Raw genomic sequence first — 228,769 nt, forward strand, 5'->3', positions numbered from 1 at the left:
GAGCCGCCCCTGTCCGTCGGCGATGTGCGGGAGGAGAAGTGCACCGGTGGATGCCGACACCATCGGCGGCACCACGGGCATCAGCCATGCCGGGAGCGCGACCGTGTCGGCGCTGCGGCGGGTGATCATCACGTACGGGACGACGACGCTGGTCGCGAGTCCGAGGGCAGTACCCACCGTCCAGAGGACGACGAAGATCGAGGTGGCCAGGCTCTGCCCGAGGATGTCCGCACCCAGGAGGCTCGTACCGGCACCGACGGTGAGCAGAGCCATGGGCGGCGCGCCGTAGAACTGCATCATCACGGGGTGGGCCGCGTGCGCCAGCGCGACGCGGCGGTGCGCGAGCCAGTGCGCGGCGAACAGGGTCGACACGACGACGAGGACAGTCGAGGCGAGCAGCCACATGACGACGGCTGCCACGTGGAGCACGACATTCTGCACAGGCAGCGTCGCGGCGGCAGTGGCGACGATTCCGGTCCCCATCACCGACGCGAACCAGTTCGGCGTGATGTGCTCGATCACGCTACCGGGCGAGTCCAGATCGCGGAGCAGCCCGTGCGATGTCGCGGTCCGGAAGGTCGTCATGCCTTCACAGTGCGCCGGGACGGCGACGATCAGTAGTGGTCGTGCTCTTGTCACCCCACAACCGCTGGTTGTGACTACCGCCGGGCGGCGGCGATGTCGAGGAAGTCGCGACGGGAACCGCGCAGCGCCGACGACAGGCTCCAGACCGCGCGCAGCTCACGCGTCATCGAAAGACCGGGAACGTCGATGCGCACCAACGCGCCACTCCGCAGCTCCCCCTCCACCGCGAGAGACGACACCACCGCAGGTGCATTCGCCGATATGGCAGCAGACTTGACGGCGGTAACGGAGTTGAGCTCGATGAGCGGCGGAACCGTCGGGCGGACGGCGCTCTCGTACGTGGTGCGGGTTCCCGACCCGGGCTCACGCTGCACTAGAGCCGTCGACTGCAACAGTTTCAGCGACGCCACGCGGCTCGTTGCCCAAGGGTGGGACGGTCCGGTGACGATGACCAATTCGTCGTGCGCGACGACGGCGACGCCGAGTCCGGCCGGCACGTCGGGCCCTTCCACGAAGCCGATGTCCGCGCGCCCGTCCAGCACCTGCTCGGCGACCTCCGCCGAGTTCATCAGTCGCATCTGCACCTGGACGTCGGGCGAGTGTCTGCGCATCGACAGCATCCACGCCGGCACGAGGTGCTCGGCGACGGTCATACTCGCGGCGATGGTGAGCGTCGCATTGCCCTCGCGCAGAAGCGATGTCACTCCGGTCGCGAACTTCTCGGCCGAGTCGAGGATGCCGCCCGCCCACTCCATCACCGCGACGCCCTCGGGGGTCAGGGCGACACCGCTCGTCCCGCGATCGAAGATTCGGACACCGATGTCCCGCTCCGCCGCACGCACACGTGCACTGACCGCCTGCTGACTCAACCCGTGTTCGCGGCCCGCTGCCGTCATGCTGCCCAACCGGGCGACGGACACCATCACATCGAGGGCTCCGAGGTCCGGTACCCGCGGCGACAATGGCATCCGCCCACCGTAGCGACTGCGCCGGTGGGCTCGGGCTCAGCTGGCGAAGCCTGCGCGGATGCCGACGAGCTGGTACGTGCCAGGAGCGATGCCGGATGCACAGTTCACGAGGATGATGTCGCCACGCTCCCGGTACTCCGCTGCCGTCTGCTGGCAATTCTTTGCGGGCGGGAAGTAGAACTCACCGAAGGTCTGGAAGTAGAGCGGGCCGATCGACGGTGCTGCGGACGCCGTTGCCCCGCCGGACAACGCAATGGCAGCGGCTCCGGCGCCTGCCACGGTGGCACCGACGAGTGTGCGGGTGATTCGACGAGACATGATGGACCTCCTGGCTGGACGTACCGTTCGGTCCGTTTACCGTAGACCCGGTCCCCGTCCGTGTACAGAGGTCGAGCCGCATTCGCGCGGCGCTTCCCGCGGGAGTTACGTCGTACCGCGCCGGTTGCAGTGCCCGCGGCAACACGAATCGACCGCGGGAACCGTCTCACCCGCCTCACGCACTACATCGTCATGGTGTACCTGACCTCGTTCTTCAGGATCTTTCCGACCTTCGACCGGGGCAGAAGATCCCAGACCTCGATGTTCTTCGGTGCCTTCACACTGCCGATGCGTTCTTTGACGAAGGCGATCAGCGCGGCGGGATCCACCTCCTGCCCGGCGCGCAGTTCGACCGCAGCGACTACCCGTTCGCCCCACTTCTCGTCGGGGAGACCCACCACGGCCGACTCCTTCACTGCCGGGTGAGCTAGCAGGGCCTGCTCCACCTCGGCCGAGTAGACGTTGAAGCCACCGGTGATGATCATGTCCTTCGCGCGGTCCACGACGTAGAGGAAGCCCTCGTCGTCGAGGTATCCGATGTCACCGGTGTGGTGCCACCCGTGCGCACCGACTTCCGCTGTCGCGGAGGGATTGTCGTGGTAGCCGTCCATGACCAACGGGCCCCTGACGACGATTTCGCCGCGCTCACCCGTACTCAGCAGCTCTCCGCTCTCGGCCATGATCGCCACCGTCGTCAACGGGGTGGGCCGACCGGCCGATGTCAGACGCTCCGTCGCCACCGAACCGTCGGCCCGGAAGTGATCCGCCGGTGCCAGCGTGGCGATCATGTTCGGCGCCTCGGTCTGTCCGAACAACTGCCCCAGCACCGGACCGATGCGCGTCAGCGCTTCCTCGAGTCGCGTCGGGGACATCGGGGCGGCGCCGTACCAGAGGCATCGCAGAGACGACAGGTCCCGACTGTCCAGATCCGGATGGTCGAGCACACCGTAGATGACGGTCGGAGGTAAGAAGGCGTGCGTGATGCGGTGCCGCTCGATCAACGCCAGGAACTCCCCGATGTCGGGCGCAGCCATGATGACCACCTCCCCACCGAGACTCAGAATCGGGAAGGTCAACACCCCGGCGGAATGGGTGAGCGGCGCGAGCGCCAGATAGCGAGGGCGCACGCCGAAGGGGTAGCTCATCAATGCCAGCGCCGTCGAGGTCATCATGTTGTCCTCGGTCAGCCTGACTCCCTTCGGCTTTCCCGTCGTACCTCCCGTCCCGGCAAGCATGCAGAGTCCCCGATCCGGATGCCGATCGACATCCAACTCACCCCGGTGTTCGCCGAGCCAAGCCTCGAACGGCACCGCCCACTCGACTTCTCCGTCGAGGCAGACCAGCCGGACCAACTGGGGAAGGTCGCCGCGGATCCGGTCGACCAACCCCGAGAACTTCGACTGAAAGAACAGCAAGCGGCAGCCGAACAGGTCGAACAACTGCCGGTTCTCGTCGGCTTCGTTCCGAGGGTTCACCGGACACCACACCGCGCCCGCACGGGAGATGCCGAACACGCAGGTAAGCGCTAGTGGGTCGTTGCCCGACAGGATCGCCACGCGCTCCCCGGTCCGGATCCCGTCGTGCTGCAGGGCACTCGCGATCTCGACGGAGCGGTCGTGGACTTCCCCGTAGGTCGAGGTCACCCCGCCGGCCGTGAGGCACGGCGCCTCACGGCCCATCGAGGTACCTTTGTCGAGATAGTCCGACAGTCGCATCTCAGCGGTGAACGGACACGATCGGGTCGAGCACCAGACCGAATGCCCGCAGCGTTCCCAACAACTCGCGGTGACCGAAAGCCTCACAGCTCGAGGCGAATCCCACCTTGCGTGGAGTTCCCTGCAGCAGCGCAGCGGCACCGTGCGCGTTGAGCAACGCCGTCTGCTTGTAGTTCGAGTTGCCGTGGATCACGCAGTGCGCGCGACCCAGCGGACCCGACGCGTACACCGAGTCGAGCGAGGTGTTCAGCCGCGGATTCTCGCGCGGGGGCATCTCGCTCCGAATGGCCGACGACTGCTCGTCGATGATGCGGTACTTCTCCTCGTCCGACTTGCCCTCCATCTGTTCCAGAGCGGCCGCCACCAGCAGCGGAACTGCCTTCATCAGAGGCGGATTGAACACGCCACCCAGCGCTTTGGCCGTCGTCACGCGGGGGTCGTTCTTGAACCACACGGGGTGCGACGTACCGCCCCAGGGCAAGGCGAGACCCAGTTCGTGCTGTCCCGGAACGCTCACGGTGTAGAGACCCTCGTCGGCCGGCCATTCCACGTACTCGTTCTCCTCCAGGTAGTAAGCCTTGGAGAATGCGGCGTTGGTGAGAATGGTGTTGGTCGACGCCACCGTAGGGTGCCCCTTCCAGAACACCTGGATGTCGAGACTGTTCAGACCCGGGTTCTCGAGGCAGATGTTGGCCGCGATCTCACCGATGGAATACATCTGCGCCAGGCCGGGCGTGAGAACGAGTCCCTGCGACGCGAATTCGGTGCCGTACTTCGCTTCCGCGTCGATCATCCAGTTCTGCTCACCGTTGGTGTCGGTGTAGTGCGCGCCGATCGCGAGACACGCTTCGGCGACCTCGTGCCCGTATCGGGCGAAGGGTCCCACCGTGTTCAGCACCACGGACGCACCGCGGAAAGCGTCCGTCAAGGCCTCGACCGTGTGCTCGACCTCGACGATGTCGTACTCGACGGTGTCGATTCCGGGCACCGCGCTGACCGCGTCCTTCAGGCGGGCGTGATCTCGGCCCGCGGCCAGGAACGGAATGTTGTACTCGCGCAGGTATTCACAGATGAGTCGTCCGGTATAGCCGGACGCTCCGTAGACGACGACGCGCTTGTCAGTGGGCATGATGGATCTCCTCGTTCGATGTGGGGGTTGTCTGACGTCGATGCCGGAGCGGTGAGCTACATGCCCATGCCGCCGTCGACGGGGAGGCCTGCACCGGTGATGAACTTGGCGGCGTCGGAGGACAGGAACACGACCGCGTCGGCCATATCGTCGACCTGACCGAGGCGACCCAGCGGGGTCAGCTCGACGACGGTCTGGACCGCTGCCTCGACCGACGGGAACAGCCCCAGCTCTGCCGTGTCGACGGCCAGCTTGTTGCCCATGGCGGTCGGTGTCAGTGCCGGGTAGATGCAGTTCACGCGAACGCCGTAGCCGAGCTTCCCCGACTCGGCCGCTGCCACGCGGGTCAGCCGGTCGATACCGGATTTGGTCGCCGAGTAGAGGCTGATGCCCGGGAATGCGATCGTGGCGGCAACCGACGCGATGTTGACCACCGAGCCGCCCTTGCCTGCCTTTCCGCCGGGCCGCATCGCGCGGAATGCATGCTTGACCCCGAGAGCGGTGCCGATGACGTTCACCTGCAACATCGCCGAGGCCGCGTCCGCGTCGAGATCGGCGATCAGACTGGTGACCTCGATGCCCGCGTTGTTGACGACGATGTCGAGTCCTCCCAGGGCGCCGATGGTCGACTCGACGGCCGCTTCCCAGGCCGCGTCGTCGGTCACGTCGAGCTGGACGAATTCCGCTTTCGCGCCGGTTGCTCGCAGCGCCTCGACCGTCTCCTGACCGCCGACGGCATTGATGTCGGCGATGGCAACGGAGGCCCCCGCTGCTGCGAGCGCCTGCGCCATGCCGGCACCGAGACCCTGCGCACCGCCTGTGACCAGCGCCGTTCGTCCAGTCAGGTCGTAACTCGTCATTGTCCGCTCTCCTTGTTCGAAGCGTTGTCACCGTGCATCACAGCGCCGGGCGGTGTGATGCACGCAACACTAGGAGCAAGTCTTGACAGTCGTCAAGGAAAATCTTGACAGTCGTCCAAAGTGGTCCCGGGCAGCGGTATGCTGACGCTGTGACCCAGACCGCAGACCCCCGTAGCCGCGTGGAGGAGCGCTCTCGAGACAAGTTCGAGGCGCGCCGCGGCGAGCTGGCGCGCGCGACTCTGGCGACGCTCGCGGAGCTGGGTTACGCGCGGACGAGCCTGCGCGAGATCGCCCAGAACTCCGAGTTCTCCCACGGCGTCCTGCACTACTACTTCACCGACAAGCTCGACCTCATCGCGCACGCCGTGCGGCAGTACGAGGAAGTCTGCGTCACCCGCTACGACGAGGTGGTCTCGGGATCGGACACTGCGGAAGAACTCCGGACGTCGTTCGCCGACATGTTCTTCGGCACTCTCGTCGCCGACGCCGGAGTGCACCGACTCTGGTACGACCTCAGGAACCAGAGCCTGTTCGACTCCTCCTTCCGCTCCGACGTGCTCGACATCGAACAGCGTCGTGAAGACATGATCTGGCGAGTGGTCGCGCGGTACTGCGAACTGGTCGGTGTCACACCGGTTCTCACGCCTGCCACGACCTACATAACGCTCGACGGCATCTTCCAGCGTGCCCTGCTCAACCACATCGCCGAGCGGCACCACGACGTCGACGAGGGCCGCGCCCAGCTCGACGCCGTCTTCGTCATGATGGCCGCCGGCGCGCCCACCGCACGCTGACGTTCCGTCGGTGGACTCGCTCGGCTACATCGCTATCGTCCGACTGCCCGGTGCCGCACGCGTCTTCGTCCCCGCACTGCTCGGACGGCTGGCCTTCGCGATGGTCAGCCTCGTCATCCTGCTCGCGATACAGGACGCCACGAAATCCTTCGCCGTCGCGGGCGCCGCCACCGGAGCGTTCGGAGTGGCCAACGTCATCGCGTTACCCCGGCGCGCGCGCCTCGTCGATCGCGCTGGTCAGCGACGCGCCCTACGCGCCTTGTCGCTCGGATTCGCTACTGCCCTGGTCGTTCTCGCGATCCTGACCGCGACCGAGGCGGCAGCGTGGGCACTCGTCGCCGGCAGCGCCGCCGTCGGCCTCTTCCCTCCCCCGCTCGGCGCATCGATGCGTGTGGTTTGGAGTTCCCTGACGACTCCGGGCCCGACTCGCACACGTGCGTACAGCCTCGACGCGGTGAGTGAAGAGTCGATGTTCACCATCGGACCGCTCATCGGCGCCATGCTCGTGACCACGCTGTCCCCGTCGACAGCTCTCGTCACCACGGGATGCATCGCGATCATCGGCACGGTGGGCATGACGACGAGTGCGCATTCGCGTGGCCACGGGCCTCGCGTGACCGCCGCTCCACCGTCGTCCCGCCCCTTGGGACGAGCCGGGTTCCTCGGAGTACTCACGGCGATGACCGCGGTCGGCGTCGTACTCGGGACCGTGGAGGTCGCCGCCACGGCATTCGCCGACGCCCGTGGCTCCATCGGTTCCGCCGGAACACTTCTGGCGGCGCTCGGGGCCGGAAGCGTGTGCGGCGGCCTGCTGTACGGACGTCGCGAGTGGGCAAGCTCGCTGACCCGTCGACTACTGACCACCGTGCTGATCATGGCCGTCCTGACGACCGTGCTGTCACCGCTCTCGACTGCTCCGACGCTGCACATCGGCCTGTTCCTGCTGGGCTTCTGCATCGCGCCGGCACTGGTCACCGGATACCTGCTCTCCGATCACCTCACTACAGCCGATGTCCGTACCGAGGCGTCGAGCTGGATCAACACCGCAGTCAACGCCGGGGCAGCATTCGCCGCCGCGGGCATCGGCCTGGTTGTCGACTCCCGAACTCCCGGTACGGGTTTCCTCGTCGGCGGAATCGCGGCAGCAGCTCTGCTTGTCCTCGCCGTCGCTGTCCGGCCACGCTCGTGACCGTCGTCGCCGTCACCGCGCGGCTCACCCTGCGTACCTATCACCCGGGCGACGAGCACCGGCTCGACTTCTACACCGATCCCGAGGTCTGCCGGTACCTCATGCACGAGCCGTGGACGCCGGAGGACGCGCGAGTCGCGGTACAGAGACGTTGCGAGCGTAAGAGTCTCGACGAGGGCGCGCTGAATGCGCTGGTCGAGCTGGACGGCCGGGTGATAGGCACCGTCTCCGCGTGGTTCGTCGCCGACGACACCGTCGAGCTCGGGTGGACCTTCGCGCGCGACGTCTCCGGCCACGGCTACGCCACCGAGGCGATGCAGGCGGTGCTCGACACCGTACTCGCGCTGGACCGCGTGCGGCGCGTCACCGCGGAGATGGACGCGCGCAACTCCGCGTCGGCGCGTCTCGCTGCACGGGTCGGCCTACGCGAAGACACTCTGCGACTGCAAGACTGCTGGTGCAAGGGTGAATGGACGGACACGCTCGTGTACTCGTTCACCCGTCCCTCCCGCTGACACTTCCTGTTCCCGTAGGTGTTGCAGCATCCGCGGGAACAGGAAACGTCCGCGGGAACCTCCCTACGCATGCGCCATACTCGAGGAATGGCCGACATCGACTCACTGCCCGTGACCGAGTTCGCCTTCCCGGGGCCACTGCGCGATGCCCTGGTATCGGCGATCGTCGCAGGCCGTAAGACGGCAACCACCTCATTGCGGGTGGAGTACGAGAACGAACCGTTGCCCCGAGTGGGTGAGCGTCACAGGGTGGTCGACTCGGACGGCGCCACTGCCTGCGTCATCGAGATCACCGACGTGCGCGTCCGCGCTCTCGGCGACGTCGACGACGCACACGCCGTCGCGGAGGGCGAAGGTCACGCCGACGTCGCCGCATGGCGTGCGGGGCACGAACGGTTCTGGCGATCCGCCGAGATGGTGGATGCCCTCCCCGGGCTCACCATCGACGACACGACACTCGTGGTCCTCGAACGCTTCCGAATCGTCTGACAGGAACGCCCGCGGGAACACCGATCACCGCGAAGGAAAACCACCCGCACGCCCCAGCAACGCGGGCACGTCCTCGGCCAGGGCGGTACCCAGCCATGCTGCCGCGTCGATGAGCGTCTGCATGTCGACGCCGGTCTCGACCCCTGAGCGGTCGAGGGCGTAGACCAGGTCCTCCGAGGCGATGTTGCCTGTTGCCGCAGGAGCGAAGGGGCAGCCACCGAAGCCGCCGATGCTGGCGTCGAGGGCGTGCGCGCCGGTCTCGAGGGCGGTCAGAGCGTTCGCGTAGCCCGTGTTCCGGGTGTTGTGGAAGTGCCACCGCTGCGGAATTCCGGGTGCGTTCGTCGACGCGACTTCCGCCAACCGACGGACCTGCGCGGGGACACCGACGCCGATGGTGTCGGCAAGGGCGATCTCGGACAGCCCCGAATCGGCGAGCTGCGCGATGATCGACCCGACGAATGCGGGGTCGACCTCGCCGCTGAACGGGCAGCCGAACGACGCCGCGATGGTGACGGTGGCCGCGACGTCTGCTGCCCTGGCGTCGCGGATCACGTCGCGGGCGGCGGCGATGGCCTCGTCCACCGAGCAGCCCTGGTTGCGCTGACTGAACTCCTCGGATGCCACGACGACCACGTTGACCTCGTCGACGCGTGCTGCGAGTGCACGGTCGAGGCCTCGCCGGTTCAGAACCAGTCCGATATACGAGACCTCGTCGGAGCGATCGACGCCGGCCATGACCTCTTCCGCGCCGGCCATCTGCGGGACTCGCTTCGGGTTGACGAAGCTGACGGCCTCGATCCGTCGGACGCCCGCCGCGACGCTCCGGTGAATCAAGTCGAGCTTCTGCTCCACCGACAGCAGGGTCTGCTCGTTCTGAAGCCCGTCACGCGGGCCTACCTCGACAAGGTGCACCTGGCTCATCGGCCCATCCTCTACCCGCGCCCCGTTGTATGCAATAGCAGACCCGTAACACCGAATTAATCCGGAACATCGAGACAGAAACCGAATCCAGGCCTACATTGTGAACAATTCGTCCGGCAACAGATCGGGGTCGCCCATGACCAGGGCTGTGGACCGCGTGTACTCCCACATCCGGGAGGCCATCGTGGCAGGGACCTACGCGCCCGGTGCTCGGCTGGGTGAAGTGGAGTTGGCCGAGATCACCGACACCAGTCGAACACCGGTCCGCGAGGCGTTGAGGCAACTCGAGATGGAGGGCCTCGTCGAAGTCCTGCCGCACAAGGGCGCCCGCGTCTACCAGTGGACGGCCGACGATCTGGACGAGATCTACGACCTGCGCATGACGCTGGAAGCCATGGCCGCCGCTCGTGCCGCGTCACGCATCGACGACAAGGACGTCGACCGTCTGAGCGAGCTGTGCGATCTGATGGAGACTGCCGCCAGGGACGGCGCCGCACAGCAGCTCGACCTGATGGCTCAGCTCAACGACGAGTTCCACGCGATCGTGCGCACGGCAGCGGCCAGCACGCGCTTGATGTCGATGCTCGGCGCGGTCATCCAACTGCCCCTCGTGATGCGCACCTTCCACCGCTACGCCCCGGTCGACCTCGCGCGCAGCCACGCACATCACCGAGACCTGGTCGCCGCTCTCCGCGCCGGGGACGAGACATGGGCCGACTCCGTCATGCGCGCGCACGTCCGCGCCGCCAAACACGTTCTGCTGCAATCACTGACTGCCGACGACTCGAAGGACTGACGAATGAGCGAAGCCACCGCCGGACCACTGTCCGACCTCAGGGTGGTCGAGATGGGCCAACTGTTGGCAGGCCCGTTCTGCGGGCAGCTGCTCGCCGACTTCGGCGCCGAAGTGATCAAATTGGAACCGCCAGGCACCGGTGACCCGATGCGACAGTGGGGCCGGGAGAAGCCGCACGGCAAGTCCCTGTGGTGGCCCGTCGTCGCGCGGGGCAAGAAGTCGGTGACCTGCAACCTCCGCAGCGAGGAAGGCCAGGCACTGGCGCGCAGGATCATTGCCGACGCCGACATCGTGGTCGAGAACTTCCGGCCGGGCACCCTCGAGCGGTGGGGCCTCGGGTTCGAGGAGATGCGCGAGATCAACCCGCGGCTCATCATGGCGCGAGTGACCGGTTACGGCCAGAACGGACCCTATTCTCCCCGTGCAGGATTCGGCTCGATCGGCGAGGCGATGGGCGGAATTCGCTACGTGACGGGCAATGCGGACATGCCGCCGTCGCGAAGCGGCATCTCGTTGGGCGATTCCCTCGCGGCGGTGTTCGCCACCATCGGCGTTCTGACCGCGGTGCACCATCGGGAGCGGACGGGTCGAGGACAGTTGGTCGACTCGGCCATCTACGAAGCCGTCCTGGCCATGATGGAATCGCTGCTGCCGGAATACGAGATCGGTGGCTACCAGCGCGAACGCACCGGGTCGGTACTCCCCAACATCGCGCCGAGCAACGTGTACCCCACGAAGGGTGGGGAGATGATTCTCGTTGCCGCGAACCAGGACTCGGTGTTCGGACGCCTGGTCACGGCGATGGAACGGACCGACCTGATCGAGGACCCCCGCTACCGCGACCACGAGGCGCGCGGGAAGAACATGGCCGAGCTCGACGACATCGTCGGGGCCTGGACATCGGCCTTCGACACCGAGACCGTGCTCGACGTCCTGCACGAGGCAGGGGTTCCGGCCGGACGCATCTATACGGCGCGGGACATGTTCGACGATCCGCACTTCGCGGCGCGCGAGGCCATCGTGCGGCTCGCACATCCCGATTTCGGGGAGATTCCGATGGCCGGAGTCGTACCCAAGCTGAGTGACAGTCCGGGATCCGTTCACCACGCGGGACCCGAACTGGGAGAACACAACGCCGACATCTACGGCGGTCTGCTCGGAGTCACCGAATCCGACCGGGCGGCGCTCGCGGAGCGCGGCATCATCTGACCCTCGCTCCTCTCACCCTCACATCACGGGAGAACACCATGCGCTATCGACTCGGCGTCGACGTCGGCGGAACTTTCACCGACGTGCTGCTACTCGAGGAGACGACCGGAACCACCTACCGAGCGAAGACACCGTCGACCCCGGCGGACCAGTCCGTCGGAGTCCTCAACGGAATCGCGAAAGTGTGTGCCGAGGCGGACATCGACCCGTCGGACATCGGCCAGGTGCTGCACGGCACCACCGTCGCAACCAACGCGATACTGCAGGGACGCGGAGCCCGCGTCGGCCTGGTGACCACGGACGGTTTCCGGCAGGTCCTGCAGATCGCACGCTCGTACGTCCCGGGTGGTCTTGCCGGCTGGATCATCTGGCCCAAACCCGAACCCCTCGCGGCACTCGAGAACACCGTCGAGATCGTCGGTCGTATCGGCGCGGACGGCTCCGAGATACGGGCGCTCGACGAGGAGCAGGCCCGTGGACAACTGCGCCGTCTGGCCGGCGCCGGCATCGAGGCGCTCACCGTCTCGTTGATCAACTCCTACGCGAACGACGCTCACGAGACACAGGTCGCGGCGTGGGCCGAGGAGGAGCTGCCCGGCATTCCGATTTCCATCTCGAGCCATGTCCTGCCCGAGATGCGCGAGTACGAGCGGACGCTGACCACGGTCGCGAACAGCTACGTGCAGCCAGAGGTGTCGCGGTACGTCCGCAACCTCGACAACTCGCTGCAGGAGAAGGGGATCACCGCTCCCCTGTCGATCCTGCGCAGCGACGGCGGGCTCGTCCAGTCGGCCAAGGCCGCCGAGTCGCCGGTGTCGTTGTTACTCTCCGGTCCCGCGGGCGGTGTCACCGGCGCCGTGTGGTTCGCCGAGCAGGCGGGCTTCACGGACTTCCTGACCTTCGACATGGGCGGCACGTCGACCGACGTGGCCCTGGTCCTCGGTGGGGAGCCCCGCATCGGTCGTGAGACCAAGGTCGGCGATCTCGCCGTCCGCGCGACGAGCGTCGACGTGCGGACGGTCGGAGCGGGCGGCGGATCCATCGCCCACGTCCCGGAATTGACCCGTGCACTGCGGGTCGGGCCCCAATCCGCAGGAGCCGATCCGGGTCCCGCGGCCTACGGGAAGGGCGGAACCGAGCCGACCGTGACCGACGCCAACGTGGTGCTCGGCTACCTGCCTGCAGCCTTGGCCGGCGGCGAGGTGACGCTCGACGTCGACGCGAGCCGCAAGGCCGTCACCACCGTGGCCGATGCCATCGGTCTGGGGAGCCCCGAGGAAGCGGCGTCGGGAATCGTGGACATCGTCAACGAGAACATGTTCGGCGCGCTGCGCCTGGTCAGTGTGCAGCAGGGGTTCGATCCCCGCGATTTCGCCCTGGTGTCGTTCGGTGGAGCCGGCCCCCTCCACGCCAATGCCCTCGGTCGACTGACCGGTTCGTGGCCGGTGATCGTGCCTCCGTCTCCTGGCGTGCTGTGCGCGTACGGAGACGCCACCACGTGCCTGCGCGACGAGAGCGCACGAACCATGATTCGCGCGTTCTCCGACATCGACGACGCCGAATTACGCACCGCGCTGTCCGAACTCGCGGAGTCGGCCGCTGCTCGCCTGACCACCGAGGGTGTACCCACCGATCATCAGACGGCGAAGTACCAGGTGGACCTCCGCTACCAGGGCCAGGGGTTCGAGATTCCGGTCGACCTGGACGCGACAGCACTCGACTCGCGAGACCTCCTCTCCACGCTCGGAACTGCGTTCGACGAGGAACACCAGCGACTGTTCTCGTTCCTGCTGAAGAACGAGCGCGAAGTGATCAACCTCCGAGTGACCGTCAGCGGTCCTCGGCCGGACGTCGCGTTCCAAGCACTCGACGTCGGCACCGAGGATCCGTCGGCCGCTCTCGTGTCGACGAACGAGGTGTGGATGGACGGCAAGTACGCGCCGGCCGGAATCTACGACCGCTCCAAGTTGACTGCCGGCAACGTCGTCGTCGGTCCCGCCGTCATCACCGAGATGGACTCGACGACGTTGGTGCTCTCCGGGCACGCCGCCACGGTGCACCCCAGTGCGTGCCTGCTCATCGCGCCCGTCCAGTCGTAACCCCCGAACACCCTCGAACGCAGGAGAACTGATGGCCACCATCATCGAGACCTCGACGACTCCGTTCACCACGGTGCCGGTCGACCCGATCACGCTCGACATCATCGAGAACGCGCTACGCAACGCCCGCGCCGAGATGGACGAGGTGCTTTTCCGCACCGCGTTGTCCCCCGGTATCCGCGAGCAACACGACGAGTTCCCGCTCATCGCCGACCCGAGCGGCAAGATGGTCGTCGGGCAGTTCGGATTGTCCGTGCCCGACTTCCTCGACAATTTCAACGGCACCGTCGGTGAGGGCGACATCCTGCTCACGTCCGATCCCTATGCCTGCGGCGCCGCGATCAGCCACGCCAACGACTGGCTCATCGTGCTGCCGATCTTCCACAGCGGCCGCGTCGTCGGCTGGTCGTCGATGTTCGGCCACATGTCCGACGTGGGCGGCAAGACGCCGTCGTCGATGCCGACGGACGCGCACACCATCTTCGAGGAGGGCGTCATCATTCCGCCCTTCAAGCTCTACAGCGAAGGGCAGCTCAACGAGACGGCCCTCGACATCATCCTCAATCAGGTACGCAAGCCCGACTGGAACCGAGCGGACCTGAACGGTCTGGTCGCCGCCTGCACGACGGCATCGCGGCGCATCGTGGAATTGTGCGACCGGTTCGGTGTCGACGTCTATCTGTCGGCGCTCGATGCTCTGCTCGAGCGCAACTACCAGGCCATGAAGGTTCTTCTCGCCATGCTGTTCGTGGACGGGGAGACCATCGAGTTCAGCGACTTCATCTGCGATGACGGATGTGGTTACGGGCCGTACGAACTCGCGATCACCCTGACCCGTCACGGGGAAAAGATCCACCTCGACTTCAGCAAGGCCGCCCCCCAGGCGGTCGGGCCGATCAACTATTTCATCAACGAGAATCTCGTCCGGATGTTCTTCGGTATCTACGTCATCACCGTGGCCGATCCGCAGATTCTGTGGAACGACGGGTTCTATCCCCTCATCGACGTCACCATTCCCGAGGACTCGTTCTGGAAGCCGCGCTATCCCGCGGCACTCAATGGCCGCAACCACGGCATCGGCCGGGTGTTCGACCTCTTCGGCGGACTGCTCGGCAAGAACAACCCCGAGATCCTCAATGCCGCCGGCTTCTCGTCGTCGCCACACTTCATGTATTCCGGTCATTACGACGGTGGCGCACGCGACGGCGAGTGGTTCCAGCTGTACTCCATCGGATTCGGGGGCATCCCCGGTCGGCCGATGGGTGACGGACCCGACGGGCACTCGCTGTGGCCGTCGTTCGTCAACATCCCCTGCGAGTACCTCGAGTCGTACTACCCGCTGCGCATCGAACGGTGGGAGACCGTCACCGATACCGGAGGCGCCGGTCTGCACCGCGGCGGTAACGGCGTCGACGTCACGTACTACTTCGAGGAGCCGGGCACCATCGCCATTCACGACGATCGCTGGCTCACCTACCCGTGGGGTGTCAACGGCGGCAAACCCGGTGCGCGGGGGACGAAGTGGATCGTCCGGGCGACCGGCGAGACCGAGGTACTTCCCAGCAAGATCCACGACGTCGAGGTACGGCGCGGCGACGTCCTGCACTTCGTCACCTGGGGTGGCGGCGGGTGGGGTGACCCGCTCGCACGCGATCCCGAACTCGTCGCCCTGGAGGTGCGCCGCGGTCTGGTGAGCGCGGAGGGTGCGCGCACCGGGTACGGCGTCGTTCTCGACGACACCGGCGCCGTGAACGTCGGGGACTCGACGAGTCTGCGCGCGTCGATGTCCGACGAGCGGGGCGAGATCACCGTCTTCGACAAGGGCCCGTCGCTCGAGGTCATCCTCGAACGATGCGAGGAGGAGACAGGGTTGCCGGCTCCCCGCCCGCCCGTGAACGTGCGGAAGGCAGTGCGCGCGTGAGCGATACCCTCGGCTCGTACAAGGCGTCGGGATTCGCCGGCGATCTCGGCCCCGGCAGGAGCGCGGCGGTGCTGGTCGTCGACGTCGTGCAGGCCTACCTCGTCGACTCCTCTCCGCTCCGCGCTCCTGTCGAGCGCGCCGTCGCCGCCGCCGCGTCCCTGGTCGCGGCGGCGCGCGAGAGCGGAGTCCCGGTGGTCTTCACCCGCGTCAGCTACCGGCCCGGTGGTGCCGACGGAGGTCTGTTCCTGCAGAAAATTCCGGCTCTCACGGTGTTCGAGGAGGGCTCTCCGCTCGGCGATTTCCCGCCCGAGCCACGCCCACTCGACGGCGAGACAGTGGTGACCAAGCAGTACGCGAGCGCGTTCTTCGGAACGTCCCTCGCCGCGACTCTGACGGCACAGGGCATCGACACGCTGTACATCTGTGGCCTGACCACCAGCGGCTGTATCCGTGCGAGTGCTACCGACGCGCTGCAGCACGGCTTCCGGCCGCTGGTCGTGGCCGACGCGTGCGGCGATCGGGAACCGGGCATGCACGAGTCCAATCTGCTGGACCTTCGCGCGAAGTACGCCGACGTCCTGACACTCGCCGAGGCTGTCGAGCACTGGCGGCGCTGACGCACGGGGTACACCGGAGCACGCTCGCCGACGGTGCTGACATGATCGTGTCTCCCGTCGAAGAGGAGTCGTCCCCATGGCTGCACCCACGCGCGTTCACGTCACCCACACCTTCACCTCGTCCCCGGACGTCGTGTTCGCGGCGTTGTCCGAGCACGAGAACCTCGGGCCGATGTTCGGTGCGAACATCACCCGGGTGCGTGACGGGGACAGCTCGCGCAACGGCGTCGGATCCACGCGGTCCCTGAAACTCGGTCCCCTGCCCGCGTTCCACGAGACCACCACGGTGGCGGAGCCGAACACACTGATCGAGTACAAGATCACCAAGGGCTCACCGCTGCGCGGGCATTGGGGTATCCAGCGACTCACTCCCACTGCCGACGGCGGTACGTCCCTGGACTACACGATCGGTTTCGACGCCGTCGTTCCCGGTCTCGCGATCGTGGTGGCCAAGGTGCTCCAGTCCACCGTCTCGGCGAAGATCGGGACCCTCGTCCCCTAGTCGCTCGGCGTCACTCCGCGGCGGCCAGACGCCGCAGAGCCCCCACTGCTTTCTTCATGCCGTACGCCACGACGGTCCTGCGACCGTCCTCGTGTGTCCAGGACAGAAGTGCGGCGCCGTCCTCGACCGATCCGTCGAGCACCGTGGGAGCCCCCGACAACGGGAGCGGACCGACGACCTTGATCGAGACCCCCAACACCTCGGTCCAGAAGTAGTCGTCGTACGGCTCGCAGCGCGGAGTGACCTGGAGCGCCGACGCGGCGGCCACCTTGCCCTGCGCGATGGCCGCGGACCAGAACGGCGTTCGCGGTCGACGGTCGTCGGCGGTACGGACATAGGTCACGTCGCCGGCGGCGTAGACCCCGGCGACGGACGTCGCACACAGGTTGTCGACGGCGACACCGCGGCTGTCGCCGATCCCGCTGGTCTCGAGCCACCCGGTGGCCGGCACTTCTCCTGCGCACGTCACGACGAGGTCCGCGGTGAGCTCACTGCCGTCGATCCGGACCCCACCCACCGGATCGCCGATCAGCTCCACAGGTTCCTTCGCACGGCGGATGTCGACCGATGTCGAGGCTGCCCGTCGCGTGATCGCCTCGGACAGGAACGGTCCGAGAATGCGCATCAGAGGCGCGTCCACATCGACGACGGTGACCGGGATACCGCGTGCTGCACAGGCACTCGCGATCTCCATGCCCAGGAAACCCGCACCGACGACGATCGCGGACGTCGCGGTCTCGAGCCGCGTCCGCAGTGCGCGCGCGTCGGCCAGGGTGCGCACCACCGTTTCTCCGCGCTGATCAGCCGTCGCCAAGCGTCGCGCATCCGCTCCGGTGGCGACGACGAGTGCGTCGTAGGGCACCGGGTCCCCCTCGGCGAGCACGACCAGCTCGCGATCCGGGTCCACCCCGGTAGCGCGGGCGTTCACGACGGTCACGTCCAGGTCGGAGAGATCCCACGCGTCCGATGTCTCGAGCCCCTCCGCGAGAACACGTTTGGACAGAGGTGGTCGCGCGTAGCACCCGTCCGGGTCGCCGCCGATCATGGTGATCGGACCGTCGTGGTTCAACGCGCGGAGTTCCCGCGCGGCGGTACAGCCCGCGATGGAGTCGCCGACGATGACGATCCGCGGTGCGGTCTCGCTCATGTGCGCTCGCGCAGCGCAGCGACCGGACAGACCCCCACGGCAGCGCGTGCGCCGGCCTCGAGTTCACCGGGAAGGTCGGTGCCGTCGAAGGCGTGATGCAGTTCGCCGTCGTCGTCGAGGCTGAACACATCGGGCGCCTGTTCGGCGCAGATGCCGTGTCCCTCGCAACGGTCCCAGTCGACGTCGACGATCATGAGCGTGTCCTTTCAGTGGTGACCAGTTCCAGTGGAAGCCGGTCGAATCGGTGGATGACGTTGTTCACGGCCCGGCCGGGCACACCGGCCGGCTCGATACGGACCACACGTTCGGCCAAGGCGCGCAGGATCGTCTGGGTTTCGAGGCGAGCGAGCCCCTGGCCGGCGCACCCGTGCACACCCGAGCCGAAACCGAGTTGACGGGTGGCATCGCGGGTGATGTCGAAAGTGTCGGGATCGTGCCATTCGCGGGGATCGCGGTTCGCGGACGCGTACACCACGAGCACGCGCGCATCACGCGGAACAACCGCACCGCCGATCTCGACCTCACGTACGGCACGACGGGAGAACGCGCGAAGCGGCGATTCGAAGCGCACGACCTCGTTGACGGCATTGGGGATGAGATCGGGGTTCGCACGGATCGCGTCCCACTGATCCTGGTGTATCGAGAACAGCTGCAATGCACCGGAGATGGCCCCGATCGTCGTGTCGAGCGAGGGGGCCAGATAGTCGATCATGAGTGCGGGACACTGCGACCGTTCGATCCGGTTCTCGTCCGCGGCGACCAGGACGTCCGACCCCATGCTGCCCGGGAGCACCGAACGCTCGCGGACGACGCGCTTCGAGAACGCCATCATCTCCGCTGCCGCCCTCGTTGCACCGACCGCGTGCCGGTTGAGTGGTCCCAGCGAGTCGAATGTTGCTCCTGCCCAGCGCAACAGATTTTCGCGCCCGTCCTCTGGCCATCCCACCAGATCGGGGACGATCGACGACGGGAGTGCCGTTGCGAGGTCCTCGACGCCGTCGACCCACCGCTTCTCGACGGCCGCATCCACGATCTGTTCGGCCTTGTCCTGCACCGCCGCCGTCATCTTCCGCAGCGCCTTCGGAGTGAGGCGGTGAGCGAGCACCGACCGCTTGAGCGCGTGCTCGTCACCGTCGCTGTTCAGCGTCGTTCCCCGACCGAGCCTGTTGGCGACGGGGTTGAGGGCCACGCCGTCACCGGAGATGAACGTGTTGTCGTCGAGCAGCACCGCTTTGCAGTCGGCGTATCGCGTAACTGCGTACACCTTCTGACGACAGAGCCACACGACAGGACCCAGCGCTCGCAACTCCGCATAATGCGGATATGGATCGAGAATGGCACCGGTGGAGTAGATGTCGGGCTCGTAGCGAGGTATGGAGGAGTCGGGAGTCATCGTCGTATCACCGGTCCGGATCGGAGGGGCCGAGAGCGGGGACAAGGGTGTGCAGCGCCGACAGTGATCGCGCGGTGGCCATGACGGTCCGATCGGGGCGGACGATCGCCGCGCTCACACGCCCTCGGTGCAGCCATCTGCCGTGCTCCGAGCCCGGGGTCACCAGCAGGACGTCCGCGCCTCGACGCATGATTTCCTGCCTCTGCGCACGTTCGGGGAGAACAGTCGTCACGACCGTGAATCGGAACGGCGCCACTCGGTCGAACCGCGTTCCGTCGTCGGTAGTGGCATTCGGGCACAGTGTTCCTTCGAGTCGCCACGGCGCCACCGATCCACCACGGACGAACATCGATCGATGCAATCGCGGTGTGGCACTGTCGGTCACTGTCGAACTGAGGCCCGGAACACGGGTCAGCACCGGGAACGCTCGGCGGCGAAGCGCGGCGGTCCGGTCACCGCCGCCGTTCATCGCCCACCCGACGGCGACAGCCTGTCGGATCATGGCCTGCGCGTGCGGGCGTCGCTCCTGTTCGTACGTGTCCAGCGCAGTGGCGGGCAAGGTGCCGCCGAGGACACCGGCCACCTTCCACGTGAGGTTGTAGGCGTCGCGGAGGCCGGCACCCATTCCCTGCCCGATGAAGGGCGGCGTCAGATGTGCCGCGTCGCCGAGAAGGAACACCCGTCGATCACGCCATCGATCGGCGATCTGCGCGCGGAACGTGTACTCGGTGACCCTGATCAGGTCGAGACTCGACCGCGGAGTGCCGCCGAGCCACGGATCGAGCAACGGTGCCACGGTCTGCAGATCCGAGTAGTCGTCGGCACTTTCGTGCTCGAGCATCTCGAACTCCCACCGGTAGCGGTGCTCTCCGATGCGCATGAACGTCCCGGCGCGGTGCGGGTCGCACAGCTGGTGCACCCCGTCCCACAACCCCGGGTCCACCGGCGTCGCGGCGTCGACGACCAGCCATCGTTGCGCCGCTGCGAGCGTGCGCATCGCGGACCCGAGAGCGGCTCGCACCGCACTGTTCGCACCGTCACACCCCAGAACGACGTCCGCGGTGACGGCACTGGTCTCACCGGTCGCGACGTCCCGCACGAGCACACGCACGTGGTCCTTCACGGTGGCGACGTCGAGGACCTCGACTCCCCCGCGGAACTCCACGTGAGGGTCGGCGGTCATCGCCGTGCGCAGAATGCGTTCCAGCTCGGGCTGGTCGAACATGTTGGCCGGGGGAAAGCCGTGCGGCCGTGACTCGGGATCGCGCTCGAACTCGGCGATGGTGTGCATGTCCGGGTCCACCAACCGGAGCCCTCGTCCGGGCCGCGAGATCGCCGCGAAATCGTCCGCCACTCCCAGGTCGCCGAGGATTCGGTAGACCTCGTCGTCGAGGTGGACGGCACGCGGCTGCGGGAAGATGTCGTCCCACCGGTCGAGGACGAGCGTGTCGACACCGTGTCGCCCCAGCAACGTGGCCGCCACCATCCCGGTGGGGCCCGCGCCGACGACGACCACCTGGTGGTGTGTCATGCGTACCGCACTGTCGTGCGCTGCATCCCCAGGTCGAGCATCGCGTCGTCGGTGGCGATGGTCAGCTCGACCACGTCACCGTCCTTCAGGTATGCCGGGTTGCTCGCCTGCCGCTTGAAGAAGGTCTTCCACTTCACGGCCGGCGGCAACAGTGCGCCGATGATCTCGATCGGCTTGGGCGGCGCCTTCAGAGCAGTGCCGCCCGGGGTACCGGTCAGGATCAGGTCGCCCGGATCGACGCGCTGGAATCCCGTCAGGGTCCTCAGAGCTTCCGTGGGTCGGTAGATCATGTCTGCGACGGTACTGTTCTGCCGGATCTCGCCGTTGACTCGCAGCATCAACCGGAGTTGCTCGAAGCGGGCCAGGTCGCCGTCCTCGAGAACGAGGAGGACCGGGCCGACGGGGGTGAAGGTCGGATACGACTTCGCCTCGTAGAACTGGGTCTTGGGCAGCTGGACGTCGCGGGCCGATACGTCGTTGGTGATCACCAACGCGGCGATGTGGTCGGCGACCGTGTCTTCGTCGATCGTCGATCCCACCGGGAGGGTCTTCCCGACCACCAGCCCTATCTCGACCTCGTAGTCGAGCAACGTCACGTGTGCCGGCTTGACGATGTCCGCGCTCGGACCGCTGATCGACCCGGACGACTTGCGGAAGAATGTCAGGGGCACCGTCTCCGGATTCATGCCGGAATCCTTCACGTGCGACACGTAATTCGTCATCTGTGCCACCACTCGGCACGGCGCCGTGACGGGTGAGACGAGCTCGAGGGATGCCACCGGGACGGTCTCGCCGCCGGCCGCGGCTGCATCGACGGCCGAACGATCGGCGAGCAGGTCGGCGGTGGTGGTGGCGGCGGTGTCCACCCGAACGGCACCCTCGCGGGTCTGCACCCACCATCCGTCGACGGTACGGAGAACGGCGATGCTCATGACGACGCTACTTTCATCAGGCCGAGCAGGCGCTCGGAGTCGAATTCGTTGTCGCTGCGCAGTCCCAGAAGAATGGAGCGCAGCTCGGACAGGGAACGTCTGTTGGGCGCGATGCCCAGGAAATCCTTGCTGGCGGGTGGTCCCCACTGCGCGAGTCCGGACGCCGTCATCGGCGCCCAGCCCGGTTCGAGCGAGGCGTCGAAACGGTCACCGTCACTGAAGTGTTCGACCAGGAAACCGTCGGGATCGCGCCAGTAGTCGAAGATCTGGCTGCCCTGGATGTGTCGGCCGATCCCCCAGGAGTGCTGATATCCGCGTTCGGTCAGGTAGCGACTCCCGGCGCCGATGGCATCGAGGTCGCACACCTGGTACGCCGAATGCACGTACCGGTCGGAGGGCCCCAGGGTCATCGCCAGCGTGTGGTGGTCGGTGGGCTCGGATCCGCGGTCGCAGCGGATGAAGCTCATGACCGGGCCGCGGTGGCGTTGGCCGTCGTAGTAGAGGAAGTCGCTGACGATCAGACCGAGATGCTGCAGGTACCAGTTCAGGTTCTCCAAGTAGCGACTGCGTTGGAGCACGACGTGGCCGAGCCGCTCCACGAGTGCCGGCTCGTGCGGGGGTCGCTGCGTCGAGTTGGTGCGCGTGATTCCGGCCGGATCCATCGCTCCGAAGTTGTAGTCGTGCGTACGTTGCCCCGGCAGCTGTCGGCCGTCGTCGAGGTCTGCGACGACACGTACCGGTTGCCCGCTCGGGTCCGTCAGGGTGACCCCGACGCCGCCGATCGACTCGGGAAGACGCTCCACCCGGTGTCCGGTGGCCTCGGCAAGGCGCAGTACGTCCGCGCTCTCGGCCGCGCGGAACGCAGCGCCGACGTAGGCGGTGCGACGGCCCTTCCTGATGATCACGCACGGCGATCCGGCGGCCCGTCCGCGCAGGTGGAGCTCGTCGTCGGTCCGGAAGGTCACGGTGAAGCCGAAGGCCTCGGCGAACGTCCGGGCCTTGTCCAGATCGGGCTTACGAAACTCGAGCCAGGCGACGTCCTGAACTTTGATCACCGGGTTCGTCGCGCGGCCCGGGTGCTCACCAGGCAACGCCCCCTGGTCGACATGCATCCCTCGATGCCCGTCGACGTCACGTGTTCGATGCGCGTGATCGATCGTCATGGCCACCCCTCACAGTTATGACGATATCGTCACCTATGAGGAGTTCCGCAGTCAAGGGGCGCCGCTTAGACTCGTCACATCGCTGGGCATCGAAAGCAGGGCACTCCATGACGCAGGTCAACCGACTCGAACGTCGTAAGGCGCGTACTCGCGCCGCGCTCGTCGCCGCTGCACAGGGGTTTCTCGCCGAAGGCCGCAGTACGGCACCGGTTCTCGAGATCACCCAGGCCGCGGACGTGGGAATGGGCTCGTTCTACAACCACTTCGAGAGCAAGGACGATCTCTTCCGCGCAGCCGTGGACGATGCGCTCGAGTCGGTCGGCGCCTATCTGGACACCTTGACCGTGGACCTGGTGGACCCGGTCGAGATGTTCACCCAGTCGTTCCGATTGGTCGGACGGCTGTTCCGCCTCGAACCGGAACTCAGTCGGGTCCTGCTCAATTCGGAACCGACGCTCGCCGGATCCACGCACAGCGGTCTCGGACCCAGGTCACTGCGGGACATCACGGCCGCGGCAGACATCGGCCGATTCGAGGCAGCCGATCCGGAACTGGCCCTCGCCATGGTGACGGGGTGCCTCCTAGCGCTCGGACGCCTGTTGATGGACCAGCCCGAACGTGACGGGGACACCGCCGTCGACGCCATGACGGCGCACGTCCTGTGTGCGCTGGGGGTGTCGGCGACCGAGGCGACCGAGCTGTGCAGCCGACCTCTGCCCCAGTTCGCCGACACGGCCCTGCAGACGGTCGTGGAGCAGGCCGTGGACCGGCAGGCCACGTAAGTTCGGCCGTTCACGGACGAAGGGATCATCGATGGGGCTTCGTGTGGTCATTGCGGACGACGACGTCCTTCTCCGCGAGGGGCTGACCAGTCTGCTGACACGGGCCGGGCTCGATGTGGTCGGGCAGGCCGGCGACGCCGGTGAGTTGGAAGCCCTGGTGGCCAGTGAGTCTCCCCAGCTCGCGATCATCGACATCCGGATGCCGCCCTCGCCTACCTCCGAGGGCCTGGACGCTGCGCTGAGGATCCGCGCGGAATTCCCGGAGGTCGCGATGCTGCTCCTGTCGGCGCATGTCGATGTCGACCAGGCGCTGGAGTTGCTCGACAGCGGGAAGGGCATCGGCTATCTGCTCAAGTCCCGCGTGACCGACATCGACGACTTCGTCGCGACAGTCGACCGGATCGCCGGTGGTGCCTCGGTGATCGATCCAGGGCTGGTGTTCGAACTGGTGGCTGCCAGACGGCGCGACGATCCGCTGGGCGCACTCAGTGCCCGCGAGCGCGACGTACTCACGTTGATGGCCGAGGGACTGTCCAACGCCGGCATCGCGCGCCGGTTGTGGATCACCGAGGGAACCGTGGAGAAGCACGTGCGCAGCATCCTGACCAAGCTCGACCTCGCCGAGACGTCGGACGACCATCGCCGCGTGCGAGCCGTCATCATGTACCTGGACGCGCAGACCTGACCGCTCCGATCAGGTACGCGTCAACAACGCCACGACGGCGTCCGCGGACAGTCCGAACTTCGGGAGGAATCCGATGGCGGAACTCGATTCCACCAGGTCGGCGAAGTCTTCTTCGTCGTGCGTCGACACCAGGATGATGTCCGGCCGAGGACGGACGCCCGCGGCGTGGAGAGCCTCCACGACGTCGAAACCACTCTCGGCGCCGAGGTCGATATCGACCAGGATCACATCCGGGCGGTGCTCGTCGGCGAACTGCAGGGCCTGCGCACATGTCGACGCCGTGCCGACGACGGTCATGCCCGCGGATTCGAGCACCCGTCGCGCCGCCGCGCAGAAGGCAGCGCTGTCGTCCACGATCAGTGCGCGACGGTCGGAGCGGGTCATGCTGTCGACAGTGTCAGAGACGTGGCCGAGCGTCATTACCGCTAGCCGCAATCTTCGCCTGCCGGGAGCCTGTCGGTGATCGCGGCGAGCCCGGATGCCGAGCGCGGCACCGGACGCGAACGGGCGCTCGCCTTCCTGCTGAGACCGAGCACGCCACCGCTCGCGTGGGGGATCGCCGCCGGTGCCGGTCTGATCGTCGTCGAGATCCTCCTCGTGCACCTGCTGAAGATGCTGGCACCGGAGAACGCGTTCGGAGCAGTGTTCGTCTTCGGTGTCCTGTGCATCTCCGCCGGGTGCGGCTTCCGGACGGCCATCGCTATGTCGGTCGCCAGTACGGCCGCCTACGCGTACGTCCATGTCGTCGAGAGCAGCGAGAGCCTGGTTCCGTCCGTCCTCGTCTTCCTGGTGCTGGCGCTGCTGACCAATCTGCTCGTCGGACAATCCCGGGTTCGGGCCGTCGAATCGGACCAACGGCGCCGCGAGGCGGATCTACTGGCCGACTTCGCGCGGATCCTCCTGCGTCGCACGGTGACACCCGAGATGTTCGGCGAGGCCGGCCGGAGACTGACCGACGTTCTCGAACTGCCCGCTCCGTACGCCGTTCTGGGCGCGCACGATGTGCCCCTCGGGCCCGGTCACCAGCGAATCACGTTGCGCGACGGTACGACACCCACCGGATCTCTGCTCGTCCCTGCGCACCTCTCCCCTGCCGACTCCCGTCGGGTGCGCCGCGTCGTCCCGTCGCTGGAAGCGCTGTTGGCTGCTTCTCGTGAGCGGGAACGACTCCACCGCACGACCGTCGACCTCGCCCGTCAGCAGGCATCGTTGCGCCGCATCGCCACGCTCGTCGCTCTGCGGTCGGATCTCGACGAGGTGTATCGCCGCGTCGCGGAGGAGCTGGCCGACGGGCTCGACGTCGAGCATGTCTCGCTCGTGCGATACGAGAACCATGAGCACTACACGGTGATCTCCGCCCGTGACGACGACGGCGCTCACCTGCATCCGGGCGAGGTACTGCCTCTCGGCGGACACAACGTGTGCACCCTCGTCCACGACAGTGGACGACCCACGACCATCGACTACCGCGAGGCGACCGGACCGGTCGCTCAGCGACTGGCCGAGCGGGGGTTCGCGACGGGTATCGGCGTTCCGATCACGGTCGACGACACCGTGTGGGGAGCCGTCGTCGTCGGTGTCTCCAGCACAGAGGATCCGAAACACGATGTCTACGAACGGTTGTCGGATTTCGCCGACCTCGTCGCTACCGCCGTCTACAACAACGAGACCCGCGCCCGGCTGACGGAGTCACGCGCACGTGTCGTAGCGGCCGCGGATCAAGCCCGTCGTGTCATCGAACGGGACCTGCACGACGGAGCACAGCAACGAATCGTCTCCCTGGGGATGGATCTGCGAGCAGCCCAGGCGTCGGTGCCCGACGAGTTCGGTGACCTGCGCGAGCAGTTGGACCGCAGTGTCAGGACCTTGTCGCTTGTCCACTCGGACCTGCAGGAACTCTCCCGCGGCATCCACCCGGCGATCCTGTCGCGCGGCGGACTCGCACCCGCTCTCAAGACACTCGCCCGTCGATCGCCCGTCCCGACAGCGCTGACGACGGACATTCCCGGGCGACTCCCCGAATCCGTCGAGGTGGCAGCGTATTACGTGGTCGCCGAGGCATTGACGAACGCGGCGAAATACGCGCAGGCCACCGAGGTCGTCATCTCGGCGGTAGCGCGAGACGGCGCGCTGGAACTGACCGTCACCGACGACGGCTCGGGAGGCGCCGATGCGTCAGGAGGATCGGGACTGATCGGACTCCAGGATCGAGTCCACGCCATCGGCGGCACGTTGACGGTGTCGAGCCCACTCGGCGTCGGCACGACCCTCGAGGCCCGTATACCTGCTACCCGGTAGTGAACGCTGCGGACACCACTCCCCCGGGTTGCCTGTCAGCAGCGACGACAACGACTCGCGGGCGGACCAGTGTTGTCCTCACACCGAAACGTCGTTCACACCAGGAGGACACCATGCCGTACATCACCACTACCGACGGAACCGAGATCTACTACACGGAGCAGGGCTCCGGGAAGCCGGTGCTGCTCAGCCACGGCTGGCCGCTGTCGTCCGACGCCTGGCAGACCGAGCTCAAGCTGCTCGCCGACGCCGGCTTCCGCGCCATCGCCCACGACCGCCGCGGGCACGGCCGCTCCTCCAAGACCTACGTCGGCAACGACATGGACACCTATGCACGCGACCTCGCGGAACTGGTCGAGGCACTGGACCTGCAGGACCTCACGCTGATCGGCCACTCGACCGGCGGCGGCGAAGTAGTCCGATACGCCGCGCAGCACGGCGGAAGCCGCGTCGCACGCATCATCACCGCGGGCGCTGTCCCCCCGATCATGCTGAAGTCCGACACCAATCCCGAGGGCACGCCGATCGAGGCGCTCGACGACATCCGGGCCGGCGTCCTCACCGACCGCTCGCAGTTCTACAAGGATCTGTCCGAGGCCTTCTTCGGCGCGAACCGTGAAGGATCCGCCGTCTCGCAGGGCGCCAAGGACGACTTCTGGCGTCAGGGCATGCTCGTCAATCTCGCCGCCGCGTACGACTGCGTGAAGGCGTTCTCGGAAACGGACTTCACCGAGGACCTGGCGGCTCTGACCGTCCCGGTCTTCATCGCTCACGGCGACGACGACCAAATCGTTCCCATCGCGGCCGCGGCGCTGAAGACCGCCGAGCTGGTCGCACACGGCACCCTGAAGGTGTACCCGGGTGCCCCGCACGGAATCTACGGTGACTACCAGAAGGCCTTGGACGCAGACATTCTCGCGCTGCTCGCCGAATAGTCGATACGCCCGTTCCCGGAGAGGATCTCGACATGGCAACCACGACCGTCACCCCCGCGTCCCCGGTATCCGCGTGGGCACCACTGCGCAGCAGGATCTACCGGACGCTGTTCCTCGCGCAGCTGGTGTCGAACATCGGCCTGTGGATGCAGACGGTCGGATCGCAATGGTTCCTGGTCGAGCACGGCAGCAGCGCCACCGTCGTGGCGCTGGTCCAGACCGCCAGCCTTCTCCCCACGCTGGTTCTCGCACTGCCGGCCGGCGGCCTCGCCGACCTGCTCGATCGCCGTCGACTCCTCATCGTCGTCACGACCTATACGGCTCTCGTCGCGGCGGCGACGACGTATCTGGCCTACGCCGATATTCTGTCGCCGATCATGTTGCTGGGCACGACGTTCCTTCTCGGCTGCGGATCTGCGCTCTCGGCGCCGGCGTGGCAGGCTATTCAACCGGAACTGGTTCCGGCAGAACAGATCCCTGCCGCGTCGGCACTGGGCGGCGTGACCGTGAACGGCGCCCGCGCCATCGGTCCCGCACTCGGTGGTGTGATCGTGGCGGCCGCCGGGCCGGCCGCCGTGTTCGCCCTGAACGCCGCGTCGTTCGTCGTCATCATCGCCGCGCTCGTGTGGTGGCGTCGTCCCGCGGAGGACAAGGGTGTCGACCACGAACGGCTCGGCCGTTCGATGATGACCGGGGTGCACTACATGCAGTCCGCGCCGATCGTTCGACGCATTCTTCTGCGGTCCGCCGTGTTCGCGTTCCCGGCGTCGGCCCTCTGGGCGTTGCTGCCGCTCGCATCGTCACAGCATCTCGGTTTCGGTGCGTCGGGCTACGGAATGATTCTCGGCGTTCTCGGGGTAGGCGCGGTGACCGGCGTGGCACTCTTCCCGAGGCTCCGACGCCGGTTCGGAGCCAATACGATGCTGGCGATATCCGCGGTGTCGTACGCACTCGGGGTCGTCGCGGTGGCAATCCTACCGATCTGGATCGTGGTGCCCGCGCTCCTGCTGTCGGGCGCCGCCTGGATAGGCACTCTCACGACACTCAACGCATCGATCCAACTGTCCCTCGCGCACTGGGTGCGGGCCAGAGGTATGTCGATCTACCTGTTGGTGTTCATGGGTTCCCAGGCACTCGGCTCCTTCGTCTGGGGCGTGATCGCTTCCCATGCGGGTTATGCAGCAGCCCTGGTCATCTCGGCAGTTCTTCTCGTCGCAGCAGGCGCGAGCGTCGCCATCCTTCCGCTGCACGCGGCGACCGGCACCCTGCCGCGGGGAGTATCGACGGCCTGGCCCACGCCGACCGTCATCTTCGAGCCCGACCCCGAGGACGGACCCGTGGTGATCTCCGTGACCTACCGAGTCGCCCTCGACGAGCAGGACGCGTTCGATCACGCCATGTCCGCCGTCGGCATCGCTCGTCGCCGGACCGGCGGCTATTCCTGGGGTCTCTACCGCGACAGCGCGGACGCGGAACTGCGGATCGAGCAGTTCACGGCGTCGTCCTGGGCCGAGTTCGAACGACAGCACCGGGATCGCTGGACCGACTCCGATCACGCACTGATCACCGACGCTCTGTCGCACACCCGCGACGGCCGAACGGAGCGGGAGCAACACGTCTTCAGCGTTCGCCGTCGCTGAGAAGTCCTCGCGGAAGAGGACTGACGAAACCATCAGCACTGGCGCGTTCACCTGTTAGGTTGTCCGCGGGCCGGGGGGCGGCTCCGACGAGGGGGCGACCATGGCAACACGGCGACAGGCTTTGCAGACCTTGATCGGCGGAGGGATGGTCGGCGCGGGCTTGTTCGCCATGCCTGCGCAGTCCGCCTCTGCAGCGCCGGTCGGCGGACAGCGAATCGACCTGCACGCGCACATGATTCCGCCGATGTATCGCGACGCGGTTCTTCGCGCCGGGTTGCTGGTTCCGGGCGGTCTTCCCCTGCCGGCGTGGTCACCGGAGAGCGCACTCGCGTTCATGGACGAGTTCGGCGTGGTGACGCAGGTGCTGTCGATCTCCGACCCGGGTGTCCGGTTCGTGTCCGGTCCCGACGCGATGCGTCTCGCACGCTCGTGCAACGACTACGCGGCCGACCTGGTTCGCACCCACCCCACCCGCTTCGGGTCCCTGGTCACGGTGCCGCTTCCGGACGTCGCCGCGTCGCTGGCCGAAATCACCTACGGTCTCGACGTTCTGGGGATGGACGGGGTCGCACTCCTGTCGTCCTACGACGGCATCTACCTCGGAGATCCACGATTCGAGCCGGTCATGGCGCTACTGAATGCCAAGTCCGCTCTGGTCTTCGTGCACCCCGGCGAACTACCTGCCGGATCCGCTCCGCCGCTACCGCTTCCGAGCTTCCTTCTCGAGTTTCCCTTCGAGACCACGCGTACCGCGGTGGAGATGATCGCTGCGGGAACACTGGACCGCTACCCGGACATCCGGTTCGTTCTCGCCCATGCGGGCGGTTGCCTGCCGTACCTGGCCACCCGCCTCGGGGCGCCCCGTGCCGTCGCACCGGACGCGATTCCGTCGGTCTCCCTCCTCGGTCTCGAGGGTGCCCTGCGCAGGTTCTACTACGACACCGCGCTCTCGGCCTCGGCCTCGTCCCTGCGCTCCGTACTCGAGGTGACCGACGTCGACCACATCGTTTTCGGAACGGATTGGCCGTTCAGCGGACTCACCTACTCGACGTCCGATACCGACGACCCCGCCCCGGGATTGTCCGACGTGTTCGATGCGGATGGACGCGCTCGAGTCGAACGAATCACCCCCTTGACGTTACTTCCCCGGCTCGCCGCAGAGCTGCGGTAACCGACAACAGTTGCGCACGTGCGCACATGTAGGGATATGCTCGATCTCGTCGGATACGACGAGTCGGGAGGCCTGCTGTGTTCCGAGTACTGCGCGATCGCACGTTCGGCCGGTTGTTCGCCGCCCAGCTCGTAGCCCTGGTCGGCACCGGCCTGCTCACCGTCGCCCTGGGCCTCCTGGCCTACGACCTCGCCGGTGCCGATGCCGGCGCGGTCCTCGGAACCGCACTGGCCATCAAGATAATCGCGTATGTCGCGGTGGCGCCGGTGATCTCCGTGGTTGCCGACCGACTGCCCCGCACGGTGCTCCTGGTCGGGGCGGATGCGATTCGAGCGGGGGTGGCGCTGCTGCTTCCGCTGGTCGATCAGACGTGGCAGATCTACCTGCTGGTCTTCGTCCTGCAAGCGGCATCGGCCACGTTCACCCCGGCATTCCAGTCGATGATCCCGCAGGTACTCCCCGACGAGGCCGACTACACGCGGGCGTTGTCGTTGTCACGGCTGGCGTACGACCTGGAATCCCTGCTCAGTCCTGTTCTGGCGGCAACGCTGCTGACGCTGATGACCTACAACTACCTGTTCCTCGGCACTGTCGCCGGGTTCGTGGGATCGGCGCTCCTGGTGACGACGACATCGTTGCCGCGCGGTGCAGTCGCAGATCGGTCGGCGCCGTTGCTCCAGCGCATCACGCTGGGGGCACGGGTGATGGCGGCGCGCCCGGTACTGCGCGCCCTGCTGGCGATGAACATGGTCGTCGCCGCTGCGACAGCGCTGGTGGTGGTCGACACGGTCGTCTACGTGCACGGATCGAGCACCGGGGTCGCGGTGGCACTCGGCTGCTTCGGCGGCGGATCGATGGTCGTGGCCCTGATGTTGCCGCGACTACCGGCGGCGTTCGGAGAACGTCGAATCATGCTGACCGGGGCCGCACTACTGCCCGCCGGACTCGCCGCGACGACGCTGATGGTGGTCACCGATTCCGGGCCGACCGTGCAGTGGCCACTCCTGGCCGTCATCTGGAGCGCGCTGGGCGCCGGGACCTCCATGATCAACACCCCGTCTGCGCGGCTGCTGCGAGACGAATCGGACGAGCGCGACCGGGCCGCGGTGTTCAGTGCGCAGTTCTCGTTGTCCCACGCCTGCTTCCTTTTCACCTACCCCCTCGCCGGGTGGGTCGGCGCCCAACTCGGGCAAGTCGTCGCCGCCGCGGCGTCGACCGCCCTGGCTACACTCGCAGCACTACTGGCCGCACGGGCCTGGCCGGCTCGCTCGGCGCATGTCGCCATGGCGGTGACAGGAAGGCGGTGACGCTGTGGAGCGGATCAGCGAGGCAACGGCTCCCGCGAGCCTGAACCACTCCGTCGAACCGGACCAGCTACGTCTCGACACCGCCACGGCCACCTTCCGCATGCTCGCCGACCCCACCCGCCTGCTCATCCTGTGGATCCTCACCCGCGGTGAAGCAGACGTGACCGCGCTGATCGAGGAGACGGGGGCCTCCCGGACCGCCGTCAGTCAGCATCTGGCGAAACTGCGGTTCACCGGTCTCGTCGATACTCGCAAGGAGGGCCGCCGGGTGATCTACCGCATCCACGACGGCCACCTTTCGCGCCTGATCCGCGAGGGCATCAACCACGCCGACCACGTCGTCACCGGCGAACCACCTCACGCCTGACGCGACACCGAGAACTTCTTCACTGTGAAGTTTCTTCACTGTGGAGTTATAGTCGGGGCATGCCTTCTCCCCACCACCCCACCCGTGTACTCGTCACCGGCGCGAGCATCGCCGGACCAGCCCTCGCTTGGGGACTCGCCCGCGGCGGATTCGACGTGACTCTGCTCGAACGTTCCGCGACACCGCGCGAGACCGGACAGAACATCGACATCCGCGGCCTCGGTCGCGACGTCATCGCCCGCATGGGAGTCGACGCCGCCATCCGGGCCGATCTGACCGGCGAAGAGGGAACCCGGTTCGTCGACCAACGCGGTGAGCCGTATGCGGTCTTCCCTCGTGAGGAAGGCAGCGACGGGCCGACCGCGGAGATCGAAATCCTCCGCGGTCGACTCGCCCAGATTCTCGTCGACGTCGTTCCCGACAGCGTCGAGCAGCGTCACGGCGACTACATCACCGCGGTGCAGCAGGACGACACAGGCGTCGACGTCACCTTCGACAGCGGGGCAAGTGAACGCTTCGACATGGTGCTGGTCGCGGAAGGGCGAAGTTCACGGACGCGGCGCCTGGTGTTCGCCGACGAGACAGAGCTCCGAGATTTCGGGGTGAGCATCACGTACGGCCCCCTCGATCGGCGGCCCGACGATGTTGACACCTGGGACTGGTTCACCTCCACGCGAGGGCGCGTCGCCTCGGTTCGTCCCGACAACGTGGGGACCATCCGGGCGAGCATGTCGTTCGAGTCGGAACCGTTCGGCTTCGAGAGCCTTCCCACGGACATCCAGTTGCAGATCCTGCGGGAGCGCTTCCGTGGGGCCGGTTGGCAGACGGAGCGAATTCTCGACGGATTCGCGGAACGACCGGACGAGTTCTACACCCAGCGCATGGAGCAGGTCGTGGTGTCCACGTGGAGCAAAGGCAGGGTGGTACTCGTCGGGGACGCTGCCTGGGGCTCCGGCCCGACAGGGATGGGTACGACGCTGTCCCTGGTCGGCGCGCACATTATCGCGGGCGAACTCGCCGCGCACCCCGATCGGCCGCAGATAGCGTTCGAGCGCTACGAACAGCTGATGCGCGGATATGCCGACAGCGCACAGGGTCTCCCCCGCGGCGGCGCGGCACTGATGCACCCGTCGTCGCGGGTGGGCCTGCGAGCACTGCGGATCGGCCACCGCATCGCGGCCTCCGCGCCCCTGCGTCGACTGTTCCAGTCCACCCTGCTCACCAGTGAGAAGCACGTACCGCTGTTGCCCCACTACCCTCACCTGCGTGCTCGGTACTGAGCGCCAACCCTATCCACCACGCCGACAGTCGGGAGCGCGCACCGATGGAGACCCCGACAACCAGTGCGCTGCAAGCACTCCGACTCTACGCGGTCAGGTATCAGGAATCGGCGCATCTGCTCGCGCGGTTCATGAATCTGCCGACCACGGACGGCACCGCTCTCGGCGAAGTCATCTGGGCCGAACGCGAAGGGAGCCCGCTGACACCGGCAGCACTGTCACAGCGGGTCGGCCTCACGTCCGGCGCGACGACCGCGTTGATCAATCGGCTCGAGGATCGTGGCTTCGTCACCCGCAGCAGAGAGAGTCGCGATCGTCGGACCGTGACGTTGCGCGCCACGGAGGCTGCGCACGAACGGATCGAACCTTTCCTGCGACGCTCCTCGGCGGCGCTCGAGGCCGCCTTGGCGGACTACGACGCCGAGACACTCACCGTCGTCACCGATTTCCTGGTGCGGTTCGCGGCAGTGCTCCCCGCCGCGTCGGATGGAGAGCAGTGACTGCGTGACGGTCGTACGGCCGCGCGTCAGACGCCCGTGGTCACCCGACGGAGGTCGGCGCGAGCGGCGCGATAGATCTCCGCGAGGTCGGCGTGCTCGCCTGCGTCGACGCGAGTAGCCCACTCGTCGAAGGCAACTCGCAATGTCAGACCTGCACTCTCCACGAGCAGTCGGGCGTACGCCGGCGACTCCCGCCCGTCGAGCCTGGCCACCAGGGCGTCGGCAAGACGGCACAGTGTGGTCGCGTCGAGAGCGATGGCGAGTGCACGCAGGTGCGCGTCACCCACGATCAGACGCCGAGTGCGGAGCACCCGATCCTTGGTCTCCGCGGAGCTTTCCACCAGGCGTACGGCGGCGCGCTCGTAGATCGCTTCCATGCCGGCCAGGTCGATCTCGGCAGGGGCCGTGGCGCCGAGCCAGTCCTCGATATCCGTTTGAACCTCGGTGTCGACCGACAGGATCGACTCTTCCTTCGTCTTGAACTGCCGGAAGAAGGTGCTCTGCGAGACGCCGGCGGCCTTCGCGATCTCGTCGACCGTGGTCGCGGCGACACCCTTGCGCTCGAACAGGTCGAGGGCAGCGAACGTGATGTCGAGCCGCGTTTCTCGCCGCCGACGCTCCCTCAGGTCAGGCACCGGCCGATCCGACACATCGACGCTGCTCACCACGGCGCCTCCTCTCGTCGAATAGCACCATACCAGTCAGCGCCAAGTTGACAGTCACTGTCATATAGAACCAGACTGTCGAACAGATACTCGATTCCAGCGCGAAAAGGACCCGACAGGTCATGCAGACAGATACGGACCGGACACAGCCCGGTAAGGCCGACGCTACGGAGATGCCACCGGGCGCCACCCTGCTCATCGGTGTCCTCGTCGTCGCGGCGTTCGTCATGATTCTCAACGAGACGATCATGAGCGTCGCCCTGCCGAGGCTGATGGTGGATCTGGACATCACCGCGGCCACCGCACAGTGGCTGACCACGGGTTTCTTGCTGACGATGGCCGTCGTCATCCCCACCACCGGCTACCTTTTCCAGCGGTTCACGTTGCGGCAGGTCTTCCTGGCGTCGATGACGCTCTTCACGGTCGGCACCGTGTTCGCGGCGACCGCACCCGGCTTCGAGCTTCTTCTCGTGGGACGCGTCGTCCAAGCGGCAGGCACCGCGTTGATGCTCCCCCTCCTGATCAACACCGTGCTGAACCTGGTCCCGGCCCGCGACCGCGGAAGGATGATGGGTGTCATCTCCATCGTCATCGCCGTCGCACCTGCTGTCGGCCCGACGATTTCCGGAGTCATCCTCGACGCACTCGACTGGCGGTGGATGTTCTGGCTCGTGTTGCCGATCGCGCTGGTCGCCTTCGCCGTCGGGGCAAGCCTGGTCAAGAACGTGACCCCGACGAGTCGACCGTCGTTCGACGCCCTGTCGGTCGTCCTGTCCGCCCTCGCGTTCGGTGGGCTCGTGTACGGCCTGAGCAGTCTGGGCCATTCCTCCGAGGAATCGGGTGTCCCGGTGTGGGTTCCGATCGCCGTCGGTGTCGTCGCACTCGTCGTCTTCGTGCTGCGTCAGATCGCTCGCCAGGACTCGGAGCGAGCACTGCTGAACATGCGCCCGTTCGCGACGCCCACCTTCAGCATCGGCCTCGGCATGCTGATGATCAGCATGATGGCTCTCTTCGGCGCCCTCATCCTGCTCCCGATGTACCTGCAGAACATCCTTGGCCTCGACACCCTGAAGACCGGACTGATGCTGCTTCCCGGCGGCCTGACGATGGGCCTGCTGGCTCCCTTCGTCGGACGTGCATTCGACCGGGTCGGACCGAGGCCGCTCGTCATTCCGGGCTCGATCATCCTGAGTGCGGCTCTCTGGTCGATGACCCTGCTCGACGCGGAGTCCGCGCTGCCGATGGTCATCGCGATCCACGTCCTGATGTCCGTCGGACTCGCGACGATCATGACCCCGTTGATGACGTCGTCACTCGGATCCCTGCCGAAGCATCTGTACTCCCACGGCAGCGCCATCTTCAACACACTCCAGCAGCTCGCCGGAGCAGCCGGTACGGCGCTCTTCGTCACCGTCATGTCGAACACGGCCGCATCGCGGATCGCGTCGGGATCGGGTGAACTCGTTGCCAGTCAGGACGGGATCCACACCGCCTTCCTGTGCGGTGGTGCCGTGTCACTCGTCGGCGTCGCAGCGGCGTTCTTCATCCGACGACCTGCGAGTGACGACACCACCCACACCGGAGACTCGGACCGACCGATGCAGCCGGTATCGGTCGGAGTCGACGACGGACCGGCGAGATAGTTCCCGACAGGGGCTCACGCCCCGACGGGTTTGCCGAACAGCCCTGCGATGATCTCGCCGACCGAATCGACCCACAGCGAGTGCGGCCGCTGATCGAGTGCCATCGTACCGACATCGTTGGTACGGCAACCCTTCTCGATCGGAACGTCGGCGAACCGGTCACGCATCCAGAGCACCGCGCTGGGGAATCCGATGAGCTCCAACGTGAGGTGCTCGCTGAAGTGGTCACGGGTGTACGTGACGTCCGCATCGCCACGGCCGCAGTACGAGTCGACCATGTCGTTCACCGGGCCGACCGGCACCAACCAGTCCGGATTCGAGTGGTAGACGAACAGCGGCATGTCCGGGGTCGTGCTACCGAGGTTCAGGGCACTCAGCGCTTTCTTCACCACGGGTTGCTCCAGCGGATCACCCTCGGTGTGAAGCAGTCCCTTGAGATCGACGAAGGGCAGTAGCGCGGAACCCCATGCGACACAGAGGTTGTCCTTCGCTGCGAACAACGCGCGACCGAACGGGTCGATGTGTTCGTCGACGAACTTCGCCAGCTCCGGATCCTCCCGACTCGCACCGATGATCCCGGAGCCGACGATACCGGCGCCGAGTTGACCGTTGGCGTTGTTCACCAGCGCTGCGAGCCCGGCAGGGGTGCCACCCTCGGCGACACCGACGATGTTCAGCTCCGGCGCATAGCTTTTCGCAAGCTCGGCGGCATGCCCGGTGGCGATCGCGCCGCCGGAGTAGCCCATCATGCCGACCTTCGTGTCGAGCCCACTCACCTGCAACGGCTCGAAGGCCTCCGCTGCTCTGATGCCGTCGAGGGTGATCCGGCCGGCCACCGGTCCGACAGCGAACGCATCATTGGGCCCCTGGTGATCCGGGACCGACAGCGCCCATCCCTGTGCGAGCAGAGCCTGCGCCTCGAGGAACTGCGCCCCGGACGTGACAGACCCTGTCACCGGCCACGGGATCGCACCCTGGCGCATCGTGTACGACGGCGCGCAGTACGCACCCAGGGAATCCTCGGCGACCTGCATCGACAGCAGCGGCCGTGGTGACTGCGGAGTGCTCCGCGGCCGGATGACAGTGGTGACCGCGGGGATGGGCTCGTCCCTGCCGTTGTTCGACCGGTAGGACAGTTGCCACGCATCGACCTGTGTCGGGATCAGATTCAGCGTCGCCAAGTCCACCGGGCGTGCGGCGATGATCTCGCCGGGTGCTGCGGCGGCGACCACGTCGGCCGGTGGCATGTAGAAGTCGGTGTCGAATTCAGGAATCTTCGGCCAGGTCAGCGGCGGTAGCGGCGGTTGGACCACCACGTCCGACTCGCGGGGGGCGCTCGACGGGTCGACGGCAGGCGCTGCTGTCGCGGGGACCGACGCCAGCGCGGACACGACGGCCGAGACCACCGCTGTGACGACGACACGCCGTGTCCAAGTCGGGGAGGGGGACACCGAGCACTCTCTTTCGCGCCGAGACGAGACGACAGCGGAATGTGCTCCCGGCGACGGTATGCACCACACTCCAGCATGTTGGACACGAGTGTCCGTGATGGTTCACAGGACTGTAGAGCGTTGTGTCGTGGATAACAATCCCGGCGTCAGTCGAGGTCAGGGACGAACGCGGCGAGCACGGCGATCATCGTGTCGACGAGTGCGCCCACCGGCGGACGCGGCGACGGGGTGCGCGACCAGTCGGAGACCACCTCCGTGAACGCGCCGAGGAACGCAGTCGCAGCCAACCGGTACCCACCCGGCGGCTCGAATTCGGCACCGACTTCGCCCCGCAAGGTGGCCTCGAAGAACCCCACCCAGACGGCCCGTCTGCGGGCCCGGTGCTGCTCCACGGTGTCACTGACACCGAGCATCTCGATGTAGCAGATGCGGGCTCGGCGGGGGTCACTCCCCAACGAGTCGATCAGCGCGCCCATGGCCGCTGCGACCAACTTCCGGTGATCTCGGTCCGTCGACCCGGACAGCGCAGTGACGACCGCGGTCTCGGCGTCCTGCTGGATCAGGTCGTAGACATCGGTCAAGAGCTTCTCGCGGTTGGCGAACTCGCCGTAGAACTGGCTACGCGCCAGCCCTGCAGCCGCGCAGACATCCGCCACCGAGGTGGCGGAGTACCCCTTCGTGCCCAGGACCTCGATGGCGGCCTGCAGGAACTTCGCGCGCCTGTCCGCTCGACGGTCCGCCATCGAGCGGCCCCCGTAGACGCGCCTCGGATCGCCGACATCAGTCACCTCGAAAGCTTATAGGCGTGAACGCTTCTCCCCCTCCCACAACGCACCCGGTGTACGGACCGGTTTTCAGAGGCCGGTGACCGGCTTCCGGGCGGCGAGCAGCCCAGCGAATTCCTCGCCGTAGGCAAGGTGACGACGCAACGTCTCGCATCGCTCGAGCGTCTTGTTGTGGCAATGGTCGACGAATTGCGCTGCAGACGTGCGCTCCTCGTCACTGGACGACTCGTCGGCAAGAATGTCCAGGGAGTCGAGAAGTTCCTTCATCTCCGCCAGCGCGAAGTCGAGCGGTTTCATACGGCGGATCACCAACAGGCGTTCGACATCCGAGTCGGTGTAGAGCCGGAAACCGCCGACAGAACGCGCTGAAGGCACCACGAGTCCGACCGAGTCGTAATGGCGGACAGTGCGTATCGACAACGACGTGCGCTCGGCGACCTCACCGATCTGCATGCTTCGACCCACCGCGTACTCAGTGCCCCGCGCCGAGATTGCCACTGAGTCTGTCGTGTCGCTCGGTGGAGGAATCGTCGAGACCGATGATCTTCACGGTCTTGCCCTTCGCGGCGTACTTGGTCGTGATGGCGTCGAGCGTTGCAACGGTGGAGGCGTCCCAGATGTGGGATTCGGACATGTCGATGACGATGTCGAGAGGGTCCCCGATGTAGTCGAACTGATAGATCAGATCGTTGCTGGAGGCGAAGAACAACTCCCCCAGAACTTTGTAGACACGAGTGTTCTCGTCCGGATGCGCCACGTCGACGACTTCGGTGAGATGCGCGACCCGGCGCGCGAACAACACCATCGCGGTGACGACTCCCACGACGACGCCGTAGGCGAGATTGTGAGTGGCGACCGTGACGGCCACCGTGACGACCATGACCAGCGTTTCGCTCTTCGGCATGCGCCGCAACGTCTTCGGATGGATGCTGTGCCAGTCGAAAGTACCCACCGACACCATGATCATCACCGCGACCAGCGCGGCCATCGGGATGAGAGCCACGATGTCGCCCAGTCCCACGACGAGAATCAGCAGGAACGTGCCGGCGAGGAACGTGGAGATCCGGGTACGCGCACCCGAGACCTTGACGTTGATCATCGTCTGGCCGATCATCGCGCACCCGCCCATACCCCCGGTGAAGCCGGTGACCAGGTTCGCGACGCCCTGGCCCCACGCTTCGCGCGACTTGTTCGAGTGGGAATCGGTGATGTCGTCGACAAGTTTCGCCGTCATCAACGACTCCAACAATCCGACCAAGGCAATGGCGAGCGCGAACGGCGCGATGATCGACAACGTGTCCAGAGTGAAGGGCACGTTCGGTATCAGCAGGGATGGAAGCGACGACGGCAACTCGCCCTCGTCTCCGACGTCGGGAACCTGCAGCGCGAACACGAGGGTGGCCGCGGTGAGCAGCACGATGGCGATCAACGGCGCGGGAACGACTCTGGTCAACTTCGGGAGGAACACCATCACGATCAGGCCCACGGCGACGAGCGGATAGACCAGTGCCGGTACGCCGAGAAGATAGGGCAACTGGGAGGTGAAGATCAGAATGGCGAGGGCGTTGACGAATCCGACCATCACGCTGCGCGGGATGAAGCGCATCAACTTCGCGACGCCGATCACGCTGAGCACGATCTGGAGGACACCGCCGAGAATGACGGCCGCGATCAGGTAATCCAGGCCGTACTCGCGTGACAGCGGTGCGACGACCAGTGCGATCGCGCCGGTCGCCGCGGAGATCATGGCCGGTCGGCCACCGACGATCGAGATGGTCACCGCCATCGTGAACGAGGCGAACAGTCCGACGCGGGGATCGACGCCGGCGATGATGGAGAACGAGATCGCCTCCGGAATCAACGCCAGGGCGACGACGAGTCCCGCCAGCACCTCGGTCTTGAGCCTGCGGGGTGAGCGCAGCGCCGCCATCACCGAGGTGTCCTCGGGTGCGGTGACCGGCGCGGCTACGTTCGACATGGATAAGCCTCTTCCGTGGTGGTGCGATGACGCGGCATCACGTGCGCCTGGCACGGCCTCTCCGCAGGACGGAACTCTACTCTTACTGGAGAGTAGAGTCCGCAGCCTCGTCATCGGGAAGGTCGATGAGCATCTGCGCGAGCGACGTGATCGACGGTGCTGTCAGGTCCGGGTCGGGGAAGTGACTCGGATACGGCCCGCCGTTCCGGCCGATCCATGCCGTGGCCATACCCGCAGTGCGCGCGCCGTTGATGTCCCAGGGGTGCACCGCGACGAGCATGGCCTCCTCGGGGGCGACATTGCACTCGCCGAGCGCGTACCGATAGGCATCGAGGTGCGGCTTCCAGCGCCCTGCATCGTCGACGGACAGGATCGCGTCGAACTTGTCTGCGACGCCGGCCTTGCCCAGAAGCGTCCGGGCTACGTCCGTCGAACCGTTGGACAGCGTCACCAGCCTGATGCCCGACTGTGCCAGCGCGGTGACTCCGTCGACCACATCTGCGTGGACGTCGAGCTCGGTCAGGCCGGTCATGATGTGGTCCACCGCGTCAACGACGGTGCGGTTCACCGCGGTACCCGACAGTAGAACTTCGAGAAGGCCGGAACCGACGTCAGCGAACGGTCGAGCCGCGCCCGCGACGGCGAGTGCGAAGCCGTCCCTGAGCAACCCCGCGAACCACGTGTCGAACATGGGGCCAGGAGCTCCGACGTCCGTGAACCGTCGACGCATCGGCGAGGTGTCCGACAGCGTCTCGTTCACGTCGAAGACCACGACTTTCGGTCGGCGCCTCGGGGTGGGACTCGTCTGGGAAGTGGGGGTACTCATGTGCTCGCTCCTGCTCGTTCGGCGGCATCCTCCGGATCGGATGGCGCGCTTGTGGAGGGAGTACCCCGCAACCCTCGTCAGGCTTCACCCTCACGGGAGCTAGCGCTGGGAGTTCCACCATGACGCCGACCGGAGCAAGCGACTTGTAGGTCACTCCGGGAACGAAGAAGGGCAGCTTGGCCCGCACGTTGACCCGCTATTGCCGTACTCCGAGATCGAGAGCAGCGGCAGCGAGGTGGCGGCAGTGCGACGACTTATACGCAGATTGTCGCCGACGCATCAGGTCGAGGTTGTGTGACGCGGCCGCGCGCCTCACTGCAGCGAAACGCATCACTCGGGGGACGTCGTTGATGTCGTTGATATCGATCCGCTGTTCGAATGAGCCACCCGCGCGATGACCTCCCGGAGACAGTCGCGCACCCGCCATCGCCATCCGCGCCCTGCCGACTCTCGTCGTCGGTAGCTCGCGGCGATCGACGAACGTGACCGCCTGGATTCGATCCGAGCCTTCGGTAACTGCAACGAAAAAGGTTTCTACATTGGCCATCGACACACAGAAGATCCGCGCCGAGTTCGACTTGGGATAACAACTAACTGTCCAGAACGTTGCCTCGGTGCGGCGAGGGTAAGGAATGCAGGCCCGCGCGTAGCTTTCGAGCGCGGCAAAGATTTCTCGTTTTCGTGGATGCACCAGTACTCGCTCGAAGTCATGGTGATGCGCCGCGAGCTGGCTGGGGTCGAGGTCCACCAAGGCACTGGTGTCGGACTCGTTGACCGCGGCGCAATTACGCAACCACTCGGACTGCTCATCGACCGTAATGAGCTCGTCGAGAGTGGACACACCAAGAAACCCGGTCGCATGCTCACGATTTCGGACAATCAGGCCGGCAGACTGTGCGCCGCGCACCAGTTGGAACTCGATCTCACGCCGAGCCGGTTCCGGTGCGTCGTACGGGCGGAAGCGGAATGTCTTCCCATCGGGATGTGTCGTGCGGTGATCGGGGAGCCTTTTCGCGATATCGTCGCCGATGCCGATATACACCTCGTGGTTGACGCACTCTATCAGGTAGAGGCCGCGCCGGTTGTCCACGAAGTCGCTCCGGAGCTGCCTTATCCCCAATTTATCGAACGAGTACTGTCGCTCCCCATATCCGTTCGCGTTGGCCCAATCGGTGACGTGCGGGTCGCTTGACCACATCGAGCCGCCCAACGGTTCTCCCCCGGAATTAGTCATACTCAGACTCTACTTAACGGGTATGACTCCAACTCTTGAACAGCCCGACCCGGCGGCCTTACGTCCACACATAGGACTAGGCGGTGTTTGGCGGTTTCGGTGTCCTCCGAGCGCGATGATGCAAGCTCCGAAGCCCGCCATGCTGGACGACCCGGGTTCAAACTGCGACCTCTTCACGAGTAGGCAGCCGAGTCACGCCCGAGACGACGTCGGGCACAGCGGTGCAACAGTACCGGGACCGCTCCCGGAGGAGATGCACATCGTGTGGCCCTCGGCCGCCAAACGGACCCACACGACGTAAATACCTGAGCAGCGTCGTGGCTGATCAGGAACTTGATGAAGGTAAGCCGCCTAAGGGACTCGAACTCTTGACCTTTTCCTTACGGGAACGACGCAAGACGTAAAGGTAGATTCGCCTGAGGTTGAGAAACGTCACTTGAACTGCGATAACCGTCCGAGCCGGTTCACGACGGTTCGTACCGATACGTGTCACTGTCGTGGCAGCGGGAGGAAGGAATCAATCGAGCTACCGAGTCCCGCTTCGGTGTTGGATCCCAGCGTGATTTCTCAAGACGGAAGGCTCGGCACGCCCGTTTGAGACCCGCCGGATTGAAAGCGCGAGCAAGACGGTCGTCCACTACCCCCTTGAGATCACACGTCTGCCGGTCGGTGGGGTGAACCACACGGTTGCCGCACCCGCGAGTTCCATAGGGCTAGCACATAGAGTGTCACTTGATCGAAGCGTTAACCAGTCGGGGAATCGGAGGGGTGGAATGCAAGAAGCCGCGAACGACGCCTTCGTGGCGTCAATCGAGTTGCTGATGGCCTCTGCTCGAACTGGCACTACCCCTAGAATCGTGTACTCGGACTCACAGATCGCTCCCACCGTTGCTTCGCTTCCGGGTGATTGGTCAAACGAGGCTTCGAACTCCGACGCATTCCCGACTCTCGTCACCACGTTACTGACGGGCGGCCCTGTCGTGGCGTTCCCCCCGTGGGGTAGGAGCGAAGGCACTAAGTCACAGGATTTCGAAGCTGTTCAACGAATTCAACCCGGGCCTCCAGGACATCTCCTGCTTCTAGTTCTACCCCACAGCGCCTTGGCCTCACAGGCCGCGCATACGCTACGTATTTCGATCAGCACAAATTGGCGTGTCCGCGCGGTTATCTCAGGACGCGCTGGCCTAAAGTGGATCTCGGCACATTTTGCACACACACTGATTCTTCTCGATTCATCAGACGCGGAATCTGGAGTGCTCCGGATGTTCGACGCAACACAAACGCGTCCAGAGGATTCCGACAGGATCGTCTACGACCTTCGCCGGTTGATGCGCATGCCCGGAGGATCCACCGACTTCGGCTTTGTACTTCGTGAGCCACCTCCACCTGGAGAACCACTCATCAGCAAGCTCTACGACCCCCGCCTCGTAAAGCGGCGACATGAACTTGCAGACTTCGGCCGGGTCCAGCACCTCGGTCACTTGTTCGATGTACTTGGCAACGGCCCTCTCCCACGCGACCCAGGAAAAACCGAGCCAGTTCCCGCACACGCGCTTGGTGCAAAGCGAATCATCGGCGGTCGAGATATCCTAAGAAATCACGAGATCGCGCCAGTGGATGAATCTCAGCGGTGGGCGCTAGACGGCTATCCGGAGCTTTTCGCTGGGGACATAGTGCTCAGAGCGCTCCAAGCAACGAACTCCGTCGACCCTGGCTTGGTGTGGGCCCGCGTCACGCAGAAAGACATGCCCGTGGCTGCGGGGCCCCTAGTGCTGATCCTGCGGCCGTTGGCGACTGCCGATCGCGCCGACATCGAATTCGCACTTCGGTTTATCTCCTCGGACGCCGCTTTACAGCTCACCGATGACATCAGGTTGACGCCCCTCACTTCTAAGATCACCGCGGCTGCACTGTCCAGGTTGCGGGTGCCGATTCCGGACGCAGCCTTGAAGGACGCGTTGATTGGTATCGAACAAGCACGACAGCGAGCGTCGGCTTGGTCAAACGAAGCAGACGAAATTCTGGCAGATCTGTTCGACTACGACAGTGCCGCCGAAGCCCGCCAGCGTGTAATCGAACGCAGCCGGCTTGTTCGACTTCGCATGAAAGCCGTTGACGACATCGAGACACTGGGTGGCCAAGTCCGAACCCAATTTCCACTGCCCATTGCCTACAGGTGGCGTGCACTCGAAGCGGCCCGAAGTCATGGAAATACCCGGGAGACGTACGTTGCCGCCCTCGATTCTGCAGAACAAACTTTGGCCTTCATCGCAAACATTGGGCTCGCGCTTGCGCGCGAACTCGGGCATAGTTTGTCGGCAGTCGATGACATAGCCGGACGCCTGCATCGCGGTCAGGGAACGTCAATGAGCGACTGGTGCAGCGCGATTGACGAGCTGGCTGGGAAGAAATTCAATGCACTTGACACGCTGATCTCAACACCCGAGTTTCGCGATTTTTGCACAGACCCTACGGTGAAAGCCGCGAGACAGGACCTGCTGCAACGCCGCAACGATGAAGCACACGGTCGTAGGGTCGAACTCATGGATCTTGACGACGCGGTCGGAGAGGCACTGAACTCGCTCCACACGATCAATCGCTCGCTGACATTCCTACTGGACAGCCCACTGGTGGTTGCACGGAATCTGCAATGGGACAGCATTCGACAGGAAGGTGTGCTCGATTATCAGATGCTCTCTGGCGACCACTCAGTGGTGCCTGTTCGTCAAATGCCGGTTGCTCTACCGACTATTGAAGCTGGCAGCATTTACCTACTCGACTCGAAGCAGACACTTCACCTTGTGCGACCCTTCCTGACTGGTACCAACTGCCAGCGCTGCGGCACGTTCTCACTGTTCTACGTGGATCAGCACCGAAACCAAGAACTGACAATCAAGAGCCTCGAACACGGACACAGCATCGTGGCCACCGAGTCACACGTTCAAGCCGTGGCGGCTGTCGGACTCCTAGGTATCAAATAGGCCCAACTATCTCACTCAATGTCGCTGTCGAGCTGGGGTGGAATCGGTGGAGTTGGTCGCCTCGGATGTTTGATCACCTCACCTGAGCCATCCACGATGGCGGTGCCGTCGGCGTCAGCGGTGTGATGAACTGCTTCACCGTGTGTGTCTGGCTATCAACGCTCGATTGCTCAGATCCGGCGGGGTTGAGGCGTCCCAGGCGCTCGCGTAAATCTCAGACACCAGTGGCCACACCTTGTGCATACCGTCCTCGACGGATTCGACGGCAGCTGCGAGGTCGCCGTAGACGACGAACTCGTGGGGGATTACGCGTCCCGCGGAGTCTCGTCGTTCGAGCGGATCTAAGATTCGCAGAGCAACGTGTCCGTCGTGGCGTCGCCACGCGGCCGGTGCGTCGCGCAGGCTCCCGAAAGCGCGTTCGTAGTCTGGGAGCGGATCGCTGAGTCCCGCATCCAGGAGAAACCGGAAACCCCAGTCTCGCCCCCGCGTGGCCCAGATGATGCTTTCGCAGTCTGCGGATTCGATGCTCACTTCGGGTTCCTGATGACTCTGTCGTCGACGCCCTGCTCGAGGTCGCGCTTGAACTGCGTGAGTGTCGCTCGCAGGTAGTCGTTCTGCGCGCGGGCCTGCTCGTGCATCTCTTTGAGTTTTGGTCCTACCAACTGGGCTGCTACTGCCAGGATAGGCAGCGCCTTACCCGCCTTCGGCATCTTGGCCAGGAACTTCTCGACTGGTGCGAACTTTCCACCGGCCAGGCCTGCGGCCAACAGCTCGGCGCCGTCGGCGAGCGAATTGAGGACCTTCAGGGGGATGTCGAACTTGTCGTTCCACTGCACGCGGCGTTGCAGCGGCAGAATCGATGCCACAGGCAGGATGAGATCGAGACCGATGCGTTGCGTCAGGTCGATGTCGACTGTCTGCGCGCCGCCGGACTTGAGTTTGAACTTGGCGGATGAGAGCAACATGAAGTCCTCGCCGATGGACAGGGCCGCAGGAGTGTCGATGAGTCCAGCGACGGTCGATCGAAGATGTTCGACATCCTCTGCTGCGTTGAGGATGACCAGATCGCGAAAGGTATCGACATCCCAGTCCGGGAGCAGATCAGCTTTCGACAGTGCGAAGATCCACACTCGAGGGAATTCGACGATGGGCCCGTCTTCGAGTAGGTCGTCCTTGAGTTGCAGGAGCCCGTGGCGGAAGTTGAACATCAAAGACTTGAGATATTTATGTTCTTCCCCGCGATGATCGAGCAACTTTTGCCCGTCTACCAGCAGGATCGCGACGTCAGACCTTAGGAGTGAGCGAAAACTGTCGATGCGCCGATCTTTCTCCGTCGGGGTGCTGGGTTCATTTTCGAACCAATCGCCCGGGTAGTCGTGCCACGCGAGGCGGAGGACATCGAAGGGCCGTTTCTTGGCTGCGTCGTTGTCGCCGCCCTTGAGTTTGACCGAGAAGTAGTAGGTAGTGGCCTCGAAGCGGGTTGGCAGTGGCGCTTCCGCTTTGGCGCGCATGCCGAGGTAGTTCTTGTACAGCCGATTTCCATGTCCGGCATCGTCAGCGACGAGGTCCCAGAGGTCGTTCTTGTAGGCTCCTTCCTGGGTCGGGCCGAAGAACGACGAAACCAGGACGGTCTTGCCCGAGCCAGTCTCGCCGAAGACGGCAATGTGCTGCTCACGAACTTTTGGGAACTTTGCCATGCACTGACGTTATAGGAATTCGCAGCTAACTCATGATGAGAGCAGGTTGCTGTCCGTGTGCGGAAGTCGCTGTCTGGTCTCATCGGCCGCTTGGACCTTGAGCGTGGAAGGAAACGCAGGTAACGGTGGCACCAGCACGCCAGACACACTCGGCACTCGGCACTCGGCACTCAAGTCTGAAACTTCTACTACTCGGACTCGGAGATAGACGCTTGCTGCGCGGCCTTACGAGCGGTCACACCAGCACAGTTCGACTGGCGGTTGGCCGACCTTCCGCCGCGATCGACGCTGAAGTCGAGGTCCTGTCCGCAGTCTCCCGATGTCGCACTGCGTGGTGCCATCAGCTCACACATTGACGTGGGGATCACCCGGGGCGACACCCAGCTCCGGACTGGCTCGCGGCCATGTCGTCATGTTCTCGCCCCCTGTGTGGAGCCGTACACGGTGCCGCCCGAGATGACCCAGACGTCCAAACGGTTCTCGACCCGGCCACTCTCATCGATCGTGGCCCCCCCGACCTAGGTGTGGTCGCCGACGTCGATGACGGTCCCATTATTCAGGGGTCCTGCCCTACTCGGAGAAGCCCGACGCGGACCTGGTCCACCAAGGATTGATTCGCCGGAGCGAAGCGGGGATGGAGACCAACTCAGAGGCCGGGGGAAGCAGCCGCCGAGCTCATGGTCGGGCTGATGCGTCATTCGACGTTGTACGTCGGCGCTGTCGTCGCCCCCGATGCGGTTCTCGCGGCCGGTGCGGTGGTACTGGTGTGGGTCGAAGAAGCCGGGGCCAGTTCGTAGCTATCCGACGCGGAATCCCAATCTCCGAACGAGGAGCAAATCGAACGCTGCGACGATTCCCCTAAAATACTCGACTGCGTGGCGAACGCCCTTGTGATTGGGCCGGTGTGCTGCGGCGGAATCCTATCTGAAAGTCGCCGGCGGTTCAAAGCTGGCGGCTAAGCGTGTTGCGTCCTCGGCGCACCATCCAGTTATTTCATCAAGCTCAATCAAACTGGTCTGGGGCTCTCTACCAGCGCGGGCGGCCACCGCGTTGCATCGGGCGGACAGATAGAGCGTGGCGGCGCTGCGTCCGCACGATACGGGCGTGTGACGATGGCCGCATGTCACGGCCAAGTTTCTCGACGCGCCTGGTCGTTCTTCTGCAGCGTCTTGCGCTCATGACGGGCAATACGCCCGTAGGCGCAGGAACGACCGAGCCGCCTCGGAAGGCGGGCGTGCTCGCACGGGCCTGTGTTGCGCTCAGCGCAGGAGACGCCGAAGCCGCCCAGGACATCATCAACACCGATTGCCCGCTGGTCATCGGCACAGCAGGCCAACGCGAGTACACGCTCACGCAAAAGTTGCGCATCTTCTACCGAGACGGGTTCCTCGACCGATACTCCGGTGACCGACTAGCTCACCCCGGAGCGCTCTGGACCCTGTCGATGCTGCTGCCGAAACAGTTCGATGCGCACTCCAACGGGAAGATGACCGAGACGCACTTCGCGCACTGGGAGTTGTTCCCGAGCATCGACCATGTCGACCCGGTCGCTCAGATAACGCCTCTAACTGGGTCACCACCTCGATGCTGCGCAACTCTGCCAAGGCGCATTGGACGCTAAGTGAGCTGGGATGGACCCTGCAGCCTCCTGGCAACGTCGAGCACTGGGACGGCTTGTCGGGCTGGTTCACCGAGTACCTCGCCGAACACTCCGATCTCGCGGCCTCATCGGCTTGCCTGCGCAAGTGGCTGCGCGCTACCCACACGGTCCAGCGAGGGGCGTCCGGACGGCCGTTATCGGTCACCTCCCGTCACGCGCGACACCGTCACCAGTCAAACGAACGCGCCTGAACCGGGCACCCGGAGATCGCGGTGTACCCGCTGGCAGCGCATTGAGAAGCTCGATAGGCCCCCGACATGGAAATACCTGACCAGCATCTTGGCTGGTCAGGTATCAGATTGGGTGGAGCCGCCTAAGAGAATCGAACTCTTGACCTTTTCATTACGAGTGAAATGCTCTACCGACTGAGCTAAGGCGGCGCGGCTCCCGAAGGAACCTTCACAAGTTTAACCGGTCCCCCCGCTCGATCCCAAAACGGGGGTCAGCGGGCCGCCGCGCCGAGGGTGGCGACCATCGCGTCGACCGCGAACTTCGGCTTCACGTTCATCGACAGCGCCTCCCGGCACACCAGAATCGCCTCGATGCACTGGAGCAAGGACTCCGGTGATGCGACGGAGGCGAGGCCGCGGGCCTGGTCCTCCATGTCGGGGTGGGTCATCGTCGATACAGCGCCGTAGGACTGTGCGAGCGCGTCGCGGTATAGACCGGCGAGGTCGATGAGCGCACGATCGAGCGAGTCGCGTCCTGTGCGGGTGCGACGGGATTTCTGGCGCTGCTCGAGCTCCTTCAGTACACCGGCGGATCCGCGCAGCGCTCCGGCCGCACCCTTTCCGGTGCCGCCGGCGCCGAGCGAGGTCCGGAGCTCGTCCGTCTCCCGCTCGTCCCTCTCGGCGTTGATCTGCAACGAGTCGGCCTCCGCGGCCTTCACCAATTCTTCGACCACCGCGTACTGCGTGGCGGGACGCAAGGCGGCCTTGGCGATCCCCAGGGCGCGTTGGCGGCGATCACGGGCATCCGGATCCGTCGCCAAACGTCGTGCCCGGCCGACATGTCCACCGCCGACGGACGCTGCCCACAGAGCGGTCTTCTCGTCGAGTCCGTCGTTCTCCTGCAGTACACGGGCGATGTCCGCGGGCTTGGGTGTCACCAACGCCACGTGCCGACACCGCGACCGGATGGTGACGGCGATGTCCTCGGGATCCACCGACGGCGCGCACAGCAGGAAGATGGTGCGTGCAGGTGGCTCCTCGACGGCTTTCAACAACGCGTTGTAGGCGCGCTCACCCAGACGGTCGGCGTCCTCGATGACGACGATCTGCCACTTACCGGTCGTGGGACGACGTGCCGCCATCTGCACGACCTCACGCATCTCCTTGACCGAAATGCTCAGGCCTTGCGGGACGATGCGCCGCACGTCTCCGTGCGTGCCGTGCATCGTGGTGGTGCATGCGTGGCAGTGGCCGCATCCGATGACGTCCGGGTCGGTGCACTGCAGAGCGGCGGCGAAACACACGGCTGCGATGGAGCGGCCCGATCCGGGAGGCCCGGTGAACAGCCACGAGTGAGTCATGCGGGAGCCGATGTCCCCCTCGCGAGCAGCAGCTGCGGCGTCGGACAGTTCCGCCACGACCTCGTGCTGCCCCACCAACCGTTCGAACACACCCGCCATGGAAGCGAGCCTAGTGGTCCTGTGCGACAGCCTTGCCTCGGCGAGAGGCCAGCACCTTGGACACACCCGTCATCACCGCGACGACGATCGATCCGACCACCAACCCGATCACTGCGGACGCCAACGTGTTGACGATCCAGGCGAGCACTCCACCGATGCCGGCGACGTCGTGGACCGCTTCCTCCATGTGGTGGACGAACTCGTAGATCGGATGGAACCCCAGCTCGTCGATGCCGTTCAGCAGGATGTGCCCGCCGACCCACAGCATCGCGGCGGTGCCCACCACGGACAGCACCGACATGACCTTCGGCATGCCCTTCACCAGACCGCGCCCGATCGTCTGCGCGACGCCCGACGACGTGTCGGCCAAGCGGAGACCGATGTCGTCCATCTTCACGATCAGCCCGACCACGCCGTAGACGAGCACAGTGATCACCACGGCAACGACGGCCAGGATGATCAGGCGGCTCCAGAAACCCTCCGCGGCGATAGTGTCCAGCGCGATGACCATGATCTCGGCCGACAGGATCAAGTCCGTCCGCACGGCACCGGCGACGACGGTGTCCTCGTCGCGCGGACCGTCCGCATCATGATCGTGCGCGCCGTGACCCGAGACCGCGCCCCAGATCTTGTGCACCGCTTCGTAACTCAGATATGCACCGCCGACCATGAGGATCGGCGTCAACAACCACGGCAGGAACTGGCTCAGCAGAAGCGCGATCGGCAGGATGATGATGAGCTTGTTGCGGAGAGAACCGATGGCGATGCGCCGAACGATGGGCAGTTCGCGCTCCGCCGCCAGACCCCGCACGTACTGCGGAGTGACGGCAGTGTCGTCGATGACCACTCCCGCAGCCTTCGCTGTCGCCTTGCCGGTGGCAGCGCCGACGTCGTCGATGGACGCGGCGGCGAGTCGAGCGAGCGCCGCGACGTCGTCGAGCAGGGCAACAAGTCCGCCGGCCATGAGAACTCCTGAAACGTAGGTCAGTGGTGACTGTGAGAGTACCGCCGCCGGGCACTCCCCAACCGCGCATCCGTGCGCACACACGCTCCGCTAGCTGCACACCCCCTGCAACCTGCAGCAAGCCGTGTCCAGTTGCAGCAACCTGTGTGAACACCCCTCGCAGCCCGCACTCCTCGCGCTACAGGAACCTCAGAAGCTCATGCCCTCACTGATCACGCCCATCGTGGTCTGCCCGTCGAGTGCCTCGCGGATGATGTCGGCGTGCCCGCTGTGGTGCGCGATCTCCCGGAGCAGGTGCAGCAAGATCCGTCGTGCGGGCCACCAGATCCGCTCGGGTGCCCACGGTGCGGTGGGCTGCGGGATCAGCTCGTCGAGGCTGCCGATCGAGGCGATGTACTGCTCCAGCGCGACGCCGGCGGAGTCGAGTTCGCTCAGCCAGTGCTCGACGGAGTCGTCCGGACCGAAGGCCAGAGCCTCACCGAGCCGCGACATGTCCATCGTCGAGTTCTCGTCGCGCGCCTCGAGCATCGCGACGTTGTCGCGGATCACCGTGGCGACGTGCTTGACGATCGCGCCGAGCGTGAACTCGCTGACCGTCGTCCTCTGTCGCGCCTGCTCGTCGGTGATTCCGCGTGCCGTGATCGCGAGCAACCCGCGCTGGTCAGCCAGGATGGTGACCAGATCGAGCTTATCCCCCGCGACGTCGACCGACGGCCCGGAAGATGTGTACGTCCCCGCCATGATGTGCCCCTCTCCTCGTATGTGAGGAGAACGCTAGGCGCACACGCGGACAGCTACTGTCCTCAGGACTCGGCGGGCGGCGCTTTCTTCGCAGCGGTCTTCTTGGCGGCCGTCTTCTTCGCCGGAGCCTTCTTGGCGGCCGTCTTCTTGGCCGCAGCCTTCTTCGCGGGTGCCTTCTTGGCCGGCGCCTTCTTGGTGGCCTTCTTCTTCACCGGACCACGCGCACGACGGTCGGCGAGAAGTTCCATGGCGCGCTCGTCGGTGATCGTGCCCACCTCGTCGCCCTTGCGCAGGCTGGCGTTGGCTTCACCGTCGGTGACGTACGGACCGAAACGGCCGTCCTTGATCACCATCGGCTGGCCACTGACCGTGTCCACGCCGAGCTCACGCAGTGGCGGCGTCGCCGCACCCTGACGTCCGCGACGCTTGGGCTCGGAGTAGATCTTCAGCGCTTCCTCGAGAGTGACCGTGAAGATCTGGTCCTCCGTCGCCAGCGAGCGCGAGTCCGTCCCCTTCTTCAGGTACGGGCCGTAACGGCCGTTCTGCGCGGTGATCTCTTCCTTGCTCTCCGGATCCTCACCGACGACGCGGGGAAGGGACAGCAGCTTCAGCGCGTCTTCGAGGGTGACCGTCGCGAGGTCCATCGACTTCAGGAGCGAACCCGTCCGCGGCTTGGGTGCCGTCGACTTCTTCGCAGCCTTCTTCGCGGGGGCCTTCTTCGCCGCCTTCGTGGCGACGGCTGTGCCACCGCCACCGTCCGACGAATGCTGTTCCACCGGAACGATGTCCGGGGTGGGCTCGGGCTCCTCGGGGATGATCTCGGTGACGTACGGACCGAATCGCCCCTCCTTGGCGACGATGTCGTGACCCGTCAACGGATCCTCGCCCAGCTTGCGACCCTCCTGCGGTGTCGCGAACAGCTTCTCGGCGAATTCGAGCGTGAGCTCGTCCGGCGGGAGGTCGTCGGGGAGGTTGGCGCGCTGCGAGATCGGATCGCCGTCGGGATCGTCCGGGTTCTGCACCATGCGTTCGAGGTACGGACCGTAACGACCGACGCGGACGTGCACGTCGCGACCTTCGGAGTCGTCGAACAGGTGGATCGAGTTGATGACGCGCGCGTCGATGTCCTCGAGGTTCTGGCCGACCATCTTCTTCAGTCCGCCGGACCGTGCGACCGATCCCTCGGTGCCGTTCTCACCGCCGAAGTAGAAGGCCGTCAACCAGTCTCCGCGTCGTTCGCGTCCACCGGCGATGGCGTCGAGGTCGTCCTCCATGCCTGCGGTGAAGTCGAAGTCGACGAGTCGACCGAAGTGCGCCTCGAGCAGCGCGATGACCGAGAACGCCACCCACGACGGCACCAGAGCACTGCCGCGCTTGTAGACGTACCCGCGGTCGAGGATGGTCTTGATGATCGACGAGTACGTCGACGGGCGGCCGATTCCCAGCTCCTCGAGCGTCTTGATCAACGACGCTTCGGTGAACCGTGCGGGCGGGTTGGTCGAGTGACCGTCCGGGTCCAGGCCGGTGGCCGTGACGGCCTGGCCCTTCTCCAGCACCGGCAGACGCGATTCCGCGTCGTCGGACTGGCCGCCGGCCTGGTCGTCGACACTCTCGACGTAGGCCTTGAGGAAGCCCGCGAAGGTGATGGTGCGACCGGACGCGGCAAAGGTGCATTCCTCACCGGTACCCGCGGTCCCCGAAATGCGAAGCGACAGAGTCGTTCCGCGGGCATCGGCCATCTGGGAGGCGACGGTGCGCTGCCAGATCAGCTCGTACAGCCGGAACTCGTCGGTGTCGAGCGAGCTGTGCAGCTGGCCCGGCGTCGCGAAGGAATCACCCGCGGGGCGGATGGCCTCGTGCGCCTCCTGGGCGTTCTTGACCTTGCGTGTGTACTGCCGCGGGGTGTCGTGCACGTACTCCGGGCCGTACAGCTCGGTGGCCTGACGACGGGCCGCGTCGATCGCCGACGCCGACAGGTTCGTCGAGTCGGTACGCATGTAGGTGATGTAGCCGTTCTCGTACAGCCGCTGCGCGATGCGCATGGTGCGCTCGGAGGACATACGGAGCTTGCGCCCGGCCTCCTGCTGCAGCGTCGAGGTCATGAACGGCGGGTAGGGGCGACGCGTGTACGGCTTGGATTCGGCCGACGCGACGGTGAGGTCCACCCCGTCCAGCGCCTCCGACAGACGACGCGCGCGCGGCTCGTCGAGGACGGTGACGCCCTCGGACTTCAGCTTTCCGTCGGCACCGAAATCACGTCCCGACGCCACCCGGGCACCGTCGACGTTGACCAGCCGGGCACCGAAGGCACGGGGCGATGCGTCCGCGCCGGCGTCGAGCTGCGCGGAGATGTCCCAGTACTCGGCGGAGCGGAACGCCATGCGCTCGCGTTCGCGCTGCACGATGACGCGGGTGGCCACCGACTGCACGCGGCCCGCCGACAGCTTCGGCATGACCTTCTTCCACAGCACGGGCGAGACCTCGTAGCCGTACAGGCGGTCGAGGATGCGGCGGGTCTCCTGGGCATCGACCAGGTCGGTGTCCAGTTCGCGCGTGTCGGCGGCTGCGGCGAGGATGGCGGGTTCGGTGATCTCGTGGAAGACCATCCGTCGAACCGGGATCTTGGGCTTGAGCGTCTCGAGGAGGTGCCAGGCGATGGCTTCACCCTCGCGGTCGGGGTCGGTCGCGAGGTAGAGCTCGTCGGCGTCCTTCAGCAGACTCTTGAGCTCGGCGACCTTGCCCTTCTTCTCGGGGCTGACGACATAGAGGGCCTCGAAGTCGTGATCGACGTCCACGCCGAGGCGAGCCCAGGGCTCACCCTTGTACTTGGCGGGCACGTCGGCGGCACCGCGCGGGAGGTCCCGGATGTGCCCGACCGAGGCCTCGACCACGTAGTTCTTACCCAGGTAAGGCGCAATCTTCTTGGCCTTGGTGGGTGACTCGACGATCACGAGACGACGAATTCCGGACGCGCCGGACGACGAGGCCGTCGTGTTGTCTCCTGCTGCCACCTGGTGCCGAACCTTCCTGGCCTGGTTCTATCCAGACCCGTTCACCTGCGTCGATACCCCGAGCCGTTCGAGATCGACACACTACAGAGTGACACACACGTGCAACTCACACGCGACGCCGAGCGCGAAGACCCGGCGAAACGGTCACACGAGGACGGGCCATCCGGCTGCCGCGAGTGCACCTGCGGGGGCCTCTCCGATGTTCTCGATCAGCCTCCCGAGCCGACGCCGACCGGTGATTCTGAGCGCGGGGGAAGAACTGTGTGCCCCCACGATCGTCGGGGCGATGCCGGCCCGCATCAGTGATTGGGCGAGCACCGGATGCGTGTCCGGGGCGTGCGGGTCCAGCCCGAGGATGAAGCGAGTGCCGTCGGCTTCCTGACGTCCGGAGGCCACGACCCACGCGCGCAGCGCCCGAGGCGCGGGAACCCAGCCCGACGGCACTGCCTTGACGGCGCCGCGGACCCAGTCCGAGGCGACCGACTTCAAGTCCGGCACAGGTTCGGTGCGTACCAGCGGACGGCCCTCGTCCGTCCGCGTGATCTCGGCGTCGAATCCGGAGGCCTCGATGACGTCGGCGACGGCATGGGCGCGCCACTGAGCGTCCACGACCACCGAGATGCGTGCGCCGGCCGCCGAGATCACGGCCTGCCCCTGCGCGGCCAGAAGTCCGGCCAAGTCGGACGCCTCGGGGGGCGTCGACTCCGCGGAGAAGAAGGACAACTGGCTCACAGTCGCGACACTAGGTCACGGAAGGGCCGCGAGCGCGGTGTCTGCGTCGGAGCGTCACGGAAACGAGACGTCCCCTGCCACCGCGGAGGTGACAGGGGACGAATCAGTAGAGAGAAGTCCGATCGAGGATCAGACTGCGCGGACGCCCGTGGCCTGGGGGCCCTTGGTGCCCTGGCCGACCTCGAACTCCACGCGCTGGTTCTCCTCGAGGGTGCGGAAGCCGCTGCCCTGGATCTCGGAGTAGTGAACGAAGACGTCAGCGGAGCCGTCCTCGGGTGCGATGAAGCCGAAGCCCTTTTCGGCGTTGAACCACTTCACAGTGCCCTGTGCCATGCTTGTCTATCCTTCTTCTTGAACACCGGATTCGATGAACAGCACTTACAGTCCATCGGGCCGGTTCCGACCGCAGTGTTCTCACACCACGCTCGCAACAATTAGATCCTGCGAGCGTGAAAACGAACACAGAAGCTGCGACCGAGAGCAAGTCAACCACGTCCGACGGCATCACGACAGTCCGCACGACAACAACTTCGTAAAGATCGCGGGACCGCTGTCGGACACCCGTCCTACCATGTGTTTCGGGCACGAAACGAGGATGAGAACTGTGAGTACGACGACCGATGCACCTGCCGCTTCCTTCGGGGGCATGCTGCTCGGACGCGCACTGGCCGGGACCCCGTCCGGAGAGTCCCCGCTGACCCATGCTGCAGAGCTGCCCGGGCGCGAGTCTCGCTTCGCCCCTTGGCCACAGTGGCTCGAGCCTGCCGTCGTCGAGATCTTCCAGGACTGCGGGATTCCGCAGCCGTGGACGCACCAGGCGGACGCGGCGTCGCTCGCTCATGCGGGCCGCAACGTCGTCGTGTCGACGGGCACCGCGTCCGGCAAGTCCCTCGCCTACCGGATGCCGATCCTGAACACCCTGTCGATCGATCCGCGCGCCACCGCGCTGTACCTCGCTCCCACCAAGGCGCTGGGGGCAGACCAGCTTCGAGCGGCGATGGACATGACGGACACGCTCGCGTCCCGGGGCTTCCCCGACATCTCACCGAGCGACTACGACGGTGACACGCCGCTCGAAGTACGTCAGTGGGCCCGCCAGAACTCTCGATGGATCTTCACCAACCCCGACATGCTGCACATCTCCCTACTGAAGGGACATCAGCGCTGGGCGCACTTCTTCCGCAACCTGGCGTACGTCGTGGTGGACGAATGTCATTCGTACCGCGGTGTGTTCGGGTCCAACGTGGCACTGATCCTGCGTCGGCTCCGACGGATCGCCGCGCGGTACGGCGCCCGTCCCGTCTTCGTCCTCGCCAGCGCCACCGCGTCGAATCCCGGGGCCGCCGCCGGCAGGCTGGTCGGTGCGCCGTGCGAGGAGATCACCGACGACGGGTCCCCGCACGGGCCTCGCACGGTCGCGCTGTGGGAGCCACCGCTTCTCGACATCACCGGCGAGAACGGCGCCCCGATCCGTCGGTCGGCAGGTTCCGAAGCCGCGCGCATCATGGCGGACCTGGTGGTCGAGGGGGCGCGCACGCTGACGTTCGTACGGTCACGACGCGGTGCCGAACTGACCGCACTGGGAGCTTCGCGACTCCTGGCGGAGGTCGATCCGTCTCTGCCGCAACGCATCTCCGCGTATCGCGCCGGCTACCTCGCCGAGGACCGCCGGGTACTCGAGCGGTCACTGTCCGACGGCACCCTGCTGGGTGTCGCCACGACCAACGCACTGGAACTCGGCGTCGACATCGCCGGCCTGGATGCGGTCGTCGTCGCGGGATTCCCCGGAACGGTCGCGTCGTTCTGGCAGCAGGCGGGCAGATCGGGTCGTCGGGGTCAGGGCTCGCTGGTCATCCTCGTCGGCCGCGACGATCCCCTGGACACCTACCTGGTCCACCATCCCGCGGCCCTGCTGGACAAGCCCATCGAGGCGACGGTCACCGATCCCACCAACCCCTACGTGCTGGGCCCCCAGTTGCTCTGCGCGGCCATGGAACTGCCGCTGACGGACGACGAGGTCGACGAACTCGGCGCTGCAGGGGTGGCGCAGTCGCTGACGGAGCGCGGCCTGCTCCGACGTCGGCCGCACGGGTGGTACATCACGGCCGACGCGGCACCCCATGCCGCCGTGGACATTCGGGGCGGCATCGGATCACAGATCGCCATCGTCGACGGGTCGACCGGTCGGATGTTGGGCACCGTGGACGCCGGACGAGCGCCGTCCAGCACGCACCCGGGCGCGGTGCACATCCATCAGGGCGAGTCGTTCGTCGTCGACACCCTGGACTTCGAGGACGGTCTGGCGGTCGTGCATCCGGAGGAACCGGAGTGGACGACCTCGGCGCGCGAGGTCACCGACATCGTCATCGAGGACACTCACGAGCACCAGCGGTACGGCGAGGTGGACGTCGCCTTGGTGCAGGTCCAGGTCAGCCATCAGGTGGTCGGTTACCTCCGTCGGCTGCCGTCCGGAGAGGTACTCGACTCGGTCGAACTCGACATGCCGATGCAGGAACTGCACACGCGCGCAGTGATGTACACGATCACTCCGGAATTACTCGAAGCCGCCGGCGTCACGGCAGAACGCGTTCCCGGCTCGCTGCACGCGGCCGAGCACGCCGCCATCGGACTGCTGCCCCTGGTGGCGACGTGCGATCGATGGGACATCGGTGGAGTGTCCACTGCGCTGCATGCCGACACCGGCTTACCGACGGTCTTCGTCTACGACGGGTACGACGGCGGTGCGGGTTTCGCCGATCGCGGACACGCCGTCATCGAAACGTGGCTGTCGGCGACACGCGAGGCCATCGCGTCGTGCGAATGCGCGGCCGGGTGCCCGTCGTGTGTGCAGTCGCCCAAGTGCGGCAACGGGAACGACCCGCTGGACAAGGACGGCGCCGTGCGTGTGCTCGACGCCGTCCTCGCATGTCTGGACGGTTAGGCCGACACGGTCGCCGGTTCACCCAGCGCGACCGGCAAGCTCCGGAAGCCGTGCAGCACACGGGTATCGCGCTTGACTCCGGTACCGGCGGATGCGAGGTGCGGGAAGCGATCGAACAATGTGCGCAATCCGACCTCGCTCTCGGCGCGGGCCAACGCTGCTCCGAGGCAGTAGTGGCGTCCGCCCGAGAACGACAGATGCTTGTTCGCATTGGAGCGGCCCACGTCGAACGTGTCGGGATCGTCGAACACCTGCGGGTCGCGGTTGCCGGCGGCCAGGACGCAGACCACCAGATCCCCCGCCTCGAGGTCCATGCCCTCCACGGACATCGGCCCCTTGGCGACCCGGGCGGTCATCTGAACGGGCGACTCGAGCCGCAGCATCTCGTCGACGGCCGTGCCCCACAGCGACGGGTCCTCCTGCAGGCGGGTGAGCTGATCCGGGTTGTTCATCAGCAGGTTGATGCCGCTGCCCAGCAAGTTGACGGTGGTCTCGAATCCGGCGGCGAGCACCAGCCCGGCGGTGGCCCGCAACTCCCTGTCGTTCAGGTGGACGCCGTCCTCGGATGCGGCGATGAGCTGACTCATCAAGTCGTCACCGGGGTTCTTCCGCAACCCGGCGATGTGGGTGGCCAGCCACTCGTCGAATCCTTGCAGTCCCTGTTCGACCTCGCGGAACTGTGACCACGTGAGTCCGACATCCAGGCTCGGCGCCGCGAGTTCACCGAACTCCAACACCCTGCCCCGGTCGCTCTCCGGCACGCCGAGAATGTCGCCGATGACGGCGACCGGCAGCTTGGCGCAGTACGACGACACGATGTCGACCGTCCCGCCGCCGGTGGCGACCAACTCGTCGAGCAGCGCGTCCGCGACCCTCTGGACGTTGTCGCGCATCCCGTTCACCGCGCGCGCCGTGAACACCGACGACACGAGCTTGCGGTAGCGGGTGTGGGACGGCGGCTCGACCGACAGCAGTGACGGCGGTGCCAGCGGGTGCAGGGCACCGGTCCGGGTGCGACGCTCGATCGCTCGCAGAGGCTTCGGCAGATTCCCGCCGACGACCACGGTGCGGTAGTCGTCCGAGCGCAGCAGATCGAAGATCAGAGCGTGATCGACGGTGAGGTAGGAGACACGTCCCTCGACGAGCTTCCCCGTCTTGCGGATCTCGTCATAGAGGGGACCGGGGTTGGCCCGCGTGACGGGATCTGCGATGAGCTTGGCCTGAGGGTCGCCGATCTTGATTCCGCGCTTGGCGAAGAACCGTACGACTCCGTGCACAGCGAGCCACCGCATCCTCGACCGTGCCTCGTCTTTGACGGTGTCCACTCTCGACATGCCCAACCCCCCGATACAAGTGCATCCAACGATGCGCGTAACCCCGTGTCACACGTGTGACTGATCTCATGATGCTCCGTTCCCGCTCGCGGTGTCTACCGTCGTGTCATGACCCTGCGTCGAAGCGTGGCCGCATTGTGGATCGCCACAGTCCTCTATTGGCCGATGCAGGTCGTCGTGTCCCGCTCGTGGGCAACGCCCTACAGCTGGCGTGACGACGTCATCAGCGCGCTCGGCGCAGCCACCTGTACCGACTACTGCTCCCCCGATCACGTCGTCATGAACGCGACCTTCGTCGCCGTGGGCGCCGCGACGGCTGCGGGCGCAGCACTTCTGGTGCGTCCCTCCGTCGGTGTCGCCCGCACCGGGTGGGTGCTCGTGGCGTTGTCCGGGCTCGCGACGTGTGCGGTGGGGTTCCTGCCGCTCGACGTCTCACCGGTGCCCCACACCGTCGCGGCCCAGGTGCACTTCGGCCTGCAACTCGCCGGGATGCTGTGCGTCGCACGATCTGTCGGTCGGATCGCGTCCCGGTTCACCTACGCCTGCAGCGCGATCGCCGTGGTGGGCGGTATCGCGTTCCTCAGCCCGGGAAAGTGGGGACTGGGCTCGGGTGTCACCGAACGGCTCGCCCTGGACACCTTGAACGTGTGGACCATCGGCATGGGTGTGCTGCTGCTCGCCCGATCGTGGAATCCGGGCCCCGTAATCCGGGGCCGATAGTCCACGATCTCCAACCCCCACCGGCTCTACACTGGTCACACGCAGCGACAGGGAGGATGTTCACGGTGACGACAGCATCGCGTGACGAGAAGCCACAAACCCCGATTCGCAGTGTCGCCGTTCGCCGCGCAGCGGCACGAGCCGCCGTGGCCGCCAGTGCGAAGACCGGCCGCCCGGTCGCGCCGGAAGTTCGCAGGCTCGCCGAATCGCGCTGACCGATCGGCCGAGGTGATAGTTCACTATTCGCTCGCCGGTCCCGCCCTCGCCGAGGCCGAGGCATCCCGCTGACCGACGCGCAGCACCGCGATCGGCACCCGCACCCGGACCTGCACGTCCCACTCCTCCACGGTGCAACCGTCGAGCACCGCGTTCATCCGCTGCGCGGACTCGGTAGCCGCCGCACATCCCGCCTCCGACCCACCGATCAGTGCGGCAGCCCCCGCCAGCGCCGCCATGTCCGCCGCCGACTGCGCCTGGTGCCGCGCCGCCACCGCCGCCCCCACCGACACGACCAGCGCGGTCACGACCACCAGCGCCATCGCCACGAACGCCCCGACCACCGTCGCCGAACCTCGATCATTCATCCGACGGCTCTACCGCCGCGACCGCACTGGCAGCAACCGTCAACCCCGGCAACGGCGACGACGCCTCCACCCGCACCGTGACGACATCCTCGGTCCGCGACACCGTCACCCGTGCTCCCGGTGGACCGACCCGACGCGCGAGATCCAGAGCACCCACATCCCCGAGCGCCGTCAGCCGCGCTCCCTCGCGCGCCGCGTCGATACACCGGACGTAGGACGTGACCGTCACCAGCGCACCCAGACACAGCACCAGGACGACCACGATCGACGAGATCGCCAGCGCCGCTTCCACCGTCACCGCGCCGGCGTCCCCCGTCACACCTGCGTCTGCAGCGCCTTGTCGATGATCCCCGTCAATGCGGTCACGATGCTGTCGCCGGTGACCACCGTGTACAGCACGGCCCCGAACGCGGCCGCGGCGATGGTGCCGATGGCGTACTCCGCCGTGGACATCCCGTCGTCCTCGGCCATCATGATCGCCGCGCGCGCTCCGAGACGGTTCAGCATTTCCCTCATGTTCTCCCCCTTCATGATCCGAGGCGGGACATCCGCCTCGGCGCTTCTGGGCGCGCCTCACAGCACGCCGCCGTTCAGAACCGACCCGGCCAGACCGATCACCACGGGCACGATGCCGAGGCAGACGAACGCCGGCAGGAAGCACAGGCCGAGCGGGCCGCTGACCATGACGCCCGCACGCTCCCCCGCGGCAGCCGCGGCGTCGTCCGCTCGGGAGCGCAGTTCCGTCGCCGCCTCGGCAGTGGCATCGGCCATGGAGGTTCCCGATCTGGCCGATCGCAGGATCACGCGCGCGACGGCCTCCGTGTCCGCATCGGCAGCGAGCGCGCGCCACGCGGATTCCGGTTCCCCACCGAGCGAGAGCACGTGAGACGCGCGACGAAGTGCCGACGCCATCGGTTCCGGCGCGACACCGGCGACGGCAGACGCCGATGCGGCGATGTCGAGGCCTGACCGCAGACAGGACGACAGCAGATCCAGGGCACTCGCGGTCGCATGGATGTCGTACTCGCTCGGTGAGGATTCCGACTCGACGACAGTCGGCGGTCGCAGCCGAGCCCGCGCACCGGTGGCCGGCGGCACCGCGAGGAGGGCACAGGCCAGCAGGACGAGAGTGGTTGTCACGACGCCACCTTCGCCACGATCGCATCGGTCCACAGGAGGCCGGCACACGCGAGGGTCACGCCCACGACGAGCATGATTCCGCCGACTCCGCCGCCGGCAAGCACAGCGACGGGCGATGCGCCCATCGCCTGACCGAGCAGCGTCCCCACGGCGGGTAGAGCGGCCAGCACCGCCGCCGTCGCGCGGGGACCTGCCATCGACGCCTCGATACGTCGTGCCGATCGCGCTCGGTCCTTCAGATCGGTACGGACGGCGTCGAGCAGGGATGCGAGTCGTAGGCCGTGTACCTCGGCGACGCGCCAGACCGCTGCCACACGCGCGAAGTCGGCGCCTGATCCGAGGGCACCGACGGCGTCGGACATCGCTCCGCCCAACTCGGCGCGCGCGGCGGCGGATGCGAACACCGATCCCACCTCGCCCCGATGTTCCTGCGCAGCAACGCGACAGGCCACGGCCGGGTGCGCACCGACACGGAGTTCTGCGACCACGGTGTCCAGTGCGGAACACAGGGTGGTCGACGCCGCCCGCTCGGCGACGCGGCCCGCCGAACGACTGCGCCGCACGACGAGCGTGGTCGCCAGCACCGCCAGCGCGCACCCCACGGTCCAGCCGAGGAGCACGCCGACGACCAGCGACAGCGCAGGAACCCAGATTCGGGCGGACACCTGCCCCACGAGAAATGTGCGAGCACGTCGCGGACGCAACCGACGCCGCGCGTCGTGAACCGGCACCACGAGCACGGCCAGAGCCAGACACAGCGCCGCCGCGATCACACCGGCCCCTCACGTCGCCCGAGAACGGCCAGGAGAGTGTCGTAGCCCGGCCCGTGCGCATTCTGCCGGGACCACGCGTCGACGACGGTGCACAGTCCACGCTCGTCGCGTTCGAGAACACCGATGGAGGCGAGCACGCGGCGCCCGGACGACTCCCGCGCGACGTGCAGGACCACCTGCACGGCGGCGGCGAACTGACTGTGCAACGCCGCGCGGTCCATACCGCCCAGTGCCGCAAGTGCTTCGAGCCGCGCGGGCACCTCGTCGGGCGAGTTGGCGTGCACGGTGCCCGCGCCGCCGTCGTGGCCGGTGTTGAGCGCCGTCAACAGGTCGACGACCTCGGCCCCGCGTACCTCCCCGACGACGATGCGATCCGGACGCATCCGCAGCGCCTGTCGCACCAGGTCCCGCACATCGACCTGACCGACGCCCTCGACGTTGGCGGGGCGAGCGACGAGTTGGACGACGTGCGGGTGGGACGGTGCCAACTCGGCCGCGTCCTCCACGCAGATGATCCGCTCGGCGGGGTCCACCTCGCCCAACAGTGCCGCCAACAAGGTGGTCTTGCCCGTTCCGGTACCGCCGACGACGAGGAACGCCAACCGTCCGGACACGATGCGCCGCAACAACTCCTCGGACCCGGTTGCGAACGCACCCGATTCCGCAAGCGCTGAAAGACCCTGCGACGCCGGACGGAGCACCCGCAGCGACAGGCACGTCCCACCCTGCGCGACGGGTGCGAGTACGGCATGCAGTCGAACTCCGAAGGAGTCGCGATCGACACCCGGCAGACGCCCGTCCACCCATGGCTGCGCGTCGTCGAGCCGCCGCCCGGCGGACAGCGCCAGTCGCTGCGCGAGTCGACGGACCGCAGCTTCGTCGGTGAAGCTGACACCGGCGCGGCGCAATCCGGAACCACGGTCGACCCAGACGTCCCGGGGTCCGGTGACGAGGACGTCGGTGACACCCGGTTCCCTCAGGACGGAGTCCAGAACCCCGGCGCCGCGGAACTCGGTGTCGAGGACGTGCAGCGCGGCCAACAGATCGGCATCACCGAGTACCCCACCCGCTTCGGCGCGTAGAGCGTCGGCGATGACCGCGGGAGTCGGATCCCGATCCGAACCCGCCAGTCGGCCCCGCACCCGGTCGAGCAGATCGGTGGACACCCAGTTCGTCACGACGGCGCTCCGGTGCCGGACAGGATCGCCAGCACCGCGGATGCAGCGGCCGCCAGGGACGAGCGCCTGCCCAGCGACAGCCCGCGCCCGTCGAGCATGGCCGCCAGTCGGCGCTCGGGCCGTACCGACGCCAGCAACGGCACCTGGACAATCTCCGCGACGTCCGCGGCGGTCAAGCCTCCCGGTGCCGGTCCCCGCACGACCAGTCCGACGTTCGCGCACACCGAACCCACCGAGTCCGCGACGACACGAGCGGCGGCGGCCGAGCGCACCGTGGCGGGCGTGATCAGGACGACGAGGTCCGCCACGTCCAACGCGCCTCGCTGCACAACTCCGTCGGTCCTGGGTGTGTCGCAGACGACCACGTCGCCGGCCGACCGTCCTGCTGCGACCACGGCACGCAGGGCGTTCTCCGTGATCACGTTCACCGCGTCACGACGCGTCGAGAGGACGGCCAGGTCGTCGATACCGGGAAGTGCGTGATGCAACGCGTCGGCCGTGACGTTGCCGCCGTCGATCACCAGGTCCGGCCACCGCAACCCGGGGGACGTGTCGAGCCCCGCGACGAGGTCGAGACCCCCGCCGCCGACGTCCCCGTCGACGAGCAGTGCCCGGCCGGATCGTGATGCGACGAGTGCGAGTGCCGTGGCGAAGACGGATGCACCGGCTCCCCCGCATCCCCCGGTCACCGCGATGACGACCCCGTCGCCGCCACTGTCGTGGGACCGGAGCGTGAGGAATTGCATGAGGTCGGTCTCCGCGGCCGGCAGTTCGAGAACGCGCGTGGTGCGCAGCAGCGCCGCCGCCTGCCAGGACCGGACGTCGGCGGGCCGATCCGTGACGACCGCGAGCCGCGGATGGATCGGGAACTGGTGTGCAGCAGCCAGATCGGCGTCTGCCCGAGCGACGACGACGATGTCCGCGGACTGCCAGGCGGACCTGTCGGGAAGCCCTGGCACGTGAACGGACGTCCGGCCGGCCGCGGCCGCCACTCGACGGACGTGATCGGAGACGGCGGGGTCGGACGCGACGACGAGCACTGTCCCGCGCTGCGGAGGTTGGGTCACGTGGTCGATGGTGCGGGAGACGGGCACCCGGAACCAGAGCGTCGGTCCGCATCCTGTGGACAACTCCCACCCGGGGATGACGAGAGCACTCGACGGAGAGACGTGATAGGGGCCGAACCGAGGACGACCCCCGCCAGGGGGGGAGGAGGCGGGGGTCGTCGGCGTTCAGCTCCGGGGGGTCGAGCTGAACACACCCGATTCGAGACCAGGCACCCGAAATGCTACACCGCCGACAACGGCTGACGGCATGTGCGACGTGATCACGATCTGCGCTCCGACCGCAGGTCGGCCGTTACCCTGGGGACGTGACCTCACCCCTGGCTGCGGCCGACCACGGGACGCCGGGCCGAGTGGCCGCGTTCTTCGATCTGGACAAGACCATCATCGCCAAATCGTCCACGCTCGCCTTCAGCAAGCCCTTTTTCGACGGCGGGTTGATCAACCGTCGGAGCGTGCTCAAGAGCAGCTACGCCCAGTTCCTGTTCCTGGTCTCCGGAGCGGACCACGACCAGATGGAGCGCATGCGGATCCACATCGCCAACATGTGCACCGGCTGGGACGTCGAGCAGGTCCGAGCCATCGTCGCGGAGACGTTGCACGACATCGTCGACCCGCTGGTCTTCGCCGAAGCCGCGGACCTGATCGCCGACCACAAGCTGCGCGGCCACGACGTGGTCATCGTGTCGGCGTCGGGCGAGGAAGTGGTGGCTCCGATCGCGGAGGCACTCGGCGTGGACCACGACATGGGTACGCGTATGGCCGTCGCCGACGGCAAGTACACCGGTGAGCTCTCGTTCTACTGCTACGGGCCGGGCAAGGTCGTCGCGATGGAGGAGCTGGCCGAGCAGGAGGGTTACGACCTCTCCCGCTCGTACGCCTACTCCGACTCCATCACCGATCTGCCGATGCTCGAGGCCGTCGGTCACCCGACGGCGGTCAACCCGGATCGAGGGCTCCGCAAGGAAGCGGCGTCCAACGGATGGCCCATCCTCACGTTCTCGAACCCGGTCTCGCTACGTGCTCGTTTCCAGACGCCGTCGTCGGGAACTGTCGCCGGGATGGCCGCGGTGTCGTTCGGAGCTCTCGCCGCCGGTGCTGCCACCTACAGCCTGTTGCGACGCCGACGCTGAATCGATCGGGTTCTCGGAAACCCTTGCTGTGTTGCGGGTCACAGAGTACAAATGGTCGTACGGGAAGACGGAAGGCCAAGAGCGGGCCGGAAGAGAAGGATCGCTCTCCCAGCCGGGCTTTCCCCAGCACGACCGATCAGTACCCACGCGTAGCTAGCCGCTTTGACGGCACAAGTGTTGTGGGCCTGCGAAAGTCGAGCATCAGGGATGAGAACTTCGCACTGGTTGCGGACACGAGTCCCGGGCGCACGATTTCTCGCCGAGGCCTCGCGGAGTCCGCTCCGCCGCAACCCACTCTGCACGCCTGGTAACAGACGTTCGTGCTGACGGGCGACGATGCCGGGGTGAGAACTCGGCAACGTCGCCCGTTGTCGTTGCGGGACAACCCGTTCGGTCAGATCTGGTTGTCGGCTATCGTCGTCGCCTCGGCTGCGCCGGCCTCGAAGGTGCCGCAGCACAACAACACCCAGCTCCCGACTCCCCGTTCCGTTCCCTGCGCGAAACCGTCGGCACCGGTGCGGTACGCGGCGAGTCGGGTCGCCCAACTCACCTCGGGCACGCCGAGGTTGCGCGGATCGAAGCCGGTCGACACCGCGACCAACCGTGAGGCCGCGCGCGCGACGATGCCGTCCGCGGTGCCGAACGGCTTCAACGTCAGCAATTCGCCGTGCACGATCGCCGCGAGTACCGGCGCCGGAGCGCGAGTTCCTCCGGTCACCAGGGCGGCCAGGAACGTCAGCCTCTCTGCCACGGCAGGGTCTGCCCGCGGTCGTCCCAGCTCGTCCTGACTGGTCGCCAGGTCCGCCGCGGCCAGCAGATGCAGACGGGCCAGAGCTTGTAGGGGCGCACGCTGCCAGACCCCCACCATGATCGGCAGGCTGTCCCCGTCGAGAGCCTGAGCCACGCGCAGCGCGCCGGCCAGCAACGGCGGAGTGTCCTGCCCCTCCTCCGGAAGCGCGGTCGACGATCCTTCGATCACGGCCGACGCCCGCGCGGCACGCACCGAGGCCTCCGAGGCAGTGGCAGCCCACCCACGCCGGTTGGCCTTGTGCCGATGCACCTCACCGAGCGCGTTGCGAGCGCGCTCGGCGGCATCACGGACGCCCTCGAGCTCGAGTATCGGGCCGAGGGGATCCGTGCCTGCGCTGCTCATCCGGCCAGGCTAGCTGGCAGGTGTGCCGGCATTCCGCTCGGCGGCCATCAGTTCCGCACGCTCGCGTCTGCGAACCGCCTGCTGCTCAGGATCGGGCACCGGAACCGCAGCGAGCAGCCTCTTCGTGTACGGGTCGGTCGGCGAACGGAGGATCTTGTCCGTCCTGTCGAACTCCACCAGCTTGCCTGCACTCATCACGGCGATGCGTCGGGCAAGAACCTCGACCACGGCCAGGTCGTGGCTGATGAACAGGCACGCGAAGCCGTACTCCCGTTGCAGCTCCTGGAACAACTCCAGCACCTTGGCCTGCACGGACACATCGAGTGCCGATGTGGGCTCGTCGGCGACCAGCAGCGTCGGTTCGAGTGCCAGCGCACGCGCGATGCCGACACGTTGACGCTGCCCACCGGAGAGTTGATGCGGATACCGGTTGCGCATGTCGCGCGACAGATGCACCTGGTCGAGCAACTCTTCGATCTTCTTGTCCCGCTGTCCGCGATCCATGTCGGTGTGCAACAGCATCGGCTCTCCGATGGACTGACCGATGGGCCACCGCGGGTTCAGCGACGAACCCGGGTCCTGGAAGACGATGCCGACCTTCTTACGAACCGGCCGCAGGTCGCGAGTCGACATCGACGTGATGTCGGTACCGGCGATGGACAACGATCCGGAATGCAGCTTCAGCAGCCCGACCGCGGCCTTGCCGATGGTCGACTTCCCCGATCCCGACTCACCGACCAACCCGACGACCTCGCCGGGCTCGATGCTCAGGCTCACGCCGTCGACTGCCCGGAACCCGCCGGACCGGCGCGCACCGGGGTATTCGATCACGGCATCGGTCAGTTCGAGCGCGTACCGAACGTCGGGAGTGTCGTCGGTCCCGGTCTGCCCTGCGCGAGAGCCGAGGTGGGGCACGGAGGCGAGCAACTCGCGGGTGTACGCGTGCTCGGGCCGAGCGAAGATGTCGGTGGACGTGCCCTGCTCGACGATGTCCCCGCCGCGCATCACCAGGATGCGGTCGGCCATGTCCGCGACCACGCCCATGTCATGGGTGATCAACAGAATTGCCGCGTTCACGCGACCGCGAAGATCACGCATCAGCTGGAGGATCTCTGCCTGCACCGTCACGTCGAGCGCAGTGGTGGGTTCGTCGGCGATGAGGACGGACGGTTCCGACGCGAGCGCCTGGGCGATCATGGCGCGCTGACGCTGTCCGCCGGACAACTGGTGCGGGTAGTACTTGACCCGCTTCTCGGGTTCGGGCATCTCGACCAACCGCAACAATTCGATGACGCGTTCCTTCGCCTGCGCCTTGGTCACGTCACTGTGCGCGCGGATGGCCTCGGTGATCTGCCACCCGATGCTGTAGACGGGATTCAGGGCCGTCATGGGCTCCTGGAAGATGACGGCGATGTCCTTGCCGCGCACCGAGTTCAAGTCTCGCTCGCGCAAGCCAGTCAACTCACGGCCGTTCAGCGTGATGCTGCCGCTGACCCGACTGTTGTCGGCCAGCAGGCCGGGCACCGCCATCGCGGTCGTGGACTTTCCCGAGCCCGATTCGCCGACGATGGCGAGGATTTCACCGCGAGCGAGGTCGAACGAGACATTCCGTACGGCCGTACGCCACGTCTTGTCGACTTCGAAATCGATCGTCAGATCCGAGACTCCGAGAATGGGGCCGGTCTTGTCGTCACTCATGTCCGTCAGCTCCGTTTCGGGTCGAGCGCATCTCGCAGCGCATCGCCCATGAGGATGAAGGCCAGCACGGTCACCGACAGGAACCCGGCGGGGAAGAGCACCAGGTGCGGCGAGGTCGAGATGTAGTTCTGGCCGAGGTTGATCTGCAGGCCCCACGAGATCGCCGGCAACTGCAGCCCGATACCCAGGTAGGACAGCGTGGCCTCGGCCGCGATGAACGTGCCGACGGCGATGGTCGCGTACACGAGAACGGGCGCGAGGGCGTTGGGCAGGATGTGACGGACCAGGATGCGGAACGTGCTCGCGCCCAGCGCCTGTGCGGCCTGCACGTACTCGCTCTGCTTGATCGAGATGACCGACGAGCGGACCAGTCGCATGGCCGTCATCCACCCGAAGGCGATGAGGGCCAGCGCCACCGTGGTGACGGTCCGCTCACTGGTGACGGTGAGCAGGACCAGCGCGCCGAGCAGGAGCGGAATGCCGAAGAAGATGTCGGTGAAGCGGGCGAGCAGGCTGTCCAGCACGCCGCCGAAGTACCCGGCGAGCGCGCCGATCAGGACGCCGATGATCAGCACACCGATGACGGCGAGCAGTCCGATGGTCAGCGAGATGCGTGCGCCGTAGATGACGTTGGCGTAGTAGTCGCATCCCTGCAGGTCCGTTCCGAACCAGTGCTCGGAGCTCGGAGAGAGACGGGTGTCCGACAAGGTGCACGCACGCGGATCGATGCCGCGCGCGAACAACTGCGGCACGATGGCCATCAGGACGAGGACGCCCGTGATGACGGCACCGAACCAGAAGAAGACGCTGCGCCGCAGCTTCTTCCACGCGTTGCCCCAGAGACTGGCCTGGCCGACCAGCTCCTGTGCCTCGCCGGTGACGACGTTGCCCGGCTCGCCGGCAGCGGCGACATGCTGTGCATCGTTGGTCATAGCGCGCCTACTCGTATCGAATTCGGGGGTCGAGGAGCGCGTACAGCACGTCCACGACGAGGTTGAAGAAGATGTAGAAGAAGACCATCAGGGTGACGATGCCGACGACCACTGCACCTTCCTGGCGTTGCACGGCGTCGAAGATCGCCCGACCCAGACCCGGCAGGTTGAACACCGACTCGGTGACGATGGCGCCGCCCAGCAGTGCTCCGATATCCGCGCCGATGAACGTGACGACGGGGATCATGCTGTTGCGCAGCGCGTGGCGGAGCACGATGCGCCGGTACCCGACGCCCTTGGCGCGCGCGGTACGGATGTAGTCCGCGGCCATGGCCTCCGACACGGCCGATCGGGTCAGTCGCGCCACGTACGCCATGGACAGTGAGGCAAGGACCAGACCGGGAAGCAGGTAGCTGTACCACCCGTCGTTGATGCCGGCGATGGGAAACAGATCGAACTTGTATCCGAAGATGTACTGCGCGACGAAACCGAAGACGAAGACGGGGACGGACACCAGCAGCGTCGTCGACACCAGCACGAGGTTGTCGAAGAAAGAGTTCCGGCGCAGACCCGAGAGCACACCGGCCGCGATGCCGAGGACTGCCTCGAACACGATGGCGACGATGGTCAGACGCACCGTCACGGGAAGGCGCTGGGAGATGGTGTCGAGCACGGGACGCCCGGCGAAGTCGGTGCCGAAATCACCCTGAAGAAGTCCGCCGACGTACTTGGCGTACTGCACGAAGAACGGATCGTCCAGGTTGTACTGCGCGCGCAGTTGCGCAACGACTGCCGGGGCCAGCGGGCGGTCACCCGCGAGCGCGCGAATCGGGTCGCCCGGAAGGGCGTACACCATCGCGAAGATCAGGAACGAGGCACCGATCAGGACCGGGATGGTCAACAGCAATCGGCGCGTGATGAAGCGACCCACTGGGCTCTCCTCTTCGGGTCTTACGGTTCACGCACCGGTGGGGCGCCTTGCACGAGCGCGGCGCCCCACCGAGTCGAGAGAGGAATCAGCTGACCGTGACGTCCGCAACCTCGATGTCACCGAACAGGTCGATCTTCACGTTGTCCACACGGTCGCTCCAGACCGCCTGGTTCAGGCCGTAGAAGAGCGGGGTGGCCGGCAGGTCGCGGAACAAGATGTCCTCGGCCCGCTGGTATTCCGTCGTCGCGGCGTCGATGGACTCCGCGTTGTTGCCCTGCGACAGAGCAGCGTCGAACTCCGGGTTGGAATAGAAGCTGACGTTCGAGCCGGCCGGCGGAAGTGCAACCGAGCTGTAGACCGGCGACAGGAAGTTGTACAGCGACGGGTAGTCCATGATCCAACCGGACCGGAACGGACCCGTCATTCCCTTCGCGTCCTGAAGCGGCAGGTACTGCGCGAACTGCAGATCGCCGCGCAGGACGTAGTCGACACCGAGGTTGGTGCGCAGCTGGTTGCCCACCGCCGTCATCCAGGTGTCATGTGCCGCACCTGCGTTGAACCACAGATCGATCGGCTGCGAACGGTCGAAACCAGCCTGATCGAGCAGCGTGTTGGCCTGCGCTGCGTTCAGCTCGCACTTGGTGCCGCAGGCGTCCTCGCGGTAGCCGTCGACGACGGGTGAACCGAAGGAGTTGGCCGGGGTACGAGTGTTGGTGAAGATGGCCTCGGTGATGGCCTGACGATCGATCGCCATCGAGAACGCCTCACGCACACGGGGATCCGAGAAACGCGGGTCGTACGTCGGGAAGGCGAGCGAGGTGATGTCGGGGCGAGCGCGCTCTCCGTACCGGTCACCGAACTGGTCGCGGGCGGTGGCCCACGCGTCCGGCGGCAGGTCCAGCATCACGTCGAGTCCACCGGCCTGGACATCGGTGTAACCGGTGCTCAGCTCGGTGTAGACCTTGAACTGCACGCCCTGCGACTGCGCGGGCTTGTCACCCTTGTAGTCGTCGTACTTGGTCAGGGTGATGCCCTGGCCCTCGACGAAGTCCTCGTCGGCCTTGAACGGACCGTTGCCGATGGGGCGACGACCGAACGCGTCGGGGTCGGTGAAGAACGCCTCGGGCAGCGGCGAGAACGCGCTGTAACCCAGGGTCACCGGATAAATCGCGAAGGGCTCCTTCAAAGCGACACGAATCGTGGTGTCGTCCACAGCTTCGAGTCCGGACATGGCGGTCGCTGCGGGCTCTGCGCCCTCGGCGGCCTGCAGGTCGTCGTAACCCTGGACGTTCTCGAAGAAGTACGAGGCGCCGTAGGCGTTGGTGCTGAGAGCGGTGTAGTTCCACGCGTCGACGTAGGACTTCGCGTTCACGGGCGTGCCGTCGTGGAAAGTCCAGTCCGGCTTCAGCTTGATGGTCCAGTTGGTCTGATCGTCGGACTCGACCGACTCGGCGACGCCGGTGTACTCGACTTCACTGCTCTCGTCGTTGTAGTTGACCAACGGCGTGAACAGGGCTTTGAGAACCTGGTTGCCCTCGCTCTCGGTGGTGTTACCGGGAACGAGCGGGTTCTCGGGCTGGCCGATGTACAGGCTGTAGGTGCCCTCGGCGCTCGAGGACCCACCCCCGCCACCACACGCCGCGAGCATCCCCACGGCGGCGATGGCCACCGAGACCACCGCGATCGTCTTCTTGACTCTCAACATGTCCTCCATCGAATCCGGCACGTACAGGGTCGACTGCACGCACCGTCCGCGGGTGGTCCGCGGGTGTCGGGTGGGCCACGGGCGATGACCGGCGTGACCCGGATATTTGCTTGACTTTAGACACACTCACAAAGGTCTGTCGTCTACTCCCCCGAAATCGTGAGGACACCGAACCTCTCCGAAACGGGGCCGTAACCTGACAGGACTGGACCTCACCGGTCAGACAGCCTGATGAGAGGCATTTTCTGTTTGCCGTCACAAACCATCGCCGCTGCACACCGCCTGTCGCGTCGTAGCCACCTCTCGCCGCAGACTTCTGCGCGCGACGTATCGCGGCGGTGCGTCACCGGTCACACGTGACTACCCTCACAGTCGCAAGAACCAGCCGCAAAAGCGAAAGAGGTCGCGTTCGGATGACGGAATCAGCAGTGAACGAGCACCCGGTGTCCTACCCACCCAGCGACGACTTCGTCGCGCAGGCCAACGCCGGGGCCGAGCTGTACGCGTCGGCGAAGGACGACCGACTCGCGTTCTGGGCGGAACAGGCGAACCGGCTGCACTGGCACACCCCGTTCGAGCAGGTCCTCGACTGGTCCGACGCACCCGTCGCGAAGTGGTTCGTCGGCGGCGAGCTCAACGTCGCGTACAACTGCGTCGACCGGCACGTCGTGGAAGGCCGCGGCGACCAGGTGGCGATCCACTGGGAGGGCGAGCCCGGCGACAGCCGCGAGATCACCTACTCCGATCTTCTCGCCGAGGTCAGCCGAGCCGCCAACACGTTCACCGAACTCGGACTGGTCTCCGGCGACCGCGTGGCGATCTACATGCCGATGGTTCCCGAGGCGATCGTCTCGATGCTGGCCTGCGCCCGCCTCGGCCTGACCCACAGTGTCGTGTTCGCCGGCTTCTCCTCCTCGGCACTGCGGTCGCGCATCGACGACGCCGAGGCCAAGCTCGTCGTCACCACCGACGGCCAGTGGCGACGCGGCAAGGCCGCGCCCCTCAAGGATTCGGTCGACGAAGCGGTGGACGGCGCCGCGTCGATCGAGCACGTCCTGGTGGTCAAGCGCACCGACATCGACGTCCAGTGGACCGAGGGGCGCGACCTCTGGTGGCACGAGAGCGTCGGCAACGCCTCACCCGAGCACGAGGCCCAGCCGTTCGACTCCGAGCACCCTCTCTTCATCCTCTACACCTCCGGCACCACCGGTAAGCCGAAGGGCATCATCCACACCAGCGGTGGGTACCTGACGCAGACCGCGTACACCCACCACTACGTCTTCGACCACAAGCGTGGCAAGGACGTCTACTGGTGCACCGCCGACATCGGCTGGGTGACCGGCCACAGTTACATCGTCTACGGCCCGCTGGCGAACGGCGCGACGCAAGTTGTCTACGAGGGAACACCGAATTCCCCCGACGAGCACCGGCACTGGAACATCATCGAGAAGTACGGCGTCTCCATCTACTACACGGCGCCCACCCTGGTGCGCACGTTCATGAAGTGGGGTCGCGAGATCCCCGACGCCCACGACCTGTCGTCGATCCGACTCCTCGGCAGCGTCGGCGAACCCATCAACCCCGAAGCGTGGCGATGGTTCCGCGATGTCATCGGAGCCGGAAGCGCCCCGATCGTCGACACGTGGTGGCAGACCGAGACCGGCGCGATCATGGTCTCGCCGCTCCCCGGTGTCACCGCGACCAAGCCCGGCTCGGCCCAGACTCCCCTCCCCGGCATCTCGGCGGCGATCGTCGACGACGACGCGAAGGTGCTCGGCCCCGGCGGAAACGGCTACCTCGTGCTGGACGAACCGTGGCCGTCGATGCTGCGCGGTATCTGGGGCGACATGGAGCGCTACAAGGACACCTACTGGTCGCGCTATGCCACCGAGGGCTGGTACTTCGCCGGCGACGGCGCCCGCTTCGACGAGGACGGTGACCTCTGGGTCCTCGGCCGGGTCGACGACGTCATGAACGTCTCCGGCCACCGCATCTCCACCTCCGAGGTCGAGTCGGCACTGGTCAGCCACCACGGTGTCGCGGAAGCAGCCGTCGTGGGTGCCGCGGACGACACCACCGGCCAGGGCATCGTCGCGTTCGTGATCCTGCGCGGCGGAGTCGAGAACACCGGCGACGCTCTCATCGCGGAACTGAAGGCTCAGGTGTCCAAGGAGATCTCCCCGATCGCCAAGCCGCGTCAGATCACGGTCGTGCCGGAGCTGCCCAAGACCCGCTCGGGCAAGATCATGCGCCGCCTGCTCCGCGACGTGGCCGAGGGCCGCGACCTCGGTGACACCTCCACCCTCGTCGACCCGGCGGTCTTCGACGCGATCACCAAGGCAAGCCAGAAGTAACACGCACAGAGAAAGGGGCTCGTGCACCGTGTGCACGAGCCCCTTTCTGCTGTCACCGGTCAGGACACGGCGTCGAGGTCTCGTCCGCGCGTCTCCTTCATGACGACGAGCGCGAACAGGGTCAGCGCCGCGGCGATGGCGAGGTACACGCCCACCCACGCGACGCCGTACGAGTTCACCAACCAGGTCGCGATGAACGGTGCCACCGCAGCACCCAGGATGCTGGCGGTGTTGTACGAGATTCCCGATCCGGTATAGCGCACGTTGGTCGGGAACAGCTCGGGCAGAACAGCACTCATCGGTCCGAAGGTCAGACCCATCAGCGCCAGCCCGACGCACATGAACAGCAGCATCCGGCTCTCGGTCGCGGACTCGGGAGCGGCGAACCACTTGAACGACAGGCCGAACAGGATGATCGCGGTGGTGATGACGATCAGCGTGATGCGGCGGCCGAACCGATCGGCGAGCCATCCCGAGACCGGGACGAATGCGGCGAAGAACAACACCGAGATGAGCTGCAGACCGAGGAAGTCGGTGTAGGCGATGGTCACGGCGACACCGCTGTGATCGACCACCTTGCCGGTGCCGTAGCTGACCACCCACGTCGTCATGACGTAGAACAGCGTGTACGTCGCGAGCATGACGAACGTGCCCAGGATCAGCGGACGCCAGCTGGTCTTGAAGACTTCTGCCACAGGCGTTTTGACGCGCTGGCCGTTGGCCACGGCGCGCTTGAACACCGGCGTCTCCTCGAGCTTGAGACGCACGTACAGGCCGATGATCACCATGATGGCGCTGAGCAGGAACGGCACTCGCCAGCCCCAGGTGAGGAACGCGTGATCGGCACCGGAGGTCTTGGAGTCGTAGTCCAGCGACAACGTCAGGATCAGGAAGATGCCGTTGGCCATCAGGAAGCCGATGGGCGCGCCGAGCTGCGGCCACATCGCGGCCCAGGCCCGCTTGCCCTCCTTGGCGGTCTCGGTCGCCAGCAGTGCGGCGCCCGACCACTCGCCGCCCAGGCCGACACCCTGCGTGAAACGCATGAGCGCCAACAGCATCGGGGCGATGATGCCCACGCTGTCGTAGGTGGGAAGCAGTCCGATGAGGAAGGTCGCGATACCCATGGTGAGCAGGGACCCGACCAAGGTCGCCTTCCTGCCGATGCGGTCACCGAAGTGCCCGAACAGAACCGAACCGATGGGGCGGGCGACGAACGCCAACCCGAAGGTCGCGAACGAGGCGAGGAGCGCAGTCGTGTCGTTGCCCGCGGGGAAGAACAGGCGCGGGAAGACCAGGACGGCGGCCGTCGCATAGATGTAGAAGTCGAAGAACTCGATGGACGTTCCGACCATCGAGGCGATGACGATGCGGCTGCGGGGTACGCCGTCCACGTCGTCGGACGTCGGACCGGAGACGCGGGAACCGTCGGCGTTCGGCATGCGGTCCGCTGATGTACTTGTCACGGATTGGGCTCCTGTTTGCGGAAAGCCTCCTGGTGAGGAGGCGGGTTCGTCAGCAGGAAGTTACCGGACGACATGTGAGTTCAGGACCGATACCGTCCACTCGGTTCGTGACCGGTCCCAACCCGCGGCCGGAGCACTGTCGCCCGACGGCGATAGGGTGAGCGCGGACCGGGTAAGGACATAGGGTGGGTTCAGTCCGTAACGGTTCAGTTCGAGACCAGGACCCACCGCGCCAGAAGTCAGCACATCGAAGGGATTCGCACGTGAGCAGCAGCCGAGGCACCGACAAGGGTGGTCAGACGACTGCACCGGCCAGCATCTCCTCGATCCCGCTGACGGATGTCGACAGCCGCAGCAATCCGTCCACCGCCAGCATCGGCACGCTGGTCAAGGACGCGACCGCGCAGGTCTCGACTCTGGTCCGCGCCGAGGTCGAGCTGGCCAAGGCCGAGGTCACCGGCGAGATCAAGAAGGGCCTGCAGGGCAGCGTCCTGTTCATCCTCGCGCTGGCAGTCCTCATCTTCAGTTCGTTCTTCTTCTTCTTCTTCCTCGCGGAGCTGCTCAACGTCTGGGTCACGCGCTGGCTCGCCTTCCTGATCGTCTTCCTGATCATGATCGTCATCACCGCGCTGCTCGCGTTCCTCGGCTACCTGCGAGTGAAGAAACTGCGCAAGCCGGCCAAGACGATCGATTCGCTCAAGGCCGCGTCGTCCGTACTCCCGGGTCAGGGCGACTCCTCGGCGAAGCAGTTGGACGCGCTGGACGTGCGCGCTCCGCTGTCGCGCTGAGTCAGCGCGCAGTGGCAGCACCCGATCCGTCCACGGTCCGGTACCCCGGACCGTGGCAGCATCGCGACGTCCGCGCCAACGGCATCCGTTTCCACGTCGTCGAGGTGGAGCCGGTGGCTGCGACGCGTGAGGCGGCTCCCCTGGTGATCCTGGTGCACGGGTTCGCCGATCTCTGGTGGTCGTGGCGGCACCAGCTCAGGGCACTCGGCGCTGCCGGGTTCCATGCCGTCGCGGTCGACCTGCGCGGATACGGCGACAGCGACAAGCCGCCCCGCGGATACGACGGGTGGACACTCGCCGGAGACATCGCCGGACTCGTTCGAGCGCTCGGTCACGACGACGCGGCGCTGGTGGGACACGCCGACGGTGGACTCGTGTGCTGGGCGACCGCAGCACTGCATCCCCGCGCGGTGCGCTCGATCGCCCTCATCGCGTCGCCGCACCCGATCTCGCTTCGCCGCGCTGCGACGCGCGATCCAGCGCAGCGGTCCGCGTTGATGCCGTCGTTCCTGCGCTATCAGATTCCCCGCGTCCCCGAACGCACGCTCACCGCCGACAACGGCCTGGAAGTGGAGCGCCTGGTGCGCAGCCGCTCGTCGGAGCAGTGGCAACGGAGCGAGGAGTTCGGCGACGTCATGTCCCGGATGCGCTCGGCGATCCGCATTCCCGGCGTCGCCCACAGCACTCTGGAATATCAGCGGTGGGCCTTCCGGAGCCAGTTCCGCTCCGACGGCCGACGATTCCGCGCCGCCGTCGACAAGACACTCGATCTTCCGGCCGTGCAGATACTCGGATCCGACGACCCGTACGTGCTGGCAGCGACTGCCCGGCGCGACGTGAGGTGGGCGCCGCGTCTGATCGAGCACACGGTTGCCGGGTCCGGCCACTACGTGCATCAGGAACGCCCCGACGAGGTAGCCGACATCCTGGTCGACCACCTGCGCTGACGTCAGCCGGCGAGTGGGTCGAGAAGGTCCCGCTCGATGATCGTCTCCAGGCCGACGCGCACACGCCCGGAGGGCGGCGGGGTCCCTCGACCGAACAACCGGACCACCGCTGCGACGGATGCGCCGCCGAGCGCCACGTCGCTCCCGAGCTGCGGCCACGTGGACAGCGACGTCCCGATATCGGGCAGTGAGGCGGCCATCCGCGCCGTGATGCTGTCCATCCCCAGGATGCGACCCGCGAGCGGAGCCTTCTCCCGTGGTGACATCCCTGCCACCGACGCGGCGTCGACATCACCGAGGAGACCGTGGAAGAACGGCCTGTCCGGTTCGAGGTCGAATCGTTCGATGTCGAGGACGCCGCCGTCGCTGGTCTCCATGATCACCGGGATGCCGCGGCGCCGACAGTGTTCACGGACCTGCATCTTCGCGTCGATGGAGTCGCACTCCTCGACGACGATGTCGAGGCCGTCGAGGAACGCGTCGAGAGTCGACTCGTCCACACCTCGCTCGAACGTGCCGACCGCGAGGTACGGGTCGAGCTCGGCGATACGACGAGCTGCCAGAACGGACTTGTTGACGTCGAGGTCGAAGACGGTCGCGGGTACCCGGTTCAGGTTCGACAGATCGAGTTCGTCGAAGTCGGCGAGTCTGAGCTCGCCGCACAGACCCTCGAGCGCCAGCGTGTGCGCCACCGCATGACCGACGCTCAGGCCCACCACGCCGATCCGGATGCCGACCGCGGCGTTCTGCTCGTCGAGAGTGATCTTGTTGCGGTTCCTGTCCAGACGGAGCCGCCGGAAGCCGCGCGGTCCGAGGACGCGCACCATCGAGCGCCGCCACGGATAGTGCACCCAGCGGGTCGGTTCGGACAGCAGATCGTCCGGCGGAGTGGGCATCAACTCACGGAGCGACGCCAGCTGTCCGTCGGTGGAGTCCAGGACCGCCTCCGTGCCGAGCAGATGCTCGATCCGGGCTGCGTCGTCCTCGTCGGAGGTATCGAGGACCACATGCTCGCTCACACTCACCACTCCTGTCGCTCTGTCAGCTGGTCGTCGGGCGAGGCAGCGGTTCGGTCCGGTCGCGGCGCTGTGACGTCGCGGACGCCCACAGCACCACATCCTCCAGAGCGAACGCGACACGATCGCGGCCGGCAGTCTTCGCAGAGTAGAGCGCGCGATCGGCCGCGTACGTCAACCGGTCCAGGGTGGCCTCGACGTCGTTCGCACCGTTCTCGTCGAACACCACACTCGCCTGTGCCACACCGATACTGACCGTCACGTCGCACGCGTACCGGACACTCTCGAGAATGTCGTCCTCGAGTCCCGCGACGGACTTGCTCAGTCCCAGGACGAGAAACTCCTCGCCGCCGAGTCGAGCGACCACGGCGTCCTCCGGCACGCATGCCGCGATGGCCTCGGCGACCGTCGTCAGGACGACGTCTCCGGCAGCATGCCCGCGGGTGTCGTTGACGGACTTGAAGTGGTCGACGTCCACGAGAGAGACGACGATCGAGTTACTGGTTTCCGACGCCTCGTCGAGCATGGTCTGCACGCGCGGCAACATCCCGCGGCGGTTGAGCAGGCCGGTCAGCGGATCCGTGTTGGCCAGCGTCTCGAGACGCGCGGTGACCGCCTCGAGCGAGCTGCGCATGGTCGCGATGAGGATTGCCGGAACGACCACCGTCGTCACGGCAGCACCGGCGGCGACGAACCGCACCGCGCCCTCGGAACCGTTGATGCTCAGCGCGGTCGCCAGGACGACGGCAGCGCTGGTGAGCGAGACGGTGACGCGGGGAGGCGACCCGGACGCCGCGATGGCGGGTACGACGGCCAGCATCGCCGTGACGGCACGCGAACCGGACGGGTCGGCGATGAGGAACGCGGAGATCGCGACACCCACCATGCCGCCCGATCCGAGGATCGTGAACTGTCTGTCCGACAGTCGCCCGGACCGCAACGTGACGGCGACGGTGACCAGCGTGAAGGCGACGATGACGGCCAGGACCGGCAGCGTGCCCGGACGGATGAACGTGGGCTGGACGATGGCGATGATCAGGAGAGGAAGCGCACCCGATGCGCTGGCCATGACAGCCTTCGACCGCATGTCGAAGGAGCCACCGGTCATACGTGACCGGCGACCGCTGCCGCGGCTCATCCTTTCCTTCTCTCCTGTTGTCGTGGCCGTCACCCGTGACGACCCGTCTGCATCTCGTCGTCTACTTCCCCGTGCCGCAGATTCCCAATCGACCACACGTGGTGGCGACCTGGAGCCCCTTCTACACCGGCAGAGTCATGGTGTCGACAATCGCGCATCGGCTGCTCCCCCCGTCGAGCCGGGCGATGTGGGTTGTCGGACCACGCACCGCCTCAGGTCACCGTACGCGGTAAGTGCGCCCTACGGCATGTCCTGCGCGGGGGTCTCAGGCGACGCAGGAGCCGGTACCGGCAGGAACCCCGTTCTGCAGCCCCCGTGCCACCTCATCGGCGACTTCCGACGCGGTGAGCACGAATCCGGTATCCGAATCGTCCACGGCCGCACCGAACACCACACCGAGCACTCGGCCGTCCGTGGTGACGAGAGGACCGCCCGAATTGCCCTGTCGGATGGACCCCCGCACGGTGTAGACCTCCCGGTCGACCGTTCCCGTGCGGTAGATGTTCGGACCCGTCAGGTTCAGCGTCTCGCGCACCCTGGCCGGCGACGCCGTGTACGGCCCGCCTCCCGGATACCCCAGCACGACGGCGTCGGTACCCGGGTCCGCGCTCTCGGTCACGAACGGCAGGACCTCGGCCTGCAGATCCGGGACATTCAGGACGGCGATGTCGACCGACGGATCGAACAGCACGACCTCGGCATCGAGCGCACCCGCGTCGGTGTCCACCACCACCGACGACGTGCCCGCGACGACGTGCGCGTTGGTGATGACGCGGCCGGGACCGATGACGAATCCGGATCCCTCGAGCGCCTTCTGGCAACTCTCGGCGATGCCGCGGATCCGCAACACACTGTCCTGGAGGTCGGCCGCGACGGGCGATGCGAGAACACTGGGATCGGGCGGACCCACGTCGGCGACGGGTGTACGCCCGAAGGGACCGATGACGTCGGGCAGTCCGGAGGTGTCGAGCAGGGCGGAGAAGTCGTTGGGGATCTCGCGCACCCACTCGGGGGCGATGTCGTCGACCGCTCCGAGGATCGAGGATCCCCGGACTGCCGCGGCGATCTGGGGCTGAGACGCCGCTGTCAGCGGAATCGCGAGCAACCATGCCGCCACGAGAACGGCGACGGCTTGCAGACCGGCACCGATCAGGCTGTCGATCGACCGCGCCGCGGGACTGTGGATACCGCTGCGGAGAGCGCGACCCAGCACCATGCCGGCGATCTCACCGACGATCACCATCAGGACGATCAGACCGATACCGACGAGGACGCGCATGCGACCTTCGTCGACATGGGTGAGAACCCGTGGCGCGAGCAGGATGCCGGCGACGGCGCCCAGGACCACACCGAAGAACGCGAACGCCGACGCCACGGCGCCTTGCCGCCACCCCGACGACGCCGCGAGCAGCGCCACCAGGAGCACACCGATGTCGAGCCACGTGGAGCCGGTCACGGGTGCAGTTCCTCTCCGACGGCCGCGAGGGCCGTCTCGAGGTCACGGACGTCGCCGTTGTCCCACGGGGCACTCCACCCCGCCGTCTCGAGAACGCCCGACAGCACTCCGGCCGTGAAACCCCACACGAGCATTCCTTCCACTGCGAACGCCGGACCCCGATATCCCATGGGGTGACGCACCACGAATCTGTTGCTCGGATCGAGCAGGTCGGTCAACGGCACCGCCACGACGCGTTCGGTCTCCCCGGTGTCGACAACGGCCACGGCACTCGGGGTACGCCAGTACGCCACCACCGGCGTGACCTCGAACCCGGAGGGCGGCACGAAGATCGACTCGAGAACCGTGAGCACCTCGACACCCGACGGGTCGACGCCCGTCTCCTCCTGCGCCTCACGCAGGGCCGTACCGACGGGTCCGTCGTCGCCCGGGTCCGCCGCACCGCCGGGAAACGCGACCTGACCGCGATGCTGCCGGAGCGACGAGGCACGTTGCGTCAGAAGGACACTCGCGTCGGAGGGCAACTCGAGCGAATCCGGACGGCCGCCGAACAGAACGAGTACCGACGCGGGACGGACCACTGTGCCGTCGGGGGCGTGCCGGGCGATCACCGGATTGCCGGCCTCGTCGTCGACGGACTCGACGGATGCGATGCGGGTGAGCCACGCAGGGGTGCTCACGCAGCGACTCCGAGGTAGTCGGACACGGCGGCGGCAATCTCGTCGACGGACCGGAACGGCTGCGGCAGGACCTTGGCGACGGTTCCGTCCGCGGCGACGAGGACCGTCACGGGCAGCACGGCGGGCGCACCGACCGCTGCGGCCACCGACGCGGACGCGTCCTGGACTCCGGGCAACCGGACGCCGTAGTCGGACAGGCGGGCCAGGGCGTTGCCCTGCTGGGGATCCTCGTGCACCGTCAACACGGTAACGGCACCCGCTGCGCGTTCCGCGTACTGCGCCATGAACGGCAGCTCCTCGGCGCACGGACCGCACCAGTACGCCCACAGATTGACCACCGTCGGACGCCCGGCGATCGCCGCTCCGATGTCGACGGGCGACCCGTCGGCCAGGCAGGTGGTGCGGACACCTGCCAGGGGACCCGATGACGCCGCGTCCGGAGCCGGCTGGGGGCACGCCGCGAGGTCGGCGCGCTCGCGCAGGGGCGCCAGATTCGATGCCGTCGCATCGTCCGTCGCGGTGGTGCCGAAGGTGTCGCGGTAGTCGGCGAAGCTGGTGGGGCCCGTGCCCTCGTCGGAGCCACGCGGCCAGATGGCCACGATCAGGGCGACGACGACGACCAGCGCGGCGAGGCTCCACCTCGCTGCGGACGATCTGCTCACGACTCGATGCCCGCCAGTTCCAGGATGTGGTCGGTCTCGGGACCCTTGACCAGGGCCGCGGCCTTCACCTTGTCGGTGGGACCCAGACCGTAGGACGGGCAGTCCTTGGCCAGGATGCAGACGCCGCACGCCGGCGTCCGGGAGTGACACACGCGTCGACCGTGGAAGATCACCCGGTGGGACAGGATCGTCCATTCCTTTCGGGGTATCAGCTCACCGACGGCGTGCTCGACCTTGACCGGGTCCTCGAGGTCCGTCCATCCCCATCGACGCACCAACCGCCCGAAGTGCGTGTCGACGGTGATGCCCGGGATGTCGAACGCATTGCCCAGCACGACGTTGGCCGTCTTGCGTCCGATGCCCGGAAGCGTCACCAGATCTTTCAGCGATGCGGGGACCTCGCCGTCGAACCGCTCGAGCAGTTCCCGGCCGAGGCCGATGAGCGAGTTCGCCTTGTTCCGGTAGAAACCCGTGGACCGGATGTACTCCTCGAGCTCGGTGCGGTCCGCCTCTGCGTAGTCGCGGGCCGACCGGTACGCCGCGAACAGGGGCGGCGTCACCTCGTTCACCCGCTTGTCGGTGCACTGCGCCGACAGGATGGTGGCGACCGCGAGTTCGAGCGGAGTGGTGAAATCGAGCTCGCAGTAGACGTGCGGGAACACCACTCCGAGGCTCCGATTCATCCGGCGCGCCCGCCGTGTGAGGGCGAGGGCGGACTCGTCGCGTTTGCCCACGTGGGAGGTGTCGCCGGATGATTTCTGCACGCCACGACTCTACGGAATGCCCCTGACAACACACGGCGATCGTGTCCGCGTCGGTGACCCCGCCGTGTTCTTTTCGAGACGTCGACAGTGTTTACTCCTCGGTATGCAAGCACTCGCTGTGGTTCTGTTCCCGGTCTTGCTGATGCTGTTCGCTCTCGCCATGGAACGCTTCGAGGCGCGCCTGAACCGCGTCGGTGTCCGCGAGCAGGAAGTCCAGGAATTCCTGGATTCCGCCAGCTCGGCCGAGGTCGCCACGCTCGCCGCGGAAGGATTTCCGCACGCACTCGCACGTTTCCGTAGTCGACGTCGCCGCGGTGGCGACGTGATCGACGACGATGTCGCACTCCTCGCCGATCGTGAACGTCGCGCCAGCTGACACCTCCGGCGGAGCCGCGACGCGTCGATGGTGGCTGTGATCACTCCTAGGACGCTGTCGCGACGTAGAGTACGACCGAGTTCATATTCGTAGATCGGCCGATCTTTCAGCGCAAGGAGTACACGTGGACGAGGTACTGGCAAGAGCCGGCATCTTCCAGGGAGTCGAGCCGTCCGCGGTGTCGGCTCTGACCAAGCAGCTGCAGCCGGTCGACTTTCCTCGCGGTCATGTCGTCTTCAACGAGGGTGAGCCCGGAGACCGGCTCTACATCATCGTCAGCGGCAAGGTGAAGCTCGGACGCCGCTCACCCGACGGTCGCGAGAACCTGCTGACCATCATGGGACCGTCCGACATGTTCGGTGAACTCTCGATCTTCGACCCGGGCCCCCGCACCTCGACCGCCACGACGGTCACCGAGGTCCGCGCCGTGAGCATGGACCGCGAAGCGCTCAAGGCCTGGATCGACCAGCGCCCCGAGATCGCCGAGCAGCTTCTGCGCGTGCTCGCTCGTCGTCTGCGTCGCACCAACAACAGCCTCGCCGACCTCATCTTCACCGACGTCCCCGGCCGCGTCGCCAAGGCTCTGCTGCAGCTGGCACAGCGTTTCGGCACGCAGGAGGCGGGTTCGCTCCGCGTCGTCCACGACCTCACGCAGGAAGAGATCGCGCAGCTCGTCGGCGCATCCCGCGAAACGGTCAACAAGGCGCTCGCCGACTTCGCTCACCGCGGATGGCTGCGCCTCGAGGGCAAGAGCGTGCTGATCTCCGACTCCGAGCGACTCGCCCGGCGCGCCCGCTAACTTCTCAGATACTCGAGCTGGGCCTTGACGGACATACGAGCCGCCGGCCACAGCTTCTTGTCCACATCGGCGTACACGTGGCGCACCACCTTCAAGGGTGTGGCGTCCGCGCCGATCACCGACAGTGCCTCGCGCACCTGGTCGAGCCGCTGTTCACGGTGCGCTCGGTAGGTGCGCGCCAGCACAGCTGTGTCCGGATGGTCGGGTCCGTGGCCCGGAAGGGCGACCCGGCCCTCCCCGAGCTGCTCCAGGCGGTCGAGCGAGGACAGGTAGTCGGCCAGACTGCCGTCCTTGCCGTCGAGGACGCTCGACCCGGAGCCCAGAATGGTGTCGCCGGTCAGGACCGCGTCCTCCATGACCAGACTGATCGAGTCCGCCGTGTGACCGGGTGTCGCCGCGACCGTCAGTTCCACACCCGCCGCCGAGATCACCTCGCCGTCCACCAGGGGCGCCGCGTCGCCGCGGCAGTGTGCGGGCGTGACAGCGCGTACCGGAGCGGACGTGAGCTTGTGCAGCCTGGCGATGCCGCCGGTGTGGTCGTGGTGACGATGGGTGATCAACACCAGCGCGACAGGCCCGTGAGCAGCCACCAGATCGACGTGCGAGCGCTTCCGAGGACCGGGATCGACCACGATGCAGTCGTCACGGCCGGGCGCTCGGAGGATCCAGGTGTTGGTCCCGTCGAGGGTCATCTTGCCGGGGTTGTCCGCCAGCAGGACCGAGGCCGTCGGCGTGACCCGACGCAGCCGCTCGTACGCAGGATGCTTCTCCGATTCCATGGAACCACCTTGCCACGACCGTCCCGCGCGGACGAGATGCGAGCACCTAGGCTCGCGGAATGAGAATCGGACTGATCGGAGCCGGTCCCTGGGCTCGACAAGCAGCGGCACCCGCCATCGGGGCTCATCCCGACGTCGAGCTCGCCGGCATCTGGGCCCGGAGACCGGACGCTGCCGCCGAGACAGCACCGGGCACTCGGATCTTCGATGACGTGGACGCCCTGATCGACGCCGTCGACGCCGTCGCGTTCGCCGTTCCCCCGGACATCCAGTTCGACCTGGCGATGCGCGCCGTCGCCGCGGGCCGACACGTATTGCTGGACAAGCCGATTGCCGCGTCGGCACGGGACGCGGAGACGCTCGCCTCGGCGATCGACATGGCCGGTGTCTCGTCGATGGTCACGCTGACCCGTCGTTTCGCTCCCGAGACACGCGACTTTCTGACAGCCGTCGCGGGGACGGACGTCGCCACCGTCACCGCGACGTGGTTGTCCGGTGCGCTGCTCGGCGGGGTGTACGCCGGATCGACGTGGCGTCAGGAGGGCGGCGCGTTGATGGACGTCGGCCCGCACGTCCTGGATCTGGCGATGGCGGTGCTGGGGCCGGTCACGTCCGTCGACTCCGCGCGACGCGACGAGGAGTCCGACACGTGGTCACTGGCGCTGACCCATGCACAGCGGGGTACGAGTCTGGTCACGATGTCGATGCGGACGCCGGTCCGCCCGTCGGTCCTGAGGGTGAGCGCGAGCGGATCGGGCGGACTGGTCGAGTTGTCCGACCGGACCACTCCGCCCGACCACTGCTATGCGGTGTTGCTGGACGAGTTCCTGAATTCCGTGCGCACCGGAGTGCCGCACGAGTGTTCGGCGCACCGCGGCGTGGAGTTGCAGCGGGTCATCGAACAGTGCCGGACTCTCGTCAGTCGCTGACCTCGACGATCATCTCCACCTCGACGGCCGCGCCGAGGGGCAGTTCCGCCACTCCGACCGCCGACCGCGCATGGATGCCGGCGTCGCCGAACACGTCGCCGAGCAGGTTGGATGCACCGTTGACGACGCCGGGCTGACCGGTGAAGCCCGGTGCCGACGCCACGAAACCGACGACCTTGACGATGCGCACGATCTTCTCGATCCCCACGAGGGCGTCGATCGCCGCCAGCGCGTTCAGTGCGCAGGTTCGGGCCGCCGCGGTGGCGTCCTCGGCGGTCACGTCGGCGCCGACCTTGCCGACGGCTGTCAGCGTGCCGTCGACCATCGGCAACTGCCCCGAGGTGTAGACGTGGTTGCCCGACCGGACGGCCGGGACGTACGACGCCACCGGCGGCACCACGGGAGGAAGAGTCAGCCCCAGCTCGGCGAGCTTGTCCGTGGCCCCCATGTCAGCTCTTGGGACGCTTGAAATAGGCGACCAGGTTCTCGCCGGTGGGGCCGGGCATCACCGTGACCAGTTCCCACCCGTCGGCACCGAAGTTGTCGAGGATGGCTTTGGTGTTGTGGATCAGCAGGGGTGCGGTGAAGTATTCCCACGTCGTCGATGCGCTCATGTGCTGAGCCTATAGAACGCCGGTGTCCGGTATCAGTAGTGTCGAGGGGTGTCGGAGACAGCAGGTGCGACGTCGCACCCCACCGGATGGCCACCCGAAGCGGATCGAGCACGTCTGCACTTCGTGTCGGGAAAGGGTGGGACGGGTAAGTCCACCGTCGCGGCGGCTCTCGCACTCGCTCTGGCAGCGGGCGGACGCAAGGTTCTGCTGGTCGAGGTCGAAGGGCGACAGGGCATCGCCCAACTCTTCGACGTGCCCCCGCTGGAGCCGGTGGACACCAAGGTGGCGTCCGCCGAGGGCGGCGGCGAGGTCTACGCGTTGGCCATCGACATCGAGACCGCCTTCCTCGAATACCTCGACATGTTCTACAACCTGGGTTTCGCCGGCCGGGCCATGCGACGCGTCGGCGCCATCGAATTCGCGACCACCATCGCGCCGGGCCTGCGGGACGTGCTGCTCACCGGCAAGGTGAAGGAGCGCGCGGTGAGCATCGGTAAGGACGGCCGTCCGCTCTACGACGAGATCGTGGTCGATTCCCCTCCGACGGGACGCATCGGCAGCTTCCTCGACGTGACGACGGCGATGCGGGATCTGGCCAAGACGGGCCCCGTGCGCTCGCAGAGCGAAGGCGTCGTCAAGTTGCTGCACTCCGAGCAGACACTGGTGCATCTGGTCACCCTGCTCGAAGCTCTGCCCGTGCAGGAAACTGCCGACGCCGCGGAGGAATTGGCTGCCGCAGACCTGCGACTGGGCACCGTCGTCGTCAATCGCGGGGATACCTCGTTCCTTCCGCCGGACACGCTGGCGGGCGCGGCGGCCGGCGACCTGGATTCGGCGGCGATCGAGAAGAACTTCGGCGACGTCGGGATCACGTTGAGCGCGGACGACTTCGCGGGCTTGCTCACCGAGTCGATCGAACACGCGTCGACTCTGAACGCGCAGCGCGAGAGCGAGCGACGGTTGGCGGACCTGGACGTCCCCCGCCTCACGCTTCCCGCACTTGCCGACGGCATGGACCTCGGCGGACTGTACGAGCTCGCCCAACACCTCACGGAACAGGGAGTGCGATGAGCACCGTTCCCACGCTGGACATCTCGCGGATCCTCACCGATCCCGCGTCTCGCATCGTGGTCTGCTGCGGATCCGGTGGGGTGGGCAAGACGACGACTGCCGCTTCCATGGCACTGCGCGCCGCGGAGAGCGGTCGGCGTGTCGTGGTCCTGACCATCGACCCGGCACGACGGCTCGCGCAGGCGCTGGGAGTCGGCGAGCTGGACAACTCCCCGCAGCCGGTGGCCCTGGGCCCCGGTGCGACCGGCGAACTGCACGCCATGATGCTGAACATGCGTCGTACGTTCGACGAGATGGTGATCGAGCATTCGACGCCCGAGAAGGCCCGTCAGATCCTGGACAATTCCTTCTATCAGACTGTGGCGTCGTCGTTCTCGGGCACGCAGGAGTACATGGCGATGGAGAAGCTGGGCCAGCTGGCGTCCAGTGGCGACTGGGACCTGGTGGTGGTGGACACTCCGCCGTCGCGCAACGCCCTCGACTTCCTCGATGCACCGCAGCGTCTGGGATCGTTCCTCGACGGACGCATGATCAAGCTGCTGATGGCACCGGGTCGCGGAATCGGACGAGTGCTCACCGGCGCGTTCGGTCTGGCGATGAGGGGTGTCTCCTCCATCGTCGGGAGCCAGATGCTGTCCGACGCCTCGGCTTTCGTGCAGTCACTCGATTCGATGTTCGGCGGGTTCCGCGAACGCGCGCGACACACGTACGAGTTGCTGCGTCAGGACGGGACGCACTTCGTCGTCGTCGCGGCCGCCGAACCGGATGCTCTGCGAGAGGCATCGTTCTTCGTCGACCGTCTCACCGAGGACGGGATGCCCCTCGCCGGGCTGGTGCTCAACCGCACGCACCCCACCCTGAGTTCGTTGTCGGCCGACCACGCGCGCACGGCGGCCGACCGACTCGACGAACTGGGTACCGACGACGCCGCCTTGGCTGCGGGAGTGCTTCGCGTACACGCACATCGAGCGGTGACCGCGAAACGCGAGATAGGACTGCTCCGCCGATTCACCGCCGCGCATCCGCAGGTGCCGGTGGTCGGAGTGCCGTCGCTACCGTTCGAGGTCTCCGACCTCGATGCCCTCCGCGCGGTGGCCGATCAGCTCACCGGCACCGCCTGACAGCTCGTCAGGCCGCGGGACGCAAACCTGCGCCCGGTCCACCGACACGGTCGATCTCACCGAGAACGGCCACGATGTCGGTGATCACCGCGGGTCCGACGCACGGCGCTACGAGGTAGGCATTCACCATGCCCACCAACGATGTTCCGAGGACGACGGGGGCGCCGGAGTCCCCCGAGTTCACACACATCTGCGCGAAGATCTGATGCGAGTGGAGCAGATCACCGTAGGAGAACCCGCAGCTCGACCCGGTCGTACGTCCCTGCTTGCAGACCGTGTCCGCGAGACGTGCGGGATCACCGATACCGGCGATCGTGGTGCTTCCGACCGTCGAGACGGGTGCGACACGCGCCGCGTCGAACTCGATGACCGCCGTGTCGTAGGTGGGCAGAACCGTGGCGATACGGCCGACGGATTCGGGATCGCCTTCCGCCGCGACCGCGTCTCCCACGTCGCCGCAGTGTCCCGCCGTGAGTCCGACGATCCGGTTCTCGCTGTCGTTGCCGATGACGGTCAGACTGCACAGGGTTTGCTGATCACCCTGCGTCAGAACGATTCCCGAGCCACCCCCCAGCACCACGCGCTCGGCGGCGGAGGCATGGCCTCCACCGCCGAGTGCGAGCGAGGCGAGGACAGCGGAGACCGCGAGAGTGGTCGTGAGCAGTCGCCTCATGGGGTGACTACTTCTTCACTGCGGGCGGAGCTTCGAGCAGCGTGACGAACTGCTGCGCGTTGGCCACTGCCGAGCCGAGTCCGCCGATGGCGGTTCCGGCGAGCGATCCACCGGCACCGAGCAGCAGCGCGCCGCCGATGCATCCGGCGATCGGTCCGGCACCGAACAGCAGGGCGACGGGTGCCGACACGACGCCGGCAGCAGCGGCACCGAGGAGGCATCCGCCCACGAGACCGGTTGCACCGCCGAGGAATCCGCCGATCGACGCTGTCAGGCTCAGGTTGTCCTTGACGCCGGCGACTGCAGCGGGAAGGTCCACCCGGGTCAGGCCGGGAATGTCGTAGACCGGCGTGGTCGGGGCTGCGGCATCGACGGCGAGGGTGGCGGTGTTGCCCTCGACCTGAGCGGACACCGGGTGTGCCAGGCCGTCGACGGCCAGGGCGAGCGGCACGGAGTCGACGATGACACCCGACGCGTCGCGGATCACGAGGTGGTTGTTCTCGTTGCTAAGCGTGCCGGAATCGGTGGTCACGAGCAGGCTGGTGCCGGCAGCGACAGCGTTCCAGTGCACCTCGGGAGCAGGCTGCGGTGCGGGGTCTGCGTATGCGGTCGCGGACGCTGCGCCCAACGACGCGATCGTCATCGCGGCGACAACCGCAATCTTGTTCATCTTCATGGCCGTCGAGTCCTTTTCGCAGGGGGAGCGAATCCGCGCCGATCGTCGGATTCACGGCATGGCGTATCGACCCGATCGAGGAACGAGGATCGAAAGCCGATGTGCCGAGCAGGATTCAACGGTGAGCCGTGACCGGTGTCAATCGACGCCCGGGCGAACGGGAGGCCGACAGCGAGGGTTGGGTGACGGCGGAATCGGAGCGCATCGGCGCCCGCAGCCACAGCGCGTGCACCGGTCGGGTCGTCGTGTGGAAATCGTCGCGGAGAGTGCGCGTCGGAGCGGCGACTGTCGACATTCGGCCAGGTCAGAGGACCGGGCGGAGCGTGGAGGCAGAATACCGGCCGTCACGGAATGTCCGGAGGGTCCGATCCTGTTGCCTCACAACAACATCGCAGCGAGCTGAAATCTGTCGACACCGGCGGGTGCGATCACCGCCGTGCTGACAGCGAGCGTCACGCCGCTGTGAGGGTCCGGACCTCGACGCGACGCCAGGGGTTCATCGAGTGTTCACACCGGACCTACGCAAATCTCCCACCGCGAATCGGACATCACGGTGGGAGATCACGAAGAAGAACTGACGGCCGGGTCAGACTGCCGACTGGTGATGCCTCTGGGTCTCGAAGAACTCCGACCAGGAATCGACCTCGGGATGCTGCTTGATGAGGGCTCGACGCTGACGCTCCGTCATGCCGCCCCAGACGCCGAACTCGACGCGGTTGTCCAGCGCATCCGCACCGCACTGCATCAGGACCGGGCAGTGACGGCAGATCGTCGCTGCTTTGCGTTGCGCGGCACCGCGCACGAACAGTTGGTCAGGGTCTACTCCTCGGCATCGAGCCTGCGATACCCATGCGATGCGCGCTTCGGCTTCCCCGATGTCGAGCGCGGCATTCGACGTTCCTGTGTGCATTGTTGACCCCTTACCGTCGGAGAACACCGGTGTTTCTGGCGTTCCGGGCGTCCCCGTGTGTGACAGCTCCCGCTGCACAACGAACTGAGGAGCACCCCACTAACCGATGTGATTGTTATCTGAATCACATCATGTCCATCAATGTAGGGGAAAGCCCACGAGCGAAGCAAGGTGGGGGATCACTTTTCTGGTACGCCCGTGCGGTCGATCACATATTCCCTGGTCAGTGGGTCACATCGGCGAGCACCGTGTAAGAGAAGCGGGCATGTCGGTCCTCGCCACGTACTCTGTAGACCGTGCCGATCGCCAAGACAGTCGCAAAACTCGCGGGATGCTCCGCCCTGGCCGGCGCCTTGCTCGCCGGAGTCATGTTCCCGCTCGCCGGCGGCTTCGGTTTCGCGTCGAACCGCGCAGCCGACACCGTCGACAACGTGTCCGCCGAACTGGTCGAGGGAACGGTCCCGGCCGTCTCGACGATGGTGGATTCGGCAGGCAACCCCATCGCGTGGTTGTACGAGCAGCGTCGCTTCGAAGTACCCAGCGACCGCATCTCCAACGAGATGAAGCTCGCCATCGTCTCCATCGAGGACCGGCGCTTCGCCGAGCACGAGGGCGTCGACTGGCAGGGCACGGTGCGCGCGTTCCTCACCAACACCACCAGCGGTCAGGTCCAGCAGGGCGCATCGACACTGGACCAGCAGTACGTGAAGAACTACCAGTTGCTCGTCGTCGCCAAGACGGACGCCGAGCGTCGGGCGGCCATCGAGACCACGCCCGCCCGCAAGATCCGCGAGATCCGCATGGCCCTGACGCTGGACAAGCGTCTGACCAAGGACGAGATCCTCACGCGCTACCTGAACCTGGTGCCGTTCGGTAACTCCTCCTACGGAATCCAGGACGCCGCGCAGACGTACTTCGGCATCGATGCCAGCCAGTTGAACCTCACGCAGGCCGCGATGCTCGCCGGCATGGTGCAGTCCAGCTCGGCGCTCAACCCGTACACGAACGTCGAGGGCGTGACCGAGCGTCGGAACACGGTTCTGGACACGATGATCCAGAACATCCCCGAGCGCGCCTCCGAGATCCAGGCGGCCAAGGCCGAGCCTCTCGGCGTTCTCCCCGAACCCAACCAGCTGCCCCGCGGGTGCATCTCCGCCGGTGACCGCGGGTTCTTCTGCGACTACGCGTTGCAGTACCTGGCCGACGCCGGCATCAGCAAGGAGCAGGTGGACAAGGGCGGCTACCTGATCAAGACCACGCTCGACCCGGCCGTCCAGAACTCCACCAACTCCTCGCTCACCAGCAACAGCAGCCCGAACCTCGACGGTGTCGCCACGGTCATGAACGTGATCGCGCCCGGACAGGATTCGCACCGCATCCTCGCGATGGGCTCCTCGCGTCGGTACGGATTGAACGGTGACGCGAACGAGACCGTCCAACCCCAGCCGTATTCGCTGGTCGGCAGCGGCGCGGGCTCGATCTTCAAGATCTTCACCACCGCCGCGGCGATGGAACAGGGCCTCGGGACCTCGGCAGTGCTGCAGGTTCCCAGCCGCGTCGAGGTCAAGGGTCTCGGAGACGGCGGCGCTCGTGGCTGCCCTCCGTCCACCTACTGCGTCACCAACGCCGGTAACTACCCGCAGTCGTTGTCGGTGACCGACGCACTCGCCCAGTCCCCCAACACCGCCTTCGTCAAGCTCATCGAATCCGTCGGCGTCACCCCCACGGTCGACATGGCCGTCCGGTTGGGACTGCGGTCCTACACGCTCCCGGGCACCGCGGGCCAGGGAACCGACCAGAGCCTCGCGGACTACCAGAAGGAAGCGAACCTCGGTTCCTTCACGCTGGGACCGACGTACGTGAACCCGCTCGAGCTCTCGAACGTGGCCGCGACCCTCGCCTCGGGCGGAAAGTGGTGCCCGCCGACGCCCATCGACAGCGTCTTCGATCGCAGCGGCAAGCAGATTCCCATCACCGAGCAGGGATGCGAGCAGGTCGTCGAGCCGGGCCTGGCGAACACGCTCGCCAACGCGATGAGCAAGGACGATCAGCCCGGCGGCACGTCGGCGTCGGCTGCGTCGTCGGTCGGATGGTCACTGCCGATGTCCGGCAAGACGGGGACGACCGAGTCGCACCGCTCGTCCGGCTTCCTCGGATACACCAACCGATACGCGGCGGCCGCCTACACGTACGGCGACTCGCCCACCCCGAGCGAGATCTGCTCCTTCCCGCTCCGCCCCTGCGGGTCGGGAAACCTCTTCGGCGGAAACGAACCCGCGCGGACCTGGTACGACGCGATGGATCCGGTGGCGACCAACTTCGGTGACATCGCACTGCCCGCGGTGGATCAGAAGTACGTCCGCGGTTCCGCCAACGGCCAGGTTCCCGACGTCACCGGACTCACTCAGAATTCGGCCACGTCGCAACTCCAGGCCGCAGGCTTCCGGGTGCAGATCGCGACGAGCGCGTCGTCCGCCGGCCGCGGGACGGTGGTCAGTACGTCTCCGTCGGGTTCGGCCGTTCCCGGCTCGACGGTCACGCTCTACATCAGCGACGGATCGGTGCGCGCCGCACCGGCTGCGCCCGCACCCGGTATCCAGCTACCGGCACTGCCGCCCGGGGTCACCATTCCGGCGATCCCCGGGCTGACAGCGCCGCCGCGCTAGAGGTAGATCGAGTCAGAGACGGGCCTTGACAGCTGCCGAGATACGGGAGCCGTCGGCCTTGCCCGCGGCGATCGCCGTGGCGGCTTTCATGACCTGGCCCATCTGACGCATCGCCGGGCGTTCACCGAGTTCCTCGGCCACCTGGGCGATCGCCGTGTCGGCGACATCGGCCAGTTCCGCGTCGGTCAGCGGAGTGGGCAGGTACTCGTCGATGATCTGCGCCTCGGCGTGCTCGGTCGCCGCGAGTTCGCCGCGTCCGTTCTGGGTGTAGATCTCGGCCGACTCGCCGCGCTTCTTCGACTCCTTCGCCAGCACGCGCAGCACGTCGTCGTCGGTGAGCTCGTGCGCTTCCTTGCCCGAGACCTTCTCGGTCTGTACTGCTGCCAGCAACATCCGCAGAGTTGCCGTGCGGAGCTTGTCCTTCGCCTTCATCGATGTCGTGAGGTCGGTTCGCAAACGCTTTTCCATGTCACAGTTCTCGGCCATGCACGGAACGGTACTGTCGAAGAGGTGTCCGGTACATCAGCATCGCCTCGCATCACGGTGAATTCGCGCTCGTTGACCTCGCGGTCGGCACTCGGATCCACTGCCCGCGCTCTTGCGACTCCGGGTGGTGTCGCCGCACTCGCCGCGGGATCTGCCGCCCTGGGCCTGACCTATGCCACGACGATCGAGCGCAACGCGTTCGCGCTCCGCGAGACGACGTTGCCGGTTCTCGCGCCGGGCACCTCGTCGCTGCGCGTGCTGCACATCAGCGACCTCCACATGATGCCGAACCAGAAACTGAAGCAGAACTGGATCCGTGAGCTCGATCGCCTCGAGCCCGATCTGGTGGTGAACACCGGGGACAACCTGTCCCACCAGAAGTCGGTTCCCGCGGTCGTCCAGTCGCTCGGGGCATTGCTCGGTCGGCCGGGTCTGTTCGTCTTCGGGTCGAACGACTATTTCGCGCCGGTCCCGAAGAACCCGTTGAAGTACTTCCGGAAGAACCACAAGAAGGTCTTCGGCGACCCCCTGCCCTGGCAGGATCTGCGAGCCGCGTTCACCGAGCGCGGGTGGCTCGACGTGACACACGTGCGCCGCGAACTCGAGGTGTCCGGGGTACGGATCGCCACGGCCGGAGTGGACGATCCACATCTGAAGCGGGACCGGTACGACACGGTTGCCGGCGCACCGAACCCGGTCGCCGACGTCAGCATCGGTCTGACGCATTCGCCGGAACCCCGAGTCCTGGACAAGTTCGCCGCCGACGGATACGACCTCGTCCTCGCCGGGCACACGCACGGCGGCCAGCTGTGCGTTCCGTTCTACGGAGCGCTCGTGACCAACTGCGAACTCGACCGCTCACGTGTGAAGGGTCCCTCGCGGTGGGGCGAGCACACCCGCCTGCACGTCTCCGCCGGTCTGGGCACGTCGCCGTATGCGCCGTACCGGTTCTGCTGCCGCCCGGAGGCCACGTTGATCACGCTGATTCCCGCGGACAGGCCGGATCGCACGGCTCCTGAGCTGGGCGTTTCGCGTTCCGAAGCAGTGGTGCGATAGAGTCGAACGGCTGCCTGAAAGGGCGGTGTTCGATCACGGGGTGTGGCGCAGCTTGGTAGCGCGCTTCGTTCGGGACGAAGAGGTCGTGGGTTCGAATCCCGCCACCCCGACTCGTGGTTGAGACACGAAAGAAAGCCCCGACCGGGGAAACCTGGTCGGGGCTTTCGTGCTTCTGCGCAGCGGTTCAGCGAGCGCTGCCCCGAGCGACCGTGCTCTCCGTCGCGTCATCCGGACCGGTTAGTTCGGCATCGATGTCATCGTGCGCGACGGGATGGGCAGGCAGAAAAATGAGGGTGAGAACGGCAGCAGCGGCAGTCACGCCTCCCGCGACCATGCATCCGAGCGACATTCCGTCGACGAAGCCCACCCTTGCGACCTCTGTCAGTCGTGCGCCTACATCGGCACCGGCCTGACCGAACAGTTCCGCCGCCCTGTCGGCAGCGAAGAGTGCCGCGCCGACCGATTCGCTCGCGGGCTCCCGCAGCGGCTCGGGAAAGGATCCGACATCGAGATGATCGCGATACGCGGACAGTGCGACCGATCCGATCACCGCGACGCCGAGGGTGCCGCCGAGCTCACGCGTGGCGTCGTTGACCGCCGACCCCATGCCGGCCTTGTCCGGTGACACCACACCCATGATCGCTTCGGTTGCCGGCGTGCCGGTCAGTCCGATGCCGCCACCCAACAGGAGCATCTGAAGCAGGATGACCCAGTAGTCGGCGTCGGCAGAGAGAGTCGACGCCCACACGAATGCGACGCTGAGAGAGAACAATCCGAAGGCGACGACCACTTTCGTGCCGATTGCGACGGCGATCCGAGGCCCGACGAGCGCCGCCACCGCGATCGAGCCCGCGACCGGCAGGATTCGGACGCCGGTCTCCAGAGCGCCGTACCCGCGCACGAACTGGAAGTACTGGGTGACCAGGAAGATGAAGCCGAACAGGGCGAAGAATCCGCCGGTGACCGCTCCACTTGCGGCGGTGAACCGCATGTTCGCGAACAACCTGACATCGAGCATGGGATGGTCGCTCCGGATCTCGTGGATGACGAACACAGTCGACACCACCGCAGCCACCACGAAGCCGATCACGGTAGGTGGCGAGCCCCATCCGCGGTCGGGTGCCTCGATGATCGAGTACACGAGCGTGCCGAGTGCGACGGTCGACAGTACGAGGCCGACGTAGTCGAGCGGCGGCGTAGCGGGGTCGCGCGACTCGGGGATGAAGCGCGCGGCGAAGAACAGCGTGACCGCCGCAGCGATGCCGTTGAAGACGAGAATCGATCCCCACCAGAAGTGCTCGATCAGGGCACCACCGACGACCGGACCGGTGGCCACCGCAAGGCCGGTGGCCGCTCCCCACAACCCGAGAGCTTTCACCCGTTCGGTCCGATCGGTGAACACGTTGGCGAGGATCGACAGCGTTACCGGATAAACCAGTGCAGCGGCGACACCGGCGAGTGTGCGCCAGGCGACGAGTACGCCGGGGCTGCCGCTGAGCGCTCCGCCTGCGGATGCCGCGACGAAGATGACGAGTCCGAGCAGCAGGAGCCGACGACGACCGAATCGATCGCTGAGCGATCCACCCGCCAGCACCAGCGCGGCGAACGCAAGATTGAACGCGTCGACGATCCAGAGCAGGTCCCGGGTGCTGGCCCCCAGCTCCCTGACCAGCGTGGGCAGAGCGATGTTGATGACGGTCGTGGACACGTTGACAATGAATACCGCTAGACAGAGCGTCGCGAGGACGGCCGTCTTGTTGACGGCGCTAGTGGAGAGTGGGCGGGTGAGAGACATAATGAAGTTATAGCAGACGCTGCCTGCCGTGCACCCCGAAGCGGTCCCCTGTGCCGTCAGCCGGGTGTCCCGTCCCGATGTGAAACGATCGACTCATGGCATCCGCTCACACGCCCCTCGTCGGGAGCGTCGACGACGAACCCGTCCGCGAGCGGCTCATCCGCTCGGCGATGGAGTTGCTGGCCGATGCCGGTCCGAGCGAGTTGAAGGTGCGGACGATCACCGATCGCGCCGGCGTCTCGACGATCACCATCTATCACCACTTCGGCGGTTTGCAGGAACTGTTGCAAGAGGTCGTCATCCGCGGATACGCCAACCTTCGTGCTGCATTGCTCGCAGCATCAGCGGCACGAATGAACCCGGGCGCACAGTTGTTCGCAATGGCACTGAGCACCCGCGATGTTGCCCAACGCAACGCCCACCTCTACGACATGATGTTCGGCCTCTCCACTCGGGGCACGTACCGATACGTCGCTTCGACGAATCGGATGTCCACCGACGGGTTCGGTCCCGCCTATGCCGTCCTGGCCGCCACCTGCGAGAAATTGGCTCGCACGGGGGTGTCGCCGATCGCGGGAGAGCAGATGGCGGCAGAACTGTGGAGTCTCGTCCACGGCTTCGTCACGCTGGAAATCAGCGGGCAATTCGCAGATTTCACAGACCCCGTGGCCACCATTTTGGAACCGATGGCTGTCAACCACTTCGTCGGGATGGGATACCCGCGCGATCTGTCAGAGGCCGGCGCGAAGCAAGCCGTGCGATGGTGGAAGCGACGGCAGCAGTCGCAGCCCTAGCGCGCATCCGGCGTGGTTGTCCGTCACGAACGTCGGCGGGCGGAAACTTTGTCGGGTTCGGCGGCGGCGAGCATGTCGTCACGCTCGACGACCTTGATGCGTTCGCGGCCCTCGACCCGGCCCAGTGAGCGTTCGTGTTCGTCCAGTCGATACCAGCCGTCCCAGGTCGTGAACTGCACGTCGCGCGATTCCAGGAGCTCGAGAACGGCGGATTCCTGCGGCGTGGCCGGGGTGTTCAGCGACTCGGCCCTCATGTCGTCGAGAATGCACTCGACGGTCTCGTTGGCGTCGCCCTTGGTGTGCCCGATCAGGCCGATGGGTCCCCGCTTGACCCAGCCCGTCGTATAGAGCCCGGCCAGGTGGGTGCCCTCGTCGACGATGCGTCCGGCCTCGTTGGGGATGACACCGGCCCGGGTGTCGAACGGGATCCCCGGCAGATCGTCCGACAGATACCCGACCGCGCGATAGACCGCACCGACCTCCCAGTCGGTGAACGCACCGGTTGGCGTCACGTTGCCGCTCCCGTCCAGTCGGGTGCGTTCGGTGCGCAGACCGATGACCTTGCCGTCGGCGCCGAGGATCTCCACGGTTGATTCGAAGAAGTGCAGAAACAGCTTGTGCGGACGGTCACCGGGTTCGCGGATCGCGTAGTTCTCGATGATCGTGGCAACCTGATCGGTGATCTTGGAGGCGCGTCGCGCGACCGCGGACCCCTCGTCGTACTCGATGTCCTCGGGGTCGACGATCACCTCGATCGTCGGGGAGTGGTCCAGCTCTTTCAACTCGAGCGGCGTGAACTTGGCCTGGGCCGGGCCGCGACGCCCGAACACGTGCACCTCGACGGCTCTGTTGGCCGCGAGCCCGTCGTAGACGTTCGGCGGGATCTCCGTGGGCAGCAGCTCGTCGGCGGTCTTGGCGAGCACCCGCGCGACGTCCAACGCCACATTGCCGACGCCGATGACGGCAACCTTCTCCGCCTCCAGAGGCCAGGTACGAGAGAAGTCGGGGTGTCCGTCGTACCAGGCCACGAACTGCGCGGCACCGAAGGAGCCGTCGAGATCGATGCCGGGGACGTCCATCGCGCGGTCCTCGGTGGCACCGGTGGAGAAAATCACCGCGTCGTACAGCGACCGGAGATCATCCACGGTGATGTCGGTGCCGAAGTCGACGTTGCCCAGCAGTCGGACCTGCGGCTTGTCGAGGACCTTGTGCAGGGCGGTGATGATGCCCTTGATGCGCGGGTGATCCGGTGCCACGCCGTAGCGAATCAATCCGAACGGCGCGGGCATCCGCTCGAACAGATCGATCGACACGCCGCGCTCCGAGGCCGTGTCGGACTTCATCAGCGCGTCCGCCGCATAGATCCCGGCCGGCCCCGCTCCCACGATGGCGACTCGGAGGGGACGCGAATTTATAATGAGGTTATGCATCTGGTCATCGTACCCATCGTCCGCACGTCTAGTCGGTCGGACCTCCGATCGGATCCCCCCGTACATGACTTTGTTATGTACGATCGCTCACACGACGCGAAGGGATCACCGACATGACGCAGGACGCGACACCAGCCGACTGGCAGAAGACCGCATGCATTCTGTGCGAGTGCAATTGTGGCATCGAGGTACTGCTCGAGGGCCGGGCGCTGACCAAGATCCGAGGCGACAAGGACCATCCCAACTCACAGGGATACAGCTGCGAGAAGCCGCTACGTCTCGATCGCTATCAGAACGGCGCCCACCGGATCGACAGCCCGCTGCGCCGACGTCCCGACGGCACGTTCGAGGAGATCAGTTGGGACACAGCCCTCGACGAGATCGCCGCTCGACTGGCTGCCGTGCGGGACGAACACGGCGGTGAGCGAATCTTCTTCTACGGTGGCGGTGGTCAGGGCAACCACCTCGGTGGCGGATACGGCCGCGCGCTGTTCAACGGCGTGGGCGGCAAGTACATGTCGAACGCCCTCGGCCAGGAGAAGACCAGCGAAGCGTACGTCGACAAGCACCTGTACGGCGCCCACACGGCGGGCGACTTCGAGAACTCCGAAGTTGCCGTGTTCATCGGCAAGAACCCGTGGCAGTCGCACGGCATGGCCCGGGCCCGACCCACCTTGAAGGAATTGGCGCGCGACCCCGACCGGGCGATCATCGTGATCGATCCCCGGAAGAGCGAGACCGCAGCGATGGCGGACCATCACCTGCAGATCAAGCCCGGGACCGACGTCTGGTGTCTCGGCGCCCTCGACGCCACCCTCGTACAGGAAAACCTGATCGCGTCGGAGTGGCTGAACACCCATGCGGTCGGGGTCGACGAAGTTCTGCAGCTGTTCCGCGACATCGACATCACCGACTACGCCCGACGATGCGGTGTGCCCGAGGACGACATTCGTGCAGCCGCCCGCCGCATCGCGCGAGCGAAGAGTGTCGCCACGTACGAGGATCTGGGTATCCAGCAGTCCCCCAACAGCACCGTATGCTCTTATCTGCAGAAGATGCTCTGGGTGTTGACCGGCAACTTCGCCAAGCCCGGCGGCATGCACATCCACTCGTGGATCTTTCCGCTCGCAGGGCCGTGGTTCCCCATCGAACGGGACGAGCCGGTGCGGTTCTCCGGGGCGCGACGCGCTGTCGGACTCCAGTCGATGCGTCACGGCGCTGCCGCGATGCGCGCGGTCTTCTCTCGCCTCGACGGGCATGCGACCTCCGGGAAGGTGGCCGAGAACGTTGCCCGATCCGCGTTGCACTTCTTCTTCCCGTCGGTGTCGGTGGCAGCGGCCGATCCGATAGCACGACTCGCCGGCAACGTGGACCGTGATGCCGGAGTGACCCCGGTGACCGGCGCGCGCATCATGGCCGGCTTGATCCCGGCCAACTCCATCGCGGACGAGATTCTGACCGATCACCCGGATCGGTTTCGTGCGATGTTCATCGAATCGTCGAATCCCTTGCATTCGTTGGCCGATTCGGAGCGCTTCCGGCAGGCGATGCGCAGCCTCGACCTCACCGTCGTCATCGATGTCGCCCTGACCGAGACCGCCAGGGCTGCGGACTACGTGCTGCCAGCAGCCAGTCAGTTCGAGAAGTACGAGGCGTCACTGTTCACTTTGCACTTCCCGCACAACACCTTTCAGATGCGTCACCCCTTGATGCCGCCGATGCCGGGCACCCGATCGGAGCCGGAGATCTACGCCGCTCTGATGGACAGGCTCGACCTCGTGGATCCGGGCATCATCGCGTCGTTGACGGCGTCCGCGCGGGTGGGTCGATCCGCCTACAGCCTCGCGCTGTTCTCGACGATCGAGCAGAAGCCCGAACTCGCCGGAATCGTGCCGTACCTCGTCTACCGCACATTGGGCGCAACATTCGCTCCGGGAGACGAGGCACAATCACTCGTCTGGAGTTTTGCCCATCTCGCAGCCATTGCACAGCCCGACGCGGTACGGCGGGCTGGGTTCACCCACGACGGTGAAGGACAGGGCGAAAAGCTGTTCGAAGCGATCCGTGATCGCCGCGAGGGCGTGATCTTCACCGAGGATCGCTACTCCGACGCCTGGTCCTACATTCGCCACGAGGACAAGAAGATCCACGTCGCGATCCCGGAGCTCATGGACGAGCTACGCCTGCTCGACGCCGAGGAACCGTGCTACACCAGCGAGGAGTTTCCGTTCATCCTGTCGGCGGGTGAGCGACGGGCATTCACTGCGAACGTCATCATTCGCGACCCCGAGTGGCGTCGACGCGACAAAGATGGGGCGTTGCGCATGAGCCCGCAGGACGCCGCTGATCTCGCTGTCGATACAGGTGATGTCGTGCGTCTGATCACCGAGACGGGCATCGCGACAACGACGGTGGAGATCAGCGACATGATGCAACCCGGACACGTGTCGTTGCCCAACGGCATGGGTGTCTCCTACCCGGGAGAGAACGGAGACACCGTGGTCGGGGTGCCGCTCAACACGCTGACCACGGTCACGCGACGTGACAAGTTCTTCGGAAATCCGTGGCACAAGAATGTCCCGGTACGCATCGAACTCGTGGACTCGAGCGTGACAGCCGACAGCTGAGAATACGCACCACGGCGAGATCAGCCCGGAGGATCGACAACACCGAACTCGCCCGCGAGGGGGCGGGCGAGTTCGGTGTGCGAGTCGAACCTTGGAATCGAACCGACCCACAGGAGAAAGCATGCCGCTCTGGAACATCAGGACCGCGAAGAATGTGTACACCGCCGACGACAAGAAGGCGTTCGCCGACAGCATCACGTCGTTCTACCTGGACGTCGTCGGGTTGCCGAAGTTCTACACCAGCGTCGTCTTCCATGAATTCGATCCCGAGAACTTCTTCCTCGGGGGTGAACCGACAGACGATTTCGTCCTGATCGAGGTGGTTCATGTCGCCCGCAACATGGACGAGCTGTCCGAGAAGCTCGGCACGACGATGACCGAGGACGACCTGTATTCGTTGATGCGAGAGAGCTTCGCCGGGATCATCCGACCGTTCGTCGACGATCGTGGGCTGCGCTGGGAGACAGCGGTTGTGGAAGGACTCTTCAAGAGCTGGATGATCGACGGCATGACACCACCGCCGCCGTTCTCGGACGCGGAGAAGACGTGGGCGCGGCAGAACAAGCCGTCGCCGTACGACACAGCGTCGGCCTGACTCTCGGACCGGACATCGACGGCGACGTCGTCGGCATCCTGCGTGCGCTGCTGCGCCGCGATGGATGCCGACGACGTCGTCACTCGTCGGTCGGTCGTCCCGCCACCGCCGTTCCGCGATAGTCGGCTCGGACGCCGTCGAGTCCGCGTTCCAGCGAGCTCTCCAACAGCCGGAAACCGCCCTCTTCGGCGATACGGCGCACTCCCGGAAGCCTCGTCACCGAACTCACTGCTCGTATCGCGCCCGCCCCCAGTCGCACCACCGCCTCCGCCGTGGGCCGTGCCTCGAGGCCCAACGCGTCCCGAGCATCGCCACCGGGGTGCGTGGCGATCATGGACGGCTTCAGAACCTGCCGCGCCACCGCATGGTTCAACCATGTCGACTTCCCGAAAGCGGCCATCGACGCTGTGCCGTCGACGACGTCGCGCATCAAGGTCTTCATCTTGTCACTCTCACCGAGCAGCGTCTCGTGGATCCGCATCTGGATCGCCATCTCCTCGGCGTGGTCTCGCCCGAGCAGTTGATTGTTCGCACCCTCGATGCGCGACACCCAGCGCCACATCAGCGCGAAGCCGTCGCGTTCGTCGGGGGTCACCTTTCCCCCGAAATACTCCATGATGTTGACCCGGTACTGCCCGAAGATGTACGTCGCACCGGCAGTGGCCATCTGACTGATCGGCGTTCCCGATTCGTATCGGGGCCACCTCGCGCTGCGGTGGATTCCCAGCCGGATCATGGTGTGCATGAACCTGATTCGTACCCACATGATCCACCGATCACCACCCGGCAACATCCCGTCCACGTCGAGTGCTCCGACGAAACCTGTTGCCGTCTCCCAGAAACGGCGTCGGAAGTCGCCTCCGCCGGCCAGGCGACCGGTCGACGACATCACCTCCGCGGTGGCCGGATCCAGGTAGGTCATGGGCAAGGCCCCGTGGATCCCGAACAACATGCCCAGCGGATTGCGGCGTCCCATCCGCGCACCCACCCTGAGGGAATCGACGTCGAGCCAGCTCGGAACGGCCTCGACGTCGGCGAAGAAGGCGACGGCCTCCGAATTGCCCTCTCGTTCGAGTTCTCTGGCGTTCGCATAGATGTCGCCACCCATCAGTTTGCGTTCGCGCATCACGTGAATCAGTGCCTCGCACAACGGGTCACCCACGTGATTCCACGACCTGTAGTCGATGTCCTCGGGTGCGAGATACGACTCCGCGCCCGGGGTACTCGCCAACGCGATCAGCGCGTCGACGCTGGGACCGTGCGGGGCGAATTCACTGCGTACTTCGCTGGACATGTGACGCCTTCCGTCGAGGAACGACCGAGCACTGCGAGCACGCGCGTCGACCCGAGTGAGGTGCATGGCCGGTGATCGAGGCGTGGTGCACGAGCCGTTGCGAGGTACAGAACCTCGTTATGCATAGTTCTATCACGTCCGCTCGAGGTCGGCACGGAGGCGACGTCCCGATGCAGGACCGCGGGTGCAGTCCTTCGAGACGACGAGGTCGTGGGTCCGTCGTCAGACCGAGGAGGCCACCAGCAGCCGGACCGCCCCTATCGGGCCGTTGTCCTGGAGGCGACGCTTCGCGCGCTGGTACGCCACGCGAAGCCGCACGCTCGTCGTCAGGTCCCCGAAGACGTCAGGTTGGGCCAGGAATGCGCCGGGGCTGTCGTGGTCGGCCCTCGCCAGTGCGCAGAGCTGATCCGCCGCCCGGTCGGGCAGCGCCACTCCCCCTTCGATGCATGCGCACCACGCCGCGAGCATCAAGGCTGCATGGTCGATGGACAAGTCGTCCCGCAGCCTGTCCCGCACGACGGGGAGAACGAACTTCGGGATGCGAGATGTCGCGTCCACGACCTGCCGCGCCACCGTGTCCTGGACGGCGAGCGAGCCGAATCGGCGGACGAGTTCGTCGATGTACTCGTCGAGGTCGACGCCCGGTACCTCTCCGACCGTGGGCCGCGACTCGTGTCGCATGAAGGACTCGACGAACGCTCCGAGGTCGGGATCCTGCATCACCTCGTGGACGTGGACCACGCCGGCGAGAATGCCGACGTAGCCGAGCATCTGATGCGAGGCGTTGAGCAGCCGCAGCTTCATGCGCTCGTACGGCACCACGTCGGGAACCACCTGCACACCGACCTCGTCGAACGGTGGCCGACCGTCCGAGAAGTCGTCCTCGAGGACCCACTGCGCGAAGGACTCCGATCGCACCGGCCACGCATCGTCGATACCCGTGCGACGACGCACCGACTCCGCCACCGCAGGTGACGTGGCAGGAGTGATGCGGTCGACCATCGAGCTCGGGAACGCCACCGAGTCGTCGATCCAGTCCGCGAGTTCGGCGTCATGGCGACGAGCGAAGGACACCAGAGCAGCCCTCGCCACGGCGCCGTTGCCGACGATGTTGTCGCACGACATCACCGTGAAGGGAGCCGTGCCGTCGTCGCGTCGGCGACGCAGTGCGACCGTGAGGAAGCCGAACACGCTCTCGGGGATGTCGAGGGAGGCCAGATCGTGCAGAGTCGCCGCGTCGCGCGGATCGAAGGCTCCGGTCGCGTCGTCGATGCCGTAGCCCGACTCCGTGATGGTCAGCGACACGATGTGAGTCGTCGGCGCCACCAGGACGTCGATCACCGCGTCGGGGTCGTCCGGGGCGAACAGGTACCGAGAGATCGAGCCGATGATTCGCGTGTCGACGCTGCCGTCGGGGTCCACCGTCGTCAGCGTGTAGAGGTGGTCCTGGCTCACGGATGCGTCCCGCTGCGCCGCATCCGCCGCCATCACACCCACACCGCAGATCGACCATCCGTGGTGGCCTGCGGCGAGCAGCCGGTCCACGTACATGGCTTCGTGGGCGCGATGGAAGGCTCCGACACCGAAGTGCACGATGCCGCAGTCACCGGTGCGGTCGTACCGAGGAACGGCAGTGCCGGCCGGCGGCGACGACACTGCGTCGCTGATGGAGACAGTCACGTCGCACGACAACTTTCGAAGGGGGAGAGTGGAAAGCGGTGGCACTCCCGGGTGCCGGAAGAAAACCGGCGACTCGTCGGGAGCACCACCGCAGCTGAGGGGACGTGTCGGGTCAGCAGGCCGACTTGTAGACGTACTGCGCGCCGTCACCGTCGATGGTGTCCGCGGTGATGACGTGGAAGCCGGTCGAGATGTCCTTCTCGGTGGCCTTGTCCTCGAGTGAGGCGACGGCCTGCTCCACTCCGTCGGTGCCGATGGTCGCGGGCTGCTGAGCGATGAGCGCCTGCACGGTGCCCTCGCGGAGCTGCTTCACCTGAGCGGGGCCGGCGTCGAACCCGACGATCTTGACCTGGTCCTGCTTGCCGGTCTGACGGACACCGGTGGCCGTGCCCTCCGCCGCGAACGTGTTGGTCGCGAAGACACCGACGATGTCGGGATCCTTGGCGATGGCCGCGGAGATCAGACGGGCGGCTTCTGCCGGGTCGTTGTGGCTGTACTGCACGCCGAGGTACTGGAAGCTCGAGTTCTCCGCGGCGGCGTCCTCGAAGCCCTTGACGCGGGCGTCGGTGGTGGAGACACCCGGGTCGGTCGAGATGACGATGACCTTGCCGCCCTGCGGGTTCAGCTGCTCGATGGCCTTGAACGCCTCGGCGCCGCCGCCGACGTTGTCCGACGAGATCGCCGACACGGCCTTGGACGGGTCCTCGAGGGTCGTGTCGACGAGGACGACCTTGATCCCTGCCTGCGCCGCGGCATCGAGCGGCGCCTGCATGGCGGACACGTCGGTCGGGGCGATGAGGATGGCCGCCGGACGGGAGGCGACGACGGAGTCGACGATCGGCTTCTGCAGCGTGGGGTCGAACTTCGCCGGACCCTGCACGTCGACGGTGTATCCGGCGGCCTCGGCGGCGTCCTGGATGCCGCACTGCATGCTGATATAGAACTCGTCGCCGCTGACGCCCTGGATGAAAGCCAGCTTCTTGTCACCGCCGCCGCCCGAATCGGACGAGCAGCCGGCGAGCACGAACGTGGAGAGTGACGCGGCGGCCAGAGCGGCTGCGGCGACGGTCCTGGATGTACGCATGGGTACCGGGTTCTTTCTAGGATTGTTCGTCAGGGAGGTGGATCTGGGATGAGCTGCGGAATCAGGGGTTTCGAGCCCACAACCGTTTGAGAGAGGATGTCGACGCACCGCGGGTGGCGGCGGCTCGACGGCGTTGATCGAAGTAGACAGCCGCGATGAGAACCGCGCCGACGGCGACCTGCTGCCAGAAGGGCTGCACGCCGACGATGACGAAGCCGTTCTGGAGCACGGCGGGAATGAAGAGTCCGATGACGGTGCCGAACATGGTGCCCACACCGCCGAAGAGGCTGGTGCCACCGATGACGACCGCGGCGATGACGTTGAGGTTGGTCTGCGACTGGCCGGCGATGGCCGTGGTGCCGTACTGCGACAGGGACAGGATGCCGGCGAGACCGGCGAGCGTGCCGGACAACGCGTAGACCTTGATCAGGTGGAGATCCACCTTGATTCCGACGCGGCGGGCCGACTGCTCCTTGGACCCGACGGCGAAGGTGTGCAGTCCGAACTTGGTGCGGTGCAACACGATACCGAAGATCACCACGAACACCAGCGCGATGACGGAGATCAGGGGAATGGTGGTGGCGGGCAGGTTGCCGTAGCCGATGGTGTCGACCAGCACCGGGGGCACGTCGCGGATGTCGACGCCGCCGGTGATCACCTGGGCCAGACCCAGTGCGCCGCCGAGGGTTCCGAGCGTCGCGATCAGGGGCGGCACGTTCGCGATGCCGATCAGGAAACCGTTCAGCAACCCCCACGCGAGGCCGCAGGCGACCGCGACGACGATGCCGATCACCGCGACGCTCCACCCGTCACCACCGACGGCGCGCATCGTCTTGGCCGCGACCACACCGGAGAAGACGAGAACGGAACCGATGGAGAGATCGATGCCGCTGGTGACGATCACGAACGTCATACCGATGCCGAGTACGGCCAGGATGGACACGTTCTGGATGATCTGCCGGATGTTGCCCCACTCGGGGAAGCTGTTCGGCGCGAGGATCGAGAACAGGATGCTGATCGCGAGGAGAACGAGCACGATCTGGAACACCTGGACGCGGGCCAGCCCCGCGAGGGTGCTCCGCAGGTCGAACGAACCACCGTTCGACTTGGGATCCGGGGCCGAGGAGCCCGCTGATTTCGACAACGTCTGATTGCTCATTTCGCGGCTCCCACCGTCGCGCCGGTCATCGCCCCGACGAGTGCTTCCATGTTCGTGTTCTTGGCATCGAGCGTCGCGACGCGGCTGCCCAGGCGAAGCACCTGGACGCGGTCCGCGACCTCCATGACGTGCGGCATCGAGTGGCTGATGAACACCACCGCGACACCCTTGTCCGCGACACGTCGGATGGTGTCGAGAACATTGCGGGTCTGCACCACTCCGAGGGCGGCCGTCGGCTCGTCGAGGAAGACGACTCCCTTGGCCCACGCCACCGCTCGCGCGATGGCGATGGCCTGCTGCTGACCACCGGACATCGCACCCACCGGGTCGGTGAGGCTGCGGACGGTGGCACCGAGCTCGTCGAGCGCTTCGCGCGACTTCGTCCGCATCGCGGCAGTGTTCAGGAATCCCAGGCGACCGAGGATGCCCGCGGCGGGGATCTCGCGGCCCAGGAACATGTTCTGGGCCGCGTTGAGGTGCGGCGCCAGTGCGAGGTCCTGGAAGACGGTCTCGATGCCCAGATCGGCTGCAGCAGTGGGGCTGTTCAGGTCGACCGGAGATCCGTTGTAGAGGATCTCTCCGGAGTCCAGTGCCAGGCTGCCCGACAGAGCCTTGACCATCGTCGACTTGCCGGCGCCGTTGTCACCGATGAGTGCGACCACCTCGCCCGCGTAGATCTCGAAGTCGGCATTGTCGAGCGCGCGCACGTTACCGAAGCTGCGGGACAGCCCGCGCGCTTCGAGGACGGGCGTCGCGCCGTCGTGGGCGTTGCTCATCGGAGCTCCTCGTGTTGTTCGGTGTGGCCTGGCGTGTCGACGTCGCCGTGCGCGGCGAGTCGTGGATCGTCCGGTACCTCGATGACGAGGTCGGCGCGAGGTGATGCAGCAGTGATGATCTCGGCGTTGCGGAGGTCGACGTCGTGGGTCCAGCGGTAGGCGTCGTGGTGGGATTTGCCGTGCGATTCGTGCCGAGCCACCAGCCGGTCCGCACGTGCCGATGCCGGGACGTCGAGGTACCAGACCTCGTCCAGCTCCGGCCGCACGTCGCTCCACCGGAAACCGCCGGCCGACAGGTCGTCCAGCAACAGGTAGTTGCCCTCGGTGATCACCAGCGGCGTGGACGGGGACACCGCGACGGCGCCGCCGATCGCTGCTTCCAGAGATCTGTCGAACCGCGGTGCGTACACCGTCTCGGTGGTCTGCGACCGCAATCGGCGGAGCAGGTTCACGTAGCCGTCGACGTCGAAGGTGTCGGGCGCGCCCTTGCGCTCCCGCCGGCCCAGCCTCGTCAGTTCCTCGTCGGCGAGGTGGAACGCGTCCATACCCACCAGTACTGCGTCGTCTCCGAGGGCTGCGGTCAGCCGAGCGCAGAACGTCGACTTGCCCGCGCCCGGCGCACCGGTGACGCCCACGATCCGGCGACGACCGAGGTCCTGGCGCAGTGTCGCTGCCATGGTCTCGACCATGTCCGCGACGTTCCCGGGTGTGAGTCGGCGCTGCTGTGAACTCGGTGCGTCACTGTTCGATGCTGCGCACATGTCCGACCCCCGTCCTCTCGCGTGCTGTCCCCGGTGACTGCGTCCGCGAGAGCCCGTATCGGCATCGCGTTGCGGATCAGTGTGACCCACGCAACTCGGACTGTCACGCGTTTCCACAAAATTCATGTCATCGATGACATGGCGGGAATCGGAAGGCCCGTCACGGACGCGAGGATGAACGGTGAGGTGCCCCTATCGATGCAGATCAACACCATTTTTGCCGATTGACGCGCATACGTGACGCGCTGTCGGTACGGTCCGTGTCATCGATGTCATCAGGACCCGACCACTCGGTCCATGTCATCGGTGACACTCAACAGACACGACGACGAAGGCAGATTCCCATGTCGCAGTTCGACGGCCGCACCATCCTGGTCACCGGAGCCAGCGGAGGCATCGGCGCCGCCACCGTTCGCAGACTCGTCGCCGACGGTGCGGACGTCATCGCGTCCGGCCGGAACGAGGAGGTACTCGGCGCCTTGGCGGACGAGACGGGTGCACGTCCCCTCCCCTTCGACCTCACCTCCGAGGACAGCATCCGTGACGCGCTGACCGGCCTCGATCTCTACGGCGTCGTCAACTGCGGCGGATTCGGCGGCGAGATCGCCACGCCGCAGGACACCGACATCGACATCTTCGACAAGGTCATCTCGATCAACGCCCGCGGCAGCCTGCTGGTGATCAAGTACGCGGCACCGGCCATGATCGCCGCAGGACGCGGCGCGATCGTCAACGTCTCCAGCCAGGCCAGTCTCGCCGCCCTGCCCGGCCACGTCTCCTACGGTTCCTCGAAAGCCGCGCTGGACAACATCACTCGGGTCTCCGCGCTCGAGCTGGGACCGCACGGCATCCGCGTGAACAGCGTCAATCCCACCGTCGTCATGACGGAGATGTCCGCGTTCTACTGGGGACGGCCGGAGATCGAGGGACCGTTCCTGGCACAGATGCCGCTGGGTCGCTGGGCCACCGAGAAGGAGATCGCCGCACCGATCGCCTTCTTGCTCAGCGACGACGCGTCCATGATCACCGGAGTGTCGCTCCCCGTCGACGGCGGATACACCAGTCGCTGAGCTCGTCGACTATCGGAAGGTGAATGCATGACCACCATGCAGGACGTCGCAACCCTGGCGAACGTCAGCGCCAAGACCGTCTCTCGTGTCTACAACGACGATCCGCACGTCGACCCCGCCACTCGAGCACGCGTCATCGCGGCCCTCGAATCGCTGAACTACGTCCCCAACGCGATCGCGACGTCCTTCAGAACGGGGCAGTCGGGAGCCATCGGCGTCGCCGTACCCGACATCGACGATCCCTTCTTCTCCTCCATCGCCCGCGCGGTCGAGGACCGTGCCCGAGTCCAGGGGATGGCCGTGATCATGACCAGCCTCGGCCACGATGCCTCGATCGAGAGTGCGCAAGTCGAGTCTCTGTTGCGACGTCAGTTGAGTGGACTGGTGATCGCCCCTATCGGCACCGATCAGTCGTATCTGAAGCGGTGGGTCGAACGCACCCCGACCGTCTTCGTCGACCGAGCGCCGACCGGTATCACCGCCGACACCTTCGTCGACGACGACCACGGTGGCGCGCACACGGCGACGACCCATCTTCTGGGCAAGGGGCACCGACGGATCGCACTCGTCGGCGACGACCTCGAGATCACCACGGCGTTCAACCGCCTGAACGGATACCGGGACGCGCTGTCGGACAACGGCATCGGCTATGACGACGATCTGGTCGTCACCGGTGTCCTCGACAGACCCCGTGCACACGAGGCGATCGAGGCCTTGATGGCCGGTGCGCACCCGCCGACCGCGCTCTTCCTGTCCAACGCCCGCACTGCAATGGCCTGCATCCCCGCCCTGCAGTCTCTCGGTGCGCGCCGCCCGGCGTACGTGGCGTTCGGCGACTTCCCGCTTGCCGACGCGTTGTGCCCCGCCGTCACCGTGATCGATCAGAATCCGACCGAGCTGGGTCGGATGGCGATCGACCGGTTGCTCGGGCGGATCGACAATCCACGGCGTCGGTACCGTCGCCGCAACGTCATGTCCGTGGAGCTCATCGAGCGGGAGTCGTGTTCGGCAGCAGAGTGATTCCGCCGGGGCCCACCTCGACGCGGAGCTGATCGAGCGCGTCCACGTGCAGATCGGCGTCCAGCACCGCGGGATCACAGGTGCCCGAGACGCCGATCACCGTGCATCCCGCCGATCGAGCGGACTGCACCCCCGCCGGGGCGTCCTCGACGACGAGGCACCGTGACGGGTGGACGCCGAGTCGCCGAGCGGCCGCGAGGTAGGGCTCGGGATCCGGCTTGCCGTGGGTCACGTCGGCCGACGTCACGACCGTCGCCGGTGCCGGAATCGACGCGGCCGTCAGGCGGGCACCTGCCACGCTCGGTGATCCGGAGGTGACGATCGCGCAGACCTGCGGCGGGATCGACTCGAGGAATGCGCGCGCACCCGGCGTCGGGACGACGTCGAGAACGTCCTCGGTCTCGATCTCGCCGAGCCGCAGCGCTGCGGTAGGGCCGACGTCGGAACCGAGAAGCAGTGTCATCGACGCGGCAGCGGTCATGCCGTGCGCGATGTCGTCGACGTCGAACCCGTATTCGGAACCGACGCGGTCCCAACTCCGAGCGACGGCGGCGGTCGAGTCGGCCAACGTGCCGTCCAGGTCGAACAGAACCGCGTCGAAGGTGGAGCCGATGACGCTGCGGCGGTCGATGATCGGGTCTCGCGAGCCCAGTGACCGCCGGACGCGGTACACCTGCTGCGCGGTGGTCAGCGAGGCGTCGACACGGAGGTGCGGCACCTGGACGGGGTCGGATGCGAGCGCGGCACGATGAATGTCCCGATCCAATCCACGGCCGGCACGCCGACGCGAGAGCAGTTCGTCCGGTCCGTCGACATGCACTACGACGACGGGTGTCGGCGCGAGAGCAGCGACGAGTTCTGCCCACTCCTGGCCGCCCCGCAACTCACGCGTGAACGGTGCGACGAGAACACCGCGAACTCCGACCGTCGTCAGATCCGCGGCAGCACCGAGCATCACGGCGTAGCGGCCCCGCCGCACGGTGTCGGTGACGGGACCGTGCGCATTCCAGTGCTCGCCCGGCAGAAGCGGATCGAGGGCGTCCAGCAACGGTGTCGTGAGCGTGTCCAGATCCAGCAGCGGTGCACCCAGCTCCCGAGCGAGCGCCGTTCCGAGGGTGGTTTTCCCACTCCCGGCGGCGCCGGCGATCACCACATGGGGAGGCCGTTCGGCGACTGCGTCTTGACAGGAGGTGGGCACGATGTCGATCATAGGAGACAACGTTGTCTCGCACCAGCGTCTCACCGCTTCCTCCCCTCGTCGAGAGAGTCCCCACGTGACCCACCGGGCCAGCATCAAGGATGTCGCCGCCTTGGCCGGCGTGAGCTTCAAGACCGTCTCACGCGTGGTCAACGGAGTGGACACCGTGCTGCCCGAACTCCGTGAGCGCGTGGAAGCTGCTGTGGCGGAACTGAACTACGTGCCGAACTCCGCGGCACGGTCGCTCAAGTCCGGCTCGGGCACGACCATCGGCATCGTCGTCGACTCGATCGACGACATCTTCTTCGCCTCCCTGGTGCGCGCCGTCGAGGAACGCGCACTCGAGCACGGCATGGGCGTCATGGTCAGCAGTTCCGGCTTCGACCCCGAGCGCGAACTGGCCCAGCTCGAGCGCCTGGCCGGACAGCACGTGCGGGGCATCGTGCTGGCCCCCGTCGGTGACCACAGCGCGTTCTTGACACCCCGCCGTCGAACGCTGCCGGTGGTCACCGTCGACCGCTCCGTTCCCGGCTTCCATTCCGTCACCGTCGACGACTACGCGGCGGCTCGCCGAGCGGTCCAGGTGCTTCTCGACGCAGGTCACCGCCGCGTCGCACTGGTCGGGTTCGACGCGCGGTTGCAGACGGCCCGTCGCCGCCGCGATGCCTACCTCGACGCGATGACGGACCACGGGATCGCGGGTGATGCCGCGCTCGCCCCCGACGTTCTCCCGTCACCGGACGCAGCGCGTCCCGTTGTCCGCGATCTCCTCGCGCTGCCCGATCCACCGACCGCGCTGTTCGTCTCGAACGCACGCCATGCCGGCGCCGTCGTCTCGCTGTTGCACGAGATCGAGCGGACGGATGTCGCGATGGTGTCGTTCGGCAGCTTCGCGCTGGCCGATGCCGTCGATCCGCCGGTCACCTGCATCGACCAGAACCCCTACGAGATCGGGTCTCTCGCCGTCGACCGCCTGCTGAGGTTGTTCGACGACCCCACCCTCGAACCGATCTCCGACGTCGCCGAGACCACGGTCGTCGAGCGCACGTCACACCTGCTCCCCGAACACCGACAGACTCCCCTCGCCCGAAAGCGGTACCGCCCGTGAGCACCACACTCGTCGCAGGTCTGGACCTCGGCAGCACCGGAATCAAGATCCTCGTCAGCGACGCGTCGGGTGACGAGGTCCTGATCGAGCAACTCCCGACGCCCTGGAGCCACGGTCCCGGCGGTACGACCGACATGACCGCAGGCGACCTGCTGGACACGGTCCGTCGGCTGCTCGACGTGGTCGCCCGACGTCTGCCCGAGGCCACCGGCGACTCCGATGCACGCCTCGCCGCGATAGCCGTGTCGGGAATGGGCGAGACCGGGTTCCTGGTCGATTCCGACCTGCAGGTCGTCGCGCCCGCCTTCGCCTGGTTCGACCCGCGTGGTGGGGAACAGGTGGCCGCCGTTCCTGCGACCCTGCGGGACGCCTTCGCCGGTGTCACGGGAATCCCGCTCGGAGTGCAGGTGTCCGTCGCCAAGATTCTCCATCTCCGCGACCGGGGACTCGACCTCGCCGGTCTGCGGTGGCTCGACCTGCCTGCCTTCGTCGTCGCCGCCCTCGGCGGTGACGTGATCAGCGAGTACTCGTTGGCGTCCCGCACCGGCCTGCTCGACCAGGACACGGGCGCTCCCTGGCTCGACATGTTCGCCTACCTGGGCATCGAGCCGTCCTTCCTCCCGCCGCTCACCGCAGCCGGTGCAGCGCTCGGAATTGCCGACGCGCCATGGGTTCCCGACGCCGTGAACGGTGCAGCACTGACCGTCGCAGGTCACGATCACCTCGTCTCGGCGATCTCCGGTGGGACGCTCGACAGTGACACCTACCTCGTGTCGATGGGCACGGCGGAGGTGTTGCTCCGCGTGCTCGACGAGCCACTGCCCGCGTCGAGCCGTGCACGGTTGGCCGAGCATCTGATCGACACCGTTCGTCATGTCGTTCCCGGTAAGTACGTGCTCGTGGCAGGGGTGAAGTCGGGCCTGCTCATGCGGCGCGCACTTCAGTTGTGCGACATCAACGACCGCGCCGGACGCGACGCGCTGGACGCCCGCGTCCAGGCACTCCCGTCGGAGAGCGCGATCGCCGAGGGCGGTATCGCGGTCTCCGGTGCCCGGAACGACGACGGCGTGCTGTCGCTGACCATCCGTACCGACGGCGTCGATGCTGCCGAGCTGTTCCGGGCCGTGCTGCTGCACGGCAACGACGAGGTGGCCCTGCTCGTGGAGGCGCTGGACCGTGAGGTCCCGCCGGCGCGGAGGAGCATCCTCACAGGCGGCTGGGCGAGCATGACGTGCGTCCGCACCGCTCGCGCTGCCGTCCTCCCCGACATCACCACGTCGGGCCGCGCCCAGGACACCGCCTACGGCGCAGCACTTTTCGCTTCCAGACTGCTCGATTCGAGCACTTCGACCCCACCTCGCACCACCGACAGGAGCTCACACATGAACGACCTCACCACCCTGGAACGACGCGGCATGGCCGCCATCTCCACGGCGAACGGCAACATGCTGATCGTCGCCGGCGACCAGCGCAACGGCATGAAGGCCGTCATGAACGACGCTCCGGACGGCCCCGACTCGATCTCGAAGGACCAACTCGCCGACGCCAAGGGCGATCTGGTGAAGTACCTGGGCAACCACGCCCCCGCGATCCTTCTCGATCCCGAGGTGGCACTCCCCCGCGTCGTCGACGAGGGCACACTCTCCCGTGACACCGCACTCGTGGTCGGTATGGACGCCTCGGGATTCGAGACCGTGGACGGCCTCAAGTTCACCCGCTTCGTCGACGGTGTGACACCGCGCGTGGTCCGCGATCTGGGCGGCGACGTCGCAAAGATGTTGTGGTACATGCGACCTGACCGCCAGACCGCGGATTCCCGCGTCGGCCAGGAGATCGCCGAGCTGGTCAAGGCATGCTCGGCGGAGGGTTTGCTGCTGATCGTCGAGATCCTGACCTACCGCCTCGAGGGCGAATCCGCCGTCGACTACGCGGAGCGTTTCCCGTCCCTCGTCGCGGAGTCGGCACGCATCTCCGTCGAGTGCGGCGCGAAGGTGCTCAAGCTGCAGTACCCGGGGTCGGCCGAGGCCTGCGCCGCGGTGACCGCCGCCGCGAACGGTGTTCCCTGGGCCGTGCTGTCGGCCGGTGTCGATCACGAGACCTTCATCGAGCAGGTCCGCACCGCGGTCGCCAACGGCGCCAGCGGCGCGATGGCGGGCCGATCCCTGTGGAAGGACAGCATGGCGGTGTCCGCGGAGACCCGTGAGCAGTTGCTGACCGACCGCGCGCTGCCGCGTCTGCGCGAGTTGGCAGAGGCCGTCGACAATCGTTGATATCCACTCAGCGGGGGTAACGGACCGCGAAGTCTGCCTATCATGACCCCATGAGACGCACCCGGCTCGCGGTTCTGGTCATCTCGGCGACAGCAGCATTCGGTCTCGTCGGCTGTTCGGACAGCTCGTCGACGCAGGATCTGCAGTTCGACGGTCTCACCGCGGGACAACGCGTCTACGACAGCACGGGATACTCCCTCGACGCGGCGCAGTCGGAGCGTCTCGAGCGGCAACTCTACGAGGTCAGGTCGGACACCGGAGCCGACGTCATCGCCTACGTGCGGGAACTCGACGCCGACTCCGACGACACCCTCGATCAGGTGGAAGCGCTGCAGCAGGCGTGGGTGGCGGCGGCGGGTGTCGAGCAGGACACCGCCGGTGCCATCCTGATCAATCGGGAGCCCGGCACGGTCGACAAGGCACGTGCAGGCATCTTCCTCGGATCGACCTTCGACGACGGCAACGTTCCCGGAGACGAGCAGGAAGCGATCATCGAGGACGCGCTGATTCCGCCGCTGCGCGACGGTGATGTCGCCGGCAGTCTGACGAACGGCATCGACCGTCTGCAGTCGTCCATCCGATCCGGGCCTCCGGTGACGGCGCTGGACGAGTTCGCGGACGGGCCGGGATCGACCTGGCTGCCGTGGACCGGTCTGGCGGTCGTTCTCCTCGGCATGGCCGGTGCCTGGTCGATCTACCGTCGCCGCCCGCGGCCGACGGTTTCCGCGCAGCCCCCGACGACGTATCGACCCGACCGCGACACCGATCCCGCCGTCGCGACCGCCCTGGTCCACCGCGGAGCGCAGGCGAGTGCTGTGCCGGCGACCGTGCTCGCTCTCGCCGCGGCCGACGCACTGAGCATCGAGGCCGACCCGGCATCCGGGAAGTTCGGCAGCAAGTCCAAGGCCCACGTCAGGCTGCTCGACCGCGGCAAGGTGCGCGGCGACGTGCAGGACGCCGTCTGGTCGATGCTGTCCGAGAAGGCCGACGGTGACGTCGTGTCGAGCATTGCGCTGGCGAAGATCGGCCAGGGCCACGGCACGACGAAGGGCGTCGTCGATGCCGTGCTGGAGACGAACGGGTGGAAGCAGCACGGGACAGCCCGCCCACGGTGGAGCCTTGCCGGACTCGCGGTGCTCGGCGGTCTGGTGATGGTGGGCGGGGGCGTCGTCGCCGCCTCCGGCGCGCTCGTCATGCTGGTCGCCGCGATCCCCGGCGCGATTCTGTTTCTCACGGGACTCGTCATGGCCGTCGCGTACTCCGGCTTCTCGGTCGCGGGACTCGACGCGGCCCGCCCGTGGGAGGCCTACCGCGACGGACTGAAGCAGGCGGCGAAGGACGACGACGCCGTCGTCGATCTCGACGCTGCACTCCCGGACATCGTGGCGCTGGGCCTCGGTTCGGTGTTCGCGAAGCGACTCGAGGCGGCCACGGACGGCGGAACGTCCCTGCGCGCGTTCACCTCACCCGCCGGCTACGCAGCCGACCCCGCGCTGATGAACTGGGCGGTCTTCTCGTCGGTGTTCGCGTCGAGCAGTGGCAGCTCCGCCACGGTGTCCGGCGGCGGAGCAGGCGGGGGCGGCGGCGCGGCCGGGAGTACCTGAGGTCGCAACCTCACCGCGGTGCCGAGATCCGATCGAGCCATTCGATCAGGAGGGCGCGCTCCGATGCCGTGAGGGCATCGAAATCGTGAGCAGCAGAGCGTAATTCGATCGCGGACGTGACCACCGACGGTTCCGACCGCGCGGGGGTGTCGACGACGATGTGGCGGATCACGGCGTCGAACAAGTCGTCGGCGAGACCCCGGTCACGGTCGGCGGGCGGCGTCGCGAGAATGGTCAGAACTGCACCCGTGCCTGCCGCGTGGACGATGTCGACTGCTCGCTTCTCGCTCACGGACAGCCGCCCGGCGCGGGCGACACGGTGCACTCGCGCCGCGAGAATCGACAGACCCTGTCGGGCTGCCGGAGACTCTCGCCCGCGCAAGGGATCGCTGAGGAGGGCGAACAAGGTGGGATTGGCGAGTCCGAAGTCGATCTGTGCACGCCATCCCGCGCGGAGATCGTCGACAGGGTCGCCCTCGCCTGCTATCTCGGAATCGACAGCGACCGCCTTCGATGTCACGTAGGTCGCCATGACGTGTTCGGCGACGGCGTCGAGGAGACCCTCCTTGTCGCCGAACAGGCGATAGATCGTGGGTGCCTGCACCCCCGCAGCATCGGCGACACCACGGGTCGTCACCGCGGATCGACCTCGTTCCTGCAGCAGGTTCGCTGCGACGTCGACGATTCTCGACCTCGTGCCGTCTCGGGGTGTCGTACGCGCGTCTGCCACGTAGCAACGATAACAAGACCGTGATACCACCGTGTTTCCGGTGCTACGCTGATATTGATATCGTCGATAACAGGAGAACTTATGATCGTCGTCACCGGAGCAACCGGGGCACTCAACGGTGCCACCGTGGACCACCTGCTCGAGCGCCTTCCGGCGTCCGACATCGCCGTCGCCGTGCGCGACACCGCCCGGGCACGCCGTTTCGCAGATGTCGGCGTCGAGGTGCGACACGCCGACTATGCCGATCCGTCGTCGCTGTCCACGGCGTTCGCCGGCGCCGACCAGGTACTTCTCGTGTCCTCGAGCGACCCCGGTGCCGACGCCGTTGCGCTGCACACCAGGGCAATCGACGCGGCAGTGGCGGCCGGTGTCGGACGCATCCTCTACACGAGCCATCAGGGAGCCGCTGCCGACAGCCCCTTCCGCCCGGCACGTGATCACGCGGCCACCGAGACTGCACTCGCCGCCTGCGGAGTGCCGTGGACGGCCCTGCGGAACGGCTTCTACGCGCACAGCCTGGACCTCGTGATGGGCGACTGGCGCGACACCGGCGTCGTCTCCATCCCCGTCGACGGCGCAGTGTCGTGGACCGCGAGGGAGGACTCCGCGGAGGCGGCCGCCGTCATCCTTGCCTCGGCGGACGGTATCGATGGACCTGCGACGGTGACGGCGCGGGACGCGCTCACGTTCGAGGAAGTCGTCGCCCTCGCATCCGCCTCCGTGGGCCGCGAGATCTCCCTCGAGGTGGTCGGAGAGGAGCAGTGGGTCGCGGCGCGCGTCGCAGAAGGAACGAACGAATTCATGGCGCGCTTCACGCTCGGGATATTCCAGGCCGCCCACCAGGGAGGCTTCGCTGCGACGGATCCCTTGCTGGCAGCGCTCCTCGGCCGCGAACCACGAACGGTGCAGCACGTCCTCGGCGCTTCCTGACCTCGGGTCGTCCACTCGTAACGATCCGGAAACCGGGAAACACGGCAAACGAAACCGACGGCGCCGACACTGTTCCCATGGTGTCGTTGTCGAAGTTCACACGGGGTCGAGCGGGCACACATCCGGTCGACGACATCCCGCCTCTGTCCGTGCTGGCGCCGCTGGGCCTGCAGCACGTGCTCGCGATGTACGCGGGTGCGGTCGCCGTCCCGCTGATCGTCGGCAGTGCTCTCGTCGCTGCGGGCGAACTGCAGTCGAGCGATCTCCCGTACCTGATCACCGCGGATCTGTTCGTGGCGGGAATCGCCACGCTGATCCAGGCGGTGGGTTTCTGGCGATTCGGCGTGCGGCTACCGCTGATGCAGGGATGCACGTTCGCCGCGGTGACACCGATGATCGCGATCGGCTCGCAGTACGGCGTCACCGCCATCTACGGTTCCGTGATCGCCTCCGGAATCTTCATGATGGCGTTGGCTCCGGTGTTCGCGAAGCTCCTGCATCTGTTTCCGCCGTTGGTCACCGGAACGGTCATCCTGATCATCGGGCTCTCGCTGATGCCGGTCGCGGCGGGATGGTTCGGCGGCGGCACCGGTGCGGACGACTTCGGTGAACCGAAGTACATCGGCATGGGCGCGCTGACCTTGCTGATCATTCTGCTGATCGAACGTTTCGGGCCCGCACCGGCAAAACGCCTGTCCATCCTGCTCGGCCTCGTCATCGGCACGATCATCTCGATCCCGTTCGGCCTCACCGATTTCAGTGGAGTGGCCGACCAGGACTGGGTGGGCGTGACCACGCCGTTCCACTTCGGATTCCCGACGTTCGAGATCAGCGCGATCATCACCATGTGCATCGTGGCGCTGGTCATCATGACCGAGACCACGGGCGACATCATCGCTGTCGGCGAGATCGTCGACAAGAAGGTTCCGCCTCGCCGCCTGGCCGACGGACTCCGAGCGGACGGATTGTCGACGATGCTCGGCGGCATCTTCAACACGTTCCCGTACACCGCATTCGCACAGAACGTGGGCCTCGTCGCGATCACGGGGGTCAAGACCCGGCACGTCGCCACGTTCGCCGGCGGCATCTTGATCCTCCTCGGTTTGCTACCGAAGCTCGGCGCCGTGGTGGAAGGGGTACCGCTACCCGTGCTCGGCGGCGCCGGCATCGCCCTGTTCGGCATGGTCGCCGCGAGCGGAGTCAGGACGCTGGCACAGGTGCGGTTCAACAACACCAACATCCTCGTCGTGGCTGTCGCCGTCGGAGTCGGCCTGCTTCCGACCGTCTCCCCCGACCTCTACGACAAGTTCCCCGACTGGTTCCAGACCATCTTCCACTCCGGCATCAGTGCGGGTGCGCTGTGCGCGGTCGTGCTCAACCTGCTGTTGAACTCGGAGTCGCTGCGCGACAGGCTTTCCGACGACACAGATCCGCCGGCCCACGACGCTGTGCGTGGACCGGCGCTCTGATCTTCTCTACGACGAGGCGGAGCGAAGCTTCTCGAGCAACGGGCCGGCGGCCTCGGCGAGGAATCGATCCTGCGTCTCGTCGCCGACCTGCACCAGGGCGATGTCGGTGAATCCTGCCTCCCAGTAGGGCTTGACCTTCTCGACGATCGCATCGAGGTCCGGACCGCAGGCGATGGTCCCCGCGACATCCTCGGGTCGGACGAACTGGGTGGCACCGGCGAAACCGGCCGTCGTCGGAAGATCCGCGTTCACGGCCCAGCCACCGGCGAACCAACGGAACTGATCGTGAGCGATCCGGATCGACTCGTCCTCGTCGGGACCCCAGCAGATGGGGATCTGCCCGATCTTCTTCGAGTCACGACTCAGACCGGTGCCGATGTGCCGCGCCTTGTCCCAGCCCTGGACCAGCTCCGACTTGGGCTCGGTCGAGATCATGTGGTCACCGAGCGGGGCGAAACGCTCGATGGACTTCGACCCCGAGACCGCGATGCCGATCTCGAGCGGTGTGTCGGGGGTGTCCCACAGCCGGGCGGAGTCGACCCGGTAGTGCTCGCCTTCCCACGTGACCAGCTCCCCCGACTGCAACTGCCGAATGATCTTGACGGCTTCCTCGAACATGTCCTGGCGCTTGTCCACCGACGGCCAACCCTGGCCCACGACATGCTCGTTCAAGTTCTCCCCGCTGCCGAGACCGAGGGTGAAACGGCCGTCCGACAAAATCTGTAGGGTCGCTGCCTTCTGCGCGACGACCGCGGGGTGATACCTGATGATGGGGCAGGTCACGTACGTGTAGAGATCGACCGTCGACGTCGCGTGCGCCACCGCACCCAGCATCGTCCATGCGTAGGAGGCATGCCCCTGCGAGGACAGCCACGGCGAGTAGTGATCGCTCGACACCTCGAAGTCGAAGCCGGCGTTCTCCGCTTTCACCGCGTAGTCGACGAGCTGCTTGGGGCCGCTCTGCTCGGTCATGAGGGTGTATCCGAAACGGGTCATGGGAAGTGGTCCTCTCTAGATGGTCGCGACCGAACCGGAGTCGACGCGGTAGTTGGAGCCGTTGACGAAGCTGGCACGCTCCGAACACAGGAACGTGACCACCGACGCCACTTCCTCCGGGGTACCCCGTCGACCGAGTTCCATGAACGGCCGATCCTCTTTCAGGAAGCTCTCGATGGCCTCGTCGCGATCGGTACCGCGCTCGTCGGCGCGCTTGTCCATCATCGCGTCGGTCATCGGCGTGTGAATGAAGGCAGGAGACACCGCATTGACCAGGACACCCTCGGACGCATAGGTCTTGGATAATCCCTTGACCAGCGACAGGATTCCGGCTTTCGCTGCGCAGTACGGCAATTCGTCGATGTAGGGCTGCTCGGCGTCTTCCGATGCCAGCAGCACGATGCGTCCCCACCCGCCCTGGCGCAGCTCCGGGAGGAACGCGCGCACGACGCGCGCCGGACCGAGAAGGTCGACCTCGATGGTGGATGACCAGCCGTCGTCGTCGATCTCGTGGAACATGCCCTGCGCGCCGGTGATCCCGGCGCTCTGCACGAGGATGTCGACGGTGCCGAGCGCCTCGACAGCCTTGGCATGCAGCGCCTCCACCTCGGCCGGCTTGGTCACGTCGGCGGCGAACGCGGTGACGGATCCGTCGGGCCCCGTCAGTTCTGCCGCACCGGCAGCGAGCTTGTCCTGGTCCTTGTCGGTGACGAAGACTCGAACGCCCTCGTCGAGAAGCATCTGCGCTGTGCACCAGCCGATTCCCGAATCCGCTCCGGTGATGACTGCTGTGCGTCCCGTGATTCCGAGGTCCATGTGTGGTCCTACTTTCGTGTGTCGGAGGTCGTGTGGTCGTGACCGCTGGCCAGTGTCAGCGCTGCGTTGATGAGCGCCAGATGGGACAGGCCTTGCGGGAAGTTGCCCAGGAACGTCGAGGGTTCGCCCTCGGCGGATCGGTCGGGGTCGATCATCTCGGCGAAGAGCCCGACGTCGTTGCCGGTCGTGACGAGCCGGTCCATCAGAGCGGAGGCCTCCTCGTCGCGGCCGAGCTTGGCCAGTGCGCTGACGACCCAGAACGAGCAGGCGACGAAGGTGCCCTCCACCATCCGCATTCCGGAGTAGCGGTAGAGATGATCTCCGGAGCCGAGTTCGTCGCGAAGAGCGTCCACGGTCCGGGACATACGGTCGTCGTCGACGCACCGACTGCCCGCGTGCAGCAGCACGGATGCATCCAGTTCATCGGTTCCCGGGTACCAGATGTACGCACCGCGAGACTCGGACCAGCAGTTGTCCGCGATCCACTGCGCGATATGGTCGCGCTCGGTCACCCACCGATCCGCGATACCCGGGATCATGCCCTGCTCGGAGAGGTGGACGGCGCGATCGAGCGCGTGCCAGCAACCCATCTTCGAGGACGTGTAGTGCTGCTCGGTGGGCAGCTCCCACATGCCGGCATCCTTGCGTCGCCAGATGTCGCACGTGGTGTCCGCGATCTGCGCGAGCAGTCGGCCGGTGGGGGCGTCGAGGATGTTGCCCGCGTCGACGTACAGCGACACGATGTCGAACAGGTCGCCGAAGATACCCTGCTGGAGCTGCGTGGCCGCCTCGTTGCCGTTGACGACCGGGCCGATGCCGCGCCACCCCGGAACGTCCGGGTAACTCGACCCCGCGGGAACTTCACCGTCGAATGTGTAGAACACCTGCGTGATCTGCTCGTTGCTGCGGATGATGCGCAGCAGCCACGCGACCGCGGCGTGCACCTCCTCGCGGAGACCGAAACGGATGAGCGCCTTGATCGTGTAGGCGGCGTCGCGCACCCACGCATAGCGGTAGTCCCAGTTCTTCGCGCCGGCCCACCGCTCCGGAAGTGAGGTCGTCGCCGCGGCCGCGATGGCGCCGGACGGGCTGTACAGCAACAACTTCAAGGCGAGCGCGCTGCGATGGACCTCGTCGTGCCAGGGTCCGTCGTATCGGAATTCTTCGGACCACATCTGCCAGTTGGTGATCGTCCGGTCGATTCCCGCATCGACATCCTCCGGCACCGGGAGATACAGCGGCTCCACCTCGGTGCCGACCACGGCAACCAGTGACCGGGCACCCACCTCGGTGGTGAATCGCCCACTGATCGAACGGGATCCGAGCTCGACGTCGTCGGCATTCATCGTCCGCACACCGAGGCTGACGCCGTCCACCCGCAGTACCGTCCCGTGCACGGTCTCGTACGACCACGGGGACGCGGTCCCCAGGCACGTGCCCGGCGCCACCGTCCACTCCATGTCGACGCTGCCCTCGACGCCCTCGATGCGTCGGGCGAGCTCGGTCCACGGAAGACGGCCCGCCACTCCGGTATTGAGCGAATCGGTCACGTTCACGACACCCGAATCCGTGGTGAACGTGGTCACCAGGACGTTCGAGCCGTCCGCGTAGCGACGCGTCGCCGTGAAGTCCGCCGCCGGCCGCATCGATATGTACCCACCGGTATCGGCATCGAGCAGCGCCGCGAACACCGGTGGCGTGTCGAGGTTGGGTACCGGGAACCAGTCGATACGTCCGTCGTTCGCGATGAGCGCGACGGTTCGGCCGTCGCCGATCGCGGCGTAGTCCTCGATCGCCGCGTAGTCGTTCTCTCTCATCCGAGGCGCGCAACCATGGAACTGTCGAGGTTCGCCAGTAGATCGGCCGGATCGTCATACACCGCAACGGCTCCCGCATCGATCAACTCGGCGGCCGACACTCCGCCGCTCCGCACACCGATGCAGGGGACACCGGCGGCCACGGACGCTTCGACGTCCCATACCGAGTCGCCGACGAACACGGCGTGATCAGCGTCGACCCCGGCCTTGTCCAGCGCGATACGAACGATGCCCGGCTCCGGTTTCGCCGTCTCCACATCCTCCGACGACGTCAACTCCGAGACGATCTCCTCGACCCCCAGTAGACCGCGAAGGATCGCGAGTTCGTTCTCCGGAGCCGAGGTGGCCAGAACGACCTGCAGCCCGCGGTCCGCTACCGCGCCGAGCAGATCGAGCGCACCGGGCAGCGGCGACAGCAGGGAGGACATCTCCTCGTAGTACTGCGTGTGCAGTTCCTTCGCATGCGAGGCAGCGGCCTCGTCCGCGTCGCCGGCCAGCGACGACAGCAGCTTCGCGCCGTCCATTCCGATCGAGCGGTGGATACGCCACGAGTCGGCGGCGATCCCCGCATCGGCGAACGCTCGCGCCCATGCGTGGACGTGCGCGTAGTTGGAATCGACGAGTGTGCCGTCGATGTCGAACAGAACGGCGGGGGAAGTCACGCATGGTGGCTACCCGCGGAGGGCCGTGGACAAACGATCAGCCGCGCATCGCGGCTGCGACCGTCACCACGTCACCGGCGGTGGTGACCGGCGTCCATAGGCCGTCCATCGTGTTCGCAGCCACACCTACTGCTGTCAGTGCATCCGGATCGAAGGTAAGGACAGAGCCGTCGGAACACGCGAAGCTAACGGCGTCGGAGCCGACCGTGCACCGGGTCCCGCCGGACGTCGTGATGGCTGTGACAGCACCCGACCCCGAGAACGACGTCACGGCAGGGGGTGTCGTCGTGCTGGTGACAGGCGGTGTCGTCGTGCTGGTGACAGGCGGTGTCGTCGTCTTCGTCGTTGTGGCCTCGAAGGTCGTGGTGGCATCCTCCGACGTCGTGGTAATCGACGTCGTGGGCGCTGTCGTCGTGGCGGGTTCAGTCGTGGGCGCTGTCGTCGTGGCGGGTTCAGTCGTGGGCGCAGTCGTCGTAGTCGGTTGTTCCGGGGCCGCGACACGCGCGGCAACGGCAGCGGTGGTCGCGACAGGACCCGTCGCTCCGCTTCCGCACGCCGCGTCGACGAGAACGAGCGTGAACCTGATGTCCAGCAGAATGTTCCCGAGAACTCCGAGCCGCAGAATCCTGCCGTTCTCCAGCACGAGGCTCGAGCGTGCGGACGTCGTCGTGCCGACGACACTGCGGAGAGTCCCCGACACTCCGGGAACGACCACTGTCGATCCGCTCTGAGGGAAGTCGAACGACGTCGTGCCGCCTGCGGGCGGTACGGCAACGACGCTTCCGCCTCGAACGGAGATCGAGCCGCGGGGGTTCGATGCCGTCACGTTGGCGGCACTCGGAGCGGCTGCGGTGTACGTGGGACCGGACGACGTCAGGTCACAGGACACGGAGGACGTCACGGGGGACGGAACTGCGACCACGTCCGTCGAACCCAGCCCCAGGAGCGAGAGCAGTGATGCGTACAGCGTGTAGGAGGAGAGAGTCGCACTCGCGTTCACTCTCTGCGACGGAACCGTGACACACGGCGCAGGAGTCGCAGGTGCCCATCCGTAGGCCGCACACGCGGCGCCCGTGATCGGTGTCCCGGCGACTGCGCCTCGCGAGGTCAGCTCGTTGGCCAGACCGAGCACCCCGGCGCTGCTGTAGGGCCCGGCCGTCGTTCCGGTCGCCGTACCCGGAACCGCCTGCGACCTGGCTGACGACGGTCCCGGCCACGGTGGGTTGGTTCCGCCCCTCAACAGATCGAACGCGACGCCCGACGCCGAGGCGACGCGGCCGACTTCCGCGTAGGCGCTTCCGGCATTGGGCCACGACCCGCTCGTCACGGTGGCCGCAGCATGGTCGCGTCCTTGCCAGGCGGCGTCGGTGGTCTCGGTTCGCAGCACTGTCGACACGATGGTCAGAAGCAGGGCGGCGAGGGCGAGCGCTGCCGGGCATGAGCGATGGGTGGTCATTGCTGCCGCTTCGGTGACCGTGGCCAGAACATCGCCACGACCAACACGGTGATGCCGATGGTCAGCAGGCCGAGAACGATGGGATTCGAGAACCACACGACGACCTTCGCGAGGCCGGGTACGGACCAGAGGACCTTGCGCACCTCCCGCACGCTGTAACCCGCCGGGTCCTCGTACTCGTTGGCGTCGCCCTTCAACTCGAGGAACGTGTCACCGTCGCGTCCCGGCGACGTCTCCACCACTCGATGCGTGACCGGAAGCTCTCCGACCCGGTCGACGGTCACGACATCCCCGGGAACGACCGAGTCTGCAGGGACTTCTCGGACGACGGCGAGGGAACCGGTCGGGATGGTCGGCGCCATCGACCCCGTCTTGAACATGATCAACGAGATGTTCATGGTGAAGGACAGGATCACCAGAACGATGCAGACCACACCGCCGAGTGCGAGAACGTTCAGCACCACGTCACCCGCACGCGACACGGCCGAACGGCGTCGGGGACGGGCTGCGTGTCGAGTCGACATGTCACGTGTGCTTTCTGGTGATGCGGAAGAATGGTCGGTCACGCGGTACCCGGGAAGGTCCAGGTGGCGGACACAGATTTCGACGCGGCTGCCGAGCTGGTCCACACCGCGAGAGTGTCCGGCAAAGTCACCCGGAAGCACAGCGGCACAACGGAACCCGCGATACCAGGTGATCCCGCCGGGAGAATCACGGCGCCGGTAGCCGAATCCGCGGACATCGCGACACCGCCCGTCGAGGAACCGACGACGTACGACGCGGTCGAGGTGAACGCAGCACTGCCGCAGATCGTCGATCGGATCACCGCGTACTGCAACACCTCTCCCAGACCCGTGCCCGTCGGCGTCGTACCGTCGACAGTCACTGCCACGGTCGGCGAACCGACGGCAGCGCGCAAGGAGATCGGGGCGTAGGACGACTCGCCCGGGAGCAGGGGCGCCGCGGGTGTCAGCGAGAGCAGAGCCGGCGCGCTCTGCGGATGCATCGAGTACGCGCCTCCGCTCACCGACGATTCGAAACCGAAAGCCTGTGTCGAGAAGGATGTTCCACCCAGGACCTTGTCGGTCCACGATGCTGCGACGTCGGTAGCCGTCACCGCCGCCACGACGACTCCGCCGACGAGTCCCAGCGCGGCACCGACCCGGATCCGCCGACCGATGTCGGAGATCCGGGCCGGGGCGCTACCGGCTGCATGTCGAGACATGTCGAGATGATCCAGCGATCGATTACGGAGTGGCCGGGACGACCGCCTCGGCCTGGAACTGCCACGTCAGGGTGTTGGTGGTCTTGCCGGCAACCTGGTCCGCCGTGGCGCTCGCGGGCAGCGTGACCGCGAAGCAGAGCGGGAGAGCAGTGCCGGCCTTGGGGAGAGTAATGGCCTTGGCAGCACTACCTGTTCCCAGGGTGCTTCCCGCCGCGACGACGCTCGCCCCACCGGTGATCGTTCCTGCGGTGCAGTTGGCGGCCGTGACATTGCTGACCACCTGGTAGGTAAGGAAGGACGTCAGCGGTCCCGTCGTCGGAGTCGCACCGACGAGAGTCACCGCGGCGTCGTATGCGCCGCCCGCCGTGGGACCGAGGCCGACACGCAGAGCGACGGGGGCATACACCGTCGTGCCGGGGCTCAAGGCCGCGAAACCGGTCGTGTAGTTGAACGTTCCTGCGGTCCCCGTGGTGTTGTACTCCTGCCACGCGCCGGAGCCCGCGGCCGAGAAGTCACCCTGGACGTTCCAGTTCTCGGCTGTGAACTGGGCCTGTCCGAACACGTTGTCGGTCCATGCCGCCAGGGTGACCGCCGCTCCGATGCCCAGAACAAGTCCGCCGGCGAGCAACGCACGAACCTTACGGCGCCGGTCGTCGCGCCGATCCGGTTCCTGATGGTTGATGAGATCGGTCGTCATGGCGGTCCCCGTTTCGGCTCGTAGCGCCATTCCTCAATGGCTGCGAGCGAACTGTAGAACCATTACTCGGCTTTCACATACCGAACGTTCCGCCTTTCTTGCCGTCCGACTATCGGTACCGGCCGTCACACGAACCGGCAGAGGTCGGCGCTCACAGGAAACCGTCGCGCACACGTCGACCGGCCACGATCCGCCGATCGATCAACGGTTGTGACTGCAAAACAGCGAATCGGACATAATACGCTCGGCTGCTCCTCAAACGTGATTTGTGTCACAGTCGCACGAACGAACGACGCCCGCCGCACCCGGAAGGGGCGCGACGGGCGGCGTCGATTACATGCGTGTCAGACGCGCGCGGCCTCGTCGGCCGGATCGTCCACGGCACCTGCACCGGTGGTCGGCGCTGTGTCGCCCTGACCGGCGCGGACACCTTCTTCGACCTTCTTGCCGATCTCAGGATCGACATTGCTCCAGTACTGGAACACGCGCTGCAGCACCTGCTCGGTGACGCCGTTCAGCGCGTGACCGACGATGTTGCCGACGAGACGCTCACGGGCGTCGTCGTCCATGACCTCGCGCACGAGAGTGCCCGCCTGGACGAAGTCGCCGTCCTCGGGATGCTGTACGTACCCGGTACGCACGAATCGGGGCTCGAAGTCCCATGCGCCGTCGTCGCCGTATGCGTTGGAGTCCGCAGCGGGACCACCGTACGAGTTCGGGGCGTAGACCGGCGTGTCCGCGGAGTTGTAATGGATGTTCATCGCACCCTCCTTGGAGTACGAATTGATCTCCGCCTTGGCGCGATTGACCGGCAACTGCGCGTAATTGGTGCCGATGCGGTACCGGTGCGCGTCCGCGTAACTGAAGAGGCGACCGAGCAACATCTTGTCCGGGCTGGCGCCGATTCCGGGAACGAGGTTGGACGGTTCGAACGAGCTCTGCTCGATCTGCGCGTGGAAGTTCTCCGGGTTCTTGTTCAAGGTCATGGTGCCGACCTCGATCAACGGGTAGTCCTTCTGCGACCAGACCTTGGTCAGATCGAACGGGTTGTAGCGGTACGTCTCGGCCTCGTCGTACGGCATGATCTGGACCTTGACGGTCCAGCTGGGGAAGTCCCCGTTGCGGATCGAGCCGAACAGATCCTGACGATGGTGGTCCGGCGACGTGCCCGCCAGCTCGTCCGCCTTGTCCTGCGTCAGGTAGTCGATTCCCTGATCGGTCTTGAAGTGGAACTTCACCCACGACTTCGTGCCGTCTGCGGCGATGAACTGGTAGGTGTGCGAGCCGAATCCGTCCATGTGGCGGAACGACTTCGGGATCCCGCGGTCTCCCATGAGCCAGGTCACCTGGTGCGCCGACTCGGGAGAGAGCGTCCAGAAGTCCCACTGCATGTTGTTGTCACGCAGGCCGGAGTCGGGCATCCGCTTCTGGCTGCGGATGAAGTCCTGGAACTTGAGCGGATCCCGTACGAAGAACACCGGCGTGTTGTTGCCGACCATGTCCCAGTTGCCCTCGGTGGTGTAGAACTTCAGCGAGAAACCGCGAGGGTCACGCCAGGTGTCGGGGCTGCCCTGCTCGCCCGCGACGGTCGAGAAACGAGCCAGCATCTCGGTCTTCGTGCCGGGCTGGAACACTGCGGCCCGCGTGTACTTCGAGATGTCGCCGGTGACCTCGAACGTTCCGAAAGCTCCCGCACCCTTGGCGTGCACGACGCGCTCCGGAACCCGCTCACGGTTGAACTGGGCCATCTTCTCGATCAGGTAGTGATCCTGCAGAAGGATGGGGCCCTGGGCCCCTGCGGTCAGCGAGTGCTCGTCGCTGGCGACCGGAATACCGGCGTTGTTCGTCGTGGTCTTGGCGGTGGGGGTGTCGGGTCGAGTCATGTGGTTCTGTGCCTCCTGCTGATCTGCGTGACGCACGCGTCCTTACTACCCGTGTACCCGGGCAGCGACACGCGCACACTTACGCCTACCCGACAGTCGGATGGAACAGCGGAAGGCCACCCTCGTCGACACCCAGCTCCTGGATGGACCACTCCCGCGGATCGAGTGCGTACTGGGAGTGATTGGTCGCCAGCAGCGAGGTACCCCGGAACGCCAGCGATGCCGGCGTCACCAAGGGGACGGACAACATCGATCGGCCCAGAGGCGACGGCAGAGCGTCCACGACACCGCGCCCCGGTTCGACGACCTCGACATCGTTGATCACCGGATTCGCCACGGCGACGTAGATGCGGCCGGAACTGCCGATGGCGATGCCGTCTCCCTGGGACGTCGTGGCGATCTGTTCCCGCGTGCCGGGTGATCCGTCCGCCTCGACACCGAGGCGGAACAGTTTGCCGCGGAAGATCGACGCGTCCGGGGTCAGTGAGATCGTCACGGCGAACACCAACCGGCCCTGCGCGTCGAACTGCATGCCGTTCACGCTGTAGATGGACGCGAAATCAGCACTCTGGTACCAGATCCGGGCTTCTCCACCGCCCGGTGCGATCTTCCAGATCGTCGCCTGGTTCAGGTCACTGACGTACATGTTCCCGTCGCCGTCGAACACCGGGTAGTTGGGCCACGCCGGCCGGTCTATCGGGCTCGGCTCGCACGGCACCACGCCGCGACCGCAGGACGGAAGATCGGGGAACGTCGCGTAGACGCTCTGCTCGCCGGTGGCGGGGTCGATCCGCACCGCCCGCGCCCCCGAGTAGTCGAGCGCGTACGGCCGACCCGCCCCGTCGAGAGCGATGCCGTTCACGCCGTGTTCCGCGCTCGGAGAATGATCGACGAGGTCGTACGTCCCGATCAGCGCGCCCGACCGATCGTGATGCCACACGGCCCCGGCGGATCTCGGTCGGTTGGACCCCGTCCAGACGCTTCCGTCGCGCGGATCGACCGCGATGCCCTCCGGCTGACCGGGCAGGGGAAGTTCGGCGAAGGTCCGTGCATCTCCCGGCGCGGGCGAGGGAGGAGCGACAGGCTCGGCACCGGCCGACCCCGCTCCGGCGACGAGACCGGATCCGATCATGACCGCAGTAGCCCCGACCGCCAGAGCCCTTACTGCCTGCATCACTGGCATCGACCGCTCGAACATTGCTGCGCCCCCCGGCTGTCATCGCGCAGCACCGAACGCTGCCGGATGGACACTACGGTTCCCCGCGTCCGGACACCGCACGCAGAACTCCAGCAGTCCCGGGGCGACATTGTGCCTGCTCACAGGAGTGTCCGAGATGTGAGCATCCTGTGGCACCCTTCGATCGTCTACACCGTGACGTTCTGGGGGGAAAACAAGTGACGCGCAGTTCGAGAAGCAGGTCCGGATCGCTGAGGAAGGTCACCGCGGTCGCTGCCGCGGCCATCGCCGTGTCCGCGGCGTTCACCGGAACGGCCGGTGCCGCACCGGGACCCGTGGCACCCTCCACCGTTCTCGGATCGATCGACGACGGCCCCGGCCAGTTCCATGTCTTCCGCACGGTGGACAGCGGCAACCGTCCCAGCGCGGAAGACACCGCGCGGTGCAACGCCCAGTACGGAGTACCCGCCTCCTATGCACTGGTCGAGCGGCTCGACGCCCGGATGTACACCTTCCAGTCCGACCCCGCCAGCGGCCTCCTCACGGCCGAGACCGCACGCGACGTCGGCCCGATTTACGTCTGTGACGGACTGGGGCTGAACGGCACTCAGATCCTCGACCAGTGGGGCACTCTCGACGCTCCCGGACTGGGCCGGCTGGACATGCGCGGACCCTGCGGATTCGAGCTGTACCCGGGATCACCCGGCCGCGGCGCGGTCGACTGCGTTCTACGTATAGCTCCTAACGCGTCGGGAATCGCGGGCGGTGTCGCGACGAGCAACTCGGTCGCCAACCCGCTGCGTCTGCCGGGTGGCCGCACCGGCTCGGTCTGGACGCTGTACGCCCTCGGCGAGGGCACGGCACCGGTGAACCAGGCTCCGCCTGCAGGGTTGCCGCAGCCGACCGGACCCATCGCGTACAACGTCACCCGAGAGGTGAATTCGCGGTCTCAGGGTTCCTCCCCCGCCTGCGCGGGTGGTGAGCGGACCACCGAATTGCATGCCACCGGTGTGGATCCCGCGACCGGTGCCGCGTCGACGTCGCCCAGCGAGATCGTCGCCGCCACCGCGCGGGTCTGCTACTCCCCCGTCGCGAACCCCGAGTTCGGTGCAGCCCTGTCCGTGACCTACAACAACGTCCCCGGTGGCCCGTTGACCGTCGAGGGACGCGGACAGTGCCGCCAGACCTCCCTCCCCGGTACCGCTGATCTGCAGCAGAGCTGTGGGTTGACGCTGCCGCCGAACCCGGCTCGTGGGTTGGCCGGTGGACAGGTCACCGTCAACGGCCTCGTCCCGGCGGGCGATCCGGCCGGGTCGGCCAACTCGGCCATCTGGACCACGTCGCTGCTCGGACCGATCTCCGGGAAGTAGCACCTCGACCGACCGTCAGTGACCGATGACCGTGAGGGGCAACCGAAGTGCGCCGGGTGCTTCCGCGGGCACCACCGGCGAGACCGGCTTGACCGGCGCAACGGGGGTGTAGTCGGCCCCCACCGGAGGGCGCTGATCCTGCTCACCCTTGTTGGGCCACAACGCCATCGCCCGCTCGGCCTGCGCGGTGATCGTCAGCGACGGGTTCACACCCAGATTGGCGCTGACGGCCGAGCCGTCGACCACGTGAAGTCCGTCGTGTCCGAACACGCGGTGGTACGGATCGACCACTCCGCGTTCGGGCGTTGCTCCGATGACGCAGCCGCCCAGGAAATGGGCCGTCATCGGGATGTCGAACACGTCCGCGAACGAGCCGCCCGCGTCTCCGCCGATCTTGTCGGCGGCCTTCCGGATGGCCACGTGGCCTTCCGGGATCCACTTGGGAGGCGGCGTACCTCCGCCGGGACGCGACGTGAGTCTGCGGCCGAATCGTCCCTTCGCCGAGCCGAGTTCGAGCGAGTTGTCGTCGGTCTGCATGACCAACGCGATGACGGTGCGCTCGGACCAGTTCCGGACCGACAGGCTGCGGACAGCGGCCGCCGGGTGACGCATCGCCACGCCCAGTGTCTTCAACGGACGCGGCAGTCGACCCCCACCGTCGCTCAGCACGGTCTGCAGGAGCCCGATCGCGTTGCTTCCCTTGCCGTATCGCACCGGCTCGATGTGCGTGTGATCGTTGGGATGGAACGAGGAGGTGATGGCGACACCCTCGGTGTAGTCGACCTGCCGATCGCGTGCGGTCGCCGCGAGCACGGCCTCGGAATTGGTGCGCACGACCGATCCGAGCTTGTCCGACAGGTTCGGCAGCTGGCCGGTCTCCTTCATCGCGAGCATCAGCTTCTGCGTTCCGTAGGTCCCTGCCGCGAACACCACGTGATCGGCGGTCATCACCGTCTCGCGCCGCCGCAGTTTGGCTCCGGTGCGACGGGTACGGACCTCGTATCCGCCGCCTTCACGGGGACGAACCGAGGTGACGGTGGTCAGCGGATGCACTGCAGCTCCAGCCTTCTCGGCGAGGTACAGGTAGTTCTTGACCAACGTGTTCTTCGCGCCGACCCGGCAGCCCGTCATACACGAACCGCACTCGGTACACCCGGTGCGCGTGGGACCCGCGCCTCCGAAATAGGGGTCGGGAACGTCGCGGCCCTTCTGTCCCGGAGCTCCGAAGAACACGCCGACGGGAGTTGTGCTGAAGGTGTCGCCGACGCCCATCTCCTCGGCGATGTCGCGCATGATCTTGTCGGCCGGAGTGATCGTCGGGTTGTCCTCGACTCCCAGCATGCGACGAGCCTGGGCGTAGTACGGAGTCATCTCCGCTTCCCAGTCGGTGATGTCGCCCCACTGCGGATCCTCGAAGAACCGACTCGGCGGCTGGTAGAGCGTGTTGGCGTAGTTCAGCGATCCGCCACCGACACCGGCTCCGGCCATCACCAGAACGTTGGGCAGCAGGTGGATCCGCTGCAGCCCGTAACACCCGATGATGGGAGCCCACAGGTACTTCCGGAGGCGCCAGCTCGTCTTGGGGAGCTCGTCGTCCTCGAAACGGCGGCCCGACTCGAGGACACCGACGCGGTATCCCTTCTCGGTGAGCCGCAGTGCGGTGACGCTGCCGCCGAAGCCCGATCCGATGACGATCACGTCGTAGGTGTTCTTCATGATGCGGTGACCTCCGGCTCGAGGCGGGGGTCGGTGACGGCCCGCCGCACTGTTCGGTAGTTGTCGATGTCGAAGACCGACGTCGCCTTGCGGTACTTCCAGGTGAAGGTCGGCCACATGGCCGAGTTGCGGCCGCTCTTGTCCAGATACCAGCTCGAACATCCGCCCGTGTTCCACACCGTCCCGGCGAGATCGACATCGAGACTGCGGTTCCAGTCGTCCACGGCCGCCGGCTCGACGTCCACCGCGTCGACACCCCGGTTCGCCATCTCCCGCAGCGCGGATTCGACGTACGCGGCCTGCGATTCGAGCATGTAGACGATGGAGCTGTGTCCCAGATTGGTGTTCGGTCCGTACATCAGGAAGAGGTTGGGGAAGCCGGACATCGTCGTACCGCGGTACGCGCGCGGACTGCCGCCCCACCGCTGCGCCAACGTCGTGCCGGCGCTGTCCCGAACCAGATGTGCGACGGGAGGTTCGGTCGGGGTGAAACCCGTACCGAAGACGATCGCGTCCACCTCACGTTCGCGGCCGTCACGATCGACGACGCCGGTGGGTGTCACGGAGGCGAGACCGGAATCGACCAGCTCGACGTCGGGGCGCTGCAGGGTGTCGTACCAGTCGTTCGACAGCAGCATGCGCTTGCAGCCGATGGTGTAGCCCGGAGTGAGGCGCTTCCGGAGTCCGCCGTCGCGCACCTTCAGTCGGAGGAAGCCCGTGGCGATCGAGTGCGCGATCGACAGGAGCTTGGGCCGCTTGGCCATCATCTCGACGTACATCTCGCGGTAGGCGTAGATCGCACCGCGTTGCGCCTCGAGCGTCCACGGCGCGCGTCGGTAGAACCACCGCTCGACCGGACCGCGGGTGCGGTCCATCCGCGGGATGACCCACGCCGGGGTGCGCTGGAAGACGTGCAGGTGCTCGACGACGGGAGCGATCTCGGGGACGAACTGGATTGCGGACGCACCGGTACCGACGACGGCGACACGCTTGCCGGTCAGGTCGTAGTCGTGGTCCCACGTCGCGGAGTGGAAGGTGTGGCCCGTGAAGGACTCCAAGCCGGGAACGTCCGGAAGCTTGGGCGTGGAGAGTGTTCCGGTGGCGGCCACCAGGACGCGTGCGGTCAGATCGCCCAGTTCGGTGCTCACCCTCCACAGGCACCGTTCGTCGTCCCACTGCGCCCCGAGGAGGGCACATCCGGTGATCAGACGCTCCCGGATACCGAAGCCGTCGGCGACACCGCGGAGGTAGTCGTAGATCTCAGGTCCGCGCGCGAAGGTGTGGCTCCAGTTCGCATGCGGGGCGAAGGAGAACGAGTACAGCGACGTCGGAACATCGCACGCCACACCGGGATAGGTGTTGTCGCGCCATGTCCCACCCACGTCGTGAGCGCGCTCGATGATGAGAACGTCCGCGGTGGGATCGGCGCGCAGGATGCGCTCCGTGACGCCCATCCCGGCGAAACCGGATCCGACGACCAGGACGTCGACGTGCGCCGGCAGGGACACGGGTCGAGCCTCGGGCGAGGTCGGCGATGCGGTCATGACGTCATCACCGCACGTTCCCATTCCGGCAGCACTCGTTCACGCATCTCGCGTTCCTCCTCGGGTGTTCGGAAGATGGCCGACACAGCCATCCCGCGGGCAAGTTCGATACTCAGTTCGAGAGCGACGGGAGACATCCGGTCCCCGAAGATCTGGCGTCCACCGTCCTGCAGGACCTCGGTGACACGGCGCTCGAGCGGCTCCATGGCTGCATGCAGGGCACGATCGGTCCGCGCGGCGACCCACAGTTCGAGTGCGGCGTGGAACAGCGGCCCGGAGAAGGCCTCGAGGAGCAGAGCGGGCCCGACCGGTCCGTCGCGGTCGCTTCCCACGATCTCCTCGAGCCGTCGCTCGACCAGGCGCTCCACGGCAGCGACCACGAGGGTCTCCTTCGTCGGGAAGTGATGCAGTTGCGCGCCGCGCGACACCCCGGCACGCCGCGCGATCTCCTGCGTGCTGGCCCGCGAGTATCCGACGTCGACCAGCGTGGCGATCGCCGCGTCGAGAAGCGTCGCTCGTGTTCCGGCAGTGCGCTCGGCCTGAGTTCGGCGGACGGGCGGTGCCTCGTCTCGTGCGGTGGTCTCGGTCACACGGAGGACCATACCGAGAAATCAACAAACAGTCCAGACTGATTGTAAGTTTGTTTGTCGGTGGGTCCTGATAGATCTGGACCGTGGACATGACACCTTCCGTCACGCGGTCTCGTTCGCCGTTGCTGCAGGTCCGACGCATCTGGGCCGAGCCCGACGCTCTGGCCGATCTCCGCGGCCAGGAAGTTCTCGCGCGGTTTCCCGACGCGGAGATCATCGACGTCGACTCCCATTGGCAGATACCGGAGCTGCACGGCAACGCCGGGAACATCGACCGCTGGGTGCGCGTCAAGACCGAGGACCTGGTGCTGGGAGTCAAGAAGTCGTTGACGGCTCGTCCCAACGGGCGCTCGGCGGACTGGATCGCACCGTCGACCGCCAACGGGTGCGCCATGGCGTGCGCCTACTGCTACGTACCCCGCCGCAAGGGCTACGCCAACCCCGTCACCGTCTTCACGAACATCGACAAGATCGTCGGATACCTCGGACGCCACGTCCGTCGCCAAGGACCCAAGCCGGCACCGAACCAGTGCGATCCCGTCGACTGGGTGTACGACATCGGCGAGAACAGTGACTGCAGCGTCGACGCCACCATCAGCGACAACGTCGCGGACCTCGTCCACGCGTTCGCGGGGTGGGACGGCGCGAAGGCCAGTTTCGCCACGAAGTACGTCAATCGGGAGCTCCTCGAACTCCGACCGCGCGGTGGAACGCGCATCCGGTTCTCCCTCATGCCCCACCAGGAGTCGAGACTGCTCGACATCCGCACGTCACCGATGGACGAGCGGATCGCAGTCCTCGACGAGTTCGTCGACGCCGGCTACGAGGTACACCTGAACTTCTCCCCGGTGGTGCTCTCCCCCGGATGGCAGGAACGATGGGCCGCGCTGATCGAGCAGATCGCCGAGCAGACGGGTGACGCCTTCAAGCGCCAGGCCGCGGTCGAGATCATCACGCTCACCCACAACCAGGACCTGCACGAGGTCGATCTCGGATGGCATCCGAAGGCCGAGGACGTGTTGTGGACGCCGCGGGTCCAGGAGGCGAAGCGCTCGCAGAACGGAGCCGACAACGTGCGGTACCGCATCGACGTCAAGTCGCGCGCCGTCGCCGAGCTGACCGACCTGATCGCGGCGCGGGCACCGTGGCTGCGCGTGCGCTACGCCTTCTGACCGTCACCGCCCGGACATCACGCCCAGCATCGACTCCACTGCCGTCGGCCAGCCGTACTGCTCCGCCCTCGCCCGAGCCGTCGGCCGTCCGCCCGAGGGGAGCGCCAGGGTCGCGGCGATGCCCTCGGCGAAGTCGCGGGAACGATTGGCCACCGCTGCGCCGCAGTCCGGGGTGACGATCTCGGCCAGCGCAGACGTTCCCGAGACCACCGCGGGTGTGCCCGACGCCAGCGCCTCCAGAGCCGCCAGCCCGAACGTCTCGTGCGGGCCGGGAGCGACCGCGACGTCCGCCTCGGCGAGCAACCGTGCGACGTGTTCGCGGTCGGAGACGAACCCGGCGAAGTGCACGGGCAGCCCCTCGGCGCGCCGCTCGAGCGCGGCCCGCCGCGGACCGTCTCCCACCACCACCAGGCGTGCGTCGATGCCCTCGCGGCGCAGGTGTGCCAAGGCGTCGACGCTGCGCTCGGCGTGCTTCTCCACCGACAGTCGTCCACAGTGCACCAGCCGGATCATCCGGCCCTCGTTGCGATGGCGACGCGACGGGTGGAACAACTCGAGGTCCACCCCGAGTGCGATGCGGTGCGCGTCGGCGCCGATCCGGTCGAACTCCTCCTGCGCGAACGCGGTGGTGCACACCACCGCGTCGTGACCGAGGACGGACCGCCTGTTGGCGACGTCCGCCGCCGCGCGCGCGACCGGGGCAGGCAACACCTGTCCGAGCAGTCGGTCCAGTCTCTCGTGGGAGATCATCACGCTGCGAATCCCTCTGTGGCGCGCCCATGTTCCGAGGCCACGCAGGGTCAGACGGTCCGAGATCTCGAGCACGTCCGGTCGCAGACTCGCCGCGACGTCGGCCGTCACGGACGGCCTCGCCACCCGGTAGCCACCGGTCATCGGGAGCCGGGTGGACGGGACGGTGATGCGATGCACCCCGGTGGCGGACATCGTTTCGGAGTGGACGTCGCCGGGGACGATGACCGTGACCTCGTGGCCGCGAGCGACGTAGCCCGCTCCGAGCTGGTCCACGGCCGTCCGCAGACCGCCCGAACGAGGTCCGTAGAAGTTGGCCACCTGCACGATGCGCATGCGGCCAGTGTCGAGGTGAGCCGTGTACGGACGAGGACCGCGCCGAGAACGTCGCACGAACACTGACCTCGCACGAACACTGATGTCGAGCGATCACCGTCGTCGCACGACTGCGGCACGGGAACCCGGCACCGGCGCCGCACGTTGCCGTGGTGTCCGACCCGCGACGACACGTCACCGACGAAGAAGAGGTCCCACGATGACCAGCCCGGCACGAAAGTTGACCCGTTCACGACAGAGCAAGGTGGTCGCCGGCGTCTGCGGTGGCCTCGCCGAACGTTTCGGAATCAGTCCCGGCCTCGTCCGACTGCTCTTCGTGCTGTCCTGCATCCTTCCGGGGCCGCAGTTCGTGATCTACCTCGTGCTGTGGATCGCCATTCCGAAAGCCGCCTTCTGACGGGAGCGGCGCAGGTCATCGGGTAGCTCACCGGCTTACGCCCGCACAATCGGCCCCGACACCGGAGCCGGATCGGATTCCGATCACAGCCAACATCTTTGGTCGTCTGCTGTACATCGCCCAGTTGCGCACCTCCGACGCGGCCCCTTAGTGTCGATCACGATTCGTATCGCGCGCGTCTCGGGCACCCACGGGTTCGCGCGCGACTCTCGACGTGCAGGGCGTTCGAACAGAGGCCGCCGCGCACCATCCGGCCACTCCACGAGCAGGTCGGGCGCAACACCATGGCGCCCGGCCGGCAAGGACACGATGTCTACGTACGGCGGTTTCTCCGGTCACCGAGCCGACGACAGGTCCCGCGCGAGCAGATCCGCCCGGTTCGCGTGGCGCTACCTCGACTCGGACGATGCCGCGCGCCTGTGGGACGAGGTCACCGACTGGGTCTGGTGGCTCCGTGACCGGTACGAACTGACGGACCGTGTTCCCCGCTGCTGGTACCGACACGGCCCGGTGGTCGAAGAATTCACGGCGCTGATGGCGGCATGGACCGAGGCATATTCCTCCGGTCGAGGTATGTCGGCGTGGCATTCGTCGGATCTGTGGCCGCTGATGGATCGCCTCGAGAGCATCTCCGGGTTCGAACAGTGTCAGGCCGACGGATGCTCACACGATTCCGGCTTCCTGCATGCGCCGGAGGGCACCGAGGCCGTCATGGAACCGGCACACGACACCTCGAACCTGGACTCCTCGACCTTCGACGACGCCACCCGGGACGCTCCCGACATGTCCGACGTCGGAGCCATGGTGGTGGGTGTGGTCACCGAGGACGTCATGCTGATGGCCGTCGTGAACGGAGAAGCGACAGCACTCGACGCGGGGCGACCGCACGGGCGCTACCGCCTGGGCGGCAACCTCTGGACCTGGAGTTCGATCCTCGGCGGCTACGTGCCGTGTCGGGAATCGTCCGCCGGCCTCCGCGCGATCGAGAGCTGAGCGCGAACTACCCGAGGAACAGTTCGGCGATCTGAATGGTGTTCAGCGCCGCGCCCTTTCGCAAGTTGTCGCCGGAGACGAACAGCGCCAGCCCACGTCCGTCGGGCACACCGGGATCCTGACGGATACGTCCCACCAACGACTCGTCCGCTCCCGCTGCCTGCAAGGGCGTCGGAACGTCGACCAGGCGGACACCGGGTGCCGACGCCAGCAGTTCCGTCGCTCGCTCCACCGACAGCGGGTTCGCGAACTCGGCGTTGATGGACAACGAGTGTCCGGTGAACACGGGCACGCGGACACAGGTTCCGCTGACCAGGAGATCCGGGAGTCCCAGGATCTTGCGCGACTCGTTGCGCAGCTTCTGGTCCTCGTCGGTCTCTCCGCTGCCGTCGTCGACGAGCGACCCGGCGAGCGGCAAGACGTTGAAGGCGATGGGTGCTGTGTAGACCTTCGGATCGGGGAAGCTCACCGCGCTACCGTCGTGCACCAGCTTCTCGGCATCCGCGATCACCGCGCGAGCCTGTGTCGCCAGTTCCTCGACGCCGGCCAATCCGCTTCCCGACACGGCCTGGTAGCTCGAGACGATCAGACGCTGCAGTCCGGCCTCGTCGTGCAGCACCTTCAGGGCCGGCATCGCTGCCATCGTCGTGCAGTTCGGGTTCGCGATGATGCCCTTGACGAGGTTCTTCGTCGCCTCCGGGTTCACCTCGCTGACCACGAGCGGAACGTCGGTATCCTTACGCCACGCCGAGGAGTTGTCGATGACGGTGACACCGGCGGCGGCGAAGCGCGGCGCCTGCTCACGGGACATGGTCGCGCCGGCCGAGAAGAGCGCGATGTCCAGACCCGTGGGATCCGCAGTCGAGGCGTCCTCCACGGTGATCTCACCGTCGCCCCACGGGAGCGTCTTGCCGGCGGACCGTGGGGACGCGAAGAAGCGGATCGACGCGACGGGGAACTTGCGCTCCGCCAACAGGGTCCGCATGACGGCACCGACCTGGCCGGTAGCGCCGACCACTCCGATGTTCAAGCCTGTGGAGTTCGTGGTCATGGTGGTTCTACCTTCCGGTTCCGCCGTGCACGACGGCGATCTCGTCGCCGCCGAGTCCGAACGCGGCGTGCAGCACGCGAACGGCCTCGTCGAGCTCGGAGTCCTTGGTCAGCACGGAGATCCGGATCTCCGAGGTGCTGATGAGGTCGATGTTGATGCCCGCGTCGGCGAGCGCTTCGCAGAACGTCGCGGTGACGCCGGGGTGCGACTTCATGCCGGCACCGATGAGCGAGACCTTGCCGATGTGGTCGTCGTAGAGGACCTTGGTGAAGCCGATCTCACCCTGCAGCTTGGTCAACTTCTCCACGGCGGTGGGACCGTCGGCCTTGGGGCACGTGAAGGTGATGTCGGTCTTCCCCGTGTCGATGCGGGAGACGTTCTGCAGGACCATGTCGATGTTGATCTCGGAGTCCGCGACCGCCCGGAACACCTTGGCGGCGAAACCCGGCTGGTCCGACAGGCCGACGACCGTGACCTTGGCCTCGCTGCGATCGTGCGCGACACCGGTGAGAATGGCTTCTTCCACTGGAATGTCCTCCATGGATCCGGACACGATGGTCCCTGGCTTGGTGGTGTACGACGAGCGGACGTGCACGGGAACGTTGTAGCGACGCGCGTACTCGACGCAGCGCAGCATGAGCACCTTGGCGCCGCACGCCGCCATCTCGAGCATCTCCTCGAACGAGACCTTCTCGAGGTGTCGGGCGTCGGGAACGATGCGCGGGTCGGCGGTGAAGATGCCGTCGACGTCGGTGTAGATCTCGCAGACGTCGGCGTTCAGCGCTGCCGCAAGCGCGACGGCGGTGGTGTCGGAGCCACCTCGTCCGAGCGTCGTGACGTCCTTGCTGTCCTGGCTGACGCCCTGGAATCCGGCGACGAGAACGATCGAGCCCTCGTCGAGAGCGTCACGGACGCGGCCGGGCGTGACGTCGATGATCTTGGCGTTGCCGTGCACGCTGGTGGTGACGACACCGGCCTGCGATCCGGTGAAGGACCGCGCCTCGGCGCCGAGGGAATGGATGGCCATCGCGACGAGCGCGTTGGAGATGCGCTCACCCGAGGTGAGCAACATGTCCATCTCGCGCGCCGGCGGTGCGGGGCAGACCTGCTGCGCGAGGTCGAGCAGCTCGTCCGTCGTGTCACCCATCGCGGAGACGACCACGACCACGTCGTGGCCCTTGCGCTTGGTCTCGACGATCCGTTCAGCGACGCGCCGGATCCGCTCGGCGGTCGCCACCGAGGATCCTCCGTACTTCTGAACGACGAGTGCCACGCTGGTGCTACCTCCTGCGTCGGGGTGTATGTATTCGGCGAACCGGTTGTGGAGCCTACCGACCTGCAGCGGTGCCGGGTGAATCGCGTGCCTGCCTACCATCTGATGGTGACCGCCCCCGACCCCTCCGCCCTCCCGCCTCGCCACCGACGCCGCAGTCTGTTCGTCGCGCTGCCGTCCGTCGGTCCCCGATGGCCCGGTGGCCTGCGGTCGGCGGCAGCATTCGGCGTTCCGGCGCTGGCACTGCTCGCCGGCGGCTTCCAGACGGAGGCGCTGCTGACGGCGGCCGGCGGTTTCGCGGTGGTCTACGGCGAGGGACGCCCGTTCCGTTCGCGGTGGTCCGTGGTCCTCCTCGCGGGACTCGCACTGGTGCTGTCCGCCACCGCCGGCGGACTGGTGGGCCAGTACGCCGATCCCCGCGACACGGTGCTCGGCGCCGTCCTCGTCGTCGTGGTGCTCACGGCGCTGGGAACCGTCGCCACGTTCGTCGTCGACGCGCTGCGACTCGGTCCTCCCGGCGCGTTCTTCTTCGTCCTGACCTGCGCCATCGCCACCGTGGTGCCGCAGGCCGGTGTCTCGGCCGCCGTCAACTCCGTGTGTGTCGCTCTGGGAGCCGTGTGGGCGTTGCTCGTGTCGATGGCACCCGCGGTGCGCGACTTCTCGAAGCCCGAACGGGACGCGGTGATCGCCGCGGAACGGACCGTGAGCGCCTTCGCCGCGGCGCGGGACGAGGCCGACACCGCCGTCGCTGCTCGTCACCGCGCGGCCGTGTCCGTCGACAAGGCGTGGTCCGCGCTGCACGACGCCCGCATTCCCGCGCGGCGCATCGACGATCCGCTGGTCCTGCGACTGCGCGCCGCACACCTCGAGTTCGCCCGGACCGTCGACGGTCTGCCGACGGACCCCCAGCACGTCTCCGATGCGGTCCATGTCGAGTCCGGGAGCCGTCCGACCGTGCCGATGGCGCGGCCGTCCGTCACGTTCCGGCTGGTGCGCGCACTCGACCGCGACTCCCACGCCACGACCACGGCGATGCGAGTGCTGTGTGCGTCGTCGGTGGCCGGTCTGATCGCGGTCGTGGTCGGACTCGGCAGACCGGACTGGGCCGTGATCGGCGCGGTCCTCGTGCTGCAGCAGGGACTGGACCGGCCCCGAGGAACCGTGCGGGCTCTGCATCGACTGGTCGGAACCGCCGCCGGTGTCGTGCTGTTCGCCGTGGTGTTCTCGCTGTCGCCGAGCGGAGTCGTCCTGGTCCTCGTGCTGATGGCCCTGCAGTTCCTCATCGAACTGTTCATCGCCCGCAACTACGGCATCGCCGTCATGTTCATCACCCCGCTGGCCCTGCTGATCGGCGGGGCGTCGCACCCGGGCGCGCAGGCCTGGCCGCTGGCATGGGAACGCTTCGTCGAGACCTGCATCGGTGTCGCCTGCGCCCTGGCCGCGATGTGGGTCGTCGGCCGCCATGCGCATCGGCGATGCCTGAACTGGTGCGACGCGCGCGTCATGGCGGCATCATCGGACCTGGTGGACCTGCTGCACCGCGTGGCGCCCAGTGACGATGCCGCCATGACAGTGCGCCGCGACGTCCAGTTCGAACTGGTCGGGGCCGCCCTCGCCGCCGAACACGCCGTGAGCGACGACAGGGAGTGGGCGGCGACGGTATGGCCGTCCCACCTGGCTGTCGACGCGATCGGTTACGACCTCCTGGCGGCGTGCAGTCGCACTCCGGACGGTGCGACGGTGGACGATCTGGGCACGTTCCGAGCCCGAACCGTCGACGGATGAGCGGTGGCGGTGTCCTCGGGGGAGCCGACGGAGTAAGGTGACGCGCATGTTCGGCGCCGGGTTCGCCCTTCTCCTTCGTCGCCGCGACGGGGTCTGATTCTCAGACCGGCTCCCTGTCGCGGGTCTTTTCGGCGCCGGTCGACCCCTTCCTCACAACGGAGAACAATCGATGTCACCCGCCGACGCATTCGTATCCGGCTCACGCAACGTCACCACCCCGACCAAGCCTGCGCCATCCGATCAGCCCGTCTGGAACACCCAGAAGAACTCGTCGATGCCGACGTTCCGCTACCGCTCGTTCGCGGAAGAAGTCGAGCCGCTGACGCTCCCCGACCGCACCTGGCCCGACAAGGTCATCGACCGGGCACCTCAGTGGTGCGCGGTGGACCTGCGCGACGGTAACCAGGCGCTGATCGATCCGATGAGCCCGGCACGCAAGCGCCGGATGTTCGATCTCCTGGTTCGCATGGGCTACAAGGAGATCGAGGTCGGTTTCCCGTCCGCGAGCCAGACGGACTTCGATTTCGTCCGCGAGATCATCGAGGACGGCGCAATTCCCGACGACGTCACCATCCAGGTGCTGACGCAGTGCCGCCCCGAGCTGATCGAGCGCACCTTCGTCGCGTGCGAGGGCGCCCGCAGCGTCATCGTGCACTTCTACAACTCCACGTCGATCCTGCAGCGCCGCGTCGTCTTCCGCGCCGATCCCGACGCGATCGAGAAGATCGCCACCGACGGTGCCCGCAAGGTTCTCGAGGAAGCGGCCAAGTTCCCCGACACGGACTGGCGCTACGAGTACTCGCCCGAGTCCTACACCGGAACCGAGCTGGAGTACGCCAAGAAGGTGTGTGACGCGGTCACCGAGATCATCGCTCCCACACCGGATCACCCGATGATCCTCAACCTCCCGGCGACGGTCGAGATGGCGACGCCCAACGTCTACGCCGACTCGATCGAGTGGATGCACCGCAACCTGGCACGCCGCGACTCCATCGTGCTGAGCCTGCACCCCCACAACGACCGTGGAACCGGCGTCGCCGCAGCCGAACTGGGATACCAGGCCGGCGCGGATCGCATCGAGGGCTGCCTCTTCGGCAACGGTGAGCGCACCGGCAACGTCTGCCTGGTCACCCTGGGGCTCAATCTCTTCACGCGTGGCGTCGACCCCCAGATCGACTTCTCCAACATCGACGAGATCCGCCGCACGGTCGAATACTGCAACCAGTTGCCGGTTCACGAGCGGCACCCCTACGGCGGTGACCTGGTCTACACCGCATTCTCGGGAAGCCACCAGGACGCGGTCAACAAGGGCCTCGACGCGATGAAGGTGTCCGCCGACGAGCAGGACATGGATGTCGACGACGTCCTGTGGCAGGTGCCCTACCTGCCTGTGGACCCGAAGGACGTCGGCCGCACCTACGAGGCCGTCATCCGCGTCAATTCGCAGTCCGGCAAGGGCGGCGTCGCGTACATCATGAAGTCGGACCACGGCCTCGCATTGCCGCGACGGCTGCAGATCGAGTTCTCCTCGGCCGTGCAGCGCGTCACCGACGGCGAGGGTGGCGAGGTGTCGCCCAAGGCCATGTGGGACGTGTTCTCGGAGGAGTACCTGGCTCCGATCGTTCCCCTCGAGCGCATCCGGCAGCGAGTCACCGCGGCCGAGGAGGACGGTGGCACCGACTCCATCGCCGCCACCGTCAAGGTCGAGGGCACCGAGCAGGAGATCACCGGTGAAGGCAACGGGCCTCTCGCCGCATTCGTCGACGCACTCGGATCCATCGGCTACGGGGTGAGCGTCCTCGACTACTCCGAGCACGCCATGTCGGCGGGCGACGACGCGCAGGCCGCGGCCTACGTCGAAGCTGCCGTCCGCCTGCCGGGCGGCGCCGAGGTATCCGTCTGGGGTGTCGGCATCGCCACGTCGATCACCACCGCATCCCTGCGCGCCGTGGTGTCGGCCGTGAACAGGGCTGCCCGCGCCCAGTAGGTCACGGAGCGACTGCCGCTACCTGCGCCTCGAGCGCGTCGAGCACCGCCGCGACGGCGGGTCGTTCGGCCGCTCGGGGGCGGGTGGCGACGTCGTAGATCCGCGCGGCTTTCACTCCGGCCAGTCGGCACTTCGCGACGCGCGGGTGGGCGGAGGCGTAGCGCGGCATCAATGCGATGCCGTGCCCGTGAGCGACAAGCTCCTCGGTCAGGCGGAAGTCGTTGATGCGCATGATGACTCGGGGAGTCACGCCGGTGACGGTCGCGATGGAGAGCAGGACGTCGTCCACCGGGAAGCCGCCCCGCACGCTGATCCACTGCTCGTCGGACAATTCCTCGATGTCGACCGACTCGCGATGAGCGAGCGGATGCGACGGTGGTAGCACCAGATCGATGGGCTCCCGCATCAACGTGCGCACCTCCACGCGTTCCGACGCGATGGTGGGTGCTCGTTCGTCTCGATGGGTGAGCACCACGTCGTAGTCGGCGAGCAGTGCCGGGACGGACGAGGCGGGGACATCCTCGTCGCGTGCGTCGACGACGACCCCGGCACCCGAGAGCCGGTCGAGCACACCCGGCAGGAGCAGCGCGGCGCCGGACGGGAAGAGTGCCAGTCGCACGGTTCCGCGTGCGCTCCCGCGGTACGACGCCATCTCGTCCGATGCCCGCCCGAGCGCTGCCAGCACGTCGTCGGCGTGCGGAACCAGTGCGCGTCCTGCCGCCGTGAGCCTGACCCGGCGTCCGTCGGGTTCGAGAAGGGCGACGCCCGCTTCCTTCGTCAGCAGCTTGAGCTGCTGGGACACCGCCGACGGTGTCATCGACAGCGCCTCCGCGGTGGCTCCGACGGTGCCTCGGTCGGCCAGCTCGCGGAGGACTCTGAGGCGCTCGACATTCATGAAGCAACGCTACATTGCTAGCTCATAATTATTCGATTGTCCTTACCTATGCCGGTGAGGACACTGGGTTCATGACCACTCGCGACCGCCTGCTCGGACTGATCGTCGTCGTGGTCTGGGGGCTCAACTTCCTGGCGATCCGTGCAGGCCTCGACCAGTTCCCGCCCTTCTTCTTCGCAGCGCTCCGATTCGCCGTCATCGCCGTCCCGGTCGTGCTGTTCGTGCGCCGCCCGAACGTCCCGCTGAAGTGGCTCCTGCTGTACGGCGTCGGATTCGGACTCCTGCAGTTCGCCTTCCTCTTCGCCGCCATGAACGCCGGCATGCCTACCGGACTGGCGTCGTTGGTGCTCCAGTCGTCCGCACCGTTCACGGTGGTTCTCGGTGCCCTGTTGCTCCGCGAACACGTCGGCCCTCGCCAGTGGCTCGGCATCGGTGTCGCCGTCGGCGGGATGGTGCTGATCGGGTGGGACAGGGCGCACAACGCGACTCTGCTTCCGGTGCTGCTGACGCTGCTCGCCGGCCTGAGCTGGGCTTTCGGCAACCTCGGCAACAGATTGGCCGCGTCGAAGGAGCCGATGCGACTGATGCTGTGGATGTGCGTCGTTCCGCCTCTGCCGCTGTTCGCGTTGTCCGCCGTGACCGAGGGGCCCACCGCCGGATGGTCGGCCGTCGGCGACGCGGTGTCCACCGGCCGGTACTCGGGTCTGCTCGGACTGCTGTACATCGTGGTGGTCGGCACGATCGCGGGCTCGGGTCTGTGGACGGTGCTGATCAGCCGGTACCCGGCCGGTGTCGTCGCGCCGTTCTCCCTGCTGGTGCCGGTCGTCGGAATCGCCGCGTCCTGGCTGGTCCTCGACGAAGTTCCGAGCGTCCTGTCGCTGGTCGGTGCCGTCGTGGTGATCGGCGGCTGCATGTGGGGCCTGAGTCGCTCACCCCGCGCGGCCGCCGCGATCGAGGGTGCGCCGCTCGCAGCCCAGCGAACCTGACACCCCTACGGCGCCGCGTGGTGACTTAGGGTGCCCTCATGTCCAGATCTACCCGTGTCCTCCCGGCCCTGCTCGCGGTCGTCGCCGTCGTTGCGACCGCATGTTCCGCCGCATCGACGCAGGCGAGCGAGCCTGATGGAACGCGCCTCGTCTCCCACGCGCGCGGCGAGACCGAGGTCCCCGCGTCGCCGCTGCGGATCGTGACGCTCGAACCCGTGCAGCTCGACACCAGCGTCGCGCTCGGTGTCGTCCCGGTCGGCACCGCGGTGCTGAGCGAGGCAGCCGGAGTGCCGGCGTACCTAGGCGCCGAGGCGTCCGGTATCCCGACGATCGGCACGGTCGCCGAACCGCGGATCGAGGCCATCGCGGCCCTGCAGCCCGACCTGATCCTGGGAACAGAGACGCGCCACGGCGAGCTGTACGACCAACTTGCCGCGGTCGCTCCCACCGTGTTCATGGCGTCGCAGAGCGACCCGTGGCAGGACAACGTGCGATTCGTCGGCTCCGCATTGGGACGGGACAGCGAACCTCTGCTGGCCGAGTACGAGCAGCGGTGCGACGACATCGCCGGCAGGTTCGACACCGACGGGCGCACGGCGCAACTGATCCGGCCCCGCGACGGTCTGCTGACCCTGTACGGACCCCTGTCCTTCGCGGGCAGCACGCTCGAATGCGCCGGCTTCACGACGCCGCCGCGCCCGGAATGGTCCGACGAGATCAGCGCGGACCTGTCACCGGAACTGGCCGCGCAGGCGCGCGCGGACCTCGTGGTGATCACCTCCGCCACGCCGGACGACCCAGCATCGGTGCCGGCGGCCATCACGGCGAACGCGTCGACGTTCCCGCAGCCGCACGTCGTCGACCAGTCGTACTGGATCACCGGTGTCGGACCGAAGGGTGGTCAGGCAGTGCTCGACGACATCGAACGGATCCTCGGGGCGTCCTGACTTCCTCGCCGTATGGGAGGATCGGTCATCATGATCGACAGCAGCAGACGGCACCTCGGAGCCCGCGGCAGGCTGGCTCTGTCCGCGGCATCGGCCGCGGCGTGGGCCTCTCAGAAGGCCGGACGCGGCAAGGGTTCGATGATCGGCGGACTGGTCGCGCTGAAGATCGATCCGGCGTTGATGTCCCGCCTCGGCGCGAACCGGCGCACGGCCGTGGTGACCGGAACCAACGGCAAGTCGACGACGACCCGTATGACCGCTGCCGCGTTGGCCACCCTCGGCGACGTGGCGACGCAGGCCGACGGCGCCAACATGGACGCCGGCATCGTCGCCGCACTGAACTCCCGCCGCACCGCCCCGTTGGCGGCCCTCGAGGTGGACGAACTGCATGTTCCCCACGTGTGTGACGCGGTGAATCCCGAGGTGCTGGTGCTGCTCAACCTCAGCCGCGACCAGCTCGACCGGGTGGGCGAGATCAACATGATCGAACGCAAACTGCGCGCCGGGCTGCGCGATCATCTCGACACCGTGGTGGTGGCCAACTGCGACGACGTGCTCATGACGTCCGCCGCGTACGACTCGCCCCGCACGGTCTGGGTCGCGGCCGGCGGCGGCTGGGTCGGCGACTCGGTCAGCTGCCCTCGCACCGGCGAGCCGATCGAGTGGAGCGGCGCGCACTGGCGCAGCACGGGAACGCTCGAGGACGGTCGCGAATTCGCCCGCCCGGAACCGCAGTGGTGGCTCGACGACGACAATCTGTACGGACCCGACGGGCTGATCCTGCCGATGACGTTGACGCTTCCGGGGCGCGCGAACCGCGGCAACGCGGCACAGGCCGTGGCAGCCGCCGTCACCATGGGCGCGGATCCGGTGGAGGCCGTGGCGGCCGTCAGCGCCGTCAGTGAAGTCGCCGGACGCTACAGCTCGATCCAGTACGGATCACACACTGTCCGAATGCTTCTGGCGAAGAATCCCGCCGGTTGGCAGGAAGCGCTGTCGATGATCGACCCCGACGCCGACGGTCTCGTCATCGCCGTCAACGGCCAGGTTCCCGACGGCGAGGATCTGTCGTGGCTGTGGGACGTGCGGTTCGAGCACTTCGAGAACACCACGGTGATCGCCGCCGGTGAGCGCGCGACCGACCTCGGGGTGCGCCTGACCTATGCGGGCGCCGATCACAGCGTCGTCCCGAATGCGTTGCGCGCCATCGAGTCCTGCCCTCCCGGCAGAGTCGAGGTCCTGGCGAACTACACGGCGTTCCGCGATCTCGGCCGCGCCTTGGCTCGCGAAACGGCGAAGGAGGCTCCCGGTGTCTGACTTCCGGATCGGACTCGTCCTCCCCGACGTCATGGGGACCTACGGCGACAGCGGGAACGCTCTGGTGCTCCGCCAGCGCATGCTCATGCGCGGACTCGACGCCGAGATCGTCTCCATCACGCTCGCCGACCCGGTACCGGACTCCCTCGACGTCTACGTTCTCGGTGGCGCGGAGGATTCGGCTCAGCGCTTGGCGACCAAACACCTCGCGCGGTACCCGGGTCTGCAGCGCGCCGCGGAACGCGGTGCTCCCGTCCTCGCGATATGCGCAGCGATCCAGGTACTCGGCGAGTGGTACGAGACCAGCTCGGGCGAACGCGTCGACGGTGTCTCGATGCTGAACGTCACCACGGCGCCGCAGGAGACCCGGTCGATCGGTGAAGTCATCACCCGCCCGGTGTCCGACCGCTTGACCCAGACGCTGACCGGCTTCGAGAACCACCGTGGCGGTACGACTCTCGGTCCCGATGCCGCACCGTTCGCGCGTGTCGAGCACGGCGTCGGCAACGGTGTCGGCGACGGCAACGAGGGCGTCGTGCAGGGCTCGGTGATCGGCACCTACATGCACGGACCGGCGCTGGCCCGCAATCCCGAACTGGCGGACCATCTGCTCGAGACAGCTCTGGGTCACTCCCTCGAGCCGCTGCACCTGGCCGACGTCGAGCAGCTGCGCACCGAGCGTCTGCGCCGCTAGACCGAGACCGGATCCTCGGCCGGTTTCCGCGCCGCCCGGCGCATCAGCAGCTGGGCGATCAGCGGTGCGGCGATCAGCATCGACACCAGGCGGATCAGTTGCACGCAGGCGACGAAGGTGACGTCGCTTCCTGTCGACGCGGACACAGCCAGCACGGCCGCGAGCCCACCCGGAGTCGTCGCGAGGTAACCCGTCAGCAGGCTCGTGCCCGTCCACGCGGACAGCGCCCAGCCGAGCAGCGCGCAGATGACTCCGATGCCCGCGACGAGAGCGAACGCGTAGGGAAAGAGCCGACCGATCAGACGCAGGCTCGACATCGTGAAGGCCAAGCCCGCTTGCCATCCGATCACCAGGAAGGCGATCGGGAGCACGATCGGGGGGATCTCGATGCCCACCGGCCACCCGAGAAGAGCGAGTGCGCCGGACACCAGCAACGGTCCCAGCGTCGCGGGTGCGGGAAGACGCGCGAGCCGCCCCAGAGCGATGCCCACCAGCACGGCACCGACGAGGAACAGCACACCGATCCACCACGGCAGCGCATCGTCGACGGGTTCCGCAGGCTCGACGGCATGCGTGTCCGCGTGGAACACGAAGGTGACCACCAGCGGCATCGTCACGACGACCAGAGCGACGCGGAGGTACTGCACGACGGCGACGACACGCTCGTCTCCGCCGAGTTCGCGCGCCGTGGCCACCAGTCCGGTGGCGCCGCCGGCGATCAACGCCAGCATGCCCGTCGCTGCCGTCACATCCTTGTTCAGTGCGAGAAGTGCGCCGCAGCCGGCACTGACCGCCAAGGTGGCGATCCCGATGGCCACCGCGGGAAACCAGTTGTCGCCCAACGCAGCCAGAGTCTCGATGTCCACCATCAGGCCGATCGTCACGGCCAGGGTTCCCTGGGCCGCCATCGACCCGAACCGCGGGACCGCGCGCGGACCCAGTCCCGTCAGGGCGAAGAAAACCGCGACGACGAGAGCCGCGAACAGTGACGGGGCGGTCAGTCCCACAGCGTCGAGAAGGAACCATCCGGCCACGGACACGGCTGTGAGCGCCACCCAGCGGGTGGCGCTCACAGCGACGGTACGAACTCTGCTCACGACTTGACGAGCAGCACCGGTACCGGTGTTTCGAGAAGCAGACGCTGGATCGACTGGCCCATCAGGAACTTTCCGACGGCCGACCGGTGACGCGAACCCACCACGAGGAGTTCGGCTCCGGACTTCTCGATCAGCGCGAGCAGGGTGGTCGTGGCATCGGGGTCGGGCTGAGCTGCGGCCAGGGTCCACGTCGCCTCGGATTCACCGAGAGCCGAGAGCGACGCCCTGATGGATTCCTCCACCGCGTCGGCCTCCTTGGCCTCCGAGGAGGGATCGGGTGAACCGGAGTACGCATGCAGCACAACCAGGTCGGTACCGGTCGCCCGTGCCTGCTGGAGTGCGGATCCGAGGGCTTTGCGGCCTTCGTCGGAGCTGTTGTGAACGACGGCGACACTCATGATCGTGTGTTCTCTTTCTCGTGGATGCTGATCAGCCGAAGGGGATCTGGCCGAGGAGGACGCCGACGGCGAGCATCGTCAAGGAGACGACGGTGGCGCGCCACAGGACCTTGCGGTGGTGGTCGGCGAGCGAGACGCCGGCAAGGGTGACCAGCAGCAGGATGGCGGGGACCAGCGGGCTCTGCAGGTGGACGGGCTGGCCGGTGATCGAGGCGCGTGCCATCTCGACCGGCTCGATGCCGTACTGCGCGGCCGTCTCGGTGAGCACCGGGAGGATGCCGAAGTAGAAGGCGTCGTTGGTCATGAAGAACGTCAGCGGGATCGACAGGATTCCGGTGATGACGGCCAGGAACGGTCCCATGGCGTCCGGGATGACGCCGAGGAGCCACTCGGCCATCGCCTCGACCATTCCGGTACCGGAGAACACGCCGGTGAGGACGGCAGCGGCGAGCACCATGGCGACGACGGAGACGATCGAGGCGGAGTGGCGTGCGATGGCCTCGCCCTGCTCCTTGACCTTCGGGAAGTTGAACGTGAGCGCGATGGAGGCGGCGATCATGAACAGCACCGGGATGGGGAGGATGTCCATGACCAGGATGACGAGGAGCGTGACGGTCAGGATCGCGTTGAACCAGAGCAGCTTCGGACGCAGGGTGTCGCGGTTCGGGTCGAGGCCGTCGATGAACTGACCTGCCTTGCCGTCGTTCTCGTCGTCACCGGTGGTGATGTCGGCGCTTCCGGTGCTGCGACGGGTCTTGCCGGTTCCGGTGCCGTCGGTACCCACGCCGGCTCCCACGAGCTCCGTGTCGTAGACCAGCGAGCCGAGGCGGCGACGCTCCATCAGGCCGAGGTGGATCGAGAAGAGCAGCACGATGATCAGGCCGGCGATCATGGACGGCACCATGGGGATGAACACGTCGGAGGGCGAGATGCCCAGTGCCGATGCGGCGCGGACGGTGGGTCCACCCCACGGGATGATGTTCATCGTGCCGTTGGCCAGACCGGCGACGACGGTCAGGATGACCGGGGAGACACCGAGTTTGAGGTAGAGCGGCAGCAACGCGGACGTCACGATGATGAACGTCGTGGAGCCGTCACCGTCGAGCGAGACGACCATGGCCAGCACGGCGGTACCGACGACCAGCTTCATCGGGTCGTTGCGCACCAGGCGCAGGATGCCGCGCACCAGCGGGTCGAACAGTCCGACGTCGATCATGATGCCGAAGAAGATGATCGCGAAGAACAGCAACGCGGCGGTCGGGGCGAGCGATTTGATGCCGTCCGTGATCATGTCGCCGATGCCGAGGCCGGCTCCGGCGAACAGACCGAAGATGACCGGCACCAAGATCAGCGCGACGACGGGCGTCGCACGTTTGGTCAGGATCAGGAACATGAAAGCGGCAACCATGAGGAAGCCGAGTATCACCAACATGGTTACTACTCCTCGTGTTTCGAGTGGGGTTCATCGAGTGGATCGGGGTGTTCAGGACACAGCTGTCGCAGAGGACCGAGCTGGTGGGCCGGCGTCAGCCGGTGGTGGGTGGGCCGATCGTGGTGCGGACGAGGTCGGCCTGCTCGTCCAGGAACGACGCGAAGTCGTCACCGGTGAGAAGAGCGTCCCTCCACCCGTTGCGCAGCAGGATCTCCTGCCACACAGGGGATTCGACCAACGACTCGACCTGGGCGGTCAGAGCGTCGACCCGGTCGGGCGGCAGTCCTGGCGGCGCGAGGATGCCCCGCCAGTTGTCGAAGTCCAGGTCCACACCCTGCTCGCGGACGGTGGGGGCGTCGATACCGTCGATACGCTCGGCGCTGGAGACGGCGAGGACACGGACGGTGCCCGACGCGATCTGGTCGAGGTACTCGCTCACGCCGGTCGTGGCCACGTCGACCTGGCCGGTGAGCAGGGCGGGAAGCAGCTCGCCGCCCCCGTCGTAGACGCGGTACTCGGACGCCCGCGGATCGACTCCGACGGCCCGAGCGAGCTGGGTTCGGAACAGTCCGTCCGGACCCCCCTCGGCGGACCCGCCGGCGAACTGGAGACCGGACGTGTCCGAGCGCCACCGATCGAGCAGGTCGGCGAACGTACGCAGCGGGGATGCCGCCGGTACGAGCACGACCTCGGGTTCGGTGACCAGGCGGGCGATGGGAGTGACGTCGGTGATCGAGTGATCGGACGGGGTGGTGGACAGTGCGCCCACCAGCCCCAGTCCCATCACCAGCAGGAGCCGATCGTTGCCCTGTTCCAGAGCAAGACGATTGAGCCCCACGACGCCACCCGATCCGGGTAGTACGAGAACGTCGTCCACCACGACGTCCTCCGCGGCCCAACCTCGGGCCAAGCTGCGAGCGGTCAGGTCGTAACCGCCACCGGCGACGGAGGGAGCGATGAGACGAAGTCCCGGCTCCCCCACCCCGGTCACCATGGACGGCATCGCCGCACTGCAGGCGATCGCCGTGCAGAGCACCACCAGCAGCGCTGCGAGAGCGCTGATGCGGCGACGTCGGTTCATGGGCACGATCTCACTGTGGCGCATCTTGTGACTGCGGTCACCCTTTGGTGCACAAACGGGATTGTGTTCATTGTGCGCGCCGGCCGTGCACGCCGATGCGCGAACTCCCGCACCGTCCGGCGGTACGGTTCAGCGGTGATGCGGCGGCGACTGAATCTCCTTCGATCACGCCGCACCCTCTCGTCACAACTGCTCGGACTCCAGCTTCTCATCATCGTCGCCGTGCTCGTGGTCATCAGCGGCCTCTCGCTCGCGCAGGCGTCCGCGACCTTCCAACGTGAGCAGGGCCTGCGCGTGCAGTCCGCCGCGGAGAATCTGGCTGCCAGCCCTACCGTCCGGCAGTTGCTGCCCTCTGCTCAGCCACGCATCCGGTCGGGGCTTCAGGGCGCCGTGGAGTCGGTGCGCGCAGTGTCCGGCCTCGACTACGCACAACTCACCGATCCCGACGGCGTCATCGTCGTCGCCACGGATCCGTCGCGGATCGGGCAGAAGTCCGCCGCCGAGGGTGCCGGAGCCCGCGCCGGCCGATCCTGGACCGGTCTGGCCGAGACCAGCGAGAACACGGCACTGTCCCCGAACGCGTCCGTCCAGTCGCAGGTCCCGGTACTCGACGCCGACGGTCGGATCGTGGGAGTGGCCATCGTCGGGCGTGAGTACCCGTCGGTGTGGGCGCGGCTCGGCCAGGCAACCCCCGACCTGCTCATCTACCTCGCGGTCGCCTCCGTCCTGGGAGCCGTGGGCTCCATCCTGCTTGCCCGACGCGTCAAGCGGCAGACGATGGGCATGGAGGCCGGAGAGATCGTGGACCTCGTCCGGCAACGTCAGGCCATGCTCGAGGGACTGAAGGAAGCCGTTGTCGCACTGGATCCTTCGGGCAGGGTCGTCCTGCTGAGCCGCAGCGCCCACGACATGCTCGGTCTCCCCGAGGACAGTGTCGGACGGGACGTGGAGAAGCTGGGGCTCGACGATCGCGTGCTCGACGTCCTGCGCCACCCCAGCGACGACGGTGATCAACTCGTTCTCACCGGTGATCGCATCCTGGTCTTCAACACCGTCCCGATCGAGGCTGCCGGTCGGAAGGTCGCGACGGTCACCACGTTCCGCGACCGCACGGAGCTCAGCGACGTCGAGAGCAAGCTCGACATCAGCCGCACCAGTTCGACCGCACTGCGCGAACACATCCACGAGTTCGACAACCAGCTGCACACCATCTCGGGGCTGGTGCAGCTCGGCGAGTACGACGAGGTCGAGCGCTACGTCGACGGCATCACCGAGCATCGAGAACGGCTGACCTCCACCGTCACCGACCGCATCGACGATCTGGGGGTCGCCGCCCTGCTGATCGCGAAGATCGGTGCGGCGGCCGCACGGTCGGTCACCATTGCGCTCGACGACGCCTCGAATCTGCCCCGATCGAGCGACGACGGCTCCCGCGATCTCTGCACCATCGTCGGCAATCTCGTCGACAATGCTGTGGACGCGCTGCTGGAACACGGGACACCGGATCCGGTCGTACGAGTGCGCATCGTGACCACCGAGGACCGTATCGACGTCGAGATCGCCGACAACGGCCCGGGCATCGACGCTCCGGACGTCGACAAGGTCTTCGAACAGGGGTGGAGTACCAAGGGGACGTCGCTCGACGGCCACGGTTTCGGCCTGGCCCTCGTCCGCGTCGTCTGTCGCCGCGGCGGCGGCGAGGTGTCGGTGGGTGAGAGAGTCGAGGACGGCAGGCGCTGGACGGTCTTCCGGGCGAGCGTGGGGAGGGACGAACGATGACGCTCAAGGTTCTGGTGGTCGACGACGACTTCATGGTCGCGCGCGTACACACCGGGTTCGTGGCGAAGGTGGACGGCTTCGAGGTGTGCGGGGTGGCGCACACGGCCAGGGAGGCGCTGGAGAAGGTCGAGTCGACACGGCCGGATCTGGTGCTTCTGGACGTCCACCTGCCGGGCGTCACCGGACTCGATCTGATCGGCCCGTTCCGCGACATCATCCCTGACCTGGACGTTCTGGTCATCACCAGCGAGCGTGAGGCCGAGTCGGTTCAGAGGGCGCTACGCGCCGGCGCCGTGCACTATCTGATCAAGCCGTTCAAGTTCTCCGCCCTGCAGGAGCGGCTCGAGCACTACCGGCACACCCGCGAGTCGTTGGCGGCCATCTCCGAGGCGGAGCAGGATGCCGTCGACAAGGCGTTCGGAGTTCGCGGTGCGGCCACCCGTCTACCCAAGGGGCTGAGCGGCGAGACGTTGACGATGGTGGAGCAGCACCTCAGGGACCACGAGACGGAGATCTCCGCGAGCGCGATGGCCGAACGCACGGGCATGTCGCGCTCCAGCGCGCGGCGCTACCTGGAGTACCTTTCCGACGTGAACCGCGTGACGGTGACGCTCGACTACGGCAACGTCGGCCGGCCGGAGCGGCTCTACCGACTCAAGCGCTAGCGCATCACGTTGCGGCCGGACAGCGCCCGGCCCAACGTGAGCTCGTCGGCGAATTCGAGGTCGCCGCCCATCGGCAGACCGGATGCCAGGCGCGTCACGCTCAGACCGGGGAAGTCGCGCATCATGCGCAGCAGGTAGGTCGCCGTCGCCTCGCCCTCGGTGTTGGGGTCGGTGGCGATGATGACCTCCGAGACGTCGACACCGTCCTCCTGATTGCCGACGCGGGTAAGCAGCTCACGGATGCGGAGTTGGTCCGGACCGACGCCGCTGAGCGGATCGAGAGCACCGCCGAGCACGTGGTAGCGGCCCTTGAACTCGCGAGTGCGCTCGACGGCCTGGACGTCCTTCGGCTCCTCTACGACGCAGATCATGGTGCGATCCCGCCGGGGATCGGAGCAGATGCGGCACATCTCCTTGTCCGAGACGGTGCCGCACACGATGCAGAACTGCACTCCGTCGCGAACACGCTGCAGAGCTTTCTGCAGGCGGTCGATGTCGGGCGCCTCGACGGCGAGGAGGTGGAAGGCGATGCGCTGCGCACTCTTCGGTCCGACACCGGGGAGCTTGCCCAGCTCGTCGATCAGATCCTGGACCGGACCTTCGTACACGGTCTAGAAGCCGGGCAGACCGGGAAGACCGCCGCCGGCGAGACCGGCGAGGGGGCCGAGCTTCTGCGAGGCGACCTCGGCCGCCGCGCGCGACGCGTCCGCGATGGCGCCGATGACCAGATCCTGCAGGGTGTCGACGTCGTCGGGATCGACGACCTTGGGGTCGATGGTCAGACCGACCACCTCGCCGCTGCCCTTGACGGTGGCCACGACGAGTCCGCCGCCGGCGCTGCCGGTGACCTCGGTCGCGGCGATCTCGGCCTGGGCGGCCATGAGCTGCTGCTGCATCTGCTGGGCCTGCTGCAGCAGTTGGGACATGTCGGGCTGTTCACCGGGTTGCACGGCGGGTGTCCTTCCGAGACGTGAGCTGGGGTCGGGGTCGAGCCTAGTTGCTCGACCCGACAGGTCACTGGACCTGACGCGACAGGTTCTCCAGCAGACTTGCCTGGATCTTCTTCAGCCCGAGAGGGGCGAAGGTCTTCTCGAAGAAACCGCCGATGCCACCGGCGCCGGTCCACTCGGTCGTCGTCGTCACCTGCGAACCCGCTCCGCTCGGGGAGACGGCGTAGGTGGTGATCATCGACGAGTTGGCATCGGTCTCGGTGATCGTCGAGCCGGCGACGGACACGGTCGCCAGGACGTCCCGTGACCGCTTCTCGGTCGCCTGGAGGACCCAGCGCACGACGGTGCCGTCGCCCTGACCGCCCTCGACGACAGCGAAGTCGCGGTAGTTCTCGGGCAGGATGCGCGGGCGCACGGTCTCGTAGTCGGAGAGGGCAGCGAGCACCTTGTCGGGTGCCGCCTCGAACGTGCGGACACTGCTGGCGCTGACCTTGGCCATGAGGGGTTCTCCTGAGCACATCGAAACGAACGAACGGTACTACCAGTCTTCCATGTCCCGGCCGAGAGGTTTCCGGGCGGACACCGGGCGAATCGACGGCAACGATCATGTGACGTTTCCCGTCTCGAGGGGCACCTTCCGTAGCGTTGCGAACAACCGCGATATAGCGTTCTCGCGTGGATCGGACACTCGACGCAGAACGTGGGAGACCCCCCGGACCTGCTGAAATCGGACAAGACCGGCACCAGGCCGGCGTGCGGACACTGCTGAGCAGTTACCGCGCGATACCCGACGCAGCGACCGTCCGGCTGGCGAAGAAGACGTCCAATCTCTTCCGCGCCCGGCCGAAGAACACCGCTCCCGGCCTCGACGTCTCGGGACTGGGCGGAGTCATCTCCGTCGACCCCGTGGCGATGACGGCCGACGTGCAGGGAATGTGCACGTACGAGGACCTCGTGGACGCGACCCTGCACCACGGCCTGTCGCCGCTGGTGGTCCCCCAGCTCAAGACCATCACGCTCGGCGGGGCCGTCACGGGCCTCGGGATCGAGTCGACGTCCTTCCGCAACGGGCTCCCGCACGAGTCCGTGCTCGAGGTCGACATCCTCACCGGATCCGGTGACATCGTCACCGCGACACCCGACAACGAGTACAGCGACCTGTTCCACGCGTTCCCCAACTCGTACGGCACGCTCGGGTACTCGACCCGTCTCCGCATCGAGCTCGAGCGTGTCCACCCCTACGTCGCCATGCGCCACATCCGTTTCCACGACGTGGAGTCGGTGCAGGAGGTGATGACCCGGATCGTCGCGGACCGCGAGTACGACGGTGAACGCGTCGACTACCTGGACGGAGTCGTCTTCACAGGATCCGAGGCGTACCTGACGTTGGGCCGCGGTACCGACGAACCCGGACCCGTCAGCGACTACACCGATGATCGCGTCTTCTACCGGTCCATCCAGCACGACGGCGCCGCCCCGAAGCGTGACCGGCTGACCGTCCGCGACTACCTGTGGCGATGGGACACCGACTGGTTCTGGTGCTCCCGTGCCTTCGGCGCCCAGAACCCCCGCATCCGGAAGTTCTGGCCCAGGAAGTACCTGCGCAGCAGCTTCTACTGGAAGCTGATCGCGCTCGACCAGAAGTACGACATCGCCGATCGCCTGGAACGGCGCAAGGGCAACCCGATCCGCGAACGCGTCGTGCAGGACATCGAGGTTCCCGTCGAGAACACGGCCGCCTTCGTCGACTGGTTCCTGCGGGAAATACCGATCGAGCCGTTGTGGTTGTGTCCGCTGCGGCTGCGGGAACCCGACGGCTACAGCGATGCGAGCGAGGCGGATGCCGGAGTTCGCGGGTGGCCGCTGTACCCGTTGCAACCACACCGTACGTACGTCAACATCGGTTTCTGGTCGTCGGTCCCGATCGTCGACGGTGAGCCCGAAGGTGCGGCGAACCGCCGCATCGAACGGATGGTGACCGAGTTCGACGGCCACAAATCGCTTTACTCGGATTCGTTCTACGACAAGGACGAGTTCGATGCCCTCTACGGCGGTGAGAAATACCGCCTTCTGAAGAAGAAGTACGACCCCGATTCGCGACTGTTGGATCTGTATTCGAAGGCGGTGCATCGTCGATGACGACGTTCAAGGATCATCAGAACTCCGGCACGGCCGGTAGTTCGCCCAAACTCTCCATAGCCGAGATTCTCGAGCAGTTCACCGAAGGTGATCTGCCCGTGCGCTTCTCGGCCTACGACGGCAGTACGGCCGGTGCCGAGGATTCCGAGTACGGGCTCAAGCTCACCTCACCCCGCGGCACCACATACCTCGCGACAGCTCCGGGCGACCTGGGCATGGCCCGCGCCTACGTCTCCGGCGACCTCGAGATCGAAGGCGCCCACCCTGGCGACCCGTACGACGTGCTGAAGATGCTCGGCGACGACCTTCACTTCAAGCGCCCGTCCGCCCGTGCCCTGGCCACCGTCACGCGCTCGTTGGGCTGGGAGTTGTTGCGGCCCATCGCTCCCCCGCCCCAAGAGTCACTGCCGCGGTGGCGTCGTATCGCCGAGGGTCTGCGGCACAGCAAGACCCGCGACGCGGAGAGCATCCACCACCACTACGACGTGTCCAACACGTTCTACGAGTACGTCCTCGGCCCGTCGATGACCTACACGTGCGCCGCCTACCCGAGTATCGACGCCTCTCTCGAGGAGGCGCAGGAGAACAAGTACCGCCTGGTGTTCGAGAAGTTGAACCTCAAAGCGGGCGATCGGCTGCTCGACATCGGCTGCGGCTGGGGTTCGATGGTGCGCTACGCGGCCCGCCGCGGCGTCCACGTCATCGGCGCCACGCTCTCCAAGGAACAGGCCGAGTGGGCACAGCAGGCCATCGCCGCCGACGGCCTCGGCGATCTCGCCGAGGTCCGGCACAGCGACTACCGCGACATCGCCGAGACCGACTTCGACGCAGTGTCGTCCATCGGCCTCACCGAGCACATCGGTGTCTCGAACTACCCCGCGTACTTCGAGTTCATCAAGAGCAAGCTCCGTCCCGGCGGCCGCGTGCTGAATCACTGCATCACCCGCCCCGACAACCGGTCGTCGGCACGTGCGGGTGGGTTCATCGACCGCTACGTCTTCCCCGACGGTGAACTGACCGGGTCGGGTCGCATCATCACCGAGATGCAGGACGTCGGCCTCGAGGTGCGCCACGAGGAGAACCTGCGCGAGCACTACGCGCTGACTCTGCGCGACTGGTGCCGCAACCTCGTCGACAACTGGGATGCCTGTGTCGCCGAGGTCGGTGAGGGAACCGCCCGCGTCTGGGGCCTCTACATGGCCGGCTCGCGCCTGGGCTTCGAGCGCAACGTGGTGCAGTTGCACCAGGTGCTCGCCGTGAAGCTCGACAGCACCGCCGACGCGGGACTTCCGTTGCGCCCCTGGTGGAACGGCTGATCTGCTGACACGGACGCCGTCTCGGGTGTCGAATCACGGGGACTGTCGACACCCGAGCGGGTGCGACTCCACGAGAGGACACCCGAGATGGCGGATCAGTCGCAGCCCGGACGTGCACGGCGGGACAACTGGAACAACCAGGTACGTCGACACGCACTGATGGATCCCGCGGGTGTGGCGCTGCGCTTCGGCGGGGCGACGCACACCTGGCGCGGCCTCGCCGACCGTGTCGACGCACTCGCCGGCGGGTTGTCCCGCCGCGGTGTGACGGCCGGGGACCGGGTGCTGATCCTCATGCTCAACCGGCCCGAGTACGTCGAATCGGTGCTGGCGATCACCGCCGTCGGCGCGATCGCCGTGCCCGTCAACTTCCGGATGAGCGCACCGGAGATCACCTACCTCGCGGAGAACAGCGGCGCCGGCCTCATCGTCGTGGAGGACGCTCTGGCACCGCTCGCCGCGGCGGTCGGCATCGCGGACTCGATCATCGTGGGAGGTGACGGGGACACCTACGAGGCGCTGATCCGCGAGGGCATCCCTGCGCCCGACACCGACGTCCCGGACGATGCGCCGGCGCTGATCATGTACACCTCGGGAACCACCGGCCGCCCCAAAGGTGCTGTGCTGTCCCATTCCAACATGCAGGCCCAAGCACTCACCTGCATCCGGGCGCTACAGATGTACGGGGTGGACGAGATCAACTTCTGTGCGTCGCCGATGTTCCACATCGCCGCGCTGGGCAGCATCGCCCCCAGTCTCAAGCTCGGCATCCCCACCGTCATCCACCCCGTCGGTGCGTTCGACCCGGCCGCACTGCTCGACGTCCTCGAGGCCGAGTCCGTGACCACTCTGTTCCTCGTGCCGGTGCAGTGGCAGGCGGTCTGCGTAGAACAGGCGCGACGCCCCAGGAGGTTGGCACTGCGGGTGATCTCGTGGGGTGCGGCGCCGGCGTCGGACACCGTGTTGAGGGCCATGTCGCAGACGTTCCCCGACGCCCTCACCGTGGCCGTCTTCGGCCAGACGGAGATGTCGCCGATCACCTGTGTCCTCGACGGCGGCGACGCACTCCGCAAACTCGGGTCCGTGGGACGCGTCGTCGCCACGGTGGAAGCGCGGGTCGTCGACGACGACATGGTCGACGTCCCGCGAGGCGACATCGGCGAGATCGTCTACCGCGGACCGACGTTGATGCACGGTTACTGGGAGAACCCCGCCGCGACGTCGGATGCGTTCCACGGCGGCTGGTTCCATTCCGGCGACCTGGTGCGCCAGGACGACGAGGGCTTCGTCTTCGTCGTCGACCGCAAGAAGGACATGATCATCTCCGGCGGTGAGAACATCTACTGCGCCGAGGTCGAAAACGTCCTGTTCTCCCATCCCCGGATACTCGAGGCAGCCGTCATCGGCCGCCCGGACGACCGGTGGGGTGAGGTGCCCGTCGCCGTCGTCGCGCAGCGCGCCACCGACGAGCCGGACCTGACGCTTCCCGACCTCGTCGACTGGCTGGACGCACGCCTCGCGCACTACAAGCACCCTCGCGACCTGGTTTTGGTGGAGGCGCTCCCCCGCAACGCCGGCGGCAAGGTCGTGAAGGTCGACCTCCGCCGGCGGTACTCGAGCTAGACCCCGCGGCGCCTGCTCACCACCACGATCGCCACTCCGACGATCAGGATGATGGGACCGAGGATCGACCAGGTGGAGGTGTTGCTCATCGCGCTACCGCCGATCACCCCGAATCCCTGGAGGGCGAACAGGAGGCCCAGAAGGGCGATTACGACACCGATGACGGTGACAACAGGAGTCTTCACCTGTCGAACGTAGTCCCCTGACGCCGCGTCGGGCAGATACTCGTGAGGAGACACACCACGAGGTGCGCAGCCCATGGTGAACTGACAGACGTGACTTCTCTTCGACGACGATTCGGTGTCCCTGCCCTCGTTGCCTGTCTATCGCTGGCGACACCCCTCTCGCTCGCCGTCGCTCCGGCATCCGCGGAACCTGCCACGGGAATCGTGCTCTCCAGCAGTGCGCTCGACCCGGCGCTCGCGCCCCGAGGTGCCGCCGAGAGCTACCTCGTCCGTTACACAACGCTGCGCACCGCGGACAAGGTCGGCGAATCGACGGGAACTGTGTTCGTGCCCGCCGGCGAGCCTCCCGTCGGTGGATGGCCCGTGGTCTCGCACGCTCACGGAACCACGGGCATCGACGACGCGTGCGCACCGTCGCTGACAGGCACCACCGAGCTCGAACGGCCGGCCGTCGAAGCGTGGCTGGCGGCGGGATACGCCGTCGTCGCCACCGACTACGCGGGCATGCGAACCCCCGGCGTGAGTGCGTATCTCGACGGCCCCGCAGCCGGCGCGAACACCGTCGACATCGTGCGCGCGGCCCATTCCGTGGTGGGTGGGACGTTGTCCCCGACGTGGATCGCCACCGGGTTGTCGCAAGGGGGGAACGCGGCGTACTTCGCTGCGGCGGCTGCATCGTCGCGCGCACCGGAACTCGACTTCCGCGGCGCCGTGGCCATTGCCGGACCGACGCAGCTGGACTCGGTCTTCCCGTTCGCCGGCCCGACGATCCCGCCGGTGCTCCCGAACGGCATCGTCGGCTACGTGTTCTCCACCTTGGCGGGCATGAGCGACCAGCGCCCCGAACTCGATGTGCGGAGCTACCTCACTCCGCGCGGCCTCGAGTACCTGAACGCGGCGACCACGCTGTGCGGCACCGAATTCCGTACCTACCGAGAGACGCATCCCGCGCAGTTCGGTGACCTGCTGACCAGGCCGCTGACTCCGCTGGCGCCGGTGTTCCGGCAGATGCAGGCCGTTCCCGTCAGTGGATACGATCGGCCCCTGTTGGTGACGCAGAGCCTGGCGGACCAGACCGTCCCCGCACCTCTGACGTTCGCGCAGACCGCACGAATGTCTGCCGCCGGCACGGACTTCCAGCTGGTCACCTTCCCGACTCCCGACCACGTCGGAACGCTGATGGCGTCGATGCCGGCCTCGCTGGACTTCGCAGCACGCGTGCTGCGCTGAGACGACGACAGCCCCGCACCACGAGGTGCGGGGCTGTCGTGTGCTCGTGACTAGCGCAGTGACGCAGGCGGAGTGAACCGCTCGCCGTACTGCTTGGCCAGCTCCTCGGCACGGGCGACGAACGCCTCCTTGCCGATCGAACCGTCCGCGGCCTCGTAGCCGACGACGTACTGGTGCACGCCACCGGTCCACGCCGGGAAGCCGATTCCGAAGATCGAGCCGATGTTGGCGTCGGCCGTGGTGTTCAGGACACCCTCGTCGAAGCACTTCTGCGTCTCGATCGCCTCGATGAAGAGCATGCGCTCCTTGAGGTCCTCGAAGGACGCCTCTGACGTCCCCGACTTGAAGGCGTCACGCAGACCGGACCAGAGGCCGGTGCGCTTGCCGTCCACGTACTCGTAGAAGCCGGCGCCCTTGGACTTGGACGGACGCTCGAACTCGTCGACCATCTTGTCGATCACGGCACCCGCAGCATCCTCCGGAGGAGTTCCGCCGGCGGCCACGATCGCGTCGTAGGTCTCCTTGCGGATCTTCTGCATCAGGGTGAGCGTCAGCTCGTCGGAGAGCTGCAACGGCGGCGCCGGGTAGCCCGCCTGGAGGCCGGCCTGCTCGATGGTCGACGGCTCGACGCCCTCGCCCAGCATCGCGATGGCCTCGTTGATGAAGGTGCCGATCACGCGGGAGGTGAAGAATCCGCGGCTGTCGTTGACGACGATCGGCGTCTTCTTGATGGCCTGCACGAGGTCGAATGCCTTGGCCAGAGCCGCATCCGAGGTCTTGTCACCACGGATGATCTCGACCAGCGGCATCTTGTCGACGGGCGAGAAGAAGTGGATTCCGATGAAGTCTTCCTGGCGCTTCACACCGGTCGCGAGACCGGTGATGGGCAGCGTCGAGGTGTTCGAGCCGAGCAGCGAATCGGGAGCGACGAGGTCCTCGATCTCCTGGAAGACCTTGTGCTTGAGGTCCTGCGACTCGAAGACTGCCTCGATGACGAGGTCTGCACCCTCGACGTCCTTCGGGTCCGCCGTGGGGTGGATCCGCGCGAGCAGTGCGTCCGACTTCTCCTGCGTCGTCTTGCCACGCGAGAGAGCCTTGGCCTCGATGGCCTCCGAGTACGCCTTGCCCTTGTCCGCGGACGCCTGCTCGACGTCCTTGAGGACGACGTCGATGCCGGCCTTCGCACAGACGTAGGCGATGCCCGCGCCCATCATGCCGGCGCCGAGAACGGCGACCTTGGTGAACTGGGTCTTCTCGTAGCCGTCCGGCCGCGACTTGCCGGCGTTGATCGCCTGCAGGTCGAAGAAGAACGCCTGGATCATGTTCTTCGAGACCTGGCCGGTGACCAGCGACGTGAAGTAGCGCGACTCGATGGTGGACGCGTTGTCGAAGTCGACCTGCGCGCCCTCCACCGCTGCGGACAGGATCGCGAGCGGCGCCGGCATGGGCGCGCCCTTGATCTGCTTGCGCAGGTTCGAGGGGAACGCCGGAAGGATCTGTGCGAGCTTGGGATTCGACGGCGTGCCGCCGGGGATCTTGTAGCCCTTGACGTCCCAGGGAGCGACGCCACCCTCGGGGTTGGCCTTGATCCATGCCTTCGCAGCGGGAACCAGTTCCTCGATGCTGCCGACGACCTCGTGCACCAGACCGAGCTCGAGAGCCTTCGACGGGCGGAAACGCGTGCCCTGCGACAGCACCGACATGAAGCCGTTCTGGATGCCCATCAGGCGGGTGATGCGCGTGACGCCACCACCGCCGGGGAGCAGGCCCAGCGAGACCTCGGGGAGGCCGAGCTGCACGCCCGGCACGTCGGCGACGATGCGGTGATGCGTCGCCAGCGTGATCTCGAGTCCGCCGCCCAGTGCTGCACCGTTGATCGCGGAGACGACGGGCTTGCCCAGGGTCTCGAGGCGACGGAGCTGCGCCTTGACGGTCTGCACCTCGTCGAAGATCTGCTGTGCGTCGGCCGGGCCGGCCTTGATCATGTTCTTCAGGTCGCCGCCGGCGAAGAACGTCTTCTTCGCCGAGGTGATGACGACGCCGGTGATGGAGTCCTTCTCGGCCTCGAGGCGATCGACCGTCGCGCCCATCGAGTCCTTGTAGAGCTCGTTCATCGTGTTGGCGCCCTGGTTGGGGTCGTCCATCGTCAGCGTGACGATGCCGTCGGCATCCTGATCCCACGCAATCATGTTCTCGCTCATAAAAGTTCCTCAGACTCGCTCGATGATGGTGGCCACGCCCATGCCGCCGCCGATGCACAGGGTGATCAGCGCGTAGCGCCCGTTGCGTCGCTCGAGCTCGTCGAGGACGGTGCCGGTGATCATGGCGCCCGTGGCACCGAGGGGGTGGCCCATGGCGATGGCGCCGCCGTTGACGTTGAGCTTCTCGCCCGGGATCTTCAGATCGCGCTGGAAGCGGAGCACCACGGACGCGAACGCCTCGTTGAGCTCGAACAGGTCGATGTCGTCGACCGTCAGCCCGGCCGCGGCCAGGACCTTCTTCGACGCCGGCGTCGGGCCGGTCAGCATGATGGTGGTGTCGGCGCCGCTGGTTGCGGTCGCGACGACGCGCGCACGGGGAGCCATGCCCATCGACTTGCCGGCGTCCTCGCTGCCGACGACGACGAGTGCAGCACCGTCGACGATGCCGGACGAGTTACCGCCGGTGTGCACGTGATCGATCTTCTCGATCCAGTGGTACTTCTGCAGCGCGACGTCGTCGAAGCCGCCCATCGCGGCGATTCCCTCGAACGCCGGCTTCAGCTTGCCCAGCGACTCGACAGTCGTGCCCGGACGCATGTGCTCGTCGTTGTCGAGGATCAGCAGGCCGTTCTGGTCGGTGACCGGAACGACGGACTTGGTGAAGTAGCCACCCGACCATGCAGCAGCGGCGCGCTCCTGCGACTGCGCGGCGTAGGCGTCGACGTCCTCACGGGTGAAGCCCTCGATCGTCGCGATCAGATCGGCGCCGATTCCCTGAGGAGCGAAGTAGGTGTCGTAGTTGGTCTGCGGGTCCATCGCCCACGCGCCGCCGTCCGAGCCCATGGGCACGCGCGACATCGATTCGACGCCGCCGGCGATGACCAGCTCGTCCCACCCGGACCGCACCTTCTGTGCGGCGAGGTTGACGGCTTCGAGGCCCGAGGCGCAGAAGCGGTTGAGCTGGAAGCCGCCGACCGTGTCGGGCATCTTCGCGGCGAGGACCGCCGTGCGAGCGATGTCCGCGCCCTGGTCGCCGACGGGCGAGACGACACCGAGGATGAGGTCGGAGATCCGATCCTCGTCCATGTCGGGGAAGCGACGGCGGAGCTCGTCGATCAACCCGGTGACGAGCGAGATCGGCTTGACCGAGTGCAACGACCCGTTCTTGCCCTTGCCTCGCGGCGTCCTGATGGCTTCGTAGATATATGCCTCTGTGGTCACTGCGCAGAGTTCCTTCCGACGTGAGATGGGCAGCACGGCGGATACAGGCACCGGCGCCCACGAGGTACAGACCTCGACGCCACTCACCATAAGCACGAAAAGGCGTGGCGGAAAGGACCGAAACGAGCGCGCAGTATGACACCGGGGACGGTGTTCGCGGGCCCTTTCGAGAGGGTCAGATCTCCTTGAGCGGGGTGGCGCCCAATTCGGACTGCAGCAGCTCCAGCGCGACCTCGTCCGGATCGCGCCGCGTCGACGGATCGACAGGCTCCTTGGCCTGCTTCATCAACTCTTCCTGCTCCTCCGGGCTTTCCGGGGGCGGAGGACCGTCGTACGGATCGGGGCTGCCCGGGTCGTCCGGATAGTCGGGCTCCTCTGGCGGAGGCGGTATGTCGTCGTCGGTCGGCCGCGACGCCGCGGACGGGCGGGCCGTCGAGGTCGGGGCCGGTTGCGGTGCGGCTCGGCTGGGGCGCGAGAAGCGAGGAGCGTTCGATGCAGGACGTTCCGGTGTCGCCGTGGCGGGCGCCGGGGCGGCTGCGCGCACCGAGCCGTCCCCGGCCTCGCAGATGACGGTCCAGTCCACACCGAACACATCCCGCAGAGCGTCCTTGATCACTTCCGCGTTCCTCGGTTCCACCAGCCTCTTCGCCAGCGGCGCCGAGTCGTGACCCAGCACGATCGCGCCGTCTCCGACGGACTTCACCGTCGCACCCGACAGCATCACCTCGACCGTGCGACTGCGCTCACGGACCTTGGTCCGCACCTCGGACCAGACCGCGCGCACGGCAGCCACATCGGGTCCGGCCGTGTCGGGTTCCGGAGCCGCGGTGGGCTCGGGTTCCGGGGTCGGCTCGGGCTCGGGTTCCGGGGTCGGCTCGGGCTCGGGTTCGGGCTCGGGTTCGGGTTCCGGGGTCGGCTCGGGTTCCGGGGTCGGCGTCGGCTCGGGTGTCGGCACGGACTCGGGCTTCGGTGTCGGCACGGGCTCGGGGGTCGGCTCGGGCTGTGGTGTCCGCTCTGGCGCAACAGGTTTCGCGGCCACCTCGGGTGCGGGCGCCGGTTCGGGTGCTCGCTCGGACGGCCGTCGGAAAGTCTGCTTGTGGGCCGTCGCCTCGAGCCGGTCCTGCTCGTGACCTGCCTCCACGGCGGCGGCTTCACCGGCGGGAAGCGTAACGTCGAGGCGACGCTCCAACCGCTCGATACGCTGCAGCACAGCACTTTCCGCGTCGGACGCAGCGGGAAGAAGCATGCGCGCACACATCACCTCGAGGAGCAGGCGGGGCGCCGTCGCGCCGCGCATCTCACCGAGACCGGCGTGCACCGTCTCCGCGTACCGCGCCAACGTGGCGGGACCGATGCGCTCGGACTCGTCGCGCATGCGCTCGATCATGTCCGCGGGCGCGTCGATAAGACCGCGCTCCCCCGCGTCGGGAACCGCTCGCATGAGGATGAGGTCGCGGAGACGCTCGAGCAGGTCGACGGCGAACCGACGCGGATCGTGTCCGGCGTCCATGACTTTCTCGACGGTGCCGAACAGCGCGGCTCCGTCCTGTGCGGCCAACGCGTCGACGGCCTCGTCGATCAGCGCGACGTCCGTGACGCCGAGCAGCATGAGCGCGCGGGCGTACTGCACACCCTCGTCGCCCGCGCCGGCGAGCAACTGGTCCAGCACGCTCAGGGTGTCACGGGGCGAACCGCCGCCGGCGCGAATGACCAACGGGAACACAGCATCCTGGACGGTGACATGCTCTTCCGCGCAGATACGTTCCATCAGTCCACGCATGGCTGCCGGAGGCAGCAGTCGGAACGGGTAGTGGTGTGTACGGCTACGGATGGTCGGCAGAACTTTCTCCGGCTCCGTCGTCGCGAACACGAAGATGAGGTGCTCCGGCGGCTCCTCCACGATCTTGAGCAGCGCGTTGAAGCCCGCCGTGGTGACCATGTGCGCCTCGTCCACGATGAAGACGCGGTAGCGGGACTCCGCCGGGGCGTAGAAGGCCCGATCGCGCAGTTCACGGGTGTCGTCGACGCCGCCGTGGCTGGCAGCATCGAGCTCGATCACGTCGAGGTTGCCGGGACCACCGGGCGCCAGCGCCACACACGACCCGCAGACGCCGCACGGAGTCGACGTCGGACCTTCCACACAGTTGAGCGAGCGCGCCAGGATGCGCGCGGAGGACGTCTTACCGCAGCCGCGAGGACCGGAGAACAGGTAGGCGTGATTGATGCGCTTGGAGTCGAGTGCGACGGACAGCGGCTCGGTGACATGCTCCTGCCCGACCACTTCCGCGAACGTCGCTGGACGGTATTTCCGGTACAGGGCCACGCGAGAGAGAGTACCGACGCCGACCGACAGATCGGTCGGCGGGAACCTACGACCCCGCGCTCTCCTTCGCCGCCTTCTTGGCAGCCTTCTTGAACTCGCGGACCTCACCCAGTGAGCGGGCGTCGACCACGTCGGCAATCGACCGGCGCGACCCGTCGTCGCCGTAGGAACCCGCGGCGTCGCGCCAGCCCGTCGGCTCCACACTCATCTGCTTGCCCAGCAGTGCGAGGAAGATCCGGGCCTTCTGATCGCCGTACCCGGGCAGCGCCTTCAGTCGCTTCAGCACTTCCTTGCCGTCCGGATCGCCCTCCGTCCAGATGGCGTCGGCACGGCCGTCCCAGGTGTCCACGATGAACGAGCACATCGACTGGATCCGCTTACCCATCGATCCCGGGTAACGATGCACCGCGGGCGGGGTGGAGCAGATGGCGAGAAAGTCGTCCTCGGGCATCTCGGCGATCGCGCGCCCGTCGAGCGACCCGATGCGATCCACCAGCTTCTTCGGCCCGGCGAACGCAGATTCCATCGGCACCTGCTGATCGAGCAGCATCCCGATCAGGAGCGCCAGGGGCTCGGAAGAGAGCAGTGCGTCGGCGTCGGGGTCTCCCACCAGGTGCAGCGTCGTTGCCATGAATCGAGTGTTTCATGCGTTCGAGCGGTTCCCGCAACGCTTCCGGCAACCTGCATCGGTTGCAGCCGTTGCAGGTTGCCGGAACCGTTGCAGGAATCAGATCCCCAGGACGTCACGAAGCCGAAGCGCGAGACGGTCGTCGGTGAGGTCCTTCCACATCCATCGTTGGACGTTCCACCCAGCTGCTCGCAACGCGTCTTCCCGAAGCTTCTCCTGCACGACCACCTCGTCGGAGGATTGCATGCCGCGGGTGTACTTCGCCATCCCGTCGAACTCCCCGATGACGCCGGCGTATTTCCACAGCAGATCCGGCCGGTACGTATGGGCACCGACGGCGATCTCGACCTGCAAGTCCGGCACCGGCAGTCCGTGACGATCCAGGTAGACCCTGCTTCGGGACTCGCCGACGCTCTCGCTCCGCCCGTCCATGAAAGCCACCGCGCGCCGCGCACGAGCGATCCCGCGGCGACGGCTGCACCGCCCGAAAGCTTCGTCGATCTCGCGAGACGTGATTCCGCCGAGACGCAGGGCCGAGTCACCCACACACACCGCTTCTTCGAAAGTCAGCGTGCACGCCAGATCGGCCACCGTCCGAGCGGGTGTCGTGACGCGGACGCCGCCGACGAGCTGCACGTCCTCCTCGTCGAGTCGGGTCGCATGTCGCCACCTAGTACTACCGCGGCGACCCCCGCCGGAACCATCGACGCTCACGTGGACCGCCGAAGGAGCACCGTTCCACAGCGACAGTCCGAGTGCCAGAGCAGCGGATTCGTGGCTGAGCGCGAGATCTTCGCCGCCGGCCTTCAGCGTGGCGTGGGCCATCAGCAGATGACGCTCCTCGAGCGTTGCATCAGCCAATGCACCTCGGGATGCGTACCAGCCGCGGCGCACAGGGGTGATGGCCCCGGATCGCCGTGCGCGTCGGATCTCCGCGTCGGCTATCCCACGAGAAGCGAGGTCTCGGCGGGCGAACAGCTCTTCGGTCACCTGCTCATCGTCGAACAGAACGCCGATCCGTGCGTTCGGCTATCCACAGGCAGGCCACACGCAACGGTGAGAACCCGTACGAACTACTCGGAGAGCAGCTTCTCGGTCGCAGCGAGAAGAACACAGGTCGCGACGCCGTCCATCGCCGCGGCCAGCTCGTCCGTCGACGGGAAGCTGGGGGCCAGGCGGATGTTGCGGTCGTTCGGGTCCCGCTTGTACGGGAAGGCGGAGCCTGCGCCCGTCAGCGCGATGCCCGCGTCCTTGGCCAGCGAGATGGTGCGCGCAGCGGTGCCGTCGAGCACGTCGAGGCTGACGAAGTAACCGCCGTCGGGCTCGGTCCACGATGCGACCTTCGAGGCACCGAGCCTGTCGTCGAGGATTTCCTGGACCATCGCGAACTTGGGCGCGAGGATCTCGCGGTGCTTGGCCATGTGCGACCGCACTCCGTCGGCGTCGCCGAAGAAGCGCAGGTGACGGAGCTGGTTGAGCTTGTCGGGGCCGATGCTCTTCTTGCCGTAGTGGCCCAGGTACCAGTCGAGGTTCGCGGTGGACGCTCCGAGGAAGCTGACTCCTGCACCCGCGAAGGTGACCTTGGACGTCGACGCGAACACGTACGGCCGGTTGGCGTGGCCCGCGTCCGCCGCGAGCCCGAGGACGTCGTACGACGGTGGGAGCTGCTCGACGATGGGGTGGACGGCGTAGGCGTTGTCCCAGAACAGGCGGTAGTCGGCGGCCGCGGTGGGCATCGTGGCCAGGGCGCGCACCACCTCTTCCGAGTAGACGGCGCCGGTGGGGTTCGCGTAGTTCGGCACGCACCACATGCCCTTGATCTGCGGATCGCCCGACACCAGGCGCTCGACCTCGGCGATGTCGGGACCGTCCGGGTTCATCGTCACCGGGATCATCTCGATGCCGAAGCTCTCGGTGATGGCGAAGTGCCGGTCGTATCCGGGGCTGGGGCAGAGGAAGCGGACGACGGGTTCGGCGGCCCAGGGACGCACGGAGTCGACGGTGCCGTGCAGCATTCCCCACACCACCAGGTCGTGCATGATCTCGAGGCTCGCGTTGTTTCCCGCGATCAGGTTCGCGACCGGGATGTTCAGGAGCTCGCCGAAGATGGCGCGCAGCTCGGGGAGGCCCTGGAGTCCACCGTAGTTGCGGCAGTCGGTTCCCTTGCCGTCGCGGTAGTCCTCACCGGGCAACGTCAGAAGGCCGGCGGCGAGGTCGAGTTGCTCGGGAGAAGGCTTTCCACGAGTGAGGTCCAGCGACAGTCCGCGGCCCTTCAGGGCGTCGTACTCGGTCTTGCGCTTCTCGTGCTCCGCTGCCAGCTCGTCGGGGTTCATCAGTCCGAGTTGAGCTTGGCCGGTCATGGCGAGGAGGGCCTTTCGAGGCGACTGCGCGTGGCGGGAAGTTAAGGGGACCCCGCGCACCCGGCAGAGCCCGTTGACCCTTGCTGCCTTCCGGCCCTGGGGGAGTTCACAGGATGCGCGCCGCGCGGGATCCGTGGACGAGTCTAGCCACATCCCCCGCGCACCACCGAACCGACCCGATTCGTCTCCAAGGGGGGGTCGCCGGTAAGGTAGCCGACGGAGGATTCGCCTAGTGGCCTATGGCGCTCGCCTGGAACGCGGGTTGGGTTAACGCCCTCAGGGGTTCAAATCCCCTATCCTCCGCAGAGAAAGACCCCCGTGCACTGCACGGGGGTCTTCTTCGTTCTCACTCCCTGTCCAGCACCCAGGTCACCGGAGCCGGGTCGAGCCCTTCCACGACGCCGGCGGCCCAGGCCTCGGCGGTGGAGATGTCCTCGTGGTCGGCAGTGGCCAGGACGGTGTCGTTGCTGGTGTCACGCACTCGGTAGGTCGGCATGACTGTCGGATGCCACACGGCGTGCACCGACAAACTCAGAACAGCGCTTCCTGCATCGCGGGGAGCGCCGTCTCGAAGTCGCCCCTCTCGATGCGCCGCCCGCGCAGTCTCGACAGGTCGGCCACGTAGAGCGAGTCCGGGTCTTCGGACACCGTGGCCCCGACGGCGGAGCCGACGCACCACCGCACCGTCAACCCGTGTGCTCCGACGGCGGTGTCGAGCGGATACGCGGTCCGTCGCCCGTCGAAGACTCCGTCCCGCGCGGGGGCCTGCCACTGCTCGTCGACGATGCGGAAGTCGTCGTCGGAGAAGTCCGATCCGAGATCCGCCAGCACCTCGCGCGCCGCCGCGGCCGCATCGGCGTTCGCACGATCGAGGCGCGACAGGTCGACGGGACGGGTGAGGCCCGCAGCCTTGGCGGACGCGCGGACCGCCTGCCGGAGCCCCGCCGTGTCCGTCATCGCATCTTCGAGATGTCGGACCACTCTGCCGTCGACTGCTCGCGCGACGTACCGTCCGACGACAGCTCCCTGTTCGGTCAGACGCCCCCATTTTCGGGGGTCGGCGGCGGTCCCCACCTTGTCGGTCCCGTCGGCGAACGTTGCGACGTACAACCAGTGCGGCTGCATCACAACGCTTTCCAGTCCCTTCGACAGGAAGTCCTGCCGATGCACGATGTGGACGAACCGGAAGGGGTCCGCCGCGACGCACGCCTCGCAGTGCACCCCGGAGGTCGCCCGCGCCGAGTTCGGGCACGCCACGGGACCCGCATCACCGCGGCGTCCGATGCACCACAGCACGCCGGGGGCGTCGACCGCCCGGTACCGCAGCGAGGCCCCGGTGACGGGCATCGTGGTCATCCGGCCCGTCGAGACGTCGGTGAGTCCCAGCAGCGGCTCGTCCCGTGGCCAACTCACGCCGCGAACCAACTCGACCACGTACGTCTCCTCTCGACCTGGCACTCTTCGACCATGCGCGCACCCGGATTCGTCAGCTCCGCCTATCACCGCGTGACGACACGGAAGGGTGGGCTGCTCCCCCGGCACCGCGCATCTGCACGATTGTCCGCCTATGTCTACGGCAACATTCTGGTGATGACCGTCGTGGTCGCGGCGAGCCCGGGGTCCATCGGAGGAGGTTCGGCGGCGTTGTTGGTGCTCGGGACGACGGTCACGACGTTCCTCGCCCACGTCTTCGCGGACGCCGTGGCGGCGGGCACTGTCGACGACGACTCGGTGGACATGCGCGCGGAGTTGCGCGACACGGTGCCGATCGCGTCGTCCGGTGTCGCGCCGTCCTTCCTTCTGGCCCTTGCCTGGCTCGATGTGCTGCCCGGTGCCCTCGCACAGGCCGCCGCCGGGGCGTTGGTGACTCTGCGCATCGCCTCGATACCCGTGGTCGCCGAGCGTCTGCGGGGGCGGAGTCCGTCGTTCCGCCTGGTCCTGGCGGGTATCGGGACCGCTGTCATCGCCGCCGTGGTGGTGGCCGTGAAGGTCTATCTGACGCACTGAGCACGTCGTTCGCCGGACAAACGTCTTGTGACGAACACCGCCCGTCCACACGTAATGTCTGGCATCACATGGCTCCGGAATGGCGCATCCACGCCGGATGCAGTGCACACTCGGAAGAGTTGTACTACGGAGGGATCTCCCATGGCGGCACTCGATACCGCACAGCCGGACATGCAGACATTCAGTCTGCACGGCAACGACATGAAATACCTGGACATCGGAGACGGCCCGACGGTCATCCTGATCCACGGCCTACTGGGTTCTCATCACAACTGGGAACCTCAGGTCGACATGCTGTCGCGTCGATACCGCGTGATCGTCCCGGACCTGTTGGGTCACGGTGAGTCCGACAAGCCGGCCGGTGACTACTCCATCAGCGCCCACGCGGCCAGCGTCCGCGACTTGCTGCACAGCCTCGACATCTCGTCCGCGACGTTCGTCGGCCATTCGCTCGGCGGCGGCATCGCGATGCAGACCCTCTACCTGTTCCCCGAACTGGTCGAGCGCATGGTGCTCATCGCGAGCGGCGGCCTCGGCCCCGAGGTGAGCCCGCTGCTCCGCGCCGCGACTCTCCCCGGTAGCGAGTTGGTGCTCCCGCTGATGGCCAACCGCACGGTTCGCGGACTGACCGACCTGGCGATCGACGGTCTGGACAAGCTCGGACTGCCGCTGATGAGCGCAAGTTCCACCGAGGCGTGGCGCAGTTTCGGGTCGGTCCAGGATGCCGGAACGCGTCGCGCGTTCCTGGCGACGGCGCGCTCGGTGATCAGCTTCCGAGGCCAGACCATCAATGCCACTCCGCACTTCGCCAATTTCCCCAACATCCAGGCGATGCTCATCTGGGGTGCGCGCGACAGCATCATCCCCAACTCCCACACCGAGAACGCGCGGGCCGAGCTACCGCAGGGACGGGTCGAGATCTTCGAACGCGCGGGGCATTTCCCGCACCTGGACAATCCGGACCGCTTCGAGCGCGTGTTCGCCGAGTTCATGCGCGACTGCGAGGCGCAGACGCCACGGCCGAGGCTGGTCGCGAAAGCCTGACCACGACAGAACGCCCTCTCCCGATCCGGGAGAGGGCGTTCTTGCGTTACACGGACCTACTTGGCGATGCCGACCTTTGCCAGTTCTGCCTCGGTGGCCAGGTTCTTCGCGTCGGCGATGTCGATGCTCTCGAGCGCGATGCCCTTGGTCTCCCGCGCCACGACCACGGCGATGAGGGTGATCAGGGTGGCGCCCGCCAGGTACCAGGCGATGGGCACGGACGAGCCGTACACGTCGAGCAGCTTGACCGCGATGATCGGCGCGAGCGAGCCGGCGACGATCGACGTCACCTGGTAGCCCAGTGACACACCGGAATACCGCATACGCGTCGGGAACATCTCGGACATGATCGCCGGCTGCGTGGCGTACATGAAGGCGTGGAAGACCAGGCCGATGATGATCGCCAGCATGATGACGACGTTGTGGCCGCTGTTCATCATCGGGAACGCGAAGAACCCCCACGTCCCGGCGGTGATCGCACCGACCATGTACACCGGACGGCGGCCCACGGTGTCGGCCAGTCGACCGACCAGCGGGATCACCGCGAAGTGGACGGCGTGCGCGACGAGCATCCACCACAGGATGGTGCTGGTGTCCGTTCCCACCTCGACCTTGAGGTAGGTGATGGAGAAGGTGACCACCAGGTAGTACATGACGTTCTCACCGAAGCGCAGCCCCATCGCGGTGAACACGCCACGCGGGTACCGCTTGACGACCTCGAAGACGCCGTACGACGCGGCCTTGATGACCTCGGCCTGCTTCTGGGCCTCGACGAAGATCGGGGCGTCGGTGACCTTGGTGCGGACGTAGTAGCCGACGAAGACGATGACGGCGGACAGCCAGAACGCGACACGCCAACCCCAGCTGAGGAATGCCTCGTCGGACAGTGTCGTGGTCAGAACCAGCAACACCACGGTGGCCAGCAGGTTTCCACCGGGAACACCGGCCTGCGGCCAGCTCGCCCAGAAACCGCGGCTCTTGTTCGGGCTGTGCTCGGCGACCAGAAGTACCGCGCCACCCCACTCTCCGCCGACGGCGAAGCCCTGGATGAAGCGCAGCAGCACCAGCAGCGCCGGCGCCCAGTAGCCGATCTGGTTGAACGTCGGCAGACATCCCATGAGGAACGTCGCGGCACCGACGAGCACCAGGGAGAACTGGAGCAGCTTCTTGCGTCCGTACTTGTCACCGAAGTGACCGAAGACGATGCCGCCCAGCGGTCTCGCGACGAATCCCACCGCGTAGGTGACGAACGCGGCCAGGATGGCGTCGAGTTCGCTCGTTCCCTCCGCGAACATGATCTTGCTGAACACGAGCGTCGCCGCCGTGCCGTAGAGGAAGAACTCGTACCACTCGACCACGGTGCCCGCCATGGATGCGGCGACCACCTTCCGCAGACCCGACGGTTCCTCCTCGCGGTCCACTCTGTCGACAACCGACATGACATTCTCCTTGCTGAGTCTCCGGCACCCGGATAGTGATCCACGGCACACGCTGGGTTCAGTATCGACGCAGATCACCGGAGATCACAATGGCCGCGAACGCAGTACGAGACTGCAAAGATGCACACATGACCCCGATCGGCAGTTCCGCACCCCACGGTCGGCCGTCTCTGCCCAGTGCCGACGATCTCCTGGTGCTCCTCGCCGTGGGACGCAGCGGACGCTTCACCGCGGCGGCGGACAGTCTGGGCGTCAACCACACCACCGTGTCGCGCCGCATCGCGTCGTTGGAGAAGTCGCTCGGCGGCCGAGTGCTGGTCAAGACGTCGGGTGGGTGGGAACTGACCGACCTCGGACGAGGCGCCCTGCGCGCGGCAGAGACAGTGGACGGAGTCGTCCGCGGGTTGGTGGACCCCGCCGGGGCGTCGCTGAGAGGTGTCGTCAGGATCTCGGCCACCGACGGCTTCAGCGCGTACATCGCCGCTCCCGCCGCGGTCCATGTGCAGGAACGCCACCCGGACATTGCTGTCGAACTGGTCGCCGCCACTCGTCGAGCGTCGCAACAACGGTCGGGAATGGACATCGAGATCGTCGTCGGGACACCGCACGTCCACCGCGCCGAGGCCCTGCATCTCGGCGACTACTGCCTCGGTCTCTACGCCACCCGCGAGTACCTCGACAGCCATGGCGACGTCACCACCCGAGCCGACCTGTCCGGACATCCGTTGGTCTACTTCGTGGAATCTATGCTGCGTGTCGACGATCTCGACCTGGCGCGATCCGTCGGCGGCGACGCCGACTCCACCGACGTTCCCGTCATGCGCAGTTCGGTCAGCTCGACCAACGTGTTCGTCCATGTCGAGGCCACCCGCGCCGGGGCGGGCATCGGTCTGCTCCCGTGCTTCATGGCCGACCGCCACGACGACCTGGTCCGAGTGCTGCACTCAGAGGTCACGGTGACGTTGGCGTACTGGCTGGTCGCTCGGAGCGAGACACTGCGTCGGCCCGAGGTCGGGGTCGTCGTCGACGCGATGAGGGCGTTGGTCACGGCGCGCAGTGCCGAACTGCTCGGACGGGCGGAATGACGGGAGCCGGCCGATACGCACCGAGCCCGTCCGGCGATCTCCACCTCGGCAACCTCAGGACCGCTGTCCTGGCCTGGCTCTTCGCCCGCAGGACGGACCGATCGTTCGTCCTGCGCGTCGAGGATCTGGACCGCGTCCGGGAGGGTTCGGAAGCGCGCCAACTTGCCGATCTGGCCGCACTGGCCGTGGACTTCGACGGCCCCGTGCTGCATCAATCGGATCGACGAGATTCCTATGCGGCGGCCATCGAGTCTCTGCGCGCGGACGGTCGGGTGTACGAGTGCTTCTGCACCCGGCGGGAGATCCAGCAGGCTGCGTCGGCACCGCATGCGCCGCAAGGCGCCTACCCGGGAACCTGCCGTCATCTGTCCGACACCGAACGCGCGCAGCGCAGAGCCGAGGGTCGACGCGCTGCGCTGCGGTTGAGAGCCGACGTCGACACGTACACGGTCCACGACGCACTGGCAGGCGAGTACACCGGAGTCGTCGACGACCTCGTCCTGCAACGCACCGACAAAGTGCCCGCCTACAACCTTGCCGTCGTCGTCGACGACGGCTTCCAGGGTGTGGACCAGGTCGTCCGCGGCGACGACCTTCTCGCGTCGGCTCCCCGCCAGGCCTACCTGGCAGGCCTGCTCGACATCCCCGAGCCGACGTACGTGCACGTCCCGCTCGCCCTGGGGCCCACGGGTGCGCGGCTCGCGAAGAGGGACGGCGCCGTGACGTTGCGAGACCGCCTGGACGCCGGTGAATCCGTGCAGGACGTCGTCGAGATGATCGCGGCGTCGATCGGAACGCCGGGATGTCGCAGTCTCGACGACATCGCCGGTCGATGGACTCCGACACTGCTTCCGCGAGATCCGTGGTTCGTGGCGTTTCCCTGATCGGTACCGCTTCGCAACAGGACATGGCACACCGTCGGGGGCATTTCGGACGTAGGGTGGCCGCGACAGTTCTGCACGTCTCATCCCCTCGTACGAGAAGGACACCATGACCACAGGCGGTTTCGACCCGAACAAGGACCCGCAGAACCCCGGTGGCTACCCGCCGCCCAGCCAGGGTTCGTACCCGCCGCCCCAGCAGGGCAACTACCCGCCGCCGCAGCAGGGTGGATTCACTCCGCCTCAGCAGGGCTCGTACCCGCCGCCGCCGCAGCAGGGTGGCTACCCCCAGCAGGGCGGTTACCCCCAGCAGGGCGGCTACCCGACGCCTCCCCAGTTCGACAACAGCGGGTTCGGCGGACAGCCGGCCGGCGGCCGGCCCGGTAGCCTCGGCATCCGTCTCGGTGCCCGCATCATCGACGGGATCATCGTCGGAATCGTCGCGCTGATCCTGGCGGCCATCTTCGGAGCCACCGACAACATCCTGGTCACCGGGCTGTTCTCCGGTGTTCTGACGTTCGCCTACTTCGTCGGCCTCGAGGTCAGCCAGGGCGCGACGCTGGGCAAGAAGATCCTCGGGCTCCAGGTTCACGGACCCGCCGGTGCGGCACGTCCGAGCCTGCAGCAGTCCGCGATCCGCAACGCCTTCACGCTGCTGAACGTCATCCCGTTCCTCGGCGGCCTGCTCGCGTTCATCGCGGTGATCGTCATCGCCGTGACGATCAACTCGAGCCCCAGCAAGCAGGGCAAGCACGATCAGTTCGCCGGCGGCACCCAGGTCGTCAAGAAGTAACACCGTTCGCGGCGCCTCGGGCGCGGATCCCTCGCGGGATTCGCGCCCGTCGTCGTCTCGGTGCTTGGATCGACCGGTGACTGCAACCAACTCCACTGCCACCGACGGCGACACTCCGTCTGGACAGGCCTCGTTCGCCCACATCAGCCGGGGCTTCTACCCCGCCATCGTCGCTCTTTTCGTGGCGGTTCTGCTGATCTCGAACGTGGCCGCCAGCAAGGGTGTCGCCTTCTTCGCCTCGTCCGACGTCTCGCTCGGGCCTTTCCAGGTGCTGCCGATCAACACCGACGGCGCCTTCTTCCTCTTCCCCCTCGCCTACATCCTCGGTGACGTCCTCAGCGAGGTGTACGGCCTCAAGGCGACGCGCCGCGCCATCTACCTGGGCTTCGGATCGCTCCTGCTCACCTCGGTGTGCTTCTGGATCGCGATCGAACTCCCCGCGGCCTCGTTCTACGAGAACCAGGCAGCACTCGAGACCGTCGTCGGCGTCGTGCCCCGTCTGGTCCTCGCCGGACTCGCCGGCTACACCGTCGGACAGCTGCTGAATTCCATCGTGCTGGTGAAGATCAAGGAACGCACGAAGGAGAAGCACCTGTGGGCCCGGCTCATCGGGTCGACCGTCGTCGGCGAATTCTTCGACACACTGATCTTCTGCAGCATCGCAGCCGGCGTCATCGGCATCACGACGGGCGCCGACTTCGTCAACTACGTCATCGTCGGCTTCCTGTGGAAGACCCTCGTCGAGGTGCTGGTCCTCCCCATCACCTACGCCGTGATCGCGTACATCAAGAAGCGCGAGCCGACCTACTCCCCGGACTGACCCCACCCCCGCCCCCGCGAGTACGTCGATACTGTCGCTGTCGAGCACGACATCACGACACTATGGACGTACTCGCGGGGAGTTTTGGTCATGAATAGAAGCGCGCCAGCGTGTCCTTCTTGAACTCCTGGAAGCGCCCGTCGCGGATGGATGCGCGGATGTCGTCGACCAGCTTCACCGTGAAACGCTCGTTGTGGATCGTCGCCAAGGTCGAGGCCAGCATCTCCTTCGCCTTGAACAGGTGATGCATGTAGGCGCGTGTGTAGTGCGCGCAGGTGTAGCAATCGCACTCGTCGTCGATCGGGGTGAAGTCGCGTCGGAAACGCGCGGTGTTGATGTTGAATCTGCCGTCCGGGGTGTAGATCGCCGCGTTCCGCGCCACTCGTGACGGGTTCACGCAGTCGAAGGTGTCGGCGCCGTTCTCGATGGCGACGAAGAAGTCGTCCGGCTCGCTGATGCCGAGCATGTGTCGCGGTTTGTGTTCGGGCAGTTCCTCGTTCACCCATCGGACGATCGTGCCGAGGTTCTGCTTCTCCAATGCGCCGCCGATTCCGTAGCCGTCGAAACCGCGCCCGGTCTCACCCACGATGGTCTCGAGATCATGTGCCGCTTTCCGACGCAGATCCTCGTACTGCGCACCCTGCACCACACCGAACAGCGCCTGGTACGGCTTGCCGACGCGTTCCGCCGTCAGCCGCTCGTGTTCGGCGATGCAGCGGACAGCCCACGCCTGGGTCCGGTCGAGCGACTGTTCCTGATACGCACGGGTGTTCATCAGCGTCGTCAGCTCGTCGAAGGCGAACATGATGTCCGCGCCGAGCTGGTGCTGGATCTGCATCGACACCTCGGGGGTGAAGCGGTGGCGTGACCCGTCGAGGTGGGACTTGAACGTGACCCCGTCGTCGTCGACGTGCGCGAGGCGTTCCTTGCCCTCGGCGATCACGTCGTCGGACTGGACGCGGCTCGCATCCATCGAGATGACCTTCTTGAATCCCACGCCGAGCGACATGACCTGGAACCCGCCGCTGTCGGTGAACGTCGGGCCGTCCCAGTTCATGAACTTCCCGAGACCGCCCGCGTCGTCGACGATGTCGGAGCCCGGCTGCAGGTACAGGTGATAGGCATTGGCCAGAACCGCTTGTGCCCCGAGCTCTTTCATCGATTCGGGCAAAACCGCCTTGACGGTCGCCTTGGTTCCGACGGCGATGAACGCCGGGGTCTGGATCTCGCCGTGCGGGGTCCGCAAGGTGCCGGTGCGACCGAGGTGGTCCTCGATCCGGTCCTCGACGGTGAAGAAGTTCTCGCTGGGCTGACTCACGCTCCCATCGAACCAGACGCCAGCTGCTGCTCCTGCAGGCCGGACGCACTGAGCCGGTGGTAGGCACCGCGCGCCGCGATGAGCTCGTCGTGCGTGCCCTTCTCCACGATGGACCCGTTCTCCATCACGAGAATGAGATCGGCGTCGCGGATGGTCGAGAGTCGGTGTGCGATAACGAAACTCGTGCGATCGCTGCGCAACGCGGCAGTCGCCTTCTGCACCAACAACTCGGTGCGGGTGTCGACGGAGCTGGTGGCCTCGTCGAGGATCAGCACGGCCGGATCAGCCAGGAATGCGCGAGCGATGGTGATGAGCTGCTTCTCACCGGCGCTGACGTTGCTGCCTTCCTCGTCGATCACGGTGTCGTAGCCGTTCGGAAGCGAGTGGACGAAGCGGTCGACGTAGCTGACCTGCGCGGCTTCCATGATCGACTCCTCGGTGGCGTCGGAGTTGCCGTACGCGATGTTGTCGCGAATGGTGCCGCCGAACAGCCAGGTGTCCTGCAGGACCATGCCGGTCCGCGATCGCAGAGTCGCCCGCGTCATGTCCCGGGTATCGACGCCGTCGAGGGTGATGGACCCGGAATCGATGTCGTAGAACCGCATCACGAGGTTGACCAGGGTCGTTTTACCGGCACCGGTTGGACCGACGATCGCCACCATCTGGCCGGGCTCGGCCACGAACGACAACCCGTCGATGAGCGGACGCTCGGGTTCGTAGCGGAACGAGACGTCGGCGAACTCGACGCGCCCGCTGCGTGTGGTGGGCTCGACCGGCTCGGCGGGATCGGCACCCTCTTCCTCCGCGTCGAGGATTTCGAAGATCCGCTCGGCCGAGGCGACACCGGACTGCAGCAGGTTGACCATCGAACCGATCTGCGTCAGCGGCTGAGTGAACTGGCGCGAGTACTGGATGAACGCCTGCACCTCACCGAGACTCAGCGTTCCCGACGCGACGCGCAACCCGCCGACGACGGCGATGGCCACGTAGTTGAGGTTGCCCAGGAACATGATGGCGGGCATGACGATTCCGGAGATGAACTGCGCGCGGAAGCTCGCCTGGTAGAGCTCCTCGTTGCTCTCGTGGAACACGCGAGCGGTCTCGCGCTGGCGACCGTAGGCCTTGACCAGCTCGTGTCCGGTGTACGCCTCCTCGACCTGCGCGTTGAGCGACCCCGTCTGCTTCCACTGGGCGATGAAGTGCGGCTGCGACCGCTTCGCGATCACCGTCGTCACCACGATCGACAGCGGAACGGTGAGGATGGCGACGAGCGCGAGCAGCGGCGAAATCCACAGCATCATCCCCAGGATCCCGAGGACGGTGAGCACCGAGACGATCAACTGGCTCAGCGTCTGTTGGAGACTTTGCGAGACGTTGTCGATGTCGTTCGTGACGCGGGAGAGCACGTCGCCGCGCTTGTGAGAGTCGAAGTAGCGCAACGGCAACCGATGGATCTTGGTTTCGACGTCGGTGCGCAGTCTCTTGATCACACGCTGCAGCGCGATGTTCAGGATGTACCCCTGGATCCACGACAGCAGGGCGGAACCGAGGTAGAGCGCCAGCACGATCATGAGCACGGATCCGACGGCGTCGAAGTCGACACCGCGCCCGGGCACCACGTCCATGCTCGACACCATGTCGGCGCGGGTGCCGTCACCGGCGGCGCGGAGGCCGTCGACGACCTGGTCCTTGGTCAGCGAGGGATCCAACGACCGGCCGACGATGCCGTCGAAGATCAGGTTGGTGGCCCTGCCCAGGATGTTCGGGGCCAGCACGGTGAGGACGACGCTGGCGATGGCGAACACGAGAACGATCGAGAGCAGCATCCGCTGCGGGACGAGCCGTCGCAGAAGACGCTTGACCGACGGACCGAACGTCATCGCCTTCGTGCCGGGAGCTCCGGGACCGGGAGGTCCTCCGGGCCGCGTCACGAGACACCTGCTGCGGTGCGCTGCGAGTCGACGATCTCCGCGTAGGTCGGACATGTCTCGAGCAACTCGTCGTGAGTGCCGAGTCCGACCATCCTTCCGTCGTCGAGGACGACGATGCGGTCGGCATCACGGATGGTGGACACGCGCTGTGCGACGACGATCACGCAGGCATCGCGGGTGATGGGGCGCAACGCCTCCCGGAGATTCGCATCGGTCGTCAGATCCAGCGCCGAGAACGCGTCGTCGAAGACGTAGATGCTCGGACGGCGGATGATCGCGCGGGCGATGGCGAGCCTCTGACGCTGCCCGCCGGAGACGGTGGTGCCACCCTGGGCGACCGGGGTCTCGAGTCCCTCGGGCATGTCGCGGACGAAGTCGGCGGCCTGCGCGATCTCGAGCGCCTCCCACATCTCGGCCTCCGTGGCGTCCTCCTTGCCGTATCGGAGGTTCGAGGCGATGGTGCCGGAGAACAGGAACGGCCGCTGCGGGATCAGGCCGATCTCCGCTCGCAGGACTTCCGGATCCAGTTCTCGCACATCGGTTCCGCCCACACGTACCGTTCCGTCCGTCGTATCGATGAGTCGGGGAACGAGATTGACCAGGGTCGTCTTACCCGAGCCGGTACTGCCGATCACGGCGGTGGTGGTTCCGGCGTCGGCGCGGAACGACACATCGCAGAGCACCGGGTAGTCGGCGGCGGGGTACGCGAAGCCGGCGCCGTCGAACTCGACGGTCGACGGTGCCGACGCGAAGCCGATCGGCTTCGCCGCGGGGACGACGGAGGAGTCGGTGCCCAGCACCTCCATGATCCGCTCGGCGCAGACGCTGGCGCGCGGAATCATCATCGCGATGAACGACGCCATGATCACCGACATCAGGATCTGCATGATGTAACTGAGAAGCGCTGTCAGAGAACCGATCTGCATGCGACCCTCGTCGACGGCGTGGCCACCGAACCAGATCACGGCCGCGCTGGTGACGTTGCTGATCAGCATGACGACGGGGAACATCAGAGCCATCAAACGACCGACCTGCAGCGCGGTCGCGGTGAGGGCGGTGTTCGCGTCGTCGAAACGCTCGGCCTCGTAGGGCTCGCGGACGAAGGCGCGGACCACTCGGATACCGGTGATCTGCTCGCGCAGAACACGGTTCACGGTGTCGATGCGGGTCTGCATCACCTTGAACGCCGGCACCATCCGGACGACGACGAAGCCCATGCTGACGGCAAGCAACGGGACGGCGATACCCAGCAGCCAGGACAGTCCGAAGTCCTCGCGCAGCGCCATGACGATGCCGCCGACGCACATGATGGGTGCCATCACCAGAATGGTGCAGCCCATCAGGACCACCATCTGGACCTGCTGCACGTCGTTGGTGTTGCGGGTGATCAATGACGGTGCGCCGAAGGTCCCGACCTCACGGGCGGAGAACGTACCCACCCGGTCGAGCAGCGCTCCGCGGATGTCGCGACCGGCCGCCATGGCCGCTCGCGCTCCGAAGTAGACGCCGCCGATCGAACAGGCGATCTGCACGGCCGACACCAGGAGCATGAGGGTGCCGGTCGACAGGATGTAGCCGGTGTCGCCCGTCGTCACGCCGTTGTCGATGATGTCGGCGTTCAGACTGGGCAGGTACAGCGAGGCCACGGTGGCCACGAACTGCAGCACCACCACGCCCGTCAGCGGTCCCCGGTACGGGGCCAGGTAACGACGGAGAAGTGAAATCAACACGTCGTGCTTCCTTCCTTCAGGGCGGACGGGTCGTGGTGGGTGCAGGTCATCGGATCACAGCGTATTCGCCGGTACCCGCTCGTCGGTCGGCCTCGTGAGCTTCTCGCCCTCGATGTCCACGTTCGGCAGGATCTTGTCCAGCCACTTCGGCAGGTACCAGGCCTTGTCGCCGAGCAGCGCCATGACCGCGGGGATCAGGATCATGCGGACGATGAAGGCGTCGAAGAACACGGCGGCCGCGAGAGCGAAGCCGATGGACTTGATGAACGAGTCCGGCTCGAGCATGAACGCTGCGAACACCGAGATCATGATGACCGCCGCGGCCGCGACGACGCGGGCGCCGTATTTGAAGCCCGTGACGATGGCGTCGCTCGCGTTCGCGCCGTGGACGTACGCCTCCCGCATCCGGGACACCAGGAAGACCTGGTAGTCCATCGCGAGTCCGAAGACCACACCGATCAGGAAGATCGGCATGAAGCTGACGATGGGCTGCGGGTTGGAGATCAGCCCCAGTCCGCCTTCCTGGAAGATGAAGACGGTGGCACCGAAGGTGGCGAGCACGCTGAGCAGGAAGCCCAGTGTCGCCGTCAGCGGCACCAGGATCGACCGGAACACGACCATGAGCAGCAGGAATGCCAGTCCGACGACGACTGCGAGGTAGGGGATCAGGGCCTTCTGGAGCCGATCCGAGACGTCGATCTCGAGCGCGGTCTGGCCTGTGACGCCGTAGGTGACGCCGTACTCGGATTCCAGACCACCCTGGGCGTCGCGCAGCGCGGTCACCAGGTTCTGCGTGTCCTCGCTGATCGGTGAGCTCTTGGGAGTCACCGACACCAGGGCGGTGTCGCCCGCCGGGTTGAGCCCGGCCTGCTGTGCGTTGGTCACGTCGGGTTCCGCCGCCGCCTTGTCGACGACAGCCTGGAAGGCCGCCGTCCGATCGGCCTCGGGGACGTTGCTCGCGTCCACGACCATCAGCAGCTGACCGTTGCGTCCCGGGCCGAAGCCCTGGTCGACCAGGTCGTACGCCTCACGAGCGGGGGTACCCGGCTCGGCGGTGGCCACCGACGGAAGCGCCAGTCGCAGCGACGTCATCGGACCGGCGATGACACCGAGGATCACGACGCCGACGATGAGGACCAGTGCGGGACGCTTGATCACCATGCGCACCCACCGCAGACCGTTGGTCGGCTTGTCGTCGTGCTCCGGGTCCGGGACGGTGCGGATCTTGCCGGCGAAGGCCTTCTTGCCGAACAGACCGAGCACCGCGGGAAGCATCGTCAAGGCGACGAGGACGGCGACGAACACGCCGAAGCCCGCGGCGAGACCCATCTGCGAGAGGAACGGGATGCCGACGACGCGGAGGGCGACCAGGGCGATGAGCACGGTGGTTCCGGCGAAGACGACGGCGCTTCCCGCGGTACCGACGGCGCGTGCGGCGGCCTCTTCTCGGTCGTCCGTCTCGCTGAGCTCGTTGCGGAAGCGGGCGACGATGAAGAGGGAGTAGTCGATGGCGACGGCGAGACCGATCATGATGGCCAGGATGGGCGTGAACTGCGTGAGTTCCGCGAAGCCCGATGCGGTCGTGATGGTCAGGCTCGTGACGCCGATTCCGACGATGGCGGTGATCAGCGGCAGTCCGGCGGCGACCAGCGATCCGAACATGACGACGAGGACGACTGCGGCGACGGCGAGGCCGATGAGTTCGGCACTACCCCCGGGAGGTTCGTTGGCCTGCATCGCGCTTCCGCCGATCTCGACGGTCAGCCCGGCGTCCCGCGCCGGCTGCGCTGCCTCGTCGAGCTGCGTGCGCACGTCTGCGGTGACGTCGGTGACGGTGCCGGACAGCGGAACCTGCAGGATTCCGATGGTCTTGTCGGGTGAGAGCGGAGACACGGCGGCGGCGTTCGCCGCGGAGACATCGGGGGCGAGACCGGCCTCCGCGTACTGATCGACGATCGCTTGGTTGCCGGCGATCGGATCGAGGAGCGGCATGGCACCCTCGGGCACTGGGCCGGCGTCGGGATCGGCCTTCGCCGTGTCCTTCACCGCGGCGATCCCGCGGATGTTCGCGATGACGCTGTCGATGGCCGCGGTGTTCTCGGGCGAGTCGAGCGTGGTTCCGGAGGGGGCCTGGAACACGTACTGAGCGCTGGCGGACGTCAGCGGATCCTCACCGCCGCCGAATCGCTCCTTCTGCAGATCCAGCGCTGCCTGAGCGGGGGTACCGGGAATGGAGAACGAGGTGCTCGTCGGACCGGACAGCGTGGCTGCACCGATTCCCGCCAGAACCAGGATCGCGAGCCAGATCGGCAGCACGATGCCTTTCCGACGGTACGAGAACCGTCCTATGCGATACAGGAAGGTGGCCATGGAAGTTCTCCTCGTTCGGGTGTTCGTGCTGGTGACGGGCGGGTGCGTGATCAGTCGGGCGGGAGCGGGGTGGAGCCGGTGAGCGGTTGCCGGAGTCCGCATTCGAGCTGTTGCATCGCGAGACGAACCACCTCACCGGCGGATTCCGCTGTGGTGGAACCCTTCTCGGATGCCTCCGCGAAGAAGGCGAGTGCGGCGCTGACGATGGCACCCACTGCGGCCTGCACCAGCGAGGGGTACAGGTCGCGGTCGGGATCGAGCCCGGTGCGCCGAGCGACGGCTTTCTTGAACGCTGCCGAGAGCGATCGGTCGAACTCGAGTTTCTTTGCCAACAGCGCCGGCGACTCCTCGACGAACCGTGCGATCGCGACGGTCTCGGTGAGCTCTCGTTCCGGATCGTCGACGATCTGGAAGACGATGGCGCGCACCGTATCCCAGAAGTCCTCGTCCTGCGGACGGTGCTCGATGAGGTCCACCCACTCGAACGCTGCCTGCTCGAGGTAGTACAGCGCCGCTTCTTCCTTGCTGGAGAAATAGTTGTGGAACGTGCGCGTCGACACCCCCGCGTCGCGGGCGATCGCCTCCGCGGTCACGGTGTCGAAACCCTGTTGCCGACCGAGGCGGATGGCGGCAGCACTCAACGCTGCACGGGTCTCCGCCTTCTTGCGGTCACGTAGTCCGGAACTCACGGGATCCACAGTACGGAAGTTGCGCGAGTCGGCAAGTTTGCAGTGACGTGCACTTTTGTGACGCTCACCACGCAGAGTGCAGGTTTCAGTCGATCAAGGAGTGAGCCATCGCTTCACGCGGGCCGTGATGAACGGAAGAAGCACGTACACCATGACAGGGGTGCTGACGAGGGTGATCAGGAGAGTTCTGACGACGAGACCGAGCGAAAGATACTCGGACACAAGAAAGTTCATGACAAGCGACAGGGGGAAGAACGCCGACCAGATGACGATCGCCTGCTTCCAGCGCGGCGGCGGAGCACCCACCACTCGCACGGCGTCGGTCAAGGTCGACTGTGGTTCGAACCACCCTTCGACACCGGTGAGGCGATGCGTCACATGGTCGTCGGCGACGCCCACGCCGCGAGCAACCCACGCCCGGCGGAACGGTGAGGACAGCCACTCCTGGAGGTGTGCGTCCGAATCGAAGCGGTAGAGCACGTAGTACTCGTACGGGTCCGCGGACGAGCGCAGCCATCCGCCTCCGAGGAAGCCGTCGAACGTGCGGAGGACGCTGATACCTGCGTCGGTCCACGCAACGAAGTCCTGCTCACGACCCGGCGTGATCCGGCGTGCCACCGACGTGGTGACCGCGGAACCCCGCGGCGAGTCGTGTGTGTCGGTCATGTCGAGCCAGAGTCGGCAGTGCGCCCGCGGTCAGGACTTCTCGGAGAAGAGCTGCCCGTAGACGGGTGCAGTGGCATTGGCGGCGTCACGCGCGGCCGACGTCGCGGGAGCCTCGACGGGCTCGGAGTCGGCGGTGACGGGTGCGAGGAAAAGTGAGACGGGTTCCATGAAAAACCCCTTCTATGGAGAGCGGACGAGCAGATCGTCGAACAGAGTCCCCCGCGACAAGAAGTGCGGAGGGGGTGGTCACAGTGTCGGGTAATCCGACTACGGGAGTCGCAGGATCGACCGCGGACTCTTCGCTGTACCTATGTTGCACCCTACTCCACGACGTCGACACCACCCGCCTCGCGACACGCACATGGGGAACGGACTGGTGAACTGTGCACTGCAGAGCCGGAAACTGGATCGTCGGACTGTCGACGCCGTGGCCTCCCTGTGCCACACTTGTGACGCAGGCGTGACCTCTTACTTCGTGTGCGCACCCGACTGCCAGTGACCGACAGCCGTGGAACGAAGAGTCCACAGGAAACCGAGGTAGCCAGTGTCCGTCACCTCCGAACGGCCCCGTGACAAGTTCATCAGCTCGTACACCGAGCTGTCCGTCGCGGTGCGCGCCTCCGGCCTGATGGAGCGACGCCGGGGTTTCTACATCTCGCGCATCTTCGCGACCGTCTTCGCCTTCTTCGCGGTCTGGGTCGGCGCCTTCCTTCTCGGCGACTCCTGGTGGCAGCTCGGCCTCGCGGTCGTCCTGGCTCTCGTCAGCACTCAGTTCGGCTTCCTCGGCCACGACGGAGCACACCGTCAGATGTTCGACTCGTCCAAAGCCAACGAGTGGACGGCGCGGATCCTGTCGGGAACGTTCGCCGGGCTGTCCTTGCACTGGTGGCAGGGCAAGCACAGCAAGCACCACAATGCGCCGAACCAGATCGGCAAGGACCCCGACATCGGCAACGGGCCGATCGCCTTCGTGCCCGAGTACGCCGCCGGCAGGACCGGCATCTACGGGGCGCTGACTCGTCGTCAGGGCTGGCTCTTCTTCCCGCTCCTGACTCTCGAAGGCGCGGTGCTTCATATCGCGAGCGTGCGAACGTTGCTGGGGTCCAAGGAGATCAAGTACCGCAAGCTAGAACTCGGCTTGATCGCACTGCGGCTCACCGTCGGATTCGTGTTGCCGTTCCTGGCCATGCCCGCAGGCCTGGCCATCGGATTCATCCTCGTCCACCTCGGCGTCTTCGGCGTCCTGCTGGGTGGATCGTTCGCGCCCAACCACAAGGGCATGCCGCTGGTACCCGCCGGCGTGAAGGTCGACTTCCTGCGGCGCCAGGTCCTGATGTCGCGCAACGTCGACGGCGGACCGGTCACCGACTTCATGATGGGCGGTCTGAACTACCAGATCGAGCATCACCTGTTCCCGAGCATGCCGCGGCCCAACCTGAAGAAGGTCCGGCCGATGGTTCGGGAGCATTGCGAGAAGCACGGCGTCACCTACACCGAGACCTCGCTGGTCCGGTCGTACGGCATCGTCGTCCGCTACCTCAACGCGGTCGGGCTCTCGCACCGCGATCCGTTCGACTGCCCGCTGGTGCGCACCTACCGAGGCTGAACTACACGCAATGGTGTGACCGCGATCACGTAGAGTGTTGCGGTGATCGCAGACGTGTGGAACTCCCTTCCGGGGCCTCTCCGGGACCCGGTGGCACTGGCGGTGCCCGCTTTCCTCGTCCTGCTGGCACTGGAGTGGACCGCGGCAGTGATCCTGGAACGTCGAGGCGCCTCGGAGCCGACCGACGCAGCCGACAGGCCAGGGCGCGGGACCTACCTCCGCGCCGACGCCCGCGCGTCCATCTCGATGGGCCTGGTCTCCATCGTCACCACGACGGTCTGGAAAACCGTTGCCCTACTGGGATATTCGGTCATCTACGCGTATGTCGCGCCGTGGCACCTACCGTCCGACCAGTGGTACACGTGGGTCGTCCTGCTGCTCGGTGTCGACGTGCTCTTCTACTGGTACCACCGCATCGCGCACCGCACGCGCGTCATCTGGGCGACGCATCAGGCTCATCACTCCAGTGAGTACTTCAACTTCAGTACCGCCCTGCGGCAGAAGTGGAACAACAGCGGCGAGATCGTCATGTGGCTGCCCCTGCCCCTCCTCGGCATCCCGCCGTGGATGGTGTTCACGGGCTTCGCCATCAACCTCGTCTACCAGTTCTGGGTGCACACCGAACGTATCGACCGCATGCCACGGTGGTTCGAATTCGTCTTCAACACCCCGTCCCACCACCGCGTGCACCACGGGAACGACAAGGAATACCTCGACAAGAACTACGCGGGAATCCTGATCGTCTGGGACCGGATGTTCGGAACCTATGCGCCCGAGACCTTCCGTCCGCACTACGGCTTGACGACGCCGGTGAACACCTTCGACATCCTGAAGCTCCAGACACACGAGTACGCCGCCATCGCACGGGATGTGCGAACGGCGGCGACCCTCCGTCAGAAACTCGGATACGTGTTCGGTCCTCCCGGCTGGGCACCGGAGCGTCAGGCCGCGGCGAGCGTGACCAGGAAGTCGACGGAGCCGGCCGGGTCGACCGTCACGAACCCGAGCGACGGCGGCTCGATGCCGTAGTCGGCCCATGTCGCCGGAATGCTTCCCGACGCCACGATGGTCTCACCCGAGCGCAGGACCTGCGTGTCCACGCTGACGTCGCGGGTCTGCCCCTTCAGAGTGAGGGTGCCGTCCATCGTCACTGTCGCGGTGGTTCCGTCCGTGGGCACCGAGGACAGGTCGACGGGTGAGGTGACGGTGAACGTGGCTGTCGGATTGGCTGCCACGTCGAAGATGTTCCCGCGGAACTGGTTGTCCCGGCGGTCGCTGTCGGTGGTGATCGTGGCCGTCTGCACGACGATCTCGCCGGCCGTGAGCTGCTGATCGGCAATGGTCGCCGATCCACTGACGTCCGGCGTGGTGCCGACGACGGTCACGTCGGTGCCGTTCAGCACCTCCGCGACCGTGTATCCGGCGGACGTCCGGTTGGCGTCGTCACCCGGCGTGACGGTCCACCGACCGTCCAGATCACCGGTGGCGGCCACCGCCCCGCTGGTGGAGACCGACGCCGCCGGGTCGCTGCTCTCCAACGAGGAGTAGATGCGAGGTCCGACGACCAGGGCGACGATCGCGAGCACCACGACGACTGCTGCGGCAATCCACCACTTCTTCTTCATGGGGAAAACTTTAGTTGTCGCTTCAACGCCCGGCCACCGCTACGGCTGGGAATCACCTGTGAATGAGCCCGACCGACATCACCACTTCGAGTGGACGACGCTCCGCAGGTGCCGGTCGTAGATCGCACGCACACCCTCGTCGAACTTCTCCCCCAACGGGTCGACACGTCCGGCATCGGCGTTGGCGCGAGCCTGCTCGACGTTCCGAGCTCCCGGAATGACTGTCGAGATCTGCGGGTGCTGCCACAGCCAGGCGATTGCCGCGGCTGCGGGCGTCGTGCCGGCGGGAGCCTGCTCGGCGACCAGCGCAGAGAACTCGCGCGCCGCCGTCAGGCCGGTATCGAACGGCACACCCGAGAACGTCTCGCCGACATCGAAGGCTTCGCCGTTGCGGTTGAAGTTGCGGTGATCGTTCTCGGCGAACGTCGTCGACTCGTCGTACTTCCCCGACAGCAGACCCGACGCCAGCGGGACGCGCGCGATGATGCCGACGCCGGCCTCCGCGGCGACGGACAGCACCTCCTCGATCGGCTTCAGTCGGAACGCGTTGACGATGATCTGGACGGTGGCGACGTTCGGTCGACGAATAGCCGCGAGGGCCTCGTCGACCGTCTCGACGCTCACGCCGTAGTTCCGGATCGATTTCTCCTCGACGAGCGTGTCGAGGGCGTCGAAGACCTCGTCGTTCGCGTAGACCGCACTGGGCGGGCAGTGCAGCTGCACCAACTCGAGCGAGTCGACGCCGAGATTGCTGCGGGATCGGTCCACCCAGCCGCGGAAGTTGTCGAGCGTGTAGTTCTCGGGAACCTGGTCGACGCGTCGACCCATCTTCGTCGCGACCGTGACGGCATCGCGGAGTCCGCGGTCGGCCAGGAACGCGCCGATCACCCGCTCACTGCGCCCGTCGCCGTACACGTCGGCCGTGTCGAAGAAGGTGATGCCACTGTCGACGGCAGCATCGAGAACCGCTGTGGCGTCGGCTTCGGACACATCGCCCCAGTCCGCACCCAGCTGCCACGTTCCGAGACCGACGCGCGACACCTGACGGCCGGTGCGTCCGAGTGTGCGGTCCTGCATCGCGTTCATGTTCAGTTACTCCCTCGTGAATCAGTGATGTACCTCACCGCCGACCTTACGAGACGGGAACGACAAAGCCCCCCAGCTGTCGGAACAGTGGGGGGCTCTTGGCGGTGGCGGAGAGATTTGAACTCTCGGACGGGGGTTACCCGTCACGCGCTTTCGAGGCGCGCTCCTTAGGCCGCTCGGACACGCCACCGCCGGTTAGGTTACCGGAAGGGTGGCGCAGATCCGAAATCGCGACGTCAGAAGGCGTCCTCGCCGTGGATCAGTGTCCGGTGAGCTTGTCCTTGATGTTGGACGCTGCGTCCTTGACCTTCTCGGCGCCGTCCTTGAAGGCTGCGGACGTCTGATCGCCCTTGCCCTCGGCCTGCAGGTCCTGGTCGCCGGTGGCGTTGCCCGCGGCTTCCTTGCCCTTGCCCTTGAGGTCTTCTGCCTTGTTGCCGATCTTGTCGTCGAGTCCCATGAAGTACTCCTTCGAAACGGAAGAACGTGTCATCCACCCCTCCATTTCGGCGAGGCGGGCGACGCTACGGTGCGTCTGGTGTCCTACCGGCGAGTAATACCCCGGCGTAGGGTTGGATCAAACGTCGCGAGTGGTTCGAAAGAACTGCCGGATCAGACCGCCGCACTCGTCCTCGAGAACTCCCCCGACGACCTGGGGACGGTGCGTGAGTCGCTGATCGCGCACCACGTCCCACAGTGAGCCGACGGCACCGGTCTTGGGTTCCCAGGCGCCGAACACCAGGCCCGACACTCGGGACAACACGGCTGCGCCTGCGCACATCGTGCAGGGTTCGAGGGTGACGACCAGCGTGCAGCCACCCAGCCGCCATCCGTCCCCGTGCCGAGCCGCCGCAGCGCGAAGGGCCAGCACCTCGGCGTGCGCGGTGGGATCGCCGCGGTGTTCGCGCTCGTTGACCGCCGACGCCAGTTCCATCCCGTCCGGCGCCACCACGACGGCGCCGACGGGAACGTCTCCGGGCGGTGTGCCGGCGGCGACCTCGAGGGCCCTGCTCATCCAGAAGCGGTGCCGAGCGAGCGGCAACATCTCAGCGCGGGAGTTTGTCGAGCACCGCGGCGAACTCGGCGGCGAATCCCAGACGGGCCGCGATCATGCCGAGCTGCTCGTCGGGGTAGAGATCGGACTCGGCGAGGATGACGCCCAGTACCGGCTCGGGCAGACCCAGATCACTGAGAAGATCCGAGTCACCCTCCTCCCACGGCTCGACATCGTCGAGCTCGTCGGGGTCGAGGTCCGGGATGTCGACGTTCAGGCGGTCCAGGACATCGGCGGCGATGTCGTAGTCGATGGCGGCGGTGGCGTCCGAGAGCAGGACACGCGTTCCCGACGGCGACGGCCGGATGACCACGAAGAACTCGTCGTCCACGTCGAGCAGGCCGAATACGGCACCGGCACTGCGTAGTTCACGCAGTTCCGTGTCCGCCACGCTCAAACTGCCGAGGGCCTCGGAGGACAGTGGCCGGCACGTCCACTTACCTTCTTCGCGCACGACCGCGATGGCGAAACCTTCGAGGTCGTCGTAGTCGTCGGAGGCGGTGTCACCTCTACCCTTGGACGAGTTGCCACCTCCGCGCTGAGCAGTCATGCGCGCAACCGTAGTCCCACATGCGGTGCCGACGGCGCGGACCTCCCCCGACATGTGCAAACCTTCTCCCGATGAACACTCTCGATCGTCCCGTGTGCGTCCTCGGCCTCGGCCTCATCGGCGGATCGTTGCTCCAGGCGGTCGTCGCCGCGGGCCGCCCGGCCTGGGGATGGAACCGGTCCGCCTCGGCCGTGGATCTCGCGCGCGCCGACGGATACGACGTGACGACGGACATCACGTCCGCCTTGCAGCGCGCTGCGGCCGACGACGCTCTCGTCGTCGTCGCGGTCCCGATGTTCGCCGTGGACACGGTTCTCGACGCGATCGCCGAGCACGCCCCGGCGTGCGCGCTGACGGATGTGGTCAGCGTCAAGGCCGAGGTCGCCGCCGCGGTGGCCCGACACGGCCTCTCGGCGCGGTTCGTGGGCGGACACCCGATGGCGGGAACGTCGGAATCGGGATGGGTGGCCGCAGAGGCCGACCTGTTTCGTAACGCCGTGTGGGTCGTGACCGTCGACGAGGGCACGGACCCACACGTCTGGCTCACCGTCGCCGGCCTCGCGTTGGCCTGCGGGTCGGTCGTGGTCCCGTCCCGATCCGAGGAACACGATCGAGCCGTCGCACGCGTGTCGCACCTCCCGCACGTGCTCGCCGAGACACTCGCCGCGGTGGGCGCCGATGGCGGGGAGCTGGCTCTACGTCTGGCCGCCGGTTCGTTCCGGGACGGAACTCGGGTCGCCGGCACAGCCCCCGCCCTGGTCAGCGCCATGTGTGATGCCAACGCGCCGGCTCTGGTGGAGGCACTCGACGACGCGATCGATCGACTGCAACGAGCGCGGACAGCGCTGAGCGCCACGTCGTCGACCGAGGAAGTGGTGACAGCGGGCCATGCCGCCCGCCGTGACTACGACGCGCAGTTGCAGTGGTGGGAGATCACCGACGTCGTGGTCGGTGCCCCGGGATGGCTGACCGAGATGTGGGACTCGGCCCGCAGCGGTGGCGTCGTACAGAGGCTTCCCGACTCCGTCTGACGGAGGGTCAGATGCGCTCGGCCAGTCCCCGGTAGTCGGCGACGAAGCCCTCGGCGTCGACACTGACCTCCGACGTGCCCACGGGCGAGACGACGCGGAACTCGCTGGGCCCCTGGCTGTAGGACAACGTTTCGGCGCGCGCTGTCAGGACCGGAAGGCCGACGTAGACGACGGGAACTTCCTGGTCGGACGGCGTGGTGTTGAGGCCGAGACGCCGGATGGCGAGGGTGTTGAAGAACGGGCTCCACACCAGTTCGACGTCGAGAGCGCCGTTGAAGGAATTGCGCAACGGGGATCCGTCGTCGACGAGCCAGTAGCCCTCCGAATCGCGGCTGATCGAGATCTGCTTCTCACCCGAGGCGACGGCGGAACGCACGGACAACCGCTTGGTGACGCCGTTCTCGTCGGTGACCAGGTCGTACGACGCCGAGAACGCAGGGTGTTCGTCACATGCACCACCGATGATGCGGCCTGCTGCCTTGATGCGCTTTCCGTTGAGCTGGACGCGCACCGACTCCATCCGGGGCGCCTGGTGCGCGCGCCATGTGAGAACGGCCGGCCAGGACGAACCCGTCACGTCGGCGGACGCCAGGGAATCGGTAGTGGGAGTGGTCACGCGTTCACGGTAGATCACGAGCGCACGGCTGGTGTCGGAGCCGGACGAATTGCCTGTGAATCGCCGTCCCTCTCGGCCCGGTGGGTGCCCTGTGCCGGTCGGACCAAACCTCCGCGAACAGCCGATTCCTCCGGGCGCCGACGGCACGAGGCGTGAGGCGGCGCACCCGGAGCAGTCGTCCCGGGATCGCTCACATCACCACGGGCGCGGCTCGAAAGGCCGTGTCGGTGTTCTCGAGTAGCCTCACTCGAAGTCGGATCGAGTTTACGTCGTGAGGAGTTCGTGGTCGTGTCGGAACGTGGGATGGTCGGCTTGTTCGCCGGTATCGGCGGGCTCGAGCTGGGCTTGTCCCGACACGGGTGGTCGACGTCGATGCTGTGCGAGATCGACGCGGGAGCCGGCGCGGTGCTGCGGTCACGCTTTCCCGACGTTCCTCTCCACACGGATGTCACCACGCTCCGCGCCCTGCCTCCCGCCACCGAACTCGTCGCGGCGGGCTTCCCGTGCCAGGACCTCTCCCAGGCGGGCCGGACGGCCGGTATCACCGGAACACGGTCGGGTCTGGTGGACGAGGTCTTCCGATTGGTGGCTCGGAAACGCGGTCCGCGGTGGCTTCTGATCGAGAACGTGCCGTTCATGCTCCAGCTCGGCCGCGGAGCGGCGATGCGCCACATCACCCATGCGCTCGAGGACCTCGGCTACATGTGGGCGTACCGCGTGGTCGACGCACGGTCCTTCGGCCTGCCCCAACGCCGGCAGCGCGTCGTCATGCTCGCATCGCGGACCGACGATCCTCGCGAGGTGCTGTTCGGGCCGGATGCCGGAATGCCGGAGCCCGGTGATGCCGACGTGCTCCCGTGCGGCTTCTACTGGACCGAGGGAGTCCGCGGACTCGGCTGGGCCGTGAACGCGGTGCCCACACTCAAGGGCGGCTCGACTCTGGGTATCGCCAGCCCACCCGCGGTGCGATTGCCGTCGGGTGAGGTGGTGACGCCCGGCATCACCGACGTCGAGCGCCTCCAGGGCTTCGACGCCGGATGGACGACGCCCGCGACGGACGTGCCGGGTGTCCGGGCGGGCCACCGGTGGAAGCTGGTGGGCAATGCGGTCAGCGTGCGGATGGCGTCGTGGGTCGGCGAGCAACTCGATGCTCCCCGCCCGTACGACGGGTCGGCAGATGTCGAGCTGGCACCGGGTCAGAGTTGGCCCTCGGCTGCATGGGGAAAGGACCGTCGTACCTTCCGCGTCGCCACCAGCACCTGGCCGGTCCAGCATCCGTACGAGGATCTGAGCGGCTTCCTCACCGAGTCGAAGCTGTTGTCCGCCAGGGCAACTGCCGGTTTTCTCAAGCGCGCCCGGTCCGGTCGCCTGCGCTTCGCTCCGGGCTTCCTCGATACCGTCGAGTCGCATCTGCACCGGATGACCGAACCGACTCCGGTACCCGAACCGGTTCGAGTCGCCTGATGTATCCGTTGACGTTCGCCCTCGACTTCGCCGGTGATCGACCGGCGCCGGATGCCGATCGCGGGGAGAAGAAGAACTACGCCCAACGGCTGTCCAACAATCTGGCGCAGGTGGTGGCGGATGCACTCCGTCCTCGGTACCCGTCGATCACACCCGATGTCCACGGAGTCGGCCAGGAGGCGCAGGTCGACGTCGCGAAGGGGCGCAAGCGCCTGGACGTCAAAGCTCTGGACCCGACGCTCGGATTGATCCTATGTGTGTCCATCAAGACGTACAGCTTCCAGGACTACAGCCCCACCTCCGGACGCTTGGGGAGGTGGACCAAGAACATCGTCCGCAACGACCACGAGCTCCGCGGCGAAGCGATGGTGCTGCACCAACGTCAGCCGTACAGCGTGCTCGTGGGAGTGATGTTCGAACCGTGGGCGACGTGCGAGGACGGTGACCCCGAAAAGAGCAGCGACACCGGCAAGAGTTCGTTCGCACACCACGTCACGACGCTGTCCAAACGATCCGGACGCGGCAAGCGCGCGGTGCTCGGCGGACCGAGCAAGGCGTGGGTCGACCTGGGGGCGGAGGACACGCGATACGACTTGTTCGAGAAGGTGTTCATCGGCCTCTACGAACCCGACGGGCCGTACCGCGGTGAGGTGCGGTTCTTCGACGTCGACGACTCGCCCCCGCGCAACGGCAGGCCGTCGGACAGGAACACGCTGAGCTTCGACGACTTCGTCGAGGTGGTGCACGCAGAAGTGGAGCGGCGCAACAGGTTCGCGCCCAGCTGGTCGGAACCGGACGACGACGACTGATGCCGAGAACGGATGCCGCGACCAGTGCACGGATGGCCAAGCAGCGCCGCCGCGACACCAAGCCGGAGGTGGCGCTGCGTCGGGAACTCCACCGTGTCGGCTTGCGCTACTTCGTCGACAAGGCGCCGCTACCGGGTATGAGACGACGAGCCGACGTGGTGTTCCCACGCCGGCTCGTCGCCGTCTACGTCGACGGATGCTTCTGGCACAGCTGCCCGCAACACGCGACGCATCCGAAGAACAACGCCCAGTGGTGGGCGGACAAACTGGCCGCCAACGTCGCGCGAGACCGTGACACCGATCGACGTCTCGCCGAGGCCGGCTGGACCGTCGTGCGCATCTGGGAACACGAGGACCCGGTCATCGCCTCCGAGCGAGTCGTAGAGGCGGTACGTCAGCGCTCGTGACGTCCCTGAGGATCCTGACGGACCTGATCCTGACGGACCTGATCCTGACGCACCTGATCCTGACGTCCGGCGTCGCGGCCGTCGGTTGCTGCGCGGTCGCCACCACGGGGAGTTCCGTCGTCGTGAACGGTCGGGTCGAGCTTGTTCGCCCGCTCCCATTCGCGATCGAGCTCGTCGCGCTGGCCTGCCGCGGCACCCTGGTGCTCGTGCGCGCGCTGCTGCGCCAGCTTCGCCTCGGCTGCCTTCGCATCGGCTTCGGCCTGCGCCCGACGCGCATCCGCCTCGGACTTCTGCGCCAGCGCCTCGGAATGCTCGACGTGGGCACTGCGCTCTGCGGCACGCTCGCGGATCTCACCGGCCTTCTCGACGCGCTTCTGCTTGCTCTTCTTCGACAGGGCGACAGCAATAGCGACGATCAGCAGCACCACCACGACGGCGATGACGATCCAGACAGCTGTATTCATTGTTTCTCCTCGAGTATGTGGAGCCGGGGGTACCCCTACGGCACCTTTCCCACACGGATCGCGGCCTAGGATCGGCGGTCATGAGCAGCGATGTCGATGTTCTCGTGGTCGGAGGCGGTATCGCCGGGGTTTCCCTCGCCTACGAGCTGTCCTCGGATCGTTCCGTCTGCGTCGTCGAGGCGGAGTCGTCGTTGGCCGTGCATTCGACGGGCCGCTCGGCCGCCATGTTCCTCGAGACCTACGGCAACCACGTCATCCGGGGGTTGACGACTGCCAGTCGGGCGTTCCTGCTCGACCCCCCGGACATGGTCCGATCCACGATCATGACTCCGCGGCCGTTCGTGCAGTTCGCTGCACCGGGTCGCGCCGACGCACTGACCGCAGCGTTCGACTCGTTACGTGACCTGTCGCCGGACGCACGACTGCTCGACGCGGCGGAGACCGTCGAGTGCGCGCCGCTGTTGCGTCGGGATGCGGTCGACGCGGCCATCCTGGAGCCCGGTGCTCTCGACATGGATGTCGACGCCCTCCATCAGGGTTTTCTCCGCGGAGCACGGGACCGCGGGACGTCGGTCCGGACCGGATCCCGGGTGACGAGCGTTCGGCGCGTTGCCGGCCGATGGTCGGTGGACATGTCCGACGGAGAGACGGTCACGGCGTCGACGCTGGTCGACGCGGCCGGGGCGTGGGCCGACACGCTCGCCGAGCTCGCCGGTGTACGACCGATCGGCCTGGAACCGCGACGCCGGACCATCTTCGTCATGAACGCACCGGAGGGCATCGCAGCAGGTCGACACCCGCTGATCAGCGACATGGACGAGGCGTTCTACATCAAGCCGGAGGGCACCCGGTTGCTCTGTTCACCCGCCGACGAGACTCCATGTCCCCCGAGCGACGCTGCGGCGGACGACCTCGAGATCGCGCGCGCCCTGGACGAGATCGCCGAGGCCACCGTCGTCACCGGCCGACGCGTCATGTCGTCGTGGGCGGGCCTGCGCTCGTTCGTGCCCGACCGCACCCCCGTCGTCGGCTTCGACGACCGTTCGGAGGGGTTCTTCTGGTGCGCCGGGCAGGGCGGATACGGCATCCAGACGTGCGCGGCGCTCGCCCGGGTCGGCGCCGCACTGATACGCCGCGAGCCGCTACCGGCCGACGTCACCGACCGCGGCGTCTCCGCGGACGACCTCGCACCGGGTCGGTTGCGCTGAGCCGTGCGCTACAGCCACTTCTGCTTGCGGAAGACCACGTACAGCGCACACGACGCGAGCAGCATCGCGCTGACGGCCGCGGGATAACCGAACGTCCATCCCAACTCCGGCATGTGCTCGAAGTTCATGCCGTAGATACCGGCGATCAGCGTGGGTGCGAAGAGGATGGCGCCCCAGGACGAGATGCGCTTGACCTGCTCGTTCTGTTCGAGACTCACCTGCGTCATCGCGCGCATCTCGTCGTTCTGACGCTGTCCGACCAGGGTCGTGTGCACCGACAGCGCGTTCTGCAGGTTCGCACGGAACGAGTCGACTCGCTCGGTGATCCGGATCGCGTGGTCCAGGACGTCGCGAAGGTTGCGCCGCAGCTCGATGTCGACGTTGTACTTCTCGGACCCTCGGCCGAGCGCTTCGATCATCGACACCAGGGGATGCGTGGCGCGCTGGAACTCGATGACCTCGCGCGAGAGTTCGTAGATGCGCCGGGATACGTCGGGATCACCGGTGAACAACTGGTCGTCGATTTCGTCGATGTCGTTCTCGAGGCCCGCGACGACCGGTTCGTACTCGTCGACCACCTGGTCGAGAATGGCGTAGAGAACGGCCTCGGTTCCCAGTTCGAGTAGTTTCGGCGTGTTCTCGAGTCGCTTGCGGACCACGCCGAGGTCCGGCGATTCTGCGTGACGGATGGTGACGACGAAGTCGCGACCGCAGAACACGTGCAGCTCGCCGAACTCGACCTTCTCGGTCTCGTCGATGTACCGCGCGGGGTGCAGCACCACGAACAGTTGGTCGCCGTAGCGTTCGAGCTTCGGTCGCTGATGCGCGGACACCGTGTCCTCCACCGCGAGCCGGTGCAGGTCGAATTCGGTGGCCACCGACTCGATCTCGGTCTTGTCGGGCCGGTACAAACCGATCCAGGCCATCCCGCCGCACGCGCGCAGGAGCTCGTAGGTCCGGTCGAGGCTCTCCGGTTCGTCGGCTCGGGCCCCATGTACGTACACGGCGTTGTCCACGATCGGCACTGCGCAAGCCCCTCACACTCAGCTCGCACGCCGCCGGAACCGGGACGTGCTCGTTCAAACCACAACGGTCGTTCTTTGTTCGCGATGACCGACATCGTGTCCGGCACGCATTTCTGCCCACAATCGGTCGTTTGCGATCGTAGATCCGTGCTGTGGCGATAGCGTGTGCGGCGTGGCAGAACGTGGCGCACGACCCCAGGTATCGGTGCTTCGCCGAACCATGCTCAAGGTATTCAAACACCTGTCGAACCCGCTTCGTCCGGACGACTACTTCGAGATGATCAATCCGTTGTGGACCACCCAGGAGCTTCGCGGGAAGGTCGACCGGGTCGAGAGAGAGGGCACCGACGCGGTCTCGGTGTTCATCAGACCGGGATACGACTGGGGTGGGCACGAGCCCGGCCAGTACCTCCGACTGGGTGTGGTCATCGACGGCCGCTATCACTGGCGCGCGTACTCGATCACCTCGGACCCGCACGGCGATCACGGCCTGATCTCCGTCAGCCCCAAGCTGGTTCCCGAGGGCACCGTGTCCCCGTACCTGGTTCAGGGCATCAAGGCGGGCGACATCGTGCGACTGAGCGAGATCGAGGGCGTCTTCACCCTGCCCGATCCCGTGCCGGCCAAGCTGCTCTACATCAGCGCGGGCAGTGGCATCACGCCGATCATGAGCATGCTGCGAGAACTCGACCACATGGGCGCCATGCACGACGTCGTCGTCATCCATTCCGTGCACAGCCGCGACCAGACGATGTTCTCCGAGACCCTCGAGCGTCTCGATCGCAAGCATTCGACGCTCCGGCTCGACCTCCGGGTGACCGAGGAGCGAGGCCGAATGAAGGCCACTGATCTGGACGAATTGTGCCCCGATTGGCGCGAGCGGGAGGCATTCTGCTCCGGCCCCGGCGATCTCCTGGACGATCTGCGGGACTACTGGAAATCCGAGGGTGACCCGGAGAAATTCCATTACGAAAGTTTCCAACCCGTCATCGGTGGTGGTGACGAAGAAGGAGAAGGCGGCACAGTCCGCTTCGTCAGAAGCAACACCGAAGTCGAATGTGACGGAGGTACACCGATTCTCGCGGCCGGGGAGGAAGCGGGACTCGATCTCAAGTTCGGGTGCAGGATCGGTATCTGCCATACCTGCACAGGTACCTTGAAAAAGGGACGTTTGAGAGACCTACGTAACGGGGAAATCTCCGAACCTACGGGGCAGGCGGTTCGCATCTGCGTGAACACCGCCGAGGGAGATGTCGAAATCGATCTCTGACGAGACCGATTCACAACACTGCAGTACCAGGGAGGGTTCGTCATGAGTATCGATACCGGCAAACGGGAATTTTCCGTCGAGCATCCGCTCGCTCATCTGAGCGATGAGACCATCGAAGCGCTCGCCAAGGAATTCGACGCCATTCACGACGAGGTCTACGCAGACCTCGGTGAACGCGATCGCAACTACATCACCACGGTCATCGCGGCTCAGCGTCAACTCGCTGTCGCCGGCCGCGTCATCCTGTTCGGCTCGACGAGTCGTACGGCATGGCTCGCGGGCACTGCATGCCTCGGTGTAGCCAAGATTCTCGAGAACATGGAGATCGGCCACAACGTCATGCACGGCCAGTGGGACTGGATGAACGACCCGGACATCCACTCCTCCGTGTGGGACTGGGACACGGCATCCACCGCCGAGGCGTGGAAGCACTCCCACAACTTCGTGCACCACACGTACACGAACATCCGCGGCAAGGACAAGGATCTCGGCTACGAGATCATGCGCATCGATCCCAACCAGCCCTGGTCGCCGGTCTACCTCGCGCAGCCTTTCTACAACCTGCTGCTCACGGCGTTCTTCGAGTGGGGCGTCGCTCTCCACGATCTCGACATCGAAGCGATCCGACGGGGCGAGAAGCCCGTGAAGGACCTGCTCCACGATCTTCGTGGCATCGGCACCAAGGCGCGGCGTCAGATCGTCAAGGACTACATCGGCTGGCCCGCGGTCAGTGCTCTCGCCTACGGTGCTGTGCAGGTCGCGTCAGGTGGACGCGTGTCCGGCGCCGGCAAGTCGAAGCTGGGAGCGCGGTTGCGCTCACTGAGCTCGTCGAAGGCGACCAACTCCGTGGCCAAGGTTCTGGACAAGCACGGCGCCGGCATCGAACGCACCTTCGTCGCCACGCTGACGGCAGACTTCGTCGCCAACATCATCCGCAACGTCTGGAGTAACGCAATCATCTTCTGCGGTCACTTCCCGGACCAGGCCTACACCTTCAGCAAGGAAGAGACGGAGAACGAGTCCCGCGGCGGCTGGTACGTCCGTCAGCTCGTGGGTGCGGCCAACATCGAGGGTTCTTCGCTGTTCCACCTGATGAGTGGCAACCTCAGCTATCAGGTCGAGCACCACCTGTACCCGGACATGCCCAGCACCCGGTACAAGGAAGTCGCGCCGAAGATCAAGGACATCTGCGAGCGCTACCAGCTTCCGTACAACACGGGGCCCTTCATCAAGCAGTGGGGATCGGTGCAGCGCACCATCATTCGGCTCGCCTTCCCCGGCGGAAAAATGGCCCCGAAGCCCGGACCGTACCGCGGCGAGCGCGTCGGCGGTTCCTCGTCGCAGCCCAGCGAGGCAGCACGATTCCGCAATCGCGTTCCCGCGGGGCACCCGGCATCGGGCCCCGAGCACAACGGTGGCGGCGTCGAGGCTCAGGTTCCTCCTCGCGACTGACGATCACCTGATCGCCGACTGATTCGACCGGCGTTTTCTGGATACCCCGCGGGGACCGGAGGGCGCCGGTCGACTCATGTCAGGAGGTGATCGGTGACTGTCGAAGGTCTGGGCGTGACCGGATTGCCGGCCGTGCTCGACGCTGCGCCCGATCTGGTCGCGGTGTCGGACCCCCGCGGCAGAGTGCTGTACATGAATCCGGCGGGCATCGCGATGGTGGGCGCAGCCGGTCTCGACGCGGTGCGGCGCCTGTCCACGTGGAACTTCTTCTCCGACGTCGGCTTGCTCACCGCACCCGACGTCGAACGGTCCCTCCAGGAGACAGGACTGTGGCGGGGACTCGGCGAACTGCGCCGACTCGACACCGGTGACCCGATTCCGGTCTCGATCTCCACGTTCGTCGTTCCTCGGGACGACGCCTCCGAGCCGTTGGTCGCCGCCGTCATGCAACGCCGCGGCACCTCCGAGGACGACGATTGCGCGCCGACCCCCGACCTCGCGTCGGCGGCCAACCGCATCCGCGAGCAGAGCGCCATCAGCGAACTGGGTCGGCGGGCCGTGGACGGTGATCTGAACACGATTCTCGCGGTGACAACCGGTGCGGCCACGGCCCTGATGGGAACGGAGTGTTCGTCCGTCGCCCGCCTGAACGAGGCCGGGACCGCACTCGACGTCGTCGGATACAGCGGCGTCAGCGAGCCACCCACCCGCTTCGGTCTCGGCACCCGCTCCGCTCCCGGTCTCGCAGTGAGTACCGATGAGCTGGTCGTGTGCCCCGATGCCGCTGAGGAACGACGATTCGACACGTCCACGATGGAGTCCCGCGGACTCGCCAGCGCCGTCTGCGTCCCTTTCCACTCGGCCTCACTCCCCGGCGTTCTGACGGTCCACAGCGCATCACCGCGTGACTTCTCGGTAAGAGACCTGCGATTTCTGCAGACGGCCGCCGACATCCTCGCCGCCGCCATCCGGCGCATCGAACTCGAACAGGAATTGCGCTACAGATCGTTGCACGATCCCTTGACCGGGTTGGGCAATCGAACCCTGGCGTACCGACGGATCGAGGAAGCCACTGCGCACGTGAGGGATTCGGACACCACGGTGGCGGTGATACTCGCAGATCTGGACGACTTCAAGACCGTCAACGACAGCTTGGGCCACTCTCACGGTGATGCCGCGCTGATCTCGCTGTCGCGCAAGTTGGAACACGTGGTTCCGGGCGGTGACACCGTCGCGCGACTGGGCGGCGACGAGTTCCTGGTGGTCTGCGAACACGTCGTGGACGAGGACGATGCGCGCCGACGTGCACAACGCATCTCACGGGCACTGTCGACGGTGGATACCCGCGACGATCAGACGATGGCGTTCAGCGCCAGCATCGGCATCGCGCTTCTGCAGCATCCGGATACCTCCGCGGAGGAGATGGTGCGCCGGGCCGACCTCGCGATGTACCGCGCGAAAGCGACGGCACCGGGAACGATCGATGTCTTCGACATCCAGGACAAGTACGAGGCGGACAGGGTGTTCCGCCTCGCGGCGGATCTCCGACAATCGCTCGCGGACAACAGCTTGCGGGTCGAGTATCAACCGATCTTCGACCTGGAGAAGGACGCCGTCGTCTCCGTGGAGGCCCTGGCGCGCTGGGACCATCCGACGCTGGGCGCCGTACCGCCCAGCGAATTCGTCGCGGTAGGCGAACGGACCGGGTTGGTGGGCACACTCGGCGACTGGGCGCTCGACACCGCGTGCCGTGATGCGCTGGACTGGCCGGACCACATCACGGTGCGCGTGAACGTGAGCGCGCACCAGCTCAACGATCCCGACTTCGCCGAGTCGGTCACCCGAGTGCTGGAACGGACGGGGTTGCCGGCGACGCGGCTGGGGTTGGAGATCACCGAAACGGTGTGGGTCCAGGAAAACACGCGAGTGGCACGCACTCTGAGCAAACTCCACGACATGGGCGTGACACTGGCCCTCGACGATCTCGGGACCGGTCACAGCTCGATCGCCTATCTCGACCGGTACCCGATCTTCGACTGCCTGAAGATCGACGGGTCCTACATCAGCGCGCTACCGGGTCGACGACCGCACGCCATCGTGTCCGCGATCGTCATGCTGGGAGACGCTTTCGGAGTCGAACTCGTCGGTGAAGGGGTGGAGACAGCCGAGCAGGCCGAAGCATTCCGGACGAGCGGCGGGCGCCTGGCGCAGGGCTATCACCTGGCGCGGCCCATGCCGTCCGCAGCGGTCCGCGCGCTCCTCGAGGAGCGCGCGCGACCTCCGCATGTCGACGCCGGGTGACTACTTGACGGCGCGTCGGACCCGCAGTGCTCCGGAGATCGCGAACGCGATGATCGCACCGACGACAGCCGCGCCGAGCAGCGCGACACCCTGTGCCAGGTCGAAGTTCCACCCCAAGAAGTTGATGGTGGTGTGAATGGTGTTCTGCAGGATGAAGATGACCAAGGCCACAGTGAGGATCAGCGCGACGAGCAGCGAGAGCTTGGAGAAGAATCCGCCTGCGCGTCGACGTCCGGTGTGGGGGTGCGTGGTGGTGGTGTCGGTCATGGTCGTGCCTTTCGAGGACGTCACCGGTCCCTGCCGGTGATCGAGTGAGGAATCGGCCGCTCGGGCCTCCGCGAAACATGTCCGCGTGGTCCGTTCGGGACGTCCGGACATGGTCCGGACACACCACGGGCGGCGATGGACCCTTGTGGGTCCGGCGCCGCCCGGGTGCGAGTGGAGTACTGCTTACTTGAAGGTGTCCTTGACGTTCTCGCCGACCTTCTTCACGCCGGCCGAACCCTGGTCCTTCTTGCCCTCGGCCTCGAGGTCCTTGTTGTCGGTGGCGTCACCGATAACTTCCTTGGCCTTGCCGATGGCGTCTTCTGCTGCGTTCTTTGCCTTGTCGACGATTCCCATGATGAATCCTTTCGTTCTGAGCGGTAGCGGGTGACTGCCGCGTTCTGAAAGGTGAGACGAGAGTCGACACGGAAAGCGCACGCCATAATCAGGTGATGCCGGTCACACTCATCCGCCGAGGGCGAAGGCGACGAGGAAGCCCAGTGCCGTCGACATGCCGACCCACCACCCGCCGTCCTTGTAGGCCTCCGGCATCAGTGAGTCCGCGAGCACTGCCAGCGTCGCGCCGCCGGCGAAGGCCTGCACCGTCGAGATCCCGACATCCGGAATAGCGTCGGACACGCCGTATCCGAGGACGGTCACAGCGACCAGGACCACCGCCGTCGCAGTCCACAACGCCATCGCCCGGGCCGCCGAGAAATTGTGTCGGTCACGCATGAGGGAGGCGCCGCCGACCGCCTCGGGCACGTTGCCTACCGCGACGGCCACCAGCAGAACCAGTCCGCCTCCGCCCGTCAGCGACACACCCAGCGCGGTGTTCTCCGGTACGCCGTCGAGAATCGTTCCGAGCATCAGCGCCCACCCGATCGCGGCAGGACCCAGCTTGTTCTCGATCAGGTGGTTCGCCACCACGTAGACGCCGGCGCCGAGGAAGAGAGCAATTCCCGCGACGACGATCCCCGCCTGCCGGAACGCCGGTTCGAACAGTTCGGACGACACCGCGGCGATCATGGTTCCGGCACCGAATGCCATGAGCGCAGCCAACACTCGTTTCGGGAGCGTCCAGCGAAGGCCGATGGCAGCGCCCACGACCAGCGGCAGAGCGGTGCCGATTCCGAAGAGCGCGGCCGTCAGCATGGCGACAGTTCTTTCACCGGTCGCGTATACCCGCAGGGACGCGACTCACCCACGCAGAACCGATGCAGCCACGACTGCGGCGAGCACGACAGTCACTGCGCAGGGCGCGACGAGAGGCACTCGGTGCGCGGCGCGCGGCCACACGACGACAGCGAGTGATGCTGCGGCACACGCCAAGGCGACGACGACGAGAACGGCATCGTCACGGACCGCGCGAGAGACGATCAACGCGGTCATGGTGACCGACAGTGCCGTCCGGACGCGAGCCAGAGTGGTGCGCTCGGCGGCGAGACCGGGCGCCGTCACATCCTCAGCCCGACGGCGAAGGCCACGGTGGCGACCACCAGTCCACCCGCCAACACGGCAGCCGCGGCCGGGAGGGGAAGTGACTCACCGCGACGCATCGCGGATTCGATACGGATCCAGCGTCCGAATGCGCCGATCACCAGCAGCGCGGCCACGCCCAGAAGCCCGAGCACCAGAACTCTCCGCAGGGTCGGAGAAAGGAGATCCCCGCCGAAGGCTTCCAGCGCTGCAGCGGTGGCAACGAGGCCAAGCGACGTTCTGACCCACGCCAGGTACGTGCGCTCGTTGGCGAGGGTGAATCGCGGATCGGGGTCGGACCCCTCTCGGAGACTTCGGGGCCACAGGCGCACGAGATGCAGCCTAGCTAGCGGCCGGGGTGCCACCGTTCGTACGCCCGGCGTTCGGCTTCCTCGCGCGCCACCTTCTTCGGGTTCTGCAGATCGGGTGACAGCCCGTGCGCGGCCAGGCGGCGGCGCCTGTTGGGCTCCATGTACGCCGCGGCGTAGAAGAGCGCCAGCAGCACCGCGAGCAGGATCATCGCCCCGCGTAGCCACAGCTCACCCGGGAACAGCAGGAAGGCGACGAAGATGGGAAGGAAGGGGATCATGCTGCGCAGGAGATGCCGCGGCACCGCCCTGTCGCCGATCAGATCGTTGCGCACCCAGGCCTGCATAGTCGGCGGCAGAGTGCGTCCGAACGAGTAGCCGATCCACTGCAACGGCCCGGGTCGAGTCCGACTCATCGTGCGCCTCCCTTGGCTGTCGACAACGCGCCGGCTGCAATCGCGGCGGTGTTGATGCTGCTCAGCACCTCGTGCAACCGTTCCAGTTCGGACACGTCTGCCCCGAGTGCCTCTATGACCTTTCCCGGTATCGACTCCGCTGAACGTCGCAGAGCCGTTCCCTTGTCGGTCAGGGCGATCACCAACCGACGCTCGTCGGCGTCGCTCCGGCGGCGAGTGAGCAGACCGTCCGCATCGAGCCGCTTCAACAGCGGCGTCAGCGAGGCAGGCTCGAGTTGCAGAGCCGACGCGATCTCCCCCGCCGACATCGGCGCCCGCTCCCACAACGCGAGCATGACGAGGTACTGAGGGTGCGTCAGCCCGAGCGGCTCGAGGAGCGGCCGGTAGACGGACAGCACCGCTCGATTGGTGACAGCCAGGGCGAAACACACCTGGCGGTCGAGCGCGAGCGGGTCGGTGGTGGTCACGAGGTCCACTCTACGCTGATAGTTAGAGTGCTTACTGTTCGATGGCTCACTATTCGGGTGTGCGGGAGGGGGTGTGCACACCCCCACCACGAAGCGCACACCCTTTACGGCCGGCTGCAGAGGGTGTGACGCGCTGGAAGGGGTGTGCACGTACCGCCCGTGAGCAGCGCGATTGCGTGCGGGTGCTGGAGTGGGTGCACACACCCCCACCCCAAAGCGCACACCCTCTACGGCCTGCTGCAGAGGGTGCGGAGCGCTGGAAGGGGTGTGCACACGCCACCCGTGAGCAGCGAGGAGGCCGGAGCTTGCCGACGTCCTCCCGTGCTGCAATGGGTGTGCACACCCCCCACACTGAAGCGCACACCCCCTACGGTCAGCTGCAAAGGGTGTGGCGCGCTGGAAGGGGTGTGCACACTCAGCCCGTGAACAGCGCAGGTCCGCGCGCAGTCCATCCAAGGCCGAGCGCCTCAGGTGCACACACCCCCACCCTCGAGCGCACACCCCCTACGGCCAGCTGCAAAGGGTGTGACTCGCTCGAAACGGTGTGCACACCCACCGCAGTTCCGGCGATCAGGGCGTCGGGGGTGCGCATTCCGCCGTTGCCGGAGCGCCCTCAGGTGCCTTGCCTGCCGGACCGGCGCCTTCGGGGCCGTGACCTGCAGGACCGTGACCCGCGGGACCGGGGCCTGCGGGACCATGGCCGGCCGGGCCACCCTCAGGACCGCATCCGGGTGCAGGCGGAGTCGGCGCGCCCTCGGGCGGTGTCGGCGCATCAGCGGGCGGTGTCGGCGCATCAGCGGGCGGGGCCGGCGCATCAGCGGGCGGGGCCGGCGCATCAGCGGGCGGGGCCGGAGCATCAGCGGGCGGGGCCGGAGCATCCGCAGGCGGAGTCGGCGCATCAGCGGGCGGGGCCGGCGCATCAGCGGGCGGGGCCGGAGCATCAGCAGGCGGAGTCGGCGCACCCTTGGGCGGCGCAGGCGCATCAGCAGGCGGAGTGGGAGCAGCCGCGGGATCGCAGGTGGCGTCCGGGGCAGCGTCGGGTGCAGGGGCGTCGGGTGTAGCACTTTCCGACACCGGCGGCGCTTCACCGGGACCGTCCGCGGAGGCGGTGCCCACGGCTCCGAGCAGGAGCCCTCCGGCCAGTACAGCTCCGGCAACCAGTCGGCCGGTCCTTACGCGCATCTTTCGTGTCGACATCTTCGTCCCCTCTGTCGTCGGCACCGGGGTGGCGCCGCTCGTGATGTCGACAGTCGGGCGTGGACCTGAAGCCTTCCTGAAGTCGCGCGGTTCGCAGGCTCGTCTTCAGCAAGTCTTCAGGCGCGGACCCGCATAGTGGTGTCGTGAGCGAACGGCGACCGGCACTGACCCCCCGAATTCTCGTGGTCGAGGACAACGAGACGTTGCGGCTGTCCGTGTCCACGGCCATCGCGGACATGGGCGCCGATGTCCGTTCCGCGCCGGACGGGTCGACACTCGAACGTGCGCTGACGGATCACCGTCCGCATCTCGTCGTTCTGGACATCATGCTTCCGGGTCGCGACGGGCTCGAGCTGCTGCGCGTCGTGCGGCGGTCCGGCGATGCTGCGGTGTTGATGTTGACCGCACGGGACTCGATCTCCGATCGTGTCGCTGGTCTGACCGCCGGCGCGGACGACTATCTGGTGAAGCCGTTCGCGATGGCGGAACTCCTCGCCCGCGTCACCGCCGTGCTCCGTCGACACGGCGCGGTCGCCACGTCGATCGAGTGCGGAGACGTGTCGGTGGACACCGAATCCGGCGACGCGACACGCTCGGGTCACCACCTGAATCTGACCGCGACGGAGTGGAAGTTGTTGTCCTACCTCGCTGCTCAACGAGGTAGGACGGTATCCAAGACCCAGATCCTGACACAGGTGTGGGGCTACGACGCGTACGACGAGAACCTCGTCGAGGTCCACATCAGCGCGCTGCGGCGCAAGCTCGAGGAGTTCGGCCCGCGCATCCTGCACACCCGTCGCGGCATCGGCTACGTGTTGGCCGCCGACACCGTGAGCCCGGCGACATGACGACCTCACCCCGGCGCGGTCTGCGCACCGGATCGCTACGACTGCGATTGCTTCTGTCCGTGATGTCGGTGGTGCTCGTTCTACTGGTCGGCATCGTGGTCGCCACGACATTTCTGCTGCAACGGCAACTCGAGGCGTCCGCGGGGGACAGCCTCGCCGGCCGCACCGCCACCGCTCAACAGCTGCTGGACAACGGTGCCGATCCCACCGAGATCGTCTCCGCGACACAGGGAGAGAACGTGGCGGCGCAACTGGTGACGACGGACGGTCGCATCGTCGGCGACCTCGCGCTCCGAGCGACGACACCGCCGCCCGCACTGCGCCCGCCGGCGACCCCGGGGGGCGGCCCGCCGCCGGGTCCCCCACCTGGCCCGGAAGAGACGAGGCCGACGCGAGTCTCGACGACGACGCTGACAGACGGATCGGTGTTGACCGTTGCGGTCGACACGTCGTCGATCGACGCCGTGCAGCGTCAGTTGCTGATCGTGCTGATTCCCCTGGTTCTCGTCGCGACCGCGGTCGCGGCTCTGCTCATGGCGGTGGTTGTGGGTGCGTCGCTGCGGCCGCTGCGCAGCATGACGTCGCTGGCCCGGTCCATCACCAGAGGTAACCGAGGCGATCGACTCGCTCCGACTCGTTCCGACACCGAACTCGGCGAGACCGCAACGGCTTTCGATGAAATGCTCGACGAGCTCGAAGGCGCCGAGGCGCGGGAACGTGCTGCGGCGGATCGCACGCGGCAGTTCGTCGACGATGCGGCGCACGATCTGAGGACACCGGTGGCGGGCATCTCGGCCGCAGCCGAGACTCTCCTACGTGGCGGCGTCGACACGGATCGCGATGTGCGAGAAAGACTGTTGGCGTCGATGATTCGGGAGTCGCGACGCGCGTCCCGGCTGATCGACGACCTTCTGATGTCGGCACGCACCGACGACGACGTCGACCTGGACCGTCGGCCTCAGGATCTTCTCGCATTGGTTCGGGCGGATGCGGACCGCGTGCGAGTGATCGCTCCCGACGCGACCGTGGTGGTCGACGGCGAGAGTGTCGTGGCGCGTGTCGACGGTGCACGGTTCGCTCGAATCCTGGCCAACCTCACCGACAATGCCCTCCGCTACGGACCACCCGAGGGGACGGTCACCCTCACCGTCACCAGGTCGGCCGACACCGCGATCGTGACGGTGCAGGATCAGGGACGGGGCATCGCCGAGCACGAGGCCGACCGCATCTTCGACAGGATGGTCCGACTCGACGACGCCCGTTCCACCGAAGGATCGGGGCTCGGACTGACGATCGCGCGCACGTTCGCGCGGGCGCACGGCGGTGACGTCGTGTACGACGGCACCGCCTTCGTCGTCACTGTGCCGGTGTGACCGTACGAGTGCCGACCAGCACCGCGCCGAGCCCGACGACTGCACTGACCAGCATCGCGACGGCCATGGGCACCGCAGTGTCCTCGCCCCCGAGGCCCACCAGCGGCGAGATGACCGCGGCGAGCCCGAACTGCGCCGCCCCCATGACAGCGGAGCCGGTTCCGGCGGCCCGACGGGCTTCGCCGAGGGCGAGCGTGGTGGCGTTGGCGATGATGAAACCGAGGCTGGCCACCGCGAACCACAGCAGGACGAGCGTCGCCCACAGATAGGGCCCGACGACGGCGTCGACGACCAGGAGCGCGGAGAACGTCACCATGGCGACGAGGCCGACTCGCAGCAGCGTCTCCGGACGTACTCGATCGACGAGTTTCGCGTTGGCTCCGCTGGTCACCACGATGCCGAGAGCGTTCGCGGTGAAGGCGATGGAGTACCACGTCGTCGACAAGCCGTGGACTTCCTGGAGTACGAACGGCGACGCCGAGATGTACGCGAACATGACGCCGAATCCGAAGGCGAACGCACCGGCGAAGCCGAGGAAACGCCTGTTGGACAACACCTCTCGAGCATCCCGCATCATGGCGGACACGCCGCCGGTGCTGCGGAGTTCCGCCGGGTGACTCTCCGGCAGCAGGGCGAGCACACCGACGAACATGAGGACGGACACCGCGGCGAGAACCCAGAACACGCCGCGCCACCCGGTCAGGCCGATGACGGCACCGCCGAGCAGCGGAGCGATGACGGGAGCGACGCCGTTCACCAGGACGAGCAGGCTGAACAGCTTCGCTGCCGCCGCGCCGCGTGCACGGTCACTGATGACGGCGCGGGAGAGAACGACGCCGGCGGCACCGGTGAAGCCCTGCACGAACCGGAACACGGTGAGCAGCTCCACCGTCGGGGACCACGCGCACAGAATCGTGGCGATGATCGAGACGAAGGTGCCGATCATCAGCAGGGGCCGCCTGCCGAAGCGGTCGGACAACGGCCCGATCACCAGGTTGCCGACGGCCAGTCCCACCAGGAAGGTGGTGAGAGTCAGCTGGATGGCCGAGGCGCTGACACCGAACTCCTCCGCCATGCGGGGGAACGCCGGGAGGTACATGTCGATGGACAGCGGAGCGACGGCTGCCAGAAGTGCCAGCATCGCGATCACGCCGGACGAGACGGGCCGTGCCGCGGTGGAGTCGACGGTGTCGTCGGACCGGGTGTCGACGCTCATCGGATGGCCTCCGTATTGGATATAACTTTATACATACTCACATGAGTAGAATGGCAGCCATGGAGCCCGGAAGTCCAGTGAGCGAGTCCGATGTGATCGACATCGCTCGCGAGGTTCGCGCCCTCGTCTGGTCGCTCCGACGTTTCGGTGAGCGTCAATCCGGCCTGCCCGCTCTCCCTCATTCCGAACTCGAAGTTCTGCGGGTGGTGGTGGGCCATGAGGGGACCACCGTCTCGGACGTCGCCCGCATGCTGGGCTTGCACAGCAGCAACGTCAGCACGACGGTGCGACGTCTGATCGACAAGGGACTGCTCGCGCGGGACACTGATCCCGGTGACAGACGGTCGAGTCGGCTGCATTCCACCGCTACAGCACGGCGGCACGGCGAGATGATCGACGACGTGTGGATCGACGCGATCGGACGCCGACTCGCCGCCATGTCTCCGGACGACGCAGCCCTGCTCTCCCGCGCCGCACCGCTCCTCGCGCACCTCACGTCGATGCCGGCCGAACCCTGACGACTGCGCGAGGCGACGGAACCGTCATAGTGACGCCATGCTGATGTCGCTCCGCCTTCTTCGACAGATGGCGCCGTGGCGCACCGGACACGGTCCCGTGCGCGTCGAACCCACCCGCACCTGGTTCCGAGTCGCGCCGTCCGACCTGGACGTGTTGATGCACATGAACAACGGCCGCTACCTGTCGATACTCGATGCCGGCCGAGTGGACATGTTCGTCCGCGGCGGATTGTGGCGGACGCTGCGAGGCAAAGGGTGGCATCCAGTCGTTGCGTCGCAGACCATCACGTACGTGCGCTCCCTGACTCTGTGGACCAAGTTCTCCGTGTCGACGCGATTTCTCGGCGTGGATGCGAAGAACGCGTACCTGGAGCAGATCTTCGACGTCGACGGACGGGTGCACGCGACGGCCGTCGTCGCACTGCGTTTCCTCGACGACACGGGAACGTCCGTTCCCACCGAGAGCATCGTCGCGTTGTTCGGCGCCGACGCCGCTCCCCGTCACCGTCCGGACGCCGAGATTCCGCTGGGCCGCCGAACACAGCACCTGATCGTCACCGCGTTCGACGACGCCTGACCGCCGCATCCGCAGTCGCTGCTATATCGTCGCTTCCGAACCGCACCTGCGGTCAGAAGGAGCGCATCATGCCCAGAACATCCGTGCTCGTCTGCGGAGCGGCGGCGTTGGTCGTGGCGATGTCGGCATGCTCGTCTCCCGACGCCGGAGACACCGTCACGGTGTTCGCCGCCGCGTCGCTGAAGACCACGTTCACCGAGTTGGGGACGCAGTTCGAGCAGTCGCATCCGGGCACCACCGTCACGTTCACCTTCGCGGGCTCGTCGGACCTGCTGTCCCAACTCACGCAAGGTGCCCGCGGCGACGTGTTCGCCTCGGCCGACGCCGCCACCATGCAGCGGGCAGTCGACGCGGATCTGATCGACGGGAACCCGGTGACCTTCGCGACGAACACCCTCACCATCGTCACTCCTCCCGGCAATCCGGCGGGCATCACATCGTTCGCCGATCTGGCGAGACCCGGTACAGACACCGTCGTGTGCGCACCGCAGGTGCCGTGCGGAGCCGCCACCGAGAAACTCGAGGGCGCCACCGGGGTGACTCTTACGCCGGTCAGCGAGGAGTCGTCGGTGACGGACGTGCTGGGCAAGGTCACGTCCGGGCAGGCCGACGCCGGACTCGTCTACGTCACGGACGCCTCCGGCGCCGGAGATGCCGTCGACACGGTGGTCTTCCCGGAATCGTCCGGCGCTGTCAACACCTACCCGATCTCCACGTTGACCGACTCTCGCACACCGGACCTCGCGAGCGATTTCGTGGACTTCGTGGTCGGCGCCGACGGACAGAAAGTGCTGGGCGAGGCGAGTTTCGGCGCACCCTGACACATCGGGGGGAATGATCCGGGATTCGACGGGGTTGGCCGAGCGAGACGCTCGTCGTACGACCGAAGGAGAATGACGTGAAGATCGGCATCATCGGAGCAGGAGACATCGGCGGCACCCTGACGCGGCGGCTGCGCGCTGTCGGCCACGAGGTCGCCGTGTCCAACTCGCGCGATCCCGAGACCCTCGCCGATCTGGCATCCGAGACGGGAGCTACCGCCGTCTGGGCCAAGGACGCCGCGACCGACGCCGACCTGGTCATCGTCAGCATCCCGCAGAAGAACACTCCCGACCTGGCGTCGGGCATCCTGTCCGCGCGCAAGCCCGGAGCGCCGGTCATCGAGACCAACAACTACTACCCGCAGCAGCGTGACGGAAAGATCGACGCGATCGAATCGGGAACGCCGGAAAGTGTGTGGGTCTCGGAGGTGCTCGGCGAGCCGGTAGTCAAGGCGTTCAACGGCATCTGGTGGAAGCACCTCCTGAACAAGGGTGTTCCGGCCGGAACCGACGGACGTATCGCACTCCCTATCGCCGGGGACGACGCCGATGCCAAGAAGCTCGTGTCCGAGGTCATCGACGATATCGGCTTCGACGTCGTCGATACCGGCTCGCTTGCGGACTCCTGGCGTCAGCAGCCCGGAACACCGGTGTACGGCAAGGACTTCGGCACCGATGCGGCTGTCGAGGCACTGGCACAGGCCACCCCCGAGCGCACCGACGAGTGGAAGGCCTGACCGTTCACGCGGCGAGTATCGCGTCGTACAGGGCGTAGAGACCGAAGGATCCCAGCGCGACCGCGACGGAACCGAGCCCTGCGCGGGCTCGGTCCGTCGTGGTCCGGCAGGCGAGCAGAACCACGGCGACGCCGATCGCGGCTTCCACGAGCCACTGAGGCCCTCCCACCACGCCGACTCCGTACACGGCTTCCCCGAGTACCAGCCCGGCCATGACGGTGGTCCCGATGACCCGACGGCTACCGCGCAGAGCACCGCCGGCAGCACCGCACACCGCCCCGGCAGCCAGCCCCACGACGAGGAACACCAGCACCTCGCGCCCACTGATGATGCTGGGTGCCAGCACTATCCACGACCCGACGAGTGCGAGCATCGACGCGACGCCGAGCAGCACGCCACGTCCGCCTTCGCTTCGCGACGCCACCGCGAATGGAACGAGCCCCCAGAGTGCGCTCGTGTTCGCGAGCGCATCCCACGGAGACGGCATCACCGCGAACAGTGTCGCCGCGAGAAGGCCCGCCAGGACGCCGACCGCAATCGCTGTCGGTACGCCGCGCGCGCGGGTCAGAGTCCCGTCCACCGGGGCGCGCGTTTCTCCATGAACGCCATGATCCCCTCGACCGTGTCGGACGAAGTGGAGAGCCGCGCCAGTGCCCGGTCCGTCTCCGCCCACGCTGCTGATTCGGACGCGATGCGGCCGTCCTCGATGCCGCGCGCGATCACCTTGCTGGCCTTGATGGCCAGAGGCGCTCCTGCACTGATCTTCTCGGCCAGCTCCAGCGCGGTGTCGAGGACGCGCTCCGGCTCCACGACGTGATTCACCAATCCCCATCGGGCCGCATCCTGCGCGGTCATGGGCTCACCGGTGAGGATCAGCTCCATCGCGATCGCCCGCGGAATGGCGTCGACGAGTCGGAACAGCCCGCCCGCGCCGGCTATCAACCCCCGATGCACCTCGGGTAAACCGAATCGCGCTGTGGTGGAGGCGATCACCAGATCTCCGGACAGAGCGATCTCGGTGCCGCCGCCGAGCGCGTTCCCCGTGACTGCGACGATGACCGGCGTCGAGATGGGGTGCCTCGTGATGCCGGCGAAGCCCCAGTGCGCCGTCTCGGGAGGCGTGACTCCGTCGGGCCCACGCGTACCGAGGGCCTTGAGGTCAGCCCCTCCGCAGAACGTCGAATTCCCTGTCGCCGTCAGTACGACGGCACGGATGGTGTCGTCCCCGTCCGCTCGTTCCCACGCTTCCCCGAGAAGGGTATGCACCTCTGCGTTCACGCTGTTCGCGGCTCTCGGGCGGTTGATCGTCACCAGCAGAACGTGATCGCGCACTTCGGTGAGGACGGCATCCTGATCGGTCATAGCGGTACGTCCTTGTCGGTTCGGTTCATCGTGACGGTCAAAGTTCCGTCGTGGTCGATCACGTCGATCTCGAGACCGACGACGGACGTGTCGGACTCGGTCGTCGCGGCGTGGAGAGCGGCTGCGACATCGGCGCCGGCATGACCCGCGACGCGTTCTCCCGCAGGTGTTCTGGCCACGATCAGCGCCTGGTCGGGCGCCCCGTCGCGGCCGAACATGACGGTGGCCGTCTCGATGACCGCCGATCCGTCGTAGCCGTGCACGACGGACACCGGATCCGTCGACAGGGCGACCGCGTCGGGATTCCCGATGTACCCGTCCTCGTGTGCCGCCGTCGACAACAGGATCGTGTGCTGGTGCGTGAGATAACCCCCGTTGGCATGGACCATCGCGACTGCCGGAGAACCACTCCCGCGTGCCGTGCGCAGCAGCCTGGTCGACTCGGCGACGGCGTGCAGCGAATAGCTGCTGAGAGGACCGCCGAAGAACGAATGCCCGCCGAGCACCGTCGGTGTCGAGTCGGGCGACAGTCCCAGTTCGTCGATCAACAGCATCGGCACGACGGGGAAGCAACTGTAGGCGTCGACGACGGTCAGGTCCGCACCGGTCACGCCCGCCGCCGACAACGTGGTGCGCACCGCCTCACGGAGTGCGGGTGAGTGATCGAACGTGCTGCGCGCGAGTAGGTCCGGGGTGTCCGACGCACCGGCACCGCCCCACAGGTAGACGATGCGATCGTCCGGCACGCCCGCATCGCGCGCCGCTGCCAACGAGCAGACCAGGACGGCGGCTGCCTGATCCACGAACGGCATGGCGTTCATGGCGAGTGGATAGCAGTCTGACACCGCGCGATTCGTCGAGTCGACGGTGGAGATGCTGTCCGGGGTGCGCTCGACCGGGCTCCAGGCAACCGGGTGCTGAGCAGCGACGGACGAGAAGCGGGAGTACAACTCTGCCGACGCGCGCAGGGATTCGGTCGGGCGAACGCCGAGTCGGTGAGCTCGGGCAGTGTCGAAGAGGGGGTAGATCTGAACAGGCGCAAGAATCGCTGCGCGCTGCATCTCGGCGCTGCCGAGGTCGTCGGGACTGAAGGTCGGCGGGCCACCCGGCGCGGTGCGCCATCCGATGTCCGCTGGGTTCGTACCCGATTTGGTCAACGCGCGCACCGACGCCTGGGTTTCACTGCCGATCACCAGCGCGGCAGTGGTCAGCCCCTCGGCTATGTCGTGGCCCACCTGATCCATCAGGCGCGCAGGATGGTGCCCACCGATCGAACTGGTCGACCGCCTCGACGCCTCGACACCCAGACGGTCGGCGACCAGCGCGGGCAGGTCCTCGTAGTTCCAACTCGTCGTCCGGACGGCGTGGATGGCATCGATATGCGCGGTCAGTGTCGATACGCCCGTGTCCGCGATCGCCGCCTCGACTGCACGGAGCACCAGGTCGAGTGGTTCGACCGGGTCGGCAGACGTGCCGGCGCTTCCGGATACGACGTCGCCGACGCCCACGACGACCGGAATGCGCTCTGTTGCGTGTGACATGGAGACAGCTTATTACAGACACCATTTGTCTGTAATAAGCTGGTGTCATGGAGACGAGCGGAGAATCGGTCCGACGTGGGCGGCCCCGCGATCCGTCCATGGAATCGCGGGTCTACGGCGCCGTCGTCGACGTGTACTGGCGGACGGGGTGGGCCGGGTTCACCATCGATGCCGTCGCCAAGACCGGCGGGGTCGGACGCGCCGCCATCTACCGACGCTGGCCCACGAAGGAAGATCTGCTCACCGGCGCCCTGGAAGCGGTACTGCCGCTGGTCGATCCCATCGACACCGGCGCACTGACGACCGACCTGGCCGAGTTGGCCCGGCAGCTCCTCACGGGCTACCGGGACTCCTCGGGTCTCATCGCGGTCCGTGTCGCCCTGGACGCGCGCGTCTATCCCGATCTGCTCGAAGCGCTGACCGCCACCATCAGCACCAGCCGGTTCACGGCAGCACGGGAGATCGTGCGTCGAGCGGTTGCCCGCGGCGAACTGCCCGAGAGCACTCGCACCACACTGCTTCTCGAAATGCTCACGGGCGCAGTCCTCAGCCGTGTCCTGTTCGCCCACGACGCATCGATTCCGACCGATGACGATGCGTACGTCGACGACCTGGTCGCGGCTGTGCTGACGAGCGTGCAGCGCTAGGCGCGAGGATCCGGAACCGCGACCTGCCCACGCGCCCTGTCCTCGTACGCGCGACGACGTTCGGTATCGACGTCGGCCAGGAAGATCTGCTCCGATCCGAAACTGCGACTGACGAATTCGCCGAGTCGACGCGGCATGAACCGCTGACTGACGACGATGGCGCCGGCCATGGCAGGAATGCGAACCTTCGGCCGCGGACGCTGGATCAATCGGACCACCGCCTGCGCGATGTCCTCGGGCTCGGCCTTCTTCATGAACGGCACACTGCGTGTCCCGGACGCGAGTTCGGTGTTCACGAACCACGGAAGCACGAGGGAGAACTCGACACCCGACGACCGGTACTCCAACCGAGCCGCTTCGGTGAACGCGATGACTGCCGACTTGCTCGCGCAGTAGGTCGCCAGACCGGGTGCCACCGTCTCCCCCGCCATCGACGCGATGTTGATGACGTGTCCGCGCCTGTTCGGTGCCATCCGGCGCAGCGCGGCTTTCGTCCCGGTGATGACGCCGTGCACGTTGACGTCCATGATCCGCCGGGCGACCACATCGGTTTCGTCCGTCAACGCACCGACGGGCATGATGCCCGCATTGTTGACGACCACGTCGACGGGTCCGAGTTCACGCTCGACCAGATCGAGGAAGGCGTCGAACGACGCTGGATCGGTCACGTCGAGCGTCGTGTGTGCGTGGACGTTCGCGGACGCTGCTGCGCTGTCCAGCGCCCGCGCGTCCACATCGCCGATGGCCACCTTCGCGCCGCCGTCGACGAGGGCTCGCGCCGTGGCGAGCCCGATTCCGCGCGCGCCACCGGTGATGGCCACGACTCGTCCCTGCAGTGATCCCGTCATGCAGCTATTACAGACATGGTTTGTCTGTAAGTCAAGGATCCGACATCTCCGCCGGAGCACCCGCACGGGGTGCGAGGATCGACTGCGTGCAGAACCGTGACGACGACATCCGCAACGTCCACCGTGTGCTCGACGACCTCGAGCTCGCGTCGATCGTCGACGTCCACACCCACTTCATGCCCCACCAGGTTCTGGCGAAGGTCTGGAACTACTTCGACACCGTCGACGAGCGGTTGGGCAGGGCCTGGCCGATCGAGTACCGCGTGGACGAGGACGCGCGTACCGAACTCCTGCGCGAATACCGGGTCGGCACCTTCACGTCCTTGCTCTATCCCCACAAGCCGGGCATGGCGCAGTGGCTCAACACATGGGCGGGCGAGTTCGCGGACCGCACGCCCGACTGCGTGCGCACGGCGACCTTCTACGCCGAACCCGGCGCCGGCGCGTACATCCGCGCGGCACTCGAGGACGGTGTCGGCGTCGTCAAATGCCATGTCCAGGTGGGAGCCTTCGATGTGCTCGACCCGCACCTCGACGAGGTCTGGGCCCTGCTCGACGATGCACGGGTGCCCGTCGTGATCCATTGCGGGTCGGGCCCGGAAGCAGGCCCCTACACCGGCCCGACGCCGATCGAGGCTCTGCTGCAACGATTCCCGACACTGACACTCCTGATCGCTCACATGGGCATGCCCGAGTACGACGAGTTCCTCACCCTCGCCGAGACCTACGACAACGTCGGTTTGGACACCACGATGGTGTTCACGGACTTCATGGAGGACGTCGCTCCGTACCCACGGGACGCGCTGCCTCGCCTGAAGGATCTTCAGCACAAGATCGTGTTCGGCAGCGACTTCCCCAATATTCCGTATCCCTATGCCCACGCTCTCGAGAGTGTCGTCGGACTAGGGCTCGGTGACGAGTGGTGTCGCGCTGTGCTGCACGACAACTGGTCACGCTTCCACCGTCCGGAGCGTGTCTCGTGACCACTCCGCGGCTCGGTATCGTCTTCACCCCTGCACACGACCCGGCTCGGCTGATCGACGTCGCCCGCGCCGCCGACGCGGCCGGATTGGACGAGTTCTGGCTGTGGGAGGACTGCTTCAGCCACGGCGGACTGACAACCGCAGCAACAGTTCTCGCCAGCACCGACCGGATACAGGTCGGACTGGGCCTCATGCCCGCACCGCTGCGCAACGTGGCGCTGTGCGCGATGGAGGTCGCCTCGCTGCATCGCCTGTTCCCCGGCCGATTTCTCGCCGGCGTCGGACACGGGGTGCAGCGCTGGATGGGGCAGACCGGCGCCCGCGTCGCGTCTCCCATGACCCTGCTCGACGAGTACTCGACAGCCTTGCGCGCTCTACTCCGCGGCGACGAGGTCACCGTCGACGGCCGGTACGTCACACTCGATGCCGTGCGGCTGCAGTGGCCCGCCCCGAACGAACCGTTCTTTCTCGGCGGTACCGGCCCGAAGACGTTGCGTTACGCGGCATCCCACTCGGACGGCACCCTATTCGCTGCCGCGATGTCGGACGACGAGCTGGCCGAGTCGTGCGCCGAGGTGATCGCAGCACGACGCTCGGAGGACCACCGGATCATCGCTCCTCGACTGGTGGCGGTGGGCGCCGGCGCGGACGACCGGATTCGTGACGAGGTCGCGCGCTGGGGCAAGTCCGATGCGCACGGACTCGCGGTCACGGGTGGCGCGGCGGACGTGGCCCGCGAGGTGACCAGGTTGGGGCAGATGGGCATCACATCCGTCGTCGCACACCCGACCGACGACGAGCCGGATCTGGAGGGACTGGTCGAGGTGCTCGGTCAGACGGCTGCGGCGGTGCGCTGAGCACCCGACGGAACACGGTGCGCAGCGAGGAAGTCGAGAAGCACGGGGGCGAAGGATGCGGCATTCTCGAAGAACGGGAAGTGGCTGCCCCCTTCGGCTCTGGTGAAGACGCGAAGTTCGGCACCGGGAATGCGGTCGGCAGTCCAGGCCTGCGACGCCGTCGACACGTGACTGACCTCGCCGCCGATCACGAGAGTGGGGACGTCGATGCCGGGCAACACGTCTCGCCAGTCCTGCATGATGTGATCGAACAGGAGCCGCGCACCCCACGCGGCCGGCATCCGAAGGTTCTCGCGGTAGAGCCATTCCACGTCGTCGGCGCCGATGTCCGGGGAGAGCATCGACACCAGGAACGCGTGGCGGATCGCGTCGCTCTCGGGAGAGGTCAGCGATGCTACAAAAGCGTCGGCACCCGCGACGTCCAGGATCGCACCTGCATCCTTGCCGTCCTCCGCCGTCATCCACGGCAGGACGGCGCAGGCGCTCGGCTGGTCCACGACGACGAGGGAGTCGACGCGGGACGATCCATGGGTGTCCAGGTAGCTCCAGGCGACCGAGGCCCCCAACGAGTGCCCGACCAGGCACGCTCCCTCCACCGCGAGGGCGTCGAGAACCTCGTGCAGATCGGCTGCCAGCCGTGCGACGCGCGCGCCAGTCGCCGGCTTGCCCGACTCTCCGTGTCCACGGAGGTCGAAAGACACCACCCGATGAGTGGGAGCGAGCAGCGGGATCACGCGGTCGAACATCGCCCGAGACTGCGACCATCCGTGCATCAGCACCAGGGTGTCACCGGTCGATCCGGGACCGCTGTCTCTGACGTCGAGCGGACACCCGTCGCTGGTGGTGACCATCATGGTTGCGGCTCCTCGGGTCGGTGCCGGCGGAGACACCGACTGAGCGAGTGTCGCGCCGTGGTGACCTGTGTCACCACCTCGGTCCGTCGGGATGCGCGGTGCCTCGATCCTCGTTCTGTCGGAACTGCGAGGTCAGGTCATGCAGGTGCAGCCCCAGATGAAGCTGCAGCCGGTCCCGTCCCGAGTCGAGATCGAGGGACGTGATCTCCCGGATCCGGTCCAACCGGTAGTACAGCGACGTCCGATGCATGTGGAGCTCGGCAGCCGTCCGCGCGACGGAGCCACCGTGGTCGAGGAACGACCGCAGCGTCGACGTCAGCCGTCCCGACGGGTCCTTCTCCATGAGGCGGCGCAGCGGTAACGGGACGGATTCCGGGACCATCACCTCTGCGGGAAGCTCGAGCAGCACCGCGTCCACCCCGAGGTCGTCCCAGAAGACGACATCATCGGACGGTGCTCGTGACGCGACGTCCGCGCGGTGGCGAGCACGCCACGCGCCTGCGCGTCCCTCGGTCGAGATGCCGACACCGACGGCGCAGCGATAGGAGCCGGCCCCCAGCACCCGATCGAGGCCGTCCGCCACCCGGCGGACGTGCTCGAGGATCCCCGCACGAGTCGGAACCACATCGGACGTGAGCAGAAGGAGCGCGCGGTCCTCGTCCACCAGGTGCTGCGCAGTGGCGCCGCGTGTCCGTGCCGCCATGTCGACGGCCACCTGCAGCGCCGTCGCGACCGAGGCGTCCGGTGTGCCCAGCGCGGTGACGACGAACGACACCGCGGTCACGCACGCCGACCCCGCCGGCCCCCCGTTCCTCACGAACCACGCCTCGGCGGCGCGCCGAGCGGCCTCGTCGTTGCCGAGGAGATCGCGCAACGCTGCCGTCCGCTCGACGGAGGCCTCGCCGGATGCGATGGAGCCCGCATGCATCACGGATGCGACGTCCCGGCTCACCTTCTCGATGTGCCGGATCTCCTCCGGAGTGAGCGAACCGTCGGCGTCGATGACCATGAGGAAACCGAGTAACCACCCCGGCCCGTGCAGCGGCACACACAGCCGCGCGGTCAGCCCCAGGTCCGGGCTCGCCTCGAGGACGTGCGCTCCGTGCCACCGTCCGGCGCCTCGCGACAGAACGTACCGGCCGACGTCGGCACCGGCGTCGCGTTGCAACACCGCGCGGACGCGCACGGCGTCCTCGTCGCCGAAATGCCTGCTCGCACAGATCAACCGGATTGCCGGGTCGTCGACCACGACCGACCGGCCGAGATGTTCGGCGAGAGCGTCGATCAGCTCCAGGAGGCGAGCATCGACGCTCGGGGTGCCCGTCATGGATGTCAGCCTCGCAGTTCTTCCTACAGATGGTGGAAGTTTCACGCCGACGCTCGACGCGGCGCCCTGGTTCGGGGGCCTACCACTCGACGACCATCGAGAGGTCACGTTCGTTCTCGGAATCCGGAGCCGCCATGCCACCGTCACTGTCGGGCCGTGTGGTGCTCGTGTTCGGCGCTGGGTCCAGTGGTACGGCCATGAGCAACGGTCGCGCCGCCGCACTCGCCTATGCCAGGGCCGGGGCGACGGTGGTAGCAATCGACCGGGATCCCGCCCAGGCTGAGCTGACGACGAAGGAGATCGTGAGAGCCGGCGGACGAGCGATGGCAATCGCCGCGGACATCACGGACGAGGACGGCGTACGCGACGCC

At 66.7% G+C, this 228,769-nt stretch carries 217 protein-coding genes, 4 tRNA genes and 1 other RNA gene (2 of these 222 only partly in view); 90 read left to right on the forward strand and 132 right to left on the reverse strand.

What is annotated here, in order from left to right; genetic code table 11:
• From ASG64_RS08045 to ASG64_RS08070, 6 genes are all read right to left on the reverse strand, one after another.
• Nucleotides 1-585, reverse strand: the 5' portion of a protein-coding gene (locus ASG64_RS08045) for a TDT family transporter (protein WP_056071838.1). It extends 540 nt beyond the left edge of the window; 585 of the gene's 1,125 nt are visible here — the first part of the coding sequence; its start codon is at nt 583-585; its stop codon lies beyond the left edge, outside the window.
• Between the two features lie 74 nt (nt 586-659).
• Entirely contained in the window at nt 660-1,553 is an 894-nt protein-coding gene (locus ASG64_RS08050) for a LysR family transcriptional regulator (RefSeq protein ID WP_056071841.1), read from the reverse strand.
• Nucleotides 1,554-1,589: 36 nt separating this feature from the next.
• A complete protein-coding gene (locus ASG64_RS08055; RefSeq protein WP_056071844.1) occupies nt 1,590-1,871 on the reverse strand; it encodes a hypothetical protein in 282 nt (93 codons plus the stop codon).
• A gap of 182 nt (nt 1,872-2,053) precedes the next feature.
• The gene (locus ASG64_RS08060; protein WP_056071847.1) at nt 2,054-3,586 is read right to left on the reverse strand and encodes an acyl-CoA synthetase; all 1,533 of its coding nucleotides are present in this window, start codon (nt 3,584-3,586) and stop codon (nt 2,054-2,056) included.
• A 1-nt stretch (nt 3,587) separates the two neighbouring features.
• Entirely contained in the window at nt 3,588-4,715 is a 1,128-nt protein-coding gene (locus ASG64_RS08065; protein ID WP_042574243.1) for a DUF5938 domain-containing protein, read from the reverse strand.
• 56 nt (nt 4,716-4,771) lie between these two features.
• The gene (locus ASG64_RS08070) at nt 4,772-5,575 is read right to left on the reverse strand and encodes an SDR family NAD(P)-dependent oxidoreductase (protein ID WP_056071849.1); all 804 of its coding nucleotides are present in this window, start codon (nt 5,573-5,575) and stop codon (nt 4,772-4,774) included.
• 149 nt (nt 5,576-5,724) lie between these two features.
• On the opposite strand from ASG64_RS08070, the gene ASG64_RS08075 reads away from it, so the two are divergent.
• The 4 genes from ASG64_RS08075 (at nt 5,725) to ASG64_RS08090 (ending at nt 8,562) form a co-directional block, all read left to right on the forward strand.
• Nucleotides 5,725-6,369 (forward strand): TetR/AcrR family transcriptional regulator, encoded by a 645-nt coding sequence (locus ASG64_RS08075; RefSeq protein WP_042574245.1) that lies wholly within the window; start codon nt 5,725-5,727, stop codon nt 6,367-6,369.
• Nucleotides 6,370-6,379: 10 nt separating this feature from the next.
• Nucleotides 6,380-7,558 carry an MFS transporter gene (locus tag ASG64_RS22040; RefSeq protein WP_056071853.1) on the forward strand — a complete coding sequence of 393 codons (1,179 nt, stop codon included), beginning with the start codon at nt 6,380-6,382 and terminating at the stop codon, nt 7,556-7,558.
• Nucleotides 7,555-8,073 carry a GNAT family N-acetyltransferase gene (locus ASG64_RS22045; protein WP_056071856.1) on the forward strand — a complete coding sequence of 173 codons (519 nt, stop codon included), beginning with the start codon at nt 7,555-7,557 and terminating at the stop codon, nt 8,071-8,073. The genes ASG64_RS22040 and ASG64_RS22045 overlap by 4 nt, the downstream gene beginning before the upstream one ends.
• Nucleotides 8,074-8,160: 87 nt before the next feature.
• Complete coding sequence (locus ASG64_RS08090) at nt 8,161-8,562, forward strand: ASCH domain-containing protein (protein ID WP_056071858.1); 402 nt, start codon at nt 8,161-8,163, stop codon at nt 8,560-8,562.
• A gap of 24 nt (nt 8,563-8,586) precedes the next feature.
• Here ASG64_RS08090 and ASG64_RS08095 read toward each other — a convergent pair whose 3' ends face one another.
• The gene (locus tag ASG64_RS08095; protein ID WP_056071861.1) at nt 8,587-9,483 is read right to left on the reverse strand and encodes a hydroxymethylglutaryl-CoA lyase; all 897 of its coding nucleotides are present in this window, start codon (nt 9,481-9,483) and stop codon (nt 8,587-8,589) included.
• Between the two features lie 136 nt (nt 9,484-9,619).
• Here ASG64_RS08095 and ASG64_RS08100 point away from each other — a divergent pair, with 136 nt between their 5' ends.
• The 6 genes from ASG64_RS08100 (at nt 9,620) to ASG64_RS08125 (ending at nt 16,627) form a co-directional block, all read left to right on the forward strand.
• Complete coding sequence (locus ASG64_RS08100; protein ID WP_042574247.1) at nt 9,620-10,279, forward strand: GntR family transcriptional regulator; 660 nt, start codon at nt 9,620-9,622, stop codon at nt 10,277-10,279.
• Nucleotides 10,280-10,282: 3 nt separating this feature from the next.
• Entirely contained in the window at nt 10,283-11,488 is a 1,206-nt protein-coding gene (locus ASG64_RS08105; protein ID WP_056071865.1) for a CaiB/BaiF CoA transferase family protein, read from the forward strand.
• Nucleotides 11,489-11,526: 38 nt separating this feature from the next.
• On the forward strand, nt 11,527-13,587 hold the full coding sequence (locus ASG64_RS08110) for a hydantoinase/oxoprolinase family protein (RefSeq protein ID WP_056071868.1): 2,061 nt from the start codon (nt 11,527-11,529) through the stop codon (nt 13,585-13,587).
• A gap of 31 nt (nt 13,588-13,618) precedes the next feature.
• Nucleotides 13,619-15,508 carry a hydantoinase B/oxoprolinase family protein gene (locus ASG64_RS08115; protein ID WP_056071871.1) on the forward strand — a complete coding sequence of 630 codons (1,890 nt, stop codon included), beginning with the start codon at nt 13,619-13,621 and terminating at the stop codon, nt 15,506-15,508.
• Nucleotides 15,505-16,125 carry an isochorismatase family protein gene (locus ASG64_RS08120; protein WP_042574251.1) on the forward strand — a complete coding sequence of 207 codons (621 nt, stop codon included), beginning with the start codon at nt 15,505-15,507 and terminating at the stop codon, nt 16,123-16,125. Before ASG64_RS08115 ends, ASG64_RS08120 begins: the two co-directional genes overlap by 4 nt.
• A gap of 76 nt (nt 16,126-16,201) precedes the next feature.
• Complete coding sequence (locus ASG64_RS08125; protein WP_056071874.1) at nt 16,202-16,627, forward strand: SRPBCC family protein; 426 nt, start codon at nt 16,202-16,204, stop codon at nt 16,625-16,627.
• Between the two features lie 10 nt (nt 16,628-16,637).
• Here the strand turns inward: ASG64_RS08125 and ASG64_RS08130 are convergent, their stop codons facing one another.
• The 6 genes from ASG64_RS08130 to ASG64_RS08155 are packed head-to-tail and all read right to left on the reverse strand — an operon-like array spanning nt 16,638 to nt 22,793.
• Entirely contained in the window at nt 16,638-17,774 is a 1,137-nt protein-coding gene (locus ASG64_RS08130) for an NAD(P)/FAD-dependent oxidoreductase (RefSeq protein ID WP_056071877.1), read from the reverse strand.
• On the reverse strand, nt 17,771-17,968 hold the full coding sequence (locus tag ASG64_RS08135; protein WP_056071880.1) for a ferredoxin: 198 nt from the start codon (nt 17,966-17,968) through the stop codon (nt 17,771-17,773). Before ASG64_RS08135 ends, ASG64_RS08130 begins: the two co-directional genes overlap by 4 nt.
• A complete protein-coding gene (locus ASG64_RS08140; RefSeq protein WP_056071883.1) occupies nt 17,965-19,167 on the reverse strand; it encodes a cytochrome P450 in 1,203 nt (400 codons plus the stop codon). The genes ASG64_RS08135 and ASG64_RS08140 overlap by 4 nt, the downstream gene beginning before the upstream one ends.
• Before the next feature lie 7 nt (nt 19,168-19,174).
• Nucleotides 19,175-20,698 (reverse strand): bifunctional 3-(3-hydroxy-phenyl)propionate/3-hydroxycinnamic acid hydroxylase MhpA, encoded by a 1,524-nt coding sequence (gene mhpA, locus ASG64_RS08145; RefSeq protein ID WP_056071886.1) that lies wholly within the window; start codon nt 20,696-20,698, stop codon nt 19,175-19,177.
• Nucleotides 20,695-21,630, reverse strand: a complete 936-nt coding sequence (locus tag ASG64_RS08150) for a fumarylacetoacetate hydrolase family protein (RefSeq protein ID WP_056071890.1) — start codon at nt 21,628-21,630, stop codon at nt 20,695-20,697. The genes mhpA and ASG64_RS08150 overlap by 4 nt, the downstream gene beginning before the upstream one ends.
• Nucleotides 21,627-22,793 (reverse strand): VOC family protein, encoded by a 1,167-nt coding sequence (locus tag ASG64_RS08155; RefSeq protein ID WP_056072932.1) that lies wholly within the window; start codon nt 22,791-22,793, stop codon nt 21,627-21,629. The genes ASG64_RS08150 and ASG64_RS08155 overlap by 4 nt, the downstream gene beginning before the upstream one ends.
• 107 nt (nt 22,794-22,900) lie before the next feature.
• On the opposite strand from ASG64_RS08155, the gene ASG64_RS08160 reads away from it, so the two are divergent.
• Nucleotides 22,901-23,575, forward strand: a complete 675-nt coding sequence (locus ASG64_RS08160) for a TetR/AcrR family transcriptional regulator (RefSeq protein WP_056071893.1) — start codon at nt 22,901-22,903, stop codon at nt 23,573-23,575.
• A gap of 31 nt (nt 23,576-23,606) precedes the next feature.
• The gene (locus tag ASG64_RS08165; protein WP_056071896.1) at nt 23,607-24,260 is read left to right on the forward strand and encodes a response regulator; all 654 of its coding nucleotides are present in this window, start codon (nt 23,607-23,609) and stop codon (nt 24,258-24,260) included.
• 9 nt (nt 24,261-24,269) lie between these two features.
• Here ASG64_RS08165 and ASG64_RS08170 read toward each other — a convergent pair whose 3' ends face one another.
• Nucleotides 24,270-24,644 carry a response regulator gene (locus ASG64_RS08170; RefSeq protein ID WP_156388295.1) on the reverse strand — a complete coding sequence of 125 codons (375 nt, stop codon included), beginning with the start codon at nt 24,642-24,644 and terminating at the stop codon, nt 24,270-24,272.
• A gap of 75 nt (nt 24,645-24,719) precedes the next feature.
• Here ASG64_RS08170 and ASG64_RS08175 point away from each other — a divergent pair, with 75 nt between their 5' ends.
• From ASG64_RS08175 to ASG64_RS08210, 8 genes are all read left to right on the forward strand, one after another.
• Nucleotides 24,720-26,558 (forward strand): GAF domain-containing sensor histidine kinase, encoded by a 1,839-nt coding sequence (locus tag ASG64_RS08175; RefSeq protein ID WP_442971120.1) that lies wholly within the window; start codon nt 24,720-24,722, stop codon nt 26,556-26,558.
• Between the two features lie 113 nt (nt 26,559-26,671).
• Entirely contained in the window at nt 26,672-27,493 is an 822-nt protein-coding gene (locus ASG64_RS08180) for an alpha/beta fold hydrolase (RefSeq protein WP_056071902.1), read from the forward strand.
• Nucleotides 27,494-27,525: 32 nt separating this feature from the next.
• A complete protein-coding gene (locus ASG64_RS08185; protein WP_056071905.1) occupies nt 27,526-29,133 on the forward strand; it encodes an MFS transporter in 1,608 nt (535 codons plus the stop codon).
• 100 nt (nt 29,134-29,233) lie between these two features.
• Entirely contained in the window at nt 29,234-30,304 is a 1,071-nt protein-coding gene (locus ASG64_RS08190) for an amidohydrolase family protein (RefSeq protein ID WP_056071908.1), read from the forward strand.
• A gap of 77 nt (nt 30,305-30,381) precedes the next feature.
• The gene (locus ASG64_RS08195; RefSeq protein WP_056071910.1) at nt 30,382-31,611 is read left to right on the forward strand and encodes an MFS transporter; all 1,230 of its coding nucleotides are present in this window, start codon (nt 30,382-30,384) and stop codon (nt 31,609-31,611) included.
• A gap of 4 nt (nt 31,612-31,615) precedes the next feature.
• Nucleotides 31,616-31,978 carry an ArsR/SmtB family transcription factor gene (locus ASG64_RS08200; RefSeq protein WP_056071913.1) on the forward strand — a complete coding sequence of 121 codons (363 nt, stop codon included), beginning with the start codon at nt 31,616-31,618 and terminating at the stop codon, nt 31,976-31,978.
• 59 nt (nt 31,979-32,037) lie between these two features.
• Nucleotides 32,038-33,258 carry an FAD-dependent monooxygenase gene (locus tag ASG64_RS08205; protein WP_056071917.1) on the forward strand — a complete coding sequence of 407 codons (1,221 nt, stop codon included), beginning with the start codon at nt 32,038-32,040 and terminating at the stop codon, nt 33,256-33,258.
• A 44-nt stretch (nt 33,259-33,302) separates the two neighbouring features.
• The gene (locus ASG64_RS08210) at nt 33,303-33,758 is read left to right on the forward strand and encodes a MarR family transcriptional regulator (protein WP_056071921.1); all 456 of its coding nucleotides are present in this window, start codon (nt 33,303-33,305) and stop codon (nt 33,756-33,758) included.
• A gap of 26 nt (nt 33,759-33,784) precedes the next feature.
• Here the strand turns inward: ASG64_RS08210 and ASG64_RS08215 are convergent, their stop codons facing one another.
• On the reverse strand, nt 33,785-34,423 hold the full coding sequence (locus ASG64_RS08215; RefSeq protein WP_235579521.1) for a TetR/AcrR family transcriptional regulator: 639 nt from the start codon (nt 34,421-34,423) through the stop codon (nt 33,785-33,787).
• Between the two features lie 122 nt (nt 34,424-34,545).
• Between ASG64_RS08215 and ASG64_RS08220 the strand changes: the two genes are divergently transcribed.
• Entirely contained in the window at nt 34,546-36,066 is a 1,521-nt protein-coding gene (locus ASG64_RS08220) for an MDR family MFS transporter (protein WP_082518220.1), read from the forward strand.
• Between the two features lie 14 nt (nt 36,067-36,080).
• Here the strand turns inward: ASG64_RS08220 and ASG64_RS08225 are convergent, their stop codons facing one another.
• The 6 genes from ASG64_RS08225 to ASG64_RS08250 all read right to left on the reverse strand — a co-directional run bounded on the left by ASG64_RS08225 (nt 36,081) and on the right by ASG64_RS08250 (nt 42,340).
• Nucleotides 36,081-37,517: a lipase family protein gene (locus ASG64_RS08225; RefSeq protein WP_056071923.1), complete on the reverse strand. Its 1,437-nt coding sequence runs from the start codon at nt 37,515-37,517 to the stop codon at nt 36,081-36,083.
• A 146-nt stretch (nt 37,518-37,663) separates the two neighbouring features.
• Complete coding sequence (locus ASG64_RS08230; RefSeq protein WP_056071926.1) at nt 37,664-38,305, reverse strand: TetR/AcrR family transcriptional regulator; 642 nt, start codon at nt 38,303-38,305, stop codon at nt 37,664-37,666.
• A gap of 66 nt (nt 38,306-38,371) precedes the next feature.
• Nucleotides 38,372-38,755, reverse strand: a complete 384-nt coding sequence (locus tag ASG64_RS08235) for a MerR family transcriptional regulator (protein WP_056072943.1) — start codon at nt 38,753-38,755, stop codon at nt 38,372-38,374.
• A 19-nt stretch (nt 38,756-38,774) separates the two neighbouring features.
• Nucleotides 38,775-40,280 (reverse strand): SulP family inorganic anion transporter, encoded by a 1,506-nt coding sequence (locus tag ASG64_RS08240; protein ID WP_056071929.1) that lies wholly within the window; start codon nt 40,278-40,280, stop codon nt 38,775-38,777.
• 82 nt (nt 40,281-40,362) lie between these two features.
• Nucleotides 40,363-41,106: a haloacid dehalogenase type II gene (locus ASG64_RS08245; protein WP_056071932.1), complete on the reverse strand. Its 744-nt coding sequence runs from the start codon at nt 41,104-41,106 to the stop codon at nt 40,363-40,365.
• A gap of 196 nt (nt 41,107-41,302) precedes the next feature.
• Entirely contained in the window at nt 41,303-42,340 is a 1,038-nt protein-coding gene (locus tag ASG64_RS08250) for a hypothetical protein (protein ID WP_156388297.1), read from the reverse strand.
• 1,262 nt (nt 42,341-43,602) lie between these two features.
• Between ASG64_RS08250 and ASG64_RS08260 the strand changes: the two genes are divergently transcribed.
• Nucleotides 43,603-45,321 carry a hypothetical protein gene (locus ASG64_RS08260; RefSeq protein WP_156388298.1) on the forward strand — a complete coding sequence of 573 codons (1,719 nt, stop codon included), beginning with the start codon at nt 43,603-43,605 and terminating at the stop codon, nt 45,319-45,321.
• A gap of 135 nt (nt 45,322-45,456) precedes the next feature.
• On the opposite strand, the gene ASG64_RS21200 is transcribed toward ASG64_RS08260, so the two are convergent.
• Nucleotides 45,457-45,852, reverse strand: coding sequence for a hypothetical protein (locus ASG64_RS21200; protein WP_062575806.1), 396 nt, complete (start codon nt 45,850-45,852; stop codon nt 45,457-45,459).
• Nucleotides 45,849-47,018 (reverse strand): hypothetical protein, encoded by a 1,170-nt coding sequence (locus ASG64_RS08265; protein WP_056071945.1) that lies wholly within the window; start codon nt 47,016-47,018, stop codon nt 45,849-45,851. Before ASG64_RS08265 ends, ASG64_RS21200 begins: the two co-directional genes overlap by 4 nt.
• A 1,120-nt stretch (nt 47,019-48,138) precedes the next feature.
• Between ASG64_RS08265 and ASG64_RS08270 the strand changes: the two genes are divergently transcribed.
• Entirely contained in the window at nt 48,139-48,639 is a 501-nt protein-coding gene (locus tag ASG64_RS08270) for a hypothetical protein (RefSeq protein WP_200933426.1), read from the forward strand.
• 343 nt (nt 48,640-48,982) lie between these two features.
• On the opposite strand, the gene ASG64_RS08275 is transcribed toward ASG64_RS08270, so the two are convergent.
• From ASG64_RS08275 to ASG64_RS08305, 7 genes are all read right to left on the reverse strand, one after another.
• Nucleotides 48,983-49,058 (reverse strand) — tRNA-Thr (locus ASG64_RS08275).
• 62 nt (nt 49,059-49,120) lie between these two features.
• Nucleotides 49,121-50,308, reverse strand: coding sequence for a DNA polymerase III subunit delta' (locus tag ASG64_RS08280; RefSeq protein WP_042575759.1), 1,188 nt, complete (start codon nt 50,306-50,308; stop codon nt 49,121-49,123).
• A gap of 10 nt (nt 50,309-50,318) precedes the next feature.
• Nucleotides 50,319-51,272, reverse strand: coding sequence for a DUF808 domain-containing protein (locus ASG64_RS08285; RefSeq protein WP_056071948.1), 954 nt, complete (start codon nt 51,270-51,272; stop codon nt 50,319-50,321).
• A 189-nt stretch (nt 51,273-51,461) separates the two neighbouring features.
• On the reverse strand, nt 51,462-52,013 hold the full coding sequence (locus ASG64_RS08290; RefSeq protein WP_056071951.1) for a mycothiol transferase: 552 nt from the start codon (nt 52,011-52,013) through the stop codon (nt 51,462-51,464).
• Between the two features lie 62 nt (nt 52,014-52,075).
• Complete coding sequence (gene topA, locus ASG64_RS08295) at nt 52,076-55,024, reverse strand: type I DNA topoisomerase (protein ID WP_056071954.1); 2,949 nt, start codon at nt 55,022-55,024, stop codon at nt 52,076-52,078.
• A gap of 144 nt (nt 55,025-55,168) precedes the next feature.
• Nucleotides 55,169-55,756: a hypothetical protein gene (locus tag ASG64_RS08300; RefSeq protein WP_042575755.1), complete on the reverse strand. Its 588-nt coding sequence runs from the start codon at nt 55,754-55,756 to the stop codon at nt 55,169-55,171.
• Between the two features lie 129 nt (nt 55,757-55,885).
• The gene (locus tag ASG64_RS08305) at nt 55,886-56,089 is read right to left on the reverse strand and encodes a cold-shock protein (RefSeq protein ID WP_005248460.1); all 204 of its coding nucleotides are present in this window, start codon (nt 56,087-56,089) and stop codon (nt 55,886-55,888) included.
• Between the two features lie 313 nt (nt 56,090-56,402).
• Between ASG64_RS08305 and ASG64_RS08310 the strand changes: the two genes are divergently transcribed.
• The gene (locus tag ASG64_RS08310) at nt 56,403-58,697 is read left to right on the forward strand and encodes a DEAD/DEAH box helicase (RefSeq protein ID WP_056071962.1); all 2,295 of its coding nucleotides are present in this window, start codon (nt 56,403-56,405) and stop codon (nt 58,695-58,697) included.
• On the opposite strand, the gene ASG64_RS08315 is transcribed toward ASG64_RS08310, so the two are convergent.
• Nucleotides 58,694-60,031, reverse strand: coding sequence for a cytochrome P450 (locus ASG64_RS08315; protein WP_056071965.1), 1,338 nt, complete (start codon nt 60,029-60,031; stop codon nt 58,694-58,696). The two genes, ASG64_RS08310 and ASG64_RS08315, sit on opposite strands and share 4 nt — an antisense overlap.
• 108 nt (nt 60,032-60,139) lie before the next feature.
• On the opposite strand from ASG64_RS08315, the gene ASG64_RS08320 reads away from it, so the two are divergent.
• Nucleotides 60,140-60,751, forward strand: coding sequence for a DUF998 domain-containing protein (locus ASG64_RS08320; protein ID WP_082518224.1), 612 nt, complete (start codon nt 60,140-60,142; stop codon nt 60,749-60,751).
• Nucleotides 60,752-60,990: 239 nt separating this feature from the next.
• On the opposite strand, the gene ASG64_RS08325 is transcribed toward ASG64_RS08320, so the two are convergent.
• From ASG64_RS08325 to ssd, 7 genes are all read right to left on the reverse strand, one after another.
• Nucleotides 60,991-61,335, reverse strand: coding sequence for an Rv3654c family TadE-like protein (locus ASG64_RS08325; protein ID WP_056071971.1), 345 nt, complete (start codon nt 61,333-61,335; stop codon nt 60,991-60,993).
• On the reverse strand, nt 61,328-61,654 hold the full coding sequence (locus tag ASG64_RS08330; protein WP_056071973.1) for a TadE family type IV pilus minor pilin: 327 nt from the start codon (nt 61,652-61,654) through the stop codon (nt 61,328-61,330). Before ASG64_RS08330 ends, ASG64_RS08325 begins: the two co-directional genes overlap by 8 nt.
• Nucleotides 61,651-61,842 carry a DUF4244 domain-containing protein gene (locus ASG64_RS08335; RefSeq protein ID WP_042575750.1) on the reverse strand — a complete coding sequence of 64 codons (192 nt, stop codon included), beginning with the start codon at nt 61,840-61,842 and terminating at the stop codon, nt 61,651-61,653. The genes ASG64_RS08330 and ASG64_RS08335 overlap by 4 nt, the downstream gene beginning before the upstream one ends.
• Nucleotides 61,843-61,908: 66 nt before the next feature.
• Entirely contained in the window at nt 61,909-62,475 is a 567-nt protein-coding gene (locus ASG64_RS22050) for a type II secretion system F family protein (protein ID WP_056071977.1), read from the reverse strand.
• Nucleotides 62,472-63,248: a type II secretion system F family protein gene (locus tag ASG64_RS22055; RefSeq protein ID WP_056071980.1), complete on the reverse strand. Its 777-nt coding sequence runs from the start codon at nt 63,246-63,248 to the stop codon at nt 62,472-62,474. The genes ASG64_RS22050 and ASG64_RS22055 overlap by 4 nt, the downstream gene beginning before the upstream one ends.
• The gene (locus ASG64_RS08350) at nt 63,245-64,426 is read right to left on the reverse strand and encodes a TadA family conjugal transfer-associated ATPase (protein WP_056071983.1); all 1,182 of its coding nucleotides are present in this window, start codon (nt 64,424-64,426) and stop codon (nt 63,245-63,247) included. Before ASG64_RS08350 ends, ASG64_RS22055 begins: the two co-directional genes overlap by 4 nt.
• Nucleotides 64,423-65,493 carry a septum site-determining protein Ssd gene (gene ssd, locus ASG64_RS08355; RefSeq protein ID WP_162245378.1) on the reverse strand — a complete coding sequence of 357 codons (1,071 nt, stop codon included), beginning with the start codon at nt 65,491-65,493 and terminating at the stop codon, nt 64,423-64,425. The genes ASG64_RS08350 and ssd overlap by 4 nt, the downstream gene beginning before the upstream one ends.
• A 305-nt stretch (nt 65,494-65,798) precedes the next feature.
• Between ssd and ASG64_RS08360 the strand changes: the two genes are divergently transcribed.
• Nucleotides 65,799-66,623, forward strand: a complete 825-nt coding sequence (locus tag ASG64_RS08360) for an HAD-IB family hydrolase (protein ID WP_042575802.1) — start codon at nt 65,799-65,801, stop codon at nt 66,621-66,623.
• Nucleotides 66,624-67,017: 394 nt separating this feature from the next.
• Here ASG64_RS08360 and ASG64_RS08365 read toward each other — a convergent pair whose 3' ends face one another.
• The 5 genes from ASG64_RS08365 to ASG64_RS08385 all read right to left on the reverse strand — a co-directional run bounded on the left by ASG64_RS08365 (nt 67,018) and on the right by ASG64_RS08385 (nt 73,039).
• Nucleotides 67,018-67,776 carry a hypothetical protein gene (locus ASG64_RS08365; RefSeq protein ID WP_056071989.1) on the reverse strand — a complete coding sequence of 253 codons (759 nt, stop codon included), beginning with the start codon at nt 67,774-67,776 and terminating at the stop codon, nt 67,018-67,020.
• Nucleotides 67,777-67,785: 9 nt separating this feature from the next.
• A complete protein-coding gene (locus ASG64_RS08370) occupies nt 67,786-69,474 on the reverse strand; it encodes an ABC transporter ATP-binding protein (protein WP_056071991.1) in 1,689 nt (562 codons plus the stop codon).
• A 5-nt stretch (nt 69,475-69,479) separates the two neighbouring features.
• The gene (locus tag ASG64_RS08375; RefSeq protein ID WP_056071995.1) at nt 69,480-70,406 is read right to left on the reverse strand and encodes an ABC transporter permease; all 927 of its coding nucleotides are present in this window, start codon (nt 70,404-70,406) and stop codon (nt 69,480-69,482) included.
• 7 nt (nt 70,407-70,413) lie between these two features.
• On the reverse strand, nt 70,414-71,337 hold the full coding sequence (locus ASG64_RS08380; protein ID WP_056071998.1) for an ABC transporter permease: 924 nt from the start codon (nt 71,335-71,337) through the stop codon (nt 70,414-70,416).
• Between the two features lie 85 nt (nt 71,338-71,422).
• Entirely contained in the window at nt 71,423-73,039 is a 1,617-nt protein-coding gene (locus ASG64_RS08385) for a peptide ABC transporter substrate-binding protein (protein ID WP_200933450.1), read from the reverse strand.
• A 416-nt stretch (nt 73,040-73,455) separates the two neighbouring features.
• On the opposite strand from ASG64_RS08385, the gene acs reads away from it, so the two are divergent.
• Nucleotides 73,456-75,396, forward strand: a complete 1,941-nt coding sequence (gene acs / locus ASG64_RS08390) for an acetate--CoA ligase (RefSeq protein WP_056072001.1) — start codon at nt 73,456-73,458, stop codon at nt 75,394-75,396.
• A 59-nt stretch (nt 75,397-75,455) separates the two neighbouring features.
• Here acs and ASG64_RS08395 read toward each other — a convergent pair whose 3' ends face one another.
• On the reverse strand, nt 75,456-76,835 hold the full coding sequence (locus ASG64_RS08395; protein ID WP_056072004.1) for an MFS transporter: 1,380 nt from the start codon (nt 76,833-76,835) through the stop codon (nt 75,456-75,458).
• A gap of 287 nt (nt 76,836-77,122) precedes the next feature.
• Here ASG64_RS08395 and ASG64_RS08400 point away from each other — a divergent pair, with 287 nt between their 5' ends.
• Together ASG64_RS08400 and ASG64_RS08405 are read left to right on the forward strand one after the other, a co-directional pair.
• Complete coding sequence (locus ASG64_RS08400) at nt 77,123-77,647, forward strand: phage holin family protein (RefSeq protein ID WP_056072007.1); 525 nt, start codon at nt 77,123-77,125, stop codon at nt 77,645-77,647.
• Between the two features lie 11 nt (nt 77,648-77,658).
• On the forward strand, nt 77,659-78,594 hold the full coding sequence (locus ASG64_RS08405) for an alpha/beta fold hydrolase (RefSeq protein ID WP_056072010.1): 936 nt from the start codon (nt 77,659-77,661) through the stop codon (nt 78,592-78,594).
• A 2-nt stretch (nt 78,595-78,596) separates the two neighbouring features.
• Here the strand turns inward: ASG64_RS08405 and ASG64_RS08410 are convergent, their stop codons facing one another.
• The 6 genes from ASG64_RS08410 to nth form a co-directional block, all read right to left on the reverse strand.
• Entirely contained in the window at nt 78,597-79,613 is a 1,017-nt protein-coding gene (locus tag ASG64_RS08410; protein ID WP_082518359.1) for an Rv1355c family protein, read from the reverse strand.
• Between the two features lie 22 nt (nt 79,614-79,635).
• Nucleotides 79,636-80,748 (reverse strand): GGDEF domain-containing protein, encoded by a 1,113-nt coding sequence (locus tag ASG64_RS08415; protein WP_056072016.1) that lies wholly within the window; start codon nt 80,746-80,748, stop codon nt 79,636-79,638.
• Nucleotides 80,749-81,013: 265 nt separating this feature from the next.
• A complete protein-coding gene (locus ASG64_RS08420) occupies nt 81,014-82,204 on the reverse strand; it encodes a MarP family serine protease (protein ID WP_042575736.1) in 1,191 nt (396 codons plus the stop codon).
• The gene (locus ASG64_RS08425) at nt 82,201-82,884 is read right to left on the reverse strand and encodes an NUDIX hydrolase (RefSeq protein ID WP_052493328.1); all 684 of its coding nucleotides are present in this window, start codon (nt 82,882-82,884) and stop codon (nt 82,201-82,203) included. Before ASG64_RS08425 ends, ASG64_RS08420 begins: the two co-directional genes overlap by 4 nt.
• The gene (locus ASG64_RS08430; RefSeq protein WP_056072019.1) at nt 82,881-83,546 is read right to left on the reverse strand and encodes a TlpA family protein disulfide reductase; all 666 of its coding nucleotides are present in this window, start codon (nt 83,544-83,546) and stop codon (nt 82,881-82,883) included. Before ASG64_RS08430 ends, ASG64_RS08425 begins: the two co-directional genes overlap by 4 nt.
• A complete protein-coding gene (nth, locus tag ASG64_RS08435) occupies nt 83,543-84,229 on the reverse strand; it encodes an endonuclease III (protein WP_082043199.1) in 687 nt (228 codons plus the stop codon). The genes ASG64_RS08430 and nth overlap by 4 nt, the downstream gene beginning before the upstream one ends.
• A 184-nt stretch (nt 84,230-84,413) precedes the next feature.
• On the opposite strand from nth, the gene ASG64_RS08440 reads away from it, so the two are divergent.
• Together ASG64_RS08440 and ASG64_RS08445 are read left to right on the forward strand one after the other, a co-directional pair.
• The gene (locus ASG64_RS08440; protein WP_056072022.1) at nt 84,414-84,686 is read left to right on the forward strand and encodes a hypothetical protein; all 273 of its coding nucleotides are present in this window, start codon (nt 84,414-84,416) and stop codon (nt 84,684-84,686) included.
• 124 nt (nt 84,687-84,810) lie between these two features.
• Nucleotides 84,811-85,485, forward strand: a complete 675-nt coding sequence (locus ASG64_RS08445; RefSeq protein ID WP_042575732.1) for a Crp/Fnr family transcriptional regulator — start codon at nt 84,811-84,813, stop codon at nt 85,483-85,485.
• Here the strand turns inward: ASG64_RS08445 and ASG64_RS08450 are convergent.
• Complete coding sequence (locus tag ASG64_RS08450; RefSeq protein WP_056072025.1) at nt 85,482-86,264, reverse strand: MBL fold metallo-hydrolase; 783 nt, start codon at nt 86,262-86,264, stop codon at nt 85,482-85,484. The two genes, ASG64_RS08445 and ASG64_RS08450, sit on opposite strands and share 4 nt — an antisense overlap.
• Nucleotides 86,265-86,323: 59 nt before the next feature.
• On the opposite strand from ASG64_RS08450, the gene ASG64_RS08455 reads away from it, so the two are divergent.
• Nucleotides 86,324-87,193, forward strand: coding sequence for a Gfo/Idh/MocA family protein (locus tag ASG64_RS08455; protein ID WP_056072028.1), 870 nt, complete (start codon nt 86,324-86,326; stop codon nt 87,191-87,193).
• Here the strand turns inward: ASG64_RS08455 and ASG64_RS08460 are convergent.
• Entirely contained in the window at nt 87,183-87,641 is a 459-nt protein-coding gene (locus tag ASG64_RS08460) for a RidA family protein (RefSeq protein ID WP_056072030.1), read from the reverse strand. The two genes, ASG64_RS08455 and ASG64_RS08460, sit on opposite strands and share 11 nt — an antisense overlap.
• A gap of 1 nt (nt 87,642) precedes the next feature.
• On the reverse strand, nt 87,643-87,807 hold the full coding sequence (locus ASG64_RS21885) for a hypothetical protein (RefSeq protein ID WP_197027831.1): 165 nt from the start codon (nt 87,805-87,807) through the stop codon (nt 87,643-87,645).
• Between the two features lie 48 nt (nt 87,808-87,855).
• Between ASG64_RS21885 and ASG64_RS08465 the strand changes: the two genes are divergently transcribed.
• Both ASG64_RS08465 and ASG64_RS08470 read left to right on the forward strand, forming a co-directional pair.
• Nucleotides 87,856-88,878, forward strand: a complete 1,023-nt coding sequence (locus ASG64_RS08465) for an ArsA-related P-loop ATPase (RefSeq protein WP_056072033.1) — start codon at nt 87,856-87,858, stop codon at nt 88,876-88,878.
• Complete coding sequence (locus ASG64_RS08470; RefSeq protein WP_042575727.1) at nt 88,875-89,999, forward strand: ArsA family ATPase; 1,125 nt, start codon at nt 88,875-88,877, stop codon at nt 89,997-89,999. The genes ASG64_RS08465 and ASG64_RS08470 overlap by 4 nt, the downstream gene beginning before the upstream one ends.
• A 7-nt stretch (nt 90,000-90,006) precedes the next feature.
• Here ASG64_RS08470 and ASG64_RS08475 read toward each other — a convergent pair whose 3' ends face one another.
• The 3 genes from ASG64_RS08475 to ASG64_RS08490 form a co-directional block, all read right to left on the reverse strand.
• Nucleotides 90,007-90,672 (reverse strand): hypothetical protein, encoded by a 666-nt coding sequence (locus ASG64_RS08475; protein WP_056072036.1) that lies wholly within the window; start codon nt 90,670-90,672, stop codon nt 90,007-90,009.
• A gap of 7 nt (nt 90,673-90,679) precedes the next feature.
• Nucleotides 90,680-91,348 carry a hypothetical protein gene (locus ASG64_RS08480; RefSeq protein WP_056072039.1) on the reverse strand — a complete coding sequence of 223 codons (669 nt, stop codon included), beginning with the start codon at nt 91,346-91,348 and terminating at the stop codon, nt 90,680-90,682.
• 586 nt (nt 91,349-91,934) lie between these two features.
• Nucleotides 91,935-92,258, reverse strand: coding sequence for a WhiB family transcriptional regulator (locus ASG64_RS08490; protein ID WP_042575723.1), 324 nt, complete (start codon nt 92,256-92,258; stop codon nt 91,935-91,937).
• Between the two features lie 296 nt (nt 92,259-92,554).
• Between ASG64_RS08490 and ASG64_RS08495 the strand changes: the two genes are divergently transcribed.
• Entirely contained in the window at nt 92,555-94,924 is a 2,370-nt protein-coding gene (locus ASG64_RS08495; protein ID WP_197074799.1) for a penicillin-binding protein, read from the forward strand.
• A gap of 12 nt (nt 94,925-94,936) precedes the next feature.
• Here ASG64_RS08495 and ASG64_RS08500 read toward each other — a convergent pair whose 3' ends face one another.
• Nucleotides 94,937-95,392, reverse strand: a complete 456-nt coding sequence (locus ASG64_RS08500; protein ID WP_442971130.1) for a GatB/YqeY domain-containing protein — start codon at nt 95,390-95,392, stop codon at nt 94,937-94,939.
• 177 nt (nt 95,393-95,569) lie between these two features.
• Between ASG64_RS08500 and ASG64_RS08505 the strand changes: the two genes are divergently transcribed.
• Together ASG64_RS08505 and ASG64_RS08510 are read left to right on the forward strand one after the other, a co-directional pair.
• Nucleotides 95,570-96,466, forward strand: coding sequence for a metallophosphoesterase (locus ASG64_RS08505; RefSeq protein WP_235579549.1), 897 nt, complete (start codon nt 95,570-95,572; stop codon nt 96,464-96,466).
• A 36-nt stretch (nt 96,467-96,502) separates the two neighbouring features.
• Nucleotides 96,503-96,576 (forward strand) — tRNA-Pro (locus ASG64_RS08510).
• Between the two features lie 74 nt (nt 96,577-96,650).
• Here ASG64_RS08510 and ASG64_RS08515 read toward each other — a convergent pair.
• Nucleotides 96,651-98,261, reverse strand: a complete 1,611-nt coding sequence (locus ASG64_RS08515) for an MFS transporter (protein ID WP_056072050.1) — start codon at nt 98,259-98,261, stop codon at nt 96,651-96,653.
• 95 nt (nt 98,262-98,356) lie between these two features.
• On the opposite strand from ASG64_RS08515, the gene ASG64_RS08520 reads away from it, so the two are divergent.
• On the forward strand, nt 98,357-99,055 hold the full coding sequence (locus ASG64_RS08520) for a TetR/AcrR family transcriptional regulator (protein WP_042575294.1): 699 nt from the start codon (nt 98,357-98,359) through the stop codon (nt 99,053-99,055).
• A 23-nt stretch (nt 99,056-99,078) separates the two neighbouring features.
• Here ASG64_RS08520 and ASG64_RS08525 read toward each other — a convergent pair whose 3' ends face one another.
• The gene (locus ASG64_RS08525) at nt 99,079-100,485 is read right to left on the reverse strand and encodes an FAD-dependent oxidoreductase (RefSeq protein ID WP_056072052.1); all 1,407 of its coding nucleotides are present in this window, start codon (nt 100,483-100,485) and stop codon (nt 99,079-99,081) included.
• 113 nt (nt 100,486-100,598) lie between these two features.
• Between ASG64_RS08525 and ASG64_RS08530 the strand changes: the two genes are divergently transcribed.
• Both ASG64_RS08530 and ASG64_RS08535 read left to right on the forward strand, forming a co-directional pair.
• Nucleotides 100,599-103,112, forward strand: coding sequence for a molybdopterin-dependent oxidoreductase (locus ASG64_RS08530; RefSeq protein WP_042575296.1), 2,514 nt, complete (start codon nt 100,599-100,601; stop codon nt 103,110-103,112).
• Nucleotides 103,113-103,233: 121 nt separating this feature from the next.
• A complete protein-coding gene (locus tag ASG64_RS08535) occupies nt 103,234-103,707 on the forward strand; it encodes a tautomerase family protein (protein ID WP_042575297.1) in 474 nt (157 codons plus the stop codon).
• Between the two features lie 79 nt (nt 103,708-103,786).
• Here the strand turns inward: ASG64_RS08535 and ASG64_RS08540 are convergent, their stop codons facing one another.
• The 6 genes from ASG64_RS08540 to ASG64_RS08565 form a co-directional block, all read right to left on the reverse strand.
• Nucleotides 103,787-105,001, reverse strand: a complete 1,215-nt coding sequence (locus ASG64_RS08540) for an oxygenase MpaB family protein (RefSeq protein ID WP_042575317.1) — start codon at nt 104,999-105,001, stop codon at nt 103,787-103,789.
• A 222-nt stretch (nt 105,002-105,223) separates the two neighbouring features.
• Complete coding sequence (locus ASG64_RS08545) at nt 105,224-106,681, reverse strand: mannitol dehydrogenase family protein (protein WP_056072055.1); 1,458 nt, start codon at nt 106,679-106,681, stop codon at nt 105,224-105,226.
• A gap of 112 nt (nt 106,682-106,793) precedes the next feature.
• Entirely contained in the window at nt 106,794-107,765 is a 972-nt protein-coding gene (locus ASG64_RS08550) for an ABC transporter substrate-binding protein (RefSeq protein WP_082043138.1), read from the reverse strand.
• A gap of 61 nt (nt 107,766-107,826) precedes the next feature.
• Entirely contained in the window at nt 107,827-108,924 is a 1,098-nt protein-coding gene (locus ASG64_RS08555) for an ABC transporter permease (RefSeq protein ID WP_042575300.1), read from the reverse strand.
• Complete coding sequence (locus ASG64_RS08560) at nt 108,921-109,700, reverse strand: ATP-binding cassette domain-containing protein (protein ID WP_056072061.1); 780 nt, start codon at nt 109,698-109,700, stop codon at nt 108,921-108,923. Before ASG64_RS08560 ends, ASG64_RS08555 begins: the two co-directional genes overlap by 4 nt.
• Nucleotides 109,697-110,461 carry a nucleoside/nucleotide kinase family protein gene (locus ASG64_RS08565; protein ID WP_200933427.1) on the reverse strand — a complete coding sequence of 255 codons (765 nt, stop codon included), beginning with the start codon at nt 110,459-110,461 and terminating at the stop codon, nt 109,697-109,699. Before ASG64_RS08565 ends, ASG64_RS08560 begins: the two co-directional genes overlap by 4 nt.
• A gap of 344 nt (nt 110,462-110,805) precedes the next feature.
• Between ASG64_RS08565 and ASG64_RS08575 the strand changes: the two genes are divergently transcribed.
• Together ASG64_RS08575 and ASG64_RS08580 are read left to right on the forward strand one after the other, a co-directional pair.
• On the forward strand, nt 110,806-111,531 hold the full coding sequence (locus ASG64_RS08575) for an SDR family oxidoreductase (RefSeq protein ID WP_042575303.1): 726 nt from the start codon (nt 110,806-110,808) through the stop codon (nt 111,529-111,531).
• A gap of 27 nt (nt 111,532-111,558) precedes the next feature.
• Nucleotides 111,559-112,551: a LacI family DNA-binding transcriptional regulator gene (locus ASG64_RS08580; RefSeq protein ID WP_042575304.1), complete on the forward strand. Its 993-nt coding sequence runs from the start codon at nt 111,559-111,561 to the stop codon at nt 112,549-112,551.
• On the opposite strand, the gene ASG64_RS21205 is transcribed toward ASG64_RS08580, so the two are convergent.
• Nucleotides 112,517-113,761: an HAD-IA family hydrolase gene (locus tag ASG64_RS21205; RefSeq protein WP_162245379.1), complete on the reverse strand. Its 1,245-nt coding sequence runs from the start codon at nt 113,759-113,761 to the stop codon at nt 112,517-112,519. The two genes, ASG64_RS08580 and ASG64_RS21205, sit on opposite strands and share 35 nt — an antisense overlap.
• Nucleotides 113,762-113,825: 64 nt before the next feature.
• Here ASG64_RS21205 and ASG64_RS21565 point away from each other — a divergent pair, with 64 nt between their 5' ends.
• From ASG64_RS21565 to ASG64_RS08605, 3 genes are read left to right on the forward strand one after another with little or no spacing between them, the layout of a single operon-like run.
• A complete protein-coding gene (locus ASG64_RS21565; RefSeq protein WP_056072068.1) occupies nt 113,826-114,857 on the forward strand; it encodes a LacI family DNA-binding transcriptional regulator in 1,032 nt (343 codons plus the stop codon).
• Nucleotides 114,854-117,127: an FGGY family carbohydrate kinase gene (locus ASG64_RS21890; RefSeq protein WP_200933428.1), complete on the forward strand. Its 2,274-nt coding sequence runs from the start codon at nt 114,854-114,856 to the stop codon at nt 117,125-117,127. The genes ASG64_RS21565 and ASG64_RS21890 overlap by 4 nt, the downstream gene beginning before the upstream one ends.
• 50 nt (nt 117,128-117,177) lie before the next feature.
• Nucleotides 117,178-118,731, forward strand: a complete 1,554-nt coding sequence (locus ASG64_RS08605) for a DUF2207 family protein (protein ID WP_056072070.1) — start codon at nt 117,178-117,180, stop codon at nt 118,729-118,731.
• Nucleotides 118,732-118,741: 10 nt separating this feature from the next.
• On the opposite strand, the gene ASG64_RS08610 is transcribed toward ASG64_RS08605, so the two are convergent.
• Complete coding sequence (locus ASG64_RS08610) at nt 118,742-119,461, reverse strand: TetR/AcrR family transcriptional regulator (RefSeq protein WP_056072073.1); 720 nt, start codon at nt 119,459-119,461, stop codon at nt 118,742-118,744.
• Nucleotides 119,462-119,542: 81 nt separating this feature from the next.
• Between ASG64_RS08610 and ASG64_RS08615 the strand changes: the two genes are divergently transcribed.
• Together ASG64_RS08615 and ASG64_RS08620 are read left to right on the forward strand one after the other, a co-directional pair.
• Nucleotides 119,543-120,391 (forward strand): NmrA family NAD(P)-binding protein, encoded by an 849-nt coding sequence (locus ASG64_RS08615; RefSeq protein ID WP_056072076.1) that lies wholly within the window; start codon nt 119,543-119,545, stop codon nt 120,389-120,391.
• A gap of 77 nt (nt 120,392-120,468) precedes the next feature.
• Nucleotides 120,469-121,860 (forward strand): nucleobase:cation symporter-2 family protein, encoded by a 1,392-nt coding sequence (locus ASG64_RS08620; RefSeq protein ID WP_082518233.1) that lies wholly within the window; start codon nt 120,469-120,471, stop codon nt 121,858-121,860.
• 6 nt (nt 121,861-121,866) lie between these two features.
• Here the strand turns inward: ASG64_RS08620 and ASG64_RS08625 are convergent, their stop codons facing one another.
• The 10 genes from ASG64_RS08625 to ASG64_RS08670 all read right to left on the reverse strand — a co-directional run bounded on the left by ASG64_RS08625 (nt 121,867) and on the right by ASG64_RS08670 (nt 132,595).
• Nucleotides 121,867-122,856, reverse strand: a complete 990-nt coding sequence (locus ASG64_RS08625) for an LLM class F420-dependent oxidoreductase (RefSeq protein ID WP_056072079.1) — start codon at nt 122,854-122,856, stop codon at nt 121,867-121,869.
• A 15-nt stretch (nt 122,857-122,871) separates the two neighbouring features.
• Complete coding sequence (locus ASG64_RS08630; RefSeq protein ID WP_056072085.1) at nt 122,872-123,672, reverse strand: SDR family NAD(P)-dependent oxidoreductase; 801 nt, start codon at nt 123,670-123,672, stop codon at nt 122,872-122,874.
• Nucleotides 123,673-123,680: 8 nt separating this feature from the next.
• A complete protein-coding gene (locus ASG64_RS08635) occupies nt 123,681-125,489 on the reverse strand; it encodes a glycoside hydrolase family 15 protein (protein ID WP_056072087.1) in 1,809 nt (602 codons plus the stop codon).
• On the reverse strand, nt 125,486-126,151 hold the full coding sequence (locus tag ASG64_RS08640) for an HAD family hydrolase (protein ID WP_042575312.1): 666 nt from the start codon (nt 126,149-126,151) through the stop codon (nt 125,486-125,488). Before ASG64_RS08640 ends, ASG64_RS08635 begins: the two co-directional genes overlap by 4 nt.
• Before the next feature lie 37 nt (nt 126,152-126,188).
• Nucleotides 126,189-127,607 (reverse strand): hypothetical protein, encoded by a 1,419-nt coding sequence (locus ASG64_RS08645; protein WP_056072090.1) that lies wholly within the window; start codon nt 127,605-127,607, stop codon nt 126,189-126,191.
• Nucleotides 127,604-128,131 (reverse strand): signal peptidase I, encoded by a 528-nt coding sequence (locus ASG64_RS08650; protein ID WP_042575314.1) that lies wholly within the window; start codon nt 128,129-128,131, stop codon nt 127,604-127,606. Before ASG64_RS08650 ends, ASG64_RS08645 begins: the two co-directional genes overlap by 4 nt.
• A 38-nt stretch (nt 128,132-128,169) precedes the next feature.
• A complete protein-coding gene (locus ASG64_RS08655) occupies nt 128,170-128,832 on the reverse strand; it encodes a hypothetical protein (protein WP_042575315.1) in 663 nt (220 codons plus the stop codon).
• A gap of 22 nt (nt 128,833-128,854) precedes the next feature.
• Nucleotides 128,855-129,529 carry a SipW-dependent-type signal peptide-containing protein gene (locus tag ASG64_RS08660; RefSeq protein ID WP_042575316.1) on the reverse strand — a complete coding sequence of 225 codons (675 nt, stop codon included), beginning with the start codon at nt 129,527-129,529 and terminating at the stop codon, nt 128,855-128,857.
• 344 nt (nt 129,530-129,873) lie between these two features.
• A complete protein-coding gene (locus tag ASG64_RS08665; protein WP_056072957.1) occupies nt 129,874-131,412 on the reverse strand; it encodes a catalase in 1,539 nt (512 codons plus the stop codon).
• A gap of 85 nt (nt 131,413-131,497) precedes the next feature.
• Nucleotides 131,498-132,595: an SMP-30/gluconolactonase/LRE family protein gene (locus ASG64_RS08670; protein WP_156388301.1), complete on the reverse strand. Its 1,098-nt coding sequence runs from the start codon at nt 132,593-132,595 to the stop codon at nt 131,498-131,500.
• Nucleotides 132,596-132,807: 212 nt separating this feature from the next.
• Here ASG64_RS08670 and ASG64_RS08675 point away from each other — a divergent pair, with 212 nt between their 5' ends.
• The gene (locus ASG64_RS08675; RefSeq protein ID WP_042575935.1) at nt 132,808-133,959 is read left to right on the forward strand and encodes a hypothetical protein; all 1,152 of its coding nucleotides are present in this window, start codon (nt 132,808-132,810) and stop codon (nt 133,957-133,959) included.
• Nucleotides 133,960-133,974: 15 nt separating this feature from the next.
• Here ASG64_RS08675 and ASG64_RS08680 read toward each other — a convergent pair whose 3' ends face one another.
• The 3 genes from ASG64_RS08680 to ASG64_RS08690 are packed head-to-tail and all read right to left on the reverse strand — an operon-like array spanning nt 133,975 to nt 137,809.
• A complete protein-coding gene (locus ASG64_RS08680; RefSeq protein WP_056072096.1) occupies nt 133,975-135,675 on the reverse strand; it encodes a GMC oxidoreductase in 1,701 nt (566 codons plus the stop codon).
• On the reverse strand, nt 135,672-137,219 hold the full coding sequence (locus ASG64_RS08685; protein ID WP_442971121.1) for a flavin-containing monooxygenase: 1,548 nt from the start codon (nt 137,217-137,219) through the stop codon (nt 135,672-135,674). Before ASG64_RS08685 ends, ASG64_RS08680 begins: the two co-directional genes overlap by 4 nt.
• Nucleotides 137,216-137,809 carry a TetR/AcrR family transcriptional regulator gene (locus tag ASG64_RS08690; protein ID WP_231568760.1) on the reverse strand — a complete coding sequence of 198 codons (594 nt, stop codon included), beginning with the start codon at nt 137,807-137,809 and terminating at the stop codon, nt 137,216-137,218. The genes ASG64_RS08685 and ASG64_RS08690 overlap by 4 nt, the downstream gene beginning before the upstream one ends.
• An 89-nt stretch (nt 137,810-137,898) precedes the next feature.
• On the opposite strand from ASG64_RS08690, the gene ASG64_RS08695 reads away from it, so the two are divergent.
• A complete protein-coding gene (locus ASG64_RS08695; protein WP_056072101.1) occupies nt 137,899-138,981 on the forward strand; it encodes a spore photoproduct lyase family protein in 1,083 nt (360 codons plus the stop codon).
• A gap of 3 nt (nt 138,982-138,984) precedes the next feature.
• Here ASG64_RS08695 and ASG64_RS08700 read toward each other — a convergent pair whose 3' ends face one another.
• Entirely contained in the window at nt 138,985-140,067 is a 1,083-nt protein-coding gene (locus ASG64_RS08700; RefSeq protein WP_056072104.1) for a glycosyltransferase, read from the reverse strand.
• A gap of 199 nt (nt 140,068-140,266) precedes the next feature.
• Between ASG64_RS08700 and ASG64_RS08705 the strand changes: the two genes are divergently transcribed.
• A complete protein-coding gene (locus ASG64_RS08705) occupies nt 140,267-140,464 on the forward strand; it encodes a PspC domain-containing protein (protein WP_042575931.1) in 198 nt (65 codons plus the stop codon).
• A gap of 309 nt (nt 140,465-140,773) precedes the next feature.
• Nucleotides 140,774-141,457: a DUF4913 domain-containing protein gene (locus ASG64_RS08710; RefSeq protein WP_052493358.1), complete on the forward strand. Its 684-nt coding sequence runs from the start codon at nt 140,774-140,776 to the stop codon at nt 141,455-141,457.
• A gap of 7 nt (nt 141,458-141,464) precedes the next feature.
• On the opposite strand, the gene ASG64_RS08715 is transcribed toward ASG64_RS08710, so the two are convergent.
• Both ASG64_RS08715 and ASG64_RS08720 read right to left on the reverse strand, forming a co-directional pair.
• Nucleotides 141,465-142,508, reverse strand: a complete 1,044-nt coding sequence (locus tag ASG64_RS08715; protein ID WP_056072107.1) for an aspartate-semialdehyde dehydrogenase — start codon at nt 142,506-142,508, stop codon at nt 141,465-141,467.
• 7 nt (nt 142,509-142,515) lie between these two features.
• Nucleotides 142,516-143,781, reverse strand: a complete 1,266-nt coding sequence (locus ASG64_RS08720) for an aspartate kinase (protein ID WP_042575929.1) — start codon at nt 143,779-143,781, stop codon at nt 142,516-142,518.
• 108 nt (nt 143,782-143,889) lie between these two features.
• Between ASG64_RS08720 and ASG64_RS08725 the strand changes: the two genes are divergently transcribed.
• A complete protein-coding gene (locus ASG64_RS08725) occupies nt 143,890-145,566 on the forward strand; it encodes an FUSC family protein (protein ID WP_156388302.1) in 1,677 nt (558 codons plus the stop codon).
• Nucleotides 145,567-145,735: 169 nt separating this feature from the next.
• The gene (leuA, locus tag ASG64_RS08730; protein ID WP_042575928.1) at nt 145,736-147,553 is read left to right on the forward strand and encodes a 2-isopropylmalate synthase; all 1,818 of its coding nucleotides are present in this window, start codon (nt 145,736-145,738) and stop codon (nt 147,551-147,553) included.
• A gap of 1 nt (nt 147,554) precedes the next feature.
• On the opposite strand, the gene ASG64_RS08735 is transcribed toward leuA, so the two are convergent.
• Entirely contained in the window at nt 147,555-148,448 is an 894-nt protein-coding gene (locus tag ASG64_RS08735; protein ID WP_042575927.1) for a LysR family transcriptional regulator, read from the reverse strand.
• 71 nt (nt 148,449-148,519) lie between these two features.
• Between ASG64_RS08735 and ASG64_RS08740 the strand changes: the two genes are divergently transcribed.
• From ASG64_RS08740 to ASG64_RS08755, 4 genes are read left to right on the forward strand one after another with little or no spacing between them, the layout of a single operon-like run.
• A complete protein-coding gene (locus tag ASG64_RS08740) occupies nt 148,520-149,434 on the forward strand; it encodes an EamA family transporter (RefSeq protein WP_056072112.1) in 915 nt (304 codons plus the stop codon).
• Between the two features lie 38 nt (nt 149,435-149,472).
• Entirely contained in the window at nt 149,473-150,381 is a 909-nt protein-coding gene (locus tag ASG64_RS08745) for an ABC transporter substrate-binding protein (RefSeq protein ID WP_056072114.1), read from the forward strand.
• A 30-nt stretch (nt 150,382-150,411) separates the two neighbouring features.
• Nucleotides 150,412-151,698 (forward strand): Mur ligase family protein, encoded by a 1,287-nt coding sequence (locus tag ASG64_RS08750; protein WP_042575938.1) that lies wholly within the window; start codon nt 150,412-150,414, stop codon nt 151,696-151,698.
• The gene (locus ASG64_RS08755; protein WP_268793319.1) at nt 151,691-152,392 is read left to right on the forward strand and encodes a type 1 glutamine amidotransferase; all 702 of its coding nucleotides are present in this window, start codon (nt 151,691-151,693) and stop codon (nt 152,390-152,392) included. Before ASG64_RS08750 ends, ASG64_RS08755 begins: the two co-directional genes overlap by 8 nt.
• On the opposite strand, the gene ASG64_RS08760 is transcribed toward ASG64_RS08755, so the two are convergent.
• The 4 genes from ASG64_RS08760 to ASG64_RS08775 form a co-directional block, all read right to left on the reverse strand.
• Nucleotides 152,389-153,465: an AbrB family transcriptional regulator gene (locus ASG64_RS08760; RefSeq protein ID WP_200933429.1), complete on the reverse strand. Its 1,077-nt coding sequence runs from the start codon at nt 153,463-153,465 to the stop codon at nt 152,389-152,391. The genes ASG64_RS08755 and ASG64_RS08760 overlap by 4 nt on opposite strands.
• Nucleotides 153,466-153,485: 20 nt before the next feature.
• Nucleotides 153,486-153,887, reverse strand: coding sequence for a universal stress protein (locus tag ASG64_RS08765; RefSeq protein ID WP_042575012.1), 402 nt, complete (start codon nt 153,885-153,887; stop codon nt 153,486-153,488).
• A gap of 31 nt (nt 153,888-153,918) precedes the next feature.
• Nucleotides 153,919-155,319: a CitMHS family transporter gene (locus ASG64_RS08770; protein ID WP_042575013.1), complete on the reverse strand. Its 1,401-nt coding sequence runs from the start codon at nt 155,317-155,319 to the stop codon at nt 153,919-153,921.
• Nucleotides 155,320-155,413: 94 nt separating this feature from the next.
• Nucleotides 155,414-156,400, reverse strand: a complete 987-nt coding sequence (locus ASG64_RS08775) for a Bug family tripartite tricarboxylate transporter substrate binding protein (RefSeq protein ID WP_056072963.1) — start codon at nt 156,398-156,400, stop codon at nt 155,414-155,416.
• 138 nt (nt 156,401-156,538) lie between these two features.
• Between ASG64_RS08775 and ASG64_RS08780 the strand changes: the two genes are divergently transcribed.
• Both ASG64_RS08780 and ASG64_RS08785 read left to right on the forward strand, forming a co-directional pair.
• Nucleotides 156,539-158,179 carry a sensor histidine kinase gene (locus ASG64_RS08780; protein WP_056072120.1) on the forward strand — a complete coding sequence of 547 codons (1,641 nt, stop codon included), beginning with the start codon at nt 156,539-156,541 and terminating at the stop codon, nt 158,177-158,179.
• Entirely contained in the window at nt 158,176-158,844 is a 669-nt protein-coding gene (locus tag ASG64_RS08785; RefSeq protein ID WP_156388303.1) for a response regulator, read from the forward strand. The genes ASG64_RS08780 and ASG64_RS08785 overlap by 4 nt, the downstream gene beginning before the upstream one ends.
• On the opposite strand, the gene recR is transcribed toward ASG64_RS08785, so the two are convergent.
• The 3 genes from recR to ASG64_RS08800 form a co-directional block, all read right to left on the reverse strand.
• Nucleotides 158,841-159,452: a recombination mediator RecR gene (gene recR / locus ASG64_RS08790; RefSeq protein WP_042575016.1), complete on the reverse strand. Its 612-nt coding sequence runs from the start codon at nt 159,450-159,452 to the stop codon at nt 158,841-158,843. The two genes, ASG64_RS08785 and recR, sit on opposite strands and share 4 nt — an antisense overlap.
• 3 nt (nt 159,453-159,455) lie before the next feature.
• Nucleotides 159,456-159,794: a YbaB/EbfC family nucleoid-associated protein gene (locus tag ASG64_RS08795; protein WP_042575017.1), complete on the reverse strand. Its 339-nt coding sequence runs from the start codon at nt 159,792-159,794 to the stop codon at nt 159,456-159,458.
• 64 nt (nt 159,795-159,858) lie between these two features.
• Nucleotides 159,859-160,293: an SRPBCC family protein gene (locus tag ASG64_RS08800; RefSeq protein ID WP_056072126.1), complete on the reverse strand. Its 435-nt coding sequence runs from the start codon at nt 160,291-160,293 to the stop codon at nt 159,859-159,861.
• A 227-nt stretch (nt 160,294-160,520) separates the two neighbouring features.
• Here ASG64_RS08800 and ASG64_RS08805 point away from each other — a divergent pair, with 227 nt between their 5' ends.
• The 3 genes from ASG64_RS08805 to fadD5 all read left to right on the forward strand — a co-directional run bounded on the left by ASG64_RS08805 (nt 160,521) and on the right by fadD5 (nt 164,872).
• Nucleotides 160,521-161,933: an FAD-binding oxidoreductase gene (locus ASG64_RS08805; RefSeq protein ID WP_056072966.1), complete on the forward strand. Its 1,413-nt coding sequence runs from the start codon at nt 160,521-160,523 to the stop codon at nt 161,931-161,933.
• The gene (locus ASG64_RS08810) at nt 161,930-163,249 is read left to right on the forward strand and encodes a class I SAM-dependent methyltransferase (RefSeq protein WP_042575019.1); all 1,320 of its coding nucleotides are present in this window, start codon (nt 161,930-161,932) and stop codon (nt 163,247-163,249) included. Before ASG64_RS08805 ends, ASG64_RS08810 begins: the two co-directional genes overlap by 4 nt.
• Before the next feature lie 87 nt (nt 163,250-163,336).
• On the forward strand, nt 163,337-164,872 hold the full coding sequence (fadD5, locus tag ASG64_RS08815) for a fatty-acid--CoA ligase FadD5 (RefSeq protein WP_056072968.1): 1,536 nt from the start codon (nt 163,337-163,339) through the stop codon (nt 164,870-164,872).
• Here fadD5 and ASG64_RS08820 read toward each other — a convergent pair.
• Nucleotides 164,869-165,057 carry a membrane protein gene (locus tag ASG64_RS08820; RefSeq protein WP_042575020.1) on the reverse strand — a complete coding sequence of 63 codons (189 nt, stop codon included), beginning with the start codon at nt 165,055-165,057 and terminating at the stop codon, nt 164,869-164,871. The genes fadD5 and ASG64_RS08820 overlap by 4 nt on opposite strands.
• 90 nt (nt 165,058-165,147) lie before the next feature.
• On the opposite strand from ASG64_RS08820, the gene ASG64_RS08825 reads away from it, so the two are divergent.
• On the forward strand, nt 165,148-166,287 hold the full coding sequence (locus ASG64_RS08825; RefSeq protein WP_162245380.1) for an alpha/beta hydrolase family protein: 1,140 nt from the start codon (nt 165,148-165,150) through the stop codon (nt 166,285-166,287).
• Nucleotides 166,288-166,337: 50 nt separating this feature from the next.
• Here ASG64_RS08825 and ASG64_RS08830 read toward each other — a convergent pair whose 3' ends face one another.
• From ASG64_RS08830 to ffs, 7 genes are all read right to left on the reverse strand, one after another.
• The gene (locus ASG64_RS08830) at nt 166,338-168,488 is read right to left on the reverse strand and encodes a 3-hydroxyacyl-CoA dehydrogenase NAD-binding domain-containing protein (protein WP_042575022.1); all 2,151 of its coding nucleotides are present in this window, start codon (nt 168,486-168,488) and stop codon (nt 166,338-166,340) included.
• 9 nt (nt 168,489-168,497) lie between these two features.
• Nucleotides 168,498-169,709, reverse strand: coding sequence for an acetyl-CoA C-acetyltransferase (locus tag ASG64_RS08835; protein ID WP_042575023.1), 1,212 nt, complete (start codon nt 169,707-169,709; stop codon nt 168,498-168,500).
• Nucleotides 169,710-169,884: 175 nt separating this feature from the next.
• Nucleotides 169,885-172,032 carry a DNA polymerase III subunits gamma/tau gene (locus ASG64_RS08840; protein WP_056072133.1) on the reverse strand — a complete coding sequence of 716 codons (2,148 nt, stop codon included), beginning with the start codon at nt 172,030-172,032 and terminating at the stop codon, nt 169,885-169,887.
• A 46-nt stretch (nt 172,033-172,078) separates the two neighbouring features.
• Nucleotides 172,079-172,663 (reverse strand): HhH-GPD-type base excision DNA repair protein, encoded by a 585-nt coding sequence (locus ASG64_RS08845; RefSeq protein ID WP_056072136.1) that lies wholly within the window; start codon nt 172,661-172,663, stop codon nt 172,079-172,081.
• A gap of 96 nt (nt 172,664-172,759) precedes the next feature.
• Nucleotides 172,760-173,650 carry a type IV toxin-antitoxin system AbiEi family antitoxin domain-containing protein gene (locus tag ASG64_RS08850; protein ID WP_056072138.1) on the reverse strand — a complete coding sequence of 297 codons (891 nt, stop codon included), beginning with the start codon at nt 173,648-173,650 and terminating at the stop codon, nt 172,760-172,762.
• An 83-nt stretch (nt 173,651-173,733) separates the two neighbouring features.
• Nucleotides 173,734-175,020, reverse strand: a complete 1,287-nt coding sequence (locus ASG64_RS08855; RefSeq protein ID WP_056072141.1) for an aminotransferase class I/II-fold pyridoxal phosphate-dependent enzyme — start codon at nt 175,018-175,020, stop codon at nt 173,734-173,736.
• Between the two features lie 41 nt (nt 175,021-175,061).
• Nucleotides 175,062-175,156: signal recognition particle sRNA small type (gene ffs, locus ASG64_RS21225), an RNA gene on the reverse strand.
• 82 nt (nt 175,157-175,238) lie between these two features.
• On the opposite strand from ffs, the gene ASG64_RS08860 reads away from it, so the two are divergent.
• Nucleotides 175,239-175,323 (forward strand) — tRNA-Ser (locus tag ASG64_RS08860).
• Between the two features lie 43 nt (nt 175,324-175,366).
• On the opposite strand, the gene ASG64_RS08865 is transcribed toward ASG64_RS08860, so the two are convergent.
• Complete coding sequence (locus ASG64_RS08865) at nt 175,367-175,516, reverse strand: hypothetical protein (RefSeq protein WP_156388305.1); 150 nt, start codon at nt 175,514-175,516, stop codon at nt 175,367-175,369.
• A 35-nt stretch (nt 175,517-175,551) separates the two neighbouring features.
• Nucleotides 175,552-176,454, reverse strand: a complete 903-nt coding sequence (locus tag ASG64_RS08870) for a DUF2797 domain-containing protein (protein WP_235579525.1) — start codon at nt 176,452-176,454, stop codon at nt 175,552-175,554.
• A gap of 33 nt (nt 176,455-176,487) precedes the next feature.
• Here ASG64_RS08870 and ASG64_RS08875 point away from each other — a divergent pair, with 33 nt between their 5' ends.
• Together ASG64_RS08875 and ASG64_RS08880 are read left to right on the forward strand one after the other, a co-directional pair.
• Nucleotides 176,488-177,027, forward strand: a complete 540-nt coding sequence (locus tag ASG64_RS08875; protein WP_056072151.1) for a hypothetical protein — start codon at nt 176,488-176,490, stop codon at nt 177,025-177,027.
• Between the two features lie 141 nt (nt 177,028-177,168).
• Nucleotides 177,169-178,071 (forward strand): alpha/beta fold hydrolase, encoded by a 903-nt coding sequence (locus ASG64_RS08880; protein ID WP_235579526.1) that lies wholly within the window; start codon nt 177,169-177,171, stop codon nt 178,069-178,071.
• Between the two features lie 56 nt (nt 178,072-178,127).
• On the opposite strand, the gene ASG64_RS08885 is transcribed toward ASG64_RS08880, so the two are convergent.
• Nucleotides 178,128-179,510, reverse strand: a complete 1,383-nt coding sequence (locus tag ASG64_RS08885) for an MFS transporter (protein WP_056072154.1) — start codon at nt 179,508-179,510, stop codon at nt 178,128-178,130.
• 128 nt (nt 179,511-179,638) lie between these two features.
• Between ASG64_RS08885 and ASG64_RS08890 the strand changes: the two genes are divergently transcribed.
• The 4 genes from ASG64_RS08890 (at nt 179,639) to ASG64_RS08905 (ending at nt 183,089) form a co-directional block, all read left to right on the forward strand.
• Complete coding sequence (locus ASG64_RS08890) at nt 179,639-180,595, forward strand: LysR family transcriptional regulator (protein WP_235579527.1); 957 nt, start codon at nt 179,639-179,641, stop codon at nt 180,593-180,595.
• On the forward strand, nt 180,592-181,479 hold the full coding sequence (gluQRS, locus tag ASG64_RS08895) for a tRNA glutamyl-Q(34) synthetase GluQRS (RefSeq protein WP_056072161.1): 888 nt from the start codon (nt 180,592-180,594) through the stop codon (nt 181,477-181,479). The genes ASG64_RS08890 and gluQRS overlap by 4 nt, the downstream gene beginning before the upstream one ends.
• Before the next feature lie 106 nt (nt 181,480-181,585).
• A complete protein-coding gene (locus tag ASG64_RS08900) occupies nt 181,586-182,269 on the forward strand; it encodes an RDD family protein (protein WP_042575033.1) in 684 nt (227 codons plus the stop codon).
• Between the two features lie 76 nt (nt 182,270-182,345).
• Nucleotides 182,346-183,089: a queuosine precursor transporter gene (locus ASG64_RS08905; protein ID WP_056072163.1), complete on the forward strand. Its 744-nt coding sequence runs from the start codon at nt 182,346-182,348 to the stop codon at nt 183,087-183,089.
• Between the two features lie 88 nt (nt 183,090-183,177).
• On the opposite strand, the gene tgt is transcribed toward ASG64_RS08905, so the two are convergent.
• From tgt to ASG64_RS21570, 7 genes are all read right to left on the reverse strand, one after another.
• Entirely contained in the window at nt 183,178-184,407 is a 1,230-nt protein-coding gene (gene tgt / locus ASG64_RS08910; RefSeq protein WP_056072165.1) for a tRNA guanosine(34) transglycosylase Tgt, read from the reverse strand.
• Nucleotides 184,404-186,287, reverse strand: coding sequence for an ABC transporter ATP-binding protein (locus ASG64_RS08915; RefSeq protein ID WP_235579550.1), 1,884 nt, complete (start codon nt 186,285-186,287; stop codon nt 184,404-184,406). The genes tgt and ASG64_RS08915 overlap by 4 nt, the downstream gene beginning before the upstream one ends.
• Before the next feature lie 47 nt (nt 186,288-186,334).
• A complete protein-coding gene (locus ASG64_RS08920; protein WP_056072169.1) occupies nt 186,335-188,068 on the reverse strand; it encodes an ABC transporter ATP-binding protein in 1,734 nt (577 codons plus the stop codon).
• A gap of 54 nt (nt 188,069-188,122) precedes the next feature.
• The gene (locus tag ASG64_RS08925) at nt 188,123-190,438 is read right to left on the reverse strand and encodes an MMPL family transporter (protein WP_056072171.1); all 2,316 of its coding nucleotides are present in this window, start codon (nt 190,436-190,438) and stop codon (nt 188,123-188,125) included.
• Nucleotides 190,439-190,488: 50 nt separating this feature from the next.
• Nucleotides 190,489-191,127 (reverse strand): TetR/AcrR family transcriptional regulator, encoded by a 639-nt coding sequence (locus tag ASG64_RS08930; protein ID WP_052493279.1) that lies wholly within the window; start codon nt 191,125-191,127, stop codon nt 190,489-190,491.
• A gap of 93 nt (nt 191,128-191,220) precedes the next feature.
• Nucleotides 191,221-191,793: an antibiotic biosynthesis monooxygenase gene (locus tag ASG64_RS08935; protein WP_042575040.1), complete on the reverse strand. Its 573-nt coding sequence runs from the start codon at nt 191,791-191,793 to the stop codon at nt 191,221-191,223.
• 30 nt (nt 191,794-191,823) lie between these two features.
• Complete coding sequence (locus ASG64_RS21570; protein ID WP_156148910.1) at nt 191,824-191,961, reverse strand: hypothetical protein; 138 nt, start codon at nt 191,959-191,961, stop codon at nt 191,824-191,826.
• A 376-nt stretch (nt 191,962-192,337) separates the two neighbouring features.
• On the opposite strand from ASG64_RS21570, the gene ASG64_RS08940 reads away from it, so the two are divergent.
• Nucleotides 192,338-193,399, forward strand: coding sequence for a fatty acid desaturase family protein (locus ASG64_RS08940; protein WP_056072175.1), 1,062 nt, complete (start codon nt 192,338-192,340; stop codon nt 193,397-193,399).
• A gap of 42 nt (nt 193,400-193,441) precedes the next feature.
• Entirely contained in the window at nt 193,442-194,428 is a 987-nt protein-coding gene (locus tag ASG64_RS08945; protein WP_056072178.1) for a sterol desaturase family protein, read from the forward strand.
• On the opposite strand, the gene ASG64_RS08950 is transcribed toward ASG64_RS08945, so the two are convergent.
• The 6 genes from ASG64_RS08950 to ASG64_RS08975 form a co-directional block, all read right to left on the reverse strand.
• Nucleotides 194,341-195,024 carry a YceI family protein gene (locus ASG64_RS08950; RefSeq protein WP_056072180.1) on the reverse strand — a complete coding sequence of 228 codons (684 nt, stop codon included), beginning with the start codon at nt 195,022-195,024 and terminating at the stop codon, nt 194,341-194,343. The genes ASG64_RS08945 and ASG64_RS08950 overlap by 88 nt on opposite strands.
• Nucleotides 195,025-195,102: 78 nt before the next feature.
• Entirely contained in the window at nt 195,103-196,110 is a 1,008-nt protein-coding gene (locus ASG64_RS08955; protein ID WP_235579528.1) for an aldo/keto reductase, read from the reverse strand.
• Between the two features lie 99 nt (nt 196,111-196,209).
• A tRNA-Ser gene (locus ASG64_RS08960) sits at nt 196,210-196,300 on the reverse strand.
• 69 nt (nt 196,301-196,369) lie between these two features.
• Complete coding sequence (locus ASG64_RS08965) at nt 196,370-196,567, reverse strand: CsbD family protein (RefSeq protein WP_042575044.1); 198 nt, start codon at nt 196,565-196,567, stop codon at nt 196,370-196,372.
• A 117-nt stretch (nt 196,568-196,684) separates the two neighbouring features.
• Nucleotides 196,685-197,122, reverse strand: coding sequence for a nucleoside deaminase (locus tag ASG64_RS08970; protein WP_056072979.1), 438 nt, complete (start codon nt 197,120-197,122; stop codon nt 196,685-196,687).
• A 31-nt stretch (nt 197,123-197,153) separates the two neighbouring features.
• Nucleotides 197,154-197,711 (reverse strand): tRNA adenosine deaminase-associated protein, encoded by a 558-nt coding sequence (locus tag ASG64_RS08975; protein ID WP_056072183.1) that lies wholly within the window; start codon nt 197,709-197,711, stop codon nt 197,154-197,156.
• Nucleotides 197,712-197,782: 71 nt separating this feature from the next.
• Here ASG64_RS08975 and ASG64_RS08980 point away from each other — a divergent pair, with 71 nt between their 5' ends.
• Entirely contained in the window at nt 197,783-198,742 is a 960-nt protein-coding gene (locus tag ASG64_RS08980; protein ID WP_056072186.1) for a prephenate dehydrogenase, read from the forward strand.
• Nucleotides 198,743-198,749: 7 nt separating this feature from the next.
• On the opposite strand, the gene ASG64_RS08985 is transcribed toward ASG64_RS08980, so the two are convergent.
• Complete coding sequence (locus ASG64_RS08985) at nt 198,750-199,358, reverse strand: putative glycolipid-binding domain-containing protein (RefSeq protein WP_268793320.1); 609 nt, start codon at nt 199,356-199,358, stop codon at nt 198,750-198,752.
• A gap of 303 nt (nt 199,359-199,661) precedes the next feature.
• Between ASG64_RS08985 and ASG64_RS08990 the strand changes: the two genes are divergently transcribed.
• The 3 genes from ASG64_RS08990 to ASG64_RS09000 are packed head-to-tail and all read left to right on the forward strand — an operon-like array spanning nt 199,662 to nt 202,038.
• Nucleotides 199,662-200,822: a DNA cytosine methyltransferase gene (locus ASG64_RS08990; RefSeq protein ID WP_056072982.1), complete on the forward strand. Its 1,161-nt coding sequence runs from the start codon at nt 199,662-199,664 to the stop codon at nt 200,820-200,822.
• Nucleotides 200,822-201,631 carry a hypothetical protein gene (locus tag ASG64_RS08995; protein WP_056072189.1) on the forward strand — a complete coding sequence of 270 codons (810 nt, stop codon included), beginning with the start codon at nt 200,822-200,824 and terminating at the stop codon, nt 201,629-201,631. Before ASG64_RS08990 ends, ASG64_RS08995 begins: the two co-directional genes overlap by 1 nt.
• Nucleotides 201,631-202,038 carry a very short patch repair endonuclease gene (locus ASG64_RS09000; protein WP_042575048.1) on the forward strand — a complete coding sequence of 136 codons (408 nt, stop codon included), beginning with the start codon at nt 201,631-201,633 and terminating at the stop codon, nt 202,036-202,038. The genes ASG64_RS08995 and ASG64_RS09000 overlap by 1 nt, the downstream gene beginning before the upstream one ends.
• On the opposite strand, the gene ASG64_RS09005 is transcribed toward ASG64_RS09000, so the two are convergent.
• Nucleotides 202,026-202,502 carry a hypothetical protein gene (locus tag ASG64_RS09005; protein ID WP_056072192.1) on the reverse strand — a complete coding sequence of 159 codons (477 nt, stop codon included), beginning with the start codon at nt 202,500-202,502 and terminating at the stop codon, nt 202,026-202,028. The genes ASG64_RS09000 and ASG64_RS09005 overlap by 13 nt on opposite strands.
• Before the next feature lie 80 nt (nt 202,503-202,582).
• Here ASG64_RS09005 and ASG64_RS09010 point away from each other — a divergent pair, with 80 nt between their 5' ends.
• A complete protein-coding gene (locus ASG64_RS09010; protein WP_056072195.1) occupies nt 202,583-203,710 on the forward strand; it encodes an NAD(P)/FAD-dependent oxidoreductase in 1,128 nt (375 codons plus the stop codon).
• 8 nt (nt 203,711-203,718) lie between these two features.
• Here the strand turns inward: ASG64_RS09010 and ASG64_RS09015 are convergent, their stop codons facing one another.
• Nucleotides 203,719-204,735, reverse strand: coding sequence for a magnesium and cobalt transport protein CorA (locus ASG64_RS09015; RefSeq protein WP_042575050.1), 1,017 nt, complete (start codon nt 204,733-204,735; stop codon nt 203,719-203,721).
• 172 nt (nt 204,736-204,907) lie between these two features.
• On the opposite strand from ASG64_RS09015, the gene ASG64_RS09020 reads away from it, so the two are divergent.
• From ASG64_RS09020 to ASG64_RS09030, 3 genes are all read left to right on the forward strand, one after another.
• Nucleotides 204,908-206,005, forward strand: coding sequence for a ferredoxin reductase (locus tag ASG64_RS09020; protein ID WP_056072198.1), 1,098 nt, complete (start codon nt 204,908-204,910; stop codon nt 206,003-206,005).
• Nucleotides 206,006-206,047: 42 nt separating this feature from the next.
• On the forward strand, nt 206,048-207,457 hold the full coding sequence (locus ASG64_RS09025) for a fatty acid desaturase family protein (protein WP_056072203.1): 1,410 nt from the start codon (nt 206,048-206,050) through the stop codon (nt 207,455-207,457).
• A gap of 93 nt (nt 207,458-207,550) precedes the next feature.
• Nucleotides 207,551-209,758 (forward strand): EAL domain-containing protein, encoded by a 2,208-nt coding sequence (locus ASG64_RS09030; RefSeq protein ID WP_056072206.1) that lies wholly within the window; start codon nt 207,551-207,553, stop codon nt 209,756-209,758.
• On the opposite strand, the gene ASG64_RS09035 is transcribed toward ASG64_RS09030, so the two are convergent.
• The 7 genes from ASG64_RS09035 to ASG64_RS09065 form a co-directional block, all read right to left on the reverse strand.
• Nucleotides 209,759-210,025: a lipopolysaccharide assembly protein LapA domain-containing protein gene (locus tag ASG64_RS09035; protein ID WP_056072985.1), complete on the reverse strand. Its 267-nt coding sequence runs from the start codon at nt 210,023-210,025 to the stop codon at nt 209,759-209,761.
• Nucleotides 210,026-210,208: 183 nt separating this feature from the next.
• Entirely contained in the window at nt 210,209-210,379 is a 171-nt protein-coding gene (locus tag ASG64_RS09040; RefSeq protein WP_056072208.1) for a CsbD family protein, read from the reverse strand.
• Between the two features lie 108 nt (nt 210,380-210,487).
• Nucleotides 210,488-211,177, reverse strand: a complete 690-nt coding sequence (locus ASG64_RS09045; RefSeq protein ID WP_056072211.1) for a ZIP family metal transporter — start codon at nt 211,175-211,177, stop codon at nt 210,488-210,490.
• A 45-nt stretch (nt 211,178-211,222) separates the two neighbouring features.
• Entirely contained in the window at nt 211,223-211,483 is a 261-nt protein-coding gene (locus tag ASG64_RS09050) for a hypothetical protein (protein ID WP_056072214.1), read from the reverse strand.
• Complete coding sequence (locus ASG64_RS09055) at nt 211,480-211,833, reverse strand: YidH family protein (RefSeq protein WP_082518241.1); 354 nt, start codon at nt 211,831-211,833, stop codon at nt 211,480-211,482. Before ASG64_RS09055 ends, ASG64_RS09050 begins: the two co-directional genes overlap by 4 nt.
• A 14-nt stretch (nt 211,834-211,847) precedes the next feature.
• Nucleotides 211,848-212,225, reverse strand: a complete 378-nt coding sequence (locus tag ASG64_RS09060; protein ID WP_056072218.1) for a DUF5313 family protein — start codon at nt 212,223-212,225, stop codon at nt 211,848-211,850.
• Nucleotides 212,222-212,692: a MarR family winged helix-turn-helix transcriptional regulator gene (locus tag ASG64_RS09065; RefSeq protein ID WP_082518363.1), complete on the reverse strand. Its 471-nt coding sequence runs from the start codon at nt 212,690-212,692 to the stop codon at nt 212,222-212,224. The genes ASG64_RS09060 and ASG64_RS09065 overlap by 4 nt, the downstream gene beginning before the upstream one ends.
• Before the next feature lie 1,340 nt (nt 212,693-214,032).
• On the opposite strand from ASG64_RS09065, the gene ASG64_RS09075 reads away from it, so the two are divergent.
• Together ASG64_RS09075 and ASG64_RS09080 are read left to right on the forward strand one after the other, a co-directional pair.
• Nucleotides 214,033-214,737: a response regulator transcription factor gene (locus tag ASG64_RS09075; RefSeq protein ID WP_235579529.1), complete on the forward strand. Its 705-nt coding sequence runs from the start codon at nt 214,033-214,035 to the stop codon at nt 214,735-214,737.
• A complete protein-coding gene (locus ASG64_RS09080) occupies nt 214,734-216,110 on the forward strand; it encodes a sensor histidine kinase (protein ID WP_056072227.1) in 1,377 nt (458 codons plus the stop codon). Before ASG64_RS09075 ends, ASG64_RS09080 begins: the two co-directional genes overlap by 4 nt.
• On the opposite strand, the gene ASG64_RS09085 is transcribed toward ASG64_RS09080, so the two are convergent.
• Nucleotides 216,094-217,326, reverse strand: coding sequence for a multidrug effflux MFS transporter (locus tag ASG64_RS09085; protein ID WP_082518243.1), 1,233 nt, complete (start codon nt 217,324-217,326; stop codon nt 216,094-216,096). The two genes, ASG64_RS09080 and ASG64_RS09085, sit on opposite strands and share 17 nt — an antisense overlap.
• A 41-nt stretch (nt 217,327-217,367) precedes the next feature.
• Here ASG64_RS09085 and ASG64_RS09090 point away from each other — a divergent pair, with 41 nt between their 5' ends.
• From ASG64_RS09090 to ASG64_RS09105, 4 genes are all read left to right on the forward strand, one after another.
• The gene (locus ASG64_RS09090) at nt 217,368-217,844 is read left to right on the forward strand and encodes a MarR family winged helix-turn-helix transcriptional regulator (protein WP_082518245.1); all 477 of its coding nucleotides are present in this window, start codon (nt 217,368-217,370) and stop codon (nt 217,842-217,844) included.
• A gap of 37 nt (nt 217,845-217,881) precedes the next feature.
• Nucleotides 217,882-218,421 carry a thioesterase family protein gene (locus ASG64_RS09095; protein ID WP_056072229.1) on the forward strand — a complete coding sequence of 180 codons (540 nt, stop codon included), beginning with the start codon at nt 217,882-217,884 and terminating at the stop codon, nt 218,419-218,421.
• A 68-nt stretch (nt 218,422-218,489) separates the two neighbouring features.
• Nucleotides 218,490-219,242 (forward strand): molybdate ABC transporter substrate-binding protein, encoded by a 753-nt coding sequence (gene modA / locus ASG64_RS09100; protein ID WP_082518247.1) that lies wholly within the window; start codon nt 218,490-218,492, stop codon nt 219,240-219,242.
• A 77-nt stretch (nt 219,243-219,319) separates the two neighbouring features.
• Nucleotides 219,320-219,979, forward strand: coding sequence for an NADPH-dependent F420 reductase (locus ASG64_RS09105; protein WP_056072231.1), 660 nt, complete (start codon nt 219,320-219,322; stop codon nt 219,977-219,979).
• Between the two features lie 4 nt (nt 219,980-219,983).
• On the opposite strand, the gene ASG64_RS09110 is transcribed toward ASG64_RS09105, so the two are convergent.
• The 3 genes from ASG64_RS09110 to ASG64_RS09120 are packed head-to-tail and all read right to left on the reverse strand — an operon-like array spanning nt 219,984 to nt 222,882.
• Nucleotides 219,984-220,559: a DUF6518 family protein gene (locus tag ASG64_RS09110; RefSeq protein ID WP_056072234.1), complete on the reverse strand. Its 576-nt coding sequence runs from the start codon at nt 220,557-220,559 to the stop codon at nt 219,984-219,986.
• Nucleotides 220,544-221,341: an enoyl-CoA hydratase-related protein gene (locus tag ASG64_RS09115; protein ID WP_056072237.1), complete on the reverse strand. Its 798-nt coding sequence runs from the start codon at nt 221,339-221,341 to the stop codon at nt 220,544-220,546. Before ASG64_RS09115 ends, ASG64_RS09110 begins: the two co-directional genes overlap by 16 nt.
• The gene (locus tag ASG64_RS09120) at nt 221,338-222,882 is read right to left on the reverse strand and encodes a hypothetical protein (RefSeq protein ID WP_056072240.1); all 1,545 of its coding nucleotides are present in this window, start codon (nt 222,880-222,882) and stop codon (nt 221,338-221,340) included. Before ASG64_RS09120 ends, ASG64_RS09115 begins: the two co-directional genes overlap by 4 nt.
• 47 nt (nt 222,883-222,929) lie before the next feature.
• Here ASG64_RS09120 and ASG64_RS09125 point away from each other — a divergent pair, with 47 nt between their 5' ends.
• Nucleotides 222,930-223,529 (forward strand): TetR/AcrR family transcriptional regulator, encoded by a 600-nt coding sequence (locus ASG64_RS09125; protein ID WP_056072243.1) that lies wholly within the window; start codon nt 222,930-222,932, stop codon nt 223,527-223,529.
• Here ASG64_RS09125 and ASG64_RS09130 read toward each other — a convergent pair.
• Entirely contained in the window at nt 223,526-224,377 is an 852-nt protein-coding gene (locus ASG64_RS09130) for an SDR family oxidoreductase (RefSeq protein ID WP_056072246.1), read from the reverse strand. The genes ASG64_RS09125 and ASG64_RS09130 overlap by 4 nt on opposite strands.
• An 86-nt stretch (nt 224,378-224,463) precedes the next feature.
• On the opposite strand from ASG64_RS09130, the gene ASG64_RS09135 reads away from it, so the two are divergent.
• Together ASG64_RS09135 and ASG64_RS09140 are read left to right on the forward strand one after the other, a co-directional pair.
• On the forward strand, nt 224,464-225,360 hold the full coding sequence (locus tag ASG64_RS09135; RefSeq protein WP_442971122.1) for an amidohydrolase family protein: 897 nt from the start codon (nt 224,464-224,466) through the stop codon (nt 225,358-225,360).
• Complete coding sequence (locus tag ASG64_RS09140; protein WP_056072249.1) at nt 225,357-226,217, forward strand: LLM class flavin-dependent oxidoreductase; 861 nt, start codon at nt 225,357-225,359, stop codon at nt 226,215-226,217. The genes ASG64_RS09135 and ASG64_RS09140 overlap by 4 nt, the downstream gene beginning before the upstream one ends.
• Here the strand turns inward: ASG64_RS09140 and ASG64_RS09145 are convergent.
• Entirely contained in the window at nt 226,193-227,071 is an 879-nt protein-coding gene (locus tag ASG64_RS09145; RefSeq protein ID WP_056072252.1) for an alpha/beta fold hydrolase, read from the reverse strand. The genes ASG64_RS09140 and ASG64_RS09145 overlap by 25 nt on opposite strands.
• 70 nt (nt 227,072-227,141) lie before the next feature.
• Entirely contained in the window at nt 227,142-228,398 is a 1,257-nt protein-coding gene (locus tag ASG64_RS09150) for a PucR family transcriptional regulator (protein WP_056072255.1), read from the reverse strand.
• A gap of 134 nt (nt 228,399-228,532) precedes the next feature.
• Here ASG64_RS09150 and ASG64_RS09155 point away from each other — a divergent pair, with 134 nt between their 5' ends.
• On the forward strand, nt 228,533-228,769 hold the 5' end (the start) of the coding sequence (locus ASG64_RS09155) for an SDR family NAD(P)-dependent oxidoreductase (RefSeq protein WP_056073011.1). The gene runs 555 nt beyond the window's last position; only the first 237 of its 792 coding nucleotides appear in the window; it begins with the start codon at nt 228,533-228,535; its stop codon lies beyond the right edge, outside the window.

This window comes from Rhodococcus sp. Leaf247, from assembly GCF_001426185.1.
Taxonomy (GTDB): domain Bacteria; phylum Actinomycetota; class Actinomycetes; order Mycobacteriales; family Mycobacteriaceae; genus Rhodococcoides.

Excerpts from the sequence above, each read along its gene's own strand:
- ASG64_RS08700 (WP_056072104.1), bottom strand. The coding sequence starts at position 140,067 with ATGCGCATCGTGCAGGTGGCCAACTTCTACGGACCTCGTTCGGGCGGT.
- ASG64_RS08220 (WP_082518220.1), top strand. The coding sequence starts at position 34,546 with ATGCAGACAGATACGGACCGGACACAGCCCGGTAAGGCCGACGCTACG.
- ASG64_RS08135 (WP_056071880.1), bottom strand. The coding sequence starts at position 17,968 with ATGATCGTCGACGTCGACTGGGACCGTTGCGAGGGACACGGCATCTGC.
- ASG64_RS08770 (WP_042575013.1), bottom strand. The coding sequence starts at position 155,319 with ATGTTGGTGATACTCGGCTTCCTCATGGTTGCCGCTTTCATGTTCCTG.
- ASG64_RS08650 (WP_042575314.1), bottom strand. The coding sequence starts at position 128,131 with ATGTCGACTCGACACGCAGCCCGTCCCCGACGCCGTTCGGCCGTGTCG.
- ASG64_RS08535 (WP_042575297.1), top strand. The coding sequence starts at position 103,234 with ATGCCGCTCTGGAACATCAGGACCGCGAAGAATGTGTACACCGCCGAC.
- ASG64_RS08110 (WP_056071868.1), top strand. The coding sequence starts at position 11,527 with ATGCGCTATCGACTCGGCGTCGACGTCGGCGGAACTTTCACCGACGTG.
- ASG64_RS08705 (WP_042575931.1), top strand. The coding sequence starts at position 140,267 with ATGACCAGCCCGGCACGAAAGTTGACCCGTTCACGACAGAGCAAGGTG.
- ASG64_RS08885 (WP_056072154.1), bottom strand. The coding sequence starts at position 179,510 with ATGTCGGTTGTCGACAGAGTGGACCGCGAGGAGGAACCGTCGGGTCTG.
- ASG64_RS08955 (WP_235579528.1), bottom strand. The coding sequence starts at position 196,110 with ATGAACGCGATGCAGGACCGCACACTCGGACGCACCGGCCGTCAGGTG.
- ASG64_RS08515 (WP_056072050.1), bottom strand. The coding sequence starts at position 98,261 with ATGTCTCTCACCCGCCCACTCTCCACTAGCGCCGTCAACAAGACGGCC.
- ASG64_RS08975 (WP_056072183.1), bottom strand. The coding sequence starts at position 197,711 with ATGACTGCTCAGCGCGGAGGTGGCAACTCGTCCAAGGGTAGAGGTGAC.
- ASG64_RS08185 (WP_056071905.1), top strand. The coding sequence starts at position 27,526 with ATGGCAACCACGACCGTCACCCCCGCGTCCCCGGTATCCGCGTGGGCA.
- ASG64_RS08935 (WP_042575040.1), bottom strand. The coding sequence starts at position 191,793 with ATGACCGACACACACGACTCGCCGCGGGGTTCCGCGGTCACCACGTCG.
- ASG64_RS08750 (WP_042575938.1), top strand. The coding sequence starts at position 150,412 with ATGATCGACAGCAGCAGACGGCACCTCGGAGCCCGCGGCAGGCTGGCT.
- ASG64_RS08915 (WP_235579550.1), bottom strand. The coding sequence starts at position 186,287 with ATGACGTTCGGTCCGTCGGTCAAGCGTCTTCTGCGACGGCTCGTCCCG.
- ASG64_RS08685 (WP_442971121.1), bottom strand. The coding sequence starts at position 137,219 with ATGACCGCATCGCCGACCTCGCCCGAGGCTCGACCCGTGTCCCTGCCG.
- ASG64_RS08315 (WP_056071965.1), bottom strand. The coding sequence starts at position 60,031 with ATGTCGAGAGTGGACACCGTCAAAGACGAGGCACGGTCGAGGATGCGG.
- ASG64_RS08500 (WP_442971130.1), bottom strand. The coding sequence starts at position 95,392 with ATGGAAAAGCGTTTGCGAACCGACCTCACGACATCGATGAAGGCGAAG.
- ASG64_RS08525 (WP_056072052.1), bottom strand. The coding sequence starts at position 100,485 with ATGCATAACCTCATTATAAATTCGCGTCCCCTCCGAGTCGCCATCGTG.
- ASG64_RS21885 (WP_197027831.1), bottom strand. The coding sequence starts at position 87,807 with ATGAGCGCATCGACGACGTGGGAATACTTCACCGCACCCCTGCTGATC.
- ASG64_RS09045 (WP_056072211.1), bottom strand. The coding sequence starts at position 211,177 with ATGCTGACGGCCGCGCTCTTCGGAATCGGCACCGCTCTGCCGCTGGTC.
- nth (WP_082043199.1), bottom strand. The coding sequence starts at position 84,229 with ATGAATCGGAGCCTCGGAGTGGTGTTCCCGCACGTCTACTGCGAGCTC.
- ASG64_RS08670 (WP_156388301.1), bottom strand. The coding sequence starts at position 132,595 with ATGCCAGTGATGCAGGCAGTAAGGGCTCTGGCGGTCGGGGCTACTGCG.
- ASG64_RS08170 (WP_156388295.1), bottom strand. The coding sequence starts at position 24,644 with ATGACCCGCTCCGACCGTCGCGCACTGATCGTGGACGACAGCGCTGCC.
- ASG64_RS08890 (WP_235579527.1), top strand. The coding sequence starts at position 179,639 with ATGACCCCGATCGGCAGTTCCGCACCCCACGGTCGGCCGTCTCTGCCC.
- ASG64_RS08370 (WP_056071991.1), bottom strand. The coding sequence starts at position 69,474 with ATGAGTGACGACAAGACCGGCCCCATTCTCGGAGTCTCGGATCTGACG.
- gluQRS (WP_056072161.1), top strand. The coding sequence starts at position 180,592 with ATGACGGGAGCCGGCCGATACGCACCGAGCCCGTCCGGCGATCTCCAC.
- ASG64_RS08055 (WP_056071844.1), bottom strand. The coding sequence starts at position 1,871 with ATGTCTCGTCGAATCACCCGCACACTCGTCGGTGCCACCGTGGCAGGC.
- ASG64_RS08335 (WP_042575750.1), bottom strand. The coding sequence starts at position 61,842 with ATGCTGAACCGTCTCGGAGCGCGCGCGGCGATCATGATGGCCGAGGAC.
- ASG64_RS08830 (WP_042575022.1), bottom strand. The coding sequence starts at position 168,488 with ATGAGCGAGAACATGATTGCGTGGGATCAGGATGCCGACGGCATCGTC.
- ASG64_RS08235 (WP_056072943.1), bottom strand. The coding sequence starts at position 38,755 with ATGCAGATCGGTGAGGTCGCCGAGCGCACGTCGTTGTCGATACGCACT.
- ASG64_RS08265 (WP_056071945.1), bottom strand. The coding sequence starts at position 47,018 with ATGGCAAAGTTCCCAAAAGTTCGTGAGCAGCACATTGCCGTCTTCGGC.
- ASG64_RS08305 (WP_005248460.1), bottom strand. The coding sequence starts at position 56,089 with ATGGCACAGGGCACTGTGAAGTGGTTCAACGCCGAAAAGGGCTTCGGC.
- ASG64_RS08365 (WP_056071989.1), bottom strand. The coding sequence starts at position 67,776 with ATGAGCAGCGCAGGCACGGATCCCCTCGGCCCGATACTCGAGCTCGAG.
- ASG64_RS08325 (WP_056071971.1), bottom strand. The coding sequence starts at position 61,335 with ATGAATGATCGAGGTTCGGCGACGGTGGTCGGGGCGTTCGTGGCGATG.
- ASG64_RS09025 (WP_056072203.1), top strand. The coding sequence starts at position 206,048 with ATGAGTATCGATACCGGCAAACGGGAATTTTCCGTCGAGCATCCGCTC.
- ASG64_RS08560 (WP_056072061.1), bottom strand. The coding sequence starts at position 109,700 with ATGAGCAACGCCCACGACGGCGCGACGCCCGTCCTCGAAGCGCGCGGG.
- ASG64_RS08150 (WP_056071890.1), bottom strand. The coding sequence starts at position 21,630 with ATGAGCATCGCCGTTCTCCGTACCGTCGACGGATGGTGGGTGCAGACC.
- ASG64_RS09125 (WP_056072243.1), top strand. The coding sequence starts at position 222,930 with ATGGAGACGAGCGGAGAATCGGTCCGACGTGGGCGGCCCCGCGATCCG.
- ASG64_RS08950 (WP_056072180.1), bottom strand. The coding sequence starts at position 195,024 with ATGAAGAAGAAGTGGTGGATTGCCGCAGCAGTCGTCGTGGTGCTCGCG.
- ASG64_RS09005 (WP_056072192.1), bottom strand. The coding sequence starts at position 202,502 with ATGAATACAGCTGTCTGGATCGTCATCGCCGTCGTGGTGGTGCTGCTG.
- ASG64_RS08115 (WP_056071871.1), top strand. The coding sequence starts at position 13,619 with ATGGCCACCATCATCGAGACCTCGACGACTCCGTTCACCACGGTGCCG.
- modA (WP_082518247.1), top strand. The coding sequence starts at position 218,490 with ATGCCCAGAACATCCGTGCTCGTCTGCGGAGCGGCGGCGTTGGTCGTG.
- ASG64_RS08855 (WP_056072141.1), bottom strand. The coding sequence starts at position 175,020 with ATGACCGGCCAAGCTCAACTCGGACTGATGAACCCCGACGAGCTGGCA.
- ASG64_RS08775 (WP_056072963.1), bottom strand. The coding sequence starts at position 156,400 with ATGAACCGACGTCGCCGCATCAGCGCTCTCGCAGCGCTGCTGGTGGTG.
- ASG64_RS08270 (WP_200933426.1), top strand. The coding sequence starts at position 48,139 with ATGTCACGGCCAAGTTTCTCGACGCGCCTGGTCGTTCTTCTGCAGCGT.
- ASG64_RS08625 (WP_056072079.1), bottom strand. The coding sequence starts at position 122,856 with ATGACCCGTTTCGGATACACCCTCATGACCGAGCAGAGCGGCCCCAAG.
- mhpA (WP_056071886.1), bottom strand. The coding sequence starts at position 20,698 with ATGACACACCACCAGGTGGTCGTCGTCGGCGCGGGCCCCACCGGGATG.
- ASG64_RS21570 (WP_156148910.1), bottom strand. The coding sequence starts at position 191,961 with ATGGAACCCGTCTCACTTTTCCTCGCACCCGTCACCGCCGACTCCGAG.
- ASG64_RS08415 (WP_056072016.1), bottom strand. The coding sequence starts at position 80,748 with ATGAGCCGCGGCAGCGGTCGCCGGTCACGTATGACCGGTGGCTCCTTC.
- ASG64_RS08490 (WP_042575723.1), bottom strand. The coding sequence starts at position 92,258 with ATGCACACAGGAACGTCGAATGCCGCGCTCGACATCGGGGAAGCCGAA.
- ASG64_RS08450 (WP_056072025.1), bottom strand. The coding sequence starts at position 86,264 with ATGGAATCGGAGAAGCATCCTGCGTACGAGCGGCTGCGTCGGGTCACG.
- acs (WP_056072001.1), top strand. The coding sequence starts at position 73,456 with ATGACGGAATCAGCAGTGAACGAGCACCCGGTGTCCTACCCACCCAGC.
- ASG64_RS08125 (WP_056071874.1), top strand. The coding sequence starts at position 16,202 with ATGGCTGCACCCACGCGCGTTCACGTCACCCACACCTTCACCTCGTCC.
- ASG64_RS08620 (WP_082518233.1), top strand. The coding sequence starts at position 120,469 with ATGGTGTCGTTGTCGAAGTTCACACGGGGTCGAGCGGGCACACATCCG.
- ASG64_RS08845 (WP_056072136.1), bottom strand. The coding sequence starts at position 172,663 with ATGGCAACGACGCTGCACCTGGTGGGAGACCCCGACGCCGACGCACTG.
- ASG64_RS09040 (WP_056072208.1), bottom strand. The coding sequence starts at position 210,379 with ATGGGAATCGTCGACAAGGCAAAGAACGCAGCAGAAGACGCCATCGGC.
- ASG64_RS08460 (WP_056072030.1), bottom strand. The coding sequence starts at position 87,641 with ATGGGGGCCACGGACAAGCTCGCCGAGCTGGGGCTGACTCTTCCTCCC.
- ASG64_RS08925 (WP_056072171.1), bottom strand. The coding sequence starts at position 190,438 with ATGGCCACCTTCCTGTATCGCATAGGACGGTTCTCGTACCGTCGGAAA.
- ASG64_RS09115 (WP_056072237.1), bottom strand. The coding sequence starts at position 221,341 with ATGACCGATCAGGATGCCGTCCTCACCGAAGTGCGCGATCACGTTCTG.
- ASG64_RS08280 (WP_042575759.1), bottom strand. The coding sequence starts at position 50,308 with ATGGCGGGTGTGTTCGAACGGTTGGTGGGGCAGCACGAGGTCGTGGCG.
- ASG64_RS08140 (WP_056071883.1), bottom strand. The coding sequence starts at position 19,167 with ATGACTCCCGACTCCTCCATACCTCGCTACGAGCCCGACATCTACTCC.
- ASG64_RS09120 (WP_056072240.1), bottom strand. The coding sequence starts at position 222,882 with ATGTCACACGCAACAGAGCGCATTCCGGTCGTCGTGGGCGTCGGCGAC.
- ASG64_RS08440 (WP_056072022.1), top strand. The coding sequence starts at position 84,414 with ATGCAAGCACTCGCTGTGGTTCTGTTCCCGGTCTTGCTGATGCTGTTC.
- ASG64_RS08580 (WP_042575304.1), top strand. The coding sequence starts at position 111,559 with ATGACCACCATGCAGGACGTCGCAACCCTGGCGAACGTCAGCGCCAAG.
- ASG64_RS08205 (WP_056071917.1), top strand. The coding sequence starts at position 32,038 with ATGCCTTCTCCCCACCACCCCACCCGTGTACTCGTCACCGGCGCGAGC.
- ASG64_RS08715 (WP_056072107.1), bottom strand. The coding sequence starts at position 142,508 with ATGACCACGAACTCCACAGGCTTGAACATCGGAGTGGTCGGCGCTACC.
- ASG64_RS08765 (WP_042575012.1), bottom strand. The coding sequence starts at position 153,887 with ATGAGTGTCGCCGTCGTTCACAACAGCTCCGACGAAGGCCGCAAAGCC.
- ASG64_RS08865 (WP_156388305.1), bottom strand. The coding sequence starts at position 175,516 with ATGCCGACCTACCGAGTGCGTGACACCAGCAACGACACCGTCCTGGCC.
- fadD5 (WP_056072968.1), top strand. The coding sequence starts at position 163,337 with ATGGCGGATCAGTCGCAGCCCGGACGTGCACGGCGGGACAACTGGAAC.
- ASG64_RS09010 (WP_056072195.1), top strand. The coding sequence starts at position 202,583 with ATGAGCAGCGATGTCGATGTTCTCGTGGTCGGAGGCGGTATCGCCGGG.
- ASG64_RS08250 (WP_156388297.1), bottom strand. The coding sequence starts at position 42,340 with ATGACTAATTCCGGGGGAGAACCGTTGGGCGGCTCGATGTGGTCAAGC.
- ASG64_RS08780 (WP_056072120.1), top strand. The coding sequence starts at position 156,539 with ATGCGGCGGCGACTGAATCTCCTTCGATCACGCCGCACCCTCTCGTCA.
- ASG64_RS08990 (WP_056072982.1), top strand. The coding sequence starts at position 199,662 with ATGGTCGGCTTGTTCGCCGGTATCGGCGGGCTCGAGCTGGGCTTGTCC.
- ASG64_RS08555 (WP_042575300.1), bottom strand. The coding sequence starts at position 108,924 with ATGAGCAATCAGACGTTGTCGAAATCAGCGGGCTCCTCGGCCCCGGAT.
- ASG64_RS09130 (WP_056072246.1), bottom strand. The coding sequence starts at position 224,377 with ATGACGGGATCACTGCAGGGACGAGTCGTGGCCATCACCGGTGGCGCG.
- ASG64_RS08785 (WP_156388303.1), top strand. The coding sequence starts at position 158,176 with ATGACGCTCAAGGTTCTGGTGGTCGACGACGACTTCATGGTCGCGCGC.
- ASG64_RS09035 (WP_056072985.1), bottom strand. The coding sequence starts at position 210,025 with ATGACCGACACCACCACCACGCACCCCCACACCGGACGTCGACGCGCA.
- ASG64_RS09145 (WP_056072252.1), bottom strand. The coding sequence starts at position 227,071 with ATGATGGTCACCACCAGCGACGGGTGTCCGCTCGACGTCAGAGACAGC.
- ASG64_RS08180 (WP_056071902.1), top strand. The coding sequence starts at position 26,672 with ATGCCGTACATCACCACTACCGACGGAACCGAGATCTACTACACGGAG.
- ASG64_RS09090 (WP_082518245.1), top strand. The coding sequence starts at position 217,368 with ATGAGTAGAATGGCAGCCATGGAGCCCGGAAGTCCAGTGAGCGAGTCC.
- ASG64_RS08155 (WP_056072932.1), bottom strand. The coding sequence starts at position 22,793 with ATGACGATCGATCACGCGCATCGAACACGTGACGTCGACGGGCATCGA.
- ASG64_RS08740 (WP_056072112.1), top strand. The coding sequence starts at position 148,520 with ATGACCACTCGCGACCGCCTGCTCGGACTGATCGTCGTCGTGGTCTGG.
- ASG64_RS09085 (WP_082518243.1), bottom strand. The coding sequence starts at position 217,326 with ATGAGCGTCGACACCCGGTCCGACGACACCGTCGACTCCACCGCGGCA.
- ASG64_RS08900 (WP_042575033.1), top strand. The coding sequence starts at position 181,586 with ATGACCACAGGCGGTTTCGACCCGAACAAGGACCCGCAGAACCCCGGT.
- ASG64_RS08470 (WP_042575727.1), top strand. The coding sequence starts at position 88,875 with ATGAGCACCGTTCCCACGCTGGACATCTCGCGGATCCTCACCGATCCC.
- ASG64_RS08105 (WP_056071865.1), top strand. The coding sequence starts at position 10,283 with ATGAGCGAAGCCACCGCCGGACCACTGTCCGACCTCAGGGTGGTCGAG.
- ASG64_RS08965 (WP_042575044.1), bottom strand. The coding sequence starts at position 196,567 with ATGGGACTCGACGACAAGATCGGCAACAAGGCAGAAGACCTCAAGGGC.
- ASG64_RS08880 (WP_235579526.1), top strand. The coding sequence starts at position 177,169 with ATGGCGGCACTCGATACCGCACAGCCGGACATGCAGACATTCAGTCTG.
- ASG64_RS08480 (WP_056072039.1), bottom strand. The coding sequence starts at position 91,348 with ATGAAGATGAACAAGATTGCGGTTGTCGCCGCGATGACGATCGCGTCG.
- ASG64_RS08285 (WP_056071948.1), bottom strand. The coding sequence starts at position 51,272 with ATGGCCGGCGGACTTGTTGCCCTGCTCGACGACGTCGCGGCGCTCGCT.
- ASG64_RS08190 (WP_056071908.1), top strand. The coding sequence starts at position 29,234 with ATGGCAACACGGCGACAGGCTTTGCAGACCTTGATCGGCGGAGGGATG.
- ASG64_RS08245 (WP_056071932.1), bottom strand. The coding sequence starts at position 41,106 with ATGAGTACCCCCACTTCCCAGACGAGTCCCACCCCGAGGCGCCGACCG.
- ASG64_RS08645 (WP_056072090.1), bottom strand. The coding sequence starts at position 127,607 with ATGACCACCCATCGCTCATGCCCGGCAGCGCTCGCCCTCGCCGCCCTG.
- ASG64_RS09150 (WP_056072255.1), bottom strand. The coding sequence starts at position 228,398 with ATGACGGGCACCCCGAGCGTCGATGCTCGCCTCCTGGAGCTGATCGAC.
- ASG64_RS08810 (WP_042575019.1), top strand. The coding sequence starts at position 161,930 with ATGACGACGTTCAAGGATCATCAGAACTCCGGCACGGCCGGTAGTTCG.
- ASG64_RS08630 (WP_056072085.1), bottom strand. The coding sequence starts at position 123,672 with ATGGACCTCGGAATCACGGGACGCACAGCAGTCATCACCGGAGCGGAT.
- ASG64_RS08875 (WP_056072151.1), top strand. The coding sequence starts at position 176,488 with ATGCGCGCACCCGGATTCGTCAGCTCCGCCTATCACCGCGTGACGACA.
- ASG64_RS08475 (WP_056072036.1), bottom strand. The coding sequence starts at position 90,672 with ATGAGGCGACTGCTCACGACCACTCTCGCGGTCTCCGCTGTCCTCGCC.
- ASG64_RS08090 (WP_056071858.1), top strand. The coding sequence starts at position 8,161 with ATGGCCGACATCGACTCACTGCCCGTGACCGAGTTCGCCTTCCCGGGG.
- ASG64_RS08165 (WP_056071896.1), top strand. The coding sequence starts at position 23,607 with ATGGGGCTTCGTGTGGTCATTGCGGACGACGACGTCCTTCTCCGCGAG.
- ASG64_RS08310 (WP_056071962.1), top strand. The coding sequence starts at position 56,403 with ATGCTGCTCGGACGCGCACTGGCCGGGACCCCGTCCGGAGAGTCCCCG.
- ASG64_RS08695 (WP_056072101.1), top strand. The coding sequence starts at position 137,899 with ATGACACCTTCCGTCACGCGGTCTCGTTCGCCGTTGCTGCAGGTCCGA.
- ASG64_RS08520 (WP_042575294.1), top strand. The coding sequence starts at position 98,357 with ATGGCATCCGCTCACACGCCCCTCGTCGGGAGCGTCGACGACGAACCC.
- ASG64_RS09060 (WP_056072218.1), bottom strand. The coding sequence starts at position 212,225 with ATGAGTCGGACTCGACCCGGGCCGTTGCAGTGGATCGGCTACTCGTTC.
- ASG64_RS08210 (WP_056071921.1), top strand. The coding sequence starts at position 33,303 with ATGGAGACCCCGACAACCAGTGCGCTGCAAGCACTCCGACTCTACGCG.
- ASG64_RS08530 (WP_042575296.1), top strand. The coding sequence starts at position 100,599 with ATGACGCAGGACGCGACACCAGCCGACTGGCAGAAGACCGCATGCATT.
- ASG64_RS08745 (WP_056072114.1), top strand. The coding sequence starts at position 149,473 with ATGTCCAGATCTACCCGTGTCCTCCCGGCCCTGCTCGCGGTCGTCGCC.
- ASG64_RS08260 (WP_156388298.1), top strand. The coding sequence starts at position 43,603 with ATGTTCGACGCAACACAAACGCGTCCAGAGGATTCCGACAGGATCGTC.
- ASG64_RS08130 (WP_056071877.1), bottom strand. The coding sequence starts at position 17,774 with ATGAGCGAGACCGCACCGCGGATCGTCATCGTCGGCGACTCCATCGCG.
- ASG64_RS08735 (WP_042575927.1), bottom strand. The coding sequence starts at position 148,448 with ATGAATGTCGAGCGCCTCAGAGTCCTCCGCGAGCTGGCCGACCGAGGC.
- ASG64_RS08320 (WP_082518224.1), top strand. The coding sequence starts at position 60,140 with ATGACCCTGCGTCGAAGCGTGGCCGCATTGTGGATCGCCACAGTCCTC.
- ASG64_RS08800 (WP_056072126.1), bottom strand. The coding sequence starts at position 160,293 with ATGGCCAAGGTCAGCGCCAGCAGTGTCCGCACGTTCGAGGCGGCACCC.
- ASG64_RS08680 (WP_056072096.1), bottom strand. The coding sequence starts at position 135,675 with ATGAAGAACACCTACGACGTGATCGTCATCGGATCGGGCTTCGGCGGC.
- ASG64_RS08100 (WP_042574247.1), top strand. The coding sequence starts at position 9,620 with ATGACCAGGGCTGTGGACCGCGTGTACTCCCACATCCGGGAGGCCATC.
- ASG64_RS08375 (WP_056071995.1), bottom strand. The coding sequence starts at position 70,406 with ATGACCAACGATGCACAGCATGTCGCCGCTGCCGGCGAGCCGGGCAAC.
- ASG64_RS08605 (WP_056072070.1), top strand. The coding sequence starts at position 117,178 with ATGAGACGCACCCGGCTCGCGGTTCTGGTCATCTCGGCGACAGCAGCA.
- ASG64_RS08635 (WP_056072087.1), bottom strand. The coding sequence starts at position 125,489 with ATGAGAGAGAACGACTACGCGGCGATCGAGGACTACGCCGCGATCGGC.
- ASG64_RS08050 (WP_056071841.1), bottom strand. The coding sequence starts at position 1,553 with ATGCCATTGTCGCCGCGGGTACCGGACCTCGGAGCCCTCGATGTGATG.
- ASG64_RS08065 (WP_042574243.1), bottom strand. The coding sequence starts at position 4,715 with ATGCCCACTGACAAGCGCGTCGTCGTCTACGGAGCGTCCGGCTATACC.
- ASG64_RS08060 (WP_056071847.1), bottom strand. The coding sequence starts at position 3,586 with ATGCGACTGTCGGACTATCTCGACAAAGGTACCTCGATGGGCCGTGAG.
- ASG64_RS21205 (WP_162245379.1), bottom strand. The coding sequence starts at position 113,761 with ATGATCGACATCGTGCCCACCTCCTGTCAAGACGCAGTCGCCGAACGG.
- ASG64_RS08655 (WP_042575315.1), bottom strand. The coding sequence starts at position 128,832 with ATGTCTCGACATGCAGCCGGTAGCGCCCCGGCCCGGATCTCCGACATC.
- ASG64_RS08970 (WP_056072979.1), bottom strand. The coding sequence starts at position 197,122 with ATGAGCAGGGCCCTCGAGGTCGCCGCCGGCACACCGCCCGGAGACGTT.
- ASG64_RS08290 (WP_056071951.1), bottom strand. The coding sequence starts at position 52,013 with ATGGCGGGGACGTACACATCTTCCGGGCCGTCGGTCGACGTCGCGGGG.
- ASG64_RS08540 (WP_042575317.1), bottom strand. The coding sequence starts at position 105,001 with ATGTCCAGCGAAGTACGCAGTGAATTCGCCCCGCACGGTCCCAGCGTC.
- ASG64_RS08070 (WP_056071849.1), bottom strand. The coding sequence starts at position 5,575 with ATGACGAGTTACGACCTGACTGGACGAACGGCGCTGGTCACAGGCGGT.
- ASG64_RS08095 (WP_056071861.1), bottom strand. The coding sequence starts at position 9,483 with ATGAGCCAGGTGCACCTTGTCGAGGTAGGCCCGCGTGACGGGCTTCAG.
- ASG64_RS09080 (WP_056072227.1), top strand. The coding sequence starts at position 214,734 with ATGACGACCTCACCCCGGCGCGGTCTGCGCACCGGATCGCTACGACTG.
- ASG64_RS08455 (WP_056072028.1), top strand. The coding sequence starts at position 86,324 with ATGAGAATCGGACTGATCGGAGCCGGTCCCTGGGCTCGACAAGCAGCG.
- ASG64_RS08710 (WP_052493358.1), top strand. The coding sequence starts at position 140,774 with ATGTCTACGTACGGCGGTTTCTCCGGTCACCGAGCCGACGACAGGTCC.
- ASG64_RS08395 (WP_056072004.1), bottom strand. The coding sequence starts at position 76,835 with ATGCCGAACGCCGACGGTTCCCGCGTCTCCGGTCCGACGTCCGACGAC.
- ASG64_RS08240 (WP_056071929.1), bottom strand. The coding sequence starts at position 40,280 with ATGTCGAACGTAGCCGCGCCGGTCACCGCACCCGAGGACACCTCGGTG.
- ASG64_RS09000 (WP_042575048.1), top strand. The coding sequence starts at position 201,631 with ATGCCGAGAACGGATGCCGCGACCAGTGCACGGATGGCCAAGCAGCGC.
- ASG64_RS08575 (WP_042575303.1), top strand. The coding sequence starts at position 110,806 with ATGTCGCAGTTCGACGGCCGCACCATCCTGGTCACCGGAGCCAGCGGA.
- ASG64_RS08995 (WP_056072189.1), top strand. The coding sequence starts at position 200,822 with ATGTATCCGTTGACGTTCGCCCTCGACTTCGCCGGTGATCGACCGGCG.
- ASG64_RS08980 (WP_056072186.1), top strand. The coding sequence starts at position 197,783 with ATGAACACTCTCGATCGTCCCGTGTGCGTCCTCGGCCTCGGCCTCATC.
- ASG64_RS09095 (WP_056072229.1), top strand. The coding sequence starts at position 217,882 with ATGCTGATGTCGCTCCGCCTTCTTCGACAGATGGCGCCGTGGCGCACC.
- ASG64_RS08160 (WP_056071893.1), top strand. The coding sequence starts at position 22,901 with ATGACGCAGGTCAACCGACTCGAACGTCGTAAGGCGCGTACTCGCGCC.
- ASG64_RS08660 (WP_042575316.1), bottom strand. The coding sequence starts at position 129,529 with ATGACGACCGATCTCATCAACCATCAGGAACCGGATCGGCGCGACGAC.
- leuA (WP_042575928.1), top strand. The coding sequence starts at position 145,736 with ATGTCACCCGCCGACGCATTCGTATCCGGCTCACGCAACGTCACCACC.
- ASG64_RS08665 (WP_056072957.1), bottom strand. The coding sequence starts at position 131,412 with ATGACTCGACCCGACACCCCCACCGCCAAGACCACGACGAACAACGCC.
- ASG64_RS08550 (WP_082043138.1), bottom strand. The coding sequence starts at position 107,765 with ATGCGTACATCCAGGACCGTCGCCGCAGCCGCTCTGGCCGCCGCGTCA.
- ASG64_RS08615 (WP_056072076.1), top strand. The coding sequence starts at position 119,543 with ATGATCGTCGTCACCGGAGCAACCGGGGCACTCAACGGTGCCACCGTG.
- ASG64_RS08565 (WP_200933427.1), bottom strand. The coding sequence starts at position 110,461 with ATGTGCGCAGCATCGAACAGTGACGCACCGAGTTCACAGCAGCGCCGA.